At 43.6% G+C, this 230686-nt stretch carries 187 protein-coding genes, 5 tRNA genes, 6 rRNA genes and 2 pseudogenes (2 of these 200 cut by a window edge); 72 read left to right on the top strand and 128 right to left on the bottom strand.

Going from position 1 to position 230686, the window contains the following annotated elements; genetic code table 11:
* Positions 1–1155: the 5' portion of a dGTPase gene (dgt, locus tag Xsze_RS08640; protein ID WP_038242014.1), read on the bottom strand. The gene continues 381 nt to the left of window position 1, outside the view; only the first 1155 of its 1536 coding nucleotides appear in the window; the start codon lies at positions 1153–1155; the stop codon falls past the left edge of the window.
* 116 nt (positions 1156–1271) lie between these two features.
* On the opposite strand from dgt, the gene mtnN reads away from it, so the two are divergent.
* Together mtnN and btuF are read left to right on the top strand one after the other, a co-directional pair.
* Positions 1272–1970 carry a 5'-methylthioadenosine/S-adenosylhomocysteine nucleosidase gene (gene mtnN / locus Xsze_RS08635; protein ID WP_038242016.1) on the top strand — a complete coding sequence of 233 codons (699 nt, stop codon included), beginning with the start codon at positions 1272–1274 and terminating at the stop codon, positions 1968–1970.
* Positions 1971–1998: 28 nt separating this feature from the next.
* Positions 1999–2844, top strand: a complete 846-nt coding sequence (gene btuF, locus Xsze_RS08630; protein ID WP_084616396.1) for a vitamin B12 ABC transporter substrate-binding protein BtuF — start codon at positions 1999–2001, stop codon at positions 2842–2844.
* A 149-nt stretch (positions 2845–2993) separates the two neighbouring features.
* On the opposite strand, the gene Xsze_RS08625 is transcribed toward btuF, so the two are convergent.
* Positions 2994–3461 (bottom strand): GyrI-like domain-containing protein, encoded by a 468-nt coding sequence (locus Xsze_RS08625; RefSeq protein WP_038242020.1) that lies wholly within the window; start codon positions 3459–3461, stop codon positions 2994–2996.
* Between the two features lie 13 nt (positions 3462–3474).
* The gene (locus tag Xsze_RS08620; RefSeq protein ID WP_038242023.1) at positions 3475–4086 is read right to left on the bottom strand and encodes a hypothetical protein; all 612 of its coding nucleotides are present in this window, start codon (positions 4084–4086) and stop codon (positions 3475–3477) included.
* A 411-nt stretch (positions 4087–4497) separates the two neighbouring features.
* Between Xsze_RS08620 and Xsze_RS08615 the strand changes: the two genes are divergently transcribed.
* The gene (locus tag Xsze_RS08615; protein ID WP_038242025.1) at positions 4498–5397 is read left to right on the top strand and encodes a DMT family transporter; all 900 of its coding nucleotides are present in this window, start codon (positions 4498–4500) and stop codon (positions 5395–5397) included.
* Positions 5398–5600: 203 nt separating this feature from the next.
* Here the strand turns inward: Xsze_RS08615 and Xsze_RS08610 are convergent, their stop codons facing one another.
* Together Xsze_RS08610 and erpA are read right to left on the bottom strand one after the other, a co-directional pair.
* Positions 5601–6560, bottom strand: a complete 960-nt coding sequence (locus tag Xsze_RS08610) for a lectin MOA-related protein (RefSeq protein WP_051462637.1) — start codon at positions 6558–6560, stop codon at positions 5601–5603.
* A gap of 433 nt (positions 6561–6993) precedes the next feature.
* Positions 6994–7338: an iron-sulfur cluster insertion protein ErpA gene (gene erpA / locus Xsze_RS08605; protein WP_038242028.1), complete on the bottom strand. Its 345-nt coding sequence runs from the start codon at positions 7336–7338 to the stop codon at positions 6994–6996.
* A 236-nt stretch (positions 7339–7574) separates the two neighbouring features.
* Between erpA and hemL the strand changes: the two genes are divergently transcribed.
* The 8 genes from hemL to Xsze_RS08560 all read left to right on the top strand — a co-directional run bounded on the left by hemL (position 7575) and on the right by Xsze_RS08560 (position 19356).
* Positions 7575–8858, top strand: coding sequence for a glutamate-1-semialdehyde 2,1-aminomutase (gene hemL / locus Xsze_RS08600; RefSeq protein WP_038242031.1), 1284 nt, complete (start codon positions 7575–7577; stop codon positions 8856–8858).
* Between the two features lie 489 nt (positions 8859–9347).
* A complete protein-coding gene (locus Xsze_RS08590; protein WP_038242035.1) occupies positions 9348–11228 on the top strand; it encodes a phospholipase D-like domain-containing protein in 1881 nt (626 codons plus the stop codon).
* A gap of 68 nt (positions 11229–11296) precedes the next feature.
* Positions 11297–12193, top strand: coding sequence for an SEL1-like repeat protein (locus Xsze_RS08585; RefSeq protein ID WP_038242037.1), 897 nt, complete (start codon positions 11297–11299; stop codon positions 12191–12193).
* 127 nt (positions 12194–12320) lie between these two features.
* The gene (locus Xsze_RS08580) at positions 12321–13217 is read left to right on the top strand and encodes an SEL1-like repeat protein (protein ID WP_038242084.1); all 897 of its coding nucleotides are present in this window, start codon (positions 12321–12323) and stop codon (positions 13215–13217) included.
* Positions 13218–13242: 25 nt separating this feature from the next.
* Positions 13243–13506, top strand: a complete 264-nt coding sequence (locus Xsze_RS08575) for a PAAR domain-containing protein (RefSeq protein ID WP_038242038.1) — start codon at positions 13243–13245, stop codon at positions 13504–13506.
* A complete protein-coding gene (locus Xsze_RS08570) occupies positions 13503–14645 on the top strand; it encodes a hypothetical protein (protein ID WP_038242040.1) in 1143 nt (380 codons plus the stop codon). The genes Xsze_RS08575 and Xsze_RS08570 overlap by 4 nt, the downstream gene beginning before the upstream one ends.
* Positions 14646–14689: 44 nt before the next feature.
* Positions 14690–17416, top strand: coding sequence for a type VI secretion system Vgr family protein (locus tag Xsze_RS08565; RefSeq protein WP_071991847.1), 2727 nt, complete (start codon positions 14690–14692; stop codon positions 17414–17416).
* A 482-nt stretch (positions 17417–17898) separates the two neighbouring features.
* A complete protein-coding gene (locus Xsze_RS08560) occupies positions 17899–19356 on the top strand; it encodes a metallophosphoesterase (protein ID WP_051462639.1) in 1458 nt (485 codons plus the stop codon).
* 138 nt (positions 19357–19494) lie between these two features.
* Here Xsze_RS08560 and Xsze_RS22125 read toward each other — a convergent pair whose 3' ends face one another.
* Complete coding sequence (locus Xsze_RS22125; protein ID WP_156935918.1) at positions 19495–19635, bottom strand: hypothetical protein; 141 nt, start codon at positions 19633–19635, stop codon at positions 19495–19497.
* 74 nt (positions 19636–19709) lie between these two features.
* Positions 19710–20474 carry an alpha/beta fold hydrolase gene (locus Xsze_RS08555; RefSeq protein ID WP_038242042.1) on the bottom strand — a complete coding sequence of 255 codons (765 nt, stop codon included), beginning with the start codon at positions 20472–20474 and terminating at the stop codon, positions 19710–19712.
* Between the two features lie 416 nt (positions 20475–20890).
* Between Xsze_RS08555 and Xsze_RS08550 the strand changes: the two genes are divergently transcribed.
* A complete protein-coding gene (locus Xsze_RS08550; protein ID WP_099139113.1) occupies positions 20891–21859 on the top strand; it encodes an IS30 family transposase in 969 nt (322 codons plus the stop codon).
* Between the two features lie 408 nt (positions 21860–22267).
* Here the strand turns inward: Xsze_RS08550 and mrcB are convergent, their stop codons facing one another.
* Both mrcB and hrpB read right to left on the bottom strand, forming a co-directional pair.
* Complete coding sequence (mrcB, locus tag Xsze_RS08545) at positions 22268–24697, bottom strand: bifunctional glycosyl transferase/transpeptidase (RefSeq protein WP_051462331.1); 2430 nt, start codon at positions 24695–24697, stop codon at positions 22268–22270.
* A complete protein-coding gene (gene hrpB / locus Xsze_RS08540) occupies positions 24688–27246 on the bottom strand; it encodes an ATP-dependent helicase HrpB (protein ID WP_051462339.1) in 2559 nt (852 codons plus the stop codon). Before hrpB ends, mrcB begins: the two co-directional genes overlap by 10 nt.
* A 322-nt stretch (positions 27247–27568) precedes the next feature.
* Between hrpB and sfsA the strand changes: the two genes are divergently transcribed.
* The 7 genes from sfsA to panC all read left to right on the top strand — a co-directional run bounded on the left by sfsA (position 27569) and on the right by panC (position 34249).
* Positions 27569–28279 carry a DNA/RNA nuclease SfsA gene (sfsA, locus tag Xsze_RS08535; RefSeq protein ID WP_038236140.1) on the top strand — a complete coding sequence of 237 codons (711 nt, stop codon included), beginning with the start codon at positions 27569–27571 and terminating at the stop codon, positions 28277–28279.
* Between the two features lie 195 nt (positions 28280–28474).
* Positions 28475–28930, top strand: coding sequence for an RNA polymerase-binding protein DksA (gene dksA, locus Xsze_RS08530; RefSeq protein ID WP_038236142.1), 456 nt, complete (start codon positions 28475–28477; stop codon positions 28928–28930).
* A gap of 179 nt (positions 28931–29109) precedes the next feature.
* Positions 29110–30060 carry a tRNA glutamyl-Q(34) synthetase GluQRS gene (gene gluQRS / locus Xsze_RS08525; protein ID WP_038236144.1) on the top strand — a complete coding sequence of 317 codons (951 nt, stop codon included), beginning with the start codon at positions 29110–29112 and terminating at the stop codon, positions 30058–30060.
* Positions 30061–30423: 363 nt separating this feature from the next.
* Positions 30424–31794: a polynucleotide adenylyltransferase PcnB gene (gene pcnB / locus Xsze_RS08520; RefSeq protein WP_244431771.1), complete on the top strand. Its 1371-nt coding sequence runs from the start codon at positions 30424–30426 to the stop codon at positions 31792–31794.
* Positions 31795–31796: 2 nt separating this feature from the next.
* A complete protein-coding gene (gene folK, locus Xsze_RS08515; RefSeq protein ID WP_038236148.1) occupies positions 31797–32279 on the top strand; it encodes a 2-amino-4-hydroxy-6-hydroxymethyldihydropteridine diphosphokinase in 483 nt (160 codons plus the stop codon).
* 282 nt (positions 32280–32561) lie between these two features.
* A complete protein-coding gene (gene panB / locus Xsze_RS08510) occupies positions 32562–33353 on the top strand; it encodes a 3-methyl-2-oxobutanoate hydroxymethyltransferase (RefSeq protein ID WP_038236150.1) in 792 nt (263 codons plus the stop codon).
* A gap of 38 nt (positions 33354–33391) precedes the next feature.
* Entirely contained in the window at positions 33392–34249 is an 858-nt protein-coding gene (panC, locus tag Xsze_RS08505) for a pantoate--beta-alanine ligase (protein ID WP_038236152.1), read from the top strand.
* 120 nt (positions 34250–34369) lie between these two features.
* Here panC and Xsze_RS08500 read toward each other — a convergent pair whose 3' ends face one another.
* From Xsze_RS08500 to Xsze_RS08490, 3 genes are all read right to left on the bottom strand, one after another.
* Complete coding sequence (locus Xsze_RS08500; RefSeq protein WP_038236154.1) at positions 34370–35281, bottom strand: AEC family transporter; 912 nt, start codon at positions 35279–35281, stop codon at positions 34370–34372.
* 148 nt (positions 35282–35429) lie between these two features.
* Positions 35430–36200, bottom strand: a complete 771-nt coding sequence (locus Xsze_RS08495; protein ID WP_038236155.1) for an ABC transporter permease — start codon at positions 36198–36200, stop codon at positions 35430–35432.
* Positions 36197–37123 (bottom strand): ABC transporter ATP-binding protein, encoded by a 927-nt coding sequence (locus Xsze_RS08490; RefSeq protein ID WP_038236157.1) that lies wholly within the window; start codon positions 37121–37123, stop codon positions 36197–36199. The genes Xsze_RS08495 and Xsze_RS08490 overlap by 4 nt, the downstream gene beginning before the upstream one ends.
* Before the next feature lie 181 nt (positions 37124–37304).
* On the opposite strand from Xsze_RS08490, the gene can reads away from it, so the two are divergent.
* Positions 37305–37958: a carbonate dehydratase gene (gene can, locus Xsze_RS08485; protein ID WP_038236159.1), complete on the top strand. Its 654-nt coding sequence runs from the start codon at positions 37305–37307 to the stop codon at positions 37956–37958.
* A gap of 141 nt (positions 37959–38099) precedes the next feature.
* Here can and hpt read toward each other — a convergent pair whose 3' ends face one another.
* Positions 38100–38645, bottom strand: coding sequence for a hypoxanthine phosphoribosyltransferase (hpt, locus tag Xsze_RS08480; protein WP_038236161.1), 546 nt, complete (start codon positions 38643–38645; stop codon positions 38100–38102).
* Between the two features lie 1110 nt (positions 38646–39755).
* Between hpt and Xsze_RS08470 the strand changes: the two genes are divergently transcribed.
* Both Xsze_RS08470 and Xsze_RS08465 read left to right on the top strand, forming a co-directional pair.
* The gene (locus Xsze_RS08470; protein WP_038236165.1) at positions 39756–41618 is read left to right on the top strand and encodes an FAD/NAD(P)-binding protein; all 1863 of its coding nucleotides are present in this window, start codon (positions 39756–39758) and stop codon (positions 41616–41618) included.
* Between the two features lie 250 nt (positions 41619–41868).
* Positions 41869–42066 carry a tautomerase family protein gene (locus Xsze_RS08465; protein ID WP_038236167.1) on the top strand — a complete coding sequence of 66 codons (198 nt, stop codon included), beginning with the start codon at positions 41869–41871 and terminating at the stop codon, positions 42064–42066.
* 120 nt (positions 42067–42186) lie between these two features.
* Here the strand turns inward: Xsze_RS08465 and Xsze_RS22120 are convergent, their stop codons facing one another.
* On the bottom strand, positions 42187–42348 hold the full coding sequence (locus tag Xsze_RS22120) for a hypothetical protein (RefSeq protein ID WP_156935875.1): 162 nt from the start codon (positions 42346–42348) through the stop codon (positions 42187–42189).
* Positions 42349–42461: 113 nt separating this feature from the next.
* Between Xsze_RS22120 and Xsze_RS22115 the strand changes: the two genes are divergently transcribed.
* The 7 genes from Xsze_RS22115 to Xsze_RS08435 all read left to right on the top strand — a co-directional run bounded on the left by Xsze_RS22115 (position 42462) and on the right by Xsze_RS08435 (position 47809).
* Positions 42462–42605: a hypothetical protein gene (locus tag Xsze_RS22115; protein ID WP_156935876.1), complete on the top strand. Its 144-nt coding sequence runs from the start codon at positions 42462–42464 to the stop codon at positions 42603–42605.
* 77 nt (positions 42606–42682) lie between these two features.
* Positions 42683–44218, top strand: coding sequence for an amino acid adenylation domain-containing protein (locus tag Xsze_RS08460; RefSeq protein ID WP_084616180.1), 1536 nt, complete (start codon positions 42683–42685; stop codon positions 44216–44218).
* Positions 44219–44227: 9 nt separating this feature from the next.
* Positions 44228–44473 (top strand): phosphopantetheine-binding protein, encoded by a 246-nt coding sequence (locus Xsze_RS08455; protein ID WP_051462333.1) that lies wholly within the window; start codon positions 44228–44230, stop codon positions 44471–44473.
* A gap of 56 nt (positions 44474–44529) precedes the next feature.
* Positions 44530–45477 carry a chlorinating enzyme gene (locus tag Xsze_RS08450; protein ID WP_038236168.1) on the top strand — a complete coding sequence of 316 codons (948 nt, stop codon included), beginning with the start codon at positions 44530–44532 and terminating at the stop codon, positions 45475–45477.
* Positions 45478–45488: 11 nt separating this feature from the next.
* Positions 45489–46169: an alanyl-tRNA editing protein gene (locus Xsze_RS08445; RefSeq protein WP_038236169.1), complete on the top strand. Its 681-nt coding sequence runs from the start codon at positions 45489–45491 to the stop codon at positions 46167–46169.
* Positions 46162–47079: a DMT family transporter gene (locus tag Xsze_RS08440; protein ID WP_038236171.1), complete on the top strand. Its 918-nt coding sequence runs from the start codon at positions 46162–46164 to the stop codon at positions 47077–47079. Before Xsze_RS08445 ends, Xsze_RS08440 begins: the two co-directional genes overlap by 8 nt.
* Positions 47072–47809 carry a thioesterase II family protein gene (locus tag Xsze_RS08435; RefSeq protein WP_038236173.1) on the top strand — a complete coding sequence of 246 codons (738 nt, stop codon included), beginning with the start codon at positions 47072–47074 and terminating at the stop codon, positions 47807–47809. The genes Xsze_RS08440 and Xsze_RS08435 overlap by 8 nt, the downstream gene beginning before the upstream one ends.
* A 40-nt stretch (positions 47810–47849) precedes the next feature.
* Here the strand turns inward: Xsze_RS08435 and Xsze_RS08430 are convergent, their stop codons facing one another.
* A complete protein-coding gene (locus tag Xsze_RS08430; RefSeq protein WP_167331000.1) occupies positions 47850–48419 on the bottom strand; it encodes a helix-turn-helix domain-containing protein in 570 nt (189 codons plus the stop codon).
* Between the two features lie 790 nt (positions 48420–49209).
* Here Xsze_RS08430 and Xsze_RS08425 point away from each other — a divergent pair.
* The 7 genes from Xsze_RS08425 (at position 49210) to Xsze_RS08395 (ending at position 56380) form a co-directional block, all read left to right on the top strand.
* A complete protein-coding gene (locus tag Xsze_RS08425; protein WP_038236262.1) occupies positions 49210–49917 on the top strand; it encodes a hypothetical protein in 708 nt (235 codons plus the stop codon).
* Between the two features lie 56 nt (positions 49918–49973).
* Positions 49974–51155 (top strand): cysteine desulfurase family protein, encoded by a 1182-nt coding sequence (locus tag Xsze_RS08420; RefSeq protein WP_038236175.1) that lies wholly within the window; start codon positions 49974–49976, stop codon positions 51153–51155.
* A gap of 21 nt (positions 51156–51176) precedes the next feature.
* Positions 51177–52349, top strand: a complete 1173-nt coding sequence (locus tag Xsze_RS08415; RefSeq protein WP_038236177.1) for an MFS transporter — start codon at positions 51177–51179, stop codon at positions 52347–52349.
* 307 nt (positions 52350–52656) lie between these two features.
* Positions 52657–53004 (top strand): YacC family pilotin-like protein, encoded by a 348-nt coding sequence (locus Xsze_RS08410; protein WP_038236179.1) that lies wholly within the window; start codon positions 52657–52659, stop codon positions 53002–53004.
* Between the two features lie 109 nt (positions 53005–53113).
* Positions 53114–53977, top strand: a complete 864-nt coding sequence (gene speE / locus Xsze_RS08405; protein WP_038236181.1) for a polyamine aminopropyltransferase — start codon at positions 53114–53116, stop codon at positions 53975–53977.
* Between the two features lie 28 nt (positions 53978–54005).
* A complete protein-coding gene (gene speD / locus Xsze_RS08400; protein WP_038236184.1) occupies positions 54006–54800 on the top strand; it encodes an adenosylmethionine decarboxylase in 795 nt (264 codons plus the stop codon).
* 908 nt (positions 54801–55708) lie between these two features.
* Positions 55709–56380 (top strand): response regulator transcription factor, encoded by a 672-nt coding sequence (locus tag Xsze_RS08395; protein WP_244590065.1) that lies wholly within the window; start codon positions 55709–55711, stop codon positions 56378–56380.
* Positions 56381–57821: 1441 nt separating this feature from the next.
* Here Xsze_RS08395 and Xsze_RS08390 read toward each other — a convergent pair.
* From Xsze_RS08390 to Xsze_RS08345, 10 genes are all read right to left on the bottom strand, one after another.
* Positions 57822–61127, bottom strand: coding sequence for an ImcF-related family protein (locus Xsze_RS08390; RefSeq protein WP_099138851.1), 3306 nt, complete (start codon positions 61125–61127; stop codon positions 57822–57824).
* Complete coding sequence (locus Xsze_RS08385; RefSeq protein WP_038236186.1) at positions 61114–62271, bottom strand: hypothetical protein; 1158 nt, start codon at positions 62269–62271, stop codon at positions 61114–61116. The genes Xsze_RS08390 and Xsze_RS08385 overlap by 14 nt, the downstream gene beginning before the upstream one ends.
* Positions 62268–62525, bottom strand: a complete 258-nt coding sequence (locus tag Xsze_RS08380) for a PAAR domain-containing protein (protein WP_038236188.1) — start codon at positions 62523–62525, stop codon at positions 62268–62270. Before Xsze_RS08380 ends, Xsze_RS08385 begins: the two co-directional genes overlap by 4 nt.
* Before the next feature lie 8 nt (positions 62526–62533).
* Entirely contained in the window at positions 62534–64861 is a 2328-nt protein-coding gene (locus tag Xsze_RS08375; RefSeq protein WP_051462336.1) for a T6SS phospholipase effector Tle1-like catalytic domain-containing protein, read from the bottom strand.
* Positions 64849–65355 carry a Tli1a family immunity protein gene (tli1a, locus tag Xsze_RS08370; protein ID WP_038236189.1) on the bottom strand — a complete coding sequence of 169 codons (507 nt, stop codon included), beginning with the start codon at positions 65353–65355 and terminating at the stop codon, positions 64849–64851. Before tli1a (Xsze_RS08370) ends, Xsze_RS08375 begins: the two co-directional genes overlap by 13 nt.
* 209 nt (positions 65356–65564) lie before the next feature.
* Positions 65565–66077, bottom strand: a complete 513-nt coding sequence (tli1a, locus tag Xsze_RS08365; protein WP_038236191.1) for a Tli1a family immunity protein — start codon at positions 66075–66077, stop codon at positions 65565–65567.
* Positions 66074–66304: a hypothetical protein gene (locus Xsze_RS08360; RefSeq protein ID WP_038236193.1), complete on the bottom strand. Its 231-nt coding sequence runs from the start codon at positions 66302–66304 to the stop codon at positions 66074–66076. The genes tli1a (Xsze_RS08365) and Xsze_RS08360 overlap by 4 nt, the downstream gene beginning before the upstream one ends.
* Positions 66292–66801, bottom strand: coding sequence for a Tli1a family immunity protein (tli1a, locus tag Xsze_RS08355; protein WP_038236195.1), 510 nt, complete (start codon positions 66799–66801; stop codon positions 66292–66294). The genes Xsze_RS08360 and tli1a (Xsze_RS08355) overlap by 13 nt, the downstream gene beginning before the upstream one ends.
* A gap of 124 nt (positions 66802–66925) precedes the next feature.
* Positions 66926–67705 (bottom strand): toxin Tle1 chaperone Tla1, encoded by a 780-nt coding sequence (gene tla1 / locus Xsze_RS08350; protein ID WP_038236197.1) that lies wholly within the window; start codon positions 67703–67705, stop codon positions 66926–66928.
* Positions 67706–67718: 13 nt separating this feature from the next.
* Positions 67719–70133 (bottom strand): type VI secretion system Vgr family protein, encoded by a 2415-nt coding sequence (locus tag Xsze_RS08345; RefSeq protein ID WP_038236199.1) that lies wholly within the window; start codon positions 70131–70133, stop codon positions 67719–67721.
* Between the two features lie 371 nt (positions 70134–70504).
* Between Xsze_RS08345 and Xsze_RS08340 the strand changes: the two genes are divergently transcribed.
* Positions 70505–71845, top strand: coding sequence for an MATE family efflux transporter (locus tag Xsze_RS08340; RefSeq protein WP_038236201.1), 1341 nt, complete (start codon positions 70505–70507; stop codon positions 71843–71845).
* A gap of 48 nt (positions 71846–71893) precedes the next feature.
* Here the strand turns inward: Xsze_RS08340 and Xsze_RS08335 are convergent, their stop codons facing one another.
* The 3 genes from Xsze_RS08335 to Xsze_RS08325 are packed head-to-tail and all read right to left on the bottom strand — an operon-like array spanning position 71894 to position 73605.
* Positions 71894–72553, bottom strand: coding sequence for a DUF799 domain-containing protein (locus Xsze_RS08335; RefSeq protein WP_038236268.1), 660 nt, complete (start codon positions 72551–72553; stop codon positions 71894–71896).
* Complete coding sequence (locus Xsze_RS08330; RefSeq protein WP_038236203.1) at positions 72553–72909, bottom strand: DUF4810 domain-containing protein; 357 nt, start codon at positions 72907–72909, stop codon at positions 72553–72555. Before Xsze_RS08330 ends, Xsze_RS08335 begins: the two co-directional genes overlap by 1 nt.
* 24 nt (positions 72910–72933) lie before the next feature.
* The gene (locus Xsze_RS08325) at positions 72934–73605 is read right to left on the bottom strand and encodes a CsgG/HfaB family protein (RefSeq protein ID WP_038236205.1); all 672 of its coding nucleotides are present in this window, start codon (positions 73603–73605) and stop codon (positions 72934–72936) included.
* Between the two features lie 882 nt (positions 73606–74487).
* On the opposite strand from Xsze_RS08325, the gene Xsze_RS08320 reads away from it, so the two are divergent.
* The 3 genes and pseudogenes from Xsze_RS08320 to Xsze_RS08310 form a co-directional block, all read left to right on the top strand.
* Entirely contained in the window at positions 74488–75813 is a 1326-nt protein-coding gene (locus Xsze_RS08320; protein WP_038236208.1) for an SLC5/6 family protein, read from the top strand.
* A 92-nt stretch (positions 75814–75905) separates the two neighbouring features.
* Positions 75906–77255, top strand: a complete 1350-nt coding sequence (locus Xsze_RS08315; protein WP_038236210.1) for an L-cysteine desulfidase family protein — start codon at positions 75906–75908, stop codon at positions 77253–77255.
* 818 nt (positions 77256–78073) lie between these two features.
* Positions 78074–78640: pseudogene (locus Xsze_RS08310) on the top strand (tyrosine-type DNA invertase); the annotation flags it as partial.
* Between the two features lie 338 nt (positions 78641–78978).
* On the opposite strand, the gene yjiA reads toward Xsze_RS08310, so the two are convergent.
* The 4 genes from yjiA to map form a co-directional block, all read right to left on the bottom strand.
* Positions 78979–79953: a GTPase gene (yjiA, locus tag Xsze_RS08305; protein WP_038236214.1), complete on the bottom strand. Its 975-nt coding sequence runs from the start codon at positions 79951–79953 to the stop codon at positions 78979–78981.
* A gap of 71 nt (positions 79954–80024) precedes the next feature.
* Positions 80025–80228, bottom strand: coding sequence for a YbdD/YjiX family protein (locus tag Xsze_RS08300; protein ID WP_038236215.1), 204 nt, complete (start codon positions 80226–80228; stop codon positions 80025–80027).
* A gap of 128 nt (positions 80229–80356) precedes the next feature.
* Positions 80357–82510: a carbon starvation CstA family protein gene (locus Xsze_RS08295; protein WP_038236216.1), complete on the bottom strand. Its 2154-nt coding sequence runs from the start codon at positions 82508–82510 to the stop codon at positions 80357–80359.
* Between the two features lie 341 nt (positions 82511–82851).
* A complete protein-coding gene (map, locus tag Xsze_RS08290) occupies positions 82852–83658 on the bottom strand; it encodes a type I methionyl aminopeptidase (RefSeq protein ID WP_038236217.1) in 807 nt (268 codons plus the stop codon).
* A 441-nt stretch (positions 83659–84099) separates the two neighbouring features.
* On the opposite strand from map, the gene mutS reads away from it, so the two are divergent.
* Positions 84100–86661 (top strand): DNA mismatch repair protein MutS, encoded by a 2562-nt coding sequence (mutS, locus tag Xsze_RS08280; RefSeq protein WP_038236270.1) that lies wholly within the window; start codon positions 84100–84102, stop codon positions 86659–86661.
* A 2-nt stretch (positions 86662–86663) separates the two neighbouring features.
* Complete coding sequence (gene miaE / locus Xsze_RS08275) at positions 86664–87494, top strand: tRNA isopentenyl-2-thiomethyl-A-37 hydroxylase MiaE (protein ID WP_084616182.1); 831 nt, start codon at positions 86664–86666, stop codon at positions 87492–87494.
* Between the two features lie 222 nt (positions 87495–87716).
* Here miaE and rpoS read toward each other — a convergent pair whose 3' ends face one another.
* The 15 genes from rpoS to cysJ form a co-directional block, all read right to left on the bottom strand.
* On the bottom strand, positions 87717–88709 hold the full coding sequence (gene rpoS, locus Xsze_RS08270; protein WP_038236219.1) for an RNA polymerase sigma factor RpoS: 993 nt from the start codon (positions 88707–88709) through the stop codon (positions 87717–87719).
* Positions 88710–88762: 53 nt separating this feature from the next.
* Positions 88763–89845 (bottom strand): murein hydrolase activator NlpD, encoded by a 1083-nt coding sequence (gene nlpD / locus Xsze_RS08265; RefSeq protein ID WP_038236220.1) that lies wholly within the window; start codon positions 89843–89845, stop codon positions 88763–88765.
* 152 nt (positions 89846–89997) lie between these two features.
* On the bottom strand, positions 89998–90624 hold the full coding sequence (locus tag Xsze_RS08260) for a protein-L-isoaspartate(D-aspartate) O-methyltransferase (protein WP_038236222.1): 627 nt from the start codon (positions 90622–90624) through the stop codon (positions 89998–90000).
* Positions 90618–91382 carry a 5'/3'-nucleotidase SurE gene (gene surE / locus Xsze_RS08255; RefSeq protein WP_038236224.1) on the bottom strand — a complete coding sequence of 255 codons (765 nt, stop codon included), beginning with the start codon at positions 91380–91382 and terminating at the stop codon, positions 90618–90620. The genes Xsze_RS08260 and surE overlap by 7 nt, the downstream gene beginning before the upstream one ends.
* Positions 91383–91706: 324 nt before the next feature.
* A complete protein-coding gene (truD, locus tag Xsze_RS08250) occupies positions 91707–92756 on the bottom strand; it encodes a tRNA pseudouridine(13) synthase TruD (RefSeq protein ID WP_038236226.1) in 1050 nt (349 codons plus the stop codon).
* 2 nt (positions 92757–92758) lie between these two features.
* Positions 92759–93232 (bottom strand): 2-C-methyl-D-erythritol 2,4-cyclodiphosphate synthase, encoded by a 474-nt coding sequence (gene ispF / locus Xsze_RS08245; protein ID WP_038236228.1) that lies wholly within the window; start codon positions 93230–93232, stop codon positions 92759–92761.
* On the bottom strand, positions 93229–94038 hold the full coding sequence (gene ispD, locus Xsze_RS08240; protein ID WP_051462338.1) for a 2-C-methyl-D-erythritol 4-phosphate cytidylyltransferase: 810 nt from the start codon (positions 94036–94038) through the stop codon (positions 93229–93231). Before ispD ends, ispF begins: the two co-directional genes overlap by 4 nt.
* 60 nt (positions 94039–94098) lie before the next feature.
* Positions 94099–94416: a cell division protein FtsB gene (gene ftsB, locus Xsze_RS08235; protein ID WP_038236230.1), complete on the bottom strand. Its 318-nt coding sequence runs from the start codon at positions 94414–94416 to the stop codon at positions 94099–94101.
* 237 nt (positions 94417–94653) lie between these two features.
* A complete protein-coding gene (gene cysC, locus Xsze_RS08230) occupies positions 94654–95271 on the bottom strand; it encodes an adenylyl-sulfate kinase (RefSeq protein ID WP_038236232.1) in 618 nt (205 codons plus the stop codon).
* Entirely contained in the window at positions 95272–96729 is a 1458-nt protein-coding gene (gene cysN / locus Xsze_RS08225; protein ID WP_038236234.1) for a sulfate adenylyltransferase subunit CysN, read from the bottom strand.
* Between the two features lie 11 nt (positions 96730–96740).
* Entirely contained in the window at positions 96741–97649 is a 909-nt protein-coding gene (gene cysD / locus Xsze_RS08220) for a sulfate adenylyltransferase subunit CysD (RefSeq protein ID WP_038236236.1), read from the bottom strand.
* Between the two features lie 10 nt (positions 97650–97659).
* Positions 97660–99081 (bottom strand): siroheme synthase CysG, encoded by a 1422-nt coding sequence (gene cysG, locus Xsze_RS08215; protein ID WP_038236238.1) that lies wholly within the window; start codon positions 99079–99081, stop codon positions 97660–97662.
* A gap of 264 nt (positions 99082–99345) precedes the next feature.
* Positions 99346–100080 carry a phosphoadenylyl-sulfate reductase gene (locus tag Xsze_RS08210; protein ID WP_038236240.1) on the bottom strand — a complete coding sequence of 245 codons (735 nt, stop codon included), beginning with the start codon at positions 100078–100080 and terminating at the stop codon, positions 99346–99348.
* Entirely contained in the window at positions 100077–101816 is a 1740-nt protein-coding gene (gene cysI / locus Xsze_RS08205) for an assimilatory sulfite reductase (NADPH) hemoprotein subunit (protein ID WP_038236242.1), read from the bottom strand. The genes Xsze_RS08210 and cysI overlap by 4 nt, the downstream gene beginning before the upstream one ends.
* Positions 101817–103652: an NADPH-dependent assimilatory sulfite reductase flavoprotein subunit gene (gene cysJ, locus Xsze_RS08200; RefSeq protein WP_038236244.1), complete on the bottom strand. Its 1836-nt coding sequence runs from the start codon at positions 103650–103652 to the stop codon at positions 101817–101819.
* Between the two features lie 326 nt (positions 103653–103978).
* On the opposite strand from cysJ, the gene queD reads away from it, so the two are divergent.
* Positions 103979–104341, top strand: coding sequence for a 6-carboxytetrahydropterin synthase QueD (gene queD / locus Xsze_RS08195; protein ID WP_038236246.1), 363 nt, complete (start codon positions 103979–103981; stop codon positions 104339–104341).
* A gap of 34 nt (positions 104342–104375) precedes the next feature.
* Here queD and queE read toward each other — a convergent pair whose 3' ends face one another.
* Positions 104376–105047, bottom strand: a complete 672-nt coding sequence (queE, locus tag Xsze_RS08190; protein ID WP_038236248.1) for a 7-carboxy-7-deazaguanine synthase QueE — start codon at positions 105045–105047, stop codon at positions 104376–104378.
* 169 nt (positions 105048–105216) lie between these two features.
* On the opposite strand from queE, the gene Xsze_RS08185 reads away from it, so the two are divergent.
* Positions 105217–106602, top strand: a complete 1386-nt coding sequence (locus Xsze_RS08185; RefSeq protein ID WP_038236250.1) for an amino acid permease — start codon at positions 105217–105219, stop codon at positions 106600–106602.
* 68 nt (positions 106603–106670) lie between these two features.
* Here the strand turns inward: Xsze_RS08185 and Xsze_RS08180 are convergent, their stop codons facing one another.
* Together Xsze_RS08180 and Xsze_RS08175 are read right to left on the bottom strand one after the other, a co-directional pair.
* A complete protein-coding gene (locus Xsze_RS08180; protein ID WP_071991763.1) occupies positions 106671–107531 on the bottom strand; it encodes an endonuclease/exonuclease/phosphatase family protein in 861 nt (286 codons plus the stop codon).
* 273 nt (positions 107532–107804) lie between these two features.
* Complete coding sequence (locus Xsze_RS08175) at positions 107805–108773, bottom strand: IS30 family transposase (RefSeq protein WP_099137996.1); 969 nt, start codon at positions 108771–108773, stop codon at positions 107805–107807.
* A 944-nt stretch (positions 108774–109717) separates the two neighbouring features.
* On the opposite strand from Xsze_RS08175, the gene Xsze_RS08170 reads away from it, so the two are divergent.
* Entirely contained in the window at positions 109718–109972 is a 255-nt protein-coding gene (locus Xsze_RS08170; protein ID WP_038235201.1) for a hypothetical protein, read from the top strand.
* A 202-nt stretch (positions 109973–110174) separates the two neighbouring features.
* On the opposite strand, the gene Xsze_RS08165 is transcribed toward Xsze_RS08170, so the two are convergent.
* From Xsze_RS08165 to pepQ, 10 genes are all read right to left on the bottom strand, one after another.
* A tRNA-Asp gene (locus Xsze_RS08165) sits at positions 110175–110251 on the bottom strand.
* 56 nt (positions 110252–110307) lie between these two features.
* A 5S ribosomal RNA gene (gene rrf / locus Xsze_RS08160) occupies positions 110308–110423 on the bottom strand.
* Between the two features lie 89 nt (positions 110424–110512).
* A 23S ribosomal RNA gene (locus tag Xsze_RS08155) occupies positions 110513–113422 on the bottom strand.
* Between the two features lie 178 nt (positions 113423–113600).
* Positions 113601–113676 (bottom strand) — tRNA-Ala (locus tag Xsze_RS08150).
* Positions 113677–113782: 106 nt separating this feature from the next.
* A tRNA-Ile gene (locus Xsze_RS08145) sits at positions 113783–113859 on the bottom strand.
* Positions 113860–113932: 73 nt separating this feature from the next.
* Positions 113933–115475 (bottom strand): 16S ribosomal RNA (locus tag Xsze_RS08140).
* Together the 16S, 23S and 5S rRNA genes with 3 tRNA genes alongside form the textbook arrangement of a ribosomal RNA operon.
* A gap of 391 nt (positions 115476–115866) precedes the next feature.
* The gene (hemG, locus tag Xsze_RS08130) at positions 115867–116409 is read right to left on the bottom strand and encodes a menaquinone-dependent protoporphyrinogen IX dehydrogenase (protein WP_038235492.1); all 543 of its coding nucleotides are present in this window, start codon (positions 116407–116409) and stop codon (positions 115867–115869) included.
* 66 nt (positions 116410–116475) lie between these two features.
* On the bottom strand, positions 116476–117927 hold the full coding sequence (trkH, locus tag Xsze_RS08125; protein WP_038235495.1) for a Trk system potassium transporter TrkH: 1452 nt from the start codon (positions 117925–117927) through the stop codon (positions 116476–116478).
* A gap of 37 nt (positions 117928–117964) precedes the next feature.
* On the bottom strand, positions 117965–118576 hold the full coding sequence (locus Xsze_RS08120) for an IMPACT family protein (RefSeq protein ID WP_038235498.1): 612 nt from the start codon (positions 118574–118576) through the stop codon (positions 117965–117967).
* Positions 118576–119910 (bottom strand): Xaa-Pro dipeptidase, encoded by a 1335-nt coding sequence (pepQ, locus tag Xsze_RS08115; RefSeq protein ID WP_038235500.1) that lies wholly within the window; start codon positions 119908–119910, stop codon positions 118576–118578. The genes Xsze_RS08120 and pepQ overlap by 1 nt, the downstream gene beginning before the upstream one ends.
* Before the next feature lie 274 nt (positions 119911–120184).
* On the opposite strand from pepQ, the gene fadB reads away from it, so the two are divergent.
* Together fadB and fadA are read left to right on the top strand one after the other, a co-directional pair.
* Positions 120185–122371 carry a fatty acid oxidation complex subunit alpha FadB gene (fadB, locus tag Xsze_RS08110; RefSeq protein ID WP_038235502.1) on the top strand — a complete coding sequence of 729 codons (2187 nt, stop codon included), beginning with the start codon at positions 120185–120187 and terminating at the stop codon, positions 122369–122371.
* Positions 122372–122382: 11 nt separating this feature from the next.
* Positions 122383–123546 (top strand): acetyl-CoA C-acyltransferase FadA, encoded by a 1164-nt coding sequence (gene fadA, locus Xsze_RS08105; protein ID WP_038235640.1) that lies wholly within the window; start codon positions 122383–122385, stop codon positions 123544–123546.
* A gap of 184 nt (positions 123547–123730) precedes the next feature.
* Here the strand turns inward: fadA and fre are convergent, their stop codons facing one another.
* Both fre and ubiD read right to left on the bottom strand, forming a co-directional pair.
* Positions 123731–124432 (bottom strand): NAD(P)H-flavin reductase, encoded by a 702-nt coding sequence (gene fre / locus Xsze_RS08100; protein ID WP_038235504.1) that lies wholly within the window; start codon positions 124430–124432, stop codon positions 123731–123733.
* Between the two features lie 10 nt (positions 124433–124442).
* Positions 124443–125915: a 4-hydroxy-3-polyprenylbenzoate decarboxylase gene (ubiD, locus tag Xsze_RS08095; RefSeq protein WP_038235506.1), complete on the bottom strand. Its 1473-nt coding sequence runs from the start codon at positions 125913–125915 to the stop codon at positions 124443–124445.
* A 361-nt stretch (positions 125916–126276) separates the two neighbouring features.
* Here ubiD and rfaH point away from each other — a divergent pair, with 361 nt between their 5' ends.
* Complete coding sequence (gene rfaH, locus Xsze_RS08090; protein ID WP_038235509.1) at positions 126277–126765, top strand: transcription/translation regulatory transformer protein RfaH; 489 nt, start codon at positions 126277–126279, stop codon at positions 126763–126765.
* Positions 126766–126824: 59 nt separating this feature from the next.
* Here the strand turns inward: rfaH and hemB are convergent, their stop codons facing one another.
* The 19 genes from hemB to ltnD form a co-directional block, all read right to left on the bottom strand.
* Positions 126825–127841 carry a porphobilinogen synthase gene (gene hemB / locus Xsze_RS08085; protein WP_038235511.1) on the bottom strand — a complete coding sequence of 339 codons (1017 nt, stop codon included), beginning with the start codon at positions 127839–127841 and terminating at the stop codon, positions 126825–126827.
* Positions 127842–127961: 120 nt separating this feature from the next.
* Positions 127962–128744 (bottom strand): Sec-independent protein translocase subunit TatC, encoded by a 783-nt coding sequence (gene tatC, locus Xsze_RS08080; protein WP_038235513.1) that lies wholly within the window; start codon positions 128742–128744, stop codon positions 127962–127964.
* Positions 128745–128747: 3 nt separating this feature from the next.
* Positions 128748–129233 carry a Sec-independent protein translocase protein TatB gene (tatB, locus tag Xsze_RS08075; protein WP_038235515.1) on the bottom strand — a complete coding sequence of 162 codons (486 nt, stop codon included), beginning with the start codon at positions 129231–129233 and terminating at the stop codon, positions 128748–128750.
* Between the two features lie 3 nt (positions 129234–129236).
* Positions 129237–129497: a twin-arginine translocase TatA/TatE family subunit gene (gene tatA, locus Xsze_RS08070; RefSeq protein ID WP_038235518.1), complete on the bottom strand. Its 261-nt coding sequence runs from the start codon at positions 129495–129497 to the stop codon at positions 129237–129239.
* Between the two features lie 158 nt (positions 129498–129655).
* Positions 129656–131290 carry a ubiquinone biosynthesis regulatory protein kinase UbiB gene (ubiB, locus tag Xsze_RS08065; RefSeq protein WP_038235521.1) on the bottom strand — a complete coding sequence of 545 codons (1635 nt, stop codon included), beginning with the start codon at positions 131288–131290 and terminating at the stop codon, positions 129656–129658.
* On the bottom strand, positions 131277–131945 hold the full coding sequence (locus Xsze_RS08060) for a ubiquinone biosynthesis accessory factor UbiJ (protein WP_051462315.1): 669 nt from the start codon (positions 131943–131945) through the stop codon (positions 131277–131279). The genes ubiB and Xsze_RS08060 overlap by 14 nt, the downstream gene beginning before the upstream one ends.
* A 1-nt stretch (position 131946) precedes the next feature.
* On the bottom strand, positions 131947–132702 hold the full coding sequence (gene ubiE / locus Xsze_RS08055) for a bifunctional demethylmenaquinone methyltransferase/2-methoxy-6-polyprenyl-1,4-benzoquinol methylase UbiE (RefSeq protein ID WP_038235523.1): 756 nt from the start codon (positions 132700–132702) through the stop codon (positions 131947–131949).
* Between the two features lie 74 nt (positions 132703–132776).
* A complete protein-coding gene (gene rmuC, locus Xsze_RS08050; protein ID WP_099139112.1) occupies positions 132777–134132 on the bottom strand; it encodes a DNA recombination protein RmuC in 1356 nt (451 codons plus the stop codon).
* Positions 134133–134283: 151 nt separating this feature from the next.
* On the bottom strand, positions 134284–134814 hold the full coding sequence (locus Xsze_RS08045; RefSeq protein ID WP_038235525.1) for a DedA family protein: 531 nt from the start codon (positions 134812–134814) through the stop codon (positions 134284–134286).
* Positions 134815–134890: 76 nt separating this feature from the next.
* Positions 134891–135673: a tyrosine-protein phosphatase gene (locus Xsze_RS08040; RefSeq protein ID WP_038235527.1), complete on the bottom strand. Its 783-nt coding sequence runs from the start codon at positions 135671–135673 to the stop codon at positions 134891–134893.
* Positions 135674–136010: 337 nt separating this feature from the next.
* Positions 136011–136766 (bottom strand): uridine phosphorylase, encoded by a 756-nt coding sequence (gene udp, locus Xsze_RS08035; RefSeq protein ID WP_038235529.1) that lies wholly within the window; start codon positions 136764–136766, stop codon positions 136011–136013.
* A 250-nt stretch (positions 136767–137016) separates the two neighbouring features.
* A complete protein-coding gene (locus Xsze_RS08030; RefSeq protein ID WP_038235531.1) occupies positions 137017–138393 on the bottom strand; it encodes a GntP family permease in 1377 nt (458 codons plus the stop codon).
* Between the two features lie 490 nt (positions 138394–138883).
* Positions 138884–139837 carry a D-erythronate dehydrogenase gene (gene denD / locus Xsze_RS08025; RefSeq protein WP_038235533.1) on the bottom strand — a complete coding sequence of 318 codons (954 nt, stop codon included), beginning with the start codon at positions 139835–139837 and terminating at the stop codon, positions 138884–138886.
* A 129-nt stretch (positions 139838–139966) separates the two neighbouring features.
* A complete protein-coding gene (locus tag Xsze_RS08020) occupies positions 139967–141367 on the bottom strand; it encodes a GntP family permease (protein WP_038235535.1) in 1401 nt (466 codons plus the stop codon).
* A 302-nt stretch (positions 141368–141669) separates the two neighbouring features.
* Positions 141670–142437: a DeoR/GlpR family DNA-binding transcription regulator gene (locus Xsze_RS08015; protein WP_038235537.1), complete on the bottom strand. Its 768-nt coding sequence runs from the start codon at positions 142435–142437 to the stop codon at positions 141670–141672.
* Positions 142438–142466: 29 nt separating this feature from the next.
* A complete protein-coding gene (otnI, locus tag Xsze_RS08010; RefSeq protein ID WP_038235539.1) occupies positions 142467–143243 on the bottom strand; it encodes a 2-oxo-tetronate isomerase in 777 nt (258 codons plus the stop codon).
* Between the two features lie 12 nt (positions 143244–143255).
* Positions 143256–143894 carry a 3-oxo-tetronate 4-phosphate decarboxylase gene (gene otnC, locus Xsze_RS08005; protein ID WP_038235542.1) on the bottom strand — a complete coding sequence of 213 codons (639 nt, stop codon included), beginning with the start codon at positions 143892–143894 and terminating at the stop codon, positions 143256–143258.
* A complete protein-coding gene (gene otnK / locus Xsze_RS08000) occupies positions 143887–145161 on the bottom strand; it encodes a 3-oxo-tetronate kinase (protein WP_038235544.1) in 1275 nt (424 codons plus the stop codon). Before otnK ends, otnC begins: the two co-directional genes overlap by 8 nt.
* Entirely contained in the window at positions 145158–146066 is a 909-nt protein-coding gene (ltnD, locus tag Xsze_RS07995) for an L-threonate dehydrogenase (protein WP_038235547.1), read from the bottom strand. The genes otnK and ltnD overlap by 4 nt, the downstream gene beginning before the upstream one ends.
* Positions 146067–146460: 394 nt before the next feature.
* On the opposite strand from ltnD, the gene Xsze_RS07990 reads away from it, so the two are divergent.
* Entirely contained in the window at positions 146461–146853 is a 393-nt protein-coding gene (locus Xsze_RS07990) for a YidB family protein (protein ID WP_038235549.1), read from the top strand.
* A 175-nt stretch (positions 146854–147028) separates the two neighbouring features.
* Here Xsze_RS07990 and metE read toward each other — a convergent pair whose 3' ends face one another.
* The gene (metE, locus tag Xsze_RS07985; protein WP_038235647.1) at positions 147029–149308 is read right to left on the bottom strand and encodes a 5-methyltetrahydropteroyltriglutamate--homocysteine S-methyltransferase; all 2280 of its coding nucleotides are present in this window, start codon (positions 149306–149308) and stop codon (positions 147029–147031) included.
* Between the two features lie 108 nt (positions 149309–149416).
* On the opposite strand from metE, the gene metR reads away from it, so the two are divergent.
* Positions 149417–150373: an HTH-type transcriptional regulator MetR gene (gene metR, locus Xsze_RS07980; protein WP_038235552.1), complete on the top strand. Its 957-nt coding sequence runs from the start codon at positions 149417–149419 to the stop codon at positions 150371–150373.
* Here the strand turns inward: metR and Xsze_RS07975 are convergent.
* Both Xsze_RS07975 and Xsze_RS07970 read right to left on the bottom strand, forming a co-directional pair.
* Positions 150258–151154: a carboxylate/amino acid/amine transporter gene (locus Xsze_RS07975; RefSeq protein ID WP_071991751.1), complete on the bottom strand. Its 897-nt coding sequence runs from the start codon at positions 151152–151154 to the stop codon at positions 150258–150260. The two genes, metR and Xsze_RS07975, sit on opposite strands and share 116 nt — an antisense overlap.
* A gap of 17 nt (positions 151155–151171) precedes the next feature.
* On the bottom strand, positions 151172–152821 hold the full coding sequence (locus tag Xsze_RS07970; protein WP_038235554.1) for a Na+/H+ antiporter: 1650 nt from the start codon (positions 152819–152821) through the stop codon (positions 151172–151174).
* Positions 152822–153434: 613 nt separating this feature from the next.
* Here Xsze_RS07970 and Xsze_RS07965 point away from each other — a divergent pair.
* Entirely contained in the window at positions 153435–155864 is a 2430-nt protein-coding gene (locus tag Xsze_RS07965) for a penicillin acylase family protein (RefSeq protein ID WP_038235556.1), read from the top strand.
* Between the two features lie 74 nt (positions 155865–155938).
* Here Xsze_RS07965 and Xsze_RS07960 read toward each other — a convergent pair whose 3' ends face one another.
* Positions 155939–157285: an NCS2 family permease gene (locus Xsze_RS07960; RefSeq protein WP_038235558.1), complete on the bottom strand. Its 1347-nt coding sequence runs from the start codon at positions 157283–157285 to the stop codon at positions 155939–155941.
* Between the two features lie 1488 nt (positions 157286–158773).
* On the opposite strand from Xsze_RS07960, the gene Xsze_RS07955 reads away from it, so the two are divergent.
* From Xsze_RS07955 to glk, 3 genes are all read left to right on the top strand, one after another.
* Entirely contained in the window at positions 158774–160342 is a 1569-nt protein-coding gene (locus Xsze_RS07955) for an AbgT family transporter (RefSeq protein ID WP_038235560.1), read from the top strand.
* A gap of 131 nt (positions 160343–160473) precedes the next feature.
* Positions 160474–161736 carry a DUF1479 domain-containing protein gene (locus Xsze_RS07950; RefSeq protein WP_038235562.1) on the top strand — a complete coding sequence of 421 codons (1263 nt, stop codon included), beginning with the start codon at positions 160474–160476 and terminating at the stop codon, positions 161734–161736.
* A 142-nt stretch (positions 161737–161878) separates the two neighbouring features.
* Positions 161879–162847, top strand: coding sequence for a glucokinase (gene glk, locus Xsze_RS07945; protein ID WP_038235564.1), 969 nt, complete (start codon positions 161879–161881; stop codon positions 162845–162847).
* A gap of 116 nt (positions 162848–162963) precedes the next feature.
* Here glk and Xsze_RS07940 read toward each other — a convergent pair whose 3' ends face one another.
* From Xsze_RS07940 to Xsze_RS07890, 11 genes are all read right to left on the bottom strand, one after another.
* Positions 162964–163491: a nucleoside 2-deoxyribosyltransferase gene (locus Xsze_RS07940; protein WP_176553653.1), complete on the bottom strand. Its 528-nt coding sequence runs from the start codon at positions 163489–163491 to the stop codon at positions 162964–162966.
* A 119-nt stretch (positions 163492–163610) separates the two neighbouring features.
* Complete coding sequence (locus tag Xsze_RS07935) at positions 163611–164783, bottom strand: hypothetical protein (protein ID WP_038235566.1); 1173 nt, start codon at positions 164781–164783, stop codon at positions 163611–163613.
* 9 nt (positions 164784–164792) lie between these two features.
* A complete protein-coding gene (locus Xsze_RS07930; protein WP_051462316.1) occupies positions 164793–165878 on the bottom strand; it encodes a GNAT family N-acetyltransferase in 1086 nt (361 codons plus the stop codon).
* Between the two features lies 1 nt (position 165879).
* Positions 165880–166719 (bottom strand): hypothetical protein, encoded by an 840-nt coding sequence (locus Xsze_RS07925; RefSeq protein ID WP_143707576.1) that lies wholly within the window; start codon positions 166717–166719, stop codon positions 165880–165882.
* Between the two features lie 35 nt (positions 166720–166754).
* Positions 166755–168140, bottom strand: coding sequence for a P-loop nucleotide/nucleoside kinase family protein (locus tag Xsze_RS07920; RefSeq protein WP_038235571.1), 1386 nt, complete (start codon positions 168138–168140; stop codon positions 166755–166757).
* Positions 168130–168981: a hypothetical protein gene (locus Xsze_RS07915; RefSeq protein ID WP_038235572.1), complete on the bottom strand. Its 852-nt coding sequence runs from the start codon at positions 168979–168981 to the stop codon at positions 168130–168132. Before Xsze_RS07915 ends, Xsze_RS07920 begins: the two co-directional genes overlap by 11 nt.
* Positions 168978–170126, bottom strand: a complete 1149-nt coding sequence (locus Xsze_RS07910; protein ID WP_038235576.1) for a DegT/DnrJ/EryC1/StrS family aminotransferase — start codon at positions 170124–170126, stop codon at positions 168978–168980. Before Xsze_RS07910 ends, Xsze_RS07915 begins: the two co-directional genes overlap by 4 nt.
* Positions 170127–170157: 31 nt before the next feature.
* Entirely contained in the window at positions 170158–171369 is a 1212-nt protein-coding gene (locus tag Xsze_RS07905) for an MFS transporter (protein ID WP_156935863.1), read from the bottom strand.
* A gap of 4 nt (positions 171370–171373) precedes the next feature.
* Complete coding sequence (locus Xsze_RS07900; protein WP_038235580.1) at positions 171374–172717, bottom strand: ATP-grasp domain-containing protein; 1344 nt, start codon at positions 172715–172717, stop codon at positions 171374–171376.
* Positions 172718–172721: 4 nt separating this feature from the next.
* Complete coding sequence (locus Xsze_RS07895) at positions 172722–173750, bottom strand: radical SAM protein (protein ID WP_038235582.1); 1029 nt, start codon at positions 173748–173750, stop codon at positions 172722–172724.
* A gap of 459 nt (positions 173751–174209) precedes the next feature.
* Positions 174210–174734 carry a single-stranded DNA-binding protein gene (locus Xsze_RS07890; RefSeq protein WP_038235584.1) on the bottom strand — a complete coding sequence of 175 codons (525 nt, stop codon included), beginning with the start codon at positions 174732–174734 and terminating at the stop codon, positions 174210–174212.
* Positions 174735–174992: 258 nt separating this feature from the next.
* On the opposite strand from Xsze_RS07890, the gene uvrA reads away from it, so the two are divergent.
* From uvrA to Xsze_RS07880, 3 genes are all read left to right on the top strand, one after another.
* A complete protein-coding gene (gene uvrA, locus Xsze_RS07885; RefSeq protein WP_038235586.1) occupies positions 174993–177824 on the top strand; it encodes an excinuclease ABC subunit UvrA in 2832 nt (943 codons plus the stop codon).
* 397 nt (positions 177825–178221) lie between these two features.
* Entirely contained in the window at positions 178222–178380 is a 159-nt protein-coding gene (locus Xsze_RS22110) for a DUF5993 family protein (protein ID WP_167330998.1), read from the top strand.
* 12 nt (positions 178381–178392) lie between these two features.
* Complete coding sequence (locus Xsze_RS07880) at positions 178393–178959, top strand: disulfide bond formation protein B (protein WP_038235589.1); 567 nt, start codon at positions 178393–178395, stop codon at positions 178957–178959.
* 107 nt (positions 178960–179066) lie between these two features.
* Here the strand turns inward: Xsze_RS07880 and Xsze_RS07875 are convergent, their stop codons facing one another.
* The 8 genes and pseudogenes from Xsze_RS07875 to Xsze_RS22650 all read right to left on the bottom strand — a co-directional run.
* The gene (locus tag Xsze_RS07875; RefSeq protein WP_038235591.1) at positions 179067–180194 is read right to left on the bottom strand and encodes an AAA family ATPase; all 1128 of its coding nucleotides are present in this window, start codon (positions 180192–180194) and stop codon (positions 179067–179069) included.
* On the bottom strand, positions 180191–180922 hold the full coding sequence (locus Xsze_RS07870) for an RNA ligase family protein (RefSeq protein WP_084616161.1): 732 nt from the start codon (positions 180920–180922) through the stop codon (positions 180191–180193). The genes Xsze_RS07875 and Xsze_RS07870 overlap by 4 nt, the downstream gene beginning before the upstream one ends.
* Positions 180923–181436: 514 nt before the next feature.
* Positions 181437–182639, bottom strand: coding sequence for an amino acid aminotransferase (locus tag Xsze_RS07865; protein ID WP_038235594.1), 1203 nt, complete (start codon positions 182637–182639; stop codon positions 181437–181439).
* A gap of 134 nt (positions 182640–182773) precedes the next feature.
* A complete protein-coding gene (gene alr, locus Xsze_RS07860) occupies positions 182774–183853 on the bottom strand; it encodes an alanine racemase (protein ID WP_038235596.1) in 1080 nt (359 codons plus the stop codon).
* Positions 183854–183960: 107 nt separating this feature from the next.
* Positions 183961–185370: a replicative DNA helicase gene (dnaB, locus tag Xsze_RS07855; protein WP_038235598.1), complete on the bottom strand. Its 1410-nt coding sequence runs from the start codon at positions 185368–185370 to the stop codon at positions 183961–183963.
* A gap of 286 nt (positions 185371–185656) precedes the next feature.
* Entirely contained in the window at positions 185657–186007 is a 351-nt protein-coding gene (locus tag Xsze_RS22655; protein WP_244431754.1) for a phage tail fiber protein, read from the bottom strand.
* 5 nt (positions 186008–186012) lie between these two features.
* Positions 186013–186864, bottom strand: coding sequence for a tail fiber protein (locus Xsze_RS07850; RefSeq protein WP_244431755.1), 852 nt, complete (start codon positions 186862–186864; stop codon positions 186013–186015).
* A 775-nt stretch (positions 186865–187639) separates the two neighbouring features.
* Positions 187640–187864, bottom strand: a pseudogene (locus Xsze_RS22650) (IS1595 family transposase); the annotation flags it as partial.
* Positions 187865–188078: 214 nt separating this feature from the next.
* On the opposite strand from Xsze_RS22650, the gene Xsze_RS07845 reads away from it, so the two are divergent.
* Positions 188079–189062, top strand: coding sequence for a quinone oxidoreductase (locus tag Xsze_RS07845; protein ID WP_038235600.1), 984 nt, complete (start codon positions 188079–188081; stop codon positions 189060–189062).
* A gap of 32 nt (positions 189063–189094) precedes the next feature.
* Here the strand turns inward: Xsze_RS07845 and dusA are convergent, their stop codons facing one another.
* The gene (gene dusA / locus Xsze_RS07840; RefSeq protein ID WP_038235603.1) at positions 189095–190132 is read right to left on the bottom strand and encodes a tRNA dihydrouridine(20/20a) synthase DusA; all 1038 of its coding nucleotides are present in this window, start codon (positions 190130–190132) and stop codon (positions 189095–189097) included.
* Between the two features lie 1167 nt (positions 190133–191299).
* Between dusA and Xsze_RS07835 the strand changes: the two genes are divergently transcribed.
* Positions 191300–191707: a DUF2628 domain-containing protein gene (locus tag Xsze_RS07835; RefSeq protein WP_038235606.1), complete on the top strand. Its 408-nt coding sequence runs from the start codon at positions 191300–191302 to the stop codon at positions 191705–191707.
* A 155-nt stretch (positions 191708–191862) separates the two neighbouring features.
* On the opposite strand, the gene Xsze_RS07830 is transcribed toward Xsze_RS07835, so the two are convergent.
* Together Xsze_RS07830 and Xsze_RS07825 are read right to left on the bottom strand one after the other, a co-directional pair.
* Complete coding sequence (locus tag Xsze_RS07830) at positions 191863–192510, bottom strand: DUF5066 family protein (protein WP_038235608.1); 648 nt, start codon at positions 192508–192510, stop codon at positions 191863–191865.
* 41 nt (positions 192511–192551) lie between these two features.
* A complete protein-coding gene (locus Xsze_RS07825) occupies positions 192552–193715 on the bottom strand; it encodes a DUF1266 domain-containing protein (RefSeq protein WP_038235611.1) in 1164 nt (387 codons plus the stop codon).
* A 488-nt stretch (positions 193716–194203) separates the two neighbouring features.
* Between Xsze_RS07825 and zur the strand changes: the two genes are divergently transcribed.
* The gene (gene zur / locus Xsze_RS07820) at positions 194204–194731 is read left to right on the top strand and encodes a zinc uptake transcriptional repressor Zur (RefSeq protein ID WP_038235613.1); all 528 of its coding nucleotides are present in this window, start codon (positions 194204–194206) and stop codon (positions 194729–194731) included.
* Between the two features lie 129 nt (positions 194732–194860).
* Here zur and lexA read toward each other — a convergent pair whose 3' ends face one another.
* Both lexA and Xsze_RS07810 read right to left on the bottom strand, forming a co-directional pair.
* Complete coding sequence (gene lexA, locus Xsze_RS07815; protein WP_038235614.1) at positions 194861–195475, bottom strand: transcriptional repressor LexA; 615 nt, start codon at positions 195473–195475, stop codon at positions 194861–194863.
* A 118-nt stretch (positions 195476–195593) separates the two neighbouring features.
* Positions 195594–195965 (bottom strand): diacylglycerol kinase, encoded by a 372-nt coding sequence (locus Xsze_RS07810; RefSeq protein WP_038235617.1) that lies wholly within the window; start codon positions 195963–195965, stop codon positions 195594–195596.
* A gap of 137 nt (positions 195966–196102) precedes the next feature.
* On the opposite strand from Xsze_RS07810, the gene plsB reads away from it, so the two are divergent.
* Complete coding sequence (gene plsB / locus Xsze_RS07805) at positions 196103–198568, top strand: glycerol-3-phosphate 1-O-acyltransferase PlsB (protein ID WP_038235619.1); 2466 nt, start codon at positions 196103–196105, stop codon at positions 198566–198568.
* 52 nt (positions 198569–198620) lie between these two features.
* Here plsB and ubiA read toward each other — a convergent pair whose 3' ends face one another.
* From ubiA to pgi, 3 genes are all read right to left on the bottom strand, one after another.
* Positions 198621–199475, bottom strand: coding sequence for a 4-hydroxybenzoate octaprenyltransferase (gene ubiA, locus Xsze_RS07800; RefSeq protein WP_038235674.1), 855 nt, complete (start codon positions 199473–199475; stop codon positions 198621–198623).
* Positions 199476–199488: 13 nt separating this feature from the next.
* The gene (ubiC, locus tag Xsze_RS07795) at positions 199489–200016 is read right to left on the bottom strand and encodes a chorismate lyase (RefSeq protein ID WP_038235621.1); all 528 of its coding nucleotides are present in this window, start codon (positions 200014–200016) and stop codon (positions 199489–199491) included.
* Positions 200017–200199: 183 nt separating this feature from the next.
* Entirely contained in the window at positions 200200–201846 is a 1647-nt protein-coding gene (gene pgi / locus Xsze_RS07790; protein ID WP_038235623.1) for a glucose-6-phosphate isomerase, read from the bottom strand.
* A gap of 282 nt (positions 201847–202128) precedes the next feature.
* On the opposite strand from pgi, the gene lysC reads away from it, so the two are divergent.
* The 4 genes from lysC (at position 202129) to Xsze_RS07770 (ending at position 205646) form a co-directional block, all read left to right on the top strand.
* Complete coding sequence (gene lysC / locus Xsze_RS07785) at positions 202129–203502, top strand: lysine-sensitive aspartokinase 3 (RefSeq protein WP_038235626.1); 1374 nt, start codon at positions 202129–202131, stop codon at positions 203500–203502.
* Positions 203503–203914: 412 nt separating this feature from the next.
* A complete protein-coding gene (gene iclR / locus Xsze_RS07780; RefSeq protein ID WP_038235628.1) occupies positions 203915–204745 on the top strand; it encodes a glyoxylate bypass operon transcriptional repressor IclR in 831 nt (276 codons plus the stop codon).
* A 105-nt stretch (positions 204746–204850) separates the two neighbouring features.
* A complete protein-coding gene (locus Xsze_RS22105) occupies positions 204851–205012 on the top strand; it encodes a hypothetical protein (RefSeq protein ID WP_169924454.1) in 162 nt (53 codons plus the stop codon).
* A complete protein-coding gene (locus Xsze_RS07770; RefSeq protein ID WP_038235629.1) occupies positions 205005–205646 on the top strand; it encodes a bifunctional 4-hydroxy-2-oxoglutarate aldolase/2-dehydro-3-deoxy-phosphogluconate aldolase in 642 nt (213 codons plus the stop codon). Before Xsze_RS22105 ends, Xsze_RS07770 begins: the two co-directional genes overlap by 8 nt.
* 156 nt (positions 205647–205802) lie before the next feature.
* Here Xsze_RS07770 and Xsze_RS07765 read toward each other — a convergent pair whose 3' ends face one another.
* The 11 genes from Xsze_RS07765 to gmhB all read right to left on the bottom strand — a co-directional run bounded on the left by Xsze_RS07765 (position 205803) and on the right by gmhB (position 218976).
* Positions 205803–206363 carry a hypothetical protein gene (locus Xsze_RS07765; RefSeq protein WP_038235631.1) on the bottom strand — a complete coding sequence of 187 codons (561 nt, stop codon included), beginning with the start codon at positions 206361–206363 and terminating at the stop codon, positions 205803–205805.
* Positions 206364–206609: 246 nt separating this feature from the next.
* The gene (aceK, locus tag Xsze_RS07760; RefSeq protein WP_038235633.1) at positions 206610–208334 is read right to left on the bottom strand and encodes a bifunctional isocitrate dehydrogenase kinase/phosphatase; all 1725 of its coding nucleotides are present in this window, start codon (positions 208332–208334) and stop codon (positions 206610–206612) included.
* Positions 208335–208410: 76 nt separating this feature from the next.
* Positions 208411–209718, bottom strand: coding sequence for an isocitrate lyase (gene aceA, locus Xsze_RS07755; protein WP_038235635.1), 1308 nt, complete (start codon positions 209716–209718; stop codon positions 208411–208413).
* A 57-nt stretch (positions 209719–209775) separates the two neighbouring features.
* Entirely contained in the window at positions 209776–211371 is a 1596-nt protein-coding gene (gene aceB, locus Xsze_RS07750; protein ID WP_408909176.1) for a malate synthase A, read from the bottom strand.
* A 305-nt stretch (positions 211372–211676) separates the two neighbouring features.
* Positions 211677–212606 (bottom strand): homoserine O-acetyltransferase MetA, encoded by a 930-nt coding sequence (gene metA / locus Xsze_RS07745; RefSeq protein WP_038235638.1) that lies wholly within the window; start codon positions 212604–212606, stop codon positions 211677–211679.
* 270 nt (positions 212607–212876) lie between these two features.
* A 5S ribosomal RNA gene (gene rrf / locus Xsze_RS07740) occupies positions 212877–212992 on the bottom strand.
* 89 nt (positions 212993–213081) lie between these two features.
* Positions 213082–215991, bottom strand: a 23S ribosomal RNA gene (locus Xsze_RS07735).
* Positions 215992–216169: 178 nt separating this feature from the next.
* Positions 216170–216245: transfer RNA gene (locus Xsze_RS07730), tRNA-Ala, on the bottom strand.
* Positions 216246–216351: 106 nt separating this feature from the next.
* Positions 216352–216428: transfer RNA gene (locus tag Xsze_RS07725), tRNA-Ile, on the bottom strand.
* 73 nt (positions 216429–216501) lie between these two features.
* A 16S ribosomal RNA gene (locus tag Xsze_RS07720) occupies positions 216502–218044 on the bottom strand.
* A 365-nt stretch (positions 218045–218409) separates the two neighbouring features.
* Positions 218410–218976, bottom strand: a complete 567-nt coding sequence (gene gmhB, locus Xsze_RS07710; protein WP_038236289.1) for a D-glycero-beta-D-manno-heptose 1,7-bisphosphate 7-phosphatase — start codon at positions 218974–218976, stop codon at positions 218410–218412.
* Between the two features lie 179 nt (positions 218977–219155).
* Here gmhB and metN point away from each other — a divergent pair, with 179 nt between their 5' ends.
* The 6 genes from metN (at position 219156) to proS (ending at position 224860) form a co-directional block, all read left to right on the top strand.
* Entirely contained in the window at positions 219156–220187 is a 1032-nt protein-coding gene (gene metN, locus Xsze_RS07705) for a methionine ABC transporter ATP-binding protein MetN (RefSeq protein ID WP_038236291.1), read from the top strand.
* Positions 220180–220833, top strand: coding sequence for a methionine ABC transporter permease MetI (locus tag Xsze_RS07700; protein WP_038236293.1), 654 nt, complete (start codon positions 220180–220182; stop codon positions 220831–220833). The genes metN and Xsze_RS07700 overlap by 8 nt, the downstream gene beginning before the upstream one ends.
* A gap of 127 nt (positions 220834–220960) precedes the next feature.
* Positions 220961–221776 carry a MetQ/NlpA family lipoprotein gene (locus Xsze_RS07695; protein ID WP_038236295.1) on the top strand — a complete coding sequence of 272 codons (816 nt, stop codon included), beginning with the start codon at positions 220961–220963 and terminating at the stop codon, positions 221774–221776.
* A gap of 157 nt (positions 221777–221933) precedes the next feature.
* A complete protein-coding gene (gene rcsF / locus Xsze_RS07690) occupies positions 221934–222284 on the top strand; it encodes an Rcs stress response system protein RcsF (RefSeq protein WP_038236298.1) in 351 nt (116 codons plus the stop codon).
* Between the two features lie 33 nt (positions 222285–222317).
* A complete protein-coding gene (tsaA, locus tag Xsze_RS07685; protein WP_038236301.1) occupies positions 222318–223025 on the top strand; it encodes a tRNA (N6-threonylcarbamoyladenosine(37)-N6)-methyltransferase TrmO in 708 nt (235 codons plus the stop codon).
* Between the two features lie 113 nt (positions 223026–223138).
* The gene (proS, locus tag Xsze_RS07680; protein WP_038236303.1) at positions 223139–224860 is read left to right on the top strand and encodes a proline--tRNA ligase; all 1722 of its coding nucleotides are present in this window, start codon (positions 223139–223141) and stop codon (positions 224858–224860) included.
* Between the two features lie 88 nt (positions 224861–224948).
* On the opposite strand, the gene nlpE is transcribed toward proS, so the two are convergent.
* Complete coding sequence (nlpE, locus tag Xsze_RS07675; RefSeq protein ID WP_051462342.1) at positions 224949–225653, bottom strand: envelope stress response activation lipoprotein NlpE; 705 nt, start codon at positions 225651–225653, stop codon at positions 224949–224951.
* Positions 225654–225979: 326 nt separating this feature from the next.
* On the opposite strand from nlpE, the gene rof reads away from it, so the two are divergent.
* Positions 225980–226246, top strand: a complete 267-nt coding sequence (rof, locus tag Xsze_RS07670; protein WP_038236304.1) for a Rho-binding antiterminator — start codon at positions 225980–225982, stop codon at positions 226244–226246.
* An 807-nt stretch (positions 226247–227053) separates the two neighbouring features.
* Here rof and tilS read toward each other — a convergent pair.
* From tilS to dnaE, 4 genes are all read right to left on the bottom strand, one after another.
* Positions 227054–228400 carry a tRNA lysidine(34) synthetase TilS gene (gene tilS / locus Xsze_RS07665; RefSeq protein ID WP_176553652.1) on the bottom strand — a complete coding sequence of 449 codons (1347 nt, stop codon included), beginning with the start codon at positions 228398–228400 and terminating at the stop codon, positions 227054–227056.
* 51 nt (positions 228401–228451) lie between these two features.
* On the bottom strand, positions 228452–229369 hold the full coding sequence (locus Xsze_RS07660) for a DMT family transporter (RefSeq protein ID WP_038236306.1): 918 nt from the start codon (positions 229367–229369) through the stop codon (positions 228452–228454).
* 198 nt (positions 229370–229567) lie between these two features.
* A complete protein-coding gene (accA, locus tag Xsze_RS07655) occupies positions 229568–230527 on the bottom strand; it encodes an acetyl-CoA carboxylase carboxyl transferase subunit alpha (RefSeq protein WP_038236309.1) in 960 nt (319 codons plus the stop codon).
* A gap of 12 nt (positions 230528–230539) precedes the next feature.
* A protein-coding gene (dnaE, locus tag Xsze_RS07650) for a DNA polymerase III subunit alpha (RefSeq protein WP_038236311.1) crosses the window boundary here: on the bottom strand, positions 230540–230686 show its 3' portion. The gene runs 3336 nt beyond the window's last position; only the last 147 of its 3483 coding nucleotides appear in the window; its start codon lies off the right edge, out of view — the gene reads right to left on this strand; it ends in the stop codon at positions 230540–230542.

Genomic DNA, 230686 nt, shown 5'->3' with positions numbered 1-230686 from the left:
CAATAAACGGTACTCTTCCCCATCCCCTTCCAACAAAGCACGATTAAATGTACCGGCATAAATTTCCGGCAAATGCTCAATAAACAACCTTGCTGTATAAGGCACCAGTTTTCCCGTGATAAATACCCTTAGATACATGAAAAACTGTTCATGGACATTGCGGCGTACTTCATTATTGGTTGTTTTCTTGTAAGCTTGCGTCACCGTCGTTTCAAACAAATCCCCTTTTCTGTGGCCCCCGTTTTCTGCCCACTCTTTTTTCAGGTATTCCACCAGTTGGTCAACGTTAAAAATGCCCTTTTCAACGGCATCATCCAGATCGGCAATGCAATAGGAAATATCATCTGCGGCTTCCATAATGTATGTCAGCGGAAAACGGCAAGAATCCCCCATTTGCAACTCTTTTCTCAATTCACGGATAAAACTGTCTTCTGACCAGTAATAACCTTTTTTCTTCATCAAGTAATTGAATTCAGGCGGTGACGCTTCCAGACGATAAGCCGGGCAAGTATATTTTAAAATGCAGCCAATCTGGGCATAGGTCAGATTCAATCTGAGCAGATTATGTGCCAGACGGATTGCCTGGGCATTTCCTTCAAACTGGCATAAATCTTTACGCAATTGCCGACGGAACAAGTCTCTCTTTTCTTCTCCCGGCAACCCCGACAAAAACAAAGCCGCTACCTGACAATTATCCTGCCGGTTTTCCTCATTAGGTAAATAATTGGGATCTAATCGGCGTGAAAACCAATCCTTAATCGCTGCCTCACCAAAATGCCCGAACGGTGGATTACCGATATCATGCATCAGGCAAGCCATCTCAACCAGGCTCTCAAAAGCCTGCAAGCGCTCGCTTAATCCATATTTTTTCAGTAAATTCTGCTTGGTCAGCTCTGCAATGATGGTTTTGGAGATATAGCGCCCTATTTGCTGTACTTCAAGAGAATGTGTCAATCGGCTGCGCACGGCAGCATTACGCTCAAGCGGGAATACCTGGGTTTTCTGTTGCAATCTCCGGATGGCCGCTGAATTGATAATCCGGCCCCGATCGCTCTCAAATTGACGGTTCACATACTCTTCATCATCGGAATTGGCAGAAGACTTATTGAACTTACGCTGGTAATTCAATTTTTGCTTGAAATCAATTTTAGACATCAATCCCCCCATACCGAATGAAACGATTATTTAAAATCGGGATGCCCAGTATGTGACTATTCAGTGATACACTTCCCGATTAATCCAACCCATTAATAACAAGTGAGTATGACACAATGAAAGTAGGCGTAATAGGTGCAATGGAGCAAGAAGTGACGTTACTGCGTGACCAAATTGAAGGTCTGCAAACACTGTCACGGGGCGGCTGTGAAATCTATACCGGCAAATTGCATGGCGTTGAGATCGCCTTGCTGAAATCAGGTATTGGTAAAGTTTCTGCTGCACTCGGAACGACTTTGCTGCTTGAACATTGCCAGCCAGATATCGTCATTAATACCGGTTCGGCAGGTGGCCTTGATCCTAAACTGAACGTCGGGGATATCATTGTTTCCGAAGAAGTTCGCTATCACGATGCTGATCTTACCGCCTTTGGCTATGAAGCCGGACAAATGGCCCAGTGCCCGCCAGCTTTTATTGCTGATGAAACATTAATCACCCTGACAGAAAAATGCATTCAATCCCTGGAACTGAATGCCGTCCGTGGCCTGATTTGCAGTGGTGATGCCTTTATTAACGGCGCCGAACCACTGGCACGCATTCGGGCTACATTCCCGACCGTTGCCGCGGTTGAAATGGAAGCCGCTGCCATTGGACACGTTTGTCATCAATACAAAATCCCGTTTGTGGTTGTCCGTGCTATCTCTGACGTTGCTGATCAAGAATCCCACCTCAGTTTTGATGAATTTTTGGTTGTCGCCGCTCGTGAGTCCACCCGGATGGTCAATGCCATGCTGACTGAACTCAGTAAACAATAAATCACCCATTGAAAGTGGAGCATTAATAATGAAATCATTTTTAAGAATTTCCCCTTATCGAACTATTTGGCTGACTTTTTTGTTTCTCCTGTATAGTTTCAGTGCTCCACTTCATGCTGCTGCTTCCCGTGTCATCAGCCTCGCCCCCTCCACAACAGAACTTGCTTATGCATCAGGTCTTGGCGATCAACTTATTGCAGTCAGTGCTTACTCCGATTACCCCGAAGCCGCTAAAAAGCTAGAACAAGTAGCGGACTGGCAAGGCATTAATGTAGAAAGAATTATTGCCCTGAAACCCGATCTGATTCTGGCATGGCGTGGCGGCAACCCCCAACGTCCGCTGGACCAACTGGCCTCTTTGGGAATTCCGATTTTTTATTCTGATGTAAAACAAGTAGAAGATGTTGCAGCAGAACTGGATCGCCTTGCTGAGTATAGCCCGCATCCTGATGTCGCCAAGAAAGCGGCAGCAGATATTCGTAATAAATTCGATACATTAAAAAAGAATAATGCTAACCGGACGCCCAAACAGATATTTTTACAGTTTGGCACAAATCCCATTTTTACTTCATCCAAGCATTCTATCCAAAGTGAAATTGTCTCTGTCTGCGGAGGAAAAAATATTTTCTCTGACAGCCCCGTTCCATGGCCACAGGTTAACCGTGAACAAGTCCTTACCCGAAAACCAGAATTAATTGTGATAGGCGGAACAGAAGAACAAAAACAACAAATTATCGATTTCTGGCGACCACAAATGAATATCAATGTGATTGCCCTGAATGATGATTGGTTTAGTCGCGCAGGGCCAAGAATTATTTTGGCCGCTGAAGAATTATGCTCTCAATTAAACAAGCTCAATAAAATAAAAAGATAAAGAAAATAAAAGAAAAAGATTCAGGGCAAGAACATCAATATTCATTTCTTGCCCAATACCTGAAAACTCTCAGCGCCAAACTCCCTGAAACTGATAATAAACTGAATTGGACAAGAATTCGGAATGAGTGCTAATACTTAGTTACTTAGTCAGTACTCAATCCCTATAAATAGCTCTATTTTTCCATCTTGATGAAAGACTTCATAATCCGTCTTCCAACTACGCTGATATAGGCAGTCAGCTTGTTCAAAATAGTGCCACACCTGCTGCCAGAGTTGGAAAACAGGATTGCCCTCCCCCATCAAGCCAGAAAAAATGATATACCGGCCTGCTGCCAGCTCGACTCTATCAAACGAAGCCCTTTCCTGAACATTGTCACCTTCATGCTCTTTTGCTTCTACTGCGGCAATGACGTCAAACTGCCCGCTTGCATCAGATTCGTAATTAGAATAGACGCCATAGACAACGTTGCCTGACAACTGATCAGGATAAATATCCTGATAGAAATGCTGCCAAAGTGGCATAATTTTGGCTGTCGCTGCATCCATTTCATCAGCGTTTTTCGTACGCGTAGATATCCCTATTAAAGATAGGACCGGACAATCAACAATTTTCATCTTATTATCACCTTTATTTCGCTAATAAAGCCTGCGCATTTTTATAAGCCTGATAAGTTTTGGGCAAAGCACTCTCTTTCAACTCATACCATGCCTTTAAAGCCTCATTCTTACCACTTCCTTGATTTTCACTGTCAGATAAGTAATCACTAATAAAGTTATTCATTCTGGCTGATGGGATTTGCGGCAGCCGCCCCGGCTTTTTTTTCAGGCTGGCCAGATGGGCAACCAAATCGCCATAAGTAATCGTTTTTCCCTCGCCAATACATTGCTTGCGCCAGTGATTAAGCCAGTACCACTGACCGGATTTATCTGCCAATGGGCCAAACTGTTGCTCAACCGCAGCCAATAGAAACGATTTGGTCTTTTTATCACTGACATAGTTAACCACAAGGGTATCCAGCGTGAGTAAATCACGTGCAGCGCTATTCTTTCGGTTAGGAACAGCAACGGGAAGTTCACCAGAATAGCCAAATAAATGTGCTTTAATGTGCAGTTCAAGCTCATTTTTTTTCAGATTACCCACAGTAATACCTAACGTTTTAGCAAACGCTTTAAGTTCTGTAGCATAAAAATAACCGCCATCAAACTCTTCCTGACTCATCCCCTGATATAGCTTACTCACGCCTTCTCCTTATATTTAATATACCGAAACATATGCCGAAACATACGCCGAAACAGCCTCATCGTGTTCAATTGCCGCTAATGTTGATGGGTCTTCAGCCAACGAATGAAAAGTACCTGCATACTTTTCCTACACCAGATGAACAATAGCCAGTTTTTTCACATTATCAAACTAAAGGCAACTGACTTTGGCAGACAAACAAGGGTCTGTGAGTTCACCAAAATAGTCAGAAAAAACATCGAATTTTATGAAGGTACTTCCGAAAAAAGAGTATAAGATCACAACTCATTCGTGGGGAAAATGGATTAGCATTGGTTAAATAACGTTTTCGAACTCACCCTCGAATTATCACCCTGCTATATTGCAAGACTTTACAGTAAGCCAAATCACCGTAAAAGGAATATATCAATAATGAGTAAAGCTTTTTACCGGAGGGCTGAATTTTATGCCCTCACCGCCGCTGCATTGAACGGTACACTTGGTGTGTTGACTCACTTTGGCCTTAATGCCGGCTTTAGCCACCATCAGGTCGCATTCTGGAAATGTTTTATTGCTTTTCTGATCCTGATGGCATATTGCATGGTAAAACCTTCTGAGCGGAAAACCGTCTTTGCTTTACGGCATAAAAGTCTGCAATTTGCCATACTTGCGTTCTTTGGGATCTTTTGCCTCTATTTCTTCGAAACTTGGGCATTTAAAGAAGCCCCAATCCCGCTGGTTTCTTTTTTGGTTTATGCCTCAGGTGGCATTACGCTCATCCTCTCCTCACTATTTTTGGGCGAGAGAATGGGGATCAATAAATGTCTATCGTTCGGGCTAATTCTCATTGGCGTCTACTGCCTGTTTAATTTTGCGGGGCAAACTTCCGGCAGTTATACAGGCATTGTACTGGCATTACTGGGTGGGCTGGGATATGCATTATTTATCTTTCTCTCAAAACTCATGAACATCGGCAGTGGTATATCAGTACTGCTCTGGTTATTCGGTTTCGGCAGCATTTATCTTGCCATTCCTGCCATCCATGAAGGGCTGCAATTTCCTTCCGGTATCGCTTTATTGATGATAATGGGGCTTGTGCTACTACCATCCATCGGCGGGTTTTACTTTACGACCAAAGCGGTGGAAGAAGGCGAAGCCAGCAGCGTACAAATCACTGAAACCAGTGAGCCTCTATTCTCAACGCTACTCGCATTTATCATCATCGGAGAAACTTTAGACTGGATAGGGACATTGGGAGCTCTTTTCATTATGTCAGGTTTGGTAGTCAGCATTCTTAAAAAACCCCGCCAACCACAATTGATTTCGTCATGACTGAGGCATGATCACAGTTTCTTATGGGAAATGTGATCATGCGGAAAATCTGCATCAGAATATGATGCATCTTATTCTTCAGCAGCCAATGCACTAATGGTGAATGGTTATCACTAGAGTTAAAACCAGATATAAGATCCACATAACGTTGAAACATTTTATTCATTAAAAGGGTACGGAATGTTGGCTCTTATATTTAACATTTATATTAAAACAAAATAGGGTTTATATTTCCAGTTTTTAGGGTCTATTATCCTACCCGTTTGTGGTTCTATAAATTTAACTTGGAGTTCATGATCAATAAATATATTAACAGAATGTGCTGATTTTTTATAAAAACCGAATATTACCCCAATTGCATACCCGTACTTTTCATTGTTTGCATAGGCTTTTTTGGAAACCTGAGCTTTGTATACAAAACTAAAATCATCACAATCAAAGGATTCTTTTCTATATTCGAAATCAACAAGGCCTGATTCTCTATATATTTCTTTTATTTCCTCTTCTGAAACCAACTTGTAGAATTTATCCAGAGTCCTAAGTGAGGCTAAACTAATTTTCATCTTAGGCCAGATTTTTCGTATTAAATCTTTCATAATCTTAGAATCAACAAATTTAGCATAGAAAGTATATAAGGTGTATTTTTTCTGATGTATTTTTAAGTAAGGTGTTCCCTCACCCGGAGAAGGATTAGACAAAAAAAAGTCAACGCCTTGATTATGCCAAATTAGCCTATATTGTCTTATCCCATTCACAGTTTTAAAGCAGTCTATGTTGAATGATATTCGGCTGTCCGCTATATTTTCATTATGGGAATGCCAGTATAAATCTGTTGACTCAAGGCTTACCGTATTGTCATAGGCATACATTTCATACTTTTTACCTTTATATTTACCTACCATTTCTATGGTATTATCCAGGCGATGTTCATCCGACAACCGTATTGTAACAAATTGAGAATAATTATTTTTCTCTGAATCCGACCCCATATAGGCATATTTCTCTTCCCCATCATCTCTATCATCGATACTGAGTATATTCCCATCAACATCTTTGATAAGATAATAGGCATAAGGAGATACCTCATCTTCATCTGTTGGCAATATTTTTCCATCTGAATCAGATGCCCTGCGTATTTTAATATTTTTATGTTTCTTTGCCATGATATGACCACCTTATTATTATATTAAATATCTGTATGTGGTTTTCACTGGAAGTTAAAATACTGTCTTCTAAAATAGAGCTGCTCTAAAACACGAGCACTTAACAACCAATATTGTTATGTTTTACATTTATAATAATAGACCAAAATTATAAATGTAATGGATTATTTACTATGCATAAGAAACATTTAATATTGAACTTACCATACATTAGCATTCAATTAATGGCATTTAAGATGACATTATGTTGTAACAAGCCGTTTTTGATAGAAATAATAAATAGTCAGCCGAAAAAATCGGGATTAAATTTATATAGCGATAAAATTACGGTGATTAAGAAAAATTGAAATGAATGACGATCAGAACAAAACCCCGTTATTTAAAACGGGGTTTCTGAAAAAGAGTTGTTGATTGCTATCACCCGCATTCTCAATCAGACACTGAAAGAAGAACCACAGCCGCAGGTCGTTTTTGCATTCGGGTTAGTGACAACAAAACGGGAACCTTCCAACCCTTCGGTGTAATCTACACAACCACCAACCAGATATTGCAGGCTCATTGGATCAACCACCAACTCAACCCCTTGCTTCTGAATCGTCATATCACCTTCGTTAATCTGATCATCGAAAGTGAAACCATACTGGAAGCCACTACAACCCCCACCCGTAATATAAACCCGCAGGCGCAGATTCGGGGTATCTTCATCAGCAACCAGTACTTTGACTTTATTGGCTGCGGCTTCAGTAAACTGCAAAGGCAGTGCAGCATCATCGCTCATATTTTTACTCCAGTCCGGTTTTCCGGTAAGAATTCTCGAAAGGTTATTTTGCGCTTTCTGATCAGTTATCGGCGATTATCCAATACCTGACTAATTCGTTCAAGTTTTGCCACACGAATGCAACAACACAACAAAACGCAACAATGTAAATCCTTCTCATCATTTGGCTTCCCGATCGGGGTGCTTTAGAATGGCATTTCCATTTCTGTACCGTTATCTTTCAGGAGCTTTTATCAATGAGCCAGTCCGAAACGCTTTATTCTCAGGCGCAACATGTGATCCCCGGCGGAGTCAATTCACCTGTACGTGCTTTTAATGGTGTTGGTGGCACACCCGTTTTTATTCAACGAGCCAATGGCGCTTACCTTTATGATGTCGATGACAATGCTTATATCGATTATGTCGGTTCATGGGGACCAATGGTACTCGGCCACAATCATCCCGCCATCCGCAATGCCGTCATTGAAGCGGCTGAACGCGGCCTGAGCTTTGGTGCACCGACGGCTGCTGAAGTGGAAATGGCAAAATTGGTGACAAAATTAGTCCCTTCCATGGATATGGTTCGCATGGTGAATTCCGGTACAGAAGCCACCATGAGCGCCATTCGTCTGGCGCGCGGTTATACCCAACGCGATAAAATCATTAAATTTGAAGGCTGTTACCACGGCCACGCCGATTGCCTGCTGGTTAAGGCTGGATCAGGGGCGCTGACCATCGGCCAGCCTAATTCACCGGGTGTTCCTGCTGATTTTGCAAAACACACCCTGACTTGCATTTACAATGACCTGAATTCCGTTCGCGAAGCTTTCGAAAAATACCCCGAAGAAATTGCCTGTATCATTGTTGAGCCTGTCGCCGGTAACATGAACTGCATTCCACCACAGCCAGAATTCCTGCCGGGCCTGCGCAAGTTGTGTGATGAGTTCGGTGCTTTGTTGATCATTGATGAAGTGATGACCGGTTTCCGTGTTGCATTGGGGGGAGCGCAAGAATATTACGATGTTAAGCCAGACCTGACTTCCCTTGGCAAAATCATCGGTGGCGGAATGCCTGTCGGCGCTTTCGGCGGCCGTCTGGACATCATGGAAAAACTGGCGCCAACCGGTCCGGTTTATCAGGCCGGTACGCTCTCCGGTAACCCAATCGCCATGGCGGCGGGTCTGGCTTGCCTGAAGGAGGTCGCCCAAGCAGGTGTTCATCAGCGCCTGAGCGAACTGACAGACAAACTGGCTGCCGGCCTGAAAAATGCGGCATCAGAAGCAGGCATTCCGCTGGTTGTTAACCATGTTGGCGGTATGTTCGGTATTTTCTTTACAGATGCAGAAAATGTCACCTGCTATCAGGATGTCATGAAGTGTGATGTTGAACGCTTTAAACAATTTTTCCATTTGATGCTGGAAGAAGGGGTTTATCTGGCACCTTCCGCGTTTGAAGCGGGTTTTATGTCCATCGCCCATACGGATGAAGATATTCAGCGTACCGTTGATGCCGCTGCGCGTAGTTTCGCCAAACTGAAGTAACACTGGCCTTCCAATACTATAAATGACGCTGCCATCGGGTAGCGTCTCATACCAGCCAGCCACACTGTTCAAAAAATGTCAATCAGACTATGACTCCCTTGATAATTTAAATAAATATTTCTTATGATATATGTGAATTTGGTCAATTTTTTTACTATTAATAACCTCCCCACATTTTGAATAACTTCCCTTTTATTCACATTTACGTATATTTATTAATTAATGATATTAACAATAAGAAAATAAAAACATCGCCAAACAAATAAAAATACTCATAAAAACAAAATGATAATAAAATTTATAAATAAAAATAAAATAATAAAAATAAATAATAATTATAAAAATATCGCAAATTATAAAGTTGTCCTTATAGATGAAAACAACAATGCATTCAAATGAATGGCTACGGGAAAAAATCATTCAAAAGAAATGTTTTAGATTAATCCTGTGGTATTCCCCTTCCCCATACTAACAGGAAAGAAAATACCAATGAGTAATTATGGAAATATGAACGTGTTTGGCCCGTTTATACCAAAAGACAAGCCACCAGAAATGATTGAAGTCATCCCGGGCGAGTATAAGAGATTTAAATTCACCTCCCCGTGGATACCTGACGACAATAATACTTACTATCCTATGTCGGGCTTGGGCTATGCACCCCTTATCAATGGTGAAAGGGCATTCAGGGCGCTGGCTAACGCTATCCGCAATGCGAGTGAAAGTATCGAAATTATCTCTTGGGGATTTCAGCCCTCCATGTATCTTGAACGCTCACCCGATAACAAAACCTGTCTTGGTGAACTGTTGGAGGAAAAAGCACGCCAAGGGGTACAGGTACGGATTCTGATCTGGTTTGCCATAACAGGTCAGTTAGATCCTAATTTTCCCGGTTGGGGAGCACAGGAAAAAGGCTCTTCTTATGGAAAAGGGGGAGTGATTAACCCCAGTGAATTAGTTGATAATGGTGTTAAACTCGCTTGTGAGACCGACGGGCAATACAATTATGATAAACTTTGGCACTATAAAGTTCGCAAAGGTCAAATTCCCAACATTTATATCCGCAGTCGGGATATGCCAGTAATATGGTCATCCAGGGAGAATCTCCTGTCACACCCCCTTTTTACAACCTATAACATCAAACGAGATGAAGGTTTTCTGCGCGCTTTTTTTTTAAAGAAGTATGCAACCCACCATCAAAAAATGGCATTAATTGATTACGAATATCCCCAAAAGGCGTTGGGTTTTATGATGGGACATAACCTTCTGTCCAATTATTGGGATAATGACCAACATTCCTCCTCACTCGCCAGCTATAACACGGGGCGTGATGGCCCTGTGGGTTGGCAAGATATTTCCGGTGCGGTATGTGGGGAAATATTGCACGATATGAATGATAACTTTGCCAAGGCCTGGACAAAACATGGCGAGCAAGGGAATGATTTTGAGTTACGCCGTTTAGTGAAAAACAATAGGGAAGATTATTCGTTAGAAAATACTGAATTATTACCTTGGTTAAATAAATTCTACGGGCTTTCTATGCGCCCCGCTCTCGGCAAAGTCTGCCTGACCCAACCGGAATACAATCAATTTGATATTCTTAAAGCCTATATGGAAGGCATTATTCAGGCCCGCAAATATATCTATATTGAAAATCAGTACTTCCGCATGATTGACATCGCCAATCAGATAAAACAAGTCGCCGCTCAACGCCATGCGCTGATTACCGAACTGGGCGGCGATACCATAAAACCGATTTACCTGTTTGTTGTCACCAATTCCACCGACGACATTGAAGGCCCTTCCAACCGCGCCGGATCTTTCCAAACGTTCAGAATGCTGGAAGTGCTGGGCAGAGCAGACTTAATGCCGGTTTATACCGCTAAACAACGGGGTGTCCCCGAAGACGAAATTGAGGAAGAAAAAGTCCCGGGGCTGGAAACGGTGATCTGCACCTTGGTTTCGTTGGATTCTCACGAGAAAAAATGGTCACCGGTTTATGTCCACAGCAAGCTGATGATGATCGATGACCAATTGATGATCCAAGGCTCTGCCAATATCAACCTGCGCAGTATGGCCTTTGACAGTGAAACGGCAGTGGTGCTTCAGGATACGGATGTGACCCAGATTATTCCGCCGATGAGGCGGCATTTATGGGGTTTGCATGCTCAGATAAAAGAAATGGACAAAAAATCACAGCCATCACAGGAACAAAAAGAAGAGGAAGAATCAAAGGATGAAATAGAAAGGGAGTTTAAACGATGGAAAGGGATTATTGGTATCAATAAAGAGCGCAAAAAAAAGCAAAACAAACCGATCTCACCTCTTATCGAATTTATCGATAGAAGTGAAGACGTTAAGAATCTGGATTAACGATGAAACTAAAACTCATTTATTTCTTCACTCTTTGTTTGGGATTATTCAGTATAGGTGTCTATTTTATGAGCCAAAAACCAAAGAATTTACAAGAACAAGAAGCCAATCTGCATTTTACCTGTGTCTACGAAAAAGACACCTTGCCAACTCTTGATCCCGAAGCCGATATCTGGTTTCAGCAGGCACGGGCGCTGGAGAAAGTGAAAGGAAAACCGGATTACGCCACCATCGGCCGCCTGTACCGGCAGGCCGCAGAAAAGGATCACTACAAAGCATTGTTTAATCTTCAGAACCTTATTCGTTATGGCAAAGTTCCCCCACGGACGGGTATGCACCCACCGCAAGAAGTATTAGAACTCGTCGAAAAACTGATAAAGCTCAATATTCCTCTGGGGTATTACCAGATGGGCTATCTTCTTGATAGGGGCTACGCAGTTAAACAGGACAAAACCGCGGCCCTGACCTATTTCCGTAAGGCTGCAGATATGGGAAATCCCGCTGGGCAATATATCATCGGTGATTTATTTGTCTCACCCGGACTCCTCGATGACCGGGATAACCCCGCCTATTATCCTGAGATTGGTGAAGAAATGTTAAAATGTTCTATAGAACAAGGATTTGCCAAAGCAGGCCACGCCCTTGCCGTTCAACATTTGTATACGGATAAAAATTACGCTAAAGCCGCTTATTATTTTCAAGAGGCGGTAAAACATGGTTATTATATCTCCGCAATGCGGTTAGTCGGTTCTTTTCAGAATCCGACTCCCCAAAATATCGACTATTATCTGGCACTTCCCCAAGATCCCGAACGAGCTCGCCGATATAATCTCATCAGCGATGAAAGTTTCCGTTTTCCCGAAGCCCGCTTCCCCGATATCGACAAAATCGTTCCCCTGCCGCCAGCTCCTCTTCCTGAATGGGATGGCACGTTTGAGTATAAAAAACAGCAGGAGCAGAAATAATGCACTCACGGATAAACATACTCAAAAGTGAAGATATAAAGAATCAGGATTAACGATGAAACTAAAACCCCTTTATTTTTTCATCTTTTGTTTATGTTTAGGGTTATTCAGTACAGGTGCCTATTTTATGAACCAGAAGCCAAAAAGTTTACAAGAGCGAGAAGCCAATCTGCATTTTACCTGTGTCTACGAAAAAGACACCTTACCTGCACTCAATCCCGAAGCCGATATCTGGTTTCAGCAGGCACGGGCGCTGGAAAAAGTGAAAGGAAAACCGGATTACACCACCATCGGCCGCCTGTACCGGCAGGCCGCAGAAAAGGATCACTATAAGGCACTGTTTAATCTTCAGAACCTGATTCGTTATGGCAAAGTTCCCCCACAAGCAGGTAAACGCCCACCACAAGAAGTGTTAGAACTTGTCGAAAAACTGATAAAGCTTAATATCCCTTTGGGGTATTACCAAATGGGCTATCTTCTGGACAGAGGCTACGCCGTCGAACAGGACAAAACCGCAGCCCTGACCTATTTCCGTAAGGCCGCAGATATGGGAAACCCCGCTGGGCAATATATCATCGGTGATTTATTCACCTCACGTGGACTCCTCGATGACCGGGATAACCCCGCCTATTATCCTGAGATTGGCGCAGAAATGTTAAAATGTTCTATAGAACAAGGATTTGCCAAAGCAGGGTATGCCCTTGCCGTTCAATATTTATATACGGATAAAAATTACCCCAAAGCCACTTATTATTTCCAAGAGGCGGTAAAAAATGGTTATGATATCTCTGTACTACAGCTGATTGACTCTTTTCAGAACCCAAGTCCTCAAAATCTCGACGACTATCTGGCACTCCCCAAAGATCCCGAACGAGTCCGTCGTTATCGCCTTATTAGAGAAGAACTCCGTTACAATCCCGAAGCCCGCTTCCCCGATATCGACAAAATCGTTCCCCTGCCGCCAGCTCCTCTTCCTGAATGGGATGGCACGTTTGAGTATAAAAAAAACAATGAATCCCATTAATCACATTTAAAAATAAGGAATAGTTATGCGTGCTTTTATTCAGCTTGGTGATGGCACTTCCCATGGTGGTCAGGTGATTTCAGCATCCGGCCCTCAGGTTTACGGAAAACCTATCGCACTGGTCGGTGACAACGTTTCCTGCCCCATTGACGGGCACGGCGTCAATCGCATCTTATCGGGGGAAACACGTATCCATATTGGTGATCGCCTTGCCGCATTGGACGGGTTTAAAACAGAGTGTGGCTGTACCCTGATTGCTTCCCTCAGTAGCGCAGGGGAGAATTCATGATGAACTGGAATATTCCCCACTTAAAAGAGCGGCCTTACCCTAAACTCACGAAAAAAACCTATACCCTTTGGTTTGCTGGTGCAGCCTCGACAATGCTTATCGTCATGCTTGCCTGTTCTCTGGTATTCACAAAACAGGAATTGGGAAAGTTCCTGTTACCCGTATTGGGGTTCACGATCTTGATCGTGATTCTGGGGGTCCTTCTGCACCTTTTGGTCTATTTTGCCCAGGAATACAAAACCCATGTCTATAACGAAGCCGTAGAAGAGGCCAAAGATGGATGGAAAACATGGGCCAATCAGCACTTAGGGCTATTATGCTGGCAGCGCTTAACCCAGCCTGATGAAAATCCGCCTCCTACACCACAAAGCCCCGCCAAGCCCAATAAAAATAATACATTGAAGCTTAAGTCATTATCCGGCTTGCCCTTATGGGAACGTGCGCCAAAACTTGCGGAAGAGCTGTTGAAACCCATCGGTGAATTTTGGCAAACTCACTCAATTTCAGCGCCTCTTCATCTTTTTTGGCAAACAGACAGGCCAAGTAATGAAGATCTTGAGTGGACTGCATTGTTGAAAAAAACAGCAGAAAAACAAGCACTGCCACTGGCCGATGTTCAGCCACTGCCACAAGGGGATTTCACCCAATGGATGGAAACGCAATATGATTCACCTTCATCCCCCGACCAGATTTATTGCCTGATTTTCATCAATGCGTTCAGCGCCCCAAAGAGCAGTGAGGAGGCGGTGGCAATCGTACTGGCACCCGAAAAAACCTGCCGCAGGCTAAGGTTAACCCCCAAATTACAACTACTGCGCCCACTCATCACACCCATAAAAACACTGCATGATGCTTTATCCCTACAATGCGAAATGCAAAATCCGGCTGAGCAGTTAGAAACGGCTTGGCATGCCCATCTCCCCGGCCATTTTCTGGAAAAAATTCAGTCAACCAGCAGTGAAATGAATATGCGGTTTTCCCCAAAATCTTTCCACGATACCGACTCTCTGTTAGGTAATGGCGGCATTGCCCGTCATGCTGCCATGCTGACTCTGGCAGCAGAACGCCACCTTTCAAACAGCTTATTGGTGATGGAAAATCAAGGAAGCCTGGTTTTACAACAGATGACGAATCAATAAAACAAGAAATAACGTTCAGAATATCGTAAAGAGAATCATGGAATATGAGCGAAATATTAACCTCCCTTACAAAAACAGAGCAATCAATCCATTCCCTCAACCGCTATCAACTCAATATTCAAGGCTGTAAAGCCATGTTAGATGTCGAAAGTTTTACCGGTCGCGAAATGATGAGCGACACCTATCGATATCGCATTACATTTACCAGCCCTGTTCAGGATATCCAACACCAGAAAATCTTGCGCCGCAGCGCAACATTCACCTTTCGTACACTCGGTGAGAAAGCGTTCGGGATCACTACGCCGCCACAAATACGTAAAATCGTACATGGCATTATCACTGATTTTAAACGGCTGGGCAGCTCCCGGGATGAAGCTCAGTATCAGATCACCTTAGAACCTAAATTTGCCCTGTTGAGCCGGCAACAACGTTCTTACCGTTTCTTCTTAAATCAATCTGTACCAGAAATTGTTGAAAGCATCCTGCGCGAGCACAATTTCAAAGGCTGGGAATTTGAGTTCAATCTCAAAAATACTTATCCAAAACGGGAGCAAATCAATCAGGTCAACGAAAGCGATCGTGACTTTATTGAACGACTGTTATCTGAACTGGGCATTTTCTACACTTTTCGCTTACAACCAGACAGCCAAACGGAAGTCATCCACTTTGGGGACAAACAACGTTGTTATGAGTACGGAAAAACGCTGCCGGTCAACAGTCCATCCGGCATGAATGATCATGGCGAATATGCCATTTGGGCATTAACCCAGCGCCATCAGGTGGTTGAACACTCCGTACAGACCAAAGATTACAACTACCGCATTGCCCAGCATATCCTGAATTCAGCACAAGCTGATGTGACGCGGGGTGATGGAGAAAATATCACCTATGGTGATGTGACCTATTACAAACCCCGCCATCTCACCGTGGGTGACAAACTCTCACCAGAACCTGAAACCGCTAACTTTTGGGCGCGCCTTGATCATGAACGTTTTTTAGCAAGCCAGACCTTTTTGCATGCCAAAAGTACGGACCCAACCCTGATGGCGGGACAAGTTCTGACGGTTGAAGATACTGCCCTGCCTTCCACTTTGCCTGAAATATTCCAATCCCCCATTTTACTTACCCAACTTCGTTTTACAGGCAGCCGTGCTGAAGCTCTGCAAGTCAAGATCACCGCCGTTCCCTTCAGTGAAAGCCTGTGCTGGCGCCCGCCATTGAAACCCCGCCCGGTTATCAGTGGTACACTGACTGCGCGCATCACCAGCCCCATCGCCAATGATCTTTATGCCCACCAACATCAAAATGGCCAGTATTGGGTGAAATTTGATGCGGACAATGACAAGAAAAAGCAAGGATATGAAAGCATGCCTGTACGTCTGGCCAAACCTTATGGCGGCGATACTTATGGCTTTCACTTTCCGCTGATACAGGGAACGGAAGTGGCAATTGCCTTTCATGAAGGTGATCCTGACCGGCCCTACATTGCCCATGCGCTGCATAATTCTTACCGTGTTGATCATGTGACAGCCCGTAACCACACCCGCAATGTCATCCGTACCCCCGCCAATAATAAATTACGCATGGAAGATAAACGCGGTCAGGAACACATAAAACTCAGTACAGAATATGGTGGAAAAAGCCAACTTAACTTAGGCCATCTGGTTAATTCACAAAATACAAAGCGGGGAGACGGTTTTGAACTGCGCACAGACAGTTGGGGAGCTATCCGGGCGGGAAAAGGGTTGTTTATCAGTACCGATTTACGGGCAGGTGCATCTTCTGAACAACTTGACCTGCGGGAAGCCTGTCAGCAACTCAAAGATGCGCTTGACTTGACGGGATCTTTACGTGAATCCGCCGAAATCGCCAAAGCTGAATTGGCAGATTTAAAAAACCAGAAACAATTATTGATCCAATCCATCGAAGAATTAAAACAAGCCGCACTATTGATGAGCGCACCAGCAGGGATTGCCATGACCACGCCAAAAACCATGCAGATTAATACCGGGCAAAGCCTTGCGATTACCACCGCAGACCAAACCGATATTTCTGCCATTAAACGCATCACCTTAGCGGCAGGAAAAGCAATCAGTCTATTTGCACGTGAAGCAGGAATGAAACTGTTTGCCAACAAAGGCAAAATAGAAATGCAGGCACAAGGTGATGAAATGCACCTGTCAGCCTTAAAAGACCTGACAATGAGCAGCCATGCAGGGAAAACGATCATTTCAGCCAAAGACGAGTTATTGTTAATGTGTGGCAGCGCTTATATTCGCCTGAAAAATGGCGAGATTGAGTATGGCAGCCCGGCCAATCAAATCGTGAAAGCCAGCAATTGGTCTGTTCAGGGCGCAGAATCAATGGATATCACTCATCCGGAATTTCCTCAATCCATTCCCAAACAATCCATGCGCTTTCAGTTATTCGGCTCCCCCCTCAGCCCAACCGCTATCCGCGATACTGAACCTTACGAGCTATATGCCAATGGTGAACTCATTCAGAAAGGTCTTAGCGATAAAGAAGGAAATATTACCATTGAGCATCATGCTTCCATTGACAGTTATGAAATCAAACTCCCCCTTAGTTGTGATAGTTATCAAATCAATATCAAAAACGCAGGGGAAGAAAAGGAAGAAAACAACATTGCCCGTGAAGGTTTCCGGATGATCAATCCCGGAATAGCAGCGGAAAACCCTAAACAGGGCGCAGACTGGCGGCAAAAATACTTTTCATTGTTGCGACCAAAAACTCACGACAACAATGAATAAAGGCAATAATCAATAACCCTACATTGCCACTGAGGACGCCTCACGAATCGATTAAAACATCATCAACAAGCGGTGAGAGGCAGGAGCCTCTCATTAATCCCCAGGAGCATAGATAACCGTATATTGATAAAAACAGTGATCGGGGGAATGGGTACAGCCAACAAAGAGGCAACTTGAAAAACGAAGAGTATAGACTACCCTTATTATTAACCTTTGAAATATTTAGGCCGGTTCTATGTGGCTTCAAACCTCTTTCTATAACAATATTATTTTCCACAGAATCAGTAATAATTGCAGAATGAGTAAAATACATAAATATTTATTCATTCAATTTAAATCTTTTACACTCAAAAAAAATAATTTTTAATTATTTTATATAATTACTTACCTTATCACATTGCATTCATATTCATTCAATGAAAGATTAATAATAATTAAATAAAAACATACTGAAAAATTACTTTAATGTAAGGATATGAGAAATGAAAATCTCCATTAAATTTATTCTTAATATTTGTACTTTATTTATATGTGTTATATCCCAACAGTCTTTTTCTTCCCCTTGTCTTGCTCCTGCCCCTTCTCCTGTCCCTTCTACTGATTATCTTAAGGAGTTTGTCACTTTCATAAACAAAAGTGATAAAAATTTATTTTTAGATCAGAATAAAAAGCAAGAACTTTCCGCTGGTGCATGGACAATAATGCCTCCCACCGAAATTCCTGCAAAAACGACGGTAAATTTCAGTTACGAAAGTATTGGTGCCGGTTCAGAGGGTATGTACAGTTTTCTGCATTATAAGGTTGAAGACGAAAATACACCTTTAGAGATATTTATTAATTCATCAAAGAGAAAAACCATAAAAATTTATACCATTCCCAAGAATGAATACCCGACTGGAATAATAAACTGTACTCCACCCCACTACCAATTAGCTAGGTATATAACATTGACTTTTAAAGGAAATGATAGAAGTGATGATTATAATATTGCTATCATGTCTGATCCCCAACCTTGGCGTTTAAACAAACTTAAGTGGGATAGTAATGCCCCCGAAAGCCAAAAACCTTGGGAAAGGGTAAATAATGATGTCGTTAGATCAATAAACACATCTAATAGTACGTATCGTTTCAAATTTGGTATTATCAATGGAGACATTACCGAATTTGGTCGTAAAAGTACTTGGGATAGTTTTTATGACGTATATAATAAATTAGCCTTCCCTTATTATATTGGGTTAGGAAATCATGATATTTTTAACAACTTGAATGATTGCTGGGAATTCAGTGAAATTTCCTACGGAAACAATGGTTGTGCAGCTTATTCTTTAATGCAGATGGCTGACAAAATACAAAAATATAAATCAGAGCTTTTTAATCACAATATAAATGCCGATATATCTGGAAAAACGGGTAGTTATGCATACTCTTGGGATGAACATAACATCCATTATGTCCAACTACAGTATTATCCAACATATAAACTTGATATAGGGTTGATAAGTCCTATAAAAATGACATCATCACTTGAATGGTTAGAACAAGATTTAATTAAAGCGGCTAAAAATGGAAAAGTAAGTATTATCAACTTCCATGATGGTACAGATAAATATGAAGAAAACAGTAGCGATGAAGAAAAGGTAAAATTAATACATTTAATTAATAATTATAATGTTATGGCGGTTTTCCTAGGGCATACTCATAAAGTAAATGGGGATCGTTTAGATCCCCCCCTCTTTGGAAAAGCAAGGATCTATAATAGTGGAGCGCTCTTCCAAGGTGATTTTCTTATCACACATGTCAATGGGAAATGTATATATGTCACCGCATTTAAAGGTAATGCTGACTCCATACCAGAGTTTTATAGAGATTACCCAGCAATATGCAGCTCAGATTCACATGCTACGGCCGAAGAAACATTACCTGAAATAGAGGAGCTATAACTCCTTTAAGTCACTCATTCAGTACTTTTTGAACAGAAGAGAGTTACCCGCTTTGATTTAAGATTCAGCAAATTCAATCAAAGCGGGTAACTCTCATGTTTCATATCAGGAAACTATACATAACATTCGGATAAAAATTCATACCAAACCCCGTATTGCCTGAACAGCTGACATCACAGCCAATACCCCAAGCAGAGCCATAAACAGACAACAGAAATACAGGCTTTCAGGCGAATACCAATAAACAGAGATAACGCCGTTAATATCAATACCGGCCATCAATAATCCAAAGAAAACAGTACGAATAATTTATTGCGCAATACGATTAATTAGCTGATTTTTCCAAGCCATAGTTAAGCACTCTGAGAAAATTGATATTTGTTCTCACTTACCAAATTATAGTCAATTTGAGAGAAAAGTTTTTCCACAAACGTTTGTGGTAATTCTAGCATTGGGCTATGCCCACAATTATCAATAATAGACATGGAAACATGACTCAATTTGTTTGCAAGTACCTGCCAAGGTGCAACGGGTGTGATGATATCTTCCCTACCCCAGATAAAATGAATAGGAATTGTTGTTTCGCTGAGTATTTTGGGAACATCATATTTCCGACTGAATGATAACCAACGCACAATACTTTTAAATATTTCGTCATCGCTAAAAATACGTGAGATCTCATCGATTCCGCGTTGTGGAACTTTACTCTTATCAAGATAAACATTCCCCATCAACACGCTTGCATATTTAATATTGCCTGTACGGAGATCACTCAAAGAAACACCGGCTTCATTTTCAATCTGACCAGGTGCTCCACTCATAACTATGCCTTTCACCCGGGAGTTATTCAATGAAGAATAATGTAAGGCGATGAGTGCACCAAGAGAATTACCGACCAAATAAGGCTGTTCATCACATGAATCAATGACCTGATCTAACACATTTATTATTTTTTTATGGTTTTTTTCGAAAGTCACTGGAATAGGCTCTTTAAAGACAATAGCTGAATATCCTCTTTCAATTACACTTTCAATAATTAAATCCCATATCCATCCTCCAGCAAACAAACCTGGCAAAAAGATAATTGGATGACCAGAGCCTTTTTTTTCATATAGCATAATGAAATCCTTAATATCTATTTTTTTATTGACCAACTTGTTATTAAAGCCACGGTAATATATTAAAACGCAACATTACAAGTCAGTATTGATATTTTGCTTTCAAACGAATTAATTATAATTCACCTAAAATGATTCTCTTTTCTGAACCCATCACTTATCCTTTTCAATCTGAAAGCAAGTTCCATTACAATGAATAACATAGCAAACCCTTTCCGGTTTAATATAAAAAATGACAAAATAAAATAAAAAATAATTTCATTAAATTTCAGTTAAACAAAAATAATTAATTTCTCACTAATCATAAGTTCATACCCAATAAATTATGAACCTTGGATTCGACTAATAAGTGCAATTTCTAAGAAAGGCGGTCAGTTGCTATAGTAGGCATCTTTCTCGCCAAAGGAAAATGCATTATGACCTATACACAACTGACCGAAGTAGAAAGATATCAGATTTTCAGTTTAAAAGAAGCGGGTTTTACACAACGTTTTATTGCAACATCGCTCAGTCGTGACCCGTCAACGATTAGTCGGGAATTGAAGAGAAATCAGGCATCACAGAAATACTGTCCTAAGCAGGCGCAGTGTCAGGCATTAGATCGCCGCCATTCAGCCCTAAAAGCCGTCAAAGTCACATCCGAGGTAATAACGTGGATCAAAGAATTAATCTGGCAAGATTTAAGCCCTGAACAAACGGTGGGCTATCTCAATCGAGAAAAGGCCCTCTCTTTACATCATGAAACGGTTTACCGTCTTATTGATAAAGATAAAAGTCAGGGAGGGAATTTATGGCAACATCTCAGGATAGCGAAAAAACCGTATCGTAAACGTTATGGAAGTTATGAACGCAGAGGAAAAATCAAAAACAGAATCAGTATTGATGAACGCCCAAAAATAGTGGATAAAAAGCAACGTGTTGGTGATTGGGAAGGGGACACTATCGTTGGAAAAGATCATAAAAGTGCCTTATTGACATTGGTTGAACGCAAAACCCTCTTTACCATCATAATTAAACTGGAAAAGAAAACGGCGAAAACGGTAGTGAAAGCAGCCATAAGGCATTTATCATCGATAAAACATAAAATTAAAACGATCACGCTTGATAATGGTTTAGAGTTTGCTGACCATGAACGTCTGAGTAAAAATTTAGAGGCCAAAATCTTCTTTGCTCATCCCTACTCCCCTTGGGAAAGAGGGATCAATGAGAATACCAATGGATTAATCAGAGATTATTTTCCTAAAGGGACTGATTTTAATAAAGTCTCAGAATTGGAGATAAATCTCGTGGCAAACCGATTAAATAAACGCCCTCGAAAAACGCGAGGTTATAAAACACCGAATGAGTTATTTAAAGGAATACCGACTCGTTTACTTCGTTCATAACGGTGTTGCACTTATTATATGAATGCAAGATGTACTGAAGTTATCCAGTACATCATTTTAGTAAATAATAAAATAATCAAGATGATACTCTCAAATAAAAATAATATTATTGCATTTTATTAGTGTTGTTTTTAAAAAAAATTCCTTAAAAATTTATCCCATCAAAAACAAACATATGTTATTAAACTAACAGGCCGCTTGATAAAAAGCAATTTGAATACATTGCAATAAAAGCATGATCAATTATATATTATGTACTAAATATCAGCTTTACTTTAATACATAAATGATTAATAAACAGCATTGCCATTTCTGCTAAATAATTTGCTGTTAAATAAAGGAGAAAAACTCCCCACCTAATTGCGATTACGGTGGAGAGTAGCATTTCATGACAGTTTAGTGTCGTAATTACTGTTCAAACATCTCACGCAGCCAATCAGGGGCTTCTTCTTCATCTTCCTCAATCGGTGGCTGTATGGATTGCTGGCACAAGGTCTGCGAATCATGTGTCCAAATCGGCAATACCCTAATCCCGTCTCCCGCGCAGTTGAAACTGCCATCTCCATTGATTGACATATCCACAATGCCTTCAGGCGGGCGGTTATTCAGCATCAACGGCGTTCCATTATTCAAATAATGCAGGTAAATGGGCAATGCTCCCGTCGCACCTGCCAAATTAGTCGGTTTATTGTTATCACGGCCAATCCAGACCACTGCGACTTCTTTACCATCAATGCCGGTAAACCAAGTGTCACGAAGATCATTGGTCGTTCCGGTTTTACCTGCCAAATTGTATTTGCCATATTTTTCGGCCAGCTTTCTCCCTGTTCCCCGGGCCACCACTTGCTGCATACCGTATAACGTCAGATAAGCCGCTTGGGGCGACACTACGCGCTCTGCCTGTGGATAGCTCTGGTAAAGCAGTGTGCCATTTTCAGCAAGAATAGAACGCACTGCGGAGAGTTTTGCACGATTACCGCCACTGGCTATGGTCTGGAATACCTGCGCCATTTCCATGGGAGTCAGCTCAATGGCACCCAGCAGCATAGCGGGAACTTGCTGGATCTGTTTCTCCGGAATACCCAAGGAAACCAAAGTGCTGGTAATGCGATCCAGTCCAATGTCCATCCCTAAATTGACTGTCGAGACGTTTATCGAACGTGCCAGGGCATCAACCAACATAACCGGCCCGCCAAAAGTACGGCTAAAGTTCCTCGGCTCCCACGTTTTCCCCCCGCCTAGCGGAATAGAAATGGGTTCATCCGCCAACCATGTATTCAACCGATATTTGTCCGGTTGACTCAATGCGGTCAGATAAGTCACCGGTTTAGACAGAGAGCCAATCAAACGGCGGGCGTTTAATGCCCGGTTAAAGCCGGCATATTGGGGTTGAGCCCCTCCCACCAGCGCACGAACTTCGCCACTGAAACGGTCAACCACCACCATTGCACCTTCCAGATCAGGAAGATTGCGTGCTCTGCCTTTCCGCAGCTCGGCCACTCCCTCTTCCACGGCTTTTTCCGCTGCATTCTGTGCAACCGGATCTAACGTCGTGAAGATTTTGACACCGGCTAAGTCGTTGACTTTCTCTCCCAGTTTTTCCTGCAATTCCTGACGCACCAACTGCATAAAAGCGGGTTGTGGTCTTAGCGCTTCACTTTTGTGTTTCACGCCAAGCGGGAGGGCGGCATTCTTGTCATAGTCTTCTTGGCTGATGAGATTTCGGCTCAGGAGAATTTTTAATACCACGTTACGACGTTCAAGTGCGTTTTTAGGATGACGCCACGGATTATAATAAGACGCGCCTTTCACCATCCCCACCAGCAGCGCTTGCTGATCCTGTGTGAGTTCACCAACCGGGACACCAAAATAGTACAAGCTTGCCAGCGGGAATCCATGAATTTGTTCATTACCGCTTTGCCCCAGGAAAACTTCATTCAGGTACAACTCAAGAATACGTTCTTTGGAATAACGGGCATCAATCAGTAACGCCATAATGGCTTCATTCAGCTTACGGCTCAGCGTTTTTTCATTGGAAAGAAACAGGTTCTTCGCCAATTGTTGCGTCAGGGTACTCCCTCCCTGAATAGTGCGCCCGGCCATCAGGTTGGCGATAACCGCACGGGCAATAGACAGCGGGCGAACGCCATCATGCTCATAGAAATAACGATCTTCTGTTTCCAGCAGAGCCTCAGTCAGTGATTTTGGGAAATCCGAAAGCGGAACAAACAAACGCTGTTCTCCATCCGCCGACTGAATCATCGTAATCAATTTCGGATCAAGACGGAAAAAACCGAACTGACGATGGTTCTCCATGTTTTCGATACTGCGGATATGGTTATTTTCAAAAACCAAACGGGCCAGGATCTGCCCTTCCGGGCCATCAGGAAAATCAAAGTGACGACGCAATATCTCAATGCTGTTTCCCTTGGCCACGAATTCACCGGGCCGGTTGATTTTGGTCACCTGATGGTATTGCATGCCCTCCAGCAAACTGATCATTTCGTTTTTGTTGTAGTTCATGCCCGGTTCAAGATTGACCATCCTGCCGTAAACGGCCGCGGGCAATTTCCAGACCTGACCATCCATACGCTCGCGTACTTTGTTATCCAGATACAGAACATATGCCGCAAACAGTACCGACAATACAATAAAGATTTTCAGCATTAACCAAAAAAACCTGTATTTTCCCTTCTTTTTAGCGGGCTGGTTTTTCTGTGGGCGGACATTCTTCCTTTTGTTCGTCATGATTCCATCCTCGTCGTCGTCAAAATCATCATCTTCATAATCATCATAGTTATCCCGCCGATCGCGTTCTTTGTTAACGGTTACATGTATTTTTTCACACGTCGTGTTGGTGCGGTGTTGGCAGGATCATCCGGCCATAAGTGTTTGGGGTAACGCCCTTTCATCTCTTTTTGCACATCCCGGTAAGCACCACGCCAGAAGGCAGCAAGATCTTGCGTAATCTGCAAGGGGCGATGGGCGGGTGACAGTAATTCAATGACAAGCGGAACCCGCCCTTTCGCCAATACCGGATTTTGCTGCTCCCCGTACATTTCCTGCATCCTCACGGACAAAACGGGGGGCTTTTCGTTAAAATACCGGATAGTCATTTTGCTTCCCGTTGGCACAGTGTAATTAGTAGGCAGTTCATTATCCAGTATTTGCCGCTGTTGCCAGTCAAGCAAATCCATCAGACAGGGGAACAGTTCAACCTGACGCAGTCCTTTCAAATCACTGACACCTCCCAAGGCAGGCAATAACCATTGTTCAAGTGAACTCAGCAATGCATCATCATCGACTGCCGGCCATGCCACTTCCGGTAACCATTCTGTTGCCCTTTGCAGGCGAATGCGCAACTGCACTGCATCCGGCGACCAATTCAGTACAGATACTCCTTCCTGCCGGACCCAGTTCAGTAATGCTTCGTGCAATTCCGATTCGGAAGGCTTGCTCAGAGGTTGGGCCCTGACAATCAAACGCCCGCACTGCAAGCGTTTCCATGCCCGCAATGACCCTTTGCAATCATCCCATTCCACAGCTGCATGTTCAGTAAACAAAAGCGGATGTTGCCGTATAATCTGTTCGATGTTCAATGAACAGGCCAGCAATCCCCGCGCATCCGGGTTGCTGTTGCCTTGCTGCAATGACGGAAGTTGCAATGATGGAATAACCAACCAGGACTCGCCGGAGAGCGGATCTTCGCGCTCCAGAGCAACACCTGATCCATTGGTTAACTGGAAACGCCCCTGATTATCACGATTTTTAGCGATCCGATCAGGAAAACCCTGTACCAGTAATTCTGCAATAAGATCAGGGCTGACATTCTCAAGAGCGTTGCCAATCTCCCGCTGTTCATGCTGACCAACAAGGCTTCTGATAAGTTGACTTGTCCGTTGCTGCCAATGGCGCTGATTCGACGCTATCCAGTCAATGAGGTCTGTATGCCCGCGACGCGGGGGATCTTCCAAAATAGCCACCAGTTTGGCCGCGGCAGCCAAGGCCACATGACGTTGTCCGGGTGCTGAACAAGGCACTTTACCTGCATGCAATATTTTCCCTGAGCATAATATTGCGGCCAAGCGTGGTTCACTGCCAGATCCTGCCATTTGCCAGCCACGAGCGGTTAGTTGTTGTTTGTCATCCAAAGCCCCCAATCGCTGCAATAACGCGCCTGCAACCGCCAGTGCCGGTTGTGGCGGGTTGTCGAGCCAATGGAGCTGATTGCTGTCACGGCATCCCCATTGCAATAAAGAAAGCAACAGGCTGCTTAAATCTGAATGCAGGATTTCCGGTTCACTGTGTTCCGGGGCTCTTTCTGCTTGCTCCTGACTGAAAAGATGCCAGCAAACCCCGGCCTCCAATCGCCCGGCACGCCCTGCGCGCTGAACCATTGACGCCTGACTGATACGCTGTGTTATCAAGCGTGTCAGCCCGCTTTTGGGTTCAAACCGGCTGGTTCGTTCAAGCCCGCTGTCCACAACCAGCCGGATGCCCTCAATGGTCAGACTGGTTTCTGCAATATTGGTGGCCAAAACGACTTTACGCATACCGGTTGGCGCAGGCGCAATTGCCCTGCGTTGATCTGACAGGGATAACGCACCATACAGCGGGCACAATAGCGTATCTTCATTCACCTTGCCTTCCAGCTGCGCCAGAACACGCTGAATCTCACTGACTCCGGGCAGAAACAGCAGTAATGACCCCGTGTCTTGCTGCAATAAACGCAATACCGCCGATCCGACTGATTGCTCAAAAGGCTGGTGAGCAGGAAGCGGGTGATAAGATCTCGCCACCGGATAACTGCGCCCTTCTGAAACAATGACGGGGGCATCCGGCAATAACGAAGAAAGGCGCTGATTATCCAACGTTGCCGACATCACCAATACCCGCAAATCGTCACGTAATCCTTCCTGTACATCCAGCAACAGCGCCAGTGCAAGATCCGCCTGCAAACTGCGTTCATGGAATTCATCAAGGATGACGAGGGAAACACCGTTTAATTCCGGATCTTGCTGAAGCATCCGAGCCAAAACCCCCTCGGTCACAACTTCAAGGCGTGTGGAAGCACTGACTTTCGTTTCCGCCCGCATCCGATAACCCACAGTCACGCCAACCGGCTCATTCAGTTGCTCAGCGAGACGCTCAGCGACACTGCGCGCAGCAAGACGCCTGGGCTCCAACATAATGATGCGGCCAGACAAGGGAGACTTATCTAAAATTGCCAACGGCAATCCGGTTGATTTTCCCGCCCCTGTCGGCGCATGCAGCAATACCTGACGTGACGTTTTCAACGCCGCAATGACAGATTCCACCACATCATAAATGGGTAATAACAAAGGTTCACCATATGGATTAACTTTCAATGTGTGCCATTGTAGCATTGGCATCTTTGATTTCGTTTCATCGACTTTCAGATCATTTCAACTTTCAGGTCATTGAAAGTAGGTCAATAAGAGGTTGTCGTTCCCTCAGGATTGCCAATCACTGGTTTTGATCTCCTTCCCGTCCCAGCGGACGGGATTGCGCGACACCCCAACTTAACTACCACCTACTGAAGTAGGTGGGTTAGCGCACTTCGGTGCCGACGACTGAAAGTCGTCGAACCACGCACCTCGTAAACGCGCATAGGTCAAAAAATTAAAGTCAAAGTCACCGTCTAAAGACGGTGGTTTTTACCAATGATATTGAAATAAAGGAAAATTTATGCAATTTGCATCTCCCCTGAAACCTGCCACATTAATCCGTCGTTATAAACGCTTTCTGGCTGATGTTCTGACCCCGGAAGGAGAAACACTCACCATACATTGTGCCAATACCGGCGCAATGACGGGCTGTGCTACGCCAGGAGATACCGTCTGGTACTCTACATCGGACAATCCCAAACGCAAATACCCCAATAGTTGGGAACTGACACACACTCAACACGGGCACTGGATTTGCGTTAATACCCTCAGGGCGAACGATTTAGTTCATGAAGCCATCGCAAAAAAAGTTATTTCAGAATTATCTGATTATGAACAGATAAAGCGTGAGGTTAGCTATGGAAAAGAGAAAAGCAGGATAGATTTATTATTAGAGTCAAAACAAAAAGTTAACTGTTATATTGAAGTCAAGTCAGTCACCTTGCTACAAGGTAATTATGGTTATTTTCCCGATGCTGTCACAATTCGCGGGCAAAAACATTTACGTGAGCTATCATTGATAGCACAACAAGGTCAGCGTGCTGTCTTGTTCTTTGCTGTTTTACACTCGGGAATCAATCAGGTTGCGGCAGCAAAACATATTGACCATGATTATGCTTTTCTTTTGGAACAAGCAGCTAAATCAGGAGTCGAAGTAATTTGTTATCTGGCTGATATAACAGAAGACGGGATGTTTCTGGGTGAAAAATTACCTTTTCTATCAATAGGATAATTTATAAACAGAACATAATTGTGAGGCCGGTTTAGCAATATATTTAGACAGTAAACACGGCTGTCTTCACACCATTGCAAAACTAATGACAGGAACAATTGCCAACCTCGCAGTCATCTGCTATTTATAGCGGCCTATTTTTTTCCCCCTACTGTTGGGGGCTCATTTGATAGTGCGTGTGTAAGGAGAAGCATTATGCAAGAAGGGCAAAAACGTAAAACCTCGTCCTTGAGCATTCTCGCCATCGCTGGGGTAGAACCTTACCAGGAAAAGGCAGGCGAAGAATACATGAACGATGCCCAGTTAGAGCATTTCAAGCTGATTCTGGAAGCATGGCGCAATCAACTCAGGGATGAAGTAGACCGTACTGTATCTCATATGCAAGATGAGGCAGCGAACTTCCCTGATCCGGTTGACCGTGCGGCGCAAGAAGAAGAGTTCAGTCTTGAATTACGTAATCGGGATCGTGAGCGTAAATTGATTAAAAAGATCGAGAAAACGCTGAAAAAAGTCGAAGAGGACGACTTTGGCTATTGTGAATCCTGTGGGGTTGAAATCGGCATCCGCCGTTTAGAAGCTCGTCCTACAGCCGATTTATGTATTGACTGTAAAACGTTGGCTGAAATTCGCGAAAAGCAAATGGCAGGCTAACTGTATAAGTACCTGAATAATAAGTGGCTGGATAAGTACTTGGCACGTGCATATAAGTACATGGCAAGGACATAGGCTATTCAGATACATGACAGGTACATCAGTACACAGGTACATAATAAGTACATGGGTTAAGTACGGCGCTATTCAGCGCCGTATCACCCTATATTGACTCCAACATGACTCAATCTGAATATTTCCCATCATATATCGGGCGCTTCGCTCCATCACCTTCCGGCGATCTCCATTTCGGTTCCTTGGTCACAGCATTGGGCAGCTACTTGCAAGCCCGTGCCCAGCATGGGAAATGGCTGATGCGCATTGATGATATTGATCCTCCGAGAGAAGTTCCCGGAGCAGCGGGCCGGATATTAAAAGCCCTTGAACACTATGGCCTTTGCTGGGATGACGATGTTCTCTATCAATCCAGGCGGCATGACGCTTATCACGCTGTTCTTGACCAATTGAAACAACAGGAAAACAGCTATTGCTGTACCTGTACTCGCCAGCGCATTCAGAAACTGGGGGGATTTTATGATGGCCATTGCCGGCACCTGCACCTCCCCGAAGGCAATGCCGCAATCCGGCTGAAACAACTTCATCCCGTTTACGGTTTTTACGATAAATTGCAAGGGAATATCGCTGTCCCCGGTAAAATGGCTGAAGAAGATTTCATTATTCATCGCAAAGATAGTTTATTTGCCTATAATCTTGTCGTTGTAATTGATGATAATTACCAAGGCGTCACTGAAATTGTCAGAGGAGCAGATTTAATTGAGCCGACAGGCCGTCAATTATCACTGTATCATCACCTTAATTTCACGATACCAGATTATGCACATTTACCTCTCGTGCTGAATAAAGAGGGAAATAAACTCTCTAAGCAAAATCATGCCCAACCGATCCCATTGGATGATCCAAGGCCATTGCTTATTGAGGCATTATCATTTTTAAATCAACCGACTATTGCCGGCTGGCAGGATTTGACTAAAGAGCAACTGCTGAAAGAGGCTATCGTCGGTTGGAATATAAATTCGGTTCCGCCAAAAAAAGTTATTAATAGACTATACCCAATGGATTTCAAGTTGCATCGCGGCGGCAAGAGAGTGAATCCCCGGGAGCATAGATAACTATGTGACCGGGGTGAATGAACGTAGCCAACAAAGAGGCAACTTGAAAGACGAAGGGTATAACTTAAATAAAGTCTTTCTATTGATACAGTAAGCATTCTCAAAAAATGCCCTATAAGTTATGATTGGCGGTTGTTTTTTGTTTTAATTGATTAGACACTATCGAGGTGTACCATTTTTAACCGAGTAGCAACTTTCTGCCGTAATTTGCTGATCCGCGACAACAGGGTAAAACGCGACACACAGACAGTCAGTGAAAGGCCAGCCACCGTACCTGACCATTCTGCTCACACAGAGAGCAGTTCTCTGCGCAGGCGTCGCAGAGATAATCGTTCATCTTCATCACACGTTCACAATGACAAAATGAAGAAAAAATCCGTAAAGGCAAAGCCTTCGGACTCTCCTATTGCAGTGATCCCCCGGGAACAACATCCTATTTCTCGTAAGGACATTAGCGATAATGCACTGAAAGTTCTGTATCGTCTGAATAAATCAGGCTTTGAAGCTTATTTGGTCGGAGGTGGAGTTCGTGATTTACTGCTGCACAAAAAACCCAAAGATTTCGACATAGCAACCAATGCGACACCGGAACAGGTTCGCAAACTGTTCCGCAATTGCCGACTTGTCGGCCGTCGTTTTCGACTGGCCCATATTATGTTTGGGCCGGATGTGATTGAGGTTGCAACTTTCCGTGGGCCGCATGAACAAATTGAAAGCAATGAGCGGAATCATGACCGGAACCAATCCCATAAAGCCCAGAGTGGCATGTTATTGCGTGACAATATTTTCGGCTCTGTGGAAGAAGACGCCGCTCGCCGCGATTTCACGATAAATAGCCTCTATTATGGCATTGAAGATTTTGCTTTGCGGGATTACGTCGGTGGAATGGCAGATTTGAACGCTGGCATTATTCGTCTGATTGGTGATCCGGAAACCCGTTACCGGGAAGATCCTGTACGTATGCTGCGTGCTATCCGTTTTGCCAGCAAATTGGACATGACCATCGCCCCTGCCACGGCAGAGCCGATCCCACGCCTTGCGTTCCTGCTGAATGATATTCCATCAGCCCGCCTGTTTGAAGAATCCCTCAAGCTGTTGCAATCCGGGCAAGGTTACAAAACCTATAAGCTCCTGCGTGAATACCATCTGTTCGAGCCACTGTTTCCTATTATTGCGAACGGTTTCACTCAGCATGGTGATTCCCCGATGGAAAAATTGCTGGCACAGGTACTCAAAAATACAGATTCTCGCTTGCAGAATGATCTGCGGGTCAATCCGGCATTCTTGTTTGCGGTCATGCTGTGGTACCCGTTAATCGAACATGCGCAAAAACTGTCGCAGGAAGGTGGTTTGCAATATTACGATGCCTTTGCGTTAGCCATGAATGACATTCTTGATGAACAATGCCGTTCAATTGCAATTCCAAAACGCCATACCACAACAATGCGCGATATCTGGTTGCTTCAGCTCCGCCTGCCACGCCGTCAGGGGAAACGGGCAAACAAACTGATGGAACATCCTAAGTTCCGGGCTGCCTATGATTTACTGGAATTACGGGCCGGCATCGAATCACGCCATGAACTGAAAGAGTTGGTGAATTGGTGGAAAGACTTCCAACAATCCACGCCGACTCAGCAAAGAGGCATGATATCAGAGTTGGGCAATGAGATTGTCCGCCGCAGAACACGGCCACGCCGTGGCGGGCGGGTTCGCCAAAACAAGGATCACAACTAAGCATGACCCGGGTCTATATCGCCATTGGCAGCAATCTGTCTGAACCTTTGCAGCAAGTCGAGAATGCACTTGCTGCCCTGAAAACGATCCCGGACACGCTCTTTGTGGCCCGTTCGTCTTTCTATCGGACCAAACCGATGGGTCCACAGGATCAACCTGATTTCCTTAACCTTGCCGTCGCATTGGAAACCCAATTACCTGCCGAAGCATTGCTTGATCACACTCAGGCAATTGAACTGGCACAAGGCCGTGTCCGCAAAAATGAACGCTGGGGGCCAAGAACACTTGATCTCGATATTATGCTTTTTGGCAATCAAGTCATTAATACCGAGCGCCTGACGGTTCCTCATTACGGTTTAAAACAGCGAGAATTTATGCTTTATCCACTTGCAGAAATTGCACCGGATCTGGTGTTTCCCGATGGTGAGGTGCTGGCTGAACGATTAAAACAAGTTCCGGAAAATGGCCTGGCATTTTGGTTATAGCCAGCACTGTTTGTAGTACAGATGTTTATCATACAATTTGTTGTTACATGGATGGTTATAACACTTGACAGTCAGTTTTATCGTTGTAACGTGGTGTTTTATAAAGGAAAAGTAATTCAACATCTTACACAACCGTAGCCACTTTCTGGATAATCAGAACCTATCTTGCTGGATTTTAAATTCTCCAAACCAAAAGATAGGTTCTATACCTGATGGCTTTCAAAATACAGCTTATAAAACAGCAAATTGGAAGCTAAGGGTATAACTATTCAGGAGATAATAATGAAACCAACAACTCTGGCTAACCTGAGTCAGCTAAAAAAAGAGAAACGTAAGTTCGCGACTATCACAGCTTATGATGCCAGTTTTGCACATCTTTTTGCTGAGCAGGGCATCAACGTTATACTTATTGGCGATTCACTCGGCATGACTGTGCAGGGACATGATTCAACCTTACCTGTGACTGTTGAAGACATCTCTTACCACACTCGCAGTGTTCGGACTGGCGCTCCCCTTGCCTTTCTTGTCGCAGATATGCCTTTCATGAGCTACGCCACACCGGAACAAAGTTTTGAAAATGCAGCGGCATTAATGCGTGCAGGCGCCAACATGGTCAAAATTGAAGGTGGAGACTGGTTGTGTGATACGGTTAAAATGCTGACTGAACGTGCCGTCCCTGTTTGCGGCCATCTGGGGCTGACGCCACAATCGGTCAATGTCTTGGGGGGTTATAAGGTACAGGGGCGCAGTGACGATGCCGCCCAAAAATTACTCAATGACGCCATTGCATTAGAAAAAGCCGGTATGCAATTACTGGTACTGGAATGCATTCCGGTCGAATTAGCGAAACGTGTCACTGATGCGCTGGAAATTCCGGTCATTGGCATCGGGGCAGGCAATATGACAGACGGGCAAATTCTGGTTATGCATGATGCACTGGGCATCACCGCAAAACCCCCGAAGTTTGCCAAAGACTTCCTCAAAGAAACCGGCAACATACGAGATGCCATTCGTCTGTACATTGAACAAGTAGAAAGTGGGGCTTATCCCGATCAAGCACACTCATTCAACTGATTATTTCCAGCATGACTGCTAATGAAAGGAGTACAGCAATGCTGATCATAGAAACGATTCCAATTTTACGCCGTGAAATCCGCCGTTGGCGTCAGGAGGGTAAACGCATTGCCTTTGTCCCGACCATGGGAAATCTCCATGATGGCCACATGACCTTAGTGGATACAGCCAAAACACAGGCTGATATCGTTATTGTCAGTATTTTTGTCAATCCGATGCAATTTGATCGGGAAGATGATCTGATTAATTATCCACATTCATTACAGGAAGATTGTGAAAAACTGAGTCGCCGCAAAGTTGACCTGGTTTTCGCTCCCAACGCGGGTGAAATGTATCCGAATGGCTTAAACGGCAACCAAACTTTTGTCGAAGTTCCCGCACTCTCCCATATCGCTGAGGGCGCCAACCGTCCGGGCCATTTCCGGGGCGTCACGACGGTTGTCAGTAAACTATTCAACCTGATCCAACCGGATTTAGTCTATTTCGGTGAAAAGGACTTTCAGCAATTGCAGATTATCCGAAAAATGGTGGAAGAGATGGCTTACGACATTACCGTCGTCCCCGTCCCCACCGTTCGGGATAAAAATGGATTGGCGCTCAGCTCCCGCAACAATCTTCTTTCGGCTGAAGAGAAAAAAATTGCCCCTTCATTGTATAAGATCATGCAACATATCGCTGAAGCACTCAAAGAGGGTGAACGTGATATCGAAAAATTGATTGAATCGTCCTCTTCACAATTGCGGGAAGCAGGCTTCATGCCTGATGAACTGTTTATTCGCGATGCGGAAAATTTGTCATCATTAACAGAGCACAGCACGAAAGCCGTGATCTTGATGGCAGCATGGTTAGGACAAACACGTCTTATCGATAATCAGCAAGTCAACTTAATCGGCTGATTTCAAACAGGGATATGTGTGTGGAAAATACCAAGTCGACACATATCCCTCATGAGCAATACCTGAATATTATTACCCTCTTACCCGGCACACTTTATCTTTCCCCTATTATATTTCAACCTAACTGGTGGCAATCAACAATATAACCGGCAAGGTTATCGTTGAGATCACGGTTTGGAACGTAATGATGCCGGCCATTAATTGGCTGTCGCCATTGAGCTGACGCGTCAAAATATAAGCTGTAGGTGCCGTCGGTATTGCAAAAAAGAGCGCCAGTAAACTGGCTTCTAATGTTTCTAGCCCAAATAAAACGGCAATAGAAAAAGCCAGTAATGGCATCAAGAACAATCGCCCCGCACAATTTACCAATATGGCTTTTTTTTCCATTCTTAAGGTAGACATCTGCAAAGACGCACCAATGCAAATCAAGCCCAGTGGCAGACTCGCGCTTGATAAATGTTTGAAGAACTGTGCTGAGCCAAAAGGCAAACCAATATGGGTAAGATTGACGGAAATACCGATAAAACAAGCGATAATCAATGGATTTTTAATTAAGGTTAGCAATAAGCTTTTAAAAGAAAAATTATTTCTGTCTGATACCAGGGACAAAACAGAAATAACGTTACACATCGGAACTAAAATAGCAATAATCAATATAGCAATGGTAACACCATGACTACCAAATATACTGGTTGTGATCGCAAGCCCCAGATAGGTATTAAAACGTAGCGTGCCTTGTACATAAACCCCAAAACGACGGGGTGGCCATTTTAATAAAAACCTTAAGAGGATAAGTAAAACACTGGCGATGCCGAGAATAACCAATACACTTGAAGATAAAGTCAATAATTGTGGGTTATCTAATGGTGCCGTTGCCGCTCCATTGATTAATAGCGCAGGGAATAGGAAGAAATAATTGATTTTTTCAGCACCAGACCAAAAACCGGCAGGGAAAAAATTTTTTCGTTTTAAAATAAATCCCAGTAAGATCAAAGCAAATAAAGGCCACGTAATTATTATTATCTGACTCATACTGTTTTTTACCTATTGCATTGCGATAGTGATGCCATAGTGTGTAATATTCCGGCTATTTCCATTAAATTCTTTCTTCGTACAGAAATATCAAATACCTGATTAATGCCCCACCATTATCGGTGGCGGAGCATTATCATCTTAAAAATTAAGTTCTCAGCCCCCGCCCTGATTCAATTAAATACCAGGACAGCCAATAAAATCCAAGAATAAAAATGCTCAGCATACCGAGTGTCATTGCCAGAGAAACATCCGAAATACCCAGAAAACCATAACGGAAGCCACTGACCATATAAACAATCGGATTGAGTTTTGACACTATTTGCCAGAAAGTCGGCAGCAGGGTCAGGGAATAGAATACCCCTCCCAAATAAGTCAAAGGGGTCAGTACGAAGGTAGGAATAATGCTGATATCATCGAATGTTTTTGCAAAAATAGCATTCAGCAACCCGGCCAATGAAAACAACATAGATGTTGCCAGCAGAGTAATGACAACCATTCCCCATGAATGGATCTGCAATGGGACAAACAAAAGTGATACCAATGTCACCAAAATTCCCACAAAGACGCCCCGGGCTACACCGCCTCCCACAAAACCGGCAATGATGATATGGGTGGGTACTGGCGCAACCAACACTTCTTCGATACTGCGCTGAAATTTGGCACCAAAGAAAGAGGAAGAGACATTTGAGTAAGAGTTCGTAATAACCGACATCATTATCAGCCCCGGCACAATAAAGTGCATATAGCTGACGCCCCCCATGTCACCAATTCGGGACCCCACCAGATTCCCGAAGATGACAAAATAAAGAGACATGGTAATCACGGGTGGCAATAATGTCTGTACCCAGATACGGCCAAATCGTGTGATTTCTTTAATCCAAATAGTCTTAAGCGCCACCCAATATAATTGGATCATGCTCTGTCTCCTTGGTTATTATTGGTCAGCCCCACAAACAGCTCTTCCAGACGATTAGCTTTGTTACGCATGCTGCTGATTTGGATCCCCTGCGTAGTCAGTTGATTGAAAATATCATTCAATCCCTGCCCACGTTTGACATCAACTTCCAATGTTGCTGCGTCGAGCAAGCGATAATCGTAGCCGTCAATCATGGGCATTGCCCCTTTCGGCATTAAATCGAGTACGAATGTCTCACGTTCAAGCTGGCTGAGTAAGTCTTTCATACTGGTATTTTCAACCAGCTCACCATGCTGAATGATGCCGATATTCCGGCACAGCATTTCGGCTTCTTCCAGATAGTGAGTTGTCAAAATGATGGTCGTTCCCTGCGCATTCAATTCTCTTAAAAAATCCCACATGGAACGACGCAGTTCAATATCAACACCAGCAGTCGGCTCATCCAGGATGAGTAGCTTCGGCTGGTGCATCAGGGCGCGGGCAATCATCAGGCGCCGTTTCATGCCACCCGATAGGCGAATTGCCCGTTCGTTGCGTTTTTCCCACAGATCCAACTGGGTAAGGTAAGTTTTGGCTCTCTCCAGTGCAACATGACGCGGCACGCCATAGTACCCGGCCTGATTCAATACAATTTGAATCACGGTTTCAAACTGATTGAAATTAAATTCCTGTGGAACAAGCCCCAGTTGTCGCTTGGCATTGGTAAGAGCAGTATCAATGTCATACCCGAATACCTTAACAGTGCCGTGAGTTTTGTTAACCAACGAACTGATGATGCCAATCGTTGTCGATTTCCCCGCGCCATTGGGCCCTAAAAGCGCGTAAAAATCACCAACTTCTACACATAAATCAATTCCGCGCAGCGCCTTCACTCCCCCCGCATAGGTTTTCGTGAGCTGCGTCAATTCCAATGCATAAACCATAAGTAAGTAACACCTTTATTTTCTGCAATTTTTGAACGCACGGCAGAAATTATGCCATTATTTTTTCCGCTTTTCTTGGCAATGACAGGGGTCAAATAAAAAACATTCTTAAATTAAATATTAAATTCTCAATTAATGTTGTATATGATTCTATCTCAAAAATGTTGTCAGGCTATTCGTTATGATGAGAAAAATCGAAGAACTGTTTGCCAGGAACAAACAATGGTCAAAATCCGTAAATGAAGAAAACCCGCTTTTCTTCAATGAGTTATCAAAAGCACAAAAGCCTCATTTCCTGTGGATAGGCTGCTCTGACAGCCGGGTTCCTGCCGAAAAACTGATTGACGCTGCTCCGGGCGATCTTTTTGTTCACAGAAATGTGGCTAATCTTGTCATCCATACCGATTTAAACTGCTTATCAGTTGTACAGTATGCGGTGGATGTTTTGCAAGTTGAGCATATCATCATTTGTGGTCACTATGGCTGCGGTGGTATTGAAGCGGCTGTAAATGGCACCGAATTGGGTTTAATCAATAACTGGCTGCTTCACATCCGGGATTTGTGGTACAAGCACAGTTCTATGCTTGGTGAACTCTCTCCCAATGAACGCCTGAATCGCCTGTGTGAATTGAATGTCGTCGAACAAGTTTATAACCTCGGCCATTCAACCATCATGCAGTCTGCGTGGAAACGTGGTCAAAAGGTCATGATCCACGGCTGGGTCTATGGCCTGAAAGACGGTGAACTCCATGATCTGGATATCACGGCTGACAGTCGCGAAAAACTGGAACTGAATTATCGGCAGGCTATTTCTAAGTTGTCTCAAATCAAATAACAGACAGACTCATGCCCAATGGATTTCAAGGTGCAGCCAACAAAGCGGCACTTTGGAAGACAGCCGGTATAAAAAACAAATGGCAGCTTCTTTGCTGCCATTTGCTCACTGCTCACACATCATTTCTGTTTGTAACAAAAATCAATCTTCCAGCAAAGTAACATGCCCAATGTAAGGCAGATGGCGGTAATGCTGCGCGTAGTCAATGCCATAACCGACCACAAATTTATCTTCAATCGAATAGCCAATCCATTCAACAGGAACATCAACTTCACGACGGGAGGGTTTATTCAGCAAGGTACAAATTGCCAGGGAATTCGGCTCACGCAATCCCAAAAGCTCACGGATTTTATTCAATGTGTTGCCTGAATCGATAATATCCTCAACGAGCAATACATCTTTACCGCGAATGTCTTCATCAAGATCCTTGAGAATTTTAACATCACGGGTAGAGCTCATTTCATTGCCATAGCTGGAAGCAGTCATAAAATCCACTTCATGAGGCACTTTCACTTCACGGCATAAATCTGCCATAAAAATAAATGATCCTCTCAACAGCCCCACCAGTACCAGCTCACGATCACTATTGCGATAATGTTCGGTGATCTGTTTTCCCAGTTCAGCAACACGTTGTTTAATCTCCTCTTCAGAGATCATCACTTCCACGATATGTTTTAATTGACTCATAACTCTATGTTTTTAAAAAATTTAAACAGGATCATGTGGCATTTTACAAAAAGCGATACACCGATTGATATACCCTTCACCACACAAAGACGCACACACAACAAAATAATTTGCAAAGCATATCAGAATTCACCACCTACAGTAAAAGACGGGTTGGATCTGGGGCGTCAATGAGGAGAGGGGAGGAGTGGAGATCAACACATTCAACATCCTGACTTTGCCCCGAAGATAACAACACGTGTCATTCGAAAGGATTAAGGAGGGTGACACCCCTATTGTGTCGCCTTATCAAGCAACCGGCACCATCTGTAATGTAATGGAATCACTCTTTTCCTGATATTTTCCGGAATGTTAATCATTATTCTCTTATTTTTTGCAAACGGTGTCTTTGAACAAGAACACCGTTTATCTCAAAACAACAGCTAACAATTAGCAATTATTTTATAAAAAATAATTTTACTTATTTTTAATAAAATTATTAATTATACCGCCATGGATCATTTTTATAAAATAATTAATTATACCGCCATGGATCATTTTTATAAAATAATTAAAAAATCAGAACAAAATCGGTATCTATCTAGTAATTTCAAGGTAAAAAAATATTTAATAAAATAATTAATTAATCATTTAAATTAAATTGTAATTATAACTTAAGGTTAGTTTTTATATCGGATGTTTTTTATTGACATGTCGATGCAAATAATTATTATTTAATCCAAATCATAATTTGATAGCTAACTTTAGTCATTAAAAGTAAACAAGGTCACAATAAATTGAATAAATTGCCTTCTTTAAAAGATATCTCCCCGCCACTGATTATGGTTGATGAACCTGCATTAAGTTTTGAACAAACCTCATCTGCTTCTGGCTTTAATTACGCCCGCTATATTTTATGTGTATTATCATTTTTAACATTCATATATAAAAGGACAGGCACTTTAAAATATCTTTATTTCACAACCACTTTTATTTTTCATAAACCAACCTAAATGATGATGAATCTTTTTATCGTACTGGCTGTTCGATAACAGGATTATTTATCTCTGATGATATATAAACATTAACTCTTTATAAGAAAAAGTAATATTATATTTTTCGAGGAAAATCATGTCTGATAAAAAACTTGCCATTATTGGATTAGGTCCAAGAGGATTAAATATTTTAGAGCGCATTATCACGCTTCACCAAAAATATCTCGAAAATGAAAATATTGAAATCATCTTAATTGAACCCAATCATATCGGCACTGGCGTTCATGACATAGAACAACCTGAACACTTGTTGGTGAATACCGTCGCCTGTCAAATAACGATGTTTGGTGATCATACAATCACCCCCGCTGAACCGATGATTTTAGGGCCCAGTTTTTATGATTGGGTTCAGGAACAGGGATACCGTCATGTTGACGGGCGTTATTTAAAAGTAAAGGATAAAGGCACACCGATAGCGCCCAATGATTATTTGCCCCGCGCCCTATTAGGAAAATACCTTTCCTGGACATATCATTACCTTGTAACACATTGTAATAAAAACATAAAAATAACGCATTCCAAAAGCAAAGTGACCAATTTAACGCTAAAAAAAGATAAGAAAATAAAAATTGATCTGGAAAGTGGTTCTGAGCTGGTTGCTGATTTTGTATTTTTAACCACTGGACATGGCAAGAATTTGCCTTCAATGAAAGATTATCAAATTAAACAATTTGTGAATTCAGCTCGTTCTAAAAACCCCAAATTAAACTATATCGATAAGCCTTACCCTATCACTAAATTAACCGGAATCTCATCTGAAGCCCGAGTATTAATACAAGGGATTGGCTTAACTGCATATGATGTTATTTCTCACTTGACGCAAGGAAGAAACGGACAGTTTTATCAAGAAAATGGAAATCATATGTATAAGCCCAGCGGTGATGAACCCTCCATTTTCATTCACTCAAGAGAGGTCCTTCCTTTTAGTGGGCGTGCCCTTAATCAAAAAGGCGTCGGGGGACAATACCAGCCTTCCTTTTTTACAGACCAAGCCATAAAGAGAATAAAAACAGATAATCTTAAAAATGGGCAAATAAAAATAGATTTTGAAAAACAGCTCTTTCCTTTGTTGTTCAAAGAGATGTGTTATGTTTATAGAAGCACGCTGGAAGGTCACTGGTTAGACGTTGATTCTTATGAAATAAGTGCCGAAGACGAAAAATATATCAAGTATTTATTTTCGCCCAATAAGGGAAAAACATTTTCATCATTGAGCGGTTACACCTCTTGGTTTCTTAATTACTTAAATGAAGATATCAAAGAAGCAGAAAAAGGCAATGTCAAGGGAGCCGTTAAGGCGGCAACAGATGTCATCAGAGACATAAGAGATATTTTACGGGATGCCATAGATTTCGGTGGGTTATTGCCTGAATCACATAAACACTTTATTGAACATTATTGCCCTATCATGAACAGAATTGCGGTTGGGCCACCAAAAGAAAGAAATCAGCAGTTGATGTCATTGATGGAATCAGGGGTGATAAAATTAGCTGGCGGGCCTTCTTCTCAAATTATATTAAATGAACAAGAAGGTTGTTTTGAGATTCATACACAATTCGAAAAAGAAGTGAGCATTATAAAGGCTGATGTACTTATCAAGGCCAGACTGGATGGTTTTTCACCCTGCTCTGATGATTCCGCTTTAATATATAATTTAAATAACCAAGGCATGATCCGACCATTCATAAATGGAAATTACCATTGCGGCGGTATCGATATTGATAATAAAATGCATCCGATTACACAAAATGGTACAAGCATAGACAATATCTGGGCTTTGGGTAATATTGCCGAAGGGCCTAATTTCTATACTTATGTATTGCCAAGGCCTTTTGTGAACTCACGAGCAATCAGGGATGCCGGTAATATTGTTATTGAAATGTATGGAAAAATAAAGGAATCCATTGCTCATGAATATGAAGAATATGCAAGTGCATAAATATTTATCAATGTAAGATGGGGATGTCAGATTTTAATATTTATGGGTATCTCGTCAGAAAGCATTGGCTATGTTCATGCAATTAGATTTATTGAATTATATTCACAATGATTAATTCAATGCGAAACCATGTATTGAAAATTATTATAAGCGTTGCTATTGTGGTTTCCAGAATTTAAAAACACGGTTTTTCCCAACATCAATAGCTATTTTTATATCATGAAATTAACTTAAAAACGGAGATAATGCCATGCCATACGTTAATATAAAAATAACCAATGAAGGTGTCACCGCTGAACAGAAGAAAAGATTAATGGAAGGTGCAACACAGCTATTAGTGGATGTTTTAAATAAAAACCCTAAGACAACAATTGTTGTCATTGATGAAGTCGAAACAGATAACTGGGGGATCGGTGGCGTTCCCGTAACAGAATTGAGAAAAAAATAATATAAATTTTTCCTCTTATTAAAGATTTGAATTCATATCAGTCACATGGCCAGCCATGTGACTATTTTTTATCATTGAGCGACATTGTTCAAATTCTCTCAAGCATTCAATTCCGAGTATTCAATTCAAAGTATTCAATCCCAACATTCTGTCGCGCCGTTTGATAGTCCTGACCACACCAAGTTGATTATTGAACAGCACCCTGCCTTGCCGATAACAAACTGTACACAATAATATCGCCCATCCCGGATGATTAACCGATCTTCCAGCGACTCCACGCATGCTTTTTTCCTCATTTTTATCTAGACAAACAATTAATATTTGTTTAATAAATAAAAAACATTTGTTCGTTTTTATGGTCTAATGTGGTTTTATAGAGAACAGCGGAGCCTGATATGAGAAAAATGCCGTCAGCGACACAAGGGTCACTTAGCCGACTGAACCTTATCCTGACAACGCCAGCTCAGTTGCCCGCACGCATTGCTGTCAGCGATGTACATCAAGAAATTGCCCTATTTTTTGATTGGACAAATCATTAACATTGACTTAATAAATAAAAAAACACTTGTTCGTTTTGAGTGTCTAATGCGATCTTATAGAGAACAATGGAACTGATATGAGAGAAATACAGTCAGCTATACAAGGTTCACTTACCCAGCTACACCTTTTCCTAATGGCAGCAGAGCGGTTTCCCACACGCATCGCTGTTAGCGATGCACATCAAGAGATTAGTTATCGTAAGCTCAAAGAGTGGATAATGAGAATTGCTCAGGCCTTACATAACGCTGGGGCCCGTTCGGGTGACAGGATCGCAGTCATGTTGCCTCCCAAAGCTGAACTCATCGCTTCCCTGCTGGCAATTCAATATATTGGCGCGGCTTATATTCCTCTGGATCGTAATGCCCCCAAAGAGCGAAACAGTCTGATTCTGGATGATGCCCGACCAAAACTTATCATTAATGAAAACGGGACCTCCTCCTTTCCTGATTGTCCCGCCAGTGATATTCACCAAATGCTGGACACGCCTGCCACAGAGTTTCTTAACGCCGCCTTGCCTGATGGAGTGGCCTACATAATTTATACTTCAGGAACCACCGGGCGCCCGAAAGGGGTTCCCATTACTCATGCCAATCTGCGTGCATTATTCCTGGCAACAGAATCCCTCTTTCGTTTTAACGAACACGACGCAACTTTGCTGTACCACTCTTACGCTTTCGATTTCTCTGTTTGGGAAATCTGGTCCGTGTTGGCTTATGGAGGCAGGCTGGTTATTCCCGATGATGAAACCCGCTTGATGCCGGCAAAACTTACACAGTTGATTCATGACCGGAACATTACTTTGCTTAACCAAACACCAAGCGCTTTCTCTGTTAATGCCCACTGGCTTTGTCGCTTTCCGGCAGAAATGCTATCACTGCGCTTCATTATTTTCGGTGGTGAGCGGCTTAACTTCCAAACGCTGACGCAATGGCAGAAATATTTCGGGCTGACATCCCCGCGTCTGGTCAATATGTACGGCATCACGGAAACAACCGTGCATTCCAGCTGGCATATCATTAATGAAAACGATCTCAAACAAGCCGAATCTGTTATCGGCCGGCTACTGCCCGGATTTCGTTATCTTATCCGTCCGCTCGACAAGGACAACGGGCAGAAAGAAAGTGGGGAACTACTGCTTTCCGGTCCGCAAGTGACCCCCGGGTATTTGAATCAGGACAATGAAGCCAACGGAAAATTTGTCCGTCATGAAAGCGACAACGTCTTTTACCGCTATTACTGCACTGGTGATATCGTGCGACATAATGCCGCCGGCAAACTGGTCTACCTGGGCCGCTGCGATCAGCAGGTCAAGATAAACGGTTACCGTATCGAAACCGGCGAAATCGAATCTATCCTCGCCCGACATGAAGCCATCAGTGATATCTCTGTTATCGCCTCACATTCTGTAACGCATGGTCATCATCTGGTTTGTTGTTTCACCTCTCCCGATAAACTCGATAAAGAGAAAAATGTTATTGAGCAGCTCAGAGAGTTGGCGAAAGAAACCTTACCGGTTTATATGCGTCCCATGCGTTACCGTAGGCTCGACATTATGCCAAAAACGATTAATGGAAAGATTGATAAACAAAACCTCAGACTTTCACTGGAGTGAATCACAATCATGACAAGTACTAATAATTACACGAAAGAAGAGATAAAAGCACAAGCATTAAAAGAATATATCTCGTGGATGGAATCCCTATTAGAAAGACCGGTTGCCGCCGGTGATAACTTTCTTGATGTCGGCGGGCATTCCATGATCGCCATTTCGCTTAATGAACGTATTCAGAATCAATATGGTCTGACGCTCTCAATGGAGCGACTCTATAACGCTACCCTGACCGAAGCATTCATTGCCGCCCATTAATTTGTGCACAGTAAATTTTGTGCACGATAAAGTTTATCCACAATAAGGGTTTCATCATGACAAAAGAAATTCATCTGACTGAACAGCAATTAGCAAGTTTTCATCAAAATGGTTATATCGGCCCCATCACCATTTATTCTCCGGAAGAGATGGCGGAAATGTGGAATAAGATCCGCAGAAAATTACCTGATCGCACCCATGCTGCATACCCTTCAGACTCCTATGGTGCAGCAACCAATATCTCGAATTACGATCGTCATCTGGATATTCAGCTACTCAGCCAGCACATCACTAACCCGCGTGTTGTCGCTCCGGTTTCCGATATTCTTGGTGATGACGTTCTGTGCTGGCGCACGGAGTTCTTCCCCAAATATCCCGGAGATGAAGGAACTGACTGGCATCAGGCCGACACGTTCGCCAACGCCAGTGGCAAACCGCAAATCTTGTGGCCTGGTGAAACAGAAGAGACATTCGGCAAGGGCACATTGACCGTCTGGACGGCGTTTACTGATGCCACCATCGAAAATGGCTGTCTGGAAATCATCCCCGGCACGCACAACAAAATGAATTACGATGAAAAAAAATCGATGGCGTATCAGAGTGACATTATCAACAAAATAGACAAGGGCGGTAAGAGCCGCGGCTTTTTTGGCTATGACTACCGGGATCTGCAAATCGATCCAAACTGGAAGCCGGATGAGAGTCAGTCAGTTCCCTTAGAAATGAAAGCGGGACAGTGCGTCATTTTTTGGTCAACGCTGATGCATGCCTCCTACCCCAATATATCCGATAAGCTTTACCGAATGGGGTTTGCTACCCGTTACGCACCCAGTTATGTCGATATCTACCCCAACACCGATCATGTATATGAGTATGGCGGAAACATTCCGCTGGATAAATTCGGCTGTGTCATTGTGGCAGGTCAGAGCCGTAACACCAACAACCGGATAGCCTCGCATAACCTGCTCGGTCATCCCTTTGCCACCTTGTCGTCCCAGCTATAGGAAAGTTTACGATGCGTCAGATCCAGCATTACCTAGAGGATACATATCATTTCAACGCAATAAGCGATGTTATCGCCCACGGCGCCGATGAATGGGGGCAATGGATTGCCCTGAGGGAAAATATCTTTCACCCCCAGGGAGGCGGGCAACCCGCAGACCGCGGTTGGGTTAACGATATCCCTGTCACCGTCAGAAAACAGGAGTCAGGCTTGGTGGCACTCTATCCGGTATCTCCTTTTTCTCTGTCCGGGGAAACCAAAGTCATCTCAGTTCTTTCAAAGGATGATCGTACCCACCATGCTGCGTTGCACACGGCGGGCCATTTGTTGAACTGGGAGATGCGCCGTTTCGGTTGGATGGCTATACGCGGCCATCATTTTCCCGGCGAGTCACGCGTTGAATTCACCGCCTCTGACTCTTCCGCCGTGCAGCCTGATCGCTTGCAGCCGGAGGAAATCGAAGAAATTATCCGTACTCGGTTATGCAATGGCGCATCGATAACGACTTGGTATGAAGATGGGATACGGCTGTGCCTGATCGAAGGAACTGAACCAATGCCTTGCGCAGGAACGCACACCGACAATCTCAGCAAAATCAGCATGTTTTCTATTAAAGCGATCAAGTTTAAAAAAGGTACGCTACGCATCAGCTACGATGCTGAGCATATTGCATTAAAGGATACCCATGTCTAACGATACACTATCACTGTCACGCGGCCGCCTCTGGATGCTGGATATAGGATTACTCACTGTTGCCCTCTCCTGGGGGGCAAGTTATTCCCTGATGCAGCTGATTATCCATGCGGGTGTCACTGTGCCGCTGTTTTTGATGCTGCGCTTTGCGTTGGCCGTTCCCTTTATGTTCCTCGGCACGCGCATACGCTTGCGTAATATCACGCGTGGTGAAATCGTTAACGGGCTGATTTTTGGTATATTGCTGTATGCAATCCTGACATTTGAAACGCTGGGGGTAAAATACACTTCCGCGGCCAATGCCGGTTTCCTTATCGCACTGTCCGTGGTTCTGGTTCCCTTTTTCGAGCGCGTGCTGGGCAAACGCAAGCAAAGTAAATTCGTGTACTTTACCTGTTTCCTTTCCCTGTTCGGGGGAGGATTGCTGAGTTTTTCCGCGAGCGGCAGCATCGGGTTCAACTTCGGTGACAGCCTGATTTTGCTTGCCGCCCTGATCCGTGGTTTCCAGATTTTTATGTTCGGTAGACAAACTGCCGGCAAGCCCTACTCATTAATAAACATCACGCTGATCGAATTGGTCACCGTCGCGGTGCTGGGGCTGGCATCCGTTATCGTCATCGAGCCCGGCGCCCTGCGATATATTCCCGAGATATCACCCGCCGTCTGGGGATATATTCTCTTTCTCAGTTTGCTGGCAACAGCATTCGCATTTCTGATGCAACTGTATGCCGCCAAGACGACCAGCCCGACCCGGGTTGGCCTTATTTTGTCGCTGGAACCCGCTTTTGCCGCCATGTTTGCCGTGACGATTATGGGAGAGACACTCGGTATTCTGCAAGGAATGGGAGGGTTAATCATTGTATGTGCCGCCCTAATGGGACGTATAGTCGAAGGAAAGCGTTATGAATAATCTCCCCCACTTGGCAATGTTTCATCATGCAGGCGGGAATGCGGCGGCATTGAGCCATCTGGCGAAAACGTTCGCGTCTGATTTCGACGTCATCCAGTTTGAGATGCCCGGCCGCGGACGCCGCCGCCGGGAGCCGCTGGTCAATGATGCCGCACAGATCGTGGATGACTTTGCTGCTCTGCTGCCCCCCCGGGAACCCATCATTTTTCTCGGGCACAGTCTGGGCGCCTACATTGCCTATTTGATGGCAGCATATTGCCGAGCCAGCGAGCCGGCACGGCAAATCATGCTTGTCGTGGTAGCCAACCATCCCATTCATTGCCGGCAACAATTTTCTTTTCTGGACTCTGCGCAGGGTCCCAGTGAGCAACTCGTCCGCTTTGCTTCGCAACTGGGTCAGTTGCCTGACTGGCTACAGCAAGAGCCACTGCTGCTGGAGCAATTTTTGCACGTTCTGGCCGCCGACCTGCGGGTTGCCAACTCCATCAGCCCGTCAGATACCGCACCACTCAGAGATATTCCACTTTTGGCAATACATTCAACAGAAGACCCGCTGTTGCAGGAACCCCCCTGGCGCTGGCAGGAATGTACCCAGCAAGTTTTCGAACTGGTGAGTATATCCGGCGGGCACTTTATTTCCGCACAGCAAGGGGAAAAAATTCGGGAAGCCACACTCCACTTTATTCAGAAATATAACCTGTTCAAAGATAATTTACGGCGGCAAGGGTAAATATGTTGGCAAATTAAGGGGAAGCCGCCCCCTTCTTTTATTACCCGTGCGTAGTATAGGACATAATGACCGTCGCACTCACTGCGCTATCGGCACATATATAGGCATGTTTCACATCACCGGAAAAAGCATAGAAATCCCCAGCTTGTAAAACAATACTCCTGTCATCAGAAATGCGCAGAATTAACGAACCAAGATGGACGATAACATGCTCGTGAGTACCAAAAATATGCGCCGGGCTATTAATGATGACGCCGGGTTTCATTTGCAGATGCCATATTTCTGTAATATTCCCCTGACCAATACGGAACTTCATCACTTGGGAATAATCGCCATCATAACCGGAATTTTTTTCCAGATAGGGATAGCGCTCATTATTGCTGCCAAGGAGATCACCTAACGGAAGCCGCAATGCGTTGGCGATTGCATCGAGAGTATCGACCCGTGGGTTAGAACCTCCGGATTCTAGTTTGGAAAGCGCAGCCTTGGAAACACCGGATAGTCTGGAAAGTTCATTCAGCGAAAGGTTCCTCGCTATCCGCAACTGCTTTACATTATTACCGATATTCATGTAAGTCTTTTTTAGTCTATCATGCTGATCGTCACTCATCATCGGCTCATCATTATCAGGAAAGATATTGTATATTTTAACAGTCAGGGAGATAAATATCTGCAAAAGATGGATGGAAAACATTATTTGTTGTTATCAAATTGATTTATAATGACAAATTAATTCAACACACTAATAATCTGCTATCCCACTGCCTGATCATGCAGATATACACTGTAAAAATGGGTTCCATAAAATGGCAGGATAAAACGATGGCTCATATAACAATCCTAGGTTCCCCTGATACATGCAATTTCCGGAAATAAGTCCTGCCACTAATTAATACAACATCAATTATCCTATTGCCAGGGATGCACAACATCGCCCACCTGCCTGAATCTTAATAATTCAGCAATTCAAGATACTTATCCAATGAACTATTCTGCCTATGACACCTCTGCCCATGACACCAAGGTAGTGATCGTTTAAATGAGTCAAAATGATAAATAATTTTAATTATTAATGGTATGGAATAAATTTATTCGGTAAGGATACTCATTTAAATTAGCTTCAGGGATAACCTCTGACGACCGATATTATCCCCTGAGTTTACCTTAAGAATAAGGTACAAAAAAATCATCTATAAACTCACTAAATCAACCAAAGTTGGGCATTGCGACAATTTGCAGGATACTAAGTTCCATCAAAAAATCAGAGATATTTATTTAAATATAATATTTTGATCTAAGTTATATTTTAAAAGCAGCTGGATTGTTTGATGGATTTGCCGGGTGTAATTTTCATAAGCATTCGTTAACAATAATACCTAACGGAAGAGAGATTGATGAAAATGTGTCAGCAAGAAACCAACACCAGCATACTGGCAGGAAATTCACGGGTCTATCTCAACCAAGATGATCAAATCGTTGTCGAAGCACAGTTAAAAGCCTTTGAAGCTGCTCTCATGCTCGCCAAAAAGATCCAAAACAAATGCGGCCAAATACCAAGAATATCTATCGCGTTTGACCACCGTGGGATCTTTCGCCTCCAATTTTTAGCCGATGACCTCACGAATTCTCAAAAGCGAAACCCTCGCCTAAACCAGCTTCATGCCTCGATTGTCAGTGTGTTCTTACCTATCGCGGAAAAGCATCAAATTCCACTCAGTGAAATACGCGTCATCCATGAAGATTCAGCAAGGCAACACCTCGTCCATATCCTTGCCTCTGAAGAAATCCCCGAAATGCTCAAACAGCGAATGGTGTCTGACACCAATACGGATACCAAACCATCAATATCTGATGTTGCACATGAAGAACCAACACAAAAACTGACCTGTGCGGCCATTACGAAAGAATACTTTGAGAAAGCAGCCGGTGATAATAAAAGCACAGATAATCTTCTGGAGGTCTTTTTTGAGGATTGTGTCTGGTCGAGAGCGCTGGCTTATGTTCGTGGGCTTCAACTCAGCCATATGTTGGGGGTTTCTACTTCTATTCGCCTCAATCTTGTCAGTGAAACCGGCGAAGTTAGCCAGGGTGATATCACCGCTGCCTGATTTACCATCAAAATAATAACAATAAGTCTCATCTTTGTTTTTTAAGGAAAATAATGATGTACAAACTATCCCGGCCAATATATTTGGATAACAATGCAACAACGGCATTAGATCCTGAAGTCCTGCAATCTATGATGCCTTATCTGACACATGATTATGGAAACGCTTCCAGTGTTAGCCATGCCTTTGGCTGGAAAGCCCTGGAAGCCGTTAATCGGGCAAGGAAATTGATATCAACAGCAATAAATGCAACCAGTCCTTCTGATATTATCTTTACATCAGGTGCAACAGAATCCATTAATCTTGCAATTACAACCCTTCAGCATAAGAACAAAAAGGGTCATGTCATTACATCAATGATTGAACATAAAGCTGTTCTTGATAGTTGCGCCAAACTGGAGTCAATGGGAATAGAGGTGACTTATTTACAACCACAAAATGATGGCGTTATATCCCCTGACTCAATATATCGCGCATTGAGAGATAATACTTATCTTGTCTCCATTATGACGGCGAATAATGAAATTGGCTCAATACAAAAAATTGAAGAAATAGGCGCGATTTGTAAAGAACGCGATATTATTTTTCATACTGATGCTACACAGGCCCTCGGAAAAATAGAATTTGATGTGCAACGAATGAATATTAGTCTCGCCTCTTTTTCCGCACACAAAATATATGGTCCCAAAGGAGTTGGAGCGCTTTATATTAATTCATCCGATAAAAATATGCACCTATCCCCCCTTATTGTCGGAGGCGGGCATGAACGGGGCTTGCGTTCCGGCACACTGAATGTTCCGGGAATTGTCGGATTTGCTCGTGCTGTTGAACTTTCTATGAATAGCTTAACAAGTGAGTCACAAAGATTAAGCAGCTTAAGGAACTTGCTCAGACAATATATTATTGAAAATGTAGATGATATTCGGGTAAACAGCCACATGACCGAATGTCTTCCGGGATTGCTGAATGTCTCATTTGAAAGAATAGATGCAGACTCGCTTTTGCTCGAACTCTCTGACATTGCGCTCTCCTCGGGATCGGCTTGTACATCGGCGAAACGGGCACCTTCACATGTCCTGAAAGCCATCGGCGTCAGTGACGAACAAGCTCAGGCCAGCGTGCGTTTCGGATTGGGCCGGTTTAATAATGAAGACGAAATACAACATGTTTGTCTCCGTTTGAAAGAAGCCGTGAGTAAACTGAGATCGATGGTACCAAAGTCATTCAGCTCTCAATGATTTGGAGATGGAGTTTAATTCATGCGAACAATGTCAGCACTTTTTCTCTTATTTGGAACCATGTTTACTGCGGGAGGGTATGGCGCGACCTTCCTGATCTCAGAATATTTTCGTTCACATGGCGGAAGCGACATTGACACAGGGACAACACTGAGTGTGGCTTTAGCCGGCACGCTGATTGGGGTCCCTTTGGTCGGGTGGTTTGCCGGAAAACTGGAAGCGTCACGCTTTGCCGCTCTCGCCGCATTGTCAATGTCCCTTGGCTACTTTCTTTTTAGTGGCTCTGGCAGTGAGCTGAATTACACTCCACGCATTGCGGCTTTCTTAATTGGACTTGGCTGGGGAATGTTCTATATCAGTGGGCCCATGGCCTTGTCCGAACGTATTTCAGATGCAGATAGGGGGCACTGGTTTACTCGTTTCAGCGCTTTTCAAATGGCTGGAATTTGTGGTAGCCCGATTATTCTTACCCTCGCCGTTGAGCAGGGTAACGTCCCTATCTTAAGCGCATTTTTCCTTGTTGGCATTGCAGGAATTTTCGCATCACTATTTCTGGGTACTTTTGGGATTAAAGAGCCGCGTCATCAACAAGAATCATCACTAAGACCCTGGGTGAAAAAAATCACGAAAATTGCGCCAAGTAGTGCGATTCGCCCCATCATCATGGTCGGACTGGGAGGTTGTGTATTCTCTGGCATGATGTCGTTTCAGAGTTCATTAGTGGAAGGAACGGATGCAGGTGCCAGTACATTCTTTGCTGTTCATGTGGTGACTGTCGTTATATCGCGGCTTTTGTTATCGCGGTATTTATCAACAATCCCCCGCATACCGCTTGTCACAACGTTGATGTCCTCTTTAATCCTTGGCATTTTGTTCTTGCTGGGCATTCCCGTTCACTCCATATTTCAGGTTATTGCGGCCATCTTAACCGGCCTGGGGTATGGATTAGTGTACCCCGTGATCCAAACTTGGGCAGTCAATGACTCCTCCCTTGAAAACCGTCACGCGGCTCTGACTTGGTTCGTTGTCTCCTATTTTATTGGCATATTTGGATTTCCGATGATCGGGGGCTGGATCTTAGTTGAAGCGGGAAAAACCTTATTTATCATAATACTCGCAGCAATTGCTGTGCTTGAGCTGATAATGGCGTTATTTAAAACAACAAACCAATCCAAATCTATCCCGAAAATATAGATAACCATCTGTTTATAAAGTGGTGATCGAGATAAGTAAACACAGTCGACAAAACGGCAATTTGAAAGACGGCAGGTATATACCACCAATATAGGCAAGGATGCCTGACCCAACAAATATCCGGCCAGATAAACCTGCAAACGATTTAAGCTAGATTGACTATTATGTTCCAAACAATCAATTAAGTTGATTCTCCATTCCTGTAAGGTGCCCGTTTCTCCAAACATTAATAAAATAAAATTTAGCTAACAGCGATATTAGTATGTTAATTTAGTCAAAACGATAGAAAATCAGTATAATAGAAATTATGCAAAAAATTGTCTTACTTACCTACATCTTGCTTTTGTTAGGTTTATCACAACCAGCAAAAGCCTTGTCAGAAAACGAAGCTGAAGATCTTGCTGATCTGACAGCTGTTTATATCTTTTTAAAATATGATTGTGGTTATACCCAAATTCCTGATCGTGAGATCAGGCGCACAATTATCTATTTTGCCCAACGCAACAAATGGGATCTCAATAATTACGACAGTCAGTTAATGGAAGAACTGAATCAATTGGGTTACAACGATCTGAAGGGAATCAACCTGCCTCATGAGGTTAAATGCCGCTCACTGGCACGGCGTTCTCTCAGTCTACTCGCCTATGTGAAATAATTCCTATACGAAAGTATTATTATGGTCAATTTCGCGGTGCAACTGCCCCTGGAGTTGGCTATTATGTGCCCTCAATACTTGTAAATACCTTAGGGAGGGATATCAGGAGATGTCACAAAAAGAAATTTGGCATGAAACATTACATTCCAATTTCGGTCAGTATTTCACAGTTGAAAATGTGCTTTACCATGACAAAACTGAGCACCAAGACCTGATCATTTTCGAAAATACAGAACTTGGCCGCATTATGGCGCTTGATGGTGTTGTCCAAACAACAGAGCGCGATGAATTTATCTACCACGAAATGATGGCCCATGTGCCGTTATTTGCCCACGGTCAGGCCCGCAAGGTATTGATCATTGGTGGGGGTGATGGTGGAATGTTGCGTGAAGTTTGCCGTCATCATTACCTTGACAATATCACCATGGTAGAAATTGATGCCGGAGTCGTTGAATTCTGCCGCCAATATTTACCGAACCATAATGCCGGTGCCTACGATGATCCCCGCTTCAAACTGGTTATTGACGACGGCGTGAATTTTGTCAAAACCACCTCTGAAAAATTTGATGTCATCATTTCTGACTGTACTGATCCTGCCGGACCGGGTGAAAGTTTATTTACCTCCGAATTTTATGAAGGTTGCGCCCGTTGCCTCAATGAAGGGGGGGTATTCGTCGCTCAAAATGGCGTCTGTTTCCTGCAACAAGACGAAGCCATCACCAGCCACAAAAAATTAAGCCACTATTTTGCTGACAGTAGTTTCTATCAGGCCGCTGTTCCGACTTATTACGGTGGGATCATGACATTTGCATGGGCAACTCAGAACCCTGCCTTGCGTCAAGTGCCTTTGGAAACTCTGCAACAACGTTTCAACGATTCGGCCATATCATGCCGTTACTATACACCAGCTGTACATACAGGAAGTTTTGCCTTGCCGCAGTACTTGTTGAATGCACTATCTGGAAATCAATAACCACTCAGTAGCCGGGAGGTGACCTAAATTGCACAAGCTGAAATTGCACGGCTTTAACAATCTAACAAAAAGCTTGAGTTTTTGTGTTTATGATATTTGCTATGCAAAAACGAAAGCCGATCGCGACAGTTATATCGCGTACATTGATGAACAGTACAACGCGACCCGTCTCACTGAAATACTCAGTGAAACCTGTTCAATCATTGGTGCAAACATTCTTAATATCGCCCGCCAGGATTACGACCCGCAAGGTGCGAGCGTAACTATCTTAATTAGTGAAGAACCGATTGACCCCAAATTAGTGGATAATACCGAAAACCCCGGCCCACTCCCTGATTCTGTCGTTGCTCATCTGGATAAAAGCCATATCTGTGTCCATACCTATCCAGAAAGCCATCCAGATGGTGGCATATGCACTTTCAGGGCAGATATTGAAGTTTCAACCTGTGGTGTTATTTCCCCACTCAAAGCACTAAATTATCTTATTCATGAATTAGAATCTGACATTGTAACAATGGATTACCGTGTCCGTGGCTTTACCCGAGATGTTAACGGCGTAAAACATTATATCGACCACGAAATTAGTTCCATTCAGAACTATGTAACGGAAGAAATTCAATCACAATACCATATGATTGATGTGAATATTTTCAAGGAAAATCTCTTCCACACTAAAATGATGTTAAAAGAATTTGATTTGAATGAGTATCTATTTAATACCACAGCAGCAGAACTAAACGAAGCGGAGAAAAAAGAAATTACCCGTTTACTTAAAAAAGAGATACAAGAAATCTATTACGGTCGGAATTTGCCTGACCTATAAATATCCATCTTTTTTAACCTGAATGACTAGCAGACATTTTTCCTGCCAGTCATACATTCTTTACTCACCATTTCCCATTGTGTTTCAAAAAGAAGCTTCTCACTCATTACTGAAAGTACCGATACGCGTATATTTATAAAAACAGGGATTGGTCGTATAAGTGACCAGACATATCGTTGTGAAGAATAAAAACTCGGGCCATGGTTGTATATTCTATCGATAAAGATTTAGTATCTGCTTCTCAGTCACGTATTTCTGGTTTGATATCTTAGTATATTGAAATTGACACTGATAACTGCTCGTTACTGTTTTTTGCAACCTTATCACTTATCATTATCAATGCAAACCTGTACAACTTTATGAATATGCTATTATTTATGTCAGCGATAGAGTGATCAGGCGTGGATGTTGAATTTTTACTCGCCTACAGTTTTAATTCTAAAAAATCATTAACCAATGTAAATTGCTTAACTATTTGGATACTATAGATGATACTTGGCATGGCAACATCTTTACACAGTGCCATATCATCATTTTTATCTCCTGTGACCTTAATCAGTTACTTACATAGATTAATTATTGATTTAACAAATTAAAAATAATTGCTATTTTATTATTGAAGTTCTGGCCCATACTTAAGGAATAAAACCCTACCAATAATATGTATTTTAGGAAAAAGTTTCATTTTTTAGGCAGTAATAAAATTTTGATACCTTAGATGAGATATTTATGAATTATTTAACTAAAAACAATAACCCTGATATAGAGTTCACAATTAAAATAATTGAAATGGATAACAAAAAATCTTAATAAATAGAGTCATGCTGGATTTTAACAAAATTTGTTATCTTACCGACAAATTTTGTTTATACATTTGCATGAATTTTATTTTGTGAACATTATGATGCATGACTAAATTTATAATAACCATCCTACAATATACAATAAAAATGAAGATAAAAGTAACGCTCATTGACGATCATGTTATTGCCCGCTCGGGGTTTGCTCAATTATTGAGACTCGAAAATGATATTACCGTTGTTGGTCAATATAGCAGTGCCAGAGAAGCCTTACCTGATTTACTAAAAAAGAAAATTGATATCGTTATTATGGACATTTCTATGCCTAACGAAAGTGGATTACAAATAATTAACCAACTACGCCTGAAACGAGCTGATTTTAATACCATTATCATCAGTATTTACGGTACTGCCTCGCTTGTGCAAAAAGCGCTGGATTCAGGTGTCCGTGGGTATCTGACAAAATATTGCAAGCCAGAAGACCTAATGAAAGCTATCCGTTTGGTTCATCAGGGGAAAACGTTTCTTTGTACGGATGCACTCAAATCATTTCGACAAAAAACAAGTGAAATCAAAGAATTGGATATTCTCACACCACGGGAAAGACAAGTTTTTATCTTATTGGTTAACGGAAGCACTGTAAAAATGATTGCTGAACAACTTAAACTTAGCCATAACACAGTTCACGTCCACCGTGCCCGGATTTTAAAGAAATTACAATGTGATACCATTATTGATCTTGTTCATTACGCTTTTCGAAACCAAATAATTAAGAATTAACCAATAAATACACTATTCTTTCTCATCACTATCCTTATGATTATTTTATCCATTAACCCTGATGACATTATAGACAATCCGACTTAGCTTTCATAAAAACAATTAGCAAGCAATATTTTTACTCAAAGGAAGACAATAGGTTTTTATGACACTAAGTTAGTGTCATTATCTTCCTATTATTCTAAGCCGTAAAATTGGTATTCCGATGCTAATAAATAGCAATGAAACTATTACTTGTATTACTATATCCTTTATTTTCTCATTAATTTGTTCTAAACCAGATATAAAAATCGCATAAGAAACATTTATTGAGTGGTGTTATTGCATAAAACACTCTTTTCCTTAATACGCACATTTGGTTTTTCACATACCTCAATAATAAAAACACCAAGCCTTAAAAAAATATCCTTTCATCTAATGGACAAACAAAAAAAATAAATCATAAAAAATAAAAATATTTACCTCATCAATGTTAGTTCTTAATCTAAACATTATTGCACTGCAAGAATAAATACCCAGAAAAATAGATTTTATCATATGGTTCAGTATGATTTTTTATATTTTCAATAGCGCTGCATTTATTATTTTAACGCAATCTTTCTTGTTCATTTATTTATAATAAGTGAATAATATAATTAAGTTCAGCTATCAATAAATGATTTATGACCATTTTTCATGATTGTCCTCCTTAACTATTATGACCTTTCAAAGCGTTTATCTTCACTGTATTCTGACTTGGTAAAAACGCCCCATGCCAGATAGCTACCTGTCAGATCCACAGGCCTGCAACTCAGAATACTCCCCTATGATTATGAGCACCTTCTGTGTTATGGGGTATAACATAATATTTATCCTATGATGAATTGTTTAATCTATGCGCGTTAATATACGATTTATCGCTCGCCTACTCTGATGCAAAACACTATTTAAAAGACAGTAAACTCTTTTTTTTCAAAAAGATGGCGTAATAACTATCGATATTTCCCATGAAACATCAGTGATTTTACCCAATAAAACTTTACATAAATGAAACAACAAACTTGATTATTATTACATCTAGAAATAGTAACTCATTTGCAACACTGGGAAATGCCTAGTATATTCGGAGATACAGCACTGACTATGCCCAGTGAATTTCAAGGTGCAGCCAACAAAACCGCAGCTTGAAAGACAACAGGTATATAACGGCTTCTACACACCAAAGGAGCACTTACTGACTGCATCCCCCCGAACCCGCAGCTCAGTGAGAAATCGTTAAATCTCAATGGTCAGCATTGCTAAGGGAACGAGAGAACTTCCCGGTAATAATAAAAACCTCAAAATTGACGTTAACAAACCAACTATAAAATCATCTAATTTTCCGTGTTTGTTACATCTTTTTGGAGAACAGCTCCACAACACCAGGCTCCTGCGGTGATAACCGCAGGAGATTTTTTTATCATCAATTCAGAAAAATGCGCTCCGGCAGTGTGAAGTTACGCAGCTTCAGCAATAACAGGGGATGGCTTTTTCCTGTTGTACGCAGGGTGTAATTCAACCAACGCCCATCCGGCGCCTGCCACCGGAGGCGATAACGCGCCCCCGCCCCTGAAGGTGGGCCTGCGTTCACCGGCTCCACCCGGGCTTGTTCAAGTAAACGGACCCAGCCCCATGGACCGGGCATCTCCGCATAGAGGATCTCCCCCGCCTGCACACTGCGCCAGCTCAGGGTCGCCCCTTGGTCTGTGGTGTCATTCGGCCAGACAAAGGCTTGCCAAAAAGGCATTTGGTTGACGTAATCCAATTTCTGGTGATCGATAATCAAGGTGGTCTGCATGACCCCGTCCGCCGTGCCGGCCTCAAGGTCAAAATGCAGCCTGGCCTCCCCGTCGGCAAATACCGTGTCGGACAACATATTCAGGGTATCCAGCGCCCGCAGAAACTGCGGATTAAAGGTCAGCCCCTGTGACTGGGCCAGGTTCGGTACCCAACGGTGGCCGTCTTTCTGCAGCACCCCGCTCAGGTGGCTTTCCAAAAAATGGGGAATATGCCCGCCGTGGGCACGGAGGTATTGCGACAATACCGGCAGGGAGGCGTCCTGTGCCACATTCCTGAACGGATAGTGTGCCCCGACGTCGGCCTGCCATTTGTCCACCACCGCCGTTTTCCACTGTGCATTGAGGCTTTGGGCGGTGGGGGTCAGCAATTGTTGCCAGGATTGCGCCATCGGCGCGACGAACAGGGCCTGCCCCAATTGCTGTAATTCCCGGCCTAGACTGGCCGCCACACGCTGCCCGTAATCCCGCGTGTCGGACAGGTCGGGGGTTTTGCCCTGCATGATGGTTTGCGCCAGACGCCGGGAGGCAACGTGCGGCGCCCCCGATTGGGTGATATGCTGCAATTTCAGGCGCACACGGGTCGAGCGGGTCATAAAGCCCGACAGGCTCAATAATGTCCCCTGTGTTGCGTCGGCCTGCGGCTCAACCAGCGCCAGCAAAGGCGCAAATGTCGCCACCATCGGGTTAGCGCTGGCCCCGTCTTCCCCGCGGCCCGCCAGCGCCTGCTGCCCGGTTTTTCCCTGATAAGCCAGTGTATTCATCAGGGGAATAAGCGGGGATTGGCGACCATCCGCCATCAGGGCCAGCTGACTGGCTGTCTCGGCCAGGGTGGTGGCCTGACGCCAGCGAATGCCATTGAGGAACGTCCGCCATGCCCCGGCAAAATCCGTAAAATAACGGGCAGTCAGGCGGGCTTTCAGCTGCGCCGGTGACGCGCCATCCTGTGTGGCCGGATTGTCCTCCCGTAATACCCAGTCAATCTGGTTTTTCCGCTCATTCACCACCCTGTCGAGGGCGGGTTGCACCGTTTCTTCCCACGCCTTGCGGGTAAACATGCCCGGCACACTGCCCTCCGCGTACCACAGCCGGTCCGCCTCCGTTTCGCCCGTCATGTCATGCAGGCTGATATCCGCATACTGGTTTTTCACTTGCGCCAGCAGGGTTTGGTAGAGTGCCGATTCGGTCTGATCGCTGCCCATCTCCTGCCGCAGTGCGGTGCGGGCTTGGTGGATCAGCGCCCGGTCTGGCTCAATTTTCCAGGCCGGGTGGCGGGGCAAATTATCGGCATAGAACCCGACGGACGGCTGCGGGTGGGGTGTCAGCGTTTTCAGGGTGTCACGAAAAAAAGGCGCGGCCATGTTGTCCGGCTGCGCCATCATCAGATACGCTTTCAGCAAATGATAGATCGCCGGGGTATCCTGGCCTGCCGGGGCGTGGAGCCGGGCCGTGAGTGCGGCCTCAAGCGAGCAGGCCATGCTGCCGCGCAGCTCAGGCAGCACCGTGTGTTGGTACACCGGCCAGAGCGCCTGTCGCAGAGGCAAGGACTGATCCAGTCCGAAACGGCGGTACAGCGGGCTGCCCGCAGTTTCCTGACGCTGCAACGCCGTCAGCATGTGCTCAACCCGCTGTTGTGCCGCCTGACGCACCGCAGGCAACTGCTGCTTATCCCCGGCCAGGTCAGCCTGTTCAATGCTTTCGGTGATCAGGCTGCGGTTGGCAAAAAAAGAGACCAACATGCCCACACCCCAGGCCAACATCAGGCTGGCAGTAATGCCCTGCATGATTTTTACCCACGGCCACCCCAACCGGACAGGCTGTGTACCCGTTGATGGCTGGCGAACGAATGCCAATAGATCATCCCAGCGCTTGTCTTTGTACCAAGTGTGATCATGGTCATAACCTGCCGTCGGAATAGCGACAATCAGTTGACTGAACATTACCCCCGCCACCGGCAGCGGGCGATACCCACTTAGCAGCGGCGTCAGGGAAGCGGTCAGGCGTTCAATGCCCTCCGCCCGCAACCACCCGGCCAGTGACAGCAAAAAATCCTGCCGGCGATCGTTCATGATGCTTTGCGTTCCCTGCGCTATCAAGGCAGGCAGCAAACCGGCCAAAGCAGTACGCAAGGTTTCCGGTTGACACTGCAACGGCAATAAACAACCCACCGCAGGGACCTGAGTTTGATGCTCCTGTTGTACCTGATGCTGTTGTGCCGGATGCAAAGACCAGACATACACCGGCACTGTCCAGCCGAGGGCCTGATAACGGGTGTGAAGCTGGCGGGAAATCGCCTCAACAGCGGAGTTTGATAATGCTGAACGGGGTTTTTCCGGTGGTAATGTCAAGTGTTGATGGAAATCCTCCGTCACCCAAATAATGCCATCCAGTGGCCGACGGCGGCGAAGACGACGCAAGGTCTGGTTTATCAGCCCAGCGCTTTCTTCATCACTGTTGCCCCCCCAAACCAACAAAATCCCCGCCCCTTCCAGCCATTGCGCACTGACCAATCCCGGCACAAGCTGTTCTACCTGTTCCGCCTTCCCCATTAACATCAGTATATGGATTTTACGTTTCCAGAAAGGGCCGTAACGCAGTCGCAATGCATGGGCAAGGGTATTTTTCAGTACTGCCTGAGTCTCTGGTTGCGGCTGTATGATATTCTCTTCCGATTCCCCCACCGTTTTATACGCATCAACTTCGATCCACTTGCGCCACGCCATAATATAAACCGGGCACAGAAGAACCATAATTCCCCAAATAACAGCCGTTTTTAACATCAATTGGCGATAGGGAATTTGAGGTGCTTGAATGTGGTCGCCAAAGAAAAAATAAAGATGGGAAAACACAAGAATAAGAAGGGTAACAACCAATAAATAACTGATGACCAATAACGGTGGGAAGCCACCTTGTTTAATTTCAGGTCTTGCCATAATGTGCAACGACTCCTGTCACAAAGTTTTTTTGCTCAATGTTTCTCTCAGAATAAGATGCCATCCAGCCACAGGATTGTTGGTGTTCGATGCTATGTAATACGGATTGTGTAATGGCAATAAATGGCGCTGATGGCCCCAACTCACCAAAATAAGGGGCCAATTGATGTTCTACTGCTGACCAGCCACCCGGCAATATGGCAGCCATACTATCGGGATCAATCGCCAGGCAAACAGAGGGAATGTCTGAAAGTGAAGCATAGCGCATTAATTGTTGAGTCAATATTTTGGGATCTTCTTTTTCAGGCATAAACATTTCCGGACGATAAATGCCCACCTGACTCTCCTTATCAACCAACCACGCAAAGCCAGCTTCACCGGCGAGTTCACCTTCTGATATTGATTCATGACATGCCACACCGGCACATAACATTCGACGCATTTGAGGTGATTGCTGATAAAACAGGTCAATCAACCCATCAATATCCCTGACATCCGCCAACGGAATGATCTTGCCAGAAAATTGAATATTTTCTTGGCGCAATATCGTTAAGAACGCGGTTTGGCTTTCTTCATTGCCATACCATGCCACCGCATCAAAACGGGGCATATCTTTTGTTTTCAATTCTTCCATGGCTAACACCTGATGTGCCAATAAACGCGCCAGGGCGACAGTCCGGGTATTGCCCGTTCCCAATAATAACGGGCAAGCCAAGGTTTCCCCCTGCCATTTATCACTCTTGGGTAACGGTGCCGTGGGCGGGGAAACCAACAAGTTCGCCCAGGTATCCTGTTTATCGCCTAACGAACCAATCATGACTGCTTTTTTGACAGGCAAAGAGAGCGAGCGATTTTCCCACCATCTCTCCAAATGCTGGTCCACCACATCCTTATAACGATCATGACCGTAGGCATTCAATTGATAGAAGAAAAAACGGATGGCAAGCAAAGTGAGCCAAATTCCGACAGGAAAACCCAGTACCCAGAACCCGAATACCAGTGTTTTCATGGATTTTTGTTCGGGCCAAAGAAAAAAAGTGATGATGGCCATGATGCTGCATCCGGCCATCAACCCTTTCTTCCAGCGTTGCCACTGAATCGGGCTCGCTTCTGCGTAACCCGGATAGGAAGGCGGTGTTTTCATGGCCGTATATCCATATCGGACAATGAGCTGACCAGCGTACAGCCACATTCGCAACGATGACCATCCAACGCAACAGGTTTGCCATTAATCGTGCTGCCACTTGCCCCTTGTGCAATACTATTGCGGCCATGCTCATTGCAAACCACGGCATCCCCGACACAAGCAACCGGTTTACCAAATGCCTGATAGCTCCCGCTGACAACTTTCCCGCCATGTTCTCTCAACGTATCCCCCACGCGAATGATCTTTTTCATCTTTTCCCTCATTCCATCAAGCTTGGAGCCGATTTTTCGGCCACTTTATCTTCAGCAATATTGAGCAGTTTGCTGAGGTTCTTTTTGGCATCGGAGAAATGTTTCTCAATGGCTTGTTGTTTCTGTGCATTAATGACATCTCCCGGCGAGGTGGTGGGTTTCAATAAATCTTCAGCCCCTGCCACAAAAGGCAATGCCACGCCTGAAATTTGGTCAATAACCTGATATTCCATTGACATGATGCCGATAGTTCCCGCCAATCCGGCCGCCATACTGCCGATATCTTTTTGTTTGGCGATATAAACCACCCCACCCACCAGCGTTGCGATGCCAACCAACTGCCCGGCAACGGCAATCGGAGACAGTTCTTTATTGCTGCCACTGCCACTGAAAATCATCCGATAGCGGAAATAACCAGACCAGAGTTCACGTGATCCCAAATTATCGTGCATAAACCACGCGCGGGAGTCATGAACCTGATCATCAAACAGTGCACAAACCTGCGCCATCGTCGGATCGCTCGTGACCGTCCCCGCATTGTCACGAAACAGTTTGTTGTACAGCTTCAAGCCCTCTGCCTTCATATGCTCATATTCCGCACTTTCATCATCTGAGTTAATCAGGTAGATAACGTGCTTAGGAATAGTATCCAGTACCAATTGCGTAATACTGGTATGGGAGCGCATATGGTTGTAGAAATCATCCCGGAACTCTTTTGCCCCTTGGCCTATCTGGGTTTTATCTATGGTAGGTTCAAAAATGGGGCGTCCCGGCGCATTGGGATTTTTGCTTTTACGATCCTGTTTTATGTCACTTGTCTTGGTTTCATTGTTCTTTTTTTCTGTTTTAATCCTTTCTTTATCCCATTCGTTGGCTTGTTTAAAAAACGGCTGGGATTGATAACTTCCATAAGCAAAACGCCCAATTCGCCAAGCGGTTATCCACCCCATTTGCTCCTCAACCAAGGTTTCCAATGGCTTGCCAATAAGAATCGGTTCATAGCGGTTGTTGGGGGTCGATTTGGCAGGAAAAGGACTCTTGGATTCGGTAATGATAGTCGTGCGCCAAGCGTTGAAGCGTTCAACTAAAATTGAAGATATGTAAAATTCATCAATTGCACGTCGTGGCATAACTCTAGATGGTTGTGATGCTTTTACACTGTCAGGAATGACTGGTTGTGGGATCGTTAAAGGGGCTCCTGCGTCAAAAGCCGCTGAATATAAATCGTGTAAAGTTATTTGTGACAATAACAATCCCTGATCACCAATTGCCTTACCCTGATCCCCCGGAGGGTATCCACCACCAACATCGGAATGCATTCCCGGATAGAGTATTTCCAGCGTATTGCTCGGATATTCTCCACTCGGGCGACGGAGGGTATCGAGTGGGAAGCTTGAACGTTGCTCATAAGCCGCCACCATGTGGTAGCAAGATTTAACCAAATTGGGATAGCGGGATTCATCCGGTAGCTGTTGAGTACCATCCGCCCACCCCATATGACCATCCGCAAACGGAACAAGATGCGCAACTCCCACTGACGCTACCGTATCCAATAAGCCCAAAAACTCAATACTGACCGGCAACCCCAATAAAGATTGTTCAGGTCGTTCTGCCCCCTCGGGGGTTTCAAATAACTCAGCCAGCCAATTAACAAAGGTACGGGCTTCTGCGGCACCCCGGGAAAAACCATAAATAAACAGTTTAATAGCAAGTAACTTGGGTTTTGCAGTCTTGATTTTTTCTTGCAACGGCGCCAATAAACTTTTAATAGCCTGACGACGATTAACTTCACCGGTTAATGGCCAAGCAGCACACATCTCTTTAACTTTGTCTTGTATTATTTTTAGTGTAAGTGGAGCTTTTACTGCTCGTGCAAGGGCCTCTACTATTTGTAAGAGTGCCCAGTTAATTCGATTTTCTCCTCCGGAAGCAAAGGCCAACCCAGAAGTACTGTAATCAAGTTCACCGATGTCAGGAAAAGGGGTGCCTACTCCAGCCATATAATAATTAAAGTACCCGTGTTGCTCTGCGTGTTCTAATGAAGCATGATAAAGCTTAGCAATATTGGAGGGATGGGGTACTTTAGCCTGATTTGTATCATCTTCTTCATTATTATTTGTACCATCAAAAAACAAACTGATATGTAAACTTTGACTGCACACAAACCCATTACGACGCCCTGTTTCCTGATTAACTTCCAGTAAATATTGAACCTCTTCCTTTTTTTGCTTTTTTATATTCGCTTCCACCTGACGGGGATCTAAAGGCAAACGTCCTTGAATTGGAAATACAGGCGGTATCCAAGCCGACTGCTGTGATCCTATTATTTTGAACATGTAGCAGGCTCCTTCATATTTAAAGGTTCATTGATAGGATAATTGGGGGCACCATAAACAGCACAAGCTGTCGTGACCTTAACTTGATTACAGGTCAGGAAGTGCACGGTCAAAGAACAAGGGTCATCATATTCGGGTATATCAACGATAGCTTCATGTTGAACTTCACTCTCCTCACCTTCTTTTTTCCAAGCGAAATATTTTTCACGATCTGCATAACCCGGAAAGGTGGACGTGATATCTTTTGAGCTAACCCATGTGACTTTAGCTTTTAAACCCGGACGCCACTTAGCGGGTAATGAGATACAGCAGGTATCTCCTCCTACCCAACCACCATACCCATTTACTGAGAAACTGGTAATTTCTGACATAGTATGATTCATACCCCGTAAATTCCCTGCCAGCCAGTCATCATTATTGGCTAACGAGCAACCCGATATCAGCAAACCCAGTAATATCATCAAACCTTTCACTATTTCTTTGACTCTTTCCATTTATTGACTCCTGTTATTAATAACATCGTGAAATAAATCATTATGGCTTTGATCATTTTTGACAAAGCCATAATGATTTAATCAATGAGCTCCAAATAAATATTTAGCCACTTCTTTTTTAATATTCGCTTCCACCTTACGGGGCTCTAAAGGCAAACGCCCTTGAATTGGAAATGCAGGGGGAATCCAAGCCGACTGGCGTGAATCTGTTATTTTGAACATGTTTCTGGCTCTTTCATGTTACGAGGTTCTTTAATCGGGTAATTTGGCATGCCATATGCCCAACATGTCGTCGTGACCTTAACCTGATTGCAGGGTAGAAAATGTACAGTTAGCCCACACCGCTCCTTGTCAAATTCTGGAATATCAACGATGGCTTTATGCTGAACTTGATTTTTCAATACTTCCCTCTCCCAAGCTAAATACTTTTCGCTGTCTTCATACCCAGGGAATGTGGATGTCAATTTTTTAGATGAACTCTCCCATTTGACATGAGCTTTTAAACCGGGATGCCATTTAGCGGGTAATGAGATACAGCAGGTATCTCCCCCTACCCAACCACCATAACCATTTACAGAAAAACTGGTGATTTCTGACATGGTATGATTCATGCCCTTTAAATTACCTCCAGATGAATCATTGTTATTGGCTAATGAACAGCCGGATATCAGTAAACCCAGTAATATCATTGAGCCTTTCATTACTTCTTTTATTCTTTTCATTTATTAACTCCTGTTATTAATAACACCATAAAATCAATCATTATGGCTTTGGTTATTTCTGACAAAACGATAATGACTTGGCGGTTTAATTTCAGGTAAATATTGAGCTTCTTTTTTTGTTTTTTGATATTCGTTTCCACCTGACGGGGTTCTAAAGGCAAACGTCCCGTGATTGGAAATTCCGGCGGTATCCAAACTGACTGGCGTGAATCTGTTATTTTGAACATGTTGCAGGTTCTGTCATATTTAAAGGTTCATTGATAGGATAATTGGGGGCACCATAAACAGCACAAGCTGTTGTGACCTTAACTTGATTACAGGTCAGGAAGTGCACGGTCAAAGGACAAGGGTCATCATATTCGGGTATATCAACGATGGCTTCATGCTGAACTTGATTTTTCAATACTTCCTTCTCCCAAGCTGAGTATTTTTCACTGTCTTCATATCCAGGGAATGTGGACGTCAATTTTTTAGATGAACTCTTCCATTTGACATGAGCTTTTAAACCGGGATGCCACTTAACCGGTAATGAAATACAACAGGTATTTCCCCCCACCAAACCACCATAACCATCTACTGAAAAACGGGTGATTTCTGATGTGGTATGATTCATGCCTCGTAAATTTCCTGTCAGCCAACCATCATTATTGGCTAATGAGCAACCGGATATAAGTAAACCCAGTAATATCATTGAGCCTTTCATTATTTCTTTTACTCTTTCCATTTATTGACTCCTGTTATTAATAACACCGTGAAATAAATCATTATGGCTTTTATTATTTTTGACAAAACCATAATTATTTAATAAATGAGATCCGAATAAATATTGGACCTCTTTATAATCTCGATTAAAAACCCCGTTCATTATTCTCTCCGTGACTTTCACTGATATAGTCAGCCAAATCCCCCAAATATCCTTTTTTATTCGCTTCTATCGCAGTTTGATAGTAATAAGAAAAATAATGTTCTTTTGGAAGATCGTGATGAATCAATGTTTCCGACTTTAATAATTTTTCAGCATCAGTAATGCAGCCGATTAATTCGAACTGGCGATCATCAAAGACCAATGGGGTACATTGATCCGGCTGTGGCATATTAGGTTTAAATGTGCCGAGCTTCCAAGCAATTTGGTTATCTCTGTCCAGCCAACTCCAGACAAAAGCAATATCCAGAAATAATTCACGCTGCTCAGGAGTTAAAATCTCTGCCAATAATTTCGGAAATACGCGTGGATCGTAAAAACGCAATAAACAGGATTGTTCTCCCCATTGCACATCTGAAAAATATTGCAAGATTTTGCAAAGTGGCTCAAAAGGCATAGGCGATATCAACAATAGCAAGCGTGATGTGTGACAAAAATGGTCAATCAGTTCATGCAGCCAATTTTTATGCTGCCAGCAGTCAAGCTGAACCCGGATTAAAAGCGGGGCCTGATCGAGCAGGCCCTCTTCTGGCTTTCCATCAAATAATGTGAACCACTGAATCTCAGGCTGCATGCGTTGCAGTGCCGGAATAATTGAATCATCCAATCCGGTTTGATCGACGATGATATCAATCGTGTTCAAGTTCATGGTTGCACAGGATTGTTCTATTTTTTCCAGCCATTGCTGGCGTATTTCCATTGTCATTCTCTTGCTCCCATTATTCACGGATCAATAAACCGGCGGCTTGTTCCTGCGCTTTTTGCAGGCATTCTTTACACACGGATTGCGGAAGTTCAGGTAAAGGAAATTCCTGACCCGCCGGGCCATCCCAAATGTGATTACCTTTTAGGCTCAGATTGCTGGGGCCATGTATTTCGATTTGCCCATCCGGAGAAATGCGGACATAAGCCCCGCCACTGCCTAATGTGATGCCATTTTTTGCTGTAATCTGAATATGTCCTTGTGTCGACTGGATCGTAATGTCTTTTAATGCTGTTGTGGTGAGCCGGTCAGCATGTGATTCGATTTCAAAATGCCCTTTCCCTGAAACCAGCCGCACGCCTTCAGTTTGGGACAGCAGGGAAATTTTGTTCTTGGCGTTGATACCGACTTTTTCCTCACTGGAAATGTGGACCTCTCCCACACTTTGTGCGTACAAGGATTTACCACTTTGCAACAACACAATATCGGGGCTGACAACACCAACACCATCAGGGGCGCTGAGTAACATCGCCGGTACTTTGAGTCTGTCCACATTTTCAAGGTAGCTCTTCAGGCTTTTTGCATCCGGCTGTAAATTATGGTGGCTTTCAGTAATCGATCCCCAGTTTGAAACCTGATTGACCGCCCCCTTAACTAACGTGATAGCTTCCCGCATATCCAGAACATCACTTTGGGCGCGATCTTTTTTATCCGCACTGATAAACAACCCTTTGCCTGCCCGGATCACGCCCCAGCTGTCCGTTCTCAGCTCAAACCCCTCTCCGCGCTTTTCCTGCTTAGCATTCACCAGATGCCCAAGATTCAGCTGGCTTTTACCACCATATTCGGTGCTGAGTTTTACATGCTCCTGGCCGCGTTTGTCTTCCATGCGCAATTTATTGTTGGCCGGGGTGCGGATAACGTTGCGGGTATGGTTGCGTGCCGCCACATGGTCCGGGTGGTAGGAGTCATGCAAGGCATGGGCAATGTATGGCCGGTCGGGATCGCCTTCGTGGAAGGCAATCGCCACTTCGGTGCCCTGTATCAACGGGAAATGGATACCGTAAGTGTCCCCCGCATAGGGTTTTGCCAGCCGCATCGGCATACTTTCGTAACCCAGCCGTTTTTCATCGCGGTCCGCATCAAATTTCACCCAATATTGCCCGCTTTGGCTCTGGTGGGCGTAAATGTCGCTGTTTATCGGGCTGGTGACACGGGCGGTCAGTGTGCCGCTGAGCACCGGCCTCGGTTTCAACGGCGGCCGCCAGCACAGGCTTTCACTGAACGGCACGGCGGTGAGGCTGACCTGCAAGGCCGTTGCTCGGCTGGCACTGAAACGCAGGTGCGTCACCAGCACCGGGGACTGAAAGACTGCCGGCAAGGTAGAAGGCGTCGTCGCATCCTCAATCGTCAGGACTTGCCCCGCCATTAACGTCGGGTCGGTACTTTGGGCATGCAGCAAGGTCTGTCGGGACAGAAAGCGTTCGTGGTCAAGGCGCGCCCAGAAGTTGGCGGTTTCCGTTTCCGGGCGCAGCTTATCCCCCGAGCTCAGGTGACGCAGTTTGTAGTACGTCACATCCCCGTAGGTCATTCCTTCCCCTTCGCCCCGTGTCATGTCCGCCTGGCCGGAATTGAGGATATGTTGCGCGGTGCGGTAGTTATAGTCCTTGGTCTGCACAGAACGCTCAACCACCTGATGGCGCAAGGTCAGTCCCCAAACGGAATCTTGCCCGTTATCGCTCATGCCCGACGGGCTGTTCAGCGGCAGGTTTTTACCAAACTCATAGCAGCGCTGTTTATCCCCGAAGTGGATCACTTCGGTCTCGGTATCCGGCTGTAAACGGAAGGTGTAGAAAATCCCCACGTCGGCCAGCAAGCGCTCGATAAAAGCCCGGTCGCTTTCGTTCGCCTGATTGATTTGTTCCCGTTTGGGGTAGGTGTGTTTCAGGTTAAATTCGAATTCCCAGCCCTTGAAGCCATGCTCCCGCAGGATGTGCTCGACGATTTCCGGGACTGACTGATTGAGGAAGAAACGGTAGGAGCGTTTTTGATGGCGCAGCAGTGAAAATTTCGGTTCGAGAATAATTTGGTACAACGCTTCATCACGGGAGCCGCCCAGCCGTTTAAAATCGGTGACCACACCATGTACCACCCGCCTGATTTCCGGCGGAAAACGGGTGCCAAACTCGGTTTTGCCCGGTGTCCGGTAAGTCAATGCCGTACTGCGGCGGAGCATCTGCTGGGGCGGAATATCCTGATCCGCGCTGGCAAAGAGGATGCGATAACGGTAAGTGTCGCTCATGGCTTCACGCCCGGTAAAACTTTCCACATCCAGTTCCGCGTCACAACCCTGTACCTGCAACTGATAGCGGTTCAATGAATCAAGAAGTGCCTTGCTTATTGCAATGATATCACCAGATAATTCGCTCATTTCAAGCATTCTCCTTTGTTAATTACCCTAGCCCTGTCATTGAATGGTGTTTCTGTCAGGTATGCCTTGAACACCGCGTTTAAATGACAACACTCTACCTGATGGCATATCGATCAAAACATAAGATTTATTTTAAAATGCATTAATAGCAACCAAAAAGCGGCCATATAATCAACAATTACAGAAAAACAACCGATAAAATTGATTAAATTCACTACGGAAAAATATTTTTTATTCAGTCAAACATAGACGTAAATTACCCACTCTGCCTGTTCACTCCCCGATAAAGCCTGTAGAATTATCTATACTTTCTGGGGATGTCACGCCACCAAGAGACCATTCATTTCACTTCTTATAAATAGGTTTTTACGATGCATCAGTCTGATGTCGTTGATCGCTCGCTTTTCTCATTAAGCTGGCCAATCTTCATTGATATTCTTCTGCATATGGCAACTCTATTGATCAATACATACATGGTCAGCCATATTTCATCTTCTTATCTCGCTGCCATGGGTGTGGGCAATCAGGTTTTTGATCTCTTCATTACCATTTTCAATTTCATCAGCGTGGGCTGTACCGTTGTCATTGCCCAATATCTGGGATCGGGAAAACGCGATAAGGCCAGTCAGGCTATTCATATCTCCATTGCGTTTAATTTTGTGCTGGGCTTTACCTGTGCGTTGATGACGATTTTCTTCGGCTATAAAATCCTGAAAATCATGAACCTGCCAGAAAATCTAATGGCCGATGGGTTTGCATATTTGCATATTCTCGGTATCTGTCTGATACCTGAAGCCGTTTCCATTATTCTGGCCGCTTGTCTGCGGGTATATGGCAAGTCAAAAGCCGCAATGTTTGTCACGCTGATTGCCAATTTGCTTACTATTGTCGGCAATATGATTGTCCTGTACGGGTTCTTTGGCCTGCCTCAATACGGGCTGGAAGGTGTGGCATGGTCTACGGTATTTGGCCGTACTGTTGCCGTGGTTTTGCTTTTCGGATTGCTGTTCAGCGGGTTGAAGATCAAACTCGAAATAAAATGGCTTATTCACTGGTCTAAAAATATGCTGAGCAAGATCTTGCACGTCGGTTTGCCATCAGCAGGTGAAAATCTGGTTTGGATCTTGCAATATATGACTGCCCAAGCCTTTATCGGGTTAATGGGAGAAACCTCTCTGGCAGCACAGACTTTGTATTTCCAGTTGTCTCTGTTCATTATGCTGTTTGGTATTTCCACCAGCATCGGCAACGAGATTATGGTCGGCCATCTTGTCGGGGCAAAACGTTTTGAAGATGCTTATGTCAGGGGATTCAAAAGCCTGCGGATTGGTGTGATCGTCACCGTAGGGGTCGTTCTGGCATTCTGGATTTTCAGGGAGCCCCTTTTGGCTATCATGACGAAAGATGAGGCAATTATTCAACTGCTGCTGCCTCTGTGTCTGCTTTCTGTCTTTTTAGAACCAGGCCGTACTTTCAATATTGTGATGGTCAATGCATTGCGTGCTTCCGGCGATGCCCGTTTCCCACTTTTTATTGCCACCATTTGTATGTGGGGAATTTCCATCCCTCTCGGTTATTTCCTCGGCATTACCATGGGTATGGGAATTTTAGGGATCTGGATCGGGTTCTTCTTCGATGAATGGGTTCGCGGGATAATTAACGCCTGGCGCTGGAAATCCAAACGTTGGCAAACGAAGCGTTTGGATATCTGATATAAAAAATGCCGCAAATCCTCTGCGGCATTTTTATTTTCATCACGTTTACAGTTGTTCTTTTCGATAGAGTTCTGAACGAGGACCATACAGCAAGCGGCCATCACCACCCGCACTTAACAGCCGGTGGCTGGTAATGCCTGCAATTTCATGCCCCTTGTCCATCACAGTATTGGCGATTTGAGAGACAGCCGCTGATACCAGCATACCCACCAGACCACCGCTCGAATAATTATTATTCTCCGCCGTAGACGCTGTCGCCGTGCCGCTCCACAATGGTTTTCCTGTGCGCAGGTCGACCAAACGGGCGGTTGCACTGACGCGGGTTTCGCTGTTTATGACGAGGTATTGCGTGCCATATTGGGTGATATCCAGATAGAGTGCAGCATCCGCGCCAAAAATATCATGTAATTTTTTGTAGCTGAGGTTATGGATATCTTGCGCTTCCGTCATCCCATTCTGACGGAATGTCTCGTCAACAACCGCAACAGGGTAAACATAATAGCCGGATTCAGCCAACGGGTAAGTGACCTGAGACAGCAAACTGCCTGAAGCCTGTACCTCTACTGATTTATTCACGGCCGGTAACACTAAAATAGACTTAGGATTACTTTCTCTCAGTGCTGAATAATCATGCGGCTTATGTTGAACACAACCGGTCAATAGCAGCAATAATAAGGCACTCATAACCCCTGAAAAACGGTTCATCATTTCATGCCCTTATTCTTGCTTAGCAAAAAGTCCATATACTGCGCGGATTCAGGAAATAGTTTTTTTTCTATTTCAAATTGCTGAAAAGCATCTTCAAGATTGCCAATTTTACTGTAAAGCAGCCCCATCTGAGCATGCAGCCCCGGTGGAACGGGCTTATCTTTTGCTTTCGCTTTTTCGATAACGTTCCGTAATGCCTGCAACTGCTCCTGCGGGCTTGTTTTATCCTGCTGGTAATACTGATAAAGGGCCGGTTGATAATCTTCCCAAACGTACATCGTCTTAGGCGCTTGCGCGCATCCCACCAACAGCATGGCACCTAATAACGTCCCCGTCTTTCTCATCAAAAACATGTAGCTACTTTCCTATTCTAATTTTTAATTCTTCGGATTCCATGCACCACTTTCAATACCTGTGACCAAGTCGTTGATAGCTTCACGTATTGCCAAATCCAAGACTTTACCGTTCAGGGTAGAATCGTAGCTGGAAGTACTGCCAAACCCAATAATGTCGCGGCTGGAGAGTTTATATTCCCCGGCTCCCGCAGATGAGAAAACAACTTCTGAAGTCTCTACGTCAACAACGTTCAGCATCACTTTTGCATACGCAATCTGTGATTTACCACGCCCTAAAATGCCCCATAATTGGTGATCACCGACTTCTTTGCGGCCAAATTCAGTTACTGAACCTGTAATGACGTAATTCGCCCCTTTTAGTTTTTGAGCTTTACCTTGTAAACCTGCTTCAGCTTTCAGTTCCGCCATATTGGTGCGTTCAAGCACATTAAAGCGGCCGGTTTGCTGTAAGTGAGTCACGAGAATCGTTTTTGACTGATTCCCCAAGCGATCAACGCCATCCGAGAAAATACCATTCTGGTAACTTGAACGATTCTCAAATTTCCCCACAGAAATCGGGCTTCGAATTCCGGTATAGGTGGTCTTATAAGACGAAACTTTCTGAACTTGAAGTGTGGATGAAGATTCTGTCGCACACCCAACTAGCATAAGAGAAGCAAGGCAAAGCGAAGCTAAGGTAATTTTACGTTTCATTATTATCTCTTCCTGAATGGACAATTCTCGAAAAATTCCATGAATATAAAGCAGTGGAATAATAAATACAGTCATAGGAAAAGTCTATTTAATTAGAAGTAGAATTCATCATTAAAATGAATTAATGAAATGATATTATTTTGATTTTAAATAAGCAGCCTAATGTTAATGAACACTATTAATCCAAATTGAATTTATTTATTCTATTCCTGATTATTATTTAGATAATCACCTCCTAATAACAACAATAATCCCTGAGCTGAGTCATTTTAAATCACACTGCCTGCCACGGCCGATCCATGCTGTTCATTTCCGATCTATCCCCTCCCTTTCCAACAACCTGCATGCACTCTTCTTTTGGCGGATATGCCCTTGGATCACAGTGCGTGTGCGGAAAGAACGCGGCCTTTTCGCCATCAAAAATTTCTAGATTAGTATGCTGAACTACAGCATAATATTAACAATAAAAAGGATTTAATACTGACAGGGTGTTCTGAATCGAGACAAACGTGATAACGTACACAACTTTTCCCTCCAGTTGTTTCAATTGTTAATATCACTAATTTTCATAATACCTTAGCATAAAGATATAATTACGTTATTTATCAGTATGATATAAATAAGCCACATGCTCTTTCTTGCACAGTCTCCTTTACGATGTCTCATTGAAAACAATAAATAGCGATTTCTTCTTTATGAAGAAGTTGTTCTCTCAAAAGTCACATTAGATGGAATATTTAGGAAAATTTTTTCTCCCCAAAATCATTCACGATCATCACAAGTTACAACCTTATTAATTTAGCGGTTATTTGATGATGTGACGTATCTCTCCCTGTACCGACTCAGTACACATTACACCAGCAAAGATGTAAGCGAGCTATTATGAAAACAGAGATAAAAAACTATGATGTCACGCCCCACTTATCTCCGGCCGCCAAACGGGCCAATATGACAGAAGATGAATGGAGGAAAGCAATACAATTCGACAAAACTGATATGGGTTGGGTCATCATGAGTATTGGGATGGCTATTGGGGCGGGGATCGTTTTCTTGCCTGTTCAGGTCGGATTGATGGGATTATGGGTTTTCCTGCTTTCTTCCATTATTGGTTACCCCGCCATGTATCTTTTTCAACGGCTCTTCATCAATACCCTTGCAGAGTCCACAGAATGCAAGGATTATCCCAGTGTGATCAGTGGATATCTCGGTAAGAACTGGGGCATTTTACTGGGTATACTCTATTTTATTATGTTGGTGATCTGGATGTTTGTTTATTCGACAGCCATAACCAATGATAGTGCGTCTTACCTGCAAACATTTGGTATCACTGACGAGCTGATGTCGAAGAACCCATTTTACGGCTTGGTGTTAATCTGCATTCTTGTTGCCATTTCTTCCCGTGGTGAACAGTTGTTGTTTAAAATATCCAGCCTGATGGTCATGACGAAGTTATTTGTTGTCGCGGCATTGGGGCTTTCCATGGTCGGGATGTGGCATCTGTACAATATCGGGGTATTGCCGCCCTTCGGCCTGTTGTTCAAAAAGGCCATTATTACATTACCTTTTACGCTCACTTCCATTTTGTTTATCCAGACACTCAGTCCGATGGTGATTTCCTACCGCAATCGTGAACAAAACCGTGAAGTTGCCCGCCATAAGGCATTAAGGGCCATGAACATTGCCTTTGCTATCCTGTTTTGTACGGTATTTTTTTACGCCGTTTCTTTTACACTGGCAATGGGGCGCGATGAAGCGATCAAAGCCTATGAGCAGAATATTTCTGCCTTAGCCATCGCCGCTCAGTTTTTTCCCGGTGGCTGGGTCATTGTCATCAGTGTCATGCTCAATATTTTTGCTGTTATGACAGCTTTCTTTGGTGTTTATCTCGGGTTCCGTGAAGCCAGTCAGGGCATTGCCATGAATCTCCTCAGCCGTCTGTTCCCTGCCGACAAGATCAAGGAAAAATGGGTACAAAAAGGCATCATGGTCTTCGCTGTTTTACTGGCATGGAGTGCCATTATTCTGAATGCACCTGTACTGAGTTTCACCTCTATTTGCAGCCCCATATTCGGTATTGTCGGCTGCCTGATCCCCGCTTATCTGGTCTATAAAGTGCCAGCCTTGCATCACTACAAAGGGGCATCACTCATTTTAATTATTTTTACAGGACTCTTGCTGTGTATCTCTCCCTTTTTGGCCTTTTCCTGATACGGGAACCATTTCCGGCATGAATGTGAATAAATGGAAGAACCAATTATCAGTAACTGTAGTTGAAGATCGAAAGTTGAAGGTTGAACGATATGAATCAAGAGCAACAAAAACGATTGTGGCGTGAATTTATCCGCACTGTAAAAAAGGAAGTTAAGCCTGCTTTAGGATGTACCGAGCCGATTTCACTGGCACTGGCGGCAGCCACAGCGGCATCTTATCTGTCCGGTCCGGCCCAGCGCATTAGCGCACGGGTTTCACCGAATTTAATGAAAAATGGCATGGGTGTAACGGTGCCGGGGACAGGAATGGCCGGATTGCCGATTGCCGCCGCGCTGGGCGCATTGGGAGGTGATCCCCACGCCGGCCTGGAGGTTCTGAAACAAGCCACCCCCGCTGACATTGCCCAAAGTAAGGCGTTGTTGCTGCAAGGTGCTGTCACTGTCAATATTCAGCATCCCTGCGATGATATCCTGTATTGCGAAGCCGCTGTGTATTATCAGTATGAATCCGCAACTGTTACCATCGCAGGTAGCCATACCGACATTGTGAAAATTGAGCATAATGGCCGGATAATCTCCGACAAACGATCTCAATCCAACAACACAGTGACCGGATATGCCCGTACCCCCATAAGCACCTCAACAGAAGACGCCGGGCATTGCCTTGAGCAAGCCACTGCTTTTGCGGTTTATGAATTTGCGACAAAAATTCCTTACGCCGATATCCGTTTTATACTGGAAGCAGCACGATTGAATGATGCCCTATCTCAGGCCGGATTAACAACACAGTATGGATTGCATATCGGTATGACTCTGAAGCGCCAGCGCGATCGGGGGTTATTGGCACGGGATCTGCTTTCCGAAATTATGATCCGAACTTCTGCCGCCTCAGATGCACGTATGGGAGGTGCAGTTTTACCGGCAATGAGCAATTCAGGTTCCGGCAATCAGGGCATTGCGGCCACCATGCCAGTGGTTGTCGTCGCAGAACATTTCGGATGCAATGAAGAACAGCTGGCACGGGCGCTGATACTGTCACACCTGATGGCAATTTATATTCATCACAAATTGCCATCACTTTCAGCGCTCTGTGCAGCAACAACGGCCTCAATGGGGGCCGCAGCCGGAATTGCGTGGTTAATAGAAGAACATTATCAGCCTGTAGCCATGGCTATTTGCAGCATGATTGGTGATGTCAGCGGGATGATTTGTGACGGGGCGTCCAATAGTTGTGCAATGAAAGTATCCACCAGCGTCAGCTCTGCCTATAAAGCAGTATTGATGGCTCTGGACAATAGCGGAGTCAGGGGCAGTGATGGCATTGTTTCCGATGATGTAGACCAATCCATTGCCAATTTATGTTCCCTTGCCCGTCATGCAATGCAACAAACAGATACACAAATCATTGAGATTATGGCGCACAAGGCAAACTTTGCGTAAATAAATTCTCAGGGCCAAAAAAACTTTTTTCTCGCGTTTTTTTGGCCTTAATCAATTCATATTATTAATTTAGTAAATAATCATTTTAATGACGAAATAGTATTTAATTAATCCTAAAAGAGAACGATTTAATTAAATATTTCAAACTGAGTGAAGATTAATTACTCATTTAAACCTTACATTAAATATAATAACATATTGAAATAATAACATGTTATACAAGTTTATCTTAAGTTATTCTGAAAATTTAAGTTAATTTAAAAGCATCTATCGCATAAATTTAAAAAACACCCCTCAATTACTTAACTTCTCCTAAAACATTAGCATTAAACTCTACAAATATAAAAATGTCAGAATATTAATTCATACACTATTCAACAGAGGTGATTTTTGAGCAACTTTGAATCATTAAATGAACAAGTTAGATAAATCATTTACTTTTTAGCTTAAATGCAGTAAAAATACAAAATCACCACACTTAAAAGGATTTTTATAAGAATAAAAAACTAAAAATAAAAACAAACCCAATTATTGGGTGCGAAATTCATAGAATAATTTTTTTGTGTGGAATTCTATTTATGATTGTCCCATTCTGTACATCAGAATCACACAGTACCTATTTATTCGATTTCAATTAGTATTTTCATTAAAAATAAGACGAACAGAAGCAGTAAATATCTTTTATTTGCTGTATTCCAACTAGATTAATCTGGTATTTTGCCTATGTGTTCAAAAAACACTAATGGTTTGTTGTATTCGATTGGCTTAAATACCTTGCTATTCACAATTAATCTATCTGATGTCATAGGAATGATAATTTCATGAAGCAACGTAAATTTTTAACCCGATATGAAATAGACGCAATTTTGGCAGAGACAAAACAAGGACGACACGCAGAACGGGATTACTGCATGCTATTAATGTGTTTTATTCATGGATTCAGGGTAAGTGAGCTGTGTAATCTGCGTTTATCTGATATCGATATAAATTCAGCAATTATTCATATCAGACGGTTAAAAGGTGGCCTTTCAACGACCCACCCTTTGATTCCAGAGGAAATTGAAGCATTGAATAAATGGCTAGACATTCGCCAAAAATGGCGCGAAGCTGACTCACCGTGGGTATTTCTTTCCCAAAAATCAGGCGCTGTTTCACGGCAACAAGTTTATGGTTTACTGAAGCGTTATGGAAAACAGGCATCTGTCAGTATCTCCCCACATCCTCATATGTTAAGACATGCCTGTGGTTATGCATTAGCCGATCTCGGTCGTGACACACGTCTGATCCAAGATTACCTTGGACACCGTAACATTTCACATACGGTAATTTATACTGCCAGTAATGTGAAGCGTTTCTCAAGAATTTGGGAGTCTCCGTCTAAATAAATACTTTATTTTTATTTATTGTTTCCACTAATATGAACTGTTATTACTATAACCTTCACCAATTAGAGTGATGAGATTATCGATAAAGAAAATAGACAACTCCACCAGGATATGAAAGCGCTTTTTTATTTTATACGTATTCCAAACTCAAATTGTGAATAAGTCTTTTTTTTATTGTGTTATATTTGTTAATATTCTAATCGGAGTTTGACAGAAACTCCTCAACATAAGATGGAATAGATAATATAAGTTTCTATTTAAACATGAGCAGCGAATTTATACGGACTATTTCACTGCTCAATAAAGAGTAAAAACGTTAAAGAGTAAAAAAATACTGGTTATTCAGGAACCAAATCTACATTTAATTGTGCAAATTTTTCACGAATTTCTTGCTCGGGCAATGACATCCCAATAAAGATCAACACACTTTCCCGTACTTCATCATTGCGCCATTCTCTGTCCCAGTCTGCACTGTATAAGCGCTGTACCCCCTGAAACAGCAAGCGGCGTGACTCATTTTTGATGGACAAAATCCCTTTATAACGCAGGAGATTGTCCGCGAAACGCAGCAAAATCTCCTCCATAAGGTCAGAAATTTTCGATAATTCAACTGAATAAGGCAAGTTAATGACAATTGACCCGATCGCATTTTGCTGCTTGGGCGCAAATCGGAACCGTGGCGCCGAGACGGTTAATTTATCATTCAGCATAAAACCATCGATATCAAACAATATCCCTAAATCTGCCTCCCCATGAATGACTTGGTAAACAGAAGCCCTGGCATTGATTCTCTGCAAACGTTCAATCAGAACGTCATGCGCAGGAGCAACATCTGTTTTGGTCAGAAGCACACGATCAGCATAACCAATTTGTGCCTGCGCAATCGAAAAACGATCCAATTGTTGTTCAGCATGGACAGCATCTACCAACGTAATGATGCCATCCAACAGAAAACGTTGGCACAATATTTCATGGGAAAAAAATGTCTGCGTTACCGGACCAGGATCAGCCATTCCTGTGCATTCTATGATCAGGCGATCAAAGTAAATTTGCCCCTTATCCAGGCTATCCAATAAATCCAACAACGCATCTTCCAGTTCGTTTGAACGGCTACAGCAGATACATCCGTTGCTTAACGTTTTAATCTGGGTGGCGCGATCACCAATCAGTTCATTATCAATGGGGACTTCACCAAACTCATTTTCAATGACGGCGATTTTATAACCATGATCGGCATTGAGGATATGACGCAGCAGCGTTGTTTTCCCAGACCCCAAAAATCCGGTCAGGATCGTCACTGATATTGGTTGCATTTTTGTCTCCCATTGATTTTTTATTGCTTAATGCTTTGATTACTGTGTCGCGGGCTGCCACGGTTAATGCACTAACAGCAACGCATACCACCCTTTCCATCACCACCATAACGGGCATTTTGGCGTTCCCGGAAAAACTCCTCATAGGTCATATAAGGTTTATCCGGATGGTTTTCCTTCATATGTTGCACGTATGTCTCATAATCAGGAACCCCCACCAGCATGCGGGCCGCTTGCCCCAAATATTTACCGGCCCGACCAAGGTTGCCGAACATAATCGTCCTCCAAAAAAATACCCCACATAATACAAATCCGACCATGTGGGGTATAGCGATTATTGATGCAACAAGCTGATACCGATGATTGATACCAACTTAAGTTTCATATTCACGCCCAGCAAAAATCAGTGCGTAGAAGAAACTTTCACCCCACCTTCAGGAATGGGGGCATAAGGCGTTTCGTTATCTGTACGCTCTGGGTTCTTGCTCGCTTTTATCGCGGTTTTGATACCATAAATAATGATGCTGTACACCACCACGAAGAACAGAACACTCAGCCCCGCATTGGTATAGTTATTGATAACAATGTGGTTCATGTTGCTAATTTGCTGGGCAGTTAATTCCGCTCCCCCCTCAGCAATCCGCTGTTTATATTCTTTCGCAAGGAACAGGAAACCTTCAAGGCGCGGATCATTGCTGAATAATTTCAGCCCCAATGCCCATGTCGTACAAATCAACAACCAAACCGCAGGGAGCACCATTACCCAAATGTATTTGGTGCGTTTCATCTTGATCAATACAACCGTGCCCAAGACCAAGGCAACAGCAGCCAGCATCTGGTTGGAGATGCCGAACAGTGGCCACAGGCTCTTAACACCGCCCAGCGGATCGACCACACCCTGATACAGCAGGTAACCCCATAAACCAACACAACCCGCCGTGCCAATGATACCCGCAATCAAAGAGTCTGTTTTTTTCAGGAACGGAACAAAGTTGCCCAAAAGATCCTGCAACATGAAACGGCCTGAGCGAGTTCCCGCATCCAAGGCTGTCAGAATGAACAGCGCTTCAAACAGGATACCAAAGTGATACCAGAAGCCCATGTTCGCCGCAGGTATAATCTGATGGAACACGTAAGCAATACCAACAGCCAGCGTTGGTGCGCCTCCCGCACGGTTCAGAACAGAGGGTTCACCAATGTCTTTCGCCGTTTGCAAAATGTGATCAGGGGAAATCACGAAGCCCCAAGAGCTGACTGTCGCTGCCGCATGGGTTGTGACTTCTTTCAGCGATTCCATGATCACTGGTGCATCTGCCGTGCCTAAATTATGCAGATCAGGCATGGTAATGCCCAAAGCCGCCGGCGGTGTATTCATGGCAAAGTACAGGCCCGGTTCGATAATGGATGCCGCAACCAGTGCCATGACTGCAACAAATGATTCCATCAGCATTGCACCGTAGCCAATAAAACGTGCATCTTTTTCGTTTGCCAACAGCTTGGGTGTTGTGCCCGATGAAATGAGCGCATGGAAACCAGAAACCGCACCACAGGCAATGGTGATGAACAGGAATGGGAACAGTGTGCCTTTCCAGACTGGACCCGTACCATCAATATATTGTGTTACCGCAGGCATCTTCAATTCAGGATTCAAGATAACAATCCCGATTGCCAGACCGACAATAACACCAATCTTCAGGAAAGTTGCCAGATAATCACGCGGTGCCAAAATCAGCCAGACCGGCAACAATGCAGAGATAAAGGCATAACCGATCAATGCATATGTGATGGTCGTATCTTTGAATGTCAAAGCAGGACCCCAGTAAGGATCTGCCGCAACCACACCACCAAACCAAATTGCAGCAATCAGCATAAGAATGCCGATCACAGAGACTTCACCCACACGCCCCGGACGGATATATCGCATGTAGATCCCCATGAAAAGCGCAATCGGTACTGTCGAACATACCGTAAATACACCCCATGGGCTTTCAGCCAGCGCTTTCACGACAATCAGGGCCAGCACAGCCAAAATAATGATCATGATTAAGAAACAACCGAACAGGGCGATTGTTCCCGGCACCCGCCCCATTTCTCCCTTAATCATTTCACCCAATGATGCCCCATTGCGGCGGGAAGAGAGAAACAGCACCATGAAGTCCTGCACTGCTCCGGCAAGAACCACCCCTGCCAACAGCCACAATGTTCCCGGCAAATAGCCCACTTGTGCGGCCAATACCGGTCCGACCAATGGCCCCGCCCCTGCAATGGCGGCAAAATGGTGACCAAACAAAACATTCTTGTTGGTAGGCACATAATTCAAACCATCATTATTGACAACCGCAGGTGTTGCCCTTGTCGCATCCAGTTTCATCACCTTTGTGGCGATATAAAGACTGTAATACCGATAAGCAACCAGATAAACCGCTACGGAAGCAACAATAATCCATAAAGCACTCACGTGCTCTCCCCGACGCAGCGCAACAACGCCAAGACAGAATGCGCCAATTATCCCCAATATCATCCAAGGGATATGTTTTAACAATTTATTATTGTTCATAAAACTTCCTTCTAAATGTAAAAGGAAGTAATACCCATAAAGGGTATATACTCCTCGCCATGCTGCACTATGGTATAAAATTTTCTGCTGTCATATCGGAAGATCTGCGTCAACGGTTAAATAACACTTTAAGCGGTCAAAATCCTTTGATCAGTGGTTGAAGGAGGGTGCTACCCATTAAATTTCGTGATGTAACTCACTGTTCATAAAAAGAAAAAATATGTGGGATTCGTGGAGGGAGCCGGGGAGAAAGCAGGGTTTTTCAAACCCTTATCAAATGGCAGCATGAATGAGCGCAGCCAACAAAGCAGCGCTCCGGGAAGAGGAAAAAATGGGGTGGATTAAAGGCCGGACAGGTAAGACTCGAAAGTTTCACACTCTTCATCTCGTAAGGTCAGTACCTTAAAACCGTCACGGGTGACTAGGATCGTATGTTCAAACTGCGCTGACAAACGGCGATCCTTGGTGGTTACTGTCCAGCCATCTTTATGCAGCTTAACGTCTTTTTTACCTTGGTTAATCATAGGCTCAATCGTGAAAGTCATGCCTTCTTCCAGAATCATCCCTTCTCCTGCCTTGCCGTAATGCAAAACCTGGGGCGCTTCATGCATGCTGCTGCCAATGCCATGACCACAATATTCACGCACTACGCTGTAATTATTGGCTTCAGCATGTTGCTGTATCGTATGCCCGATATCCCCCAAGGTAATCCCGGGCTTCACTATTTTTATCGCCCTGTATAAACATTGTTGAGTAATATCAACCAAACGCTTTGCATGGGAAGAAACATCACCGACACAAAATGTAATACTGCTGTCACCGTAATACCCTTCTTTTTTGACGGTGACATCGACATTGACAATATCACCATTCTTCAGTTTCTTCCCTGAAGGCCAGCCATGACAAACCACATGATTCACGGAAGTATTAACGGTATGGGGAAAGTCATATTGCCCGAGACTGCCGGGAATAGCATTAAGGGTTTTCGTAATGTAATCATGACAAAATGCGTCAATTTCAAGTGTTGTTACCCCCGGAACAATAATGGAACGTACAGCTTCAAGCACTTTTCCGGTCAAGTGCCCTGCGATTTCCATTTTCTTTATTTCATCTGCATTTTTTATCAGTATTCCGTTGCTTCTTGTCATATTCCGTTCCCGCCATTTCAATTGTATAAAAACATACCCATGTCACCCTATCATAAGAAATCACAGCCTTGATCCCAAGAATTCATGAAACTTTCCTTAATAAGCCATTGCAGATTACGGTGACTGATAATGATTTCATTTGTAACAGAAGAACCGGATCGAAGTGATAAAATCCAGCGCCTTCGCAATCCTGCGGAATAGTGAAAAAATCTGATACATTCCTGCCAATAATCCTGATAATCTACCGCGTAAATTTTCTTGTTCTGATCCACAGATGAATCACGCGGACTATCAGTGATAAGATAGTATTTTTGCCTAGGATGAGGTCGTTTATGTTCCATCCTTAGCTGATTATATTTAAGTTTTGTCGTTTAGATGGGTTGACTGAGCGTCGATGGCCCAACTGAGTCAACAGGAATAATAAAGTTGAATAAAATCAATATGAAAGAACTTCCAGCAAAGGATATAGATAGCCATACTCCCATGATGCAACAATATCTGCGTCTGAAATCACAGCATCCTGATATTTTGCTGCTGTACCGGATGGGAGATTTCTATGAGTTGTTCTATGACGATGCCAAAAAAGCGGCAAAATTACTGGATATCTCTCTCACCAAACGCGGGCAATCGGCTGGTCAGCCAATTCCGATGGCGGGTGTTCCCTACCATGCGATTGAAAACTATTTGGCAAAGCTGGTACAGCTTGGTGAATCTGCGGCAATCTGTGAACAAGTCGGCGATCCTGCAACCAGCAAAGGCCCTGTTGAACGCAAAGTGGTGCGTATCGTCACACCCGGCACGGTAACTGATGAAGCCTTGCTGCAAGAACGACAGGATAATCTTCTGGCAGCCATCTGGCATGATCAGCAGGGTTTTGGTTATGCAACACTGGATATTACTTCCGGTCGTTTCCGTGTTTCAGAAATGACCGATGAAGATAGCGTTACAGCTGAGTTGCAGCGTACCCGTCCGGCAGAATTGCTCTATCCTGAAATATTCGACTGCATGTCACTGATTGAGCGCTGTCAGGGCCTGCGCCGTCGCCCTGTATGGGAATTCGAACTGGATACTGCAAAACAACAATTGAATTTACAATTTGGTACCCGTGATCTCATTGGCTTCGGTGTCGAGAAATCCACACTCGCCCTACGGGCTGCCGGCTGTTTGCTGCAATACGTTAAAGATACTCAGCGTACTGCCCTGCCCCATATCCGCAGCATTACGATGGAACGTCACCAAGAAACGGTCATCATGGATGCAGCAACTCGCCGCAATCTGGAGCTGACACAAAATCTTTCCGGCGGAATTGAAAACACATTAGCGTCAGTGCTTGACCATTGTGTGACACCAATGGGCAGCCGTATGCTAAAACGCTGGCTCCATACTCCCATTCGCAATAAAGAGACTCTGGAGAAACGCCAGCAGGCCATTTCTGCCTTACAAGAAATAGGTTATGAATTGCAGCCATTCTTGCGACAGATTGGAGATTTAGAGCGTGTGCTGGCCCGCCTTGCCCTGCGTTCCGCCCGTCCTCGTGATCTGGCTAAAATGCGTCATGCCTTCCAGCAATTCCCTGAGATTCATCAAATCCTGACTTCTTCTGATTTCCCTTATATTCGGGCGATTCAGCAACGCGTCGGGAATTTTGATGATTTACAGGCATTGTTGGAAAAAGCGGTCGTTGAAACACCGCCGGTTCTCGTCCGTGATGGTGGCGTGATTGCAACAGGCTACAACGCTGAACTGGATGAATGGCGGGCTTTGGCGGATGGAGCCAGTGATTATCTGGACAAACTGGAGATCCGGGAGCGTGAGAAGCTCGGCATCGATACGCTAAAAGTCGGTTTTAATGCGGTACACGGTTACTATATCCAAGTCAGCCGCGGGCAAAGCCATCTGGTTCCGATCCATTATGTTCGACGCCAAACCCTGAAAAATGCAGAACGCTATATCATTCCTGAATTAAAAGAATATGAAGATAAGGTTCTGACCTCCAAAGGTAAGGCACTTGCCATTGAAAAAGCTTTGTATGAAGAACTCTTTGATTTGCTGCTTCCTCATCTGGCTGAGTTGCAAACCAGTGCCGAAGCATTAGCTGAGTTAGATGTGCTGGCAAACCTTGCCGAAAGGGCTGAAACGCTGAATTACACTTGCCCGTCACTGACAGATAAAGTGGGAATTCAAATCACCGGAGGGCGCCACCCGGTTGTTGAGCAAGTATTGAGTGAACCCTTTATTTCTAACCCCGTGACACTTTCGTCACAACGCCGGTTACTGATCATTACAGGGCCGAATATGGGGGGGAAAAGTACCTATATGCGTCAAACAGCCCTGATTACGTTATTGGCTTATATCGGGAGTTTTGTCCCTGCCGAAAAAGCGATTATTGGGCCTGTAGACCGTATATTTACCCGTGTTGGCGCATCCGATGATCTGGCATCAGGGCGTTCCACATTTATGGTGGAAATGACTGAAACCGCGAATATCCTGCATAACGCCACTGAGCATAGTTTAGTGTTAATGGATGAAATCGGTCGTGGCACATCAACTTATGATGGCTTATCCCTTGCCTGGGCTTGTGCCGAGAATCTGGCTAACCGCATCAAGGCCATGACACTGTTCGCAACCCATTATTTCGAGTTAACGACTTTGCCTGAAAAACTGGAAGGCGTCATCAATATTCATCTGGATGCGGTCGAACATGGCGACACTATTGCTTTTATGCACAGTGTACAAGAAGGCGCTGCAAGTAAGAGTTATGGATTGGCTGTTGCCTCACTGGCCGGCGTTCCTCGTGAGGTCATTAAGCGGGCACGGCAAAAATTAAAAGAGCTGGAATCACTCTCTAATAGTGCAACCGCAGGCCACGTCGATACACCACAATTAACCTTGCTGGCAGAGGAAACCTCACCGGCGGTTGAAGCACTGGAAAATCTGAACCCAGATACGTTGACACCCCGTCAGGCTCTGGATTGGATCTATCGCCTGAAGGATATGGTATAGCAATGAACGGAACAGCAGTAAATGAGACAGCTGTAAAGGATATTTCGCCAAAATTTGATATCAGCCTGCTGGCGCCTATCTATCAATTTTTACAGTGTGAAACACCTGATCAATGGGTGGAAAAAGCACGCCTGCCTGAAAACCTGCCTGTTTTACTGCGGGATCATTTGTTATGCGAATTAAAGGCCGCGCAAAGCGCTATGTTTTTAATTCGCAAATACGCCGTTGATCCTCAAAGTGCCGATATTTTACTGGCATGGTTTAAACCCTATGAAGATTTTGCTTACAAAAAAATAGGGGATATCCATTCATTGAAAGGAAAAAATCAGGTCACCAAACAAATTACTGCCCGGAAGAAATCCCCCTACGGCCAAGATTTAATTGATAAAATGGTGCTGTTGATTAAAGAAGAATTACACCATTTTTATCAGGTGCTGGAGATCATGCATAGCAGGGGGATTGGTTATAATAATATTAGCGCCAGTCGTTACGCTAAATCACTATTTCAGCATGTCACCAATCATGAACCCTATACATTGGTCGATAAACTGATTATTGGTGCATATATTGAAGCACGTTCATGTGAACGATTTGCAAAACTCGCACCTCAACTGGATGAAGATTTAGGTAAGTTTTATATTTCTCTATTGCGTTCGGAAGCTCGCCACTATCAGGATTATTTAACTCTTGCCCAATCTATATCTCAGGAAGATATTGCAGAGAGAGTCAGTTATTTCGGCAGAGTCGAAGCTGAACTTATTCAATCTCCTGACCATGATTTTAAATTTCATAGCGGCATTCCCATTTATCAAAACAGCGAAATAAAAAACTAAATAGCCATGAAAACATAAATAAGTAAATAATTGGAAAAATAAAAGGTGGGTTAAATAAACCCACCTTTAGATTAAAATATAATATCATATTGGTTTTTCAAATTATTGCTTTTTGAAGACAATGAAATCTCCTTAGTTTCTTGATAACCAGTTATCTTTGCCTCTGAAGATCTCTTTTTATTTTCACTAAGCAACAGTTTGAAATCTATCGGATATAAATAATTAGGTACGGAATAATGATTCTATATTCAAGCCTTGAGTATGCAATATATCTCTGAGACGACGCAGACCTTCAACCTGAATTTGACGTACCCTCTCTCTTGTTAATCCTATTTCTCTCCCAACATCTTCTAGTGTTTCTGCTTCATACCCAAGCAATCCGAAACGACGAGCTAAAACTTCACGCTGTTTTGCATTTAGTTCAAATAGCCATTTCACGATGCTCTGTTTCATATCATCATCTTGAATGGTTGATTCTGGCCCTGAATCATTTTCGTCAGATAAAATATCCAACAATGCCTTATCCGAATCACCACTAATTGGTGTATCGACAGAAGTAATGCGTTCGTTCAGCCGCATCATCCGGCTCACGTCTTCAACTGGTTTATCCAATTTTTCCGCAATTTCTTCGACTGTAGGCTCATGATCCAATTTATGTGCCAGCTCTCTCGCGGTACGTAAATAGACATTCAATTCTTTGACTATATGAATAGGCAGGCGAATTGTGCGTGTTTGATTCATGATGGCACGTTCAATTGTCTGACGTATCCACCATGTTGCATACGTGGAAAAACGGAAACCTCTTTCTGGATCAAATTTTTCCACTGCACGAATAAGCCCAAGATTCCCTTCTTCAATCAGATCCAGCAATGCGAGTCCTCGGTTACTGTATCTACGGGATATTTTAACAACCAACCGTAAGTTACTTTCGATCATACGTTGGCGTGCCGCAATATCCCCACGCAATGCTCGTCTGGCGAAAAGAACCTCTTCCTCTGCTGTTAACAGGGGTGAAAAACCTATCTCTCCGAGATAAAGCTGTGTTGCATCAAGAGCTCTTTGGTTTACCCCTTGTAACAACTCCAAATCGTCATCAAGACTCGCTATATCATCCCCATCTTTCAGCAACGCCTCATCAAAGTCATCAGCTTCCATGCTAGTTTCGTCTAAATCCGCATCATACAACTCATTAACTTTAAGCGTACTTTGGCTCATCAGCAGCTCCTACCCATGATAATACGGACAGGAGTTTCAGGTCCTGTCCCAGTTTATCGCTGCGGAAGGTAACGCAGCGGGTTTACGGATTTTCCCTTGTAGCGAATTTCAAAATGTAATCTTACGGAACTTGTTCCGGTGCTACCCATGGTGGCAATCTTTTGCCCCGCTTGAACATCCTGTTGCTCACGAACCAACATAGTATCGTTATGAGCATAGGCACTCAGGTAGTCATCATTATGTTTTATAATTATTAGATTTCCATATCCACGTAGCGCATTTCCGGCATAAACGACTTTCCCGCTGGCAGTTGAAAGTACAGGCTGGCCACGACTCCCTGCAATATCAATGCCTTTGTTTCCTCCCTGAGAATCAGAGAAGTTTTCAAGAATTTTTCCTTCAGCCGGCCATCTCCAACTATTAATAGTGCCACTACTCACACTCTGGCGACTATTCGCGCTGTTTGCACTTGTATCTGTTACTGTAGATACTTTTGAATTATCATTGTCACTATCAGAAACTGTTGCTCTTGGCAACATCTTTCCGGAGCTTGGTCTATCAATGTTTGCAGGATACTCATTAATTTTTTGAAAATCAACCTGACGAATTTTAGATTGGTTGCTATTTGATGCTGACAATACACCGTTATTGGAGTTTACATTACCTATTCTCAGGACTTGACCAACGTTTAAACTATAAGGCTCTAAAATGTTATTTTTGAGAGATAACTCACGAAAATCTTCCCCTGTAATCCAAGCTATATAAAACAGCGTATCCCCGCGTTTAACCGTATAAGTACTGCCGCCGTAGCTCCCTTTAGGGATATTTTCGTAGTTGCGGTTATAGACAATCCGATCCTGAGCCGACGTATTTTTAGTAGAATCATTTACTGGATAATGTCTTTTTGCAGCATCATATTCTGGCGTGCTATTTGTTGAAATTATTCTAGGAGAAGATGGCATTGGAGTCGAAATAGATGGCGGTTTGGAGAATATTCTTCCATTTTTATCCTTATTATCAATACTCACTATCGGAGCCGGACTCTCCGGTGTATTACTGCAACCTGCTAACATCATGCCCATAATGGCACTTGTAACTACCAACTTTATTTTTTTCATCGGTTTTCCTAAATTCATTCCTTATCCCCCTATAAAGGCAAATATAAGTACTAAGAATGATGATTTATAAAGAAATTTAGAATCATAAAAGAGTTAAAGCGAAATATTTTGCTTAATCTCGGAAAAATGACAGCTAATTTTAAAAAATTGCTACTCAATAAATCGGCAGATTATGCTAGCTCGCCTTGAATTAGGGGTACAAAACGGACAGGTTCGACAACTTCACTATGGAAATCATTACCATAGCGATGTACCACTTTCAGTGACTGAGTCAGTTCACCTACAGGCACAACCATGACTCCACCATCAGCAAGTTGATGAAGCAAAGCAGGAGGAATTTCTGGTGGTGCTGCTGTCACAATTATGGCATCAAATGGCCCTTTTGACGGCCATCCATTCCATCCATCACCATGGCGAGTTGATATATTATGTAAATCGAGTTGCTTAAAACGGCGTTTAGCTTGCCACTGTAATCCTTTGATGCGCTCTACGGAGAAAACATGTCTGGCCAGATGAGCCAGTATTGCCGTTTGATAACCTGAACCGGTTCCAATCTCTAAGACGTTGGCTACCGGTGTTAAGTTCAGCAGCTCGGTCATGCGGGCCACAATATAAGGTTGGGATATGGTTTGCCCGTGTCCGATGGGCAGGGCTGTATTTTCATATGCTTTATGTGACAGTGCTTCATCCACAAAACTTTCACGGGGGACTTTGGCAATGATTTCCAGCAAGTGCTCGTTATGTATGCCTTGCTGACGCAATTGCGTCAGCAAATTTTTCATTGACCGGCTCAACATTCCCCAATATCCTCGACTTTTGCCAACCAATCACTTATCAATTCCTGTGCTTTATAAGCCGTTAAATCCACCTGCAAAGGAGTAATGGAGACAAACCCTTCCTCTACCGCAGCAAAATCCGTTTCTGGGCCGGCATCTTTTTTATCCCCCGGAGGACCTATCCAGTAAAGCATATTGCCTTTAGGGTCTTCTAAGGCATAAACTTCTTCAGCCGCGCAACGACTGCCACACCGTGTTACCCGAAACCCTTTGATTTGCTCAATGGGAACGTCAGGTACATTGATATTCAGAATATTGCCCGCCCTCAATGGAAATTTTTGCAGCAAGTTTAATAAACGTACAGTAACTTCTGCGGCCGTTTCGTAATGCTTATCACCATTGAGTGATACTGCCAATGACGGCAACCCCAGATGACGCCCTTCCGTCGCAGCCGCGACCGTGCCGGAATAAATGACATCATCACCCAGATTAGGACCACAATTGATCCCTGAAACAACAATGTCAGGCCGGGGGTGAACCAAATTATTGACACCCAGATAGACACAATCTGTTGGTGTGCCTTCCTGAACGGCGATATCCCCGTTTTTGCGTGTATGAATTCGCAAGGGACGATCCAGTGTTAAAGCATTCGACGCACCGCTACGGTTACGATCAGGTGCAACAACCTGAACATGATAGTGTTTCCGCAATGTGGCTGCCAAGGTTTGAATTCCCGGTGCGGTGACACCATCATCATTACTCAGTAATATCCGCAGCATTGAAATTATCTCATTGATTTTGTTAAGCAGAACATGGTTTGATACTGTAACTTATCTTGTTTTTTTGTCCATTTCGGGGGATGCCCCGGGGACAATATGAAGGTATTCAGAAATTGTTTGATCTTAGCATGACGTTACCAGTTTTGTAGAGCGCTTTGCATTTTCGCCGCCAAACAAAAATATCACAAAAAACAGCCTGTAAATCTGCTACATATTCAATGAGATTGCTGATTTTTTGTCACCAATAGCAGAGCTGCATTACATCTTTTATGAAAAATAATACAGCCCTGTTTTTGAAAGAAAATTGGGAATTAGACGAAATTGTTACTCTGTAAGATCTGCCGTGTTATTGTGATCCTGATTAATGAGCTCTCTGACAACGCTGGTTGCAAAACTACCGGATGGCAAGGAGAAATGCAGTGTCACTGTCTCTGCATCCTGCCATTCCCAATTCAGATTAAGTGGTTTCACTAACATTGCCCGGCGGGTGCTTTCTACTCGTTCACGTTTGACCAGTGACCAAAGTGATTCGTAACCCAGCAAACACTGTTGTTCAAAATCGAGGGCCTGGTTCTGTGTGCCCAATGATTTATCGCCCGGTAATGGCGCGGTGATTTGCAATTCGCCATTCATGACCCGTTGCTGCAATACCGGCAATTCAGATGCATCAGCGACAAACCAGCTCCCACGCCCCGTTAATTGCAAAGCATCACCATCCAGTACCTGCTGATGGGTATTCTGCGCCAGGCGTGTACTGGTAATGGCATTGAACATGGCACTGCGGCTGGCAGAAAGGTAAAAACTACGGCGGTTACGTTCTCTGACCTGAATTTCGTTCAATGCCCAACGTTGGGCTTGAACCAAGTTTTGCCCGTCACGCCCGAAACGCTGTTCCCCAAAATAATTCGGAACACCGTTTTGCGAGATCTGCTGTAACCGTTTTTCAACTGCATGTTGATCTGAAACTGATCTTAATACCAGTGTGAAATCATTGCCCTTCAGCGCCCCAATCCGCAACTTTCGTTTCTGGCGAGAGGTTGCCAATATTTCACAGCCTTCAAGCTGAAATGAGGTGAAATCCGGATCTTGTTTACCCGGTAAATGCAAACAGAACCATTGTTCCGTCACGGCATTGCGATCTTTTAATCCTGCATAGCTAACAGCGCGGGCTGATATTTTGGCAAAACGGGCAAGATTATCCGCCACAAATTGAGTGTTACATCCTGTTTTGCGAATATGCACCATCAAATGCTCCCCTTCTCCATCAGGAGAGAAGCCTAAATCTTCGCGTACAATAAAATCTTCTGGTGACGCTTTCACAATGCCTGTCGCTTCCGGACGGCCGTAAAGCCAATATAATTCATTGAATGTCATGTTTATTCCTTCACCAGCAAAGCCACTGCTTCGCAGGCAATACCTTCTTTGCGGCCAACAAATCCCAGTTTTTCCGTGGTTGTCGCTTTTACGTTGATATCATCCATATGACAATCAAGATCTTCCGCCAAATTAACCCTCATCTGGGGAATATGAGGCAGCATTTTTGGGGCTTGTGCAATAATGGTGATATCCAGGTTCCCAATCCGATAACCTTTTTCCCGGATGCGGCGATAAGCTTCTTTCAGCAATTCACGGCTATCTGCGCCCTTAAAAGCCGGATCTGTATCAGGAAAGAGTTTCCCGATATCTCCCAGTGCCACCGCCCCCAGCAGGGCATCTGTCGCAGCATGTAAGGCGACGTCACCGTCTGAATGAGCAATTAACCCTTGTTCATAAGGAATGCGGACACCTCCAATGATCAAAGGCCCTTCTCCGCCAAATTTATGCACATCAAAACCGTGTCCAATTCTCATACAATAGATTCCTTAGATTTTCGGGATAGGTAAAACTCTGCCAATGCCAGATCTTCAGGTTGGGTAACTTTAATATTGTCTGCTCGTCCATTAACCAATATGGGATGATAGCCACAATATTCCAGCGCTGAAGATTCATCGGTGATGCAGGCTCGCTCTGCAAGTGATTTGCTCAGGCAATCACGCAATAAGGGCAAGGGGAACAACTGCGGGGTCAGGGCATGCCAAAGCCCGTTACGGTCAACCGTCTGGGAAACAGCATGGGTATTGGAAGATCCTCTCACTTCTGCTGATATCATCCGCTTCATGGTATCCCTTACAGGCGAAGCCAGCAGGCCGCCACACATTCCGTGGGGATCTGTGTTTTGCTCAATAAGCCGCAGTAAGTTATCAAGATCATGCCGATGAAGACAGGGACGGGCAGCATCATGCACCAAAACCCAGATTGATTTCTCTGTTTGCAGGCTGGTCAAATAATCCAGCCCAGCCAAAACTGAGTCAGCCCGCTCTTCTCCCCCCACCACGGTTGTGATGCGCGGATCGGAAGCAACAGCCAATTTTTCAAAGTGAGTGTCAGCCGGGTTCAGTGCAACAACGATGCGTTGTACGCGGGGGTGTTCAAATAAAGCGGCCAAGGTATGTTCAAGGATGGTTTTTCCGGCAATGTCAAGATACTGTTTTGGACAACCGGATTTCATCCGGCTGCCAATACCCGCAGCAGGAATTAATGCAACTATTTCAGTTTCAGTCGAAGCATCATCGGTACGTGAAGTATCAGCAGAAGAATGAAGCATTGAATTATTCATGTCGATTATTATTTACTGTTCTGATCTAAAGATTAGCGTTAATCCAAGGTGTATTCTGGTTTAGTTATCGTCTTGATTTGAAGATTGTTGTGCGCTTTGTTTCGAGGTATCCGGTACCATACGGTAAAATGATTCTTCTGGTTTAATCATGCCGAGTTCATTGCGGGCGCGCTCTTCAATGGCCTCTTGGCCACTTTTCAGATCTTTGATTTCAGCAAACAGCTGGTCATTACGTGCTTTAAGTTTGAGATTATCTATCTCTTGTTTATCAACCTCCTCCTTAACCCGCACATAATCATGAATACCGTTTTTGCCAAACCACAGCGAATACTGTAACCAGCCAAGTAGAACCAACAATAGTAACGTTAGTTTGCCCATCTCTCCCCCTGAAAAACCCGCTAATCATCCCACAACTAAAAGCATGACGCCACTGTCACTCATGATCACAATGTCATGCTCCCATGATGACAAAGCATAGCTACACGGTTTATTGGAGACATATTGAATGGAATAACTCCATTGGATATAGAAACACACTATTCCTGTAACTCCTGTAACTCCTGTAACTCCTGTAACAATAATAATGTGTTTCGTCACTTTTGCTTGATGTGGAAATTATTCAGGCAGGATACCGTAGTTTTTCAGGATAAAAAGCAGTTTTTCAATTGAGATGCCCACTGGCTGCGACCCATCCAAATAAATATCGGGTTGCTCCGGTGCTTCATAGGCAGCATCAATTCCCGTGAAATGCCGTAATTCGCCCGCCCGTGCTTTTTTATACAATCCCTTGGGATCACGGGCTTCACAAACTTCCAGAGGTGTATCGACATGAACTTCGATAAATGTCCCCTCTTTCATTGATTCACGTATTTTTTGCCGCCCTTTTTTATCCGGGGATATGAAGGCGGTTAATACCACCAGCCCTGCATCCACCATCAATTTGGATATTTCGCCAACCCGACGGATATTCTCCCGCCGGTCAGTTTCAGAAAATCCTAAATCACTGCACAAGCCATGACGCACGTTATCGCCATCCAGTAAATACGTTTTGATCCCCCTCGAAAACAGTGCCTGCTCTAATGCGCCGGCAAGGGTGGATTTTCCGGAACCCGACAGGCCCGTAAACCAAATCACCAATGCAGGATGCCCATTTGCCGCTTCCCGCTGTGCTTTGCCCAAAACATGTGAATGCCAGACGATATCAGGAGAAACAGACGCTTTGATTTCGGACACTTATTTCCCTCCCAGTAAATCACGTGCCCCCCAATGAGGGAAATGGCGACGAACCAATCGGTTGAATTCTAATTCAAATTCACTGTATTCCTTAGGCTCTTCATAAATGTCGGTTTGGATCTCCCGGACCAATCCGGCCCCGACAGTTACATTTGTCAGGCGATCAATCAGGATAATGCCTCCGATATCCGCATTTTGTGCATAGCTATCCAGCAATAGCGGTTCATCAAATGAAAACTCTGCCACCCCAATCGCATTCAGTGGCAATTCAACCGCGATTTTTTGTGTCAGGTTGTTGATGTCCACCTGATACCGGATATTATCCACTTTGCCCCGGCTTTTTTTGCCTGCAACTTTAATATCCAGACTTTGCCCCTGAATCAGCGGCTTTTCTGACATCCACACAATATCAATTAAAGCATGACGTGCTACCGTCATCTGATCCTCAATGGCAATGAATAAATCACCACGGCTAATATCAATGTCATCTTTCAATACGACAGTGATCGCTTCCCCTGGTACTGCAAATGTCAGGTCACCGTCAAAAGTCACGATCCTTTCTACGGTGGAAACAGAGCCGGATGGCATAATTTTAACTTGCTGGCCTTGCCGTAAAATGCCTGATGACAAGGTGCCACTGTACCCCCGAAAATCGAGGTCAGGACGATTCACATATTGCACCGGAAAACGCAGGGGCTGCTCTGTCGCGTTGGTCCGTACATCAACGGATTCAAGAATGTTCAGTAATGTTGGCCCCGTATGCCATGCCATGTTCTCACTAGGGATGGCTATGTTATCGCCTTCCAATGCTGAAATGGGAACAAACTGGATGTTCAGATCGGCAGGCAGTTGTTCGGCAAAAGCTAAATAATCCTGTTTGATTTGTTCGAATGTATTTTGTTGATATCCGAGTAAGTCCATTTTATTGATAGCCACCACCAAATGGCGGATTCCCAACAATACGCTGATAAAACTGTGTCTGCGCGTTTGTTCCTGCACCCCTTTCCGCGCATCAATCAGCAAAATGGACAGATCACAAGTGGAAGCACCGGTCGCCATATTGCGGGTATATTGTTCATGTCCCGGTGTATCTGCAATAATGAATTTGCGTTTTTCTGTCGAGAAATAACGGTATGCCACATCAATTGTGATACCTTGTTCCCGTTCAGCTGCCAATCCATCAACCAATAATGCCAAATCCAGTTTTTCACCCTGTGTTCCGAGTCTCTTGCTGTCACTTTGTAATGTCGCGAGCTGATCTTCATAAATTTGGCGGGTATCGTGCAACAAACGGCCTATCAATGTACTTTTGCCATCATCTACGCTGCCACAGGTTAAAAAACGCAACAGGCCTTTTTCTTGCTGCGCCCGTAAATAGGCTTCAACACCGCCCTGCTGTCTGATCTGGCTAGCGATGGTTTCATTATGTACAAGTTTTGGGTGTGCAAGTGCTGACATATCTGAGCTCCTCAAAAATAACCCTGACGCTTTTTCAACTCCATCGAACCGGATTGATCACTGTCAATCAGCCGTCCCTGGCGCTCACTGGTCGTCGATATCAACATTTCTTCTATAATATCCGGCAGCGTTTCAGCTTCCGACTCCACCGCGCCCGTCAGTGGCCAGCATCCCAATGTCCTGAAACGAACTTTACGCTGGCTGATTATTTCCCCTGCTTTCAGGTCAATGCGATCATCATCAACCATGATTAACGTACCTTCACGCTGCACAACCGGGCGGAATCCAGCAAAATAGAGCGGGACGATGTCGATCTGTTCCAGATAGATGTATTGCCAAATATCCAGTTCAGTCCAGTTGGAAAGCGGAAATACGCGGATACTTTCCCCTTTGTTGATCTGGCCGTTATAATTTCGCCAAAGTTCCGGGCGCTGGTTTTTGGGGTCCCAACGGTGAGCACGGTCACGGAATGAATAGATCCGCTCTTTTGCCCGCGATTTTTCTTCATCACGCCGGGCGCCACCAAATGCGGCATCAAAACCGTATTTATCCAGAGCTTGTTTCAATCCCTCTGTTTTCATGATGTCAGTATGTTTTGCACTGCCATGAATAAAGGGATTAATGCCCAACTCCTCGCCTTGTGGATTACGGTAGATCAATAACTCAAAACCATATTTTTCCGCTGTACGATCACGAAAATCATACATTTCCTGAAATTTCCATCCTGTATCCACATGCAGCAAAGGAAAAGGTAATTTCCCCGGATAAAATGCCTTGCGTGCGAGATGCAGCATAACGGAGGAATCTTTGCCGATTGAATACAGCATCACCGGATTGGTGAATTCAGCCGCAACTTCCCGAATGATGTGAATACTTTCAGCTTCGAGTTGCTGTAAGTGTGTGAGTCTTTTTTCGTCCATTGAGCGCTCCTTATACGAAATCAATAACAGCAGGGCGACTGACTTGAGTTGCCATCTGTTCTGGCCCAAACCAAGCTAATTGATGATGAAGTTGAGTCACCTCTCCCACTACCAGCAAAGCAGGAGATGGCGCATCCTGTGCCAACTGTTCCAATTCCGACAGTTTTCCGCTCAATACTTGCTGTTCAGTACGAGTCCCACAACCAATCACGGCAACGGGGGTGCTGGCATCCCGCCCGTGTGAAATCAGATTTTGGCTGATTAAGGCTGCTTTCATGATGCCCATGTAAATGACCAAGGTTTGATTGCCTCGCGCCAACGCAGGCCAATCCAACTCATTGCCATTTTCACGGCAATGCCCTGTAATAAAAGTGACGCTTTGTGAGTGTTCCCGGTGAGTCAACGGAATGCCGGCATAGGCAGAAGCACCAACTGCGGCAGTAATCCCCGGTACGACTTGAAAAGGAATGCCCGCCTCTGCGGCAATTTGTAATTCTTCCCCTCCGCGACCGAAAATAAAGGGATCTCCGCCTTTCAGGCGAACGACTTTTTTCCCTTGATTTGCCAACTTAATAATGAGTGCATTGGTTTCTTCTTGTACAACGGAGTGGTTTCCCGCTCTTTTGCCAACACAGATTCTACCTGCATCACGGCGTGCCAATTCCAGAACTTCAGCACTGACTAAATGGTCGTAGAGTATGACGTCGGCCTGCTGGAGCACCTGCAACCCTTTCAAGGTGAGTAATCCCGGGTCCCCCGGACCAGCACCTACCAATGCCAGCTCGCCTTGAGGGCGGGGATCTGTATGAGTTAACTGCTGTTCGAGTTGCGTTTCTGCCTGTTGTAATTGCCCGTTAGCAATCAGGGTGGAAAAACGCCCATTAAATGCTTTTTCCCAAAACTGCCGGCGCTGGCGAATGGAAGTCAGGTGTTGCTTTACTCGCTGGCGCCATTGGCCCGCAATTTCGGCCATTGAACCAAGGTGAAACGGCAATAAGGACTCCAGCTTCTCTCGCAGCAGTTTTGTCAGTACCGGCGATTTTCCGGCCGATGAGATTGCAACCATGACTGGGGAACGATCAATAATGGAGGGAAAAATTGCCGAGCAAAGTAACTGGTTATCGACCACATTGACTAAAATCGCGCGTTCATCGGCTTCCGAAAAAATTTGTTGGTTTAAAGCGGGATCATCCGTTGCGGCAATCACCAAAAATACCCCGTCCAGATATCCTGTTTTAAACCCACCCTGTAGCCACTCAAACTCCCCCTTTTGGTGACGTTGCTGTAATTCAGTATGCAGCTCAGGTGCCACAATTGTTAATGCGGCACCTGCATTCAATAATAAGTCCGCTTTACGAGAAGCAACTTCGCCGCCCCCAACCAAGAGTACTGGTCGAGCATTAAACTCAATAAATAAGGGTAAATAGTCCACGATAATAGCCCATCCGGTATTAAAGCCTATGTAAAGATGAAGGGCATAAGCTCTTAATTATTATGATTACTGAACGATGAATATATGAGGCCACGATCAAGTTATGAAATGACAAAAAGTAATTATTTGCTCCCGAATAGAATAAGCTATGTTTTTTAACTCGTTGTAAAAACAGCCACGCAAAATCTTCAGCATGAAAAAAGCAGCGTTTCTTTATATAGAAACCGCTGCTCAATAAAAATCATGACAATTTATTATGTTTACTTAATTTTCGTGCAAGCCACATTCACGTTTCAAACCAAAAAACCGGGTTTGTTCTTCATTCATGCCCGGTTCCCATTTTTGAGTGGTATGGCTATCCCCGACAGACAGGTAACCTTGTTCCCACAACGGGTGGTATTCAAGGCCATATTGTGACAGGTATTGATGTACACGCCGGTTATCCCAATCAATAATGGGTAAGATTTTGAAGACCCCACGCTGAATTGCCAATACCGGTAAATTGGCGCGACTTTCTGATTGCTGTCGACGCAATCCAGCAAACCAACTTTGTGCCCCAAGCGTTTTCAATGCACGGTTCATGGGTTCAACTTTATTAAGCTGGTTGTAACGCTCAATTCCCTCAATGCCCTGTTCCCATAATTTTCCATAACGGGCTTCTTGCCAAACGGGTGAATGCTCTGCACGAAAAACTTTCAAGTTCAGGTTAAGTTTTTCAGTCAGCTTATCGATAAACTGATAGGTTTCCGGAAATAAATATCCCGTATCGGTGAGGATCACCGGAATATCGGGATATGCCTGTGTGACCAGATGCAAACAGACGGCAGCCTGAATACCAAAGCTGGAGGAAAGCACAAATTCGCCGGCCAAATTTTCCAAGGCCCAATGGATACGTTCACTGGCATCCCGTGTTTCCAGCTGTTGATTGATCTCAGCCAACGCCATGGTTTGCTGCTCTGGCGTCAATAAAGCCAGTTCCGTCAGCGATAGCCCATTCATACCGCCTCCTGCCAATCATAAAAATCGATGGCAGAATTCAATACTGGCTTGATAACATTTGCCCGAATTAAAAAGTCACCAAGGCATTCATCAGTCTCTCGTTCTGACGCCCAACGGCCGATTAATTCATCCAATATGGCCAGGATTTCTGCTGAAGTAATATTTTCCTTGTACATGCGAGGAATTCGATCGCCAATGCGGTTTCCACCAAGATGTAAGTTATAGCGATCCGGAGCTTTCCCCACCAGCCCGATTTCGGCCAGCATTGCCCTGCCACAGCCATTCGGGCAACCTGTCACACGCAAGATGACCTCTTCATCAGCAACACCATGTTTTTCCATCAAGGCATCAACATGGTCAACAAAGACCGGCAAAAAACGTTCTGCTTCTGCCATCGCCAACGGGCAAGTGGGAAAGGAAACACAAGCCATAGAGTGGTGGCGCAAGGTTGTCACACTGTCATCAATTAAACCATGGGCGCGGGCCATTGCTTCAATCCGCGATTTTTCGCTTTCCGGTACTCCCGCCACAATAAGGTTCTGGTTAGCCGTCAGACGAAAATCCCCTTTGTGGATTTTGGCAATTTCCGCCACACCTGTTTTCAATGGTTTACCGGGATAATCCAGCAACCGGCCATTTTCAATGAACAAAGTAAGATGCCATTGAGCATCAACCCCCTTTAACCAACCAATTTGATCGCCACGACCGGTAAACTCATACGGGCGAACGACATCAAATTTTACGCCCGCGCGTTTTTCAACTTCCTGTTTGAAGGTTTCTATTCCCACACGTTCAAGGGTATATTTGGTTTTGGCATTTTTGCGATCTGTCCGGTTTCCCCAATCTCGCTGGGTTGTCACAACCGCTTCAGCAATTGAAAGCGTGTGCTCCAGTGCAATGAAACCAAATTCGCTCGCCAACCGTGGAAATGTTTTTTTGTCACCGTGGGTCATCGCTAATCCGCCGCCCACCAGCACATTAAAACCAATAAGCTGATCATTTTCTGCAATGGCAACAAAGTTCAGATCGTTGGCATGCAAATCCACATCATTTTGTGGCGGGATAACCACCGATGTTTTGAATTTACGAGGCAGGTAAGTCGCCCCAAGGATAGGTTCTTCGTCAGTTGTTGCGATTTTTTCTTTATCCAGCCAAATCTCTGCATACGCATGGGTGCGGGGCAACAAATGTTCCGAGATTTTTTTTGCCCATTCATAAGCCTGCTGATGTAGGGCTGATTGTACCGGATTGGATGTGCACAATACGTTACGATTGACATCATTGGCGGTAGCCAGCGAATCCAATCCCATCAATGCCAGTAACTGATGGGCGGGCTTGAGGTTATTTTTCAAAATACCGTGAAACTGAAACGTTTGCCGGTTAGTCAAACGAATGCTGCCATACAATGTATTTTCTGTTGCAAACCGATCAATTCCCAACCATTGATTTGGCGTAATAATGCCGCCCGGCAAGCGACAACGCAGCATCATGGCGTGACGTGGCTCAAGTTTTTGCTCTGCCCGCTCGGCCCGGATATCACGATCATCTTGTTGATACATGCCGTGAAAACGGATCAGAAGAAAATTGTCGCCCTCAAATCCCCCTGTCAGCCCATTCTTTAAATCTTCGCTGATTGTTCCCCGCAGATAATTGCTTTCTAATTTCATGCGTTCGCTGTCTGCGAGTTTGCCTTCAACGATCAAAGGCTTTTTATTTTCATGGTCTACATTGCTCATTTAGTAAACATCTCTCTGATAACGACGCTCAAGACGCAATTCACTCAAGAATTCATCAGCCTGTTCAGCATCCATGCTTCCGTGTTGTGAAATGATGTTCAACAGGGTTTGTTCCACATCTTTAGCCATGCGATTGGCATCACCGCAAACATACAGATGAGCACCATCCTGAATCCAACGCCAAATTTCGGCTCCCTGCTCGCGGAGTTTATCTTGTACATAGACTTTATTTTGCTGATCCCTTGACCATGCCAAATCAATGCGAGTCAATAACCCTTCTTTTACATAACGCTGGAATTCAACCTGATAAAGGAAATCTTCAACAAAATGGGGATTACCAAAAAACAGCCAGTTTTTACCTTCAGCACCCTGACTGTCACGTTGCTGCAAAAATGCCCTGAAGGGGGCAATTCCCGTTCCCGGCCCAATCATGATGATGGCGGTTTGAGGATTGGCAGGCAGGCGAAAATTATTATTTTGTTCGACGAAAATCCGAATGTTATCGTCTTCTTGCAATCTGTCCGCCAAATAGCCGGATGCGCCGCCAGTACGTGCCCGCCCATCAATATCATAACGAACGACACCAACTGTAATATGAGCTTCATTGCCAACGTCAGATTGTGCAGAAGCAATAGAATAGAGGCGTGGTGTCAACGGCCTCAGCAAATCAATGAATTGCTGGGCTTCAGGGTGTGAAGCAAATTCCCTGACCATATCCACAATGGGGGTTGTTTGGGCGTATTGCTGCAATGCCTGTTTATCCGCCCCTAACACAAGCAGTCTTTCCTCTTTTGCCAATGTCGCATATTTTTCAACAATCACACTGGTGTTTTGGGTGAGTTCCAGATGGTGGGTCAGGGCTTCACGCAAAGAAAGTGACTGACCATTCACCGTGACCGGCTCTGCTCCTTCCAACCAAAGTAATTCCATGAGTTCATCCACCAAGGCCGGATCATTGTCAAACCAAACACCCAGCGCATCCCCCGGCTGATAACGCAGATCTGAGTCTCCCAAATCAATTTCAATATGGCGCACATCTTTATCAGACCCACATCCCGTGATTTTCTGATTGACGCTCAAAGGCGCTGTCAGAGGATTTTCCTTGGTGTATTCGTGTATTGTACTCGCTGACTCCGTTTGCATCCCCAAATCAAGCATGGAATACGGCGATGGCGATGCTGTTGATGACGCAGATGGTGAAGGTACAGTTGCCAGACGCTGTTTCAGGATATCGACTATCTGCTGGCGCCACTGGTTGGCCTGAGCCTGATATTCCACATCCACATCCACCCGATCCAATAAACGCTGAGCACCGAGTTCATTGAGGCGGCTATCGAAATCTTTTCCAGCCTGACAAAAATGTTCATATGATGAGTCCCCCAGAGCAAATACCGCGTAAGCTGTCTCTTTCATTGATGGGGCTTTTTTGGAATGGAGATATTTATAAAGTGCTACCGCTTCTTCAGCCGGTTCGCCTTCACCTTGGGTTGAAGTAATAATAATCAATAGCGACTCTTGATTAATTTGCTTAAACTTATAGTCACCTGCATTCACCAAATTGACATTGAGATTTGCAGCTAACAAGGAATCTCTTAGTTGTTCAGCCAAACGACGGGCATTGCCTGTTTGAGATGCTGAAAGCAAAGTCACTGTTTCCTGAACAGATTCTCTCGATGCCTCCATTTCTTTCTGTGGCTGATGGTTTACCATTCCCCAAAAATAGCCTGATAACCAAGCCAATTGATGAGCAGATAACTCACTGGTTGCTGATTGCAAACGTGCCAATTGTTCTGGAGAAACAGGTAATAATACAGTTGAAGGTGGTTTTGCAGTCATTTTCCAGTGCCCTTTGCTATAACAAATGTCCACACAAAAATAATTCCATAAATTGCAATGCGATACCGAAATAATCAATAGTGTTATAATTGCAAAATAAATACAGATAGAACCATAAACATGGATGAATTATCAGGTTATCTCAGAATGGGGGGAGTTCTTAAAGAAAGGATCGCAATATATCATAACCAAAACGCCTAAATTTATTTACAGATTTAATATATCGATAAAGTCGTTAAGCGTTGCGTTTTATACTTCCATAAAAACCACGTTAAGCTTGAAAAGTTCAGGTAGAATAGCCGACCTTTTGCAATCAGGAAAAACACATGAACACAACTATCTTTAAAGATTTTCAATTTGAAGCAGCACATTACTTACCACATGTTCCTGAAGGGCATAAGTGTGGACGCCTGCATGGTCATTCATTTATGGTTCGCCTGGAAATCACCGGAGAAGTCGATCCACTCTCAGGATGGCTCATGGATTTCGCCGATGTAAAAGCGGTTTTTAAACCCATCTGGGAGCAGCTTGATCACCACTATCTCAATGAGATCCCCGGGCTTGAAAACCCAACCAGTGAGGTTTTAGCCAAATGGATTTGGGATAAAGTCAAACCAACCTTGCCTCAGCTCAGTGCCGTTATGGTCAAAGAAACCTGTAGCGCAGGTTGTCTCTATCGTGGCGAGTGAAGATTCAGCACCAGAATCTGGTGCTGAATATATGTCAGGCGATATTCAAGTATTTATGGGTTTGCATCGAAAAACGCCAGTTTCGGGCGATACATGTTTCGATACACAAACGGGTGGCATCTTCTTTTTGGCTAATGGGCTGCAAGGCAATGACCGGCTTGTGATCATCATTGAGCATCATCAGTAATTCATCTAATGCTTCAATGTCGCGCTCACGCCCAACAGGGTGTTTAATTTCATCAGCCCGTTTCATCGATTCAGGTAAGACCCGATAGCCTCCCCGCATCTTAACCTTAGGTGAAAGTGTCACCCACGTTTTCTCAGAACACAAGATTGAGTGCGTACCACTCGTTTCTATCTGGCACTGATAACCGTTATTCTCCAATGTTTCCGTCAAAGGGCGTAAATCATACAAACAGGGTTCGCCGCCGGTAATCACAATGTGGCGGGCGCTGTAACCCTGACGGGTGAATATATTAAGTAATTGCGTTACCGTGGCAACTCCCCAAAGATCACTTTCCTCTGATTTCAGCAAAATGCTCTCCATCGGTCGTTGCTTATCAGACTCTTTTTCCCATGTATGCTTGGTGTCACACCAACTGCACCCGACCGGACATCCTTGTAGCCGAATGAAAATCGAAGGAACACCGGTAAATACCCCTTCCCCCTGCAAAGTCTGAAAAATTTCGTTTATTGGGTAGATCATAAAAAAACTCTAGTTTTACTAAACTGCCCACTATTATTACAGATATCTATCCCGCGGACATCCCTCTTTATGGTATTGTACGGGGTTGCTTTTGCTGGCATCTACATGTCAGGCAGAACATTGTATGCCTAAATACTCTCTGGCATGAAAGGATAGATGGGAATAATGAATGCAAAATAATCAAAATCAGCTTAAACAGGGCCTAAGCGTGCGGCACATCCGCTTTATGGCTTTAGGCTCTGCAATAGGCACCGGGCTATTTTATGGCTCGGCAGAAGCAATTCAGCAGGCTGGCCCCGCGGTATTGCTGGCCTATGTAATCGGCGGTGCTGCCGTATTTATTGTAATGAGAGCACTTGGCGAAATGGCCGTTCACCATCCTGTTTCCGGTTCATTTTCACAATATGCCAGCCACTATTTGGGGCCTTTAGCAGGTTTCCTGACCGGCTGGATTTATGTTCTGGAAATGTTATTTGTCTGCTTGGCCGATATTACTGCATTTGGCATGTATATGAAACTTTGGTTCCCAAATGTCGATCAGTGGATTTGGGTACTGAGCATTGTTTGCTTTATTGGCGCCCTGAATCTTTGCCATGTGAAAATTTTCGGTGAAATGGAGTTCTGGCTTTCAATAGTCAAAGTGACTGCGATTATCGCCATGATTATCTGTGGCCTTTTCATTATGTTTTTCGGTTTTGGTCAAGCAACTGAGCATGCCACCGGTTTATCCAATTTGTGGGAGCACGGGGGCTTTATGCCAAATGGCATCAGTGGCATCATCGCCTCATTTGCTATTGTTATGTTTGCTTTTGGTGGTATCGAAGTCATTGGCATCACCGCCAGCGAAGCCAAAAATCCAGAAAAAACCATTCCAAAAGCAATCAATGCTGTTCCATTGCGCATTTTGATCTTCTATGTTCTGACCCTGTGTATCCTGATGAGTATCTATCCATGGGATCAGATTGGTCAGGATGGAAGTCCATTTGTAAAAATTTTCTCTAACTTAGGGAATAATACAGCCGCAAATATTCTCAATGTCGTCGTAATTACTGCCGCCATTTCCGCTATTAACAGTGACATTTTTGGTGCGGGCAGAATGATGTATGGCATGGCTCAGGAAGGGCAAGCACCAAGCGCATTCAAGAAACTGACGCGCAACGGGGTTCCATGGATGACCGTTTTGGTAATGATGTTTATTCTATTAATCGGCGTGGTACTTAATTATCTCATCCCAAAAGAGATTTTTATCTTCATTGCTTCTGTCGCTACATTTGCCACAGTCTGGGTATGGCTGATGATTTTAATATCCCATGTTGCCATGCGCCGCCAAATGAGTGCTGACGAAGTGAAAACATTGAAGTTTCCAATCCCAATGTGGCCAGTCGCTCCGGCAGTTACGATTGCTTTTATGGCGGGCATCATCATCTTGCTGGGCTTTTTCGAACAAACCAGAGATGCCCTGTATGTCGGTATGGGCTGGATTTTAATCCTGACATTAGCCTATTTCTTCAGTGTGAAGAAAAAATTATTAGCTAACCCCCCCTCTCATCAATAAGAGTTAAAAAAACGCCGGAGAAAATTCCGGCGTTTTTTTATCCGAAAGCCCACCAAGTTAAACTATCGCTATAAACAAAATTTCACGATCAATGGATTGTGATCAGATGCACCTGTCGCTAAAACCGTTGCCTGCTGCACTTTTAAACCACGATAAAAGACAAAATCCAATGGCTTGCCAAAAACAATCGTTCTGTAGTCATCATTAAAATGTACCTCTTCCAGTTGCATACGTTGCGCAAAATGTTCCAGAATTCTTAGCCTTTGGCGACTCCACGCATTAAAGTCACCCGCAAAAATTACGGGACCAGTATGCAACCCAATATGAATACCAATGTTGTTCAATTGACGACGATAAACATCAACACCAAGGCTGAAGTTAATGGCATGCACATTGATCACCATTAACTGGTGTTCATCCCGCAATGGATAAACCGTAATTAAGGATGATTTAGATAATCGGAGTATTGGCTCTTTTTCACGAAGTGGGCAGCAATAAATAGGGGAGGAGGATGCCAATGTCATCACTCCTGAAGGATGCTGAGGTAACACAAGTGCCGGAACTTGGTCGGCCACTAACCCACTGTTTGTTATGAATTTCAACAGTTCAGGGGTTGCTTGAGCCTCTTGCAGTAAAATAAGATCGCTCTTTTTAGCTAAAGACGTCAAAACACGTTGCCATGATGGGCGCTGCTGCTTGTAGATATTCCAAATCGTAATAGATATCTCATTATTGCTGGCAAGGAGCAGCTCTCCATGTGGCAAGGACGCTTTTTCTAACAACTGCTTAGAAGTAGGGAAAACGTGTTCTACAGGCCTGCCTGCAAAATAGCGCATGGCATAATTCTTTCTTGCTCTTTCCGTACTTATAAGCTTTCTTTCATACAGTTTTTTCGCATAGCTTCTTATTGCCAAGCTTACCTCCGCCATATGTCTTCCATCGTCCAATTCTATCTAATATGGCATACCCGTTATTGATTTCAATCTATTAAGCACAAAAAAATAAGTAACCATAAGGTAGTATGTCGATAATATGCCGGATTCCTATAATCTATAATGCTAAAATATTAATGATGAATAAAATAATATAATACACATCCAGCAATAGTAATATTGCTCTTCCTAACTCAGGAATAAAGCAAGAATATTACTTTATCTCTGTTTTTTTTAAATCCTTGCATTCACATAATAAGTGCAACACCGTTATGAACGAAGTAAACGAGTCGGTATTCCTTTAAATAACTCATTCGGTGTTTTATAACCTCGCGTTTTTCGAGGGCGTTTATTTAATCGGTTTGCCACGAGATTTATCTCCAATTCTGAGACTTTATTAAAATCAGTCCCTTTAGGAAAATAATCTCTGATTAATCCATTGGTATTCTCATTGATCCCTCTTTCCCAAGGGGAGTAGGGATGAGCAAAGAAGATTTTGGCCTCTAAATTTTTACTCAGACGTTCATGGTCAGCAAACTCTAAACCATTATCAAGCGTGATCGTTTTAATTTTATGTTTTATCGATGATAAATGCCTTATGGCTGCTTTCACTACCGTTTTCGCCGTTTTCTTTTCCAGTTTAATTATGATGGTAAAGAGGGTTTTGCGTTCAACCAATGTCAATAAGGCACTTTTATGATCTTTTCCAACGATAGTGTCCCCTTCCCAATCACCAACACGTTGCTTTTTATCCACTATTTTTGGGCGTTCATCAATACTGATTCTGTTTTTGATTTTTCCTCTGCGTTCATAACTTCCATAACGTTTACGATACGGTTTTTTCGCTATCCTGAGATGTTGCCATAAATTCCCTCCCTGACTTTTATCTTTATAAATAAGACGGTAAACCGTTTCATGATGTAAAGAGAGGGCCTTTTCTCGATTGAGATAGCCCACCGTTTGTTCAGGGCTTAAATCTTGCCAGATTAATTCTTTGATCCACGTTATTACCTCGGATGTGACTTTGACGGCTTTTAGGGCTGAATGGCGGCGCTCTAATGCCTGACACTGCGCCTGCTTAGGACAGTATTTCTGTGATGCCTGATTTCTCTTCAATTCCCGACTAATCGTTGACGGGTCACGACTGAGCGATGTTGCAATAAAACGTTGTGTAAAACCTGCTTCTTTTAAACTGAAAATCTGATATCTTTCTACTTCGGTCAGTTGTGTATAGGTCATAATGCATTTTCCTTTGGCGAGAAAGATGCCTACTATAGCAACTGACCGCCTTTCTTAGAAATTGCACTTATTAGTCGAATCCAAGATCAACAAAAACTGATATACCGTCAGTCCTGTCAATAACTTCACCAATGATTTAACCTTTGAGCTCATTAACAACGATAAAAATGGGTTTCTGAATTTCTCATTTGTTTATCTTAAAGGTTTCTATAGTTAGGAGAAATCAAATAGTTAACTTAACTACCACCTACTGAAGTAGGTGGGTTAGCGCACTTCGGTGCCGACGACTGAAAGTCGTCGAACCACGCACCTCGTAAACGCGCATAGGTCAAAAAATTAAAGTCAAAGTCACCGTCTAAAGACGGTGGTTTTTACCAATGATATTGAAATAAAAAAGGTAATGAATATGCTAAAACATTTTTTCAAAAAAAGAGGATTTAATCATATTAATTCATATAGGCTCTAACCTATACTCTAATGTCTAAAAAAAGATATTTTAGGCATATTAGAAGATATTAATTCAATTTCTGAAAGATAATTTGAAGTTCCTATGCTCCTTCATTGAAACAACTCAATTTATTAATTTATTAATTTATTAATTTATTAATTTATTAATTTATTAATTTATTATTCATAATAAATACAATAGGCTTTATATAAATGAATTTTTTAAATTCAAGCAATACAAAACAGTAATACCTTGCTACAAACTCTGTTCACAATGAAATATATTTCAAAAACCAAAGCCATATGAGGTTTATTATTTATAAGTATATTGGTATGTCTCGGATTTTATTCTGAATCTTGCTCTAATAATTTTGTATTAATTATAAATTCTGAACCGAAATAACAGATAACTTGGATTTATAATAGAGCAAATAAACAATATCTATATAGATTGAAAAATATTAAAGTTGCAACTGTAAATCAGATTATTAGGAAAAATGAAAATATCTCCATCCAATCACCTAAAAACGCTTAAGATGCTGGTGAAAAATGATCAATACTCAGTACTACAGCAAGCCGCTATATATAAACTATCACTGCCGCGATCAATGCCATTTCAGGACAAACTAAATATGGCGATACCAACAGTTAAGAGCGTATTAGGTCTTGAAGGATTTCTGATTTTATTAAGACATTCAGATATTATCTCTCATATAGAAAAAGGAATTTATCAAGAAGAAGAAATTGAATAACTGAAAAAAGTATCTATAGATAGATGAGTCAGTGGAGATCTAAAATAAATTACACTAAACAATCAAAAGCTGTTTGTTAGATATAAAGCCTCGAATCATAGCCACCGCATAGTGGGTGGTTTTATGTTTAAGAAGCTTACTGGGCTAAGGCCATAATGAAAAAAGCCCTGAGATCTCTCTCAGGGCTTTTCTTGAAATAAGGTGGCGGTGCGGACGGGACTCGAACCCGCGACCCCCGGCGTGACAGGCCGGTATTCTAACCAACTGAACTACCGCACCACCGAATTTCGTTAACCTGGCTGCCTTTTGGGCCGGCAACCGGCTGTTAATTGAATGTCTGGCAGTGTCCTACTCTCACATGGGGAGACCCCACACTACCATCGGCGCTACGGCGTTTCACTGCTGAGTTCGGCATGGGGTCAGGTGGGACCACCGCGCTATTGCCGCCAGACAAATCCTGTTTTCAATCCCGAACAAGCTGTTTTCTCTCATCTGAAACCCGTCTCTTCTTTATACTCCGCAAAACACCTTCGGTGTTGTCAGGTTAAGCCGCACGGTTCATTAGTACTGGTTAGCTCAACGTCTCGCAACGCTTACACACCCAGCCTATCCACGTCCTCGTCTCGAACGTTCCTTTAGGACTCTCAAGGAGTCAGGGAAGACTCATCTCAAGGCAAGTTTCCCGCTTAGATGCTTTCAGCGGTTATCTCTTCCGCACGTAGCTACCGGGCAATGCCATTGGCATGACAACCCGAACACCAGTGGTGCGTCCACTCCGGTCCTCTCGTACTAGGAGCAGCCCCTTTCAATCTTCCAACGCCCACGGCAGATAGGGACCGAACTGTCTCACGACGTTCTAAACCCAGCTCGCGTACCACTTTAAACGGCGAACAGCCGTACCCTTGGGACCTACTTCAGCCCCAGGATGTGATGAGCCGACATCGAGGTGCCAAACACCGCCGTCGATATGAACTCTTGGGCGGTATCAGCCTGTTATCCCCGGAGTACCTTTTATCCGTTGAGCGATGGCCCTTCCATTCAGAACCACCGGATCACTAAGACCTACTTTCGTACCTGCTCGAGCCGTCACTCTCGCAGTCAAGCTAGCTTATGCCTTTGCACTAACCTCACGATGTCCGACCGTGATTAGCTAACCTTCGTGCTCCTCCGTTACGCTTTGGGAGGAGACCGCCCCAGTCAAACTACCCACCAGACACTGTCCGCGACCCGGATAACGGGCCGACGTTAGAACATCAAACATTCAAGGGTGGTATTTCAAGGATGGCTCCATGCAGACTGGCGTCCGCACTTCCGGGCCTCCCACCTATCCTACACATCAAGGCTCAAGGTTCAGTGTCAAGCTATAGTAAAGGTTCACGGGGTCTTTCCGTCTTGCCGCGGGTACACTGCATCTTCACAGCGAGTTCAATTTCACTGAGTCTCGGGTGGAGACAGCCTGGCCATCATTACGCCATTCGTGCAGGTCGGAACTTACCCGACAAGGAATTTCGCTACCTTAGGACCGTTATAGTTACGGCCGCCGTTTACTGGGGCTTCGATCAAGAGCGTCGCGTTGCCGCTAACCCCATCAATTAACCTTCCAGCACCGGGCAGGCGTCACACCGTATACGTCCACTTTCGTGTTTGCACAGTGCTGTGTTTTTATTAAACAGTTGCAGCCAGCTGGTATCTGCGACTGGCCTCGGCTCCGGGAGCAAGTCCCTTCACCTGACGCCAGCGTGCCTTCTCCCGAAGTTACGGCACCATTTTGCCTAGTTCCTTCACCCGAGTTCTCTCAAGCGCCTGAGTATTCTCTACCTGACCACCTGTGTCGGTTTGGGGTACGATTCAATGTTACCTGGAGCTTAGAGGCTTTTCCTGGAAGCAGGGCATCAACCACTTCAGCACCGTAGTGCCTCGTCATCACGCCTCAGTGTTATTGGCCGTCCGGATTTACCAAGACGCCCCACCTACACGCTTAAACCGGGACAAACCGTCGCCCGGCTGGCCTAGCCTTCTCCGTCCCCCCTTCGCAGTAACACCGAGTACAGGAATATTAACCTGTTTCCCATCGACTACGCCTTTCGGCCTCGCCTTAGGGGTCGACTCACCCTGCCCCGATTAACGTTGGACAGGAACCCTTGGTCTTCCGGCGAGCGGGTTTTTCACCCGCTTTATCGTTACTTATGTCAGCATTCGCACTTCTGATACCTCCAGCGGCCCTCACAGGCCACCTTCAACGGCTTACAGAACGCTCCCCTACCCAACAACACAAACGTGTCGCTGCCGCAGCTTCGGTGCATGGTTTAGCCCCGTTACATCTTCCGCGCAGGCCGACTCGACCAGTGAGCTATTACGCTTTCTTTAAATGATGGCTGCTTCTAAGCCAACATCCTGGCTGTCTGAGCCTTCCCACTTCGTTTCCCACTTAACCATGACTTGGGGACCTTAGCTGGCGGTCTGGGTTGTTTCCCTCTTCACGACGGACGTTAGCACCCGCCGTGTGTCTCCCGTGATAACATTCTTCGGTATTCGCAGTTTGCATCGGGTTGGTAAGTCGGGATGACCCCCTAGCCGAAACAGTGCTCTACCCCCGAAGATGAATTCACGAGGCGCTACCTAAATAGCTTTCGGGGAGAACCAGCTATCTCCCGGTTTGATTGGCCTTTCACCCCCAGCCACAAGTCATCCGCTAATTTTTCAACATTAGTCGGTTCGGTCCTCCAGTTAGTGTTACCCAACCTTCAACCTGCCCATGGCTAGATCACCGGGTTTCGGGTCTATACCCTGCAACTTAACGCCCAGTTAAGACTCGGTTTCCCTGCGGCTCCCCTATGCGGTTAACCTTGCTACAGAATATAAGTCGCTGACCCATTATACAAAAGGTACGCAGTCACACCCACAAGGGGTGCTCCCACTGCTTGTACGTACACGGTTTCAGGTTCTCTTTCACTCCCCTCGCCGGGGTTCTTTTCGCCTTTCCCTCACGGTACTGGTTCACTATCGGTCAGTCAGGAGTATTTAGCCTTGGAGGATGGTCCCCCCATGTTCAGACAGGATACCACGTGTCCCGCCCTACTCATCGAACTCCCGGCCTGTGCATCTTCGTGTACGGGGCTATCACCCTTTACTGCACGCCTTTCCAGGCGTTTCCACTGACACACAAGCCGTTGCTGGTTCTGGGCTCCTCCCCGTTCGCTCGCCGCTACTGGGGGAATCTCGGTTGATTTCTTTTCCTCGGGGTACTGAGATGTTTCAGTTCCCCCGGTTCGCCTCGCTTGACTATGAATTCATCAAACGATAGTGCAACGGATTGCACTGGGTTTCCCCATTCGGACATCGCCGGCTATAGCGGTTCATATCACCTTACCGGCGCTTTTCGCAGATTAGCACGTCCTTCATCGCCTCTGACTGCCTAGGCATCCACCGTGTACGCTTAGTCGCTTAACCTCACAACCCGAAGGTGTCTTCAGGTTGGAGTCTATTGAGAGACTCATCAGTCTTACCGTCGCTGACGATAAGCTGATTGTTTCAAATTTTCAGCTTGTTCCAGATTGTTAAAGAGCAAATATGTCACAACACACTCATGTCAATGTGTTCTGAGATACGTTATTGCAGACGAAGAGTATGGTGGAGCTAAGCGGGATCGAACCGCTGACCTCCTGCGTGCAAGGCAGGCGCTCTCCCAGCTGAGCTATAGCCCCATAAATTCCGTATCGTGATGCACAGCAATCTTATTTAGACCAGGCATAAACGGGCGACGCTTATTGAAATAAGCGAGTCTGTTTATAACGCCGGATAAATGAGATTTGGTAGGCCTGAGTGGACTTGAACCACCGACCTCACCCTTATCAGGGGTGCGCTCTAACCACCTGAGCTACAAGCCTATGCCGATACCGTCTCTTCATTCTTTCATCAGACAATCTGTGTGGGCACTGCACAAAATCCACTATCTTTAGGTAAGGAGGTGATCCAACCGCAGGTTCCCCTACGGTTACCTTGTTACGACTTCACCCCAGTCATGAATCACAAAGTGGTAAGCGCCCTCCCGAAGGTTAAGCTACCTACTTCTTTTGCAACCCACTCCCATGGTGTGACGGGCGGTGTGTACAAGGCCCGGGAACGTATTCACCGTAGCATTCTGATCTACGATTACTAGCGATTCCGACTTCATGGAGTCGAGTTGCAGACTCCAATCCGGACTACGACAGACTTTATGAGTTCCGCTTGCTCTCGCGAGGTCGCTTCTCTTTGTATCTGCCATTGTAGCACGTGTGTAGCCCTACTCGTAAGGGCCATGATGACTTGACGTCATCCCCACCTTCCTCCGGTTTATCACCGGCAGTCTCCCTTGAGTTCCCACCATCACGTGCTGGCAACAAAGGATAAGGGTTGCGCTCGTTGCGGGACTTAACCCAACATTTCACAACACGAGCTGACGACAGCCATGCAGCACCTGTCTCACGGTTCCCGAAGGCACTTCAGCATCTCTGCCAAATTCCGTGGATGTCAAGAGTAGGTAAGGTTCTTCGCGTTGCATCGAATTAAACCACATGCTCCACCGCTTGTGCGGGCCCCCGTCAATTCATTTGAGTTTTAATCTTGCGACCGTACTCCCCAGGCGGTCGATTTAACGCGTTAGCTCCGGAAGCCACGCCTCAGGGGCACAACCTCCAAATCGACATCGTTTACAGCGTGGACTACCAGGGTATCTAATCCTGTTTGCTCCCCACGCTTTCGCACCTGAGCGTCAGTCTTCGTCCAGGGGGCCGCCTTCGCCACCGGTATTCCTCCACATCTCTACGCATTTCACCGCTACACGTGGAATTCTACCCCCCTCTACGAGACTCTAGCCAACCAGTCTTAGATGCCGTTCCCGGGTTAAGCCCGGGGATTTCACATCTAACTTAATTGACCGCCTGCGTGCGCTTTACGCCCAGTAATTCCGATTAACGCTTGCACCCTCCGTATTACCGCGGCTGCTGGCACGGAGTTAGCCGGTGCTTCTTCTGCGGGTAACGTCAATCGTAAGCCGTATTCAGACTTACGCCTTCCTCCCCGCTGAAAGTACTTTACAACCCGAAGGCCTTCTTCATACACGCGGCATGGCTGCATCAGGCTTGCGCCCATTGTGCAATATTCCCCACTGCTGCCTCCCGTAGGAGTCTGGGCCGTGTCTCAGTCCCAGTGTGGCTGGTCATCCTCTCAGACCAGCTAGGGATCGTCGCCTAGGTGGGCCATTACCCCGCCTACTAGCTAATCCCATCTGGGTTCATCCGATGGCGTGAGGCCCGAAGGTCCCCCACTTTGCTCCCAAGAGGTCATGCGGTATTAGCCACCGTTTCCAGTGGTTATCCCCCTCCATCGGGCAGATCCCCAGACATTACTCACCCGTCCGCCGCTCGCCGGCAAAGAAGCACGCTTCTTCCCGCTGCCGCTCGACTTGCATGTGTTAGGCCTGCCGCCAGCGTTCAATCTGAGCCATGATCAAACTCTTCAATTAAAAGCGTTTGATGCTCAAAGAATTATACTGTTAGTTCGTAATGAATTAACTGTTGTTCACTCTTCAAGACTTTAATCTTTCCGCCTTTCGGCGTTTGATAGTGTCCTGCGAGTGCCCACACAGATTGTCTGATTCAGTTGTTAAAGAGCGGGGCAACCGGGAAGGCTCTTCCGGGTTGCGAGGCTGCGTATCTTACGCCTTTCGCCTCCAGAGTCAAGCGTTTATTTTCGCTTTTCTCTCACTTCCCTCGGCGGCATGTCTCAGCTCAGCGTCGGTCAGTGGTGGCGCATTATAGGGCGTTTTCTGAGACTGGCAATAGTTTTTTTGAATTTTATTTTCGTTCGTCTTTTTTTCACCCAAAAAGACGTAATAACCGACAAAAAGACCATTTTTAAAGCGCATTATCATGTGAAGTTTGCAAAAATGACTCAGAAAAACAATCGACCTGCTCCCAATCGGTATATTCAATTTCTTTTGTCGTGTCTGTTTCCCCCCCAGTCATCCTCATAATGAATTGAATCATTATACGATCCAGCCAGCGATAGCGAGGATAAAGCAATGCTCCCGCAAAAACGCCGCATAAATCAGGCTGCCACGGGCTTTTTATCAAAAACTTATGTACGTAGGCATTCGTTTCTGGCGTTCTTTTATCTGGTTTTCTCGCTGTTAAATTAACGCCAAAAAAGGCTGTCGGCATTTGCGCTAACTGTTTTTGATGACGAGTAACGAACTTATACAATACAGAATTGAAATGACCATAGCGTATTGATGCCCCAATCATCACCTTTTGATAAGACGCCAGATTGATTTGTTTCACTGTCGAAAGATCTCTTAAATCACATTCAATGCCCGCCCGGCGAACATTATCTGCAATGCGTGTAATTATTTTTTTGGTTTGCCCATCTTGAGTGGAATAGAGCAATAAGTAACTCATAGATACACCTTTAGTTAAAACAGCAAACTATGTACATAACTCAGCAAACAACAACTTGTACTGTCATTATTCACGCCAGAAAGTTGGGGTAAATAAAACTAATAGTGTGAATACTTCCAAACGCCCGAATAACATAGTGACAACCAAGATCCATTTTGCTGTTGGGTTCATGGTTGTAAAGTTATCAGCAACCGCGCCCAATCCAGGGCCGAGATTATTCAACGTTGCAGCAATGGCAGAAAAAGCAGAGAACTCATCTACCCCTGTGGCAATGAGTAACAGCATACTAATGACAAAAACCAAGGCATAAGCGGAAAAGAATCCCCACACGGCTTCAATAATCCGTTCTGGCAATGCCCTATTTCCCAATTTTATGGTGTATACCGCATTCGGATGCACCAGACGCTTTAATTCACGGGAACCTTGCAAGAACAGTAACAAGATGCGGATAACTTTCAGCCCTCCACCTGTCGAACCGGCACATCCACCAATGAATGCGGAACATAACAACAGAAAAGGCAAGAAAAGAGGCCAACCGGCAAAGCTGTCAGTTGTAAATCCTGCGGTTGTTGCCATCGAGACAACTTGAAAAAAGGCGTGATTCAATGCGTTTAGTTCTGACTCATAAACAGAATGTTGCCACAGTATCAGTACACAGACGATCAGCAACGCCAACTGAATAGTGATGAACATGCGAAATTCAGGGTCACGCCAATAGACTTTTAGGCTTCTTCCTGAAAGCACGGCAAAGTGCAAGCCAAAATTGCAACCTGAGATCAATAAGAAAACAGCAATAATCGTATTAATCGCCGGACTATTGAAAAAACCAATGCTTGCATCATGAGTGGAAAAGCCACCAATGGCGATAGTCGAAAAGCTGTGAGAAATCGCATCAAAGACAGACATTCCTGCGGCCCACAGTGCTATTGCACAAGCGATGGTCAGCAAAACATAAATAAGCCAAAGAGTCTTAGCGGTTTCTGCAATACGGGGACGCATCTTATTATCCTTCAATGGTCCCGGCATTTCGGCCCGATAAAGCTGCATACCACCGACACCAAGCAAAGGCAGGATCGCTACGGCCAGAACAATAATTCCCATTCCGCCCAACCATTGCAGCATTTGTCGATAAAAAAGAATAGCTTTAGGAAGCGAATCAAGCCCAACCAGAGTCGTAGCTCCTGTTGTCGTTAGACCTGAGAATGATTCAAAAAAAGCATCAGTGATTGAAAGGTTAGGTTTTTCAGAGAAAATAAAAGGCAACGCCCCGACACTGCCGAGCACTGTCCAAAACAAAACAACAATCAAAAAGCCTTCTTTGGGTTTAAGATCATATTTTTGTTCTCGGTTGGGAAGCCATAATATTAATCCGATAACGAGAGCAAAGATAAACGTCTGGCTGAATGCTTTGCCTGCACCGTCACGATAAATCAATGCCACTAATCCCGGAATAATCATTGTGACAGAGAAAAGAATAACGAGTAACCCAACAATGCGGGTAATGGCACGAAAATGCATTCGGCTGGTTCCTTAGAAATCCGGTATGACAAAATAATTATGATTTTGGTGTTAAAAACAAAGCACCACGACTTAAGTCCCTTAATTTATCACCGATTTCTTCCACAAGGGTAGCTGGCAGTGACACTTGCAACGTGACATTTTCCGCATAATCGCTGGCAATCACTTGCCCCGCAAATTGTTGCAACAACTGTTCCACCATCGAAATATGTGCATACTCACACTGTAGCTGGTACAACTTCTGCGGCACTTTATATTCAGTCTCCAATAACTTCAGCGCTTGTTGTACTCCATTACCATATGCTTTTACCAACCCCCCTGTACCCAGCTTTATACCGCCAAAATAACGGACTGACACCGCTGTGATTTCGCCCAGCCCACTTCCCAGTAACTGAGCGATCATAGGTTTTCCCGCAGTTCCCGTTGGCTCGCCATCATCAGAAAAACCCAATTGTTGGGAATCATCCGGGGTCCCTGCGACAAAAGCCCAGCAATGATGCCTCGCATCGGGATATTGTTCTTTAATACGCTGAATAAACAGCTTAGCCTCATCCACCCCACTAGTATGTTCCAGCAGGGTGATAAAGCGACTCTTTTTTATTTCTTCAGTAAAGCTGACTGAAGCCGCAGGAATCAAATAAGGCTTCATTACGGTAATTGTAAATCTCTGGTCATATTTTCAATTTTTCCATCGTGTATTACGACGTTATCTTCGATACGAATACCGCCATAAAGTTTCAGCATATCGATTTTTTTCCAATCAAAATATTGTCGGTATTCACTTTCTCGCCAAGGTGCCAATAAGGTTTCAATGAAATAGAGCCCGGGTTCGATAGTCAAAACCATTCTTGGTTCCAGAATACGGGTACAACGCAGATAAGGATACATTTCAGGGGCCGCCAAGTGCGTTCCAGTATCATCCTGCATAAACCCAGCAGCATCATGGACTTGCAAACCAAGTGGATGCCCCAGCCCGTGTGGAAAGAAGGGGGTTGTCAATCCTTTCTCAACAATGCCTTCCTCGCTCATTCCATGAATAATGTTATGTTTTTTTAGCAACTTAGCTATGCGGTGATGCATGTTGATGTGATAGTCAGTATACCGATTCCCTACGCGAAGCATGCCGACAATCGCCTTCTGTTCTTCATTTAATTCCTTGATCAATGAAGAAAAATCGTTATTAGGTTTTGCAGCATAAGTTCTGGTTATATCTGCCGCATAGCCATTATATTCGGCACCGGCATCAATTAAGAAGCTACGAATCTCAGAAGGCACAGTCTGCCTTAATTTGGTGTAATGCAAAACTGCTGTATTTTCATTCAGGGCAACAATATTGTCATAAGGAACATCAGTGTCACGGTGCCCGGTTGCCATCAAATAGAACATGTTGATTTCGAATTCGCTAACACCGGACAAAAATGCATCATAAGCAGCCAAATGACCATTAACAGCTGTTTTTTGAGCTTCACGCATACACGCCAATTCGTAATCTGTTTTATATGAACGATGGTAATTCAAATAATCCAGAACGGATTTTGGATTAAGATGATGTTCACTGATCCCCAAAGATTTGGCTCGCTCAGTCTGCTCGCCTATATAAGCAGTATTCTGTTTTGCAAATCCATGTAGCTGTGCACTGATATCATCAGCGGTTTCCAAATGAATCAACTCTACTTCTTCGGTCCAGTAACTATTGGGTAATGTTTCTACGCTATGCCAGTAGTCTACCGGGGAATAAAACCAAAGCTTGGGTTTATTGACGCCATCGATCCATAACCAGCAATTTGGCACTTTGGTTACAGGGACCCAAGCTTTGAAGTGGGCATTTGCCCTGAAAGGATAATAGCTGTCATCAAGAAAAACGCGTAATGGCTCACCGGAGTGAATAAGCAGAGCATCAAGCTGGGTTCGTGCCAATATTTCACGAGCTCGTTTTTGTAGCATTTTAATATGTTCGTGGTACAGAAGTGCCAACTTTTCCATCTTAATTAGCCTTTTTATTTTTCTGGCAGGAAATCAAATATTACCACAATTCATTATTGAGGGTGATATTACGTGAAAAATCCCCCATCTAACGCTAAGCAATAATATTTATACTTTTCAAAAAGTTAATAAAAAACATTTTTCTATGTCACAAATATTACCTGTGATCCGCCCTACAAAAAATTAATCATTGATTTGCATTAAATTAACACAGTAATCACAATCAAGCTCATCTGGTCATACCAGATGGTATGCACTCATTGAGGAGAATGATATGCTCTACCTAAGTAACACTATTCAATTAAAATGGCTGAAAGATGGCATTGCAGAACTGATCTTCAATGCGCCAGCCTCAATTAACAAATTAGATACCAAAACTGTCGCTTCACTGGATGAAGCCGTTTCTGCCCTTGAGCAACAAACGGAATTGAAAGGGTTATTATTACGCTCTGAAAAACAAGCCTTCATTGTCGGCGCGGATATCACAGAATTTTTATCATTATTCAGTGCGCCAGCCGAAAAACTCCATGAGTTGCTGGATCTGGCTAACAATATTCTTAACCGCATTGAAGATCTTCCGGTTCCTACTATTTCCGCCATCAATGGTTATACATTGGGCGGTGGCTGTGAGGTCGCACTTTCAACTGATTTTCGTATTGCATCCCCTGATCTTCGCATTGGGCTACCAGAAACTAAATTAGGCATTATGCCCGGATTTGGTGGTTCAGTTCGCCTGCCACGCCTAATAGGAACAGATAATGCCCTCGAAATTATTTCTGCCGGCAAAGATATCAATGCCGAGGAAGCTCTGAAAAATGGTCTGGTTGATGCTGTTGTTTCCACAGAGAAACTGATTGATTCTGCTGTATCTATTCTGGAACAAGCTATTCGGGGTGATCTCGATTGGAAAGCTGCCCGCAAGCCAAAATTAATGCCACTCAATCTCAATGAGATTGAAAGGACCATGAGCTTTACCGTAGCCAAAGGCATGGTCATGAAGGTTGCGGGGCCTCATTATCCTGCCCCCATTACGGCTGTGAAAACTATCGAGAAAGCCGCTGTATTAGGGCGTGATGAAGCCCTGAAGTTAGAATCTGCCAGTTTCGTAACATTGGCCCATACGACCGCTGCCCGAGCGTTGGTCGGCATTTTCCTCAATGATCAATACATCAAGGGGCTGGCGAAAAAACATTTACAGACGGTTACAACACCTGAGCATGCTGCGGTTCTGGGTGCCGGAATTATGGGTGGAGGCATTGCCTACCAATCAGCGCGTAAAGGTGTGCCCATTCTAATGAAAGATATCAACCAGAAAGCGCTGGATTTAGGTATCAATGAAGCAGCTAAGTTACTGAATAAACAATTTGAGCGTGGTCGCTTGAATGCCTTGAAAATGGCAAAAATCCTGTCATCTATTCAACCAACGCTCAATTATGCAGGGATTGAACAATCTCAGGTTGTTGTCGAAGCTGTAGTTGAAAACCCCAAAATTAAAGCAGCCGTTCTGGCAGAAGCAGAATCTTATATCAGTGATGATTGCGTTTTAGCGTCCAATACATCCACAATTCCAATCACTGAATTGGCTAATTCGCTAAAGCGTCCAGAGAATTTCTGTGGCATGCATTTCTTCAACCCTGTACATCGTATGCCTCTGGTTGAAATTATCCGGGGAGAAAAAACATCGGATAAAACGATTTCAACTGTTGTCGCTTATGCCAGCAAAATGGGGAAAACCCCGATTGTCGTCAACGACTGCCCGGGTTTCTTTGTTAACCGTGTTCTTTTCCCTTATCTGGCTGGTTTCGGCATGTTGCTGCGTGATGGTGGTGATTTCCGTCAAATCGACAAAATTATGGAAAAAGAGTTTGGCTGGCCAATGGGTCCTGCTTATCTCATTGATGTTGTCGGCATCGACACCGCCCACCACGCACAAGCCGTTATGGCACAAGGTTTTCCGGACCGCATGGCGTGTGATTATCGGGATGCCATTGATGTGCTATTCGAAAATCAACGTTACGGTCAGAAAAATGGCGTTGGTTTCTACAAGTACACCCAAGATAAAAAGGGCAAACCGAAAAAAACTCAGGATGAGGCTGTCGATCAATTACTGGCAGATATCTGCAAAGCTCAACATGCTTTCACTGGCGAAGAAATCATTGCTCGCACTATGATCCCAATGATTAACGAAGTCGTTCGCTGTTTGGAAGAAGGCATTATTGCCAGCCCAGCAGAAGCCGATATGGCACTGGTTTACGGCTTAGGTTTCCCTCCGTTCCACGGTGGTGTTTTCCGCTATCTGGATACAATGGGTACAGCGGCCTATGTGAAAATGGCTGAAAATTATGCTCACTTGGGTGAACTCTATCACGTGCCGGCTGGCCTGAAAGCGAAATCCGAAAGCAATGAAAGTTACTACCCTGCACCAGCAGAACTTGCTGTTAAATCAGGTGAAAAAGCGTGAGGTCTGAAAACATGGAAAACGTAGTTATTATTGATGGTATCCGTACCCCAATGGGGCGCTCAAAAGGTGGTGTATTCCGTCAGGTCCGTGCCGAAGATCTCTCCGCACATCTGATGAAATCTTTATTCCAGCGCAATCCAACCCTTCAGCCTGAGCATATTGACGATATCTATTGGGGATGTGTACAGCAAACATTGGAGCAAGGATTCAATATCGCTCGTAACGCCGCGTTACTGGCTGGCATTCCTCATTCAGTTCCCTCAGTCACGGTTAACCGCCTGTGCGGTTCTTCCATGCAGGCACTGCATGACGGCGCCCGCATGATTATGACTGGTGACGCCAATATCGCTATGGTCGGGGGTGTCGAACACATGGGGCACGTTCCCATGACACATGGTGTCGACTTTCACCCTAAACTAAGCCGCAATGTTGCAAAAGCAGCGGGTGTTATGGGTTTAACAGCCGAGATGCTGGCCAAGATGCACGGCTTCAGCCGGGGAATGCAAGATGAATTCGCCCTGCGTTCTCATCAACGCGCAGCACAAGCGACTGAATCCAAAGCGTTCTCAGGTGAAATTGCCTCTATGTACGGGCATGATGCTGACGGAAATATGAAGCTTGTCGACTTTGATGAAGTCATTCGCCCTGATACCAACCTGAAAGATCTTGCTGCCCTGCGCCCTGTTTTCGATCCTGCCACTGGCAGTGTAACAGCGGGTAATTCCTCAGCACTTTCTGATGGCGCTTCCGCGATGCTGATCATGAGCGAAAGTAAGGCGAAAGAACTCGGGATGACACCTCGTGCCCGTATTCGCTCAATGGCAGTCGTAGGTTGTGATCCCTCAATTATGGGCTATGGTCCTGTCCCGGCAACACAAATAGCCTTGAAAAAAGCAGGGTTAAGTCTGGCTGATATCGGGATCATGGAGTTGAATGAAGCATTTGCTGCTCAATCCTTGGCTTGCATGAAAGGCCTTAATCTACTGGATAGCATGGATGACAGAATCAACTTAAATGGTGGCGCAATTGCGCTCGGTCATCCTCTGGGTTGCTCTGGTACTCGCATTACCACAACCCTGCTTAACCTGATGGAACGCAAGGACGTCCAGTTCGGTCTGGCGACCATGTGTATAGGGTTAGGTCAAGGCATTGCCACAATTATTGAGAGAGTATAGGTGTCGAGAGGTTAGCTATTGAGAGAACCTAAGCACTGAAAATATCTGATGACTGAAATTTACACATTTTTTCCCTTGTCTGTCTTATCTATTGCACCACTCTAATAAGTTGTTGCCGTAATTTCCCGCCTGTCAGGGGCGGGTTTTTTTATTTTTATCGTTTTATTTTTTACATAGAGCACGCTCAGATAAATTCAAACGCATCCCCATACATACGATCAATAGCTGCATTGCGTTCACTGCAAAATCTTTCTCGGGCAATTTTAGCCATCTCAAAGCGACCAGCAATGTAAATTTCATGGTTTTCTAAGCTTTCGAAATCTTCCAAGACCGCACTCAACACTGTCCCTGTTCTCCCTCTCCAGTGCTCATCAACCTGCTCAACAACAGGAACAACCGCTAAATTGGGATAACTTTCATTCAGCGCCTGTAATTCACCCAAATCATAAAGGTGCTGAAGCTCACGGCCTCCCCAATAAATTGAAATTTCGCGGTTAGGATTTTTTTCCAAAGCAGCCAATAAGATAGAGCGGGTATAAGAAAATCCCGTTCCTCCGGCAATCAATAGCATGGGGCCATCATTATCTTCACGTAACCATGCCTGACCATGAGGAATATCAATATCAATAACTTGTTCAGCCAAGATCCTGTCCATCACAGCCATTGCGTAAAGATTCAGTTCAGAAGCTCCAATGTGCAACTCAATCATCTGTTTCTCGGACGGCGGCGATGCCATAGAAAAAGGACGTTTATCCCTTTCATCCATCACCACCATCAAATATTGCCCAGCACGGAAAGAAAAAGGCGAATCAGGCAATAAACGAACCCGATAAACTGTATCTGTAATGGAGTCAACCGATGTTACTTTACAGCTTAGTATTGTCATGCGTTCCCTCTTATCGCTTAAAAATATCTAATTGATCCCAAATTTCATCGACACGGGTCCGAACTTCATCACTCATCACAATCGGACGCCCCCATTCCCTTTGTGTCTCTCCTGGCCACTTATTTGTTGCATCTAACCCCATTTTTGAGCCTAATCCTGAAACAGGTGATGCAAAATCAAGATAGTCAATGGGTGTATTTTCCATTAAGACAGTATCTCTTTGCGGGTCCATACGCGTTGTTATTGCCCAGATGACATCATTCCAGTCTCGGGCATTGATATCATCATCGCAGACAATAACAAATTTTGTGTACATAAACTGCCGTAAATACGACCAAACCCCCATCATCACTCTTTTGGCATGACCGGCATACTGCTTTTTCATCGTCACAACGGCAAGCCGATAAGAGCACCCTTCTGGCGGTAAGTAAAAGTCCACAATCTCTGGAAATTGTTTTTGTAATATTGGAACAAGTACTTCATTCAACGCAACGCCTAATACCGCGGGCTCATCGGGTGGGCGCCCGGTGTAAGTTGAATGATAAATGGCATCACGGCGCTGAGTAATGTGGGTAACTGTAAACACCGGAAACATATCTATCTCGTTGTAATAACCTGTATGGTCACCATACGGACCTTCCGGTGCCATTTCACCGGGCTCAATATACCCTTCCAGAATAATTTCTGCACTTGCAGGTACTTCAAGGTCATTAGAAATCGATTTAACCACTTCCGTTTTATGGCCGCGCAATAACCCCGCAAAAGCATATTCAGACAATGTATCCGGAATTGGCGTCACCGCGCCCAATATTGTGGCAGGATCAGCGCCCAACGCCACAGATACAGGAAAGCGTTCCCCCGAATGAGCCTGACACCATTCCTGGAAGTCAAGAGCACCACCTCGATGAGAAAGCCAACGCATGATAAGTTTATTTTTTCCTAAAACCTGTTGACGGTATATTCCCAAATTCTGGCGCTCTTTATTCGGCCCTTTTGTCACCGTCAATCCCCATGTAATCAAGGGGGCTGCGTCTTCTGGCCAACAATGCATAACGGGAATGCGGGTCAGATCCACGTCCTCCCCTTCCCAGATCTGTTCCTGACAAGGCGCAGAATTGAGGCGCTTAGTGGGCATATTCAAAACTTGCTTGAATTTTGGCAACTTATCGACCAAATCACGGAAGCCTTTTGGTGGCTCAGGCTCTTTAAGGAAAGCTAATAATTTGCCCACATCATGCAATAACTTAACATCATCCTGCCCCATTCCCATTGCAACCCGCTTAGGCGTTCCGAACAGGTTACACAATACCGGCATTGAATACCCCTTAGGATTCTCAAACAGTAAAGCTGGGCCACCGGCACGAAGAGTACGATCTGCGATTTCCGTCATTTCCAAATATGGATCAACTTCCATACTAATACGTTTTAATTCACCTAATTGTTCAAGTAAGGAAAGAAAGTCTCTTAGATCGCGGTATTTCATATAGTTCATTGTGCCGATTTTTAAGGGAGGAAGGACATTATAAGCTCTCTAATGAGGGTTACAAGGTAATCTCATAATTCACTGACGAATAACCTTAAGTAATGGATAACATAGAGCGAATATCACATAATACAAACATAAAGAATAATATTTGCATATATTCAACTTTACGTTATTAGTAATAAACTATCACTAAACGTAACAAAATATGTGATGTATCCACTATTTTCCGATGAAAACCAGGGGGAAAAACAAGTATTATTCATAAGTTATTCTTTAAAACAATTCTAGTCTTTATTAGTGATCCACTAGCTCTGGTTTTGCTATTCTTAAACGCTCTAAGTAATGGAGTCAGAATATTATGGGAAATTGGTATCTTCTCTACTGTAAACGTGGGCAAATCTCTCGAGCAATAGAAAACTTAGAGAGACAAAATGTTATTTGCCTGACACCTATAGCCAAAATTGAAAAAGTTGTCCGGGGTAAACGGACCACAATTTCTGAGCCATTGTTTCCCAATTATCTATTTGTAAATTTTGACCCCGAGGTTATTCATACCACAACGGTTAACTCAACCCGTGGCGTTAACCATTTTATTCGGTTCAGTACTTATCCTGCTGTTGTTCCTCAGACTCTCATTGACGAGTTAATGTCTGTGACAGAGCAGAAATATGTTGATCCTGAAACACCTGTTACCGGTGATACCGTGCTTATCACTGAAGGCATTTTTGAAGGCATCAAAGCTATTTACAATGAGCCAGATGGCGAAACACGTTCTATCCTCTTGTTAAATATCCTTAACAAGGAAGTCTCCAAAGCATTGGATAATAATCAGTTCACCAAGATTTAATCCAAAAAAACGGGCTTTAATGCCCGTTTTTACTCTATATATTATTTACATTCAGATTATTAATACTTTTGTTCATGCAGCCACTGTGCGACACGCTTGGCAAAATAGGTCAGAACACCATCTGCTCCCGCACGTTTGAAACATAATAAAGATTCCATAATTGCTGGCTGTTCTTTTAGCCAACCATTTTGAATAGCAGCCATGTGCATCGCATATTCACCAGAAACCTGATACGCAAAAGTTGGAACACCAAACGTCTCTTTTACCCGATGGATAACATCCAGATATGGCATACCGGGTTTCACCATGACACTGTCAGCACCTTCCTGCAAATCTTGGGCGATTTCCTGCAACGCTTCGTCACTATTTGCCGGGTCCATCTGATAAGTCATTTTATTGCCGCCTTTCAAATTACCGCTAGTGCCAATCGCATCCCTGAAGGGTCCATAGTAAGCAGAAGCATATTTGGCAGAATAAGCCATAATTTGGGTATTGATATAACCATCCGTTTCGAGCTGGTGACGAATAGCGCCAATACGGCCATCCATCATATCGCTTGGTGCAACAATCTCTGCGCCGGCTTCAGCATGGGATAATGCCTGTTTGACCAAGATATCCTTGGTAATGTCATTAACTACATAACCATCCTGATCGATCACACCATCCTGTCCATGAGTGGTGAACGGATCCAACGCCACATCCGTCAGAAGGCCCAATTCAGGCACTGCGTCTTTGAGAGCACGCACAGAGCGCTGAATCAAACCGTCTGGGTTATAAGCTTCTTTCGCATCCAATGATTTTTTATCTGCTTCAATGGCCGGAAACAAAGACAAAACAGGAATACCCAGTCGGGCAATCTCTTCAGCTTCTTTCAGCAAAAGATCGATTGTCAGACGATACACTCCTGGCATTGACGACACTTCCTGACGTTGATTGACACCTTCCATAACAAATACCGGATAGATCAAGTCATTGACAGTAAGTTGGTTTTCAGCAAATAAGCGGCGGGAAAAATCATGACGACGCACACGGCGCATACGGCGACCGGGAAATGTTCCCGGAAATACATAGCTCATGGGGCTCTCCTAATGTAAAACCCAGCATTATTGCTGGGTTAATAGCTATCGCTTATGGTCATGATGTTAACATCATCAATCAGTTCGCGATCATCATATATGGTAATTTCGAGTTATTTTTTAAGAATTGTCACTCGTATCACGGCCTGATTCATTTTCTGAATTGGCTGATTTTCGTTTACCCGATTTACCAATATAAAACTGGGAAAGTAAGATCCCCAGTTCAAATAACAGATACATGGGAACAGCCAACAATGTCTGAGAGAAAATATCTGGCGGAGTTAATAACATCCCTACCACGAATGTTCCGACCAAAATATAAGGGCGTTTTCTTTTCAAAGAATCCGGTGTCACGGCACCACTCCAGCACAGCAGAATAATGGCAATAGGCACTTCAAACGAAATACCAAAAGCCATAAATAACGCCATGACAAAACTCAGGTAATTACTGATATCCGTTGAGATAACAACCCCTGGGGGCACTGTATTGACAAAGAAGCCAAATGCAAGTGGAAAAACCACAAAATACGCAAATAGCATTCCCGAATAAAACAACACACTACTGGAAAACAGCAATGGCATGATCAAACGGCGTTCATGTTTATAGAGTGCCGGGGCAATAAATGCCCACACTTGATAAAGGATCACTGGTGCCGAAACAAAGACAGAAACCATGATAGTCAGCTTGATCGGTGTAAAAAAAGGTGATGCTACATCAGTTGCTATCATATTCGCACCTTTAGGTAACTGTTCCATTAAAGGTGCGGCAATCAGCCGATAAATGTCATTGGAAAAATAAACCAATGCCAAAAAAACGACCAAAATAGTTATTAAACTATTCAAAATCCGCTTACGCAGCTCAATCAGATGGCTGATAAGAGGTTGAGTATCATCCACGGACATGTTTTAGTGTTCGCTATTTGCTTGTTCGGAGGATCTTTTTTTCTGTTGCTCTGGTTTCGGTTGCTCTGGTATTGGAAGTTCTGAAACTGAGCATTCAGAAGCCGGTTGCTCCGATACTGAGTGTTTTACAGTTGGCGGTAATTCAGAAGAGTGAAAGTGTGTTTCATCTTCTTCTTCCATCTCATCAGGTTTTAACTGATAAGTATTTTTCAATGATTCTGCCGCTTCTCTTAGTTCGTCCATTGATGCCTTCAGTTCTGGAGATAGGGATTGCATATCAGCTTTTTCTTCCATTTTTTTCAGACTGTCCTGAAGTTCTTGCAATTTCAATTCCTGAGCAAGCTCATTCTGGACATTCGCCGCCAATGAGCGCAATACCCGAATCCACCCAGCAACAGTTTTGACTGCAATAGGCAAACGTTCTGGCCCCAGAACAACCAAGCCAATAACCAGTACCAGCAACAGTTCACTAAAACCAATGTCAAACACGGTTTATACCTGCTCTTTATTTTTGCTCTCTGACTTTTCAGACGATTCAACCGTAGGCTTTTCAGTGAGATTTTTAGGCTCAAAATCGGCATCATGGCTCATTTTTTCAGCCTGACTTGATTTGTCCTCTTTATCATCGCCTATTGCCTTTTTGAATCCTTTAATCGATTCCCCTAAATCTGAGCCAAGAGAACGAAGCTTATTGGTACCAAACAACAGTACGACAATAACAGCAATGATGAGTAATTGTGGAATGCTTATCATAATTTACCTTTATTCATAGTGAATGATAACGACCAATCGTTTCATTATAAACTACGCGTTTTATGTTCGAAAATACCGCAATCATACTAAGCACTGCGAATAAGCCATCTTTACCTATTTTTACCAGCATCTGTTGACTATATACAATCTAATCATTACTAACGCTTATTTAAATTGCGCCAACCGAATACCCACGATGCAAGCGCTGCTCCCATTAACCCCAACGACAAATGTTCCTGTTCTAAGGCGAAAAACAGACTGCCACAAATAAATAAAGTTGCTCCAATCCCAAGTAAATAGAGCGATTTACGTTGCTTAACCTGCTGGTCTTTGAACTGTTGTGATATTTGGTCAATACTGCTTTGCAAACGGCGATGTTGTTGAAGTGAGCCATATACCAATTCGGGAAGCTCTGGCAATTTTTCTGCCCAATAAGGTGCTTTTTCTTTGAATGCGCGAATAATTGCAGGTAACCCAACCTGCTCATGCAGCCAATCTTCCAGAAAAGGTTTCGCTGTTTTCCACAAATCAAGTTGAGGATAAAGCTGTCGACCCAAGCCTTCAACATACAGTAATGTCTTCTGGAGTAAAACTAACTGAGGTTGTACAGTCATATTAAAACGGCGGGCCGTATTGAAAAGATTCAATAAAACATGCCCAAATGAGATCTCAGCCAATGGTTTTTCAAAGATTGGCTCACAAACCGTCCGGATGGCGAATTCAAAATCCTCTACATTGGTATCAGCGGGCACCCAACCTGAATCGACATGAAGCTCAGCCACTCGTCGGTAATCGCGATTGAAAAAAGCAATAAAATTTTCAGCCAAATAGCGCTTATCGTCTTTATTCAAAGAGCCGACAATACCGTAATCGATCCCGATATAAGTTGGATTTTCCGGCGTTTCATAGCTGACGAAGATATTACCGGGATGCATATCCGCGTGGAAAAAACTGTCGCGAAAGACCTGAGTGAAAAAGACTTCAACACCACGCTCAGCCAACAGCTTCATATTCGTATTCTGAGCTTCTAAAGCTGCAATATCAGACACAGGGATACCATAAATGCGCTCCATCACCAATACATTTTCCCGACAATAATCAGGGTAAACCTCCGGGACATAGAGCACAGTGCTGCCTTCAAAATTCCTGCGCAATTGAATGGCATTTGCTGTTTCACGCAACAAATTCAGCTCATCAAGCAGTGTTTTCTCATATTCCCGCACAACTTCACGCGGGCGGAGGCGACGACCATCCGGCAATAAAGGAAGCAAATTTGCTAAACGATACATTAGCCGGATATCGGCTTTGATAATTGGCAAAATATCAGGACGAATGACTTTCAGGACAACTTGCTTACCATTCTCTTTCAAACGGGCGGTATGTACCTGAGCGATAGATGCTGAAGCCAACGGTTGCAGATCAAATTCCTCAAACCAGGTTTCTAAAGGCCCTTCCAATGCTTTTTCGATTGATTTTCTCGCCACAGCACCATCAAAAGCCACAACCCTATCCTGCAACATTGACAGCTGATCAGCAATTGCTGTAGGGAATAAGTCACGGCGGGTGGAAAGCATCTGACCAAACTTAATCCATACAGGACCCAGTTCTTGCAGAGCCAGACGCAAGCGTTCCCCGAGAGGCTTATCTTTATGTCGATTTGGTATCCAGAACAGAAGGTAACGCCCGACGCGCAAAGGCCATGTCAGGCGTATATTAGGAATCAACTCATCCAACCCATAGGAAAGAAAAACGCGGATGATAAAGTAAAGCCGCTTAATTTCACTGGGCGTCATATTTCCCCTCCAGTGCCTCCAGCCGTTTTTCTATCTGAGCCATTTTATTGGCAACTGCATCAACTTCTTCGCTGAAATAAGCCACTTCTAATACGTTGGGGGCCATTTTCCATTCTTCTGTCAATGATTCAACGAAGTCAGACTTCTTCTTGGCAATGGCATGACTGGCAAAACGGAAGCTTTTCTGCATCACCCGGCTAATGCCTTCTGCTGCAATATCACCAACATAAGGGGAAAGATAATGGGCAGGGTCCCATTCAGACATATCCAGTAAAGCAGACCATTGCTGAATAACCTGCATATCCCCTTCAATAACAATGTCACCGCGATTAATCAGCGTGGAAAGGCACTGACGATCCCGTAACTTGAGTAATGCAGGAAATGTTGTTTCCATTGAGCAATCTGCGATTTCTGACCATTGGCTCAAAATATCCACCCGATGCTCACTGAAAATCAGGACGAGTGGTGTTTCAAGCTCTTTCAGTTTGATGGACAGGGTTCTGCCCGCCAATCTCAAACGGGCGGGTTTTAATACAGTTTCCCGATACAGCAAGTGATTCAATACCGTCTCAAGAAAAGAGGTCAACACCGGAAACAAGATTTTGTCATTTGATATTGCACCATGGACACTATGGGTTGGTGAGGGATTTTCCATGTCAGAATTTAAACCCTTTGTGTAGGGCAACAATTCCCCCGGTCATATTATTATAAGAAACCTGGTCAAAACCCGCCTCTTCCATCATGCCTTTTAGGGTTTCCTGATCAGGGTGCATGCGGATAGATTCCGTCAGATAACGATAACTGTCTGCATCTTTGACAACCAATTGGCCGATCCGGGGTAAAACATGGAATGAATAAGCATCATAAACTTTGCTCAATGGTGCCAATACAGGTTTGGAGAACTCCAGTACCAACAAACGCCCACCCGGTTTAAGCACACGGTACATGGAACGAAGGGCTTTCTCTTTATCTGTAACATTGCGAAGACCAAATGAAATGGTGATACAGTCAAAATGATTATCAGGGAAAGGCAATTCTTCTGCATTGGCCTGAACATAACTGACATTGCCTACGATACCGATATCACGTAATTTTTCACGCCCGACTTTCAACATTGAGTCATTAATATCCGCTAAAACAACCTGACCATTTTCACCCACGATCCGGGAAAATTTTGCGGTCAGATCACCCGTTCCGCCGGCAAGGTCAAGGACCTTATGACCACGGCGGATACCACTGGCCTCAATGGTAAAGCGTTTCCAGATACGATGAATACCAAATGACATCAAATCATTCATCAAATCATATTTTGCAGCTACAGAGTGAAATACCTCTGCCACCATGTCTTTTTTTTCTTCTTTGGCTACAGTACGAAAACCAAAATCAGTGGTTTCTTTTGATTGATCTGCCATGTTACCTGCCCACTTTTTATTCAAAAAATTTATAACAAGTGTACCAGCCTTTCGGATAAAACCCTATCCGGACTTCACTCATTAACCTGCAACGATTGGAAAGATTTATCAATAACCTGTGAATCAATAGGGCGCTTCACGTCTACACCTAAATCACGAAACCCTTCAGCCTGACTGATCAAATTTCCGCGCCCTTCAACCAATTTTTTCATAGCGAAATGGTAACTTGCCTGTGCTTTGTTGAGGCTTTGCCCCAACCCTTGCATATCATCCACAAATAACCGCATTTTATCGTACATTCTGGCGGCATTATCCGCGATCAAACGCGCATTCTGGCTCTGGTATTCATAACGCCAAAGGTTGTTGATCGTACGAACCGCCACCAGCAGAGTAGATGGGCTCACCAGCATAATATTATGTTTCAATGCTTCATCCAATAATTCTGGCGCCTGATTGAGGGCCACCAGATAAGCGGGTTCTACTGGAATAAACATCAAAACATAGTCCAGAGATCGCAGGCCGGGCAGTTGCTGGTAATCTTTCCTGCTTAAACCACGAATATGCCCTTTTATCGAGTTAATATGTTCCTGTAATGCCTGTGCCTTCTGCTGTTTATCATCACTGTTGAAATAACGCTCATAAGCGATTAACGACATTTTGGCATCAATAATGACATCTTTTCCCTGCGGAAGGTGAACGATGACATCGGGCTGAAAACGTTCGCTCTTTTCTGTTTTAAGGCTGACTTGAGTATGAAATTCATGTCCCTCACGCAAACCGGAAGCTTCTAATACGCGAGCCAGAATCATTTCCCCCCAGTTTCCCTGTATCTTATTGTCCCCTTTCAGGGCATTGGTCAGATTGATGGCTTCTTTTGCCATCTGTGCATTCAGTTGCTGGAGATTACGGATTTCATGAGTCAGGGTATGGCGCTCACGCGCTTCCTGCCCAAAACTGTCCTGTACCTGACGACGAAAACCTTCCAGTTGTTCGCGGAATGGCATCAAGAGACTATTAAGATTTTGGCGATTATGTTCATCAACACGAAGGCGATTTTGTTCAAAAATCCGATTAGCGAGGCTTTCAAATTGAGTATTCAGGCGTTGTTCACTGTTGATCAATAAACGTTGTTTTTCATCCGCAGCCAGTCTGTTTTCTTCCAACCGAGTGCTCAACTCGCGTAACTCAGCCTCCTGAACGCTATTGATTTCTCGTTGAGCCAGCAACTCTTGATTTAACTGTTCACTTTCAGTCCGCCAATAGCGGGATTGCTCCAATTTTTCACGGTTAACGGCAAGCTGGCTATATAATTCACGCAATTCCTGCTCTTTTTGTCGAATTCTCTGGTGAACAGAAAGCCAGACGAAGATCCCTCCGCCCAGCAATCCACTCAGGCCACCAATCAACATATATAACCACTGGATATCCACCTATACATCCTCGCTGACTTCATTTCGGTAAACTATTTCAGCTCATGAGCTTTAATGTAAGTTAAATAGATGCTGTATAGATGTCCAGATTATTTAATAGGTTTCTTTCAGTTTGCAAAGCGGCTCGCAATTAGTTTATCCGCTTTACTTACTATCCCATCCATTCTGCTAACCAACGCAGGCCAAAAGCACCCGGCGCTAGAATACCAAATGCCCAAATCAGAGCTGAAGCAAAGTTGGCAAGCTGAAAATGGTGTTTTGGCATGGCGCAGATCCCGGCGACCAACGGCACAACCGCCCGCAGCGGGCCAAAGAATCGTCCAATGAAAACGCCCCAGACTCCCCAGCGCTCGAAAAAGCGATGACCCCGAACCAATGTTTGCGGATGGCGAGAAAGTGGCCACATAGTACCGACACTTTCTTTATAGTGGAAACCAAACCAGTAGGACAGCCAATCACCGAAGAAAGCGCCAGTAGCGGCCGCTATCCATATTGGCCAGAAATTCAGTCCGCTTTCACCAATTAATGCCCCTAATCCCAATAAGATGATCGTTGCAGGCAATAATAAAGAGATAAATGCCAGTGATTCACCAAATGCCAGTAAGAAAATGATGGGCATCGCCCAAGCTTCATGGTCTTTTACAAAGTTAACGATCTGTTCGATAATGTCATGCAGGCTCACATTAATCTTTCCCGTATTATCAATAGGATGTCACAGGTTAGCACCGATCAAATTAACCAATGCCAGCTTGATGTTTTTATTCAAGGAAATAAGATTGCAGCTTTTCGCGGGCAGCGATATCCAACCCGATATCTTTATCCAACCAAATATCCACGCTGCCATAGTGCTGATTGATGCTGTTTAATGCTGTCAGCAAGAACTCTTCTTTGACAGAATAAACATAAGCGAATTTTTCCACGATACTTTCACTCATGGTCTTCGCATATTCATTCAATAAAAAATCCCGATACGGTGCCAGTGTAATGTTTGTCAGCAAATAGTCTTCCATCACGGTATCTAAATCTGCGCCCAAAGCCAGCAAGACCAGCGCAGAACCTACCCCTGTCCTGTCTTTACCCACTGCACAATGTTGTACAATTCCTCCTTTTTCTGGTTGCAGCAGTAACTTTGCCAATGTCTTATAGGCGGAGTTGTTGATCGGAAGTAACTCGTATAAACGTGACATAAATACTTTTGCATCAAATTGCTCCAGTATTTCTTTATCTAATTTTTCCAGATTGGCATTCACTTCTTTCGAAAGCGGATTGGCCGGTGCATGGTGATAATGCGCGCCATTCCAGACCTGATCCGGTTTATAGATAACTTCACTGTTATCGCGATAATCAATGATTTGAAAAAGGTTTTGTTCCACCAGAAAAGTCTGATCATTTTCTGTCAATCCATCTAGCGAACCAGAACGAAATAACAAACCAGATTTAATTTTGGCGCCATTATTCAGTACCTTATTACCCAGATCACGAAAGTTAATGCCGCCACTCAAAGGAAGCAGGGAAGGATGGGATAGTAATGTTGTGGTCATAGTCACTCTTGTTGCGTTCAAAATATACCTGTCATTTTTCAAGTTTCAGCTTTAATTGGCTCTAACCTGAAATCTATGGGTATAAGACGTTATAGAAATAAATAATTATTGATCCAATGGGACCCCATTGAGAGTCATCAGCACAAATAGCTATTAGCACAAAACGTTATGACATTATCAGATTTTAGTATGAAAGGAAGAAAATATCGTATAAATAATAGGGCCTGAACGTTCCGGCCCTGATATCTATTACATTTCAGGTTGCCACATTTCTGTATTGCAACATTTCTATGTTGTAACACTGCAACTTGAAATCAACTGGGATAGTGAAAAGGTATTACAGTAAACGGCGGGCAGCCTCAACAACGATCCCCAATGCACTGTTTTCTGTTTTCTTCAACAACTCAACATCGGGAATTTCCTGTTGTGTACGATTAACAATGACGCCTGCCACCATACCAGCACGTAATCCCTGGCTTGCACACATTGTCAGCAAGGTTGCTGATTCCATCTCGAAATTCATGACGCCCATTTCCTGCCACTCTTTCATGGAACCCTGGAAACGGCGAACAACACGGCCAGAATAGGTGTCGTAACGTTCCTGTCCCGGATAGAAGGTGTCTGAGGACGCAGTTATTCCAACATGGGTTTTAGAGCCAGATAGTTTCGCTGCTTCATACAATGCGTTGGTACACGCAAAATCAGCAACAGCTGGGAATTCCATCGGTGCAAAGTGCAAACTGGCCCCATCTAAACGCACTGCTGCCGTTGTCACCAAGATATCTCCCACATTAATATGTGGCTGGATAGCCCCGGTCGTACCGATGCGCAGGAAAGTACGTACCCCCAATTGAGCCAGCTCCTCTACCGCAATCGACGTCGAAGGCCCGCCAATGCCTGTAGAGCAGACAACAACCGGTTTTCCGTCAATTTCTGCACGCCACGTCGTAAATTCACGATGGGAAGCCAGATGCACTGGGTTATCCATCAATCGCGCTATTTTTGCAACACGGTTAGGATCGCCCGGCACAATTGCCAGAGTCGCGCCTTGTAGGTCGCTTTTGGTGATACCTAGGTGAAATACATCAGACATATCAGCTCCTCAGCGGATATAACACAAAATATGGATACCTAAATTTAGTGAATACTCTGACATTTTTTAGTGATTAAAATCATCTTTAATTAAGAAGAAAAAGAAATGCATACATATTTTTGTGAATTAAATCACAATTTAATAAGGAAACTATGTGGTGAGTATAATTCTGAAATGAAAGAAATAGTCGAAGGGCAATCACAAACTTTAAGAACAAAAAAGCGCCCTTTATTGGGCGCTATCATGCGATTTAAAGAACAAGATTAAGGATCAATACCCCGCATAACCCAATTCCCCATGCAATTGTCGTCGGAATTGACCAAACGATGATCTGTTGTCTCGTGTTTTTGATCCCCATCATTCGATTAACAACCCAAAAAAAGCAATCATTAAAATAACTAAAGAAAAGTGTTCCCATCACCGCGGCCTGAGCCGCTACCAGCATATTAATATCAGGCATTTGTTTGATAACCGGTGCGGAAATAGACGCTGCGGTGATCATTGCCACTGTACCAGAACCTTGAATAATACGTATCAATGTTGCGATGATAAACGGAATCAGAACGGGTGTTATCGGTAAGGTCGCAATATATTTTGCAACAATCATCCCTGTTGAGCTTTCTTTTAATACCGCCCCTAACGCTCCCCCTGCACCTGATACCAATAGAATAACGCCCACTGTTTTCAGGCCATTTTCCAAATGTTCAATCACCTCTTGCTTACTGACTTTTGGCATGAGCGTATAAACAGACAGTAATACACTAATTGCTAACGCAATAATGGGTGAGCCCAGAAAATTAAAAGCCTGAAAATAGAAATTATTCTTCATGCCGGAGAAATCCCCATCCTCCAGCAATATTCCATTGATAACATTAATAAAAATCAAAGAAATTGGTACAACAATAGGTAAAAGGGAAAGAAATAAACTCGGGAGCGGTTTATTCTCTTTTTCTTCCATATAACCCTGATGAATTTGCTGTAAATTTTCTGATTCTTCAATGAGTTGATATTCAGGGTATTTTTTTTCCAGCCATTTTGCATACACAGTGATGCCAATCACACATGGGACTGCCAATATCATACCGGCAATCATCATTGAACCAATATTGACACCGAATATCCCTGCCACACTGAGTGGCCCCGGTGTTGGCGGGACAATATGGTGAGTGACCACTAATCCACCAGCAAGCGATACCCCCAGCGTCAATATATTACGCTTGCCTTTCTTGGCGAGTGCCTTTACCAGCGGGTAAAGAACGATGAACGCTGAATTGACGAATATGGGAATACTGACAATGTAGCCAGTAATCGCAAGCGCCCATTCTTCACGCCTCTTTCCCAACCATTTAATTAGGCTATAAGCGATCCGTTCAGTTGCGCCGGACACTTCCAAGATCCGCCCCATCATACTCCCCAACCCAATGACTAAGCCGATGTTGCCTAAAGTCGTGCCAAATCCCGTCGCAATAACTTCAACGACATGGCTCATCGTTAACCCACCGGAAACGCCGGCAATAACCGCTGCAAACAACATAGCGAGCAATACATGAATACGCGTGCGCAAGACCAGAAAAACCAGCGTAAATACCGCCACTCCCAATCCAATAATTGGAATATAAAACTCCATCAATAAAACCTCTTTTCAATCTCTATTATTGGCGATAAATGCACAAATGCCGTTGATGAAAGGATAACTGTTGGTTAAAAAGCAAATCAATATATTATTTGAGCCATTTGCAATAGGCGCTATTTTATAAATATTTTTTCTTTATTCATTCTCGCAGTAGTTTTATCTATCGCGGTGAAGAGGGGGAGAAAAGTACATGGAAATGGTTTTAAACAAGTCGAATAATTGAGGTAATCGTCAGGATTGCAAGAAAAAATATTTGAAAGTGATTTGGCAATAACAGCATTAATATGAATAACTGTCATATAGCATATTGATTATCATGATTTACATACTATCCCAATTTACATGCTATCCCAACAGAGTTCAGGATACAGAAGGCAATTGTATAAATCCTTGATGTCATCATCCGGCTATATGACGGGAATGGCTGAGGTGATTAAGCATAGGCTGAACATAAACAGCAATGCTGAAAAATACTCACTCTATCTCAAAATTTATCATTAAACATAAAGTTACGAATAATATCACTGAACGTACTATCCACACTGAATCCCAATGCAAGGCTGTGCCGGATATCAAAATTCCCGGGCCAGCTTGATACTATCCGGTTAATATTTTCATCAGGTTCAAAATGAATAAGATCCATCACCTCTTGGCCTGCAACTTCCTTTAAGGCATTAAGCATTTCCTGCACCGTCACACTAATGCCGGGTAAATTAACAATGCGCGAAAAAACAAACTGTTCACCCGATATCTGCATTGCATGGATAAGATTACGAATAACGGTTTCTGGACTAGATAACCACAATAAGAGATCACGAGAAACGGGACAAACACTTTTTTCTCCATGCAATGGTTCACGGATCATTCCGCTGACAAACGAAGAAGCCGCTTTATTAGGTTTACCCGGCCGCACACTGATAGTAGGCAGGCGAAGAATGCGCCCATCAACGTATCCTTTACGGGAATAATCATTAATCATCAGCTCACACATTGCCTTTTGTGTGCCGTATGAAGATTGAGGATGAGTTGCGCAGTGTTCTGTGACTATTTCAGGTAACTCTCCCCCAAATACTGCGAGTGAACTCGTAAAAATAAACTTTAATGACGGATTTTGAGCACGGGCAGCTTCCAATAAACGACGAGTCACATCAAAATTAGCACTCATGCCTGAATCGAAATCTTGTTCAGCATGGCTACTGACAATCGCCGCCAAATGAAACAAAACATCACTTTCTGTATCGATCAATTTCTCTGCTGCACCCGGCTGCGTTAAATCCAACGCCAGACATTGCACTCGTGGGTCATTAATAGCCGGAGTCGGGCATTGAATATCAGTCAATACGAGCCGTTCAAAATTAATGCCATAATCGTTTTCAAGCAGAGCCAACGCTAATTGGCTGCCGATAAAGCCCGCACCACCCGTAATAATTATTTTCATGCTTGATTCTCTCTTAATAACCTTTGAATATCAGTCATTCATATCGAAGGCGTTATCAACTAAATTGGCAACCTGTAAAGCGGAAACCCACTTTACAGGATATTGGTATCTACAGGATGAGAATTAGATTCACATAACAAGGTTGAGCAGTAATACACAACACAGCCCGATTCCCCATGCAATTGTGGTAGGTATCGACCAAACGATCATTTGCTGCTTCGCATCTTTAATACCCATCATTCTATTGACTATCCAGAATAAACTGTCATTGAAATAGCCGAAAAACAGGGAGCCCATTGTTGCAGCCTGAGCAGCCAATAACATATTGACCCCCGGTATCTGAGCAAGGATAGGGGCTGAAATAGATGCCGCAGAAATCATTGCCACAGTGCCGGAACCTTGAATTAAGCGAATTAATGTCGCAATAATAAACGGTATCAGGATCGGGGTAATGGGCAGGCTGGCAACATATTCTGCCAACAGTGTTCCTGTCCCGCTTTCACGTAATACAGCCCCCAATGCGCCGCCAAGCCCGGTTACCAACAAAATGATCCCCGCTGTCTGTAATCCGGATTCCAGATGCTCTGTCGTTTCATGCTTGCTGGTTTTTGGCATTAAGAGATAAACAGCTAACAATACGCTGATTGCTAACGCAATAACAGGTGAGCCTAAGAAATTAAAGGCCTGGAAATATAAATGCTCTTCCTGTCCTGTAAAATTATCCATTTTCAATAATAAGCTATTGATGGATTTTATTAATATCAGGACGATAGGCACTATAATAGGTAAAATTGAAAAAAATAGATTTGGCAAAGGCTTATTGGATTTTTCTTCCATATAATCCTGATAAACCTGTTTCAGATTTTTATTTTCTTGAGCCGTCTCAGTTTCATCGCTATCAGTCAATTGATATTCAGGGTATTTAGTTGCCAGCCACTTGGCATACAAAGTTATGCCGATGACGCATGGAATAGCCAACACTATACTCACCAACATCATTGCACCAACATCTACATCAAAAATACCGGCCACACCGAGTGGGCCCGGAGTAGGAGGAACAATATGGTGAGTGACAACCAATCCTCCGGCTAATGCAACGGCTAGCGTTAATAGATTTCGTTTTCCTTTTTTTGCCAATGCCTTAGCCAGCGGATAAAGGATCACAAAAGCAGAATCAACAAAAATAGGAATACTTACAATATAACCCGTAATGGCTAATGCCCACTCTTCACGCTTTTTACCCAGCCATTTAATAAAGCTGTAAGCAATTTGTTCAGATGCCCCTGAAACTTCGAGTACCCGCCCCATCATAATGCCTAATCCAATGACAATACCAATACTGCCCAATGTATCGCCAAAACCCTTGGTGATCACTGAAACGGTATTTGTAAGCGTCAATCCTCCCGTAACACCTGCTATTATTGCGGCAATCAACATAGCAAGCAATACATGAATACGGGTACGTAAGACCAAAAAAAGTAGGGTGAATACAGCCACCCCCAAACCAATCATTGGGATATAAAAGCTCATTATTACACTCTGTTTTAATATGTATTATTACCGATAAACTCAAAAATCATGTTTTTGAAAAATGGATGATTTCGCAAAAACGCTGCCTTTGAATGGGAGGGTTATTTATATGAAAGGGAGAATACTACATATTATTAAATATCAATTAATCAAAATTTATTTCATCGTTACTTTTGATAATAAGATACAGACACACGTTAATTCAAAATATCTCTCTATCAGTCATGGTGAATTTCACTGTACGTTGATTTTTCATAACTGATTAGAGGATATTTTGTATATAATCTTTTCTTAATTTGCAGTTACATGTTAACAATGTGTAACTTGAGACTTAATTCTTGTAATTGTTGTTGTGCTGATATTGGCAGCTGTCCATCACAAATAATGTCATTGAGACTTGAGAGCGGGCAAACACGAAACATGCCATATTTCCCATATTTGCTGCTATCGGAAATAAGAATTTTCCGGCGGGCAATTTCTAACAATGTTTGTTTCACTAACACCTTATCTTCATAAGGCGTGGAAATACCATGCTTAAGATCCCATGAGCTGGTACTGATAAATGCAATATCAACATTTAAAGTACGCAATACCATGGCCGCACTATTTCCCACACAGGAATAGTTACGCTTATCGACTTGCCCCCCGGTATGGAATAAATTCAATTGTGGCTTATCCATTAAATACTGGGCAATCGAAAAATCATTCGTAACAATCGTTAAATTAAAACGCTCTGCCAGTACTTGAGCAATTTCAAATGTCGTCGTTCCTGCATCCAAATAGACGACTTGACCATCCTCCACCAGCGAAGCTGCATATTTACCAATCGCTTTTTTATGACGGTGATGAATATGTGCTTTCTCGTTCCATGGTAATTCTTGCCGTAAAGCATCGTTTAATTGAACGCCTCCTGCAATACACATCACTTTTCCTTCTTCTTCCAGAACGCGAATATCTCTCCTCACGGTCATATGTGAGACACAAAGAGATTCCACTAATGTGCTAATGGAAACCGTTTGATGTTCATGTAAGTAACGATAAATAAAATCTCTACGCTCTGGAGGACTCATTACCTTTCCTGTATATTACCGCCCTATTATTATTGGACTTTTGATAACCACCCAAGCCCTTCTTCCGTATACCCTGCCGGATGGTACTCACAACCAATCCAACCTTGATATCCCATTTCATCCAGCTTTTTAAATAACCAAAAATAATTGACTTCACCGCAATCAGGTTCATGACGTTCCGGTACTGAAGCAATCTGAATATGTCTGAATTTTCCCCACAACCGTTCTATGGTCTTCAATAAATCGCCTTCCATAATCTGGCAATGGTAAAGATCCAATTGGATAAAAACATTTTTGCGGTCAATCACCTTTAACAAGGCTTCTGCCTGAACTTGTGTCGTCAAAAAGTAGTCAGGCATGTCCCTGTTATTAATGGGTTCGATTAACACATCAATACCATGTTCAACCATTACATCCGCAGCATACTGAAGATTTGTAATATAACACTGACGTTGCTGCTCAAGTGTGAGTGATTCGTCACGTTTTCCTGCCATGACGTGAACTTGTTTGCAACCCAATGCCAGAGCATATTCCAGAGCTTGATGCACGCCATCAGAAAATTCTTTTTCTCTTCCCGGCAAACTGGCCATTCCTCTGTCACCGGCTTTCCAATCTCCAGCAGGCATATTGAATAACACTTGTGTCAATTGATGTTGCTTCAACAATGCAACGAGGTTTTCGGTTGATTCTTCATAAGGAAATAAATATTCAACACCTTTAAAACCCGCATTTGCTGCTCGGGCAAAGCGCTCATTGAAAGGAACGTCGTTAAACATCATACTCAAATTTGCTGCGAACTTAGCCATGTTCAGTCCTTATCACATTCTGGGATAACGTTTCTCTAATTCCTGTACCTGTACTTCATTCAGTGTGGTGAAACCATGGGGTAGCAATATCAGATAAAGCCGTGCCGTATCTTCCAGCTCTTCTGCATTAAAAAAAGCTTGTCGCAAGGTTTCTCCTCCAACAACCGGCCCGTGGTTTGCAAGCAAAATAGAATTGTGTTTTTTCGCCAATTTATCAATTTCCTGGCTAATCCTATCATCTCCCGGAGGAAAATATTCAACTACCGGTAACCGGCCTATTTTCATCACATAATAGGGTGTAAGCGGAGGCAAACAATTCTCACGGTCTAAATTAGGCATACAGGAAAGCGCCGTCAACCACGGCGAGTGTAAATGCACAATTGCATGACATGTCGGTCGGTTACGATACATTGCCAAGTGCATTGCCACTTCTTTTGTGGGTTTGTCACCCGATACCCAATTTCCTTTGGCATCCAATTTACTCAAGCTATCGGCCTCTAAATCACCAAAGCTCGAATTTGTTGGTGTGATAATGAATGATCCGTCTTCTAACCTGGCACTGATATTTCCCGCACCACCACTGCTATAGCCACGCTCAAACATTGAATACGCACGATCAACCAGCTCCGCACGCACGGCTCCCTCATTCATGAAACACCTCCAATGCATGCTGAAAAAAATTGACTTCACCAAAATTACCTGACTTCAATGCCAACCAACAATCAGTGTGCAAATCATGTACCCATGGCACTCCGGGTACAATGGGTGCACCTATGCTGAACTGATTGATGGCCAGACTCTGCACAACCTGAGCAGAAGTCTCTCCCCCCGCAACGATAAAAGTATTAATTCCTTGCTGCCTCAGTTTTCCTGTTACTTCTGCAAAAACCCGTTCAATTGCATGGCGCGACAATGTCGTTCCATATTGTTCCTGTACCAAACTCAACGTTTCAGGGGGTTGTGTGGAATATAATATTGGAGGAAGGCGCTTTTCCGATTGTTGTATAACCCAATCTGCCAATTGTGCGGCGTATTCAGCATTGCTGACGCATTCTCCTACATCCAGTTCCATGGCCGGTGCAATCTTTTTATACTCAGCCACTTGTTTATTTGTCATCACTGAACAACTACCTGAAAGAATAACAGTTCTTCTTCCTTTGGCTGGCGGGGTTTCACCCATTGCAGGAGTTGCTAAAGCCTGATCAGAATGATACTGGGCAATCGCACCTCCCAAACCAGAACCCCCCGTAACCAAAAGCATATTCGATGATGCCTGAGCAATCGGCAACAAGTCCTCCGTCATCATGGCATCAACAACTGCATAACGGATGCCATCATGACGTAATAACTCCAAATGACGGGAAATCGCCTGTTTCCCCTGACGCACACAATCAAGGTTAATTAACCCTGATTTTCCTTTTGACTGCTGATCTATCAAGCGTAACAAATTGGCATCTTTCATTGGATTGACAGGGTGATATTGCATACCACTTTCGTTCAATAATTGCCCGTTAACAAATAAGTGTCCATGTATGACAGTTCGCCCATTGACAGGAAGAGCGGGACAAATCAAACTCATATCAACTTTGAGTTCATCCATCAAAGCATCGATAACAGGGCCAATATTTCCTTCTGGTGTGGAATCAAAAGTAGAGCAGTATTTAAAAAATAGTTGTTGGCAAGCTGCTTTTTGCTGTAACCATCGGCAAGAGACAAGTGACTGGAAAATCGATTCAGCAGGAGGACAAGAACGTATTTTCAGGCTGATTACAATAGCATCAGCATCGTGCGGGATGAAGGTATTTTCGTCGGGCACTCCCAGTAACTGAACAACCCGCCAACCATTCTGTACCATGAAGCCAGCAATATCTGTTGCACCGGTAAAATCATCAGCAATCACGCCTAACTTGATTGTCATTCATTCTCCTTCGGCAAAGTTATTCCCTTAAATGTTTTAATCACCGCACTATCGTCCCACTGACCCATACCTTCATTGCTTGCCGCTAAAAACATCTGATGTGCCGTTGCCGCCAACGGCAACGGAAACTTCATCGTTCTGCCTGCATCAAGCACAATCCCCAAATCTTTGACAAAAATATCTACCGAAGATTTGGGTGCGTAATCACCCGCCAAAATATGGGGAACACGATTTTCAAACATCCATGAGTTCCCGGCAGCATGGGTGACGATGTCATACATTAAATCCAGCGGAATATTAGACTTAGCGGCCAATGCCATGCTTTCTGCCGCTACCGCAATATGTACCCCTGCCAGCAGCTGATGGATCATTTTAACCGTTGATCCCTGACCAATTTCACTACCGATGTAGTAAAGGCGTTCAGAAATAACATCAAAAACCGGTTTGAGATGCTCAAATAATTCAGAAGAACCAGAGGCCATAATGGTTAATTTTCCCTGTTCTGCTTTTAATGGTCCCCCTGAAATTGGCGCATCAATCATTTGAATTTCATATTCTTTCAAGCGACGGGCAAAACCCTTCGCTTGTTCAACAGAAACAGTACTGTGCAGAATAACCACTGTATTTTTCTTTATTTTTTTTACGAGTGGTTTTTCTCCGCCAAATAAAATATCGTTAACTTGTGTACCATCAACGACAACTAATAAAATAGCGTCTAATTCCTGACACCACTGTTCCGCACTACCCGCGACAACTATTGCACCTTCCTGTTTCAACTGCTCACGAGCTTGAGTATTTATATCAAAACCATATGTCGCAATATTTGCTTTTATTAAAGACCGAGCGATTCCCATACCCATCGCTCCCAATCCTATAACCCCTATTTTTTGTATTGAATTATTCATGAGGTTCCCTGGTGTTGTGTGACTATTTGTTACCTTGTTAATCTTCACATAGATAATTTCACAAAAAAATGATGAATATCACATTCATAATTTATATTTCACAATGAGATATACATATAACTTATTGATTATTTATATATTTTAATAACCAACTGACAAGAATGAGTTTCACACACTTGTGTGATAAGGGTGTCATTAACACAAAAGTAAGCAATTAGCACAAAATACCCCCTCATTAAAAATAAGGTGCATTTGAAATATTGTGCTACTGTAATAATTAAATATGTCATTTATCTTGATATTGAAACATTTCTACGACTTTATTCCTGAAAGCAACCTAAATACGTGTTTTATCAGTTCAACCAGATAAAATTTCAACGAAGGGGGAGTTACGATGGGTTTTTTTGAGCAAATTGCGAATATGTTGACAGGTGGAAAAAATCAGCAATTACAGCATATGGTGGATTGGCTTGAAGGTCAGGGAGGAATGAGTGGATTAGTTGAAAAGTTTTCCCAACAAGGGCTGGATGGTACGATCCGTTCCTGGATTGGCTCAGGTGAAAATTTACCTATTCATCCAGATCAATTGTCTTCTATTTTTGGCTCTGACACGATACAACAATTGGCAGAAAAAATTGGAATCGATCCCAATGAAGCTTCATCTTTGCTTTCTAAGCACTTGCCGAATTTGATTGATAAGGTCACACCAAACGGCGAAGTTCCGGAAAATATGGATTTAAAATCCGCTGGCATGAATCTGTTGAAAGATAAGCTATTCAACAAATAATCTTTTTTGCCCGCAACAGAGAAAAAATGTGGCGGGCCATTCATTTTATTAATTCTTTCTCAGAATCACAGCCCATCCCCCAAGGGACGATATTTTCCACTTCACCAACTTAAATCTGGGCTTATTCCCGATATCCTCGCCTACAATGGGGCGAGGACACTATAAGGAGCGATTGTTAATTATTCACTGAAGAACGTAATCGTTTTGCTGCTTCGACCATGTTCGCCAAAGATTGACGGGTTTCTGCCCAACCGCGCGTTTTCAGACCGCAATCCGGGTTTACCCACAAACGTTCTACAGGGATACGATCAGCGGCTTTGCGCAACAATGCTTCAATCCATTCAACACTGGGTACATTAGGTGAATGAATATCATATACCCCCGGCCCGATTTCGTTCGGATATGAGAAGTTTTCAAATGAATCCAATAATTCCATATCTGAGCGAGAAGTTTCTATCGTAATCACATCCGCATCCAGCGCAGCAATGGAAGGCATGATGTCATTGAACTCGCAATAACACATATGGGTGTGGATCTGAGTATCATCCTGCGCAATGGCAGCGCTCAGTTTGAAAGCATCTACCGCCCATTCCAGATAATCCTGCCACTCTTCCCTGCGCAGCGGTAACCCTTCGCGCAGGGCCGGTTCATCAATCTGAATGATGCCAATACCCGCTTTTTGCAAATCATCCACTTCATCACGCAGGGCCAGTGCAATTTGTTTGGTGATAATTTCACGGCTGATATCTTCCCTTGGGAATGACCAGCAGAGGATGGTCACAGGGCCTGTTAACATGCCTTTGACCGGTTTATCTGTCAGGGACTGCGCATAGATTGCCCAATCTACAGTAATCGCTTCCGGACGGCTGATATCACCGATAATCACGGGCGGTTTTACGCAACGTGAACCATAACTTTGCACCCAACCATTTTGTGTGAAGACATAACCATCAAAATGCTCACCAAAATATTCCACCATGTCATTGCGTTCAGCTTCACCGTGAACCAACACATCCAGTTCCAGACGCTCCTGTTCCCGGATAGCCTGTTTGATATGCTCACTGATATTGGTCCGATAATTCTGGGCATCTACCCGGCCTTTTTTGAAATCGAGACGCAAGCCACGAATTTCTGTTGTTTGCGGGAATGAACCAATGGTTGTTGTCGGCCACAGAGGTAAGTTATAGCGTTGGCGCTGAAGCTTGGCCCGCTCAGAATATATCTGATTACGCTCACTGTCCTGTGGCTTGATGGCGGCAATGCGTTCCGCAACCGCAGCATTATTGACTCTTGTTGAGTGACGGCGGGCACGGATCGGTGCACTATAAGCATCCAATTCCGCTTGCTTACTGCCTTCCGGGCTGTTCAATGCCTGCGATAACAAAGAAAGCTCTGAACATTTTTGCAATGCGAACGCAAACCAGCTCTTCACCTCATCATCCAGCCCTGTCTCATCATTGAGATCTATTGGGCTGTGTAGCAACGAACAAGATGTCCCGACCCAGATATTCCTTTTCCCTATCAATGGTGCGATAAGCTGATATTTTTCACTCAAATCCGCACGCCAGACGTTACGCCCATTAATCACACCCAGTGACAGCAACCAGTTTTCCGGCAGGGAATCCACCAAACTCTCAAGTGGATCATGTCCGGCTACCAAGTCAACATGCAACCCCTGAACAGGCAGAGAGTTGATAGTCTCCAGATTATGGCCAATACTGTCAAAATAAGTCGTGAGCAACAACTTCACCTGCCCTTCGAGCGCCTGATAGGCCGTTGAAAACGCAGCCAGCCACTCTTCAGGTAACTCCAGCACCAATGCAGGCTCATCAATCTGCACCCATTCAATGCCACGTTTCGCCAGCTCTGCCAATACTTTCTGATATACTGGCAAAATGTCCTTCAATAAGGATAAACGCTCAAAGGCCTTACCCTTAACCTTCCCGAGCCACAAATAAGTCACCGGTCCCAAAAGTACAGGTTTTATTTTATGCCCCAGAGCCAAAGCTTCATCCACTTCATCCAGAAGTTGAGTCCAGCCAATGTGGAACTCTTGACCTTCCTGAAATTCCGGCACGATATAGTGGTAGTTTGTGTTGAACCATTTGGTCATTTCCGACGCGGCCGCCGGTGTGCCTGTTGGTGCCCGGCCACGGGCAATGCGGAACAAAGTATCTAAATCAATACTGCCATCTTCATTTTGATGGCGTGGCGGAACATTGCTCAATAACAAACTGGTGGTCAGGACCTGGTCATACCATGCAAAATCCCCAACAGGAACTAAATCAACACCCGCTTCTTTTTGTTGTTGCCAGTGACGGGCACGTAATTCACGACCAATCTCCAGCAATTCTTGTTGAGAAATTTTACCTGCCCAATAATTTTCTTGCGCTTTTTTTAGCTCTCTTTTCAAGCCGATACGTGGAAAACCTAATGTATGATTCAAAACCGTCATGTCGTCACCCATAAAATTTTAGCCGTCTAGATGTTTACACTTCTATAATCAACAGGTAGTGTATAAACCACAAGCGCAAATTATTCATTATCAACTTGAAGGTTTTTCATGATCGAGATAAAACACTTAAAAACGATACAAGCTCTGAATCATTGCGGATCATTAGCTGCTACAGCAAATTATCTGCATCAGACCCAATCCGCTCTCTCTCATCAATTCAGTGAGTTAGAACATCGATTAGGATTCAAGCTGTTCATTCGTAAAAGCCATCCTCTTCAATTAACCCCTCAAGGTGAAGTGTTATTGAGGCTTGCGGAACAAGTATTACCTTTAGTTACCGCTTCCCTGCGTGAATGCCATGAGCCAGAAGAGACAAACCTACGCATTGCCATTGAATGTCATAGTTGTATTCAATGGCTGACACCTGCCCTGAAGCGTTTTCGTGAATGCTGGCCACAAGTTAATGTCGATTTTAAATCCGGTGTCGCATTCGATCCCCAACCCGCCCTGCAACAGCGGGAGCTGGATATTGTCCTGACATCAGACATCATTGCGGATAGCAACCTGCATTACACACCTTTGTTTGATTATGAAGTGAAGCTGGTGGTTGCACCAGATCATCCCCTGGCCAATAAACGCGATATTACCCCACAGGATCTTGCTGCTGAAACTGTGCTGATTTATCCCGTTCAGCGGCAACGGTTTGATATCTGGCGTCGTTTTCTCCAACCTGCCGGTGTGACGCCGATATTAAAATCCGTTGATAACACTCTGTTGTTGATCCAAATGGTGGCAGCTCGTCTGGGCATTGCAGCCTTACCACATTGGGCGGTAGAAACATTCGAAAGGCAAGGATTGGTTGTTACCCAAACATTGGGAGAAGGGTTATGGAGCAGACTGTACGCTGCCAGCCGTGAAGGTGAACAACGCCAACCTGCCATTGAGACGTTTATTCGTGCTGCCCGCCAGCACGCGGTGGACAATTTGCCGTTTGTGAAGCGGGTTTCAGTATCCAGCGCTGATGCACCCAAAGCGATGCAACAATCAGACTGCCTCCAATGCTAAAACTCAGCCAATCAGGATGCTGCTTCCAAATCGCAAAATTGACCAACAATCCCGCCGGAACCAACATATTATTCATAATAGCCAGTGTTCCGGCGTCGACTTGGGTCGCCCCATAGTTCCACATAAAGTAGCCGATACCAGATGCACCAATGCCCAACCAGATCAGAACATACCATTGTAACTGCATCGTCGGTAATTTTTGCGGATCACCAAACAGCAACCACCCCACAGCCGCAATCGCGCAAGCCCCCAAGTAAAACCACGACATGGCAACTCGCTGTGGGATCGGGTGAACTTCCATCAAACGCTTATAACCAACCTGGCCAATGGCAAAGAAAATATTCGCCAACTGCACCAAGATCAGGCCAATCCAGAAAGATTCACTCAACCGGTCATACCGAATAATCGCTGCACCGACCACAGCCAGCAACGAACTCAGGGCGTAGCCCCAACGCAGCCGGTTACGCCCAATCAAATCATAAATCAATGTGACATAGAGCGGCGTCATAATGGTAAACAGCAAAAATTCTGCCACAGTCAGGTAATGATAAGAATGAAACACAAACAGATACATGACGCCAAGCTGACAAGCACCGACAGTCATATATAATGCGATGACTTTCAATGATAATCCCCGCCAACGCAAGAAGGGCAAGAATACCATTGCAGCCAGAGCAACCCTGACAAGTACAGCAAACCAACTATCTACCCCAGAAAGATAAACGCCGATCAGGCTAAATGAAGCAGCCCACAAACAAGTTGTAATTGTTAATAGCCACATGATTTATTAATTTTTACCTATTGATCTTTCCCCACTAACAGCGCTTCCAGCAAATCAAGATCATGCAGCAACGTTTGTAGGGTTTCATTACTAATTTTACGGGTTGCGCGCAGGTGATAAAGCTCACCACGTTCCGCCCTCAATGCCGTTAAACGGAATCGCCGTTCCAGCTCTTCAACCATCAGGTTATGCTCAGCTTCATCCGTATTGGTCGTACGCCGCCGTAAATGCCCCGTCACCCGGGAGGCAACTTCGCTGATCACTTCGGCATCCAGTTTTTCTTCAGTGCTGGCAGACAAGCGTTCTTCCATTTTATTCATACTGACAATGGCAACTTCAGCCATTGCAGATCTTGCCATTCTGATTTCATTCAGATTTTCCAGCTTATCCCCTACTTTCATGCCGCGCAGCAGCAAAGGCAGGGCGATAACCCCGACGAACAGCGAAACCAGAATAACCCCCGCAGAAATGAAGACCAACTGATAACGGGCCGGGAATTCCTCACCACTTGGCAAAAACAGAGGAATAGACAGCGCACCGGCCAACGTAATTGCCCCACGGACACCGGCAAATGAAGCCAGCCACAATTCACGCGTCGTGTAAGAGCCAAATTCCAGCGGTTTCTTTTTCATGAAGATTTTGCTGATATTTTTCATCAGCCACAACCAGCAGAATCGCAGCAATAACAGCGCACCATAAATGACAGCAACGGCTGAGAACAGCTTCCAAGTTTCAACATTCGGGTCAAGATCCGCCTGAGCGACAGACGTTTCCCAAATCCCCGGCAACTGCAACCCTAACATGACGAAAACCAGGCCATTGAAGACAAAAGCCAGCATGCCCCATACACTATCGGCACGTAAACGCATATCCAATGGTGCATTGCGGATCACGCCCGCTTTACTGATTGTCATGCCCGCGGCAACCGAAGCCAGAATACCTGAAACACCGATATGCTCAGCAATCATGTAAGAAGCAAATGGCAGTAACATCATGAACATGATTTGCGTTGCTGGATCATCGCCACTCCAGCGGCTCATCAGTCGCAGTGATTTACTGTACAGCAATGTGACGGCGATACCGGCAAGCAACCCACCGACCGCAACTTTGAAAAATTCCCACGTTGCCCCCGTGACCGTAAAGATCATCGTTCCCATCACAATGGCAACAGCAAATTTAAGTGCCACCAGACCAGAAGCATCATTCATCAATGCTTCTCCTTCCAGTACACTCATCATGTTCTTAGGGATGCGCCCTTTTCCAACAATCCCAGACAAAGCCACTGCATCGGTTGGTGATAACACGGCGGCCAGTGCAAAAGCAGGAATAAGATCGATACCCGGCATCAGCGTATAAATTAAATAACCAATGCCGATAACTGTCACCAATACCAGTACTAAAACTAAAATAAAAATTTCACGCCCATGCTGAAAAAATTCTCTGGTTGGTGTTTTCCAACCATCGACAAACAACAAAGGAGGGATAAGTAAGACGAGGAATAATTCAGGATCGAAAGTAACGTGTAAACCAAAATGAGGCCAGGCCAACAGTGCCCCCAATGCTATTTGCACGATAGGCAAGGGGGCACGGAACGGAATCATTTTAGTAAGAACACCAGAAACTGACACCACCAAAATCAAGATCAAGATAGTAAAGAAGATTTCCATGTTACCCTTACAAATTGCCAAAAATCCGTCGGTGAGAAGATTGTGACGGTTTTTTGCCTTTAATAACAGCGCCAATAACCATAAATATTGCAGTTATTCAAGAAAATCAAAAAACAATCACATTATGAATCAATGACCCTCGAGTCATTTGTTTATTTTATACTTATCGGCGGGGTTGTGTTGAAAAATTAGCATATTTTGTAATGCATCCAGCCACATATTCAATTTGCTGTTTTTCATATTGCTCCCACGCTTTTTCGGGAAATGAGATAACGACGGCAGAAGTAGATTGTCGATTTTATCAACAAACTGAGCCGAAGAGAAAACAGTTAACCAAAAACGTACCTGAATTAACAAAACTCATTAATGTCCAAGAAGTTAAATGAGGTTATTTTCGTCATATTAATCAATAAAACTCAAAGAAACGGCTTTTCCCATTCCTGAATCATTTTCCAAAATAGCGCTAAAACAGAACGATAAACTGCTCCAGCCAAGCAGATAACGTCAATAGCATTAAAAAATGAAGCACTCAAATTAGATATAGCTGAAAACCATGATGATCCAAAAAAGAGCGTATCGACTGAATGTTAATAATCACTGAGGAAAAGAAAATATGATATTTGAAACGATAAAAATAAAACCGTATTTTAAAATATTTCTCCTTATTATCATTTCTTGCTTACTCACTGCTTGTATTCACTCTACGTCCACAAATAAAACTCACCCCCATGCAGAAATACGCCGTACAAGCTCAGGTATTCCACATATAAAAGCTAAAAACTGGCTTGGATTAGGTTATGGCTATGGTTATGTTCAGGCGCAAGACAATCTTTGCACGATGGCGGACTCCTTTCTGACTTATCGCGGGGAACGTTCTCGGTATTTTGGCGGGAAAGCCACACTGCTTTACGGCGGAATAATCAGTAAAGTGCAAAATCTGGACTCCGATTTTTATCATCGGCATGTTCTTTCTGAAGAGATGCTAAATCGCATGATCCAAGCCCAACCAAAAGAAGTCAAACAGCTTGTTTCTGGATTTACGGCTGGCTATAACCGCTATCTTCGCGAATTACCTCTTCACCCTAAAGCCCACCAAGCTTGCCGCAATAATGACTGGGTTCAGTCCATTAATGAGCAGGATATTTACCTGCGTATGTATGCCGCAGCATTCGCAAAGGGATATAGCTTAATGTTAACCAATATTGCTAATGCCCAGCCCCCAAGCTTATTATCAACGGCCAAGACTTCATCTTCACCTGAGCTAATCGCGCCTTTCCACCTGAACAATCTGGAAAGCAAAGGGATCGGCAGCAATGCCTATGGATTTGGTACACAAGCCACCCATTCAGACTCCCCTTTGTTATTTGGCAATCCTCATTGGTATTGGTTTGGCCCGGACCGATTCTACCAAGCTCAGCTCACTATCCCGGGTGAACTTGATGTCAGTGGTGTTTCATTCTTGGGTATTCCCATCATCCAAATTGGCTTTAACGAGAATATCGCTTGGAGCCACACTATCTCAACGGCATCACGCATGGGTTTTTACGAACTGAGTTTAGCGCCTGATGATCCTTTGAGTTACCTCCGGGATGGCCAGAAAATCAAAATGCAGGCGAATACGATTACCGTTCAAGTTAAACAAGATCCTGGCGTTTTGGTTCCCGTTACCCGTACATTGTATAAATCAGTATATGGTCCTCTGGTCAATCTTTCCCCATTACGGTGGGATACAAAAAAAGCCTTTGCAGTTCGCGATATCAATCAAGAAAACTTTCGCATGTCGCGGAACTGGCTACGCTTGAATAAAGCCCGTTCTCTTGAAGAATTCATGGCTATCCAAAAACAAGAGTCAGCCATGCCTTGGGTGAATACCATCGCCGTTGGCCGTGACAGCAATAAAGCCTGGTATGCCGATATAGGTGCTGTTCCTAATGTTTCTCCGGAACAAATAAAAAGTTGTACTACACCGTCCCGCCAAGCCCTGGCAAATCAATTAACGTCAGGCACCCCATTTTTTGACGGTTCACGCAGTGAATGTGATTGGCAAAACGACCCTGACTCCGTTCAAACTGGCGCGATAGGCCCATCCCGGATGCCCAATTTACTGCGTGCTGATTATGTCGCCAACATGAACAACAGTTATTGGCTCACCAACCCTCAATCTCCATTAACAGGTTATCCTGTGATCTTTGGCTCAGAAGGCAGTGAACCTATCAGTATGCGGGCTCGTCTGGGGCATCTCATGGTGCAAGAACGTTTGCAGGGTCTTGATCAATATCCGGGGAAATACGTTGACAATGAAATTCTCCAGAAAATGACCTTGAACAGTCGTGCTCTGACAGCTGAATTGTTCAAATCACAATTACTGGAGAAAATCTGCCACTCACCACTGATTGACGTACAAGGTGATACGCTCAATGGCATAATTTACCCTTCTCCACGACGCGTTGATGTTACCGAAGCCTGCCATATATTAAGCGACTGGGATAATAGTGGTAATCTCTCCGCACGCGGAGCCCATATTTGGGATGGTGTTTGGAACCGTTTACAAGGTTTACCGGAAGCTACATTGTTTGCCATTCCCTTTGACAAAAATGACCCATTAAACACGCCACGTAAATTACATGCTGACAGAGAAACACTCCAACAAGCACTGGGGGCTACCGTACTGGATTTAACTCACCGGGGGTTACCGCTGAATGCACAACGGGGTGACTATGTATATTTGATACGGGGTGATAAACAAATTCCTTTATATGGTGGTTGTGGCAATGTTGGTTATTTTACGATTGCTTGCGTTGAAAATATTGATGTGAAAAATAGCCAGGACTATGGCAACAGTTACCTGCAACTTGTTAGTTTTCCAAATAATAAAGTTGAAACTTATACGTTATTGTTAACTTCATTGTCAGATGATCCTGCATCTCCACATTATAGTGATGGCACTTGGAAATATAGTGAAAAGCAATGGTTACGCTTGCCATTCAGAGAGTCTGAAATTACCGCCGATCCAAATTATCAATATTTTATTTTGGCAGATTAATACTGGGTGTTGCTCGACAAAAACAGCATAAAGGGGCATATAAAACCCCTTTATGCTTGTACATTCCCGTTTAATCAGATAGCCCAATTTCCGGCATAAAATACAACCAATACAATAGCCAGAATAACTGTACCGATATTCAACTTACGCCATTCACCGGAAAAAATGCGGCCTGCAACCAATGCGCTGAAACCCAGCATAATGCCGGTAACAATATTACACGTCAGCACAATAAACACAGCACACAATAAACCCGCCATTGCACTGACAAAATCATCAAAATTCAGTTTTCGCACATTGCTCAGCATCAATAGCCCCACATACATTAAAGCCGGGGCTGTTGCATAGGCAGGCACTAAATACGAAAGCGGGGACAGGAATAAAATCAGCAGGAACAAAATACCCACCACAGAGGCCGTTAAACCGGTTTTCCCCCCAACCGCCGTTCCAGCGGCAGATTCAATATAAACGCCAGCCGGAGAAGAACCGATGGCCCCGGCGAAAATGCTACAGGCAGAATCTGCGGTCAGCGCTTTACCACCATCGATAATTTGCCCTCTTTTATCCAATAAATTGGCCTGACTTGCGACTGCCTGAATCGTGCCTGTTGCATCAAATATGGCGGTCATGACCAGAGCCAACAGACTCGGTAACACAGCAGGCTGCAACGCCCCCATAATATCCATGCTGAACATCAGGGATAACCCATCTTCCCCTAATGTCGGTACTTTGAAAAATCCTTGATATTTTACCGCAGGGTCAAAAATCAGGCCGATAATTGAAATAGCAATAATGACCAACACAATGCCACCGGGGACTTTCCTGCGTTCAAGCCCAATAATTCCCGCTAATCCCAATAATGTCATAACAACAGGGAAAGCCGTCAGCGAGCCAAACGCAACAGGCAGGCCTTCATTCGGGTTCTTAACCACCAGCCCGACACCATTTGCAGCAATCAGCAGCAGAAACAGCCCTATGCCAATACCAGTACCATGGGCGATATCCATGGGAATATTGCGTAAGATCCACGCCCGCACACCTGTCACTGAAATCAAGGTAAATATGCATCCCATCAGGAAAACAGCGCCAAGAGCCACAGGAATACTGACATGTTGCCCCAATATCAGACTGAATGCGGTAAATGTACACAATGAAAGTGCACAACCAATGGCCATAGGCAAATTAACCCATAACCCCATCAATAACGAACCGACGCCCGTTACCAGGCAGACAGAAATAAATACAGCAGTATGAGGAAAGCCGGCTTGCCCAAGCATACCCGGCACCACAATAACGGAATAAACCATCGCCAAAAATGTTGTTAACCCTGCGAGAAGTTCCTGACGTACTGTCGATCCACGTTCAGTAATTTTAAAATACTTATCGAGTTTGCATTGAGTTGGTGCCTGCATACCAGACATGTTTTTCCCCTGATTTTGTTGAATAATTCAGTTTGAAGATCGACCGCTAAGCCTTACCATTCCCCCCTGAACAACCTCACGATAAACGATTACGCCACAAAAAAAGCAAATCCGCTGCTGCATTCGCCGATCCAGCCATTCGTTTGCGCAATCGTTTGGCTTTTTGGGTAAAAAAAGGGTGAGAGAATTTGAAGCGAATGATTATCCGGTGAATCAGGGAGAAGAATCAAGTGATAATCACAAAATTTGTGCGGGATCTGGACTTGTTGATATTGAATTCACGCTATTTTCTATAGAACATCTTTTATTTATATAAATTCTCACACTCAATGAAATTTAATCTATTTCCTTATGGACAATAAAATGAAAAATTGGATAACACTCTGCTTTTTTACTGTTTTCAATTCTGCTAACAAGATGCACTAAAACTCTCTGGGAAAAGAATAATATTATTGAAAAAAAGATGCTGAAGAGAATATATTAGAAGATAAAATAGTTACAGCATTTGAATATAACAATGTAGCTATAACTGGAAAATCAGAAAAAGGAGAAAGCATTGACCTATCCTTACCTAAACAAGGGGTAGGCTTTGTTGGCAACAAGAATATCTACTTCATCACAAAGGGAGGTGATGAACTTCTTAAACTCAATAAGGCGACTGAAACACTGCCTTTATCCTTTATAACTGATGGAAAATACCTTAGATTCGAATTAATCGAAAGTGACAATAAGCATATCAATGGAAAATTCAATAATAGGCTGGAAGTCATCGTCAAAAAAAGTATCAGTGAATTAACAGAAAAACAAAAAACCTATGCTGAGGAATTGGGTTTTCGTCAATGGAATGAAAAATACTACAATAAAATCAATGTAGAAGATATTATCATAAACAATAAATCCATTAACTACCCCTCAGAAAAAATAACTTCCTTGAACAAAGAATATGAACTCCAATTCTATTGTGTAAAAACAGGAAAATCCTTTCATCCCGAAAGATTACTTCTCAACACGCTCGCCACCCCATTAACCCTGGCTGGTGATATATTAATTCTTCCTCCCATTTACTTACTGGCCATATTCTCTGGTGTTGGCTATAGATAAGTTTTCTAATTTCCGCGATGATTGCAGTCATTTAGGCAATTAACTTTAACAAGATTAAATTAAATTACATTGAAAAACCACAAGGATATTTTAAATAATTACACACCAAGACAGAAAAATAAAAATAGTAAGCATTTAAAAATTTTAAACTTCATTATAATAATCCATATCTTCAATGACAGGATTATCACGTAATCACTAACCACACTCTCAGTTTTTTTCACTAATACATTTTATATCCTGATCATATTAAATATTATTATGTGAATGTAAACAGTATTATTCAAAAACAAATAACGTGAGATAGAGCTATATTTTGCAATCATCATTTAGTCAAAATTAAAAACATTATGTAATGTCCATTTCTCCTAATAAAAAGGAGAAATCATGTTAACTAAAAACCAAAAAAATAATCGTTTTCTAAGGACGGTCGAGTGGCTGGGTAATGCACTTCCCCATCCTGTTATTATTTTTATCATCTTAATTGCTATTCTGTTGGTCGCTTCAGTTGTCGGAGCCTATCTTGATGTTAATGTTATTGACCCACGTCCAGAAGGTGCCAAAGGACGAGCTCAAGACGGGTTGATTCATGTTGTCAGCTTACTTGATGCTGATGGTATTCGCAGGATCTTATCCAGTCTGGTCACTAACTTCACGAACTTTGCCCCATTAGGCACCGTATTAGTTGCCATGATGGGTGTTGGTGTTGCAGAGCGAGCGGGGTTACTTTCTGCCTTGATGCGCTTGGTCGTGATGAAAGCACCACGGAAACTCACGACATTGGCCATTGTGTTCGCCGGTATCATGTCAAATACTGCGGCAGAATTGGGTTATGTTGTGTTAATTCCATTGGCCGCGATTATTTTCCACTCTCTTGGCCGTCATCCGCTGGCAGGGCTGGCAGCGGCATTTGCAGGGGTTTCCGGGGGATATTCCGCTAACTTGTTATTGGGTACCGTCGATCCCCTTCTTTCTGGCATTACCCAGCAAGCCGCCCAGATTATCGATCCAAGTTATGTTGTTGGCGCTGAAGCGAACTGGTATTTCATGTTTGCCAGTACCTTCCTGATTTCTATTCTGGGCTATTATGTCACTGAAAAAATCGTGGAACCTCAACTTGGCCCATATAAAAATGAATTGGATCAGGATGAAAACACGCTAATAAATTCAGCAGAAGTCACCGCTCTGGAGAAAAAAGCACTCGTCGCGGCATCACTGACTTTTATTTTCATGAGCGTCTTCTTAATATTAAGCGTTGTACCTGAAAATGGCATTCTGAGAAATCAGGAAACAGGCTTAGTCAGTAACTCTCCCTTCTTAAAATCCATCGTGGTGTTTATTTTCATCTTCTTTGCTATTCCGGGCATGGTGTATGGTTTCATTGCCAAAACAATGAAATCCAGCAAAGGCGTGGTGGATGCCATGGCACACGCCATGAGCACGTTGGGCTTATATCTGGTGATTATCTTCTTTGCTGCACAATTTGTTGCTTTCTTTGACTGGTCTAATATTGGTCAAATTATTGCGGTGAAAGGTGCTCATTTCCTTAACCAAATTCAGTTAAGCGGCGGCCTGTTATTTATGGGATTTATTATTATTTGCGCCTTTATCAACCTGATGATTGGTTCAGCATCGGCGCAATGGGCTGTTACTGCGCCGATTTTTGTTCCGATGTTGATGCTGGCAGGTTATTCGCCAGAAACTATTCAGGCTGCCTATCGTATTGGCGATTCAGTCACCAATATCATTACACCAATGATGAGTTATTTCGGGCTTATTATGGCGATTGTCGTGAAATACAAGAAAGATGCCGGTATCGGAACACTCGTTTCGATGATGCTGCCTTACTCTCTGATCTTTATGCTGGGTTGGTCACTGTTCTTCTATATCTGGGTGTTTATTCTGGGCCTGCCCGTCGGTCCCGGTTCACCAATTTATTACAACCCTGCAAGCTAAAACGATAAAACTTATGCCCTGTTTTTTTACAGGGCATTGGTTAAAATTGAAGCGTCCTTACTTAACTGACTGTCCAATGCCCATTTCATTCCATCTGCATAAGAAATTAGGGTGAAAAAATAGGAGCTATAATGGATGCATCATTTACGTCTATGGCTTTCCCTGAAAATTACCGACAAAAAATTCGCCTGATGAAACAAACCATGCGCAAGCAGATTGGCGATGTTGAAGGCCTGTTCGAGCAAGTTTGCCGAAAAATAGAACAAGAATTGTTTGCAGCCCGGGAGGATGAAAAAAATTCAGGCAGCGCCTGGCCTGAAATCCATTGGCGTGATCTGGCCGAAAATCGTGTTACAGAAGAAACCATACAAAAAATTAAACGCCGTGGGTGTTTAGTCGTCAGGCAGAATTTTTCCCGCAATACCGCGTTGGACTGGGATAAATCAATGCTTGATTACCTCCATTTAAATCATTTTGATGATGTTTATCAGAACGCAGGAGATAGCTATTTCGGCAGCCTTGACGCCTCCCGACCAGAAATTTATCCCATTTATTGGTCACAGGCACAAATGCAGGCCCGGCAAAGTGAAGAAATCGCTCAAGTGCAATCTTTTCTCAATCGACTGTGGAAATTTGAGTCAGACGGAATACGTTGGTTCGATCCTGATATCAGCATGATTTATCCCGATCGAATTCGTCGCAGGCCACCCGGTACAACGTCCAAAGGGCTGGGTGCACATATGGACTCCGGTGCATTGGAACGCTGGCTACATCCCGCCTACCAAAAAGTATTCAGGCATATTTTCAATAATCGATTTACAGATTATGATCCTTGGGATGCCGCTTATCGCCCTGAAATCAATGAATATGAGCAGAATAATACTACACGATGTTCAATTTTTCGCACATTTCAAGGCTGGACAGCACTGTCCGACATGATGCTCAACCAGGGGCTTCTGCATGTCGTTCCCATACCGGAGGCGATGGCTTATTTATTGCTGCGTCCTTTACTAAAAGACGTACCTGAAGATGAGCTTTGCGGTGTTGCTCCCGGAAAAGCATTGCCAGCTTCCGAAAAATGGCACCCTCACCTCATCCAAAGCCTGTTCAGTATCCCGTCCTTGCAGGCGGGAGATTCCGTTTGGTGGCATTGTGATCTCATCCATTCTGTTGCTTCCGTGAAAAACCAGCAAGGTTGGGGAAATGTAATGTATATTCCCGCAGCGCCCCGGTGTGACAGAAACCTGACTTATGCGCATAAAGTGATTGAATCACTGAAAAATGGGACATCTCCGGCTGATTTTCCTCGTGAGGATTATGAAAAAAACTGGGAGAGCCGCTTTACTGTGGCTGAGTTAAATGCCATTGGCCGACGTGGGCTTGGCTTGCGTTAATCCACCAACCTAAAATGGCGGGTTTTCAACGGATCATTTTTATGCGCCTTTATGCCCGTCCTTGTGTAAAATCGCCTCAATTCGGCTTTTGACAGGTTCTATCAGGATATAAACCGTTTCGTAAGACTTAAGGAGATAAACCATGACAACTTATGCCCTTGTAGGCGATATCGGTGGTACAAATGCACGACTGGCATTATGTGATGTAGATACTGGGCAACTGAGTGCTGTCGAATTCTATCCCTGTGCGCATTATGCATCGCTTGAAATTGTTATCCGCCACTACCTGAAACAACAAAACTGTGAAATAAAATACGGCTGCATCGCTATCGCTTGCCCTGTGACAGATGACGTTATCAGCATGACCAACCACAGCTGGCGTTTTTCTGTCAGTCAAATGAAAGCCTCTTTGGGATGGGAACGGTTTGACGTTATTAACGACTTTACCGCTGTGTCCCTCGCAATTCCGGTTCTTGGTGCCGGTGATACGATCCAGATTGGTGGGAAACAACCTCAGCCCAAGCGCCCCATCGCAGTTTATGGTGCAGGGACAGGACTGGGCGTCGCCCACCTGATTCATACGGGAACTCAGTGGATGAGCCTGCCCGGTGAAGGCGGCCATGTTGATTTTGCGCCAGACAGTCAGGAAGAAGCCCATATGCTGAATGTATTGCGGGAAGAATATGGTCATGTCTCTGCCGAACGTGTTCTTTCCGGGCCCGGATTAGTGAATATTTACCGCTCTCTGGCGAAATTGAACGATCAACCCGTGGAAAACTTAAACCCTCGCGACATTTCTGACCGTGCACTGAAGGGAAATTGCCCGGCCTGTAAACAAGCACTCGCCATTTTCTGCTCGGCATTGGGTCGTTTTGGCGGGAATCTGGCTCTGAATATTGGTGCATTCGGTGGCGTTTATATTGCCGGTGGCATTGTCCCGCGCTTCCTTGATTTCTTCCAGAAATCGGGATTCCGCAAAGGTTTTGAAAGCAAAGGGCGATTTACCAACTATTTGCAGGATATTCCCGTCTATCTGATTACCCATGATAAGCCGGGATTGCTGGGCGCTGGCTCTTATATCCGTCAATCACTGGGTAAAGCGATTGGGTAAATAGAATCAATATCTCTTATCTTCACTCATGCTATTTATTTTTTAGCATGAGCAACTTTCAGATCGAAAACAAATTACAACCCACCTACTTTGGTAGGTGGTTGTCTGGCCTGATTTTATGCAGTAGCTGAATATTTCAGGCTAGCTGTCTTTTCTATTATGGATTGCATGGTATGGATTAATATCGCGGGGTCATGCTCAAAATCATTCAGGCAGATATGATGAACCTGAGCAACGGCGGATAGCCCTTTTAATAAGTGGCTGGCAGAATGGCAAAAGGGTTTTTCAGTAACCAGGATAATCGGGCGATTTAAGGCTGAAGCCCAACCCAATTCAATATGCGTGCCATCTGTTCTGATGAGTTGTTTCTGTTGTCGGCAGGTGGGCAAAATAGCAACAAAAATATCACACTGTTTCATCCACTGGAGATCCCGCTGCGAAACTTCCTCTGGGGTAAATAGGTGTGTGGCTCCACCAAACTGCTCTGTGCGATGGGCTGAAAAAACTTCTGCACCGAGTGACTCTAATTGATAAATGGCAGATTTAATGTGGGCCTGTAAATCGCTGTCCAATGCCCTTAATTTCAGTGCATGTTGAATGGGACCACCAATAAATACATTAAGATTGGAAAATAATTTAGACACAGGATTACCTCTTATAGAAATAAGATTACATGTTTATCCATAGATGATAATGGCTTCTTTATGAAAAAATCATAGATATAACAACATGAACAAACGCAGTTTTCATCATTATTTTATCTTCAAGCCATACTATTATTTTTTATTTTTTGATTGAACAATATATTTTCAATGCATTCAGAAATAATGTCATTGTTATTTTTTGATTCATGATAAAAATGAGTGTTATTTTTTTCTTTTGAAAGGAATTGGCTAATCATATCCATAGCTCTTTTTCTTTCTGTGGGGCTATTAATAAATAAATCATTGCATTTTTTAATTAATGCCAACCCCTCTTTTTCTGGCAGATACCGGGGAATATCAGGATAACCATATTCAGGTTGCCATAAAAAACCATGTTCATGACCATAATAGTGTTGTAGATAAACATCTAATTGTAATTGCTGACTATAATTTTGTGGCGGTAAGAAAAAAACATCTTTATTGAGAGTGACACACTCATAAAATGTGGTAAGGCCTGGATTGGCCAATACCTTGCGGGCACGATGTAATTTCTGTAGAAACTCATGTCGTGAAAAACAGCCAATATCAACATGAGGATGTGTTTGGGCAAACATCTCTGCCAGATTGACGATCGTTTTACCCCCGCCAGCTATCGTAATATGGGGTTCCTGTTGCAGATAAGGAATAGCCAATAATTCTGCCAGGAAGTGGTAATAAAAATCCGTGGTATCGGCGTAGACAGTATCAATACCACCCAGCGTAATTAGCACCCCTTCCGGGGGAGAGTCATCCATCATGTATTGTTGCAGGGTACTGTGGAGGATCGGGGGTATCACTTGATAATCACCCAGTTTATCCTGAAACCGTTCAATATTGTGTTCTATTCCGTGAAAATCTTGAATAAACGTTTTTTCCGTTTGGTGTAGATCAACATGAAAATCATCCCACATCCAAAATAGCGTATCGATATAGATAATAGGCGTGTTAAATTTCGAGACAAAATCAATCGAATGTGGGTTTGTATTGCTGATATATAAACTTGCCCCTGAAATAAGCTCAGAATAACGTGAAAGATCCGAAACGGAAGTCGTATTACACTCATAAATCGCATCAAATAAGCCGGATGTTTGACCTAATTGAGAAGAGGTAAGTGTGCCTAATAAAATAAATTTAGTGTCTGACATTAATTTACTGCGATTTTTTAATTTCTCTACCACGTTTAACGTGGTAGAAATTGGCCCAAAGCAGAATGGATCTGCATCAAAAATAATATATGGTGAATTTTCTAGCATATTATTTCCTCATAAAGGAATATTTACATTTTCTATATCAAATTGTTTAGTATAAGGACAATATAAAAACGTACTGCCATGAAGATTATTAAGGTGAAATCGTCCCGAAAGATTGAGATCCTTTGCCATTAAATGGGCCAGGAAAATATTATGCAAATTTTGATGGGAAACTATAATCCGCATAGAAGACATTGAGAGTTCATCGCCAATTTGCATGATAAAACGATGAATTCTATTGGCTGCATCCGTTACTGGTTCTGAATCTTTGAAAGGCGAGTCAAGCGGAGTGTGCAGTAACCGCCAGGCATAATCTTCACCATAACGATGCGGGATCGCTTTAAGCTTCATGCCAATCAGTTCTTCTGGAAAGAATTCACACAATGCATCTGTTTCTTGCAGCAAACAAGAAGGCGTGCTTGAACTGAATGCTTTGGCGGTTTCAAGTGCCCGGCGTTGAGGTGAAGTATAAATAGTCTGCCATGGAAATTCCCCCAGTATTTGTTTACCGATTTTTTCAGCCTGTTTGACTGAGGCAGCATCAAGGGCAATTAAATTATCTTCAGGGCAATAGTCCAGATGATCAAGCGGAATAATTTGTCCGTGCCTGATCCAAAGTATTTTTAGGGGAAGTATGGGACCACTGTAATGCATGCGATCACCTGCTTGATGGCTTGACAGCCCGTGAGATTGCCAAAAAAGGTTGGCTTTTTTACCAACATCGGTTTCCAGATGAACCTGTGTTGCGCCGTGGCGGCGTCCCCATTGCAACATGGCATGCCATAATCCATGCCCCATCTTTTGGCGTTGATATTCATCCCTGATATAAAATTCAGCAATATTCAGGGTCACTTTTTCTTCCCGTTCAAGATACACATTGGCTAACCCTGCCAATTGCCCGGCATTCAGCAACAAAAACAACCCTCTGCCACCTTGCAGGATACGTTGCTTAAGGGTTGTATGGTTTTCTTTTGCCATCTCTTCTTCGGATTGATCGCCAAAAACTTCTGGCCAATGGCGTTGAAAATACTCGCCATAAAGGTGAAGAAATGCATTCCATGAAGAAGATTGAGGGGTAACTTGTTTGAGCTCTAACATTTTACTGACTCCATTCAACTCTGGGTGAACTGAACATCAACATAACCTTTTCACACCATTGGTGATAATTTGTACTGGAAAGCCCTTTTTCTTGCCGTGGTTCAGCAAGTAAAGGCTGAATCAGCCCCAGACGTTTAAGTAATGTTTGCAAAGAGGAGGAACACTGCCCCCAATTCAATACGGTACGGTAGGGGCTCGACTGGTAAGCAACGTACAGTGAAACATCGCGTATATCATCTTCAATGGCACTGGTTTTTAGACAGTCCCTTAATACTGAAAATTTTTCTTCAGCCGCAGTGGAAAAGATTGTCAAAATATTTATGACCGATGAAGGAACCGATTCCCTTCCTGTTAGACGAAGGCGTAATGCTCCTCCGGTACCAATAAGTTTGTTGCCATTGAAAGAATAATACGCGGCACTCACATGCAAAATCTCTTGCAGGCAATCTTTCCTGCCATAGCCCTGAGAAAGATCCAGAAATACGTGAACCTGATGGTTGTTTTGCATTTGCCGCAAAAATGCCAGACATCCCGGATCAATATAGCCCAAGGGATGAGCGAGAAGTACGGCACAGGGTTGTGGCCGGGCAATCAGCATTTTCATCAGGGCTTGGATATCTGCCTGTAAAATCATACTGGCTTGTGCCGGCGGTAAAACAGGGTAGAAAAGTGGTTGCCAATTTGCAGCGTAAACGGAATCAACCATACTTTGACATATCCACTCTGGCAGCAGGCAGTAACCCCGGGGCGCGATGGCCTGTAGATCCACATAGAAAAAATCTCGTACTGAGCGGCCATAATGGATCATATCTTCCAACCGCGTGGGATTTTCCGAAGACACGATATTTTCCGCAAACACTCTATTGTGGCCGGCCATCATGATGTAATCCTAAAATGAAGCCGTTCAATATATTGATTGGCTAATTGGTCATAGAATTCATTGTTCCTGCCCCAGAGATCAACCTGAAGGCCAGTATAAGGGCAGTAAAGCATTTCCAGATGACTCATCAGACAATGAATTCCCATTAGTCTTTCCCTACCCTGATCACTGCAACCCCATTTAGCGGCATACCATTGACCGGCGCCGTTATTTAGCATCAATGACCAGGCACCGGGTATATCCTTACCATCATAGGTAACAGCCAGATGGTAATGATGACTTTTGGATAACAGGCCGGGGAGATATTGGAGATCTTCACGGTTCAGACTGCGCATATCACTTTGCTGCGCCACCTTCCAGCTTCTGGAATCGACATCTAAAGCGTCCTGCCACAGTTGTTCAGTTTGCCCAGAGGTACTGTAACGAGTGACGGTCTTGTAGTTCCGTGCTTTTTTGAGACTGCGTTTTAATCGTGTTGAACGTTGGATCAAAAAATCAGTCACCGTTGTCTGAGGAGGAATATTGATAATGGGCGCTAACCATTGGCTATCTACAGAGCACCGTAATCCATGCCGTTGCACGAAATGCCGCAAGTCACGACAGGCATGGGAGTCTGCATTTAAATATTTAAATACAATGGGTTGAGATTGCTGTTGTAACAAAGCGAGCAATTCGATTTCTTCTTCAGCCATCAAGGTGAAATCAAAGAAAATATTGCTTTGCCACTGCTGGTGCTCTTCTTGCCAGACTAGGTCAATATGCTTAAAACGCTTACATTTTGGGTAACGCAACTCCGTTCCCAGCCGCCATAAGTGAGAAGTCGTTGGGTTGGCAAAAACATTGGTGGACACAGGTTGTTGCATAATATCCTGGCCTATCCGTTCCACAATCCTGTCTGTGGAATATTTCGCGCTATCCAATAAAGTTTCATAGGATAAATTGTCACTCCACAACTTATCCTGAGCCACTTCACTGATACGGGAATTCGGCAAACGATCTTCAACAGCACGTTCCTGATTACGGGTAAGCAGTGTTTCTTCCGGCGCAACAAGCCGATAATGCAGAATTCGGGCATTTTTTTGGGTAAACAGGGAATGAATGGCATCAATTTCTTCAGGATAAATAAATACACCATCCAAAATAATCAGATCACTGCCGGCATCAAGGCAATCATCAGCAACCTTTAACAGCCGCAAGGTATCTTCTATGATAATTTTTTGTGTGAGGTATGTGCGTGGCTCAACGAAATGATGAAAAGTATCCCACGGTAAATAGGAAACCGTCAGCCCCTGTGCCAACATCGTTTCTTTCAACTGATGACATGTGGTGGATTTGCCACTTGCCGGTGTTCCTCTAACAATAACAACGGTTTTATACTTCATTGCCCAATACCTTTGCTTGCCAGCCCTGCATGATATCTACAATCGAATGCGCGTTAAAAATAGTCTTATAATAATCATCGTGCCCCATTTTAGCGACACGATGTATGAGCTGTTTTGCCGTTAGGCGCAATTCAATTTTATGATTGCTGTTGCCCAAACACATTTCTTTGCCTTGAGTATTGGGTGCTGGATGGTAGAGTAATGTTCTGCAATTTTGCCCAATGGCACGGTAATAAATCTGGATTGCTTTTTCCTGCGTTGTATTTTCCACAAACAAAGCCTGTTTTGGCAAGATACCAAGGGCCGCACTGAGGAATTCAGGGGTATAAAGGGCAATATTTCGGTAATACACATCCAGTATCATTTGCTCTTCGTCGGTTCCTTGCGGATAAGTGGCACCCGGTTTTTTAGCATAAAGACCGTATAACATGGATTCCGGTAAAACTGTCTTGATGTGGGGAACCAACTGATCAATGTGCTGGCGAACTTTATCTTCTGATGTGTCTACCCAATGAATTGGGGGTAAAGGGATATTAAGTTGCTCTAAAACATAAATAATGCCAGCCTCCAACCACTCCCTCATTGTCTTATGATTGGCCTGTTCAGGTTCAAAATGCAGTAAATCCGCCATCATGATCGCTTCATAAGACTGAAAATAGAGATAAACAGAGGCATTATGTTGTGAAGCAATGATTGCCGGCAGCAGGGAATCAATCAAATCCTGCAATGAAAGCCGGGACGGAACGCCTTTTGCATAACAGATACAGGAGCCTCCCAACACATATTGGGCAGGCTGATTGTCAGTGTTGAGTTCGGTGCAAAAAACACTGTTTAATATCATGATAGATTACCTTCCATTACCCATTGCAAGACATTTTCATAAATTCCGTTATCAATGGGCACGGGCAAGCAAATACGATCAGCCACAATGGCAGAGTGTTTCTCTAATTCTGGCACAGGAACCGGCTTTTGTTGCAGGCACCAAGGGAAACGATCAGAGTAAGGAGAAAGTTGATTTTTTATAATCGGGTGATTAGCTAAATCCCATGCTTTCCAATCATACAATAGTGTTGAATTTAAACGTTCTGTCGGCAGTTTACTGCGTTTTAACCAGACAGACACCGGTATCGTCCCTTCTGGCCGTGGGGAAACCCAATCTGTAGGAAGATGTTTCAGAATTTCTTGGTAACGCGCTATTAATAAGGTGTAAAGCTGTTCAAAATTTTCCAATTGCTCAATCAGCAATGCCGCTTGTATTTCGTTGAATTTATTGTTGTCACCAAAACCAATGCTATTACTCCAGTCTGGGTAGCCCTCAGCGGTACGCTCTGCTCCGTGGTCAGTCATCATGCAGGCATTGATAAACAGGGGATGATTTTGGGCAATCAGTAAGCCCCCTTCACCACTGCTGATTAATTTATTCGCCTGAAAACTGAAACAACCATACTCTCCAAACGTACCGACAGGCTGATTCTGGTATTTCACCCCCATTGCCTGTGCACAGTCTTCAATCAGATGCACACGATGGTGTTGGCAAGTCTGGGCTATTTCAGCTATTGAAGCGGGAGTTCCTTCTAAATGAACAGCAATGACCGCCAGAGGTTTCGTCTCCATTTGATCCAATGTGCGGTTTAGCGCTTCCGGACACATCATGCCATTGTCATCAACATCAACGAGAACAGGGATTAATCCGCAACTCAATACCGCATTGGCCGTCGCGATAAATGAGATGGAAGGAATAAGCACACATTGCCCTATCTTGGGCCTCAACCCAAGCAGGGCAGCTTTAAGCGCGACAGTACCATTTGTAATCAGGTTGACGTACTGGGTATGCAAAATATTTTGCAACAACCTTTCTGCCTGAAAACAATATTGGCTTTCTGTGGCATACCTGAACACCGCTTTATTATCAAGGACAGTTTGCAAGCGGGATTGTACATTGTCTGCAATCTTGGTGTTACCGAGATAAGGTCTAAGATATGACATATTATTATCCTAATAATGAATATTATTAATATCACTTGCGCCAATGATGCACTGGTGCAGGGACTTTATTCATTTGAATGATTAAGTAAACGGCTATTGCAAGCAGTAAAAGTATGGAGAAACTCACCACCGGTAAAAAATATTGGGTAGAATCAGGAGCAATGGATACTGTTATTGCTGCGATTGGAAGTGAGAAATTCATGATGACCTGAAATACAGAAAATAAGCGGCCTTGTTGCATTTCCAATCCTTTTTGGTAAATGATTTTGGTAATCAAGACATTGAAATAAATTATCGCAATATTATAGAGAAGATAGAAAAAGGCTTTTTCATAAAAAGATTGCAACTGAAAGAACAGAACGCCGAATATAAACAGACTAATAAATATTGCAATAGGATAACGTTGGATACGGTTATCAACCTGTGTTTTGCTGAGTAATGTGGTGCAGAAAATCGGGATCAGAGCACTGAGTAAATAGAATAGGGTAACCAGATTATAATTTTTATTATCTAAACTTTCCATGACAATAACAGGAAGTGCCGCCATCAGAAAGGCATTGGCCAAAACAGTGAACACAACAGCAATGGCAAGCGTTTTATAATAATGCTGTTTAAATATCGCTTGTAGCCCAACAGTTAACTGCGACTTCTGCTCCACTGTACGTTTTATTTTTATTTTCAGCATAAGATAGCAGACATAGAAGTAAGGCAGCAGGGAAAACAATTTGATCGCGACAATGGTATCGATCCCTTGCGTAATCCCCAGCAATGCCCCCAATCCAGGCCCAAGAGCTGAAATCAGTGAAGTGGCAATAACAATGTAGAGGGAAACATTCAAATGTTTACTACCTTGTTGTTCAGCCCAATCATTAAGCTCATGCCAGGCAACACGCGACCAAGGAATTTCATAGGCAAAGAGAAACTCTAATATTGCAATAAACAAAAGCAATATAATGGGAGAAAATGCGATGCCACTTAGCAATAATATCAATAATAATAAGGTGCTGAATATTTCAACCAATAATATTGCAATACGAAATTGCCAAATATCTGTTGCATGATCAATTTTATAACCCCATAACAAAGCACCAACGGAAGTAAATAAAAAAATAACCCCCATATTGGCATAATAAGCCGTCGTCAGTGTATTTTCTGATAATAATATATAGGGGTATCCGACGGCAAGAATGCTCGACCCAACACCATTAATAAATAAAGAAATAAGAAACAAACTTCTTATCATCATATTAATCTTTTTTTATGTTTGTGTAATTGAATTTAGTCTTATAATATTTCAAATATTGCAGACATTCCTGTTCGTTTTTAGCAGAGCAAATAATATATCCCATTTTTTCCGTATAATGCGTGTTGGAAAAATAACTGCCCGTTTTGGCATATTGCTCCCATTCAATAACATGCTCATCAATAATTTCTTCTATGGGTGTTATGGCTCCTATTTCTCCAACCGGTGGATTAAAAATAATCATGCCAATACAATTGGGACTGGTTTGCTCTACGGATAAAGCCGGCTCATTCATCACTGAGGTCGGCGGCATTAATGTATCGATAAAAACATCAAAGGCATGTCTATTATTGGCTTGGGCGTGAAGATCGAATAACCTGAGCCCGGGTGGACGTGATGCGGTTTCGCAAAGTATCAGATTATCTGTACATTCTTCAATAAAGATTTCAGTGTGGGTGAAACCGTATTCGAGGTTGAATGCCTGTAGTATCCGCCGGTTAAATTCCAACAGGCGGTGGCTGTCTGGGGAATCCGGCAGCATGGTATGCCATATAAAATGACCGGACTCGGCCTGCGCAGAAGCAAGCAGTGAACACGCATAAACACCAATACCTTGATAAATAATCTCATGCCGGAGGACAGCGGTATCAACATGCAGCAACCTGCCCTGAATTTTCTCTTCAACCAGATACTCTTCAGGGGCATCAAGTTCCTGCAATGCATAGCGTAAAGAAATACGGTCAGAATATTCTGTGACCCCCATTGATCCCCAAAATGATCGCGGTTTTACAATAAAGCCGACTTGATTGCCTTTATGTTTGGCAGAGGCTTCGACTGATTCAGTAAACGCCTCGAAATGTTCAGAAGAGTTAAGCATCTCTGAAGCCAGCGTGAATTTGGGGCAAGAAATTCCATATTCACTGGCTATCTTCCGCATTATCCATTTATCTCTAAATGAACGAGCAACATCAATAAAACGGGGATTTTGATTAATATGGCTGGCAATCGTGGCCATCAATTCAACATGCAGCTCAGAAAAAGCCATAAAATAATCAATATGAATAAGCTCAGTGATCATTGAAACATTTTTTATGACCTGTTTCAGTGCTTCTATGATTCCGTCAGTAGCATAGTTAGCCAACGGATCATCAATAACTAAATAGGCTAATGCTAAAGAACAATCCGTTGAGTCCAACCATTTTTTCTTGACCAACAGAATCATATTTAAATGATGTTGATAGCATTGTTGAATAAAACGCTCACTATCTTTGATATCTGGCATACAAAAAATAGTCGGTTGCCCGCGATGAAAACTCACCTGATTATTGATATGAATTTCTAGAGACATCGTATCACCTTAATCTATTGGCAGGATCACAGCCTTTAATACAGTCGCAGGTGATGACGGGGTACATTTTTTTACGAAACAACGAAAATTTATCGCCGTGCCAAATATCGTGCAGTGAGCTGGTCAGAACATTTCCCATAATGTATTGATCAGGGTTTGGACGGTACATCGTTGTATCGCAAGGGTAGACATTTCCTGTAACGGCATCAATAAATAGTGTTGTCAGCGGGATCGCACAGGCTTTTTTACTGGAGGCGTTATAATTTCCCATTTCAGCACGAGAATAATCGTCCTCACTGCGACCGAAAATCTCGTAATTAGCATCCATGAATAAATGGCGTGGAATTTGTTGACTTTCCAATAGATCATTTATTTTCTGCATAAACAGTTTAATTTGCTCTTTATTTAAAAACAGCAATGGATAATCTTTAATTGGAATCAGGTTAACACCATCCACATTCAACTCAGCCATTTTAAGCAGAAACTTATCAATTGTGTCATAATTCAGTGATGTCACAACATGATTAGTGATGATAATCGCATTCGGTATCTCCTGCTTAATATATTTCATTGCATCATAAAGATTGTTGGTTAACCAACGAATACCTCGTGATTCAGCATTTTTTTCAGGCTCTACATGATCAATGGAAATATAAAACTTCCTGACGAGATGACTTTTATTTTCCATGCGGTTGAAAATTTTCTTTGATAAAGCGGTTCCATTGGTGGTAATAGAAATAGGTGTATTTTTATTGCAATCCAAAATTGCCAGAAAATCTTTTGATAAGAAGGCTTCCCCCCCATGAATATTAACTTCCTGTGGGGATAGGGCCTCCAACTCCTGCCAAAGTTTAATTATGTCTATTTGCTTATGTGCGTCAACCTGAGCCGTTTGCCAGACATCGCAAAATTCGCAACGCGCATTGCAAATATTATTCATACGAATAAACGCATAATTAAGTTTAGGGGTAATAAAAAGCTTTTCAGGGTCTAAACCAATAGGGTATTTCGCAATGGCGATTTTTTCTTCCATATTGCTTCCCACGTAAACACGAATTAAAATCCCAAAGTGATAATTATTTTTGTTGATTAAAACAATTAGAATGGGTTTTTGTTTTGACAGGTTTTCGACTCTACAGCAACTTTACTGATAAGCAATATCAAAAATAAATATTGAATTAATATTTGTAATTATTATTTTTTATTGGTAATTCAGATAATTTACCATGGAGAAATATCGTTATTCCAGAAAAGCGATCTTAATAATAATTATTTTCATCAGCAAAACAGGTGGCCTGTATTTTGACATCAGCAAAAAATATCAATTAATGAGTGTGAGTTCTTTGGTATTTCCCCGTTGCTGTCCGGTGCTTCCGACTGGAAATTAATTCAGAGATTTGAACAATCATCCCCTTTGATGTCATTAATAGAAAAAAGCCCTTAAAATAAGGGCCTGATGAAAATATTTTACCTATTAAGTCTAAAGTGAACCTTAGAACGGAATGTCGTCATCGAAATCCATTGGGGGTTCATTGCTCTGTGGTGCTGGGGACTGCGCCGGACGAGATGGGGCGGCTGCTGCGCCGCCACTGAATTGCTGTGATGACTGTGGCTGCTGTGGTTGTCCCCAGCCGCCTTGTGCTGGTGCATCTTGCCCTGCTGCACCGCCACGGCCGCCCAGCATTTGCATTGTGCCACCCACATTGACCACAACTTCAGTGGTATAACGGTCCTGGCCATTCTGATCCTGCCATTTACGTGTCTGCAAAGAACCTTCGATGTAAACCTGAGAACCTTTGCGCAAATATTCACCAGCGACTTCTGCCAGTTTGCCGAACAGCGAGACACGGTGCCATTCCGTTTTCTCTCTCATCTCACCGGTTTGCTTATCACGCCAGCTCTCAGACGTTGCCAGAGTAAAGTTGGCGACTGCACCTCCATTCGGCATATAGCGAACTTCTGGGTCCTGCCCCAAATTACCCACTAAAATTACTTTGTTTACGCCTCTGCTGGCCATTGGGAATACTCCTGATGAAATGAATTTTACTAAAAATGAACTTCTCTAATTATAAGCGAAGTAGTTTACCATGCGAGGGCTAAGTTTAAACATAAACCCGTTATATTATACTTTGCGAAATGCATCGTATTTTACATTGTGACATTGTGATGGTTGCAGCATGATTTCTCATCAAATACTGTATATCCATTCAGCAATGTTTGTGCAATAATAACTCGTTTACGAGTATTGCTCTATCAATAATCTGGGAAGTGGTATATGGATAACATCGAAGTTCGGGGCGCCCGCACCCATAATCTCAAGAATATCAATTTGGTAATTCCCCGTGACAAATTAATCGTCATTACCGGGCTATCTGGCTCCGGTAAGTCATCTCTGGCTTTCGATACCCTGTATGCAGAAGGCCAGCGCCGTTATGTGGAATCACTCTCTGCATACGCCCGACAATTTTTGTCATTGATGGAAAAGCCGGATGTCGACCATATTGAGGGGCTATCCCCTGCCATTTCAATTGAACAAAAATCAACTTCCCATAACCCGCGTTCTACGGTCGGGACAATTACCGAGATCCACGATTATCTTCGCCTGCTGTTTGCCCGTGTAGGCGAGCCCCGTTGTCCTGAGCACGATATCACGCTGGCAGCGCAAACGGTCAGTCAAATGGTGGATAATGTGCTGTCATTGCCAGAAGGCCAAAGGCTGATGCTATTGGCTCCGGTGGTCAAAGAGCGCAAAGGGGAACATTCCAAGTTATTGGATAATCTCGCAGCACAAGGCTATATCCGCGCCCGTATTGATGGTGAGGTATGCGACCTTTCTGATCCACCAAAACTGGAATTGCAGAAAAAGCATACTATTGAGGTGGTTATTGACCGCTTCAAAGTCCGTTCTGATCTTGCTCAACGACTGGCCGAATCATTCGAGACTGCACTGGAATTATCCGGCGGCACTGCTGTTATTGCCAATATGGATGATGAACAGGCCGAAGAACTCATCTTCTCCGCCAATTTTGCCTGTTCAATTTGTGGTTACAGCATGAGTGAACTGGAGCCCCGGCTGTTCTCATTCAATAACCCCGCCGGCGCTTGCCCGACTTGTGACGGTTTAGGTGTTCAGCAATTTTTTGATCCTGAGCGTGTTATCCAGAACGGTGACATTTCTCTTGCCGGCGGTGCAATCCGTGGTTGGGATCGTCGTAATTTCTATTATTTCCAGATGCTGAGATCGCTGGCAGAACACTATAAGTTTGATATCGAAGCCCCCTTTAATCAGTTAAGTGCGTCCATCAAAAAAGTGGTTTTATACGGCTCAGGCAAAGAATCCATTGAGTTCAAATATACCAATGACCGTGGTGATGTGACTGTCCGTAATCATCCGTTTGAAGGCGTCCTGCACAATATGGAGCGTCGCTATAAAGAAACGGAATCCAGCGCCGTCAGGGAAGAATTAGCAAAATATATCAGCAATCGTTCTTGCATCTCTTGTGAAGGCACCCGACTGCGTAAAGAAGCTCGTTATGTCTTTATCGACAACATGACATTGCCGCAAATTTCAGATTTCAGCATCGGTCATGCCATGGCGTTTTTCCAAAATATCAAACTGAGCGGGCAACGTGCGAAAATTGCGGAGAAAGTCCTGAAAGAGATCGGCGACCGCCTTAAATTCTTGGTTAATGTCGGATTAAATTATCTGACGCTCTCCCGCTCCGCTGAAACCCTTTCCGGTGGTGAAGCCCAACGCATTCGTTTAGCCAGCCAAATTGGGGCCGGGCTTGTCGGTGTCATGTATGTTCTGGATGAACCTTCCATAGGCCTTCACCAACGTGATAATGAGCGCTTGCTGGAAACATTGCTGCACCTGCGCAATCTGGGAAATACCGTTATCGTCGTTGAGCACGATGAAGATGCCATTCGTGCCGCAGATCATATTATTGATATTGGTCCCGGAGCCGGGGTGCACGGCGGAGAGATTGTTGCCGAAGGCACCATCAACGAGATCATGGCGAGTGAAAGATCCCTTACCGGTAAATTTTTGAACGGTGAACGTCAAATTGCCATCCCAACGCAGCGTGTTCCTGCCAATCCGGAAAAAATGCTGAAACTAATTGGAGCAAAAGGCAATAACCTGAAAAAGGTAACATTACAGCTGCCTGTCGGCCTGTTTACCTGCATCACGGGGGTTTCTGGCTCAGGTAAATCAACGCTAATCAACGATACGCTGTTTCCCATCGCCCAACGCCAGCTAAACAACGCAACAAACAGCAACCCAGCACCTTATATTGATATTCAAGGGCTGGAGCATTTCGACAAAGTTATCGATATCGATCAAAGCCCTATCGGCAGAACCCCCCGTTCAAACCCAGCGACTTATACCGGTGTATTCACTCCCGTCAGAGAATTGTTTTCAGGTGTTCCCGAATCTCGGGCTCGTGGTTATACACCGGGACGTTTCAGTTTTAACGTTAAGGGCGGCCGCTGCGAAGCATGTCAGGGCGATGGCGTAATTAAGGTTGAAATGCATTTCCTGCCTGATGTTTATGTGCCCTGTGATCAATGCAAGGGCAAGCGTTATAACCGTGAAACGCTGGAAATCCAATATAAGGGCAAGAATATTAACGAAGTGCTGAATATGACAATCGAAGAGGCCCGGGAATTTTTCGATGCCATCCCCGCACTTTCTCGTAAACTGCAAACCTTGATAGATGTTGGCCTCTCTTATATTCGTCTGGGGCAATCTGCGACAACACTGTCAGGCGGAGAAGCTCAACGGGTAAAACTGGCGCGGGAGCTTTCCAAACGCGGAACAGGCCAGACACTGTATATCCTTGATGAGCCCACTACCGGCTTGCATTTCGCCGATATCCAACAGCTGTTGTCTGTTTTGAATCAGTTGAGAGATCAGGGGAATACAATTGTTGTGATCGAGCATAATTTGGATGTCATTAAAACTGCCGACTGGATTGTCGATCTTGGCCCGGAAGGTGGCAGTGGTGGTGGTGAAATTTTGGTGTCAGGCACACCGGAAGACGTCGCTCAATGTGAAATATCACATACTGCTCGTTTTTTGAAACCAATACTTGAGCGCAAATAAGGTAACATTACAGCCTTGTTACTTTTTTTGTTGCCGTAAAAGGGTCGTAGTGACGGTATTGTTGTAAAGGTATAATTGTAACGGCATTGTTGTAACGGCATTGCAGTGAAAGCATGTGGCAAGGGGCTTCAGCCCCTTGCCGGAAAGCAGTGTTGGGTGGGTGAATTCATCCTCAAAGAATTAGCCATTCCCGTGTCATCTCGTTGCATTTTAAATCCATTGAGTAAAATCCGTTTAATATATGTACAGATGAGCTTTTGGACAGGCATTTGGCATGAAGCAAACTTTTGTGCATAAGTATTGTATTGTTGTTCTAATATTATTATTGATCACATTTTTCATGTTTTAATGTCATAATGGCATAACATATATCTTAAATGCATAATGGAGATAAAACATGTATATGTTTTTACCGTTTTTAATCGCGTTAGTTATTATTGCTACCGTTATTCTTGGCAAGAAAAAACTGACATACGTACTTTGGTTTGCCTTATTCATCATCACGGTATTCTGGTTTAAATATCATGCCACTGATGCCCTGAATCTTTCTTTCTGACCGGAGGCCGTAATGAATAATAGCATGTCAGTACAACGTAATATTAGTCTCGCAACAACCTTAAATATTGTTGGTTTATTCGGTATCAGTGTCATCTTAATTGTTGCCTTTTATTACCAATTAGCGCGCTTTGAACTCCCCTGCCCATTATGTTTATTGCAACGTGCCGGCATCATAATGATTGGTTTTGGTTTTTTATTTAATATTTATTTCGGCATAAAAAATGCCCATTACAGCCTTTCAATATTTGGCGCACTTGTGACTGGATTCGTTGCCATGCGTCAAGTTTCTCTGCATATCCTGCCGGGAGATACAGGGTATGGTTCAACTTTCTTTGGATTACATTTTTATACTTGGGCAGCAGTTCTGTCTATTCTGACTATTATTGCTATCGCGATTATCATGCCACTGAAAGCGGGTAATAATGATCCGGCAAGATCGGCTCCACCAGCATTAGGTAAAGTTGCGATGGGGCTATTTGCATTCTTGATTGCAGCCAATCTGGTTTCTACCATTCTGGAATGCGGCGGGGGGCAATGTGATGACAACCCGGTATTCTATCAATTACTGAATAAATAATCGTTTTCCTACCTGCAATTAAAGTCGGAAGGCTGTTATATTTCAGCAGCCTTCCACTTTCTACCTGAATGTCCAGATGACAATAATGCTCAGCAGTCCCATTAAGATTATCGAGCCTGCATCGCAGAATCGATGAAATAACAGACCTCATGTGCCTCTTCAGGTGTCGGAACTTCCAATTTACTGAGCATTCTGTCCATTATCTTATCCGGTACTGCATATTCACGCTGGCTATTTTGTTGACGCCAGCATTTATAGTTTTGTTCAATGTAAACAATTCTCACTTTGGCATTATAATTCACGAACAGCTTAATCAATTGCTGGCGCATTTGTCCTGTCAGATTTGTTGCATTCCAAATAAAATCGTTGCCATTCCGAAGGTTTTCTCTGGCCTGATGCTTTGCTTGCTGTACAACCCAGCCATTAGCCTCTTTATCTTCAGGATTAATCCGATGCTCCCGACGGATGGCATCCAGACTAATAACCGGTATGTCTTTACCATTCTGTTGGATAAAATAATCTTTACCCATTCCCGGCAAGCCACACAATACAGTCACCTGACTGCCATAATCATCATAGGGCTGATAATCCGGTTGGTGGCTGTCCGTCGAAAAGTAATGAAACCGGCTTTCTCCGGAAGTAAACTGCCTTGGCTCCCGCCAACAACCTTGCTCACGACAATACAGTTCAAATAGCTCAATGCGCTCAAGTAACTCTTGTGCATCATGACATTCCCGCCCAAGCACATCAGCTTTTGCCAGCAAAGTCAGTAAATAAGTATCTACACGCAATGATGCCGCCAATAATGCTTTTTGTGGCTCTGGCTTTTCCATTAACCACAATGGAAGCCCATGGAAACGGACAAGTGCAGCAATTTGCTCCCTGATGACAAATGGCGTCGGTATTTGCTGAAACAAGATCTGCCTCGTCGTCAGCTCACCTTTACGGGCATGTCCCGGAGAAACAATGCGCCTATCCCAGTCAACCCGCGTTGTACTACGTTTTTCAACGTCATGCAGTAATGCTGCCGTCCAAAGAATCTCCTGCTCTTCAGGTGTCAGTGAAGAATATTCCGGTAATTGCTCCAATGCTGCCAATACCATTTGGGTATGTATCGCAACATCCCCTTCCGCATGGTGCACAAGATCTTGTTGAACCCCGTGCATATCAGCAATAAAAGGGAAGGCAGAAGATAAGTAATCCCATGATTTGTTATGACTGAATACCCAACTCATGAATTATCTCCTTCCACGCCAGATTTCTTCGGCTCTGCGTAACGTTCAAAACAGAGGGGAGCTCTCTGCCAATTGTGTTTCCAGTGTATATCTGTTTTGACATGATTTTTTCGCACATATTTAAAAACATGATGTGCAAAATCCGTTACTGGGTATTCCCCCGCATCACGGCTAACAATGCCTTCCATTGAACATAACTGCTGGTTTTGTATATCCCATGAAGAAAAGCGACTTTCCTGTTTTGCTGTTTCTATTATATTTTGCATAAATTCAGCTTCATCCCTTGTATCAGGAATGGCAATTTCAGGTGCAGTCGGGAAATCAAATAATGAAGCATAAAATTTTACTTCTTCCCAACTCAACCACGTATCTTTAATACGTACAGCAAATACAAAGAAATATTCTTCAAGGTAACGGTATTCAATAGAATGAATGGCATAAAGATTTTCACCGAAAATTTCCACGTCACCTAAATCATTTTTAATTAACTGCCAACGTTGACGAATTTGCTGTGTCCATGCTGATTGTGTTGGAGCTGCATGTGAACGGGCAAATAAACCATATTTATTCAGGCAATTGTTTTCACCGTCTAATTTTTCTGTATGAATAAGACGACTAATTTTTTGCACATCTTGCCACCAGTGATGATTAATACGATCATCACTGGTTGTGCCTGGCGAGAACGGATAATGAAACGTTCTACCATATTTTCTTGATTGCATATCCATAATGCTTCTACTCTTCGGCTAACTATCCCAATAAAAGCGAAATAACGCTTTTACAGATGAATGTTCATCCTAATAACTGATGAAAGAGCTCAAGTGTTGGTATTACATTTTCTTTATTTCCATTCAGCTAATCTTTTAAAGTCAAAAAGATTAAGTTAATTATTGGGTTGAGTTTGAGATTAAAGGAGAGGTGTAAAAACCCAGACAGTTGTTATATCAAGGCAATTGTTATATCAAGGAAATTTTTATATCCAGGCGGTTACTATATATGAAACGATAATAGATTGATACCTTGAGTAAATTTCAACCATTAATAAACAATAAAAACCTATTATTTGGCGCTATAACAGAGATATCTGTAATATAAAGACGCACTTTATTTTATCAGGCAAAATATTCTGTATGACTTATCCAATAAAACGAACCCTTCATCCACTCAGTTAATGCGTTTCCCCCGTTCATCACTGTCATCAGAACAGGGGATAATACTGTTTCCGTTCAGGTAAGGGATTTGTTAGTTCCGCTCACTTACCGCAGCAAATGCTTCTGCAATGCGTTGTACGTTATTGTGATTGACGCCAGCCATGCAAACACGGCCACTACTGACCAGATAAACCCCAAATTCGTTACGCAGCCTGTCGACTTGTTCACTATTGAATCCGGTATAACTGAACATCCCACGTTGATTCAGAAAGTGATCAAAATTGGTTTCAGGCAGGGCCTTTTGCAATGCACTCACCAAAACTATTCGCATTTCCCGCATCCGCACACGCATCTGCTCAACTTCATCCAGCCATTGGTTTTTCAATTCCGGATTGCCTAATATTCTGGCAACAACCTGCGCCCCAAAGTTGGGTGGGCTGGAGTATATACGACGCACACTTGCTTTTAGCTGCCCCAATATGCACTCGGTCGTTGCTTCATCTTCACCGATCACCGACAAGCCGCCAACACGCTCACCATAGAGTGAAAAGATTTTCGAAAATGAATTGCTGACCAAGCAAGGCAAGCCTGCATTTGCCATTGCACGGATAGCATAAGTATCTTCTTCCATACCTTCTGCGAATCCCTGATAAGCGATATCAAAAAAAGGTATCAGCTTCCGCTCTTCCACAACCTGAACGACTTGATCCCATTGGTCATGAGTTAAATCTGAACCTGTTGGATTATGGCAACAAGGATGCATCAAAATAATGCTTTTTGCTGGCAATTGCTGCAATTTTGCCAACATTTCATTGAATTTTACCCCTTTGGTTTCATTATCAAAATAAGGATAATAATTCACCTTGATCCCTGCTCCGGCAAAAATAGCAGCGTGATTTTCCCATGTAGGATCACTGCACCATACGTCAGAATCAGGAAAATAACGGTGCAGGAAATCAGCGCCCACTTTCAATGCACCTGACCCCCCCACAGTTTGAATAGTTGCAATCCGCTTCTGATTTAACAGTGGATGATCTTTACCAAACAGTAATTCCTGAACTGCTGCCCGATATGCCAATAAACCTTCCATGGGCAGATAAAGAGAAGCCGACTGAGGCAAAGCATAAATTTGTTTTTCTGCCGTCGTCACCGAATGCAATTGTGGCGTTATACCCTGTTCATCGTAATACAGCCCGATGCTCAAATTAATTTTGTCTGTCCGAGGATCTTTTTTAAATTCTTCCACCAATGACAGGATGGGATCGCCTGCATATGCATCAACATTCTGGAACATCAAGTTATACTCCCTGCTATTAAATTATCCCCTGGATCTTTTAAGTTACAGCGTTCAGCTTGCTGTTTTATTGGCTGTAGCTGGAATCTCTCAGGCATAAAAGAATTCATCAACAAACAGTATAACTTATCGAATTATTCGTCCAGATATTCCATTTCAACTCGTGAAGTTAATTTAGTTATCAATTCATAGGCACTGATACCTGAATGCTCCGCGATTTTTTCAACGGGTAAGACACTACCCCAAAGAGTCACTTCATCCCCGACCTTGTCCTGACATGCCGGCCCTAAATCCACGGTGATCATATCCATTGAAACCCGCCCAACAATCGGCACTTCCCTGCCATTGATAAATACGGGTGTCCCCGCAGGCGCACTGCGAGGGTAACCATCACCATATCCCATCGCCACAACACCAATACAGGTATCTTGCTCACTGCTCCATGTTCCCCCATACCCTACCGATTCCCCTATCTTATGTTTACGCACAGAAATTAAACGGGATTTTAATGTCATGGCGGGCAGCAATTTAAAGTCAGCGGCAGTTTTGTCTGCTATTGGTGAGGCTCCGTACATCATGATGCCGGGGCGCACCCAATCCAAATGAGCCTGTGGCCACAATAAAATCCCCCCAGAAGCAGCGATGGATTTTTCACCCGATTTATCCGCAACGAATGCCATAAAATGGTCAATTTGTTGTTGGGTTGTCTCGACTTCTGGTTCATCCGCACGGCTAAAATGGCTGATGATATTTACGGGTTGCTCTACGTTATGGCAACGTTTCAGACGTTGATAAAATGCCTCCGCTTCATCAAGCCGGACGCCCAAACGATGCATGCCTGTATCCAATTTCATCCAGACTTTAATCGGACGGGGCAAATCAGCCTGTTCCAGTGCTTCTAATTGCTCAATGCAATGCACAACGGTATCAATATGATTAACAACCAAAACGGGTAAATCAGCAGCTTCAAAAAAACCTTCCAAAAGCAAAACGGGTTTCACAATCCCGCCACTGCGCAAGGCAAGTGCTTCCCCAATTCGGGCAACACCGAAACAATCAGCGCCTTCCATCGTGTACGCCGCTTCTAATAAACCATGCCCATAGGCGTTTGCTTTCACAACTGCAATGACTTTGCTATCAGGTGCTTGCTTCCTGACTTGTTGCAGATTATGTCGCAGAGCGCGGCGATCGATAACAGCAGTTGCCGATTTCATTTCATCCCCTTTTTATTATTTTCCAATGAGGCCTGACAATATAATAACCTACCGCCATAAATACCGATGATGACAGATCAGGTGAATATGAACGATAGGCACTGAATTTATTCGTCGCTGTAGCTTGGCCCTGCGTAATCATCGAACCGTGACCATTGGCCGTTAAACGTCAGCCTTACCGTACCGATAGGGCCGTTACGCTGTTTACCAAGGATAATTTCTGCCACACCTTTTAGTTCACTGTTATCGTGGTAAACCTCATCACGATAAATAAACATGATCAAGTCGGCATCCTGTTCGATAGAGCCCGATTCACGCAAGTCGGAGTTAACCGGGCGTTTATCGGCTCGCTGTTCCAAACTACGGTTAAGCTGGGAGAGTGCGACAACCGGCACTTGAAGCTCTTTCGCCAAGGCTTTCAGTGAACGGGAAATTTCCGCAATTTCCAGTGTTCGGTTGTCCGATAAAGAAGGAACCCGCATCAATTGCAGGTAATCGATCATAATTAAACTAAGCCCGTCATGTTCACGGAAAATCCGCCGCGCACGGGAACGCACTTCTGTTGGTGTCAAACCGGAAGAATCATCAATATACATGTTACGTTTTTCCAGCAGAATCCCCATCGTACTGGAAATACGCGCCCAATCTTCATCATCAAGCTGCCCCGTACGAATGCGTGTTTGGTCCACACGGGAAAGAGATGCCAACATACGCATCATAATCTGGTTGCCAGGCATCTCCAGACTGAAAATCAAAACAGGTTTATCCTGATCCATTGCTGCATTTTCGCACAAGTTCATCGCGAATGTGGTCTTACCCATTGAAGGACGCGCCGCCACGATAATTAAATCGGATTTTTGCAAGCCAGCGGTCTTTTTATCCAAATCCCTGTAACCGGTAGAAACCCCTGTTACGCCATCATGCGGGCGTTGGTAAAGCAGTTCGATTCGCTCTACGGTTTCTTCAAGGATCTGCTCAATGCCTTTCGGCCCCTCATCTTTATTGGCCCGATTTTCTGCAATCTGGAATACCCGTGATTCTGCCAGATCCAGTAATTCCTCGCTGGTTCGACCTTGTGGGTCATAGCCGGCATCAGCGATTTCATTGGCAACCGAAATCATGTCCCGAACGACGGCACGCTCGCGGACAATATCAGCATAAGCATTGATATTTGCTGCACTTGGGGTATTTTTCGATAACTCCGCCAGATAAGCGAATCCGCCGACATTATCGAGCTGACCATTCTGTTCCAGCGACTCCGATAATGTGATCAGGTCAATAGGCTTACCCGATTCAAGCAAGCGCTGCATTTCAGAGAAAATACGTCTGTGTGGTCTGCTGAAAAAATCATTGCTAGTAACTCGCTCGGATACGTTATCCCAACGTTCATTATCCAGCATCAAACCGCCCAACACGGATTGCTCTGCTTCCAAAGAGTGGGGTGGAAGTTTCAGCCCTTCCACTTGGCGATCTTTTGGTTCAGCCATACTGTTGTTAGTTGGTTTTTTTCCAGCCATGTATACCGCTTCAATCTACTAAAAAAAGAACAAAATAGCGCATCAGTATACGCCATGAAAACAACCTTGAGTAATTATAATAGTCTACACTTATAGCTAAGGCATAATTACTTGATATTAAATAAATAAATTACCTTTGCTATCCTTTTCATTAAATGTACTTAAGTACTCTGGGCTTGTGAGAGGAGGGGCGATGGAAACAGTGCTTTATTTGACGTCCGTGTCCATTCAGGAAGGTTCAATGTGGAATCAATGACAATCATCCTCAGGAAAATTAAACCTGCAATTATCCTCCTTTAGCAGAAGGAATTTGCACTCTAACAGAAACAAACCTGCCTTCGGGGATATCAATCAAATCACCATCAGTGTGGCCTTCTCTTATATTTCTGGCGAAAACAGGAACATCGGAGTGTTCACGATGATACGTCATTAATTTAATCGAGCCATCGGGGAGAATTTCATGGTTGACCCAAATCAATGGTAGTTTGTTCTGGCATAGGGGGGCTTCTATACTGTCTAACGCGCTATCATTATTGAATCCCCCAACGCCTGTGATGAGATATGTACCCTTTGATAAACGCTCGACGGTAGCACCGTTGGATTCATCATTTGTTTCAAATGAACCATCAGAGAACATTTTGATTATTGGAGATATTTTTTTACAAAACCACTGGCATCAACATAATGTTGAGATGTTGACATGAGAGAACCAGTTCCTTTGGGTAAAGATTGCACATGCCTGTTTGAGCCGTCTGGATTTCTATCTATGAAATTTAATAGAATAGATTCGTCATCGGGAGTTCCTTCCATTCTCCAATAGGTTCCGTTATCTCTATATGATATAACCCCTCCGTAATTACCGGATCTAATGTGTATAGAACCTGTAGTGACTGAATCTTCTTTTACAACCAACACTCTTTTGTTATTAATATCTACAGCATACCCCAAAGTATCAGCGCCACCACCCCGCACAACGCCTGTCTGAATATTATTGGCGTACCACCCATAACTGGTGTAGGCCACTAGTTTATTTGATTCTTGGTGTGGAGCAGATACCAACCTCACAGGGTTACTTTCTTTCGGCGTCGTTTCTACCTGCTGAAATTGAAAAGATCCCGGATAAACGCCTCCATTTGCTGCTACCGCCCCTATATTTTTTATAAACTCCGCTTTATCTGGTATATCAGCGCCATTCTGCTGTTTCTCCAAATAAAGGTTAGAATTATTGTTAAGCGCGTTTTGATTGGCTGTGTTCGCCAAATCATAGGCTTTCTTGACAGCCTTAGAGGTTGCGGCGGTTAATTCACTGTCACTGTCTGTTTCATCACTTAAAGTAACGAATCCCGGTTCTACATGAGTTGCATAGGGGTGATTACGACTGGCGGCGTGTTTATCAATGGCTTCTTTAATTGAATCTTTGACATATTCCGGCGTGGTAACAGTAACCAGATTACCATTTTCTGAAACAGGTGCATCAGGCTTCTTATCTTGCATGGTTATTCCCTCATTTAATCAACAATACATATTGTTAAGTTACATGAAGGCGGTGGGATACTTCTCCGCCTGTGAACATCAATAAAATTGGCTCATCAATACTGGAGTAGTACGGCTTGACTAATATTTGGTAGGGAGCATGTTTTGATGGCAGAATGACATAAAATGACAAGTAGGGAATTAATAAAATATATCTGATAACTGATAAAACGTGGTGAAGCAAAGAAAAAACTTCATATAACTTATGTATAATAGAATTAAATTCATAAAACACCAAAATCAGCACTATAAAAAGACAAATAAAAACATCTTTCATCTAAAAAGATGAAATATAAAACCAAAAGATAAATTAGAATATTATTTTTCATTGTCATAATGAATGCCTTTGTGATATTACTTCTTGAATTCTTCATAAACACAAGAAAATTTCACGAAGATTTTTATGTCAAATTACCTGTATTTTTTCTTTCTATATAAACAGGATGGAGTTTCACAAGACTATATAAAGGCAAAAGAATGGTTTCAGAAATCCTGCGATAACGGATATCAGATAGGATGTGAATCTGTTGAAAAAATAAAAATACATGGTGAATAATTCCAAAAATATATTATTTCATGAATGTTTTTAATAAAAAACTCATTATAGTATAAGTGATGAGTTTTTTAATATTTATTGCATTATAAATCATCCAAAACAGTATATTTTCCCGAAAAACAGAGGAAGTCGATATAAAATTAAAAGCTATCCTGAATAATAGCTAAATATTTTTTAACTCTATTGTTTTAAAATAGCGAATTGTTTCTTTGCCCCCGGTGTGTTAAATCGCCTCCCATATTCCTTCAAATATTAGTCAAAATGAACCTTAGGAATACCGTTAAATTTACGCAGATAGCGTTTAGGCTGATTCCAAAATTTATCGAAACCATTGTTGGGATTTCGGCAATTTTTGGGGTCAGCATACTCGGTATTGTGTTTGATCCGATAGTGCTTAAAGAATGAGAAAACGGCGATAAACACTGTAACAACATACAACTAAATAATTTATTCATTATTTGGTATTTATATAAAAACAATCGTCATGGACAAACTTCAGAACACAAAGTTAATATATATCATCTGTAATGATTTCAGTGACATTTACGCCGTTTGTAATATTCTCATTGCAAACGTGCAAAGCTCTTCCCAATAATCCCTACATAACGAGAGAGTTACTATGGCAAAACACATCAAATTTTCCGCTGCTGGCGGCCCTGAAGTGCTCCAATATTGTGAATTTGTTCCTGCTGATCCTGCCCCGGATGAAGTACAAGTCGAAAATAAAGCGATCGGAGTGAATTATATTGACACCTATGTCCGCAGTGGACTCTATCCAACAGCCAGTTTGCCATCAGGCCTTGGCATGGAAGCCGCAGGCGTGGTCACCCAAGTTGGTTCACAGGTCACATCAATTAAAGTAGGTGATCGCGTGGCTTATGCTCAATCTGCCGTTGGCGCATACAGTGAAGTGCATAATGTAAAGGAAAGTAAGATAGCGCTGCTCCCCGATGCCATTTCATTTGAGCAGGCTGCCGCATCATTGTTGAAAGGCCTGACCGTTTACTATCTGTTTTTTCAAACACATCAAATTCAGAAAGATGAAATCTTCTTATTCCATGCTGCCGCAGGTGGTGTCGGCTCAATTGCCTGCCAATGGGCAAACGCCGTGGGCGCTAAGTTAATCGGAACCGTGGGTTCTGATGATAAAGCGTCTCAGGCTAAAGCCGCGGGAGCTTGGCAAACTATCAACTACAACCGTGAGAATATAGTAGAACGAGTCTTGGAAATGACGGATGGGGAAAAAGTGGGTGTCGTTTATGATTCCGTAGGCAAAGCCACATGGCTGGATTCACTCAACTGCCTGAAACGCCGTGGCTTGATGGTCAGTTTCGGCAATGCCTCCGGGCCTGTTACCGGCGTTGATTTAGGAATTCTCAACCAAAAAGGTTCTCTGTTTGTTACTCGCCCCGCAGTTAACGGCTATATCACAACCCGCGAAGAATTGAATGAAGGCAGCAAGGCGCTGTTTGATCTGATTGCCACAGGTAAAATCAAGATCAACATACCAGAAAACCAAAAATTCCCATTAAGCGAAGCCGCTGCGGCACATCAAGCACTGGAAAACCGCGCAACCCACGGCTCCAGCTTACTTATTCCATAATATCATTCGTAATATTGAACAACCTGAGCGGATCACAGCCGCTCAGTCACCATTTCCAACGCTTTTTCAACTACCATGACATCAGCACCGGGCTTATGCGCGTTTTCACTCAAATGACGGCGCCATTGGCGAGCACCGGGAATACCTTGAAATATTCCCAAAATATGGCGGGTTACATGCCCTAAATAAGTCCCTTTTGACAGTTCCTGTTCGATATAAGGATAAAGCGCCTTAATCGCATCAACCGTATTCATTACCGGCACCGTCTGATCGAACAACTCACGATCGACTTGTGCCAAAATAGATGGATTCTGGTAAGCCTCACGTCCAACCATCACACCATCAACATATTGTAAATGCTGCTTCGCTTCTTCCAATGATTTAATTCCGCCATTAATGGAAATCGTCAATTGAGGGAAATCTTTCTTCAATTGATAGACGCGGGGATAATCCAAAGGTGGAATTTCACGGTTTTCTTTTGGACTCAAACCGGACAACCACGCCTTGCGTGCATGAATGACAAAATTATCACACTCACTATTTTTCACGACAGTATCAATGAAATCGCACAAAAACGCGTAGCTATCTTGTTCGTCAATCCCAATGCGAGTTTTGACGGTAACAGGAACATCCACCACATCCTGCATGGACTTGACACAATCTGCCACCAGCGCAGCATCTCCCATCAAGCAAGCACCAAAACGCCCATTTTGCACGCGATCTGAAGGACAACCAACATTCAGGTTGATTTCATCATAACCCCGCTCTTGTGCAATTTTGGCACATTGGGCCAATGCCTGAGGATCACTGCCACCCAACTGCAACGCCAGCGGATGCTCATGCTCGTTATAAGCCAGATAATCCCCTTTGCCATGAATAATCGCCCCCGTTGTAACCATTTCGGTATAAAGCAAGGCTTCTTTACTTAGCAGGCGATGGAAATAACGGCAATGACGGTCAGTCCAGTCCAGCATGGGTGCAACAGAGAAGCGGGAAGGTTTGAATTTCCCGCTTCCAGCCATTACTTCATTGAATTTATTATCGTTTTGGATCTGTGTATTTTCGTGCATTTCAGAGTGTTTTAACTATTTTAAAATTAACAATATCCTATGATACCCCTTTCAGATATGGGGCGGTTATAGGTAAGTATAAAATGTGTTCTACTATACCATAAAAAAACATGCTCACTGATATCCAGTGTTCACTCTTTTGTCTCATTGAATACTTATTTCTCCCTGTTTATAGAGAATCATACTTTTAGAAACCGTATTTTTTGCATTGAAGTTTAGATTTATCAAATAGTTAAAAATTTATAGTAAATAACAAAAATAATCATTATGCTTAGAAAGTGAGATATTTTACTAGTATGAAAATCAAACGGAGTTTGTTTATTGAAAAAATAAAAATTAAAAAAACATTATTCATGAAAAGTATCGATTATAAATTTACTCTGATTAATGTTTTTCCACAACCATGTCCTCAATCATAAAAAAAGAAAAGCTGTAGACATTATGACTGATAATTTATTTAACAGCATATTATCAACGATAACAGCTACTATACCATCATCAGAAACAACAACAAAGATAGCTGAAAAAATTATTTCTGCCTATCGAATATTTTATTATTAATTCTATCACTTTCATTCTGTAAATCACTATCTGTCTCCTTGCCTTAAAATAAACTATCTTATTTTAAATATATCCAACCAGTCAAATATTCACCAAAATTACGACTCTGTGCTTGAGTGAAAATGCTATCACTTGATAAATTGGATAACTCTTGACCTCCGCCATATTTGTCCTGCCAGCACTTCCTCTTAACGATTATGAAGAAATTATTGGTACAGCAATAAGGTCTTTGATTGCCATGTATACTTATAAATTAAATGAAAGGCTTAGTATAGTTATTGCCGTTTTAGTCATTTATATTGCTAATTTAGGAAAATGATTTCTCATGTTTAAATATGAAAGCAATAAATTTCATTTAAACATATAAAATAATCTCAAAAAGGTTATTTATAATATTATTTAAGACAATAGCTGTATACAATCACAGTATTGATAATAGTTAACCTTCTGTTTTAATATTAGCATCTTTAGTATACAGGGAAGTTTTATTAATTAAATGGAATGAAAGATTGTTAAAATAATTTAACGACAGAAAAGACATATAATTGTCTTTGTTATTCATAAATAGCCAGAATAATATGGCATATATAATAAGCAAGGAATAAAATGGATACCCCTCAATCTCCTGATAAATGGCAAGAGCGTTTTGATTTTTTTGAAAAAAATGGTTGCCCAGCATCCAAAGAATATATGGCAGCATTAAAGGAGTTAAATTTTAAAAAGCGCATTTTAATAAATGTCAATATATTTGCATTTTTCTTTGGTGTGATTTATTTCTTTTGTACCGGCCTTTGGAAAAAAGGCTTAATACTTTTAGTCAGTTGGATTGCATTCATCTTTGCTTTATCCATGATAGAGGATATGGCTGGGGCTTATTTTGTAGATAGAATGTCAATACCACTGTCAATATTCTTTGGGTTCATATGTTCTCGTATCGCGAATTACGCACATTATCTTAAAAAGACAAAAGGCATTGATAACTGGAATCCATTTGAAGGCATTTTGTTCAAATAAAAAACTTCTGAAAATTACAACGTAATAGCGTAAAAAGATAAATAATTCATATCAAGATAGCAGATTTCATACCTGCTATCTTTTCTATCCCCAACCAGCATTGATATTGTTCAGTAAAAAAATCAATTGCATGACTAATGTGTCATTACAAAACATCAATCATAGTCAGAGACTTTCTCATAAAAACTTTCATGGATGACTTCTTTTTTTAATAGTTCGATATCTCTTTCTTCATATTTAGCTTGTTTTTTCTGAAAGATATTCTTAGGATCAACTTCTTTTGTGATACTAAAAATGTTGGATAAATATTCCATTAAAGATGATTCACTTAGCCAAAAATCTTCCATTTCTTGCCGGGCAATAGGGTACTCGCCTGATTCATCCAGTTCGGAAGTATAGATCCATATTCTTTGATCACCCGGATGAACTATTGAAAATATTGCAGGTAAATCCGGAGAGTCATTCCAGATTGGCATCAGATCTTCAATGTCAAGATCAGGGTTATATTCACTAACCATAAAATAAACATTATCATCCGGGCAATCCGAGATGATGAGATTCTTCTCATCAATGGATGACAATATATGCGAAAAAACTTTGTCACCATAAGGACTTGTCAAATCACGGTCGTAAGCCAACAAGGCAAGAAGGCTTTTTGGCAAAGCCACGGTTTCTGATCTTTCCGTATGGCGATATTTTTCCATACGAAGGCATCCCAGTTCTTCATCGGACATAGGATTTAGCTGCGTATTTCTATTTTCTCGTTTTATCGCAGACATAAATATCTCGAATTGGTTTTCCATCGTTGATTCCCTTTAAGGTATGTACTTGTCTAAATAATCTATTAGTGTAAGACTCGATTCTCTATGTGGCTGCTCTCTTCATCTATCATTTCATCCATAATTTCATCACCAGATGAATTGTCCATTTGGTCAAGTAGCATGGAATTGACGACATCTGCGAACCCATCTTTCATATATTGTTCTATAAAGATGCCTTTCGCTTTTGGCCAAGGTAGTTCAGCCATGGGCCAGTCACAATATTGTTTATAAAATTGAAATTCTTTCAGGCGTTTTTTTGCCATATCAAAGTCACTGCTCCAATATGCATTTCCTAATCGATAATTAGTATAAAATTCATCAAAACTACCAAAAATTTCATATACATAATCGGCTGTTTTCAGAATATTCTTCCATGCCGTTTCTTCACTAATATAACCTGCGGCAAAACAATTTCGGCTTAATACAATCGCACGCCAAAGATCAAAGCCCCAAAGTAAAACAGAAGGCCGGCCATTGATTGATTCAGTACATTGCTTGACATATTCCGGAGATTCCTCGATCAAGCTGCCAAGTACATTGAACATTTCGCCATCGCTAAAAGCACTATCAACCGCAAAACGTTCTGAATGCATTCCGGCCCATAATGCATGTAGCATCTTCAGGTAACCTTTTTTATTGATAATTCCCCAATCCTGATATATTTGAGATTGGTGAGGCTCAGCGTCTGATAAAGGTAGGAAACGATATTCGTCATCATTATCCTGAGGAATGCGGCTTTTAAGCGGGTAATGTTCCAATGTTTCAACCCAGTATCCGTTGTAATAACATCGGACAATATGTAATCGTAGGGCCTGACGCTGTTCTTCCGATAAAACAGATAGTCCGGCCTGTGTATAATAACGTTTTTGTTCGGTACCGGGGAGATTTTTGATGCGTAGAAAAGTATAAACCGAAAGGAATATGCCCAATAAACTGAAACCAATCAACATAGCCAGTAATATATAACCCGCTGACGGAACATTATTGGAATCAATGGTTAATCCCGTCATTCCTGTAGACACAGCAATCAACAAAATTGTTGTAATCCAAAGGGAGCTTAAACCGATTGCCTGAATGGGCCTAAGAAAAGCCATCTTTTTTCTTTCCAGAATAGCGCCTTTAACTATTTGAAAACTATTAACGGGAAATTCCCTATCATTAGGATGATTTTGCAATAACTCTTTCATTTTTAATCCATTAATCCAGTAAGCAATATTTCAATTTTTTAAATACTGATGTTTTATTCCTTTCTAAACGAAACTATCAGAGCAAGATAGATTTCGCCGTTAATCACTATAGTTCATCATTAATATTAATAACAACATGATTATAATTGTAAATAATACCGGGAGTTATGTATGGATAAAACATTATTTTAACTGTCAATATGATTACGATGATGAGCCAATTTAAATTTCGGGATATTATCCAATATTATTGATTTTATTTTCCTCGTTTTTTAACCCATTTTGTTGTTCTTATCCGCGGATTAACTCTTATTTTTCTCTTTTATTCACCTGTATCAATAAATGAAACCCGGCATGATAGCAAGATAATCTTTATCTTTTGTACCATCTCTACCAGAAAACGATGTTGAATCATGTAGATCCCACTTTCAGGCTTAAAAACGTGTTAACATTAAACCTATTAGCATCGGGTAGGTGTGAGAGATGTAATGAAAATTATCAATCAGAAAAAATTATTGGCGCAGGCGGAAGCTATCTGCCTGTCAAGAGAGGTTCGATTGACACCTCAACGCCTTGAGATTCTTCGTTTAATTATGAAGCAATCCCGCGCGATAAGCGCTTATGACTTACTGGATTTACTGCGCGAAGTCGAACCTCAGGCTAAACCGCCAACGGTTTATCGCGGATTAGAGTTTCTGCTTGAACAGGGCTTTATTCACAAAATTGAATCCACAAATAGCTATGTTCTTTGTCATCATTTTGAAGAGCCCAGCCATACTTCAGCGATGTTTATTTGTGAAGATTGTGGCTCTGTAACAGAAAAGGATGCTAAAGATATTGAATCTACTATTTTGCAATTAGCACAAGGTACAGGGTTCCATTTGCGAAATAGTGTAATAGAAATCCATGGATTATGTGCTTCCTGCTATGAAATTGATTCCTGTACGGAACACAATACATGCCAGCACAATCATGCTGTTGAAGAGAATAAAAAGAAATACGGCAAGGGAGCTTGATTGGCGGTGAGGCGATCAGCGCAGATATTTTCGTGCATTTTCAAGACCCCGTTTAATTCAGAATTAACGGGTTCCTGAAAAAATGATCGCCCCAGAATGGCAAAAAATAGTCGTTATCCGTTTTTACACTCAGAACCAGTCCCCGTTACGAATAATACCTACAGCCAACCCTTCAATGGTAAAACTTTGCTTACTTAAATCCACAACAATCGGTTCAAATTCTGGATTTTCAGCAATCAACTCAATTTTGTTACCTGTTTGTTTTAAGCGTTTTACTGTGACTTCATCTTCAATGCGCGCAACAATAATTTGCCCATTATGGACATCTTGTGTTTTATGCACAGCAAGTAAATCTCCGTCCATAATACCGATGTCTTTCATAGACATTCCACTGACGCGCAACAAAAAATCAGCATTTGGCTTAAACAGTTCAGGATCAACCTTATAATGACTTTCGATATGTTCCTGAGCCAGTAGTGGTTCACCTGCTGCAACACGACCAATTAACGGTAATCCCGAATTATCTTCCTCTTCAAGAAGCAAACGGATGCCTCTGGATGCACCAGAGATAATCTCTATCACCCCTTTACGCGCCAATGCCTTTAAATGCTCTTCTGCCGCGTTAGGTGAACGAAAACCAAGACGAGCGGCTATTTCAGCGCGTGTCGGTGGCATACCCGTTTGCGAAATATGGTCACGCACCAAATCATAGACTTGCTGCTGCCTGGCAGTTAATGCTTTCATTTCGCCCCCTGTTTGTTTATACAGTCCATCTGTGAGTATATACAGCTAAGTGGGAATTGGGAACCAGTCAGCACGTAAAAGCAGCTAAATAACGTATTTTGATGGAAAACACACCATATCAGCGCATGAAATGCGACCAAAGGATCATTCCCCAAATAAATAATGCTAACAGCATTGTCAGGAATACCGCTGCTGACCCCATGTCTTTTGCCCGGCCTGATAATTCATGGTGTTCACTGCCAATGCGATCAACGACAGCTTCTATGGCACTGTTAATCATTTCCACAATCACGACCAAGATAACCGAGCCGATAAGCAGAAGCCGCTCCAATAGACTGATATCTAATAAAAATGCAACGGTGACTGCCAAGATGGAAGCGATGACTTCCTGTCGGAATGCGGCTTCATTTTGCCATGCGGCTTTAATGCCTTTTGCCGAATATCCCGCCGCTTTAATGATTCGGGTTAACCCTGTTGATTGATTTGCCATAATTAATTTCTTTAAAGAACTTATTTATTGTATGGTTATATAACTTTTCGCTCTTATTATTGTCTTATTTCAACAGATCTCAAAATCTGTTTCTGGTATCCTTGCGACCCTTTGCTAATAAGAGGCTTATAGCAGTTATGTCAGGTTGGCGTAAAATATATTATAAGATATTGAATTTGCCACTAAAATTATTAGTGAAAAGCAAACTCATTCCTACAGATCCTATTGCAGAGCTGTGTCTTGATACGACACGGCCCATTCTGTATGTACTACCGTACCATTCAAAAACAGACTTATTGACCCTGCGTCAGCAATGTCTGGCACAAGATCTGCCTGATCCATTGGATGCTTTGGAGCTAGGTGACACCCAGCTTCCCAGCTGTGTTTTTATTGATAACGGCCCACGTGTTTTCCGTTGTTATGCACCAAAACATGAATCGGTGAAAATTTTCCACTCATATTTGGATCTGCACCGGAATAATCCTGATTTGGATATTCAGATGGTACCGGTTTCTGTGATGTTTGGCCGCTCCCCGGGGCGAGAGGGACAAGAAGGGAACAGCACTCCACAACTGCGTCTGTTAAATGGTGTGCAGAAACTTTTTGCAATCCTGTGGCTGGGCCGGGATAGTTTTGTGCGTTTCTCTACCCCGGTTTCTCTGCGCCATATGGCTGACGAACACGGAACGGATGATATCATCGCGAATAAACTCGCCCGTGTTGCCCGGATACACTACTCCCGCCAACGTCTGGCGGCGGTCGGTCCCCGTTTGCCAGCCCGGCAAGATCTGTTCAAAAAATTACTGGCTTCAAAAGCGATAGAAAAAGCGATTGCAGATGAAGCCCGTGCGAAGAAGATCTCACCAGAAAAAGCGAAACAGAATGCCATCAGTATGCTGGAAGAGATTGCGGCTGATTTCTCTTCTGAAACTGTGCGCTTAACCGACCGTGTTCTGAGCTGGACGTGGAATCGTTTGTATCAGGGCATTAATGTCCATAATGCTGAGCGTGTCCGGAAATTGGCACAGGATGGCCATGAACTGGTTTATGTTCCATGCCATCGCAGCCACATGGATTACCTTCTGCTCTCTTATGTTCTTTATCATCAGGGCTTAGTTCCACCGCATATTGCAGCAGGCATCAATTTGAATTTCTGGCCTGCCGGCCCAATATTCCGTCGCCTCGGTGCTTTCTTTATCCGCCGGACGTTCAAGGGCAACAAGCTTTATTCAACGGTTTTCCGTGAATACCTTGGTGAATTATTTGCCCGTGGCTATTCTGTTGAATACTTCGTTGAAGGTGGCCGTTCCCGTACCGGTCGTTTGCTGGACCCCAAAACCGGCACACTTTCCATGACGTTGCAGGCTATGTTGCGTGGGGAGTCCCGCCCTATCACGATTGTACCGATCTATATCGGCTATGAGCACGTGATGGAAGTTGCGACTTATGCAAAAGAATTACGGGGTGCAGCCAAAGAAAAAGAAGGGCTTTTCCAGATGCTCCGTGGTTTGCGCAAACTGCGTAATCTGGGACAAGGTTATGTAAACTTTGGTGAACCCATTCCGTTGATACAATATCTCAATAATCATGTTCCTGAATGGCGTGATTCCATTGACCCGATAGAATCCCAGCGGCCTAGCTGGTTAAATCCGACAGTCAGTAAACTGGCCGATAATATCATGGTCAATATCAATAATGCTGCCGCAGCCAATGCCACCAATTTATGCACCACCGCACTGCTTTCATCACGTCAGCGGGCACTGACGCGTGAACAGTTGATTGAGCAACTGGATTGCTATCTGCAATTATTGCGTAATGTACCTTACGCAAATGACATCACTGTACCCAATAAAACAGCGGAAGAGTTGCTGGATCATACCTTATTGATGGATAAATTTGAGGTTGAAAAGGATAGTCTGGGGGATATCATCATATTGCCACGTGAAAGCGCGGTATTGATGACCTATTATCGCAACAATATCCAACACCTGCTGATCCTGCCATCTCTGATTGCCAGCATTGTCATGCATCACCGCCGCATTAGCCGCAGTGAATTACTCAGACAAGTCGCGCTGGTTTATCCGCTGATCAAGCAGGAGCTTTTCATGCGCTACAGCAAGGAAACGCTCTCTGACGTCGTGAATACGCTGATAGACGAGCTGACGCGCCAATGCCTTATCTGCAACAAAGAGCAAGAAATGTTGGTGCTGAACCCTGCACGCATTCGCCCGCTGCAATTGCTGGCGGCAGGCATCAGAGAAACACTGCAACGCTATGCCATTACGCTCTCTTTATTGAATGCCACTCCAGAAATAAGCCGTGGTGTACTGGAAAAAGAAAGCCGGATGCTGGCACAGCGTTTGTCAGTACTGCACGGTATCAATGCGCCTGAATTCTTTGATAAAGCGGTTTTTGCCAGCTCAGTCAATACGCTGCGCGAAGAAGGTTACATTCACGACAGCAGCAACATGATTACCGTCAATGCCCAGGAACTTTACCGTGTGTTGAGTGATTTAATGTCACCGGAAATTCGTTTGACCATTGAAAGTGTCAGTCTGCCACCAGAGCAGAATGATACTGAACAGACAAAGGTACAAGAATAACGGTGTCATACTGAGGAAAAAGATTAACGGGCGAGAATATCGCCCGTTATGTTTAGAGATAACAGCAAAAAATACCGGCGAATAAAACCAGCCCAACATAATTATTATTCATAAACGCCTGAAAACAACCTGTTCTTTCCCGTTTTGCAATCAGCTTCTGCTGATTGGCAAATAATGCAATCACCAGCAATATTGCCCAGTAATACATTCCTCCCAAATTCATCATGCAACCGATCGCAACCAAAATACCCAACATGATGAGCTGTAAAATGCCAATGATCAGCTTGTCAAAACGCCCAAAAAGCACTGCCGTCGATTTCACTCCGATTTTCAGATCATCGTCACGATCAACCATGGCATATTGTGTGTCATAAATGACTGACCAGATAATGTTGGCCAAAAATAGCAGCCAGCATTCTAAAGGTAAGGACTCACTTACTGCGGCGAATGCCATTGGAATTGCCCAACCATAGGCAGCACCCAATACAACTTGCGGCAGGTGACTGACACGTTTAACAAAAGGGTAAATCCACGCCAATGCCAAACCAACAACTGACAATGCAATGGTCATTTTATTTAACGTCAGAACCAACGCAAAAGAAATGAGAACCAGTGCAGCGAACAAAATTTTGCTTTCTTTTTCGGTAATGTCGCCACTAGGAAGAGGGCGAGACTTTGTTCTTTCTACATACCCATCAAATTTTCTGTCTGCGAAATCATTAATGCAACATCCTGCCGCGCGCATGGAAAACACGCCGACAGTAAATACCAATAAAACGTGCAAACTCGGCATACCTTTCGCTGCGATCCACAGAGCCCAATACGTCGGCCATAACAGCAATAATGCGCCAATGGGTTTATTAATACGCATTAAGCGACAATAAGCACGCCATTTATTCTGCGTCATGCTGACCTCCAATCTATTTCTCCCCTTTTGTTTTATTCATCTTGTATGCGGGTGATTCAGGTAAAAAAACCTCTGTAAGCAACAAGGGCTTACCTGACAACCTTAATAAAGAGCGGCGTCCCCAACGCTCCCCTTGTTGGCCTATTTGAATATAATCTCGTGTCAAATTATTGCTACTAAAAAGATAGCGCCCAAGCGGAACAGTCCCGACATTAACTAATTTTCTATCCGGGCCGGTTAAAGTTTCTTCCGGAACAACAGTACGCCCCAAAAGCCAGGGAATGTTATCGCCATACAAGATAGTTTCACGCAGCCAATATTTTTGATTTAAAGGTAAGTGCTCACTTTCATCACCGAGTTCTTCTGCTGTAATGAAGCACTCCCTGAAAGGAGCAACCGAAACTGTTTGACAGTATTGCTCAAAGCGACAGGTCATTGAACCAACTTCCATCAACCAATCTAAAATATGATCAGGAAGCTTCGGTTCGTCTGTTGAAAGCCATTGGATGGGTATCGAAGTTAGGATTGCGTCATCTGCCATATCATTTTCCCATTGCGGGGAACATCTATTTCCCCGACAGCACAATTTATGGGGTATGAGGATATCATGTTGCTGGTCTATAAAATAAAAAGTTAATAACAAATTATATAAATCATAAAAAAACTCACCCCAATAATAAAATCAGTTAGGGTGAGCCAGGATTAAATAAAAGAAAGGCTCAAATTAACGCCATTCTTTGAATTGGTTAATCAGGCCATTTGTAGAACTGTCATGGCTGCTCACAGCCTCTGTCCCCTGCAATTCTGGCTGAATACGGTTTGCCAATTGTTTACCTAATTCAACACCCCATTGGTCAAAGGAGAAAATATTCAGAATTGCCCCTTGAGCGAAGATCTTATGCTCATACAACGCAATGAGAGCCCCTAAGCTAAATGGCGTAATTTTACGCAATAAAATGGAGTTAGTCGGGCGATTTCCTTCAAATACTTTGAATGGCACCACATTGGCTACGTCTTGGAGATCCTTGCCGATTGCTGCAAATTCAGCTTCTACTTCAGCCTGTGTCTTACCGAATGCCAGGGCTTCCGTTTGTGCGAAGAAATTGGATAACAATTTACTGTGATGATCACTAACCGGATTATGGCTAATAGCCGGTGCAATAAAATCACAAGGGATCAATTTAGTTCCCTGATGGATAAGCTGGTAAAATGCATGTTGACCATTCGTGCCAGGCTCGCCCCAAATAACAGGCCCTGTCTGGTAATTTACAGGGTTACCATCACGGTCAACATACTTACCATTTGATTCCATGTTGCCTTGCTGGAAGTAAGCAGCAAAACGATGCAGATATTGATCATATGGCAGAATCGCTTCAGTTTCTGCGCCAAAGAAATTGTTATACCAAATGCCAATCAATGCCAATAAAACGGGAATATTCTGTTCAAAGGCGGTTTGTTTGAAATGGTTATCCATTGCATGAGCGCCGCTCAATAACTGCTCAAAATTGTCATAGCCAATTGACAAGGCAATAGATAAGCCAATCGCAGACCAGAGAGAATAACGTCCCCCGACCCAATCCCAGAATTCAAACATATTCTGAGGATCGATACCAAATTCACTGACTTGCTGCTCGTTTGTTGAAAGTGCCGCAAAATGTTTCGCCACATGTGATTCATCAATGGCACTTTGCAGGAACCAGTTACGCGCAGAATGCGCATTGGTCATGGTTTCCTGAGTGGTAAACGTTTTGGATGCGATCAGGAACAAGGTTGTTTCCCGATTGAGATCTTTTAGCGTTTCGGCAATATGAGTGCCATCAACATTGGACACAAAGTGCATGTTCAGATGATTTTTATACGCTTTCAGTGCTTCAGTCACCATATACGGGCCAAGATCCGAACCACCAATACCAATATTGACCACATCAGTAATCGCTTTGCCGGTATAACCTTTCCATTCGCCGCTAATAATTCGTTCACTGAACGATTTCATTTTTGCCAATACCGCATTGATTTGCGGCATCACATCCTTTCCGTCCACAAGGACCGGCGTGTTGCTGCGGTTACGCAAGGCGATGTGTAATACAGCACGATCTTCTGTGCGATTGATTTTCTCACCCGAAAACATACTGCGGATCGCACTGCTCAAATCAGTTTCTTGCGCCAGCGCCTGTAGTTTTGACATGGTTTCAGTGGTAATACGGTTTTTGGAAAAATCCACCAAAATCTGTTGATCAAATGTTGCCGAAAATGCCGCAAAACGTGTTTTATCTTGCTCAAACAGCTCTCGCAAATGAATATTTTTTATCTGCTCATAATGCTGCTGCAATGCTTTCCAGGCTTCTGTCTGGCTAGGATTGATGTTTTTCATGGATGATACTCTCTATCAACTGTCGATAAACAATAGGAATGCACAAATTGTAACGGGTTAATACTGTGATTAGTCTCTCTTTCCTTGTGATTACTGATATTGGTCAAAATAGCCGATGATTTCCAGCCCTAATTGCTGAGATAGATAAAAACAATGGATAGATAAAAACGATAATTTCATTTTCATTATGAAAATTATTTATGCATAAATCGCAAACATTGACTCAGCCCGCTTAACCCGATATTTCTAAAAGTCTACTTTTCAAACTAAAGGTTATCATCCATGTGTGCTGTTTCATCTCCTAACTCGCAGTATGTTGTAGCAAAATTTGGTGGCACTAGCGTGGCAGATTTTGATGCCATGAATCATTGCGCCGATATTATCTTGGCAAACGAAAGTGTTCGTGTGGTCATCCTGTCAGCTTCGGCTGGGGTGACTAATTTGCTGGTTGCGTTGGCGGCTGGCTGCGACAGCGATAAGCGGGAGAATTACCTGAAACAGATCCGGGATATTCAATATGCCATTATTGAGCAATTGAAGGAGCCTGACGTCATTTACGAAGAAATTAATCGGTTGCTGGAAAATATTGATGCATTATCAGAAGCCGCGGCACTTGCAACATCTGAAGCGATGACAGATGAATTGGTTAGCCACGGTGAAATAATGTCTACCTTGTTGTTTGTAGAATTACTACGGCAACGCAATACAAATGCAGAGTGGTTTGATATTCGCCGGGTCATGCGAACCAGCGCTCACTTTGGTCGTGCAGAGCCTGATACGCTCCAACTTCATTCTTTGGCAATGGAATACCTGCATCCTCGCCTGAATAATACTATTGTCGTCACTCAGGGGTTTATCGGTAGAGAGGAAAAAGGCCGCACAACAACGCTGGGGCGAGGCGGCAGTGATTATACCGCGGCCTTACTGGGTGAAGCACTTGGATTACGGCGCGTCGATATCTGGACAGATGTTCCGGGTATTTATACAACCGATCCCCGCATTACCCCAACCGCTAAACGCATCAATACCATTGCGTTTGATGAAGCGGCAGAGATGGCAACATTTGGTGCCAAAATTCTCCATCCCGCCACGCTATTGCCTGCGGTACGTTGCGGCATTCCCGTCTTTGTCGGCTCCAGCAAAGATCCACAGGCAGGCGGCACAATCGTCTGTGATAAAACGGAAAATCCACCACTGTACCGAGCACTGGCTTTGCGCCGCAAACAAACTTTATTGACGCTACACAGCCTGAAAATGCTGCATGCACGGGGTTTTCTGGCAGAAGTCTTTACCCTGCTCTCACGACACAATATTTCGGTGGATTTGATTACCACATCAGAAGTCAGCATCGCCCTGACCCTGGATACAACTGGCTCCACCAGCACGAATGGCAGCCTGCTGACCAATGCTCTATTGACTGAACTTTCTACGCTCTGCCGCGTGGAAGTCGAAGAGGATATGGCACTGGTGGCGATTATCGGCAATGAATTGTCACACGCCAAGGGGCTGGGAAAAGAGATTTTTGGTGCTCTGGAGTCCTTTAATATTCGGATGATCAGCTATGGCGCAAGCAGCCATAATGTCTGCTTGCTTGTTCCCGGCAAAGACGCAGAACAGGTCATTCAGACGTTACATCTGAGTTTATTCGGATCTTAATATTCAGTTTATACCGTTAATCCTATCGTTAGTGGTAGGGTTAATTCTCTGGCAAATAGGCCCGACACAATAACCCCAATGCCATATCCTCAATGCAATAGCCTCAATACAATAGTTCCAATACAACCGTTCCAATGCAATCGCTCCAAGGCAATAGTGCCAATACAGTGGCATACCAGACCTTATGAAAATGTCTGCCAATAACAGAAACGGCACAGGAAAATTAACTTAACGCTCATAAAATAAATTAACGGGAGAGAGATCCCACTTTCCAGTTCACACACATCGGATGTGTTTTTACCCCCGTTATCGTCCATAATAGGAAAACGAAAATAATTTCCATTTTTCATCTCAGCATGTATTTCTTGCTGCAAACAGACGATAAACAGACGATGAGTCAGAGGGTATTTTTATGGGCACAACCGTTGCCAGCAAACGCACAAAAAAGACAAAAGTGACGACAAACAGTGCCGCTGCAAGCGGTCAGGTTCAGTCCCTGAGCAGAGGATTAACACTCTTGGAATATATTTCTGATTCACCTGTTGGCGTTGCCTTGACGGATTTAGCCATTCAAGCCGGGTTGCCTAACTCCACTACACATCGTCTTTTGACCACATTGCAGCAACATGGCTTTGTCCGCCAAATAGGTGATTTAGGATTGTGGGTGATCGCATCTCATGCGTTTGTGGTTGGCAGTAGTTTTCTGCAAAGCCGTAATTTGATGGTGTTGGTTCATCCGATATTACGTCAGTTAATGGAGGATTCCGGCGAAACGGTCAACCTTGCCATTTTTAATCTTGATGAATACGAAGCGGTGATTGTTGATCAAGTTCAATGCAATGCGCTGATGAGAATGTCTGCACCCATCGGTGGTAATCTGCCGATGCACGCTTCCGGTGCAGGGAAGGCACTGCTTTCTACGCTCTCTGAGCAAAAACGCCTCCAGTTGCTGCATAAAAAAGGGATGCATGCTTACACGCAATATACCCTTACCACCGCCGCTGCTCTGACAGAAAATCTGGAGCTAATACGCAAACAAGGTTTTTCATTCGATGATGAAGAGCATGCGCTAGGGCTACGCTGTATTGCCGCCTGTATTTACGATGAGCATCATGAAGCCTTTGCTGCGATTTCTATCTCTGGCCCAATATCACGTATCCCTGATGAGCGCGTTACTGAACTTGGCGCTCTTGTTATGCGTGCAGCAAAAGCGATCAGTCGAGAATACGGTGGAGTTAAGTAATTTTTGTCAAAATATCTCCCAAAAGCGATTTTGTTTTCAATCTGTTACATTGCAGCATTGAAAACCGACAGAGATCACAGATAATGATGTAATTGATGAAAGCTGATGGCATCAGCTGATTATTGCATGAGTGGGCGTAAACTGTTTGGTACGCTGAGAACCCTGTTTTCTGGTGCAAAACAAGGCGCATTGTTGTATTCCATTTTAATCAACAAAGGGATAAATCCCTTGTGTTCTGCTTTAACGAGAGAAACGGCTAATGAGTAATTGGAAAATAACCGCAGAAAATATTCTGACTGATGGTCCAATCGTCCCTGTCATTGTTATTGATGAAATTGAACATGCCATTCCTTTGGCAAAAGCGCTGGTCGAGGGTGGAATTCGAGTTTTGGAAGTTACATTAAGAACTGAATGTGCATTAGAAGCTATCCGCCTCATTGCAAAAGAAGTTCCCGAAGCCATTATCGGCGCAGGGACGGTCATTAATCCTGAACAATTGGCTGCGGTTACCGAAGCAGGGGCCCAATTTGCCATTAGCCCGGGGTTAACTGATGAGCTGTTAAAGGCCGCAACTGCGGGTTCTGTCCCTCTGATTCCGGGGATCTCCACTGTGTCTGAACTGATGCAGGGAATGAACTACGGTTTAAAATGCTTTAAATTCTTTCCGGCAGAAGCAAGTGGAGGGGTTAAAACATTAAAAGCCATTGCTGGCCCGTTTCCTCAAGTACGCTTCTGCCCAACTGGCGGCATTTCTCCAGAAAACTATCGTGATTATCTCGCCTTAAATAGTGTGTTATGCATTGGTGGCTCATGGTTGGTACCGAGTGATGCATTGAAAACCAAGGATTATGCCCAGATTACAAAACTGGCACGCACCGCAATTTCAGGAACAAAAGCATAGTTTTTATTTAATTATTTCAATGCGGAATTTAACTATTTCATTATTTCCGCATTGAAAAAATAAATAACGAATTCCATTTGAAAAAACAGGCTTATAATTGAGAGTCCGGTCACAATTAATTGAAGAGTAAAAACCCTTGGGTATGATTCATTATCTTTACTTGGGCGTTTTTGATAATGCCCATGTTCCACTGCCATTGTTTCTGTTTGATAATAGAGATGTATAAACCTTATATAAAGCATCCGAATGTTCCGATATCCAACAGGTATCAAGAAACCCACCATGAGTATTGTTAAAATTATTCAGTAACCGGATGGTATTTTCTTCACGAATTTTCCCGTCAAATTCCTGGGTTGTCTCTGAAAAGATATGCCATATTGAAGTATCAAAAGTATGTAAGGACCTATCTGCGGTATAAACATTGTAGAGCTCTGGTGATGGGGCATTCCCACTGACTCTTAAATATCCACCGTTGTTTTGATATAGGTTAAAGAGAAATATTCTATCACCACTATACACTTCTTCACCTGATTTTTTACCTTCAGCGGATAAGATTTGCCATGATCCTGTACCTGTATCCCGATTTGGCGAAGCAGAAGTAACAACATTATATTTTTCTCCCAATGATGTTGCATGTCCATAAATATCAAGATAACTGCCACTCTCATATCTATTTTTAATATGTAATATATCACCGTATAAAATGACTTCCGCCATTATTTTCTCCCTAAATATTATTTAAAATGGATATCAACATCCTATTAATGATACTCATTTGATTATTAGGCTACAGAATTATTTTATTGGAATGAGTTTTATCATCGCCAATCAGATCATATCATTAAAAATCAATAAAAGAATAGATCGCCACTTTAAACGCTTCAGTACAATACTTAACTTTTTATTCTTCAATAATGAATTATTTTTATTAGTGACAAATGACCATCATTTTAATTTTCTGTTTTATTCATTACGTTGATTGAATCTCTGTCTACGACGATAAGCAAAGACATCTTCCACATGACCATTTTTAATCCGTTCTTGCAGTGCTCGCCAGTAATCAGCCTTGAACAGACCTTCGTGGCTTTCTTCAAAGTAGCTTCGTATCCGTTTATCCGTGCACAGAAAATGCCGGAACTCTTCCGGGAAAACATCATTTACGGCAATACTGTACCAAGGCTCACTAGCCAACTCATCTTCCGGGTAACGCGGAGGAGGTATATCCCTAAAGTTCACTTCGGTCATATAGCAAATTTCATCATAATCGTAGAAAATCACCCGACCATGACGTGTAACGCCAAAATTTTTAAACAGCATATCGCCAGGAAAGATATTTGCAGCTGCCAATTGTTTGATGGCATTTCCGTATTCTTCTATGACATCTTTCAGTTGCACCTCATTCACATTTTCCATGTAAATATTCAGAGGTATCATTTTACGTTCCATATAAAGATGTTTTATCAAGATCTTATCTCCCAGATCTTCAAGTTTTGCCGGTATCTCTTTTTGCAATTCCTCCATTAATTCGGCGCTGATATGGTGCTTATCAATGACAAAATTTTCGAACTCTTGCGTATCTGCCATTCTTCCCACACGATCATGTTCTTTGACCAAACGATAGCATTCCTGCACCCGTTCCTGGGATACTTCTTTCTGAGGTGCAAATTTATCTTTAATGACTTTAAATACGCGATCAAATGAAGGAGAAGCAAAAACCAACATCACCATTCCTTTTACGCCCGGCGCGATTGTAAACCGTTCTTCAGTGGAATTAATGAACATCAAATATTCTCGGTAATATTCAGTCTTGCCGTGTTTCTGGCAACCAATCGCCATGTACAATTCGGATGTCGATTTCGTCGGCAAGATCTCGCGCAGCCATTCCACCAGAGCAGCCGGTAAGGGGGCATAAACCATAAAATAGGAGCGGGCAAAGCCGAAAACGATACTGGCGTCATCACGATGAGTTAAACAAGAGTCAATAAAAATTCCCCCTGATTCGTCATGGTGAATAGGCAATAAAAAGGGGTAAATTTCAGTGCCCATTCTGATTTTCCCCACCAACCACGCCGCTTTATTACGGTAAAACAACTCATTGGCAATTTGGAACGTAGCCTGTAATAAATCGTTAAGGGAAAATGTATTTTGTAAATATCGTGTGATGTAGCCAATATCCCGATCCAGATCCTCCCATTTAAGGCGTAGCGGTAAATCAGTTAAAATTGTTCGTAGCATTGATGCGAGATTCCCATCAGGGAAAAAATCCCGCGATAATGGACGAGAAATCTGGCGAAAACGGCAAGATGGCTGAGAGGTAAAGATAAACAGGTTTTCTGGCTTTAAATTACGATGATGAAATAAGCGGCAATAAACTGAATTGAAAAAACTCTCTGCTATTTCAAAACGGGGATAGTCCGGCAGCAAACGTGTATACACGGCTTTGACTTCAGCAATGTCATCCTCATCATGTTGCAATGAGCCGTGAATACGATCCAATTGTTCCACCACCAAACCTACATGGTGATCATACAGGTTAATCCTTTTTTTCATCGCTTGCTGTACTGCATGCCAGTCCGCTTGTTCAAAGCGTTGCTGAGCACCAGAAGTGACTTCGAGGAATCGACCATATTGCGCATCAAATCCCTGCAAAATGGTTTGTGCAATTAACTGGGCAAGATCTCTTTCCATATTCAGTCACCTTCTCCAACACGTAAAGGGGAATTCCTGATGGAATCCCCCGACGATATCAATGGATGTCATTCAATTAGAATTGCTGCTCTTCTGTTGACCCCGCCAAAGCAGTAATAGAAGATGTTTCTCCCTGAATAACGGTGGTGACTTTATCAAAATATCCCGTGCCAACTTCCTGTTGGTGTGAAGAGAAAGTATAACCACGTTTGAGAGCAACAAATTCTTGTTCCTGAACCTTCTCAACGTAATGTTTCATCCCTTCACCACGGGCGTAATCGTAAGCTAAGTCAAACATGTTAAACCACATGCTATGAATGCCGGCTAATGTGATGAACTGGAATTTATATCCCATATCCGATAATTGTTCTTGGAAGCTGGCAATCGTCTTATCATCCAGATTCTTTTTCCAGTTGAAAGATGGAGAACAGTTATAAGCCAGTAATTTTCCAGGATATTTGGCATGGATAGCCTCGGCAAAACGGCGCGCAGCTTCAAGATCCGGTGTTGAAGTTTCACACCAAACTACATCAGCATAAGGCGCATAAGCCAGACCACGACTGATCGCTTGATCAATACCTGCGCGTGTACAATAAAAACCTTCACAGGTCCGCTTGCCGGTAATGAATTCACTGTCATAGGGATCAAAATCCGATGTCAGCAAATCAGCTGCATCTGCGTCAGTCCGTGCGATTAACAAAGTGGGAACACCTGATACATCTGCCGCTAAACGCGCTGCGACCAGTTTTTGAATGGCTTCTTGGGTCGGAACTAAGACTTTACCTCCCATGTGACCACATTTTTTCACTGCAGCCAATTGATCTTCAAAATGCACCGCAGCTGCACCTGCCTCAATCATCGCCTTCATCAGTTCAAATGCATTCAGTACACCACCAAACCCCGCTTCTGCATCCGCCACAATCGGCAGAAAATAATCAATATATTCCTGACTGTCTGAATCAATACCATTTGACCATTGGATCTGATCAGCTCGACGGAAGCTGTTATTGATGCGTTTGATGACATTCGGCACAGAATCAACCGGATATAACGATTGATCAGGGTACATGCTGGAAGCGGTATTCGCATCCGCTGCAACTTGCCAGCCCGAAAGATAAACCGCCTCAATACCGGCCTTAGCCTGCTGAAGGGCCTGACCTCCAGTCAGCGCACCAAGCGCATTGACATAACCCTTTTTCGATTTGCCGTGCAACAATTCCCACAACTTCTTCGCCCCCATTTGTGCCAGAGTGTGTTCCGGATTAATCGAACCACGTAATTTAATAACATCTTCAGCAGAATATGGACGGGTAATGTCTTTCCAACGAGGTTGTTTCCATTCTTGTTCTAACTGAGCGATCTGTTGTGTACGGGAAATGGTCATAATGTTCTACTTCCTATCTTTAGTTAATCGGATTTTGTCGTCATTGTTGTGTTTTTATTAATCGAGCAATTGATAACCAGGCAAGGTCAAGAAATCAATCAAGTCATCCTGAGTGGTAATCCTTTCCATCAAAGAAGAGGCCTCTATAAATCGCCCTTGGCTAAAGCGGGATTCCCCCACTTCTTGTTTAATAACGCCTAGCTCTTCTTTCAACATTTCCCTGAACAGTGCTTTGGTTACTTTTTTACCATTGGAAAGTGATTTTTCGTGGTAGATCCATTGCCAAATTGATGTGCGGGAAATTTCTGCTGTTGCTGCATCTTCCATTAAACCGTAAATCGGAACGCATCCATTTCCAGAAATCCAAGCTTCTATATACTGGACAGCCACCCGGATATTCGCGCGCATTCCTTCTTCAGTTCGTTCTCCGGAACAAGGGGCAAGTAATTGTGCCGCGGTGATCTCTTCATCTTCTTCACGCAAAACAGACAATTGGTTCTGGCGCTCTCCCAATTTCGTGTCGAAGATCTTCATAGCGACATCAGCAAGCCCGGGATGTGCAACCCATGTGCCATCATGACCATTATTCGCTTCCAACTCTTTGTCTGACCTTACCTTATCCAATACAAGTTGGTTTTGTTGCGGATCTTTACTTGGTATAAATGCTGACATACCGCCCATCGCAAATGCACCACGCTTATGGCAGGTTTTAATCAGCAAACGAGAGTAAGCGCTCAGGAAAGGTTGTGTCATCGTGACGGATTGGCGATCAGGTAAAACACGATCAGGATGGTTCTTTAATGTCTTGATGTAACTGAAAATATAATCCCAACGGCCACAATTCAAGCCAACGATATGGTGGCGCAAGTAATAAAGAATTTCATCCATTTGAAATACAGCAGGCAATGTCTCAATCAAAACTGTGGCTTTAATTGTTCCTTTCGGTAAATTGAAATAGGATTCCGAAAAACTGAAAACATCACTCCACCACTGTGCTTCATGGTAGCTTTGTATTTTAGGCAGATAAAAATAAGGGCCACTGCCTTTTGCCAACAATTTCTTATGGTTCAAATGGAAGTAAAGTGCAAAATCAAATAACCCGCCTGAAATGGGTTTGTTTTTGTAGAGAACATGTTTTTCTGACAGATGTAACCCTCTGACACGAGCAATCAACACCGCAGGGTCTGATTTTAATTCATAGCGTTTACCATGTTCATTTATATAAGAAATCGAGCCATCGACAGCATCGCGTAAGTTAATCTGTCCTGTAATAACTTTATCCCATGCAGGTGCTAATGAATCTTCAAAGTCAGCCATAAACACTTTTACATTGGCATTCAAGGCATTTATGACCATTTTCCGCTCGACAGGCCCCGTAATCTCAACCCGCCGATCTTTGAGATCATCAGGTATTTCCTGAACTTTCCACTCACCCTCTCTAATGGAAGAGGTTTCCAAAATAAAATCAGGTAATACCCCTTCATCTATTTTTTTCTGCCAATCAACACGTTCTTCCAACAATTTTTCGCGTCTGTCAGAAAATTCTGTAACCAAACTCTCTAAAAAATGAATAGATTCAGGTGATAAAACCTGATTCTCTTCATCGTCAAAAGGTTTAGTGAAGGTCAACTGAGTTGTTAATATCTGTTGCATAATCCCCTTCTCTATCATTTTAATGATCTACTGAGCTAAGATTAATCAATCTTAAAAATAAATCAAAAACGATTTCCATTATTTTTTAATTTAAGAATTAGATTAATAAAATCAAATGATTAAGATTAATAAAATAAATAAAAATAGAAGAAATTAATTCCGAAAATTATGCGAGAAGATTGTTAACTTTTTGTTATTTATGAGAAATAACTAAGAAATGTCGAATAGCCCTAAGAAATAGAGAATTTTAAAAATGAGAAATGGCTCGCTTCAGCCTATCCTCATTTTTCTGTTTCAGGCTGAATTCAGTCTAAAGAAGGGTTCATAAAAGTCAGATCATATGGCGTAATCTGGTAAACATAATAATTCAACCAGTTTGAAAATAGTAAGTGCCCGTGACTACGCCAAGCAGCAATAGGTTTATTTTCCGGATCATTATTTGGAAAATAATTAACAGGTAACGCTGGCTCTAATCCTGCGATTTGATCACGCCAGTATTCAGCAGCCAGTGTTCCCACATCATATTCAGGATGGCCTGTCACAAATACCAATCTTTTATCTTTGCTGGCGAATAAATAAGCACCAACCTCTTCTGAAGAAGCTAAAATATCTAAATCAGTATTATTGCGGATAACTGATTCAGGAAAATCAGCAAAACGGGAATGAGGTGCTAAAAAAGTTTCATCAAATCCACGTGTTAGTAAGGCCAGTGGATCTAAAGTTGAATGAGGGTAAACGCCAGATAATTTAGACGTTCGGGTATATTTGGGCAGGTTATAAAGAATATTTAAGGCAGCCTGAACTGCCCAACAGACAAAAAGTGTCGAAGTAACATGGCTTTTTGCCCAAGTAACAATTTTTTCAACTTTATCCCAGTAGGTTACATCCTCAAATTCAACCAATCCCAAAGGAGCACCCGTCACAATCAAACCATCGAAATTTTGATCTTTAATTGAGTCAAAATCACAATAAAAAGTATCTAAATGTTCGGCTGGGGTATTTTTACATTGCCGACTATCAATCCGCAGCAATTGTATATCAATCTGTAACGGGGAGTTTGATAACAACCGAATAAATTGGTTTTCGGTTTCAATCTTTTTTGGCATCAAGTTAAGTAACAATACCTTTAATGGGCGAATATTCTGAATATTTGCCCGTGTAGAGGTCATAACAAAAATGTTTTCATTACGGAGAAAATTTACCGCGGGTAATTCATCTGGTACACAAATCGGCATTGTTCGAAACCTCAACTATACTAAATTTCTCATTTAGACTTCTAGATAGCTAAATTTAATCAAAAAGTGATTGAGATGTCGAGTTATTGTACTCAAATTGAAATTATTTCATTTTATTCTATGAAATAAAAAAGGGTAATAAATACGCTCAGAAGAGCATAGAAATCAGTATGACAATAAATACTATTTTGAAAAATCCTGAGCTAAATATGCTTATGCCAAAACGCAAAAAAGCCATCCGGCGAAGGATGGCTTTTCTGGCTAATTGATGTCTGGCAGTGTCCTACTCTCACATGGGGAGACCCCACACTACCATCGGCGCTACGGCGTTTCACTGCTGAGTTCGGCATGGGGTCAGGTGGGACCACCGCGCTATTGCCGCCAGACAAATCCTGTTTTCAATCCCGAACAAGCTGTTTTCTCTCATCTGAAACCCGTCTCTTCTTTATACTCCGCAAAACACCTTCGGTGTTGTCAGGTTAAGCCGCACGGTTCATTAGTACTGGTTAGCTCAACGTCTCGCAACGCTTACACACCCAGCCTATCCACGTCCTCGTCTCGAACGTTCCTTTAGGACTCTCAAGGAGTCAGGGAAGACTCATCTCAAGGCAAGTTTCCCGCTTAGATGCTTTCAGCGGTTATCTCTTCCGCACGTAGCTACCGGGCAATGCCATTGGCATGACAACCCGAACACCAGTGGTGCGTCCACTCCGGTCCTCTCGTACTAGGAGCAGCCCCTTTCAATCTTCCAACGCCCACGGCAGATAGGGACCGAACTGTCTCACGACGTTCTAAACCCAGCTCGCGTACCACTTTAAACGGCGAACAGCCGTACCCTTGGGACCTACTTCAGCCCCAGGATGTGATGAGCCGACATCGAGGTGCCAAACACCGCCGTCGATATGAACTCTTGGGCGGTATCAGCCTGTTATCCCCGGAGTACCTTTTATCCGTTGAGCGATGGCCCTTCCATTCAGAACCACCGGATCACTAAGACCTACTTTCGTACCTGCTCGAGCCGTCACTCTCGCAGTCAAGCTAGCTTATGCCTTTGCACTAACCTCACGATGTCCGACCGTGATTAGCTAACCTTCGTGCTCCTCCGTTACGCTTTGGGAGGAGACCGCCCCAGTCAAACTACCCACCAGACACTGTCCGCGACCCGGATAACGGGCCGACGTTAGAACATCAAACATTCAAGGGTGGTATTTCAAGGATGGCTCCATGCAGACTGGCGTCCGCACTTCCGGGCCTCCCACCTATCCTACACATCAAGGCTCAAGGTTCAGTGTCAAGCTATAGTAAAGGTTCACGGGGTCTTTCCGTCTTGCCGCGGGTACACTGCATCTTCACAGCGAGTTCAATTTCACTGAGTCTCGGGTGGAGACAGCCTGGCCATCATTACGCCATTCGTGCAGGTCGGAACTTACCCGACAAGGAATTTCGCTACCTTAGGACCGTTATAGTTACGGCCGCCGTTTACTGGGGCTTCGATCAAGAGCGTCGCGTTGCCGCTAACCCCATCAATTAACCTTCCAGCACCGGGCAGGCGTCACACCGTATACGTCCACTTTCGTGTTTGCACAGTGCTGTGTTTTTATTAAACAGTTGCAGCCAGCTGGTATCTGCGACTGGCCTCGGCTCCGGGAGCAAGTCCCTTCACCTGACGCCAGCGTGCCTTCTCCCGAAGTTACGGCACCATTTTGCCTAGTTCCTTCACCCGAGTTCTCTCAAGCGCCTGAGTATTCTCTACCTGACCACCTGTGTCGGTTTGGGGTACGATTCAATGTTACCTGGAGCTTAGAGGCTTTTCCTGGAAGCAGGGCATCAACCACTTCAGCACCGTAGTGCCTCGTCATCACGCCTCAGTGTTATTGGCCGTCCGGATTTACCAAGACGCCCCACCTACACGCTTAAACCGGGACAAACCGTCGCCCGGCTGGCCTAGCCTTCTCCGTCCCCCCTTCGCAGTAACACCGAGTACAGGAATATTAACCTGTTTCCCATCGACTACGCCTTTCGGCCTCGCCTTAGGGGTCGACTCACCCTGCCCCGATTAACGTTGGACAGGAACCCTTGGTCTTCCGGCGAGCGGGTTTTTCACCCGCTTTATCGTTACTTATGTCAGCATTCGCACTTCTGATACCTCCAGCGGCCCTCACAGGCCACCTTCAACGGCTTACAGAACGCTCCCCTACCCAACAACACAAACGTGTCGCTGCCGCAGCTTCGGTGCATGGTTTAGCCCCGTTACATCTTCCGCGCAGGCCGACTCGACCAGTGAGCTATTACGCTTTCTTTAAATGATGGCTGCTTCTAAGCCAACATCCTGGCTGTCTGAGCCTTCCCACTTCGTTTCCCACTTAACCATGACTTGGGGACCTTAGCTGGCGGTCTGGGTTGTTTCCCTCTTCACGACGGACGTTAGCACCCGCCGTGTGTCTCCCGTGATAACATTCTTCGGTATTCGCAGTTTGCATCGGGTTGGTAAGTCGGGATGACCCCCTAGCCGAAACAGTGCTCTACCCCCGAAGATGAATTCACGAGGCGCTACCTAAATAGCTTTCGGGGAGAACCAGCTATCTCCCGGTTTGATTGGCCTTTCACCCCCAGCCACAAGTCATCCGCTAATTTTTCAACATTAGTCGGTTCGGTCCTCCAGTTAGTGTTACCCAACCTTCAACCTGCCCATGGCTAGATCACCGGGTTTCGGGTCTATACCCTGCAACTTAACGCCCAGTTAAGACTCGGTTTCCCTGCGGCTCCCCTATGCGGTTAACCTTGCTACAGAATATAAGTCGCTGACCCATTATACAAAAGGTACGCAGTCACACCCACAAGGGGTGCTCCCACTGCTTGTACGTACACGGTTTCAGGTTCTCTTTCACTCCCCTCGCCGGGGTTCTTTTCGCCTTTCCCTCACGGTACTGGTTCACTATCGGTCAGTCAGGAGTATTTAGCCTTGGAGGATGGTCCCCCCATGTTCAGACAGGATACCACGTGTCCCGCCCTACTCATCGAACTCCCGGCCTGTGCATCTTCGTGTACGGGGCTATCACCCTTTACTGCACGCCTTTCCAGGCGTTTCCACTGACACACAAGCCGTTGCTGGTTCTGGGCTCCTCCCCGTTCGCTCGCCGCTACTGGGGGAATCTCGGTTGATTTCTTTTCCTCGGGGTACTGAGATGTTTCAGTTCCCCCGGTTCGCCTCGCTTGACTATGAATTCATCAAACGATAGTGCAACGGATTGCACTGGGTTTCCCCATTCGGACATCGCCGGCTATAGCGGTTCATATCACCTTACCGGCGCTTTTCGCAGATTAGCACGTCCTTCATCGCCTCTGACTGCCTAGGCATCCACCGTGTACGCTTAGTCGCTTAACCTCACAACCCGAAGGTGTCTTCAGGTTGGAGTCTATTGAGAGACTCATCAGTCTTACCGTCGCTGACGATAAGCTGATTGTTTCAAATTTTCAGCTTGTTCCAGATTGTTAAAGAGCAAATATGTCACAACACACTCATGTCAATGTGTTCTGAGATACGTTATTGCAGACGAAGAGTATGGTGGAGCTAAGCGGGATCGAACCGCTGACCTCCTGCGTGCAAGGCAGGCGCTCTCCCAGCTGAGCTATAGCCCCATAAATTCCGTATCGTGATGCACAGCAATCTTATTTAGACCAGGCATAAACGGGCGACGCTTATTGAAATAAGCGAGTCTGTTTATAACGCCGGATAAATGAGATTTGGTAGGCCTGAGTGGACTTGAACCACCGACCTCACCCTTATCAGGGGTGCGCTCTAACCACCTGAGCTACAAGCCTATGCCGATACCGTCTCTTCATTCTTTCATCAGACAATCTGTGTGGGCACTGCACAAAATCCACTATCTTTAGGTAAGGAGGTGATCCAACCGCAGGTTCCCCTACGGTTACCTTGTTACGACTTCACCCCAGTCATGAATCACAAAGTGGTAAGCGCCCTCCCGAAGGTTAAGCTACCTACTTCTTTTGCAACCCACTCCCATGGTGTGACGGGCGGTGTGTACAAGGCCCGGGAACGTATTCACCGTAGCATTCTGATCTACGATTACTAGCGATTCCGACTTCATGGAGTCGAGTTGCAGACTCCAATCCGGACTACGACAGACTTTATGAGTTCCGCTTGCTCTCGCGAGGTCGCTTCTCTTTGTATCTGCCATTGTAGCACGTGTGTAGCCCTACTCGTAAGGGCCATGATGACTTGACGTCATCCCCACCTTCCTCCGGTTTATCACCGGCAGTCTCCCTTGAGTTCCCACCATCACGTGCTGGCAACAAAGGATAAGGGTTGCGCTCGTTGCGGGACTTAACCCAACATTTCACAACACGAGCTGACGACAGCCATGCAGCACCTGTCTCACGGTTCCCGAAGGCACTTCAGCATCTCTGCCAAATTCCGTGGATGTCAAGAGTAGGTAAGGTTCTTCGCGTTGCATCGAATTAAACCACATGCTCCACCGCTTGTGCGGGCCCCCGTCAATTCATTTGAGTTTTAATCTTGCGACCGTACTCCCCAGGCGGTCGATTTAACGCGTTAGCTCCGGAAGCCACGCCTCAGGGGCACAACCTCCAAATCGACATCGTTTACAGCGTGGACTACCAGGGTATCTAATCCTGTTTGCTCCCCACGCTTTCGCACCTGAGCGTCAGTCTTCGTCCAGGGGGCCGCCTTCGCCACCGGTATTCCTCCACATCTCTACGCATTTCACCGCTACACGTGGAATTCTACCCCCCTCTACGAGACTCTAGCCAACCAGTCTTAGATGCCGTTCCCGGGTTAAGCCCGGGGATTTCACATCTAACTTAATTGACCGCCTGCGTGCGCTTTACGCCCAGTAATTCCGATTAACGCTTGCACCCTCCGTATTACCGCGGCTGCTGGCACGGAGTTAGCCGGTGCTTCTTCTGCGGGTAACGTCAATCGTAAGCCGTATTCAGACCTACGCCTTCCTCCCCGCTGAAAGTACTTTACAACCCGAAGGCCTTCTTCATACACGCGGCATGGCTGCATCAGGCTTGCGCCCATTGTGCAATATTCCCCACTGCTGCCTCCCGTAGGAGTCTGGGCCGTGTCTCAGTCCCAGTGTGGCTGGTCATCCTCTCAGACCAGCTAGGGATCGTCGCCTAGGTGGGCCGTTACCCCGCCTACTAGCTAATCCCATCTGGGTTCATCCGATGGCGTGAGGCCCGAAGGTCCCCCACTTTGCTCCCAAGAGGTCATGCGGTATTAGCCACCGTTTCCAGTGGTTATCCCCCTCCATCGGGCAGATCCCCAGACATTACTCACCCGTCCGCCGCTCGCCGGCAAAGAAGCACGCTTCTTCCCGCTGCCGCTCGACTTGCATGTGTTAGGCCTGCCGCCAGCGTTCAATCTGAGCCATGATCAAACTCTTCAATTAAAAGTGTTTGATGCTCAAAGAATTATACTGTTAGTTCGTAATGAATTAACTGTTGTTCACTCTTCAAGACTTTAATCTTTTCGCCTTTCGGCGTTTGATAGTGTCCTGCGAGTGCCCACACAGATTGTCTGATTCAGTTGTTAAAGAGCGGGGCAACCGGGAAGGCTCTTCCGGGTTGCGAGGCTGCGTATCTTACGCTTTCCTCTTTCAGTGTCAAGCCTTATTTTCAGAGGCTTTTCACTTTGTCACCCCGACATGTTTGTGTGTTTGTCGTGACAACGGATGCGCATTATAGGGAGCATTCAGATTTACGCAAGCCTTTTTGTGATTTTTTTATTTGAATGCTCACATATTAAACGAAAAGGCTATTTTTGCCTATTTTTTATCACATTTGGCAGCTCTGCCAGGCTATTAATCACCAAATCCGCAGCATGTTCTGCTTCTTCTGTTACCGGTTTTCCTGTACGAACAAGGATCTTATTGCCAACATTCGCTGCATTCGCTGCCAACATGTCTTCCAGTTTGTCTCCCACCATATAAGAAGCAGACATATCAATATGTAGCTCTTTCTGTGCATCAAGCAACATACCCGATTGTGGTTTGCGACAATCACACATCTTCTTATATGCTTCATCTATTGCTTCTGGGTGATGAGGGCAAAAGTAGATGCCATCGAGATCAACTCCCCTATCTGCCAGTGACCAATCCATCCATTCTGTTAACTGCATAAATTGATCTTCTGTAAAAATTTTACGAGCAATACCCGACTGATTTGTTACCAAGACCAATGCATAACCCATTTTTTTCAATTCAAGCATGGCTTCAATCGCACCCTCTATAAATTGAAAATTATCTATTTCATGTACATAGCCATGATCGATGTTAATCGTGCCGTCACGATCCAAAAATACGGCGGGAATACCTTGAGTCACCTAATTGCTCCAAAAATGTACCGAATAAACAGTATCGCATGATTTATCTCTGAATGAGAATGCAGCATTTAATTTATTCACAGTTGACTTGGACGTCTAGACGCCTTAACATCCACTTCAATTCATGACTTGTTGAATGTTCTCAAGTCATTCATCTCTTTATATCTAATAAGAAGAACATGATAAGACTGACTCAGATAAATAAAGTATTTCAACAAGGATCGCGCTCTATCAAAGCGCTTTCAGATATTAATTTGCATGTCCCCCAGGGGCAAATATATGGTGTCATTGGTTCGTCTGGTGCAGGAAAAAGTACTCTTATTCGCTGTGTGAATATCCTTGAGCGCCCGACTTCAGGTCAGGTTCTGGTTGACGGGCAAGATCTCACATCTCTTTCTGAACGTGAACTGACTCGCGCACGCCGTCATATTGGCATGATTTTTCAACATTTTAATTTACTGTCCTCCAGAACGGTTTTTGGCAATGTCGCATTACCTTTAGAGCTGAATAACACACCAAAAGCTGAGATAAAAACTAAGGTCAATGAATTGCTGGAGTTGGTTGGCCTGGCGGATAAACATGATGCCTATCCTGCCAACTTATCTGGTGGTCAAAAGCAACGTGTTGCCATTGCCCGTGCATTGGCAAATGATCCTAAAGTGCTTCTGTGTGACGAAGCCACCAGCGCTCTGGACCCTGCAACAACACGTTCTATTCTGGAGTTGCTGAAAGACATCAACCGTCGCCTGGGCTTAACCATTCTTCTTATTACTCATGAAATGGATGTCGTTAAACGTATTTGTGACCAGGTTGCAGTAATCAGTGGTGGTCAATTGATCGAACAAGATGTTGTCAGTGAAATATTCTCGCATCCTAAAACACCGATTGCTCAAGAATTCATTAAATCTACACTGCATTTGGATATTCCGGAAGATTATGCGCAGAAATTACAGCCGGAATGCGCACCTGACCGTTGCCCATTGCTGAAACTGGAATTTACAGGTAAATCTGTTGATGCCCCTTTAATTTCCATGGCTGTTCGCCGTTTTAATATTGATATCAGTATCCTGAGTTCTCAAATGGATTACGCCGGAGGCGTGAAATTTGGGGTCATGCTGGCTGAGTTAGATGGTGAAAATGACAATATCAAAGCAACAATCGCGTTTTTAGAAGATCATCATGTGAAAGTAGAGGTTCTCGGTTATGTCTGAAGGAATGATTTTATTATTGACTAAAGGAGTCTGGGAAACCCTCGTAATGACTTTCGTTTCTGGTTTCTTTGGTTTTGTTATTGGATTGCCGGTGGGTGTCCTTTTATATGTCACGCGCCCGGGGCAAATAATAGAAAATGGAACGCTTTATCGCATTCTTTCTGCGTTGGTAAATATTACCCGCTCAATTCCGTTCATTATTTTACTGGTATGGATGATTCCATTTACTCGATTGATTGTCGGCACTTCCATCGGGTTACAGGCAGCCATTGTTCCGCTTACTGTCGGTGCAGCACCTTTTATTGCCCGCATGGTAGAGAACGCATTATTGGAAATCCCGTCTGGCTTGATCGAAGCAGCACGGGCCATGGGAGCAACACCATTCCAAATTGTCAAAAAGATTTTATTACCGGAAGCATTACCTAGTTTGATCAATGCCGCCACAATTACCTTAATCACGTTAGTTGGATATTCCGCGATGGGTGGTGCCGTTGGTGCAGGTGGTCTGGGTCAGATTGGCTATCAATACGGGTATATCGGATATGATGCAACTGTGATGAATACGGTATTAGCATTACTTGTTATTTTAGTCTTTCTGATCCAATTAGGCGGTGATCACTTAGTCAAAGCCGTCAATCGCAAATAAGATTATTTTAATAAAGGTGGCGGAAACGTCACCGAATACAAGGCTTAGACCTAAAAGCCTCATTATGTAGTACGCAGTAACTTGATAAGACAGGTTATAAACCAGTATTCAATAGGGGTAAAAAAATATGTCAGTGAAATTAAAATCCATTGCAGTCATCGGCGCATTAATAGGTGCATTGGCGCTTACAGGCTGTGGTCAAGAACAAAAAGACCCAAATCACATTAAAGTCGGCGTTATTGCAGGGCCTGAATTAAAAGTTGCTGAAGTTGCCAAACAAGTCGCGAAAGATAAATACGGCCTTGATGTTGAGCTGACCGCATTCAATGACTATGTCCTGCCGAATGAATCACTGAGCAAGGGAGATATTGACGTGAATGTCTTCCAACATAAACCTTATTTAGATCAGCAAATGAAAGAACGTAACTACAAACTGGCAATTGTGGGTAACTCTTTCATCTTCCCGTTGGCGGCTTACTCTAAAAAGATCAAATCACTGGATGAATTGAAAGATGGCTCTCAAATTGCCATCCCAAATGATCCAACCAATCTGGCCCGTGCACTACTGTTGTTGCAAAAACAAGGCCTCATCACGCTAAAAGAGGGTGTCGGCCCATTGCCAACCATTCTGGATATCACCAGCAACCCTAAGCATGTGGAAATCATACAGTTGGAAGCACCACAGTTGCCACGTTCACTGGATGATCAGAAAATTGCTTTCGCGATTATCAACAATACTTATGCTGGCCAAATTGGCTTAACGCCAGAACACGATGGGATCTTTGTTGAAGATAGTGATTCCCCTTACGTGAATATCATCGTGAGCCGCGAAGACAATAAAGATGCTGAAAATGTGAAAAAATTTGTTGAAGCATACCAATCGCCAGAAGTAGAACAAGAAGCCCTGAAAGTCTTCAAGGGTGGCGCAATAAAAGGCTGGTAATCTTTCATATTCAGTCAATCAAGATTAGAATCATTGGGCGGATATCAAAATATCCGCCCATTTTTATTGGGGATGCTTTATAGGAAAAAATAATCCTCCGCTGGAATAGCCCCTTACCTCCCACTCACCGCTTTACCTAATATAAGGATTCGGCTTGATGCGTATGTTATCTCTTTGTGTCATGGTGCTCTTTATGGCCGGGTGTCAATCAGCGCCAGATCAAATTGATCAGGCCCATGTTTCCTCTTATGTCCGGCTATATACTCAGGCGGATGAACTTTTAAACTCATCATTTAAAGAGTTAGGCATTGTAGCCGGGGAATCTTGTCGCAATACGCCACAAGATCCCCCAGCCAGCATGACTGCGGCTCGACAGAGAATGCTGACAAAGGCATCATCTTTGAACGCTAATGCGGTCTTACTGCATCAATGTGCCATTGTATCTGGTCAGGGATGCTACCAAGCTGCCATCTGCGAAGGCACAGCATTGTTGACGACAAATAAATAATGATGACTGAAATGTGATAACTAAAAAACGGCTATGGCAGATTTTCATTTTACGCAAATAGGCACCATCCATTCTCCTTATAAAGAGAAATTTGCCATTCCCCGTCAACCGGGTTTGGTGGAAGATGGCATCGGGCAGTTAGAACTCCTTGCTCCCTATAATCAGGTTGATGCTGTACGCGGGCTGGAGCAATTCAGCCATTTATGGATTATTTTCATTTTTCACAAAACCATGGATGGGGGCTGGAATCCATTGGTACGCCCACCTCGTTTGGGAGGCAATGCAAAAATGGGCGTTTTTGCTACCCGTTCAACTTTCCGCCCCAATCCAATCGGCATGTCGCTCGTGGAACTGAAAGGCATTCAATGCAAAAATAATCGCGTCATTTTGGAACTTGGCAGTTTAGATTTACTGCATGGAACACCGGTGATTGATATCAAACCGTATCTGCCTTTCGCCGAAGCCCATCCAGAAGCGAAAGCCGGTTTCGCCCAATCAGCACCAGATAACAATATGGCCGTCAACTTTTCACCTGAGGCGGAAAACCAGCTGTTATCTTATCTGGGCAGTTACCCCCATCTAAAGCGCTTCATCAGCCAGATACTGGCTCAGGACCCCCGTCCGGCTTATCGTAAAAAAGAACAAGAAAACAGAATATATGCAGCCCATATTTTAGATTTCAACGTTCGTTGGCTGGTTTGTGGGTCCCTGACTGAAGTCGTTTCTATCGAACTCCGCTAAAACCCCTTTTGACATCGCAAGCTCACTGGTAAACTAGCGGTTTATTTTTTTCTGGGTTGGGTGACTCATATCATGTCACCCAAAAGCAATTTGCTATCCAATGGAAACTTACTATGCGTACTAGCCAATATCTGCTCTCTACTTTAAAAGAGACGCCTGCTGATGCTGAAGTAGTCAGTCATAAACTGATGCTTCGTGCCGGAATGATCCGTAAACTCGCTTCAGGTCTATACAACTGGATGCCGACAGGTGTTCGTGTGTTGAAAAAAGTTGAAAATATTGTTCGTGAAGAGATGAATAATGCAGGAGCGATTGAGGTTTCCATGCCGGTAGTTCAGCCAGCAGATTTATGGCAGGAAAGCGGCCGTTGGGAACAATATGGCACAGAATTGCTGCGTTTTGTGGATCGCGGTGAACGTCCTTTCGTTTTGGGGCCAACCCATGAAGAGGTGATTACCGATTTGGTTCGTAACGAAGTCACTTCATACAAACAACTTCCATTGAATCTGTTCCAGATCCAGACCAAATTCCGTGATGAAGTCCGCCCACGTTTTGGTGTGATGCGTTCCCGTGAATTTATCATGAAAGATGCATACTCTTTCCACACGACCCAAGAATCCCTGCAAGAAACTTACGATAAGATGTACGATGCTTACAGCAAAATCTTTACTCGTATCGGGCTGGATTTCCGTCCGGTTCTGGCAGATACCGGTTCCATCGGTGGCAGTGCTTCCCATGAATTCCAGGTCCTGGCGGAAAGTGGTGAAGATGACATCGTATTCTCTACGGAATCCAACTACGCAGCGAATATTGAATTGGCAGAAGCGGTCATGCCATCTCAGGAGCGCGCAGCACCATCGGAAGAGATGCGTCTGGTAGATACACCAAATGCAAAAACCATTGCCGAGTTGGTTGAACAATTCAACCTGCCAATTAAAAAAACCGTCAAAACGTTAATGGTTCATGCAGCTGAAGAAAGTGGTCACAAATTAGTGGCGTTACTGGTACGCGGCGACCACGAACTGAACGAAATCAAGGCGGAAAAATTACCGTTGGTTGCCAGCCCCCTGACTTTTGCAACTGAAGAAGAAATCCGTGCCATCGTGAAAGCAGGCCCGGGTTCTTTAGGCCCGGTAAACCTGCCTGTGCCTGTCATTATCGACCGTAGCGTATCCGTCATGAGTGATTTCGGTGCGGGCGCTAACATTGATGACAAACATTACTTTGGCATTAACTGGGAGCGTGATTTGCCACTGCCAGAAGTGGCTGATATCCGTAACGTTGTTGAAGGTGATGCCAGCCCGGACGGAAAAGGAACACTGTTAATCAAACGTGGTATTGAAGTGGGCCATATCTTCCAGTTAGGCACGAAATATTCCGATGCCCTGAAAGCAACCGTGCAAAATGAAGAAGGCCATAATCAAGTTCTTTCTATGGGTTGTTACGGTATCGGCGTTACACGTATCGTTGCTGCGGCCATTGAACAAAATCACGATGATCGTGGCATTATCTGGCCTGATGCAATTGCACCATTCCAAGTGGCAATTTTGCCAATGAACATGCACAAATCTTACCGTGTGAAAGAAGCCGCAGAAAAATTATATGCTGATTTACGTGCCAGTGGCATTGACGTCATTTTTGACGACCGGAAAGAGCGTCCCGGTGTTATGTTTGCTGACATGGAACTTATCGGTGTGCCACATACTCTGGTCATCGGTGATCGCAATCTGGATAACGATGAGATTGAATATAAGTCCCGTCGCAATGGCGAGAAGCAGATGCTGAAACTAAACACGATTGTTGAGTATCTGAAAGGTCAGGTTTATCAAGCTTAATTTCGCTTGAAAACAGCTTAATTGAAAACCCCTGCGCAGTTTGCTGCACAGGGGTTTTTATACGAACTGATGATAAGGACGGCGTGAGCTATTTTTTATTACAGGAAACGGCCTTATCAAAATGGACGTTGCCTGTTTGGATCACCGAATTATCAAACAACCCATCTTCCATTGAAGGACGAAGCGTGTAATATCCTTCAAGTTCTACATAAACCGGAGTTCCTGCCTCCACACCAGCCGCACTGTAACCTCTCTCCAAATCGATATTTTCAGAGGCATCATAACGTTTGCCGGTCTGACAGTCGGTGAAAAGCGCTGAATCCGCGAAGTAACTGTACTCTCCCGCTAATTTTTTCGGGGTTACCTTTTTCAATTCATAATTATGCTGTGACTGGATTGGCTGACCACTGATATCCAGCATGATCAGGTTTTCACCTTTCATCTGATAATAAGACTTTTTGTCATCCTCATGACTCAATACAACTTTTTTGCCATTAACGACCCAATCGCCTGTTTCAAAGAAAGTTTTTTCCTCACTTTTGGCACCCAGATAAGACTGCCCTAATATATATGTTCCATCTTTGGCAAGCTGTAGAGTCGTTTCTATACCAGCACAATCCGCGCAAGGTACAACCCCGCTAAACACCTTCTCAGCAGGCAATCGTTTTTCCTGAGATAGTGTACCGCCATTCTGTAGCTCTGCGTTATTCTGGGGTACAGAATTATTCTGACATCCCGTCACTGATAATCCTCCCAGTGCGAATAATGCAAACAATATTTTTTTATTCATCATATTTTCAACCCAATAAATTCAAAAAGATACCTTTTCTTATAACGTCCCAAGCGGATAAAACATGAGCTTTACATAACAAGATTGACGTTACTTTACTGTATCCCCTAATACAACCGTGAGAAAAATCAAATATTATGGTGTAATTCAATTGTCTAATGCCAAGATAGGGGGTTAATCTACGTCTAATTACAACGCAAATACCAGAGCATTTACCCAGTGCTTACAGAAAACTTACTGTGCTATAGTCGTAAGTAGCATTTTTTGCGTTTGAGTTTGATCAATCACGGGCGGCACGATCACCGCCACTAACATAGTGGTGAGCAAATATGTCTATAGATACTGAATATCAACCCATTAATTGTGACGATTACGATAACCTTGATCTAGCTTGCCAACGCCAGCTGCATTTACACATCCAATTAAAAGATGGGGAAAAATTCGAAGGCAAAGCTAATAGATTGATTTTGAGGAAAAAAGTAGAATATCTTCTCATTGAGTCAAATAATGAATCCCGTGAATTAAGGTTAGATTGCATTATCAGTTTCAGTAATCCGGAAATTGGAACGATTGTGATTGAGCAATCGCCATTGTGATAATCAGCAGATACCTAAGCTACAAAACAAAAAGCCCTTGTATTACCAAGGGCTTTTTATTAACACAAGTATTTTCATTTATTACTACAAGATACTTTATCACTGTCTGAAATTATTTCATGGTCTAAAATAATGCATCCTCTCTAATTATTTTATCCATCAATATCATTGATAAAAAATCGACTTATTGTCATCAATGGTTAAATATAATAAATAAACCCATCTTTATTCTATTTATAAAAAGACCTGCTCCTTGAAATGAATATTCAGAAAGCCGCCTTAAATCCCACTTGTTAAACAATAAAAAAAACCACTAGTTATAAAACAAACTTACCCATTTAACCATAAATGGCAATAATACTTATAACCAGTGGTATACCAAACGTTATACTGCAATTATTAATAATAGTCATTGGTTTTTATTTCTATGCCATAGAAACAATCCCATTAATATAAAGCTCAAAGGTAGCCCTAAACCAAAGCAAATTAAACCAACCAGCTGCATATAATTATAAATTATCCCATATCACCAACCCTGTCTAAAACCGTGCTAAATATCGCTACGTTAAAGTCCATCCTTGTATTTTAAATATAGTACACAACTATAAATTTTCAAATGTTGATTATTTATTTTCAAGAAATAACAAATTTAATATATTATTTATCTTCTCTGACAGCCGCTTAAAAAAGACATAATAATCTGAATTAATTAAGCAAAAGAGATTAATTATAAATTATTCAATCTCTCTTGCTGGTTATCATGCAAACAGCATTAAACCGGTAAGGCGCCACGCCCGTTGATGTCGATCATGATTTTTTCCATCGAAGAGAACATCCCAACTCACCACTCAGCCGCTGCCCTTCTTTAGTGACAAAAACACCCAACGCGGCAATCAGTTTCTCATCATAATAAAGTAATGGTGTTCTCTCCCTGAGCCAAGGCGCGACATTAAACTCCTGCCACAACTTCTTGCTATGCCGGGAGTGATGACGTCCTACGATGCTGATATTCCCTTGAACACCAAAGCGAACAGTCACTTTTTCATCACTTTTTGGTGCCCTGACTTCAATGCCACCTTCTTCAGTGCGAATTAATGTTCCCAATCCATCGGGCAATGTCAGTTCCTGCATGACATTCCACTCAAGCACTGTTTCCGCCAGCCTTCGATACAAAGGAAGCAGCCAAAGTTTTTGCTGGTAGCGACGAATATCATATTGCCCCAATCTAAACTGGGGTTCTGCATCTTGTCGGGCAAGTGCGACTTCTGACCAAATTCGTTGAAGCTGTTCCCGCGATGGCATTTTTGCTCCCCGCTGATTGAGCCATCGGCGCAACAATGCATTTCTTTTGGCTTCTGAACAACTTTCCAAAGGAGGGATCAATAATGCCCCTTCCTGACCCATCAATGAATTCAATGAATCACTTAATAGCTCATCCAACAATTGTTCCTGTTCTCCGCACAAGCCAGCACTGCGGCAAACGGCTTGTGAAAAATGAGGCCAACGCTGATGAAGCAAGGGTATAATCCGCAAACGCAAAAAATTACGATCAAAGCGATCATCTTGATTGCTGTCGTCTTCAATCCATTCCAACCCTTGTGTCTGTGCATATGTTTCTAATTCTGCACGACCAGCATTCAACAATGGGCGAAGCAACGTCGTTCCGGCAAATGGCATGCGGAAGGGCATAGAAGACAGCCCAGCAGGACCACTACCCCGTTTCAATGCCAATAAAAATGTTTCGGCCTGATCATCAAGGTGCTGTGCCGTCATCAGGATTTCATCCTGCTGTAATTCACATCGAAAAGATTGATAACGGGCATCCCGGGCCGCGGCCTCTATTCCATTCTGGCGAGTATCCAAATTGACTTTCTCAGCCAAAAAATCAACCTGCCAATCAACACAAATCTGGCGGCAATGCTCAGCCCACAAATCGGCTTTTACATTTAATCCATGATGAATATGTATTGCCCTCAAAGCTATCGGGCCATGGCCTGCTTGCTGGTATTCATCGCGCATACGAACCAATAGATGCAGCAATACCGTGGAATCCAATCCACCACTAAAACCAACTAAAATTTTTTTATATTGCCCAAGCTGCTCTGCCAATCTCACCAGCAACGGCTCATGCACATTTGCCACAATATTTGCCATTATGGAATAAAACCTTCCTCTATGTTTGCTATGTTTGCCATATTTGCCAAATTAATCTTCAATCAGATCGTCTTGCATTTCACCCTGCCCGGGGAGTTGATTATTAGATCTGATACAGAGCAATCCAGAGATGATAACCAGCCCTAAACCAATCACATAAGCAGAAACAAAGGTGTCGCCAAAGAACAAAATAATCCACATCATGGACAGAATGGGTGACAGGAATAAAATTGAGGCAATTTTATGAGAATCCGGGCTACTCATCGCTTTAAACCAAATAATGTAGGAAACACCATTCAATATGATGCCATTGAGTAATGTCGGTATCAGTGAATCACCAACAGGCAGGTTAATGCTGCTGAAAGAAAACATAAATACAGCGGAAACTAATGTAGAAAAAATAAATAACCACAGCGTACTGATATAAGGATCAATGGAAAATTGTCTCGACAGGACTGACAGTAATGCAAAACAAAATGAGCCACTGAACACCAACAACAATACCTCAGGATGTTCTACCGCAATTTCTGTAATATTCCCCTTCGTGAAAGTAATCACAACCGCCATGAACCCGATTCCAATACCTATTATTTGCTTAATTGACAGCTTTTCTTTGAACAAAAAAAACGACAAGCCAATAATCATCAATGGCCAGCTGTATTGAATGACCAAAACAGCAACGCCATTCTCAATCGAATAACCATAGTACAACAGAAGATAGAAGAAGCAGTCCAAAGCGCCTAAGATCAAGACCTTAATCATAACAGGGAGAGGAATGCATAATAGTTGCTTCCAGTTTCTTCCCATGAAGAGCGCCACAATAAATACAGCTAAAACAGACAGGACATTTGACCAGAACAAATATTGGAAATGATCCATTTCCTTCTGCCCAAAGCGCGCTATGGAAGGGACAAAACTCCAGATAAATACACAAGAAAATGCATAAATAATATATTTATATTTGGTCATAGAAAACTCAACTTATTATTTTAACGCCCGGCCAATGAGGTGTTCTATTCCTCCCCAATAAACAACAAAACAGGTGGAGATGCTGAAAGGATATTATTCACCAGCACTTTCCACCTGCCATTAACGCTACGGAAAATAGCGTTGTATTTATAAAAAGCTGTTACCAATACAACAACTTTCAAAATTGACTTTCAGAAATCAACAATAACCGTATTGCATTAAACGCTCATAACGACGATTCACTAATTCTTCTTCGTTCAATTCACTCAACTCTGCAAGATCCGCCAACAATTGAGTTTTCAATGAGTCAGCAATTTCTTCATAGTTACGGTGCGCTCCCCCTAAAGGCTCTTGGATCACCGCATCAACCAGTTTCAGTTCTTTCAGGCGGGGAGCCGTATTTCCCATTGCTTCAGCTGCCAATGGCGCTTTATCTGCACTTTTCCATAAAATGGATGCACAACCTTCCGGAGAAATCGTAGAAAACGTGCTGTATTGCAACATATTCACTTTATCGCCAACACTGAGAGCCAATGCCCCACCGGAGCCGCCTTCCCCGATCACGGTACAAATAACCGGAACGGAAAGACGAGACATTTCACGCAAGTTACGGGCAATCGCCTCTGACTGGCCGCGCTCTTCAGCGCCCACTCCCGGATACGCACCCGGGGTATCAATAAAGGTAATAATTGGCAATTTAAAGCGTTGAGCCATCTCCATCAACCGCAATGCCTTACGATAACCTTCCGGGGATGGCATGCCAAAGTTACGGCGGATTTTTTCTTTCGTTTCGCGCCCCTTCTGATGACCAATAACCATGACCGGACGGCCTTCAATACGAGCCAATCCGCCTACAATAGCCTTATCATCCGCATAGGCACGATCACCTGCCAACTCTTCAAAGTCAGTAAAAATATGCTTTATGTAATCCAGCGTATAAGGACGAAGTGGGTGACGTGATAGCTGGGAAATTTGCCATGCCCCCAAATCAGAAAAAATCTTGCGGGTCAATTCGAGGCTTTTCTCCCGCAAACGCTGGACTTCTTCATCCAGATTTATATCTAGCTTTTCATCTTGACGGCTAACTGCGGTGAGCGAATCAATTTTCGCTTCCAGCTCGGCAATCGGCTGTTCAAAATCCAGAAAATTCAGGCTCATAACGTTCCTATTTTAGTCAAATTCTAATTCAACCTGCTCGTTACCCAGCAGAGTTCGCAGATCGGTCAAAAGGGTGTCCGTTGGCGTTACCCGCCATGTTGCACCAAATCGTAAACGGGCACGGGCATCTACCCGCTGGTAATAAAGATGAACCGGTAT

This window comes from Xenorhabdus szentirmaii DSM 16338 (genome assembly GCF_002632585.1).
In the GTDB taxonomy this organism is placed as follows: Bacteria; Pseudomonadota; Gammaproteobacteria; order Enterobacterales; family Enterobacteriaceae; genus Xenorhabdus; species Xenorhabdus szentirmaii.
The sequence above is the reverse complement of the archived record's forward strand: the minus strand, read 5'-3'. Positions and strand labels throughout refer to the sequence as shown.

Excerpts from the sequence above, each read along its gene's own strand:
- mtnN (WP_038242016.1), top strand. The coding sequence starts at position 1,272 with ATGAAAGTAGGCGTAATAGGTGCAATGGAGCAAGAAGTGACGTTACTG.
- btuF (WP_084616396.1), top strand. The coding sequence starts at position 1,999 with ATGAAATCATTTTTAAGAATTTCCCCTTATCGAACTATTTGGCTGACT.
- Xsze_RS08625 (WP_038242020.1), bottom strand. The coding sequence starts at position 3,461 with ATGAAAATTGTTGATTGTCCGGTCCTATCTTTAATAGGGATATCTACG.
- Xsze_RS08615 (WP_038242025.1), top strand. The coding sequence starts at position 4,498 with ATGAGTAAAGCTTTTTACCGGAGGGCTGAATTTTATGCCCTCACCGCC.
- Xsze_RS08610 (WP_051462637.1), bottom strand. The coding sequence starts at position 6,560 with ATGGCAAAGAAACATAAAAATATTAAAATACGCAGGGCATCTGATTCA.
- erpA (WP_038242028.1), bottom strand. The coding sequence starts at position 7,338 with ATGAGCGATGATGCTGCACTGCCTTTGCAGTTTACTGAAGCCGCAGCC.
- hemL (WP_038242031.1), top strand. The coding sequence starts at position 7,575 with ATGAGCCAGTCCGAAACGCTTTATTCTCAGGCGCAACATGTGATCCCC.
- Xsze_RS08590 (WP_038242035.1), top strand. The coding sequence starts at position 9,348 with ATGAGTAATTATGGAAATATGAACGTGTTTGGCCCGTTTATACCAAAA.
- Xsze_RS08585 (WP_038242037.1), top strand. The coding sequence starts at position 11,297 with ATGAGCCAAAAACCAAAGAATTTACAAGAACAAGAAGCCAATCTGCAT.
- Xsze_RS08580 (WP_038242084.1), top strand. The coding sequence starts at position 12,321 with ATGAACCAGAAGCCAAAAAGTTTACAAGAGCGAGAAGCCAATCTGCAT.
- Xsze_RS08575 (WP_038242038.1), top strand. The coding sequence starts at position 13,243 with ATGCGTGCTTTTATTCAGCTTGGTGATGGCACTTCCCATGGTGGTCAG.
- Xsze_RS08570 (WP_038242040.1), top strand. The coding sequence starts at position 13,503 with ATGATGAACTGGAATATTCCCCACTTAAAAGAGCGGCCTTACCCTAAA.
- Xsze_RS08565 (WP_071991847.1), top strand. The coding sequence starts at position 14,690 with ATGAGCGAAATATTAACCTCCCTTACAAAAACAGAGCAATCAATCCAT.
- Xsze_RS08560 (WP_051462639.1), top strand. The coding sequence starts at position 17,899 with ATGAAAATCTCCATTAAATTTATTCTTAATATTTGTACTTTATTTATA.
- Xsze_RS22125 (WP_156935918.1), bottom strand. The coding sequence starts at position 19,635 with ATGGCCGGTATTGATATTAACGGCGTTATCTCTGTTTATTGGTATTCG.
- Xsze_RS08555 (WP_038242042.1), bottom strand. The coding sequence starts at position 20,474 with ATGCTATATGAAAAAAAAGGCTCTGGTCATCCAATTATCTTTTTGCCA.
- Xsze_RS08550 (WP_099139113.1), top strand. The coding sequence starts at position 20,891 with ATGACCTATACACAACTGACCGAAGTAGAAAGATATCAGATTTTCAGT.
- hrpB (WP_051462339.1), bottom strand. The coding sequence starts at position 27,246 with ATGCTACAATGGCACACATTGAAAGTTAATCCATATGGTGAACCTTTG.
- sfsA (WP_038236140.1), top strand. The coding sequence starts at position 27,569 with ATGCAATTTGCATCTCCCCTGAAACCTGCCACATTAATCCGTCGTTAT.
- dksA (WP_038236142.1), top strand. The coding sequence starts at position 28,475 with ATGCAAGAAGGGCAAAAACGTAAAACCTCGTCCTTGAGCATTCTCGCC.
- gluQRS (WP_038236144.1), top strand. The coding sequence starts at position 29,110 with ATGACTCAATCTGAATATTTCCCATCATATATCGGGCGCTTCGCTCCA.
- pcnB (WP_244431771.1), top strand. The coding sequence starts at position 30,424 with ATGAAGAAAAAATCCGTAAAGGCAAAGCCTTCGGACTCTCCTATTGCA.
- folK (WP_038236148.1), top strand. The coding sequence starts at position 31,797 with ATGACCCGGGTCTATATCGCCATTGGCAGCAATCTGTCTGAACCTTTG.
- panB (WP_038236150.1), top strand. The coding sequence starts at position 32,562 with ATGAAACCAACAACTCTGGCTAACCTGAGTCAGCTAAAAAAAGAGAAA.
- panC (WP_038236152.1), top strand. The coding sequence starts at position 33,392 with ATGCTGATCATAGAAACGATTCCAATTTTACGCCGTGAAATCCGCCGT.
- Xsze_RS08500 (WP_038236154.1), bottom strand. The coding sequence starts at position 35,281 with ATGAGTCAGATAATAATAATTACGTGGCCTTTATTTGCTTTGATCTTA.
- Xsze_RS08495 (WP_038236155.1), bottom strand. The coding sequence starts at position 36,200 with ATGATCCAATTATATTGGGTGGCGCTTAAGACTATTTGGATTAAAGAA.
- Xsze_RS08490 (WP_038236157.1), bottom strand. The coding sequence starts at position 37,123 with ATGGTTTATGCATTGGAATTGACGCAGCTCACGAAAACCTATGCGGGG.
- can (WP_038236159.1), top strand. The coding sequence starts at position 37,305 with ATGATGAGAAAAATCGAAGAACTGTTTGCCAGGAACAAACAATGGTCA.
- hpt (WP_038236161.1), bottom strand. The coding sequence starts at position 38,645 with ATGAGTCAATTAAAACATATCGTGGAAGTGATGATCTCTGAAGAGGAG.
- Xsze_RS08470 (WP_038236165.1), top strand. The coding sequence starts at position 39,756 with ATGTCTGATAAAAAACTTGCCATTATTGGATTAGGTCCAAGAGGATTA.
- Xsze_RS08465 (WP_038236167.1), top strand. The coding sequence starts at position 41,869 with ATGCCATACGTTAATATAAAAATAACCAATGAAGGTGTCACCGCTGAA.
- Xsze_RS22120 (WP_156935875.1), bottom strand. The coding sequence starts at position 42,348 with ATGCGTGGAGTCGCTGGAAGATCGGTTAATCATCCGGGATGGGCGATA.
- Xsze_RS22115 (WP_156935876.1), top strand. The coding sequence starts at position 42,462 with ATGAGAAAAATGCCGTCAGCGACACAAGGGTCACTTAGCCGACTGAAC.
- Xsze_RS08460 (WP_084616180.1), top strand. The coding sequence starts at position 42,683 with ATGAGAGAAATACAGTCAGCTATACAAGGTTCACTTACCCAGCTACAC.
- Xsze_RS08455 (WP_051462333.1), top strand. The coding sequence starts at position 44,228 with ATGACAAGTACTAATAATTACACGAAAGAAGAGATAAAAGCACAAGCA.
- Xsze_RS08450 (WP_038236168.1), top strand. The coding sequence starts at position 44,530 with ATGACAAAAGAAATTCATCTGACTGAACAGCAATTAGCAAGTTTTCAT.
- Xsze_RS08445 (WP_038236169.1), top strand. The coding sequence starts at position 45,489 with ATGCGTCAGATCCAGCATTACCTAGAGGATACATATCATTTCAACGCA.
- Xsze_RS08440 (WP_038236171.1), top strand. The coding sequence starts at position 46,162 with ATGTCTAACGATACACTATCACTGTCACGCGGCCGCCTCTGGATGCTG.
- Xsze_RS08435 (WP_038236173.1), top strand. The coding sequence starts at position 47,072 with ATGAATAATCTCCCCCACTTGGCAATGTTTCATCATGCAGGCGGGAAT.
- Xsze_RS08430 (WP_167331000.1), bottom strand. The coding sequence starts at position 48,419 with ATGAGTGACGATCAGCATGATAGACTAAAAAAGACTTACATGAATATC.
- Xsze_RS08425 (WP_038236262.1), top strand. The coding sequence starts at position 49,210 with ATGTGTCAGCAAGAAACCAACACCAGCATACTGGCAGGAAATTCACGG.
- Xsze_RS08420 (WP_038236175.1), top strand. The coding sequence starts at position 49,974 with ATGTACAAACTATCCCGGCCAATATATTTGGATAACAATGCAACAACG.
- Xsze_RS08415 (WP_038236177.1), top strand. The coding sequence starts at position 51,177 with ATGCGAACAATGTCAGCACTTTTTCTCTTATTTGGAACCATGTTTACT.
- Xsze_RS08410 (WP_038236179.1), top strand. The coding sequence starts at position 52,657 with ATGCAAAAAATTGTCTTACTTACCTACATCTTGCTTTTGTTAGGTTTA.
- speE (WP_038236181.1), top strand. The coding sequence starts at position 53,114 with ATGTCACAAAAAGAAATTTGGCATGAAACATTACATTCCAATTTCGGT.
- Xsze_RS08395 (WP_244590065.1), top strand. The coding sequence starts at position 55,709 with ATGACTAAATTTATAATAACCATCCTACAATATACAATAAAAATGAAG.
- Xsze_RS08390 (WP_099138851.1), bottom strand. The coding sequence starts at position 61,127 with ATGGCAAGACCTGAAATTAAACAAGGTGGCTTCCCACCGTTATTGGTC.
- Xsze_RS08385 (WP_038236186.1), bottom strand. The coding sequence starts at position 62,271 with ATGAAAACACCGCCTTCCTATCCGGGTTACGCAGAAGCGAGCCCGATT.
- Xsze_RS08380 (WP_038236188.1), bottom strand. The coding sequence starts at position 62,525 with ATGAAAAAGATCATTCGCGTGGGGGATACGTTGAGAGAACATGGCGGG.
- Xsze_RS08375 (WP_051462336.1), bottom strand. The coding sequence starts at position 64,861 with ATGTTCAAAATAATAGGATCACAGCAGTCGGCTTGGATACCGCCTGTA.
- tli1a (WP_038236189.1), bottom strand. The coding sequence starts at position 65,355 with ATGGAAAGAGTCAAAGAAATAGTGAAAGGTTTGATGATATTACTGGGT.
- tli1a (WP_038236191.1), bottom strand. The coding sequence starts at position 66,077 with ATGAAAAGAATAAAAGAAGTAATGAAAGGCTCAATGATATTACTGGGT.
- Xsze_RS08360 (WP_038236193.1), bottom strand. The coding sequence starts at position 66,304 with ATGTTCAAAATAACAGATTCACGCCAGTCAGTTTGGATACCGCCGGAA.
- tli1a (WP_038236195.1), bottom strand. The coding sequence starts at position 66,801 with ATGGAAAGAGTAAAAGAAATAATGAAAGGCTCAATGATATTACTGGGT.
- tla1 (WP_038236197.1), bottom strand. The coding sequence starts at position 67,705 with ATGACAATGGAAATACGCCAGCAATGGCTGGAAAAAATAGAACAATCC.
- Xsze_RS08345 (WP_038236199.1), bottom strand. The coding sequence starts at position 70,133 with ATGAGCGAATTATCTGGTGATATCATTGCAATAAGCAAGGCACTTCTT.
- Xsze_RS08340 (WP_038236201.1), top strand. The coding sequence starts at position 70,505 with ATGCATCAGTCTGATGTCGTTGATCGCTCGCTTTTCTCATTAAGCTGG.
- Xsze_RS08335 (WP_038236268.1), bottom strand. The coding sequence starts at position 72,553 with ATGAACCGTTTTTCAGGGGTTATGAGTGCCTTATTATTGCTGCTATTG.
- Xsze_RS08330 (WP_038236203.1), bottom strand. The coding sequence starts at position 72,909 with ATGTTTTTGATGAGAAAGACGGGGACGTTATTAGGTGCCATGCTGTTG.
- Xsze_RS08325 (WP_038236205.1), bottom strand. The coding sequence starts at position 73,605 with ATGAAACGTAAAATTACCTTAGCTTCGCTTTGCCTTGCTTCTCTTATG.
- Xsze_RS08320 (WP_038236208.1), top strand. The coding sequence starts at position 74,488 with ATGAAAACAGAGATAAAAAACTATGATGTCACGCCCCACTTATCTCCG.
- Xsze_RS08315 (WP_038236210.1), top strand. The coding sequence starts at position 75,906 with ATGAATCAAGAGCAACAAAAACGATTGTGGCGTGAATTTATCCGCACT.
- yjiA (WP_038236214.1), bottom strand. The coding sequence starts at position 79,953 with ATGCAACCAATATCAGTGACGATCCTGACCGGATTTTTGGGGTCTGGG.
- Xsze_RS08300 (WP_038236215.1), bottom strand. The coding sequence starts at position 80,228 with ATGTTCGGCAACCTTGGTCGGGCCGGTAAATATTTGGGGCAAGCGGCC.
- Xsze_RS08295 (WP_038236216.1), bottom strand. The coding sequence starts at position 82,510 with ATGAACAATAATAAATTGTTAAAACATATCCCTTGGATGATATTGGGG.
- map (WP_038236217.1), bottom strand. The coding sequence starts at position 83,658 with ATGACAAGAAGCAACGGAATACTGATAAAAAATGCAGATGAAATAAAG.
- mutS (WP_038236270.1), top strand. The coding sequence starts at position 84,100 with ATGAAAGAACTTCCAGCAAAGGATATAGATAGCCATACTCCCATGATG.
- miaE (WP_084616182.1), top strand. The coding sequence starts at position 86,664 with ATGAACGGAACAGCAGTAAATGAGACAGCTGTAAAGGATATTTCGCCA.
- rpoS (WP_038236219.1), bottom strand. The coding sequence starts at position 88,709 with ATGAGCCAAAGTACGCTTAAAGTTAATGAGTTGTATGATGCGGATTTA.
- nlpD (WP_038236220.1), bottom strand. The coding sequence starts at position 89,845 with ATGAATTTAGGAAAACCGATGAAAAAAATAAAGTTGGTAGTTACAAGT.
- Xsze_RS08260 (WP_038236222.1), bottom strand. The coding sequence starts at position 90,624 with ATGTTGAGCCGGTCAATGAAAAATTTGCTGACGCAATTGCGTCAGCAA.
- surE (WP_038236224.1), bottom strand. The coding sequence starts at position 91,382 with ATGCTGCGGATATTACTGAGTAATGATGATGGTGTCACCGCACCGGGA.
- truD (WP_038236226.1), bottom strand. The coding sequence starts at position 92,756 with ATGACATTCAATGAATTATATTGGCTTTACGGCCGTCCGGAAGCGACA.
- ispF (WP_038236228.1), bottom strand. The coding sequence starts at position 93,232 with ATGAGAATTGGACACGGTTTTGATGTGCATAAATTTGGCGGAGAAGGG.
- ispD (WP_051462338.1), bottom strand. The coding sequence starts at position 94,038 with ATGAATAATTCAATGCTTCATTCTTCTGCTGATACTTCACGTACCGAT.
- ftsB (WP_038236230.1), bottom strand. The coding sequence starts at position 94,416 with ATGGGCAAACTAACGTTACTATTGTTGGTTCTACTTGGCTGGTTACAG.
- cysN (WP_038236234.1), bottom strand. The coding sequence starts at position 96,729 with ATGTCAGCACTTGCACACCCAAAACTTGTACATAATGAAACCATCGCT.
- cysD (WP_038236236.1), bottom strand. The coding sequence starts at position 97,649 with ATGGACGAAAAAAGACTCACACACTTACAGCAACTCGAAGCTGAAAGT.
- Xsze_RS08210 (WP_038236240.1), bottom strand. The coding sequence starts at position 100,080 with ATGAATGGGCTATCGCTGACGGAACTGGCTTTATTGACGCCAGAGCAG.
- cysI (WP_038236242.1), bottom strand. The coding sequence starts at position 101,816 with ATGAGCAATGTAGACCATGAAAATAAAAAGCCTTTGATCGTTGAAGGC.
- cysJ (WP_038236244.1), bottom strand. The coding sequence starts at position 103,652 with ATGACTGCAAAACCACCTTCAACTGTATTATTACCTGTTTCTCCAGAA.
- queD (WP_038236246.1), top strand. The coding sequence starts at position 103,979 with ATGAACACAACTATCTTTAAAGATTTTCAATTTGAAGCAGCACATTAC.
- queE (WP_038236248.1), bottom strand. The coding sequence starts at position 105,047 with ATGATCTACCCAATAAACGAAATTTTTCAGACTTTGCAGGGGGAAGGG.
- Xsze_RS08185 (WP_038236250.1), top strand. The coding sequence starts at position 105,217 with ATGCAAAATAATCAAAATCAGCTTAAACAGGGCCTAAGCGTGCGGCAC.
- Xsze_RS08180 (WP_071991763.1), bottom strand. The coding sequence starts at position 107,531 with ATGGCGGAGGTAAGCTTGGCAATAAGAAGCTATGCGAAAAAACTGTAT.
- Xsze_RS08175 (WP_099137996.1), bottom strand. The coding sequence starts at position 108,773 with ATGACCTATACACAACTGACCGAAGTAGAAAGATATCAGATTTTCAGT.
- Xsze_RS08170 (WP_038235201.1), top strand. The coding sequence starts at position 109,718 with ATGAAAATATCTCCATCCAATCACCTAAAAACGCTTAAGATGCTGGTG.
- hemG (WP_038235492.1), bottom strand. The coding sequence starts at position 116,409 with ATGAGTTACTTATTGCTCTATTCCACTCAAGATGGGCAAACCAAAAAA.
- trkH (WP_038235495.1), bottom strand. The coding sequence starts at position 117,927 with ATGCATTTTCGTGCCATTACCCGCATTGTTGGGTTACTCGTTATTCTT.
- Xsze_RS08120 (WP_038235498.1), bottom strand. The coding sequence starts at position 118,576 with ATGAAGCCTTATTTGATTCCTGCGGCTTCAGTCAGCTTTACTGAAGAA.
- pepQ (WP_038235500.1), bottom strand. The coding sequence starts at position 119,910 with ATGGAAAAGTTGGCACTTCTGTACCACGAACATATTAAAATGCTACAA.
- fadB (WP_038235502.1), top strand. The coding sequence starts at position 120,185 with ATGCTCTACCTAAGTAACACTATTCAATTAAAATGGCTGAAAGATGGC.
- fadA (WP_038235640.1), top strand. The coding sequence starts at position 122,383 with ATGGAAAACGTAGTTATTATTGATGGTATCCGTACCCCAATGGGGCGC.
- fre (WP_038235504.1), bottom strand. The coding sequence starts at position 124,432 with ATGACAATACTAAGCTGTAAAGTAACATCGGTTGACTCCATTACAGAT.
- ubiD (WP_038235506.1), bottom strand. The coding sequence starts at position 125,915 with ATGAAATACCGCGATCTAAGAGACTTTCTTTCCTTACTTGAACAATTA.
- rfaH (WP_038235509.1), top strand. The coding sequence starts at position 126,277 with ATGGGAAATTGGTATCTTCTCTACTGTAAACGTGGGCAAATCTCTCGA.
- hemB (WP_038235511.1), bottom strand. The coding sequence starts at position 127,841 with ATGAGCTATGTATTTCCGGGAACATTTCCCGGTCGCCGTATGCGCCGT.
- tatC (WP_038235513.1), bottom strand. The coding sequence starts at position 128,744 with ATGTCCGTGGATGATACTCAACCTCTTATCAGCCATCTGATTGAGCTG.
- tatA (WP_038235518.1), bottom strand. The coding sequence starts at position 129,497 with ATGATAAGCATTCCACAATTACTCATCATTGCTGTTATTGTCGTACTG.
- ubiB (WP_038235521.1), bottom strand. The coding sequence starts at position 131,290 with ATGACGCCCAGTGAAATTAAGCGGCTTTACTTTATCATCCGCGTTTTT.
- Xsze_RS08060 (WP_051462315.1), bottom strand. The coding sequence starts at position 131,945 with ATGGAAAATCCCTCACCAACCCATAGTGTCCATGGTGCAATATCAAAT.
- ubiE (WP_038235523.1), bottom strand. The coding sequence starts at position 132,702 with ATGGCAGATCAATCAAAAGAAACCACTGATTTTGGTTTTCGTACTGTA.
- Xsze_RS08040 (WP_038235527.1), bottom strand. The coding sequence starts at position 135,673 with ATGACCACAACATTACTATCCCATCCTTCCCTGCTTCCTTTGAGTGGC.
- udp (WP_038235529.1), bottom strand. The coding sequence starts at position 136,766 with ATGTCTGATGTATTTCACCTAGGTATCACCAAAAGCGACCTACAAGGC.
- Xsze_RS08030 (WP_038235531.1), bottom strand. The coding sequence starts at position 138,393 with ATGGAGTTTTATATTCCAATTATTGGATTGGGAGTGGCGGTATTTACG.
- denD (WP_038235533.1), bottom strand. The coding sequence starts at position 139,837 with ATGAAAATAATTATTACGGGTGGTGCGGGCTTTATCGGCAGCCAATTA.
- Xsze_RS08020 (WP_038235535.1), bottom strand. The coding sequence starts at position 141,367 with ATGAGCTTTTATATCCCAATGATTGGTTTGGGGGTGGCTGTATTCACC.
- Xsze_RS08015 (WP_038235537.1), bottom strand. The coding sequence starts at position 142,437 with ATGAGTCCTCCAGAGCGTAGAGATTTTATTTATCGTTACTTACATGAA.
- otnI (WP_038235539.1), bottom strand. The coding sequence starts at position 143,243 with ATGGCTAAGTTCGCAGCAAATTTGAGTATGATGTTTAACGACGTTCCT.
- otnC (WP_038235542.1), bottom strand. The coding sequence starts at position 143,894 with ATGAATGAGGGAGCCGTGCGTGCGGAGCTGGTTGATCGTGCGTATTCA.
- otnK (WP_038235544.1), bottom strand. The coding sequence starts at position 145,161 with ATGACAATCAAGTTAGGCGTGATTGCTGATGATTTTACCGGTGCAACA.
- ltnD (WP_038235547.1), bottom strand. The coding sequence starts at position 146,066 with ATGAATAATTCAATACAAAAAATAGGGGTTATAGGATTGGGAGCGATG.
- Xsze_RS07990 (WP_038235549.1), top strand. The coding sequence starts at position 146,461 with ATGGGTTTTTTTGAGCAAATTGCGAATATGTTGACAGGTGGAAAAAAT.
- metE (WP_038235647.1), bottom strand. The coding sequence starts at position 149,308 with ATGACGGTTTTGAATCATACATTAGGTTTTCCACGTATCGGCTTGAAA.
- metR (WP_038235552.1), top strand. The coding sequence starts at position 149,417 with ATGATCGAGATAAAACACTTAAAAACGATACAAGCTCTGAATCATTGC.
- Xsze_RS07975 (WP_071991751.1), bottom strand. The coding sequence starts at position 151,154 with ATGTGGCTATTAACAATTACAACTTGTTTGTGGGCTGCTTCATTTAGC.
- Xsze_RS07970 (WP_038235554.1), bottom strand. The coding sequence starts at position 152,821 with ATGGAAATCTTCTTTACTATCTTGATCTTGATTTTGGTGGTGTCAGTT.
- Xsze_RS07965 (WP_038235556.1), top strand. The coding sequence starts at position 153,435 with ATGATATTTGAAACGATAAAAATAAAACCGTATTTTAAAATATTTCTC.
- Xsze_RS07960 (WP_038235558.1), bottom strand. The coding sequence starts at position 157,285 with ATGTCTGGTATGCAGGCACCAACTCAATGCAAACTCGATAAGTATTTT.
- Xsze_RS07955 (WP_038235560.1), top strand. The coding sequence starts at position 158,774 with ATGTTAACTAAAAACCAAAAAAATAATCGTTTTCTAAGGACGGTCGAG.
- Xsze_RS07950 (WP_038235562.1), top strand. The coding sequence starts at position 160,474 with ATGGATGCATCATTTACGTCTATGGCTTTCCCTGAAAATTACCGACAA.
- glk (WP_038235564.1), top strand. The coding sequence starts at position 161,879 with ATGACAACTTATGCCCTTGTAGGCGATATCGGTGGTACAAATGCACGA.
- Xsze_RS07935 (WP_038235566.1), bottom strand. The coding sequence starts at position 164,783 with ATGCTAGAAAATTCACCATATATTATTTTTGATGCAGATCCATTCTGC.
- Xsze_RS07930 (WP_051462316.1), bottom strand. The coding sequence starts at position 165,878 with ATGTTAGAGCTCAAACAAGTTACCCCTCAATCTTCTTCATGGAATGCA.
- Xsze_RS07920 (WP_038235571.1), bottom strand. The coding sequence starts at position 168,140 with ATGAAGTATAAAACCGTTGTTATTGTTAGAGGAACACCGGCAAGTGGC.
- Xsze_RS07915 (WP_038235572.1), bottom strand. The coding sequence starts at position 168,981 with ATGATATTAAACAGTGTTTTTTGCACCGAACTCAACACTGACAATCAG.
- Xsze_RS07910 (WP_038235576.1), bottom strand. The coding sequence starts at position 170,126 with ATGTCATATCTTAGACCTTATCTCGGTAACACCAAGATTGCAGACAAT.
- Xsze_RS07905 (WP_156935863.1), bottom strand. The coding sequence starts at position 171,369 with ATGATAAGAAGTTTGTTTCTTATTTCTTTATTTATTAATGGTGTTGGG.
- Xsze_RS07900 (WP_038235580.1), bottom strand. The coding sequence starts at position 172,717 with ATGTCTCTAGAAATTCATATCAATAATCAGGTGAGTTTTCATCGCGGG.
- Xsze_RS07895 (WP_038235582.1), bottom strand. The coding sequence starts at position 173,750 with ATGGAAGAAAAAATCGCCATTGCGAAATACCCTATTGGTTTAGACCCT.
- Xsze_RS07890 (WP_038235584.1), bottom strand. The coding sequence starts at position 174,734 with ATGGCCAGCAGAGGCGTAAACAAAGTAATTTTAGTGGGTAATTTGGGG.
- uvrA (WP_038235586.1), top strand. The coding sequence starts at position 174,993 with ATGGATAACATCGAAGTTCGGGGCGCCCGCACCCATAATCTCAAGAAT.
- Xsze_RS22110 (WP_167330998.1), top strand. The coding sequence starts at position 178,222 with ATGTATATGTTTTTACCGTTTTTAATCGCGTTAGTTATTATTGCTACC.
- Xsze_RS07880 (WP_038235589.1), top strand. The coding sequence starts at position 178,393 with ATGAATAATAGCATGTCAGTACAACGTAATATTAGTCTCGCAACAACC.
- Xsze_RS07875 (WP_038235591.1), bottom strand. The coding sequence starts at position 180,194 with ATGAGTTGGGTATTCAGTCATAACAAATCATGGGATTACTTATCTTCT.
- Xsze_RS07870 (WP_084616161.1), bottom strand. The coding sequence starts at position 180,922 with ATGGATATGCAATCAAGAAAATATGGTAGAACGTTTCATTATCCGTTC.
- Xsze_RS07865 (WP_038235594.1), bottom strand. The coding sequence starts at position 182,639 with ATGTTCCAGAATGTTGATGCATATGCAGGCGATCCCATCCTGTCATTG.
- alr (WP_038235596.1), bottom strand. The coding sequence starts at position 183,853 with ATGAAATCGGCAACTGCTGTTATCGATCGCCGCGCTCTGCGACATAAT.
- dnaB (WP_038235598.1), bottom strand. The coding sequence starts at position 185,370 with ATGGCTGGAAAAAAACCAACTAACAACAGTATGGCTGAACCAAAAGAT.
- Xsze_RS22655 (WP_244431754.1), bottom strand. The coding sequence starts at position 186,007 with ATGTTCTCTGATGGTTCATTTGAAACAAATGATGAATCCAACGGTGCT.
- Xsze_RS07850 (WP_244431755.1), bottom strand. The coding sequence starts at position 186,864 with ATGCAAGATAAGAAGCCTGATGCACCTGTTTCAGAAAATGGTAATCTG.
- Xsze_RS07845 (WP_038235600.1), top strand. The coding sequence starts at position 188,079 with ATGGCAAAACACATCAAATTTTCCGCTGCTGGCGGCCCTGAAGTGCTC.
- dusA (WP_038235603.1), bottom strand. The coding sequence starts at position 190,132 with ATGCACGAAAATACACAGATCCAAAACGATAATAAATTCAATGAAGTA.
- Xsze_RS07835 (WP_038235606.1), top strand. The coding sequence starts at position 191,300 with ATGGATACCCCTCAATCTCCTGATAAATGGCAAGAGCGTTTTGATTTT.
- Xsze_RS07830 (WP_038235608.1), bottom strand. The coding sequence starts at position 192,510 with ATGGAAAACCAATTCGAGATATTTATGTCTGCGATAAAACGAGAAAAT.
- Xsze_RS07825 (WP_038235611.1), bottom strand. The coding sequence starts at position 193,715 with ATGAAAGAGTTATTGCAAAATCATCCTAATGATAGGGAATTTCCCGTT.
- zur (WP_038235613.1), top strand. The coding sequence starts at position 194,204 with ATGAAAATTATCAATCAGAAAAAATTATTGGCGCAGGCGGAAGCTATC.
- lexA (WP_038235614.1), bottom strand. The coding sequence starts at position 195,475 with ATGAAAGCATTAACTGCCAGGCAGCAGCAAGTCTATGATTTGGTGCGT.
- Xsze_RS07810 (WP_038235617.1), bottom strand. The coding sequence starts at position 195,965 with ATGGCAAATCAATCAACAGGGTTAACCCGAATCATTAAAGCGGCGGGA.
- plsB (WP_038235619.1), top strand. The coding sequence starts at position 196,103 with ATGTCAGGTTGGCGTAAAATATATTATAAGATATTGAATTTGCCACTA.
- ubiA (WP_038235674.1), bottom strand. The coding sequence starts at position 199,475 with ATGACGCAGAATAAATGGCGTGCTTATTGTCGCTTAATGCGTATTAAT.
- ubiC (WP_038235621.1), bottom strand. The coding sequence starts at position 200,016 with ATGGCAGATGACGCAATCCTAACTTCGATACCCATCCAATGGCTTTCA.
- pgi (WP_038235623.1), bottom strand. The coding sequence starts at position 201,846 with ATGAAAAACATCAATCCTAGCCAGACAGAAGCCTGGAAAGCATTGCAG.
- lysC (WP_038235626.1), top strand. The coding sequence starts at position 202,129 with ATGTGTGCTGTTTCATCTCCTAACTCGCAGTATGTTGTAGCAAAATTT.
- iclR (WP_038235628.1), top strand. The coding sequence starts at position 203,915 with ATGGGCACAACCGTTGCCAGCAAACGCACAAAAAAGACAAAAGTGACG.
- Xsze_RS22105 (WP_169924454.1), top strand. The coding sequence starts at position 204,851 with ATGGCATCAGCTGATTATTGCATGAGTGGGCGTAAACTGTTTGGTACG.
- Xsze_RS07770 (WP_038235629.1), top strand. The coding sequence starts at position 205,005 with ATGAGTAATTGGAAAATAACCGCAGAAAATATTCTGACTGATGGTCCA.
- Xsze_RS07765 (WP_038235631.1), bottom strand. The coding sequence starts at position 206,363 with ATGGCGGAAGTCATTTTATACGGTGATATATTACATATTAAAAATAGA.
- aceK (WP_038235633.1), bottom strand. The coding sequence starts at position 208,334 with ATGGAAAGAGATCTTGCCCAGTTAATTGCACAAACCATTTTGCAGGGA.
- aceA (WP_038235635.1), bottom strand. The coding sequence starts at position 209,718 with ATGACCATTTCCCGTACACAACAGATCGCTCAGTTAGAACAAGAATGG.
- aceB (WP_408909176.1), bottom strand. The coding sequence starts at position 211,371 with ATGCAACAGATATTAACAACTCAGTTGACCTTCACTAAACCTTTTGAC.
- metA (WP_038235638.1), bottom strand. The coding sequence starts at position 212,606 with ATGCCGATTTGTGTACCAGATGAATTACCCGCGGTAAATTTTCTCCGT.
- metN (WP_038236291.1), top strand. The coding sequence starts at position 219,156 with ATGATAAGACTGACTCAGATAAATAAAGTATTTCAACAAGGATCGCGC.
- Xsze_RS07700 (WP_038236293.1), top strand. The coding sequence starts at position 220,180 with ATGTCTGAAGGAATGATTTTATTATTGACTAAAGGAGTCTGGGAAACC.
- Xsze_RS07695 (WP_038236295.1), top strand. The coding sequence starts at position 220,961 with ATGTCAGTGAAATTAAAATCCATTGCAGTCATCGGCGCATTAATAGGT.
- rcsF (WP_038236298.1), top strand. The coding sequence starts at position 221,934 with ATGCGTATGTTATCTCTTTGTGTCATGGTGCTCTTTATGGCCGGGTGT.
- tsaA (WP_038236301.1), top strand. The coding sequence starts at position 222,318 with ATGGCAGATTTTCATTTTACGCAAATAGGCACCATCCATTCTCCTTAT.
- proS (WP_038236303.1), top strand. The coding sequence starts at position 223,139 with ATGCGTACTAGCCAATATCTGCTCTCTACTTTAAAAGAGACGCCTGCT.
- nlpE (WP_051462342.1), bottom strand. The coding sequence starts at position 225,653 with ATGATGAATAAAAAAATATTGTTTGCATTATTCGCACTGGGAGGATTA.
- rof (WP_038236304.1), top strand. The coding sequence starts at position 225,980 with ATGTCTATAGATACTGAATATCAACCCATTAATTGTGACGATTACGAT.
- tilS (WP_176553652.1), bottom strand. The coding sequence starts at position 228,400 with ATGGCAAATATTGTGGCAAATGTGCATGAGCCGTTGCTGGTGAGATTG.
- Xsze_RS07660 (WP_038236306.1), bottom strand. The coding sequence starts at position 229,369 with ATGACCAAATATAAATATATTATTTATGCATTTTCTTGTGTATTTATC.
- accA (WP_038236309.1), bottom strand. The coding sequence starts at position 230,527 with ATGAGCCTGAATTTTCTGGATTTTGAACAGCCGATTGCCGAGCTGGAA.